General features: G+C 72.3%; 164 protein-coding genes, 5 tRNA genes and 1 pseudogene. 97 read left to right on the plus strand and 73 right to left on the minus strand.

The window, feature by feature from the left end; all coding sequences use genetic code 11:
* Nucleotides 1-146 precede the first annotated feature (146 nt).
* Both J2X59_RS09785 and J2X59_RS09790 read right to left on the minus strand, forming a co-directional pair.
* Entirely contained in the window at nt 147-596 is a 450-nt protein-coding gene (locus J2X59_RS09785) for a SufE family protein (RefSeq protein ID WP_251160285.1), read from the minus strand.
* Entirely contained in the window at nt 593-1504 is a 912-nt protein-coding gene (locus J2X59_RS09790; protein ID WP_251160284.1) for a sulfurtransferase, read from the minus strand. The genes J2X59_RS09785 and J2X59_RS09790 overlap by 4 nt, the downstream gene beginning before the upstream one ends.
* Before the next feature lie 191 nt (nt 1505-1695).
* Here J2X59_RS09790 and zapE point away from each other — a divergent pair, with 191 nt between their 5' ends.
* Complete coding sequence (gene zapE / locus J2X59_RS09795; RefSeq protein ID WP_251160291.1) at nt 1696-2646, plus strand: cell division protein ZapE; 951 nt, start codon at nt 1696-1698, stop codon at nt 2644-2646.
* A gap of 259 nt (nt 2647-2905) precedes the next feature.
* Nucleotides 2906-4180 carry an ammonium transporter gene (locus J2X59_RS09800; RefSeq protein ID WP_066654086.1) on the plus strand — a complete coding sequence of 425 codons (1275 nt, stop codon included), beginning with the start codon at nt 2906-2908 and terminating at the stop codon, nt 4178-4180.
* Nucleotides 4181-4414: 234 nt separating this feature from the next.
* On the opposite strand, the gene J2X59_RS09805 is transcribed toward J2X59_RS09800, so the two are convergent.
* Nucleotides 4415-5386 carry an aldo/keto reductase gene (locus tag J2X59_RS09805; protein ID WP_326496548.1) on the minus strand — a complete coding sequence of 324 codons (972 nt, stop codon included), beginning with the start codon at nt 5384-5386 and terminating at the stop codon, nt 4415-4417.
* A 129-nt stretch (nt 5387-5515) separates the two neighbouring features.
* Here J2X59_RS09805 and J2X59_RS09810 point away from each other — a divergent pair, with 129 nt between their 5' ends.
* Together J2X59_RS09810 and J2X59_RS09815 are read left to right on the plus strand one after the other, a co-directional pair.
* A complete protein-coding gene (locus tag J2X59_RS09810) occupies nt 5516-5908 on the plus strand; it encodes a ChaB family protein (protein ID WP_209682807.1) in 393 nt (130 codons plus the stop codon).
* 130 nt (nt 5909-6038) lie between these two features.
* Nucleotides 6039-7007: a beta-ketoacyl-ACP synthase 3 gene (locus J2X59_RS09815; protein WP_209682805.1), complete on the plus strand. Its 969-nt coding sequence runs from the start codon at nt 6039-6041 to the stop codon at nt 7005-7007.
* A gap of 109 nt (nt 7008-7116) precedes the next feature.
* On the opposite strand, the gene J2X59_RS09820 is transcribed toward J2X59_RS09815, so the two are convergent.
* The 6 genes from J2X59_RS09820 to J2X59_RS09845 form a co-directional block, all read right to left on the minus strand.
* Nucleotides 7117-8082, minus strand: coding sequence for a hypothetical protein (locus tag J2X59_RS09820; protein WP_326496549.1), 966 nt, complete (start codon nt 8080-8082; stop codon nt 7117-7119).
* 84 nt (nt 8083-8166) lie between these two features.
* Entirely contained in the window at nt 8167-8706 is a 540-nt protein-coding gene (locus J2X59_RS09825) for a hypothetical protein (protein WP_326496550.1), read from the minus strand.
* 655 nt (nt 8707-9361) lie between these two features.
* Nucleotides 9362-9730 carry a flagellar assembly protein FliW gene (gene fliW / locus J2X59_RS09830; RefSeq protein WP_209682800.1) on the minus strand — a complete coding sequence of 123 codons (369 nt, stop codon included), beginning with the start codon at nt 9728-9730 and terminating at the stop codon, nt 9362-9364.
* Nucleotides 9727-10608, minus strand: coding sequence for a flagellin N-terminal helical domain-containing protein (locus tag J2X59_RS09835; RefSeq protein ID WP_066654097.1), 882 nt, complete (start codon nt 10606-10608; stop codon nt 9727-9729). Before J2X59_RS09835 ends, fliW begins: the two co-directional genes overlap by 4 nt.
* A 2-nt stretch (nt 10609-10610) precedes the next feature.
* The gene (gene flgK / locus J2X59_RS09840) at nt 10611-12026 is read right to left on the minus strand and encodes a flagellar hook-associated protein FlgK (protein WP_326496551.1); all 1416 of its coding nucleotides are present in this window, start codon (nt 12024-12026) and stop codon (nt 10611-10613) included.
* A gap of 7 nt (nt 12027-12033) precedes the next feature.
* Nucleotides 12034-12519, minus strand: a complete 486-nt coding sequence (locus J2X59_RS09845; protein ID WP_066654099.1) for a flagellar protein FlgN — start codon at nt 12517-12519, stop codon at nt 12034-12036.
* A gap of 492 nt (nt 12520-13011) precedes the next feature.
* Between J2X59_RS09845 and J2X59_RS09850 the strand changes: the two genes are divergently transcribed.
* The 17 genes from J2X59_RS09850 (at nt 13012) to J2X59_RS09930 (ending at nt 27915) form a co-directional block, all read left to right on the plus strand.
* Nucleotides 13012-13827 carry a sigma-70 family RNA polymerase sigma factor gene (locus tag J2X59_RS09850; protein ID WP_251160276.1) on the plus strand — a complete coding sequence of 272 codons (816 nt, stop codon included), beginning with the start codon at nt 13012-13014 and terminating at the stop codon, nt 13825-13827.
* Between the two features lie 121 nt (nt 13828-13948).
* On the plus strand, nt 13949-14815 hold the full coding sequence (locus tag J2X59_RS09855; RefSeq protein ID WP_326496552.1) for a flagellin N-terminal helical domain-containing protein: 867 nt from the start codon (nt 13949-13951) through the stop codon (nt 14813-14815).
* A 92-nt stretch (nt 14816-14907) separates the two neighbouring features.
* Nucleotides 14908-16311, plus strand: coding sequence for a flagellar filament capping protein FliD (fliD, locus tag J2X59_RS09860; RefSeq protein WP_326496553.1), 1404 nt, complete (start codon nt 14908-14910; stop codon nt 16309-16311).
* A gap of 11 nt (nt 16312-16322) precedes the next feature.
* Entirely contained in the window at nt 16323-16799 is a 477-nt protein-coding gene (gene fliS, locus J2X59_RS09865) for a flagellar export chaperone FliS (RefSeq protein WP_235426581.1), read from the plus strand.
* Complete coding sequence (locus tag J2X59_RS09870; protein WP_066654105.1) at nt 16789-17130, plus strand: hypothetical protein; 342 nt, start codon at nt 16789-16791, stop codon at nt 17128-17130. The genes fliS and J2X59_RS09870 overlap by 11 nt, the downstream gene beginning before the upstream one ends.
* 339 nt (nt 17131-17469) lie before the next feature.
* Nucleotides 17470-17814: a flagellar basal body rod protein FlgB gene (locus tag J2X59_RS09875; protein ID WP_066654107.1), complete on the plus strand. Its 345-nt coding sequence runs from the start codon at nt 17470-17472 to the stop codon at nt 17812-17814.
* Nucleotides 17811-18206 (plus strand): flagellar basal body rod protein FlgC, encoded by a 396-nt coding sequence (locus tag J2X59_RS09880; protein WP_224442989.1) that lies wholly within the window; start codon nt 17811-17813, stop codon nt 18204-18206. The genes J2X59_RS09875 and J2X59_RS09880 overlap by 4 nt, the downstream gene beginning before the upstream one ends.
* Before the next feature lie 38 nt (nt 18207-18244).
* Complete coding sequence (gene fliE / locus J2X59_RS09885; RefSeq protein ID WP_400338389.1) at nt 18245-18562, plus strand: flagellar hook-basal body complex protein FliE; 318 nt, start codon at nt 18245-18247, stop codon at nt 18560-18562.
* Entirely contained in the window at nt 18562-20238 is a 1677-nt protein-coding gene (gene fliF / locus J2X59_RS09890; protein WP_326496555.1) for a flagellar basal-body MS-ring/collar protein FliF, read from the plus strand. Before fliE ends, fliF begins: the two co-directional genes overlap by 1 nt.
* Entirely contained in the window at nt 20235-21284 is a 1050-nt protein-coding gene (gene fliG, locus J2X59_RS09895) for a flagellar motor switch protein FliG (RefSeq protein ID WP_081984829.1), read from the plus strand. Before fliF ends, fliG begins: the two co-directional genes overlap by 4 nt.
* A complete protein-coding gene (locus J2X59_RS09900) occupies nt 21277-21939 on the plus strand; it encodes a FliH/SctL family protein (protein ID WP_144411291.1) in 663 nt (220 codons plus the stop codon). The genes fliG and J2X59_RS09900 overlap by 8 nt, the downstream gene beginning before the upstream one ends.
* Nucleotides 21936-23267 (plus strand): FliI/YscN family ATPase, encoded by a 1332-nt coding sequence (locus tag J2X59_RS09905; RefSeq protein WP_326496556.1) that lies wholly within the window; start codon nt 21936-21938, stop codon nt 23265-23267. Before J2X59_RS09900 ends, J2X59_RS09905 begins: the two co-directional genes overlap by 4 nt.
* A complete protein-coding gene (locus J2X59_RS09910) occupies nt 23267-23698 on the plus strand; it encodes a flagellar export protein FliJ (RefSeq protein ID WP_251160270.1) in 432 nt (143 codons plus the stop codon). Before J2X59_RS09905 ends, J2X59_RS09910 begins: the two co-directional genes overlap by 1 nt.
* Nucleotides 23695-24423 carry a C40 family peptidase gene (locus J2X59_RS09915; RefSeq protein ID WP_326496557.1) on the plus strand — a complete coding sequence of 243 codons (729 nt, stop codon included), beginning with the start codon at nt 23695-23697 and terminating at the stop codon, nt 24421-24423. The genes J2X59_RS09910 and J2X59_RS09915 overlap by 4 nt, the downstream gene beginning before the upstream one ends.
* Nucleotides 24420-26186: a flagellar hook-length control protein FliK gene (locus J2X59_RS09920; RefSeq protein WP_326496558.1), complete on the plus strand. Its 1767-nt coding sequence runs from the start codon at nt 24420-24422 to the stop codon at nt 26184-26186. The genes J2X59_RS09915 and J2X59_RS09920 overlap by 4 nt, the downstream gene beginning before the upstream one ends.
* A gap of 26 nt (nt 26187-26212) precedes the next feature.
* A complete protein-coding gene (locus tag J2X59_RS09925) occupies nt 26213-26644 on the plus strand; it encodes a flagellar hook assembly protein FlgD (protein ID WP_326496559.1) in 432 nt (143 codons plus the stop codon).
* A gap of 89 nt (nt 26645-26733) precedes the next feature.
* Nucleotides 26734-27915 carry a flagellar hook protein FlgE gene (locus J2X59_RS09930; protein WP_251155431.1) on the plus strand — a complete coding sequence of 394 codons (1182 nt, stop codon included), beginning with the start codon at nt 26734-26736 and terminating at the stop codon, nt 27913-27915.
* Between the two features lie 106 nt (nt 27916-28021).
* Here the strand turns inward: J2X59_RS09930 and J2X59_RS09935 are convergent, their stop codons facing one another.
* A complete protein-coding gene (locus J2X59_RS09935) occupies nt 28022-29074 on the minus strand; it encodes a BLUF domain-containing protein (RefSeq protein WP_251160267.1) in 1053 nt (350 codons plus the stop codon).
* A 345-nt stretch (nt 29075-29419) separates the two neighbouring features.
* Nucleotides 29420-29809 carry a MerR family transcriptional regulator gene (locus tag J2X59_RS09940; protein WP_251155433.1) on the minus strand — a complete coding sequence of 130 codons (390 nt, stop codon included), beginning with the start codon at nt 29807-29809 and terminating at the stop codon, nt 29420-29422.
* Nucleotides 29810-30099: 290 nt separating this feature from the next.
* Between J2X59_RS09940 and J2X59_RS09945 the strand changes: the two genes are divergently transcribed.
* Nucleotides 30100-31248, plus strand: coding sequence for an MFS transporter (locus J2X59_RS09945; protein ID WP_326496560.1), 1149 nt, complete (start codon nt 30100-30102; stop codon nt 31246-31248).
* 43 nt (nt 31249-31291) lie between these two features.
* Here J2X59_RS09945 and J2X59_RS09950 read toward each other — a convergent pair whose 3' ends face one another.
* On the minus strand, nt 31292-31672 hold the full coding sequence (locus J2X59_RS09950) for a MerR family transcriptional regulator (protein WP_251155512.1): 381 nt from the start codon (nt 31670-31672) through the stop codon (nt 31292-31294).
* A 187-nt stretch (nt 31673-31859) separates the two neighbouring features.
* On the opposite strand from J2X59_RS09950, the gene J2X59_RS09955 reads away from it, so the two are divergent.
* From J2X59_RS09955 to J2X59_RS09970, 4 genes are all read left to right on the plus strand, one after another.
* Nucleotides 31860-33380, plus strand: coding sequence for a SulP family inorganic anion transporter (locus J2X59_RS09955; RefSeq protein ID WP_326496561.1), 1521 nt, complete (start codon nt 31860-31862; stop codon nt 33378-33380).
* Nucleotides 33381-33529: 149 nt separating this feature from the next.
* Nucleotides 33530-33733: a LacI family DNA-binding transcriptional regulator gene (locus tag J2X59_RS09960; RefSeq protein ID WP_066654131.1), complete on the plus strand. Its 204-nt coding sequence runs from the start codon at nt 33530-33532 to the stop codon at nt 33731-33733.
* A gap of 134 nt (nt 33734-33867) precedes the next feature.
* Complete coding sequence (locus J2X59_RS09965) at nt 33868-34362, plus strand: GNAT family N-acetyltransferase (RefSeq protein WP_326496562.1); 495 nt, start codon at nt 33868-33870, stop codon at nt 34360-34362.
* A 19-nt stretch (nt 34363-34381) separates the two neighbouring features.
* Nucleotides 34382-34789 carry an NUDIX domain-containing protein gene (locus J2X59_RS09970; RefSeq protein WP_326496563.1) on the plus strand — a complete coding sequence of 136 codons (408 nt, stop codon included), beginning with the start codon at nt 34382-34384 and terminating at the stop codon, nt 34787-34789.
* A 20-nt stretch (nt 34790-34809) separates the two neighbouring features.
* Here the strand turns inward: J2X59_RS09970 and J2X59_RS09975 are convergent, their stop codons facing one another.
* The gene (locus tag J2X59_RS09975; RefSeq protein WP_326496564.1) at nt 34810-34974 is read right to left on the minus strand and encodes a hypothetical protein; all 165 of its coding nucleotides are present in this window, start codon (nt 34972-34974) and stop codon (nt 34810-34812) included.
* Complete coding sequence (locus J2X59_RS09980) at nt 34965-35351, minus strand: hypothetical protein (RefSeq protein WP_326496565.1); 387 nt, start codon at nt 35349-35351, stop codon at nt 34965-34967. The genes J2X59_RS09975 and J2X59_RS09980 overlap by 10 nt, the downstream gene beginning before the upstream one ends.
* 104 nt (nt 35352-35455) lie before the next feature.
* Here J2X59_RS09980 and J2X59_RS09985 point away from each other — a divergent pair, with 104 nt between their 5' ends.
* Nucleotides 35456-36478, plus strand: a complete 1023-nt coding sequence (locus J2X59_RS09985; RefSeq protein ID WP_326496566.1) for an App1 family protein — start codon at nt 35456-35458, stop codon at nt 36476-36478.
* Nucleotides 36479-36716: 238 nt separating this feature from the next.
* Nucleotides 36717-37178: a hypothetical protein gene (locus J2X59_RS09990; protein WP_326496567.1), complete on the plus strand. Its 462-nt coding sequence runs from the start codon at nt 36717-36719 to the stop codon at nt 37176-37178.
* Nucleotides 37179-37256: 78 nt separating this feature from the next.
* Here the strand turns inward: J2X59_RS09990 and J2X59_RS09995 are convergent, their stop codons facing one another.
* Both J2X59_RS09995 and J2X59_RS10000 read right to left on the minus strand, forming a co-directional pair.
* A complete protein-coding gene (locus J2X59_RS09995; RefSeq protein ID WP_326496568.1) occupies nt 37257-38804 on the minus strand; it encodes a family 20 glycosylhydrolase in 1548 nt (515 codons plus the stop codon).
* A 165-nt stretch (nt 38805-38969) separates the two neighbouring features.
* Nucleotides 38970-39722 (minus strand): inositol monophosphatase family protein, encoded by a 753-nt coding sequence (locus tag J2X59_RS10000; protein WP_326496569.1) that lies wholly within the window; start codon nt 39720-39722, stop codon nt 38970-38972.
* Between the two features lie 117 nt (nt 39723-39839).
* On the opposite strand from J2X59_RS10000, the pseudogene J2X59_RS15905 reads away from it, so the two are divergent.
* A pseudogene (locus tag J2X59_RS15905) lies at nt 39840-40340 on the plus strand (DUF6611 family protein); the annotation flags it as partial.
* A gap of 147 nt (nt 40341-40487) precedes the next feature.
* On the opposite strand, the gene J2X59_RS10005 reads toward J2X59_RS15905, so the two are convergent.
* From J2X59_RS10005 to J2X59_RS10015, 3 genes are all read right to left on the minus strand, one after another.
* Nucleotides 40488-41420, minus strand: a complete 933-nt coding sequence (locus J2X59_RS10005; RefSeq protein ID WP_326496570.1) for an acetamidase/formamidase family protein — start codon at nt 41418-41420, stop codon at nt 40488-40490.
* Nucleotides 41417-42865, minus strand: a complete 1449-nt coding sequence (locus J2X59_RS10010) for an APC family permease (protein ID WP_326496571.1) — start codon at nt 42863-42865, stop codon at nt 41417-41419. The genes J2X59_RS10005 and J2X59_RS10010 overlap by 4 nt, the downstream gene beginning before the upstream one ends.
* A 129-nt stretch (nt 42866-42994) precedes the next feature.
* A complete protein-coding gene (locus J2X59_RS10015) occupies nt 42995-43909 on the minus strand; it encodes a proline iminopeptidase-family hydrolase (RefSeq protein ID WP_326496572.1) in 915 nt (304 codons plus the stop codon).
* Between the two features lie 84 nt (nt 43910-43993).
* Between J2X59_RS10015 and J2X59_RS10020 the strand changes: the two genes are divergently transcribed.
* On the plus strand, nt 43994-44725 hold the full coding sequence (locus J2X59_RS10020; RefSeq protein WP_066654162.1) for a FadR/GntR family transcriptional regulator: 732 nt from the start codon (nt 43994-43996) through the stop codon (nt 44723-44725).
* A 39-nt stretch (nt 44726-44764) separates the two neighbouring features.
* Here J2X59_RS10020 and J2X59_RS10025 read toward each other — a convergent pair whose 3' ends face one another.
* Nucleotides 44765-46345, minus strand: a complete 1581-nt coding sequence (locus J2X59_RS10025) for a Na+/H+ antiporter (RefSeq protein WP_066654174.1) — start codon at nt 46343-46345, stop codon at nt 44765-44767.
* A 296-nt stretch (nt 46346-46641) separates the two neighbouring features.
* On the opposite strand from J2X59_RS10025, the gene J2X59_RS10030 reads away from it, so the two are divergent.
* Nucleotides 46642-48405 carry a hypothetical protein gene (locus tag J2X59_RS10030; protein WP_326496573.1) on the plus strand — a complete coding sequence of 588 codons (1764 nt, stop codon included), beginning with the start codon at nt 46642-46644 and terminating at the stop codon, nt 48403-48405.
* Complete coding sequence (locus J2X59_RS10035; protein ID WP_326496574.1) at nt 48396-49130, plus strand: hypothetical protein; 735 nt, start codon at nt 48396-48398, stop codon at nt 49128-49130. Before J2X59_RS10030 ends, J2X59_RS10035 begins: the two co-directional genes overlap by 10 nt.
* 31 nt (nt 49131-49161) lie before the next feature.
* Here J2X59_RS10035 and J2X59_RS10040 read toward each other — a convergent pair whose 3' ends face one another.
* From J2X59_RS10040 to J2X59_RS10050, 3 genes are all read right to left on the minus strand, one after another.
* Nucleotides 49162-50283 (minus strand): DUF475 domain-containing protein, encoded by a 1122-nt coding sequence (locus tag J2X59_RS10040; RefSeq protein ID WP_326496575.1) that lies wholly within the window; start codon nt 50281-50283, stop codon nt 49162-49164.
* Between the two features lie 165 nt (nt 50284-50448).
* A complete protein-coding gene (locus J2X59_RS10045) occupies nt 50449-52026 on the minus strand; it encodes a helix-turn-helix domain-containing protein (protein WP_235426588.1) in 1578 nt (525 codons plus the stop codon).
* 92 nt (nt 52027-52118) lie between these two features.
* Complete coding sequence (locus J2X59_RS10050) at nt 52119-53273, minus strand: hypothetical protein (RefSeq protein WP_326496576.1); 1155 nt, start codon at nt 53271-53273, stop codon at nt 52119-52121.
* Nucleotides 53274-53388: 115 nt separating this feature from the next.
* On the opposite strand from J2X59_RS10050, the gene J2X59_RS10055 reads away from it, so the two are divergent.
* From J2X59_RS10055 to csrA, 13 genes are all read left to right on the plus strand, one after another.
* A complete protein-coding gene (locus J2X59_RS10055) occupies nt 53389-53691 on the plus strand; it encodes a flagellar FlbD family protein (RefSeq protein ID WP_066654183.1) in 303 nt (100 codons plus the stop codon).
* A 2-nt stretch (nt 53692-53693) separates the two neighbouring features.
* Nucleotides 53694-54509 carry a motility protein A gene (locus J2X59_RS10060; protein WP_066654185.1) on the plus strand — a complete coding sequence of 272 codons (816 nt, stop codon included), beginning with the start codon at nt 53694-53696 and terminating at the stop codon, nt 54507-54509.
* A gap of 2 nt (nt 54510-54511) precedes the next feature.
* Nucleotides 54512-55444 (plus strand): OmpA/MotB family protein, encoded by a 933-nt coding sequence (locus tag J2X59_RS10065; RefSeq protein ID WP_326496577.1) that lies wholly within the window; start codon nt 54512-54514, stop codon nt 55442-55444.
* A 152-nt stretch (nt 55445-55596) separates the two neighbouring features.
* Nucleotides 55597-56478: a flagellar motor switch protein FliM gene (locus J2X59_RS10070; protein ID WP_251155453.1), complete on the plus strand. Its 882-nt coding sequence runs from the start codon at nt 55597-55599 to the stop codon at nt 56476-56478.
* Nucleotides 56475-57182, plus strand: a complete 708-nt coding sequence (gene fliN / locus J2X59_RS10075; protein WP_326496578.1) for a flagellar motor switch protein FliN — start codon at nt 56475-56477, stop codon at nt 57180-57182. Before J2X59_RS10070 ends, fliN begins: the two co-directional genes overlap by 4 nt.
* A 3-nt stretch (nt 57183-57185) precedes the next feature.
* The gene (locus J2X59_RS10080) at nt 57186-57791 is read left to right on the plus strand and encodes a FliO/MopB family protein (protein ID WP_209682710.1); all 606 of its coding nucleotides are present in this window, start codon (nt 57186-57188) and stop codon (nt 57789-57791) included.
* Nucleotides 57788-58612 carry a flagellar type III secretion system pore protein FliP gene (gene fliP / locus J2X59_RS10085; protein WP_326496579.1) on the plus strand — a complete coding sequence of 275 codons (825 nt, stop codon included), beginning with the start codon at nt 57788-57790 and terminating at the stop codon, nt 58610-58612. The genes J2X59_RS10080 and fliP overlap by 4 nt, the downstream gene beginning before the upstream one ends.
* Nucleotides 58612-58884 (plus strand): flagellar biosynthetic protein FliQ, encoded by a 273-nt coding sequence (locus J2X59_RS10090; protein ID WP_066654192.1) that lies wholly within the window; start codon nt 58612-58614, stop codon nt 58882-58884. Before fliP ends, J2X59_RS10090 begins: the two co-directional genes overlap by 1 nt.
* A gap of 2 nt (nt 58885-58886) precedes the next feature.
* Nucleotides 58887-59663, plus strand: a complete 777-nt coding sequence (locus J2X59_RS10095; RefSeq protein ID WP_251155454.1) for a flagellar biosynthetic protein FliR — start codon at nt 58887-58889, stop codon at nt 59661-59663.
* A 6-nt stretch (nt 59664-59669) separates the two neighbouring features.
* Nucleotides 59670-60860 carry an EscU/YscU/HrcU family type III secretion system export apparatus switch protein gene (locus tag J2X59_RS10100; protein WP_066654196.1) on the plus strand — a complete coding sequence of 397 codons (1191 nt, stop codon included), beginning with the start codon at nt 59670-59672 and terminating at the stop codon, nt 60858-60860.
* Nucleotides 60857-62911 carry a flagellar biosynthesis protein FlhA gene (locus J2X59_RS10105; protein ID WP_326496580.1) on the plus strand — a complete coding sequence of 685 codons (2055 nt, stop codon included), beginning with the start codon at nt 60857-60859 and terminating at the stop codon, nt 62909-62911. The genes J2X59_RS10100 and J2X59_RS10105 overlap by 4 nt, the downstream gene beginning before the upstream one ends.
* Nucleotides 62886-63860: a hypothetical protein gene (locus J2X59_RS10110; protein ID WP_326496581.1), complete on the plus strand. Its 975-nt coding sequence runs from the start codon at nt 62886-62888 to the stop codon at nt 63858-63860. Before J2X59_RS10105 ends, J2X59_RS10110 begins: the two co-directional genes overlap by 26 nt.
* Nucleotides 63861-63864: 4 nt before the next feature.
* A complete protein-coding gene (gene csrA, locus J2X59_RS10115; RefSeq protein WP_066654202.1) occupies nt 63865-64140 on the plus strand; it encodes a carbon storage regulator CsrA in 276 nt (91 codons plus the stop codon).
* Nucleotides 64141-64254: 114 nt separating this feature from the next.
* Here the strand turns inward: csrA and J2X59_RS10120 are convergent, their stop codons facing one another.
* The 3 genes from J2X59_RS10120 to J2X59_RS10130 all read right to left on the minus strand — a co-directional run bounded on the left by J2X59_RS10120 (nt 64255) and on the right by J2X59_RS10130 (nt 67577).
* Nucleotides 64255-64818 carry a hypothetical protein gene (locus tag J2X59_RS10120; RefSeq protein ID WP_326496582.1) on the minus strand — a complete coding sequence of 188 codons (564 nt, stop codon included), beginning with the start codon at nt 64816-64818 and terminating at the stop codon, nt 64255-64257.
* Complete coding sequence (locus J2X59_RS10125; protein ID WP_326496583.1) at nt 64815-65393, minus strand: DNA-binding protein; 579 nt, start codon at nt 65391-65393, stop codon at nt 64815-64817. The genes J2X59_RS10120 and J2X59_RS10125 overlap by 4 nt, the downstream gene beginning before the upstream one ends.
* A gap of 84 nt (nt 65394-65477) precedes the next feature.
* Nucleotides 65478-67577 (minus strand): acyl-CoA dehydrogenase family protein, encoded by a 2100-nt coding sequence (locus J2X59_RS10130; protein WP_326496584.1) that lies wholly within the window; start codon nt 67575-67577, stop codon nt 65478-65480.
* Nucleotides 67578-67786: 209 nt separating this feature from the next.
* On the opposite strand from J2X59_RS10130, the gene J2X59_RS10135 reads away from it, so the two are divergent.
* A complete protein-coding gene (locus J2X59_RS10135; protein ID WP_326496585.1) occupies nt 67787-69250 on the plus strand; it encodes a peptide MFS transporter in 1464 nt (487 codons plus the stop codon).
* 182 nt (nt 69251-69432) lie between these two features.
* On the opposite strand, the gene J2X59_RS10140 is transcribed toward J2X59_RS10135, so the two are convergent.
* The 5 genes from J2X59_RS10140 to J2X59_RS10160 all read right to left on the minus strand — a co-directional run bounded on the left by J2X59_RS10140 (nt 69433) and on the right by J2X59_RS10160 (nt 76141).
* A complete protein-coding gene (locus tag J2X59_RS10140; RefSeq protein WP_326496586.1) occupies nt 69433-69741 on the minus strand; it encodes a hypothetical protein in 309 nt (102 codons plus the stop codon).
* Nucleotides 69742-70314: 573 nt separating this feature from the next.
* Complete coding sequence (locus J2X59_RS10145; RefSeq protein ID WP_326496587.1) at nt 70315-73680, minus strand: ATP-binding protein; 3366 nt, start codon at nt 73678-73680, stop codon at nt 70315-70317.
* Nucleotides 73677-74447, minus strand: coding sequence for a DUF4194 domain-containing protein (locus tag J2X59_RS10150; RefSeq protein WP_066654213.1), 771 nt, complete (start codon nt 74445-74447; stop codon nt 73677-73679). The genes J2X59_RS10145 and J2X59_RS10150 overlap by 4 nt, the downstream gene beginning before the upstream one ends.
* Nucleotides 74444-75958: a DUF3375 family protein gene (locus tag J2X59_RS10155; protein ID WP_326496588.1), complete on the minus strand. Its 1515-nt coding sequence runs from the start codon at nt 75956-75958 to the stop codon at nt 74444-74446. Before J2X59_RS10155 ends, J2X59_RS10150 begins: the two co-directional genes overlap by 4 nt.
* Before the next feature lie 110 nt (nt 75959-76068).
* Nucleotides 76069-76141: transfer RNA gene (locus tag J2X59_RS10160), tRNA-Val, on the minus strand.
* Between the two features lie 395 nt (nt 76142-76536).
* On the opposite strand from J2X59_RS10160, the gene J2X59_RS10165 reads away from it, so the two are divergent.
* The 6 genes from J2X59_RS10165 to J2X59_RS10190 all read left to right on the plus strand — a co-directional run bounded on the left by J2X59_RS10165 (nt 76537) and on the right by J2X59_RS10190 (nt 78503).
* Nucleotides 76537-76608: transfer RNA gene (locus J2X59_RS10165), tRNA-Gly, on the plus strand.
* 82 nt (nt 76609-76690) lie between these two features.
* A tRNA-Cys gene (locus J2X59_RS10170) sits at nt 76691-76764 on the plus strand.
* Between the two features lie 45 nt (nt 76765-76809).
* Nucleotides 76810-76884, plus strand: a tRNA-Val gene (locus J2X59_RS10175).
* A gap of 241 nt (nt 76885-77125) precedes the next feature.
* Nucleotides 77126-77683, plus strand: a complete 558-nt coding sequence (locus J2X59_RS10180; RefSeq protein ID WP_326496589.1) for a hypothetical protein — start codon at nt 77126-77128, stop codon at nt 77681-77683.
* Complete coding sequence (locus tag J2X59_RS10185; protein WP_326496590.1) at nt 77680-78171, plus strand: hypothetical protein; 492 nt, start codon at nt 77680-77682, stop codon at nt 78169-78171. Before J2X59_RS10180 ends, J2X59_RS10185 begins: the two co-directional genes overlap by 4 nt.
* Nucleotides 78168-78503, plus strand: a complete 336-nt coding sequence (locus J2X59_RS10190) for a hypothetical protein (protein WP_066654221.1) — start codon at nt 78168-78170, stop codon at nt 78501-78503. The genes J2X59_RS10185 and J2X59_RS10190 overlap by 4 nt, the downstream gene beginning before the upstream one ends.
* Before the next feature lie 58 nt (nt 78504-78561).
* Here the strand turns inward: J2X59_RS10190 and J2X59_RS10195 are convergent, their stop codons facing one another.
* The gene (locus J2X59_RS10195) at nt 78562-78768 is read right to left on the minus strand and encodes a hypothetical protein (RefSeq protein ID WP_066654223.1); all 207 of its coding nucleotides are present in this window, start codon (nt 78766-78768) and stop codon (nt 78562-78564) included.
* Nucleotides 78769-79058: 290 nt separating this feature from the next.
* Here J2X59_RS10195 and J2X59_RS10200 point away from each other — a divergent pair.
* Nucleotides 79059-79130 (plus strand) — tRNA-Gly (locus tag J2X59_RS10200).
* An 84-nt stretch (nt 79131-79214) separates the two neighbouring features.
* Here J2X59_RS10200 and J2X59_RS10205 read toward each other — a convergent pair.
* On the minus strand, nt 79215-80012 hold the full coding sequence (locus J2X59_RS10205; RefSeq protein ID WP_326496591.1) for an FAD-binding oxidoreductase: 798 nt from the start codon (nt 80010-80012) through the stop codon (nt 79215-79217).
* Nucleotides 80009-80602 carry a molybdopterin-dependent oxidoreductase gene (locus tag J2X59_RS10210; RefSeq protein ID WP_066654225.1) on the minus strand — a complete coding sequence of 198 codons (594 nt, stop codon included), beginning with the start codon at nt 80600-80602 and terminating at the stop codon, nt 80009-80011. Before J2X59_RS10210 ends, J2X59_RS10205 begins: the two co-directional genes overlap by 4 nt.
* A gap of 249 nt (nt 80603-80851) precedes the next feature.
* Between J2X59_RS10210 and J2X59_RS10215 the strand changes: the two genes are divergently transcribed.
* The 6 genes from J2X59_RS10215 to J2X59_RS10240 are packed head-to-tail and all read left to right on the plus strand — an operon-like array spanning nt 80852 to nt 88847.
* Complete coding sequence (locus J2X59_RS10215) at nt 80852-82453, plus strand: ABC transporter substrate-binding protein (protein WP_251160233.1); 1602 nt, start codon at nt 80852-80854, stop codon at nt 82451-82453.
* Nucleotides 82450-83451: an ABC transporter permease gene (locus J2X59_RS10220; protein ID WP_326496592.1), complete on the plus strand. Its 1002-nt coding sequence runs from the start codon at nt 82450-82452 to the stop codon at nt 83449-83451. The genes J2X59_RS10215 and J2X59_RS10220 overlap by 4 nt, the downstream gene beginning before the upstream one ends.
* A complete protein-coding gene (locus J2X59_RS10225) occupies nt 83448-84326 on the plus strand; it encodes an ABC transporter permease (protein ID WP_271826140.1) in 879 nt (292 codons plus the stop codon). The genes J2X59_RS10220 and J2X59_RS10225 overlap by 4 nt, the downstream gene beginning before the upstream one ends.
* Nucleotides 84323-86140, plus strand: coding sequence for an ABC transporter ATP-binding protein (locus J2X59_RS10230; protein ID WP_326496593.1), 1818 nt, complete (start codon nt 84323-84325; stop codon nt 86138-86140). The genes J2X59_RS10225 and J2X59_RS10230 overlap by 4 nt, the downstream gene beginning before the upstream one ends.
* A complete protein-coding gene (locus J2X59_RS10235) occupies nt 86137-88182 on the plus strand; it encodes a CocE/NonD family hydrolase (protein ID WP_326496594.1) in 2046 nt (681 codons plus the stop codon). The genes J2X59_RS10230 and J2X59_RS10235 overlap by 4 nt, the downstream gene beginning before the upstream one ends.
* Nucleotides 88179-88847 carry a TetR/AcrR family transcriptional regulator gene (locus J2X59_RS10240; RefSeq protein ID WP_326496595.1) on the plus strand — a complete coding sequence of 223 codons (669 nt, stop codon included), beginning with the start codon at nt 88179-88181 and terminating at the stop codon, nt 88845-88847. Before J2X59_RS10235 ends, J2X59_RS10240 begins: the two co-directional genes overlap by 4 nt.
* A 46-nt stretch (nt 88848-88893) precedes the next feature.
* Here the strand turns inward: J2X59_RS10240 and J2X59_RS10245 are convergent, their stop codons facing one another.
* Genes J2X59_RS10245 through J2X59_RS10255 form a run of 3 tightly spaced genes read right to left on the minus strand, consistent with a single transcriptional unit; the run spans nt 88894 to nt 92752 of the window.
* Nucleotides 88894-89784, minus strand: a complete 891-nt coding sequence (locus tag J2X59_RS10245) for a glycosyltransferase family 2 protein (protein ID WP_326496596.1) — start codon at nt 89782-89784, stop codon at nt 88894-88896.
* Nucleotides 89781-91334 (minus strand): D-glycero-beta-D-manno-heptose 1-phosphate adenylyltransferase, encoded by a 1554-nt coding sequence (gene rfaE2, locus J2X59_RS10250; protein ID WP_326496597.1) that lies wholly within the window; start codon nt 91332-91334, stop codon nt 89781-89783. The genes J2X59_RS10245 and rfaE2 overlap by 4 nt, the downstream gene beginning before the upstream one ends.
* Nucleotides 91331-92752: an aldehyde dehydrogenase family protein gene (locus J2X59_RS10255; protein ID WP_326496598.1), complete on the minus strand. Its 1422-nt coding sequence runs from the start codon at nt 92750-92752 to the stop codon at nt 91331-91333. The genes rfaE2 and J2X59_RS10255 overlap by 4 nt, the downstream gene beginning before the upstream one ends.
* 156 nt (nt 92753-92908) lie before the next feature.
* On the opposite strand from J2X59_RS10255, the gene J2X59_RS10260 reads away from it, so the two are divergent.
* Nucleotides 92909-94030 carry a glycosyltransferase family 9 protein gene (locus tag J2X59_RS10260; protein WP_326496599.1) on the plus strand — a complete coding sequence of 374 codons (1122 nt, stop codon included), beginning with the start codon at nt 92909-92911 and terminating at the stop codon, nt 94028-94030.
* Between the two features lie 259 nt (nt 94031-94289).
* On the opposite strand, the gene J2X59_RS10265 is transcribed toward J2X59_RS10260, so the two are convergent.
* The 7 genes from J2X59_RS10265 to J2X59_RS10295 all read right to left on the minus strand — a co-directional run bounded on the left by J2X59_RS10265 (nt 94290) and on the right by J2X59_RS10295 (nt 101430).
* Nucleotides 94290-94994 (minus strand): SDR family oxidoreductase, encoded by a 705-nt coding sequence (locus tag J2X59_RS10265; protein WP_326496600.1) that lies wholly within the window; start codon nt 94992-94994, stop codon nt 94290-94292.
* Between the two features lie 137 nt (nt 94995-95131).
* Nucleotides 95132-96583 (minus strand): PfkB family carbohydrate kinase, encoded by a 1452-nt coding sequence (locus J2X59_RS10270; RefSeq protein WP_326496601.1) that lies wholly within the window; start codon nt 96581-96583, stop codon nt 95132-95134.
* Complete coding sequence (locus J2X59_RS10275) at nt 96580-97206, minus strand: D-sedoheptulose-7-phosphate isomerase (protein WP_326496602.1); 627 nt, start codon at nt 97204-97206, stop codon at nt 96580-96582. The genes J2X59_RS10270 and J2X59_RS10275 overlap by 4 nt, the downstream gene beginning before the upstream one ends.
* Entirely contained in the window at nt 97203-98609 is a 1407-nt protein-coding gene (locus J2X59_RS10280; RefSeq protein ID WP_326496603.1) for a glycosyltransferase, read from the minus strand. The genes J2X59_RS10275 and J2X59_RS10280 overlap by 4 nt, the downstream gene beginning before the upstream one ends.
* Nucleotides 98606-99607 carry a glycosyltransferase gene (locus tag J2X59_RS10285; protein ID WP_326496604.1) on the minus strand — a complete coding sequence of 334 codons (1002 nt, stop codon included), beginning with the start codon at nt 99605-99607 and terminating at the stop codon, nt 98606-98608. Before J2X59_RS10285 ends, J2X59_RS10280 begins: the two co-directional genes overlap by 4 nt.
* A 147-nt stretch (nt 99608-99754) precedes the next feature.
* Complete coding sequence (locus J2X59_RS10290) at nt 99755-100807, minus strand: glycosyltransferase family 9 protein (RefSeq protein WP_326496645.1); 1053 nt, start codon at nt 100805-100807, stop codon at nt 99755-99757.
* Nucleotides 100808-100878: 71 nt separating this feature from the next.
* Entirely contained in the window at nt 100879-101430 is a 552-nt protein-coding gene (locus tag J2X59_RS10295) for a D-glycero-alpha-D-manno-heptose-1,7-bisphosphate 7-phosphatase (RefSeq protein ID WP_326496605.1), read from the minus strand.
* Between the two features lie 61 nt (nt 101431-101491).
* On the opposite strand from J2X59_RS10295, the gene J2X59_RS10300 reads away from it, so the two are divergent.
* The 5 genes from J2X59_RS10300 to J2X59_RS10320 all read left to right on the plus strand — a co-directional run bounded on the left by J2X59_RS10300 (nt 101492) and on the right by J2X59_RS10320 (nt 106923).
* The gene (locus tag J2X59_RS10300) at nt 101492-102469 is read left to right on the plus strand and encodes a glycosyltransferase family 9 protein (RefSeq protein ID WP_326496606.1); all 978 of its coding nucleotides are present in this window, start codon (nt 101492-101494) and stop codon (nt 102467-102469) included.
* Nucleotides 102470-102530: 61 nt separating this feature from the next.
* Complete coding sequence (locus tag J2X59_RS10305; RefSeq protein WP_326496607.1) at nt 102531-102887, plus strand: PRC-barrel domain-containing protein; 357 nt, start codon at nt 102531-102533, stop codon at nt 102885-102887.
* A gap of 110 nt (nt 102888-102997) precedes the next feature.
* Nucleotides 102998-104035 carry an SGNH/GDSL hydrolase family protein gene (locus tag J2X59_RS10310; protein ID WP_326496608.1) on the plus strand — a complete coding sequence of 346 codons (1038 nt, stop codon included), beginning with the start codon at nt 102998-103000 and terminating at the stop codon, nt 104033-104035.
* A 33-nt stretch (nt 104036-104068) separates the two neighbouring features.
* The gene (locus J2X59_RS10315) at nt 104069-104539 is read left to right on the plus strand and encodes an NUDIX domain-containing protein (RefSeq protein WP_326496609.1); all 471 of its coding nucleotides are present in this window, start codon (nt 104069-104071) and stop codon (nt 104537-104539) included.
* A 95-nt stretch (nt 104540-104634) separates the two neighbouring features.
* Nucleotides 104635-106923: a carboxypeptidase-like regulatory domain-containing protein gene (locus J2X59_RS10320; RefSeq protein WP_326496610.1), complete on the plus strand. Its 2289-nt coding sequence runs from the start codon at nt 104635-104637 to the stop codon at nt 106921-106923.
* Between the two features lie 91 nt (nt 106924-107014).
* Here J2X59_RS10320 and J2X59_RS10325 read toward each other — a convergent pair whose 3' ends face one another.
* Together J2X59_RS10325 and J2X59_RS10330 are read right to left on the minus strand one after the other, a co-directional pair.
* Nucleotides 107015-108397 carry an MFS transporter gene (locus J2X59_RS10325; protein ID WP_066654264.1) on the minus strand — a complete coding sequence of 461 codons (1383 nt, stop codon included), beginning with the start codon at nt 108395-108397 and terminating at the stop codon, nt 107015-107017.
* 233 nt (nt 108398-108630) lie between these two features.
* Complete coding sequence (locus J2X59_RS10330; protein ID WP_326496611.1) at nt 108631-109557, minus strand: hypothetical protein; 927 nt, start codon at nt 109555-109557, stop codon at nt 108631-108633.
* Nucleotides 109558-109666: 109 nt separating this feature from the next.
* On the opposite strand from J2X59_RS10330, the gene J2X59_RS10335 reads away from it, so the two are divergent.
* Nucleotides 109667-109912: a hypothetical protein gene (locus J2X59_RS10335; RefSeq protein WP_326496612.1), complete on the plus strand. Its 246-nt coding sequence runs from the start codon at nt 109667-109669 to the stop codon at nt 109910-109912.
* A gap of 29 nt (nt 109913-109941) precedes the next feature.
* Here the strand turns inward: J2X59_RS10335 and J2X59_RS10340 are convergent, their stop codons facing one another.
* Together J2X59_RS10340 and J2X59_RS10345 are read right to left on the minus strand one after the other, a co-directional pair.
* Nucleotides 109942-110679, minus strand: coding sequence for a YidC/Oxa1 family membrane protein insertase (locus J2X59_RS10340; RefSeq protein WP_326496613.1), 738 nt, complete (start codon nt 110677-110679; stop codon nt 109942-109944).
* 57 nt (nt 110680-110736) lie between these two features.
* Complete coding sequence (locus tag J2X59_RS10345) at nt 110737-111039, minus strand: hypothetical protein (protein WP_326496614.1); 303 nt, start codon at nt 111037-111039, stop codon at nt 110737-110739.
* Nucleotides 111040-111106: 67 nt separating this feature from the next.
* Between J2X59_RS10345 and ybaK the strand changes: the two genes are divergently transcribed.
* From ybaK to J2X59_RS10360, 3 genes are all read left to right on the plus strand, one after another.
* On the plus strand, nt 111107-111592 hold the full coding sequence (gene ybaK / locus J2X59_RS10350; RefSeq protein ID WP_326496615.1) for a Cys-tRNA(Pro) deacylase: 486 nt from the start codon (nt 111107-111109) through the stop codon (nt 111590-111592).
* 95 nt (nt 111593-111687) lie between these two features.
* Entirely contained in the window at nt 111688-114291 is a 2604-nt protein-coding gene (locus tag J2X59_RS10355; protein ID WP_326496616.1) for an ATP-dependent Clp protease ATP-binding subunit, read from the plus strand.
* A gap of 697 nt (nt 114292-114988) precedes the next feature.
* Complete coding sequence (locus tag J2X59_RS10360; RefSeq protein ID WP_326496617.1) at nt 114989-115222, plus strand: hypothetical protein; 234 nt, start codon at nt 114989-114991, stop codon at nt 115220-115222.
* A gap of 234 nt (nt 115223-115456) precedes the next feature.
* Here the strand turns inward: J2X59_RS10360 and J2X59_RS10365 are convergent, their stop codons facing one another.
* Nucleotides 115457-116467, minus strand: a complete 1011-nt coding sequence (locus J2X59_RS10365) for a glycoside hydrolase family 6 protein (protein ID WP_326496618.1) — start codon at nt 116465-116467, stop codon at nt 115457-115459.
* 166 nt (nt 116468-116633) lie between these two features.
* Between J2X59_RS10365 and J2X59_RS10370 the strand changes: the two genes are divergently transcribed.
* The 14 genes from J2X59_RS10370 (at nt 116634) to J2X59_RS10435 (ending at nt 130883) form a co-directional block, all read left to right on the plus strand.
* Complete coding sequence (locus tag J2X59_RS10370; protein WP_326496619.1) at nt 116634-117176, plus strand: adenine phosphoribosyltransferase; 543 nt, start codon at nt 116634-116636, stop codon at nt 117174-117176.
* 133 nt (nt 117177-117309) lie between these two features.
* Nucleotides 117310-119298, plus strand: a complete 1989-nt coding sequence (gene thrS / locus J2X59_RS10375) for a threonine--tRNA ligase (RefSeq protein ID WP_326496646.1) — start codon at nt 117310-117312, stop codon at nt 119296-119298.
* Nucleotides 119299-119402: 104 nt separating this feature from the next.
* Nucleotides 119403-120023, plus strand: coding sequence for an HIT family protein (locus J2X59_RS10380; RefSeq protein WP_326496647.1), 621 nt, complete (start codon nt 119403-119405; stop codon nt 120021-120023).
* Between the two features lie 12 nt (nt 120024-120035).
* Nucleotides 120036-120956, plus strand: coding sequence for a pyridoxal 5'-phosphate synthase lyase subunit PdxS (gene pdxS, locus J2X59_RS10385; protein ID WP_066654286.1), 921 nt, complete (start codon nt 120036-120038; stop codon nt 120954-120956).
* Nucleotides 120953-121546: a pyridoxal 5'-phosphate synthase glutaminase subunit PdxT gene (gene pdxT / locus J2X59_RS10390; protein WP_209682605.1), complete on the plus strand. Its 594-nt coding sequence runs from the start codon at nt 120953-120955 to the stop codon at nt 121544-121546. Before pdxS ends, pdxT begins: the two co-directional genes overlap by 4 nt.
* Before the next feature lie 97 nt (nt 121547-121643).
* On the plus strand, nt 121644-122408 hold the full coding sequence (locus tag J2X59_RS10395) for a YebC/PmpR family DNA-binding transcriptional regulator (RefSeq protein ID WP_066654289.1): 765 nt from the start codon (nt 121644-121646) through the stop codon (nt 122406-122408).
* A 4-nt stretch (nt 122409-122412) separates the two neighbouring features.
* Nucleotides 122413-123054: a crossover junction endodeoxyribonuclease RuvC gene (gene ruvC / locus J2X59_RS10400; protein ID WP_326496620.1), complete on the plus strand. Its 642-nt coding sequence runs from the start codon at nt 122413-122415 to the stop codon at nt 123052-123054.
* Nucleotides 123055-123064: 10 nt separating this feature from the next.
* Nucleotides 123065-123685, plus strand: a complete 621-nt coding sequence (gene ruvA, locus J2X59_RS10405) for a Holliday junction branch migration protein RuvA (RefSeq protein ID WP_326496621.1) — start codon at nt 123065-123067, stop codon at nt 123683-123685.
* Entirely contained in the window at nt 123682-124710 is a 1029-nt protein-coding gene (ruvB, locus tag J2X59_RS10410; RefSeq protein ID WP_326496622.1) for a Holliday junction branch migration DNA helicase RuvB, read from the plus strand. The genes ruvA and ruvB overlap by 4 nt, the downstream gene beginning before the upstream one ends.
* Nucleotides 124711-124877: 167 nt before the next feature.
* Nucleotides 124878-125273 carry a preprotein translocase subunit YajC gene (locus J2X59_RS10415; protein ID WP_271826993.1) on the plus strand — a complete coding sequence of 132 codons (396 nt, stop codon included), beginning with the start codon at nt 124878-124880 and terminating at the stop codon, nt 125271-125273.
* A gap of 92 nt (nt 125274-125365) precedes the next feature.
* The gene (gene secD / locus J2X59_RS10420) at nt 125366-127117 is read left to right on the plus strand and encodes a protein translocase subunit SecD (protein WP_209682595.1); all 1752 of its coding nucleotides are present in this window, start codon (nt 125366-125368) and stop codon (nt 127115-127117) included.
* Nucleotides 127117-128121 (plus strand): protein translocase subunit SecF, encoded by a 1005-nt coding sequence (gene secF, locus J2X59_RS10425; RefSeq protein WP_066654302.1) that lies wholly within the window; start codon nt 127117-127119, stop codon nt 128119-128121. Before secD ends, secF begins: the two co-directional genes overlap by 1 nt.
* The gene (locus J2X59_RS10430) at nt 128121-128483 is read left to right on the plus strand and encodes a rhodanese-like domain-containing protein (RefSeq protein ID WP_326496623.1); all 363 of its coding nucleotides are present in this window, start codon (nt 128121-128123) and stop codon (nt 128481-128483) included. Before secF ends, J2X59_RS10430 begins: the two co-directional genes overlap by 1 nt.
* Nucleotides 128484-128540: 57 nt before the next feature.
* Entirely contained in the window at nt 128541-130883 is a 2343-nt protein-coding gene (locus J2X59_RS10435) for a RelA/SpoT family protein (protein WP_245171075.1), read from the plus strand.
* Here J2X59_RS10435 and J2X59_RS10440 read toward each other — a convergent pair.
* The 3 genes from J2X59_RS10440 to deoC all read right to left on the minus strand — a co-directional run bounded on the left by J2X59_RS10440 (nt 130870) and on the right by deoC (nt 133522).
* A complete protein-coding gene (locus tag J2X59_RS10440) occupies nt 130870-131448 on the minus strand; it encodes a type IV toxin-antitoxin system AbiEi family antitoxin (RefSeq protein ID WP_326496624.1) in 579 nt (192 codons plus the stop codon). The genes J2X59_RS10435 and J2X59_RS10440 overlap by 14 nt on opposite strands.
* A gap of 172 nt (nt 131449-131620) precedes the next feature.
* The gene (locus J2X59_RS10445) at nt 131621-132580 is read right to left on the minus strand and encodes an ROK family protein (protein ID WP_066654306.1); all 960 of its coding nucleotides are present in this window, start codon (nt 132578-132580) and stop codon (nt 131621-131623) included.
* Nucleotides 132581-132760: 180 nt separating this feature from the next.
* The gene (deoC, locus tag J2X59_RS10450; protein ID WP_442781428.1) at nt 132761-133522 is read right to left on the minus strand and encodes a deoxyribose-phosphate aldolase; all 762 of its coding nucleotides are present in this window, start codon (nt 133520-133522) and stop codon (nt 132761-132763) included.
* A gap of 42 nt (nt 133523-133564) precedes the next feature.
* Between deoC and J2X59_RS10455 the strand changes: the two genes are divergently transcribed.
* The 4 genes from J2X59_RS10455 (at nt 133565) to J2X59_RS10470 (ending at nt 137761) form a co-directional block, all read left to right on the plus strand.
* On the plus strand, nt 133565-135097 hold the full coding sequence (locus J2X59_RS10455) for an SDR family oxidoreductase (protein ID WP_326496625.1): 1533 nt from the start codon (nt 133565-133567) through the stop codon (nt 135095-135097).
* Nucleotides 135094-135678, plus strand: coding sequence for a GDSL-type esterase/lipase family protein (locus tag J2X59_RS10460; RefSeq protein ID WP_209682587.1), 585 nt, complete (start codon nt 135094-135096; stop codon nt 135676-135678). Before J2X59_RS10455 ends, J2X59_RS10460 begins: the two co-directional genes overlap by 4 nt.
* Entirely contained in the window at nt 135678-136121 is a 444-nt protein-coding gene (locus J2X59_RS10465; protein ID WP_326496626.1) for a DUF6804 family protein, read from the plus strand. The genes J2X59_RS10460 and J2X59_RS10465 overlap by 1 nt, the downstream gene beginning before the upstream one ends.
* A gap of 86 nt (nt 136122-136207) precedes the next feature.
* Nucleotides 136208-137761 carry a stealth conserved region 3 domain-containing protein gene (locus tag J2X59_RS10470; protein WP_326496627.1) on the plus strand — a complete coding sequence of 518 codons (1554 nt, stop codon included), beginning with the start codon at nt 136208-136210 and terminating at the stop codon, nt 137759-137761.
* A 383-nt stretch (nt 137762-138144) separates the two neighbouring features.
* Here J2X59_RS10470 and J2X59_RS10475 read toward each other — a convergent pair whose 3' ends face one another.
* The 5 genes from J2X59_RS10475 to ctaE form a co-directional block, all read right to left on the minus strand.
* Nucleotides 138145-139104: a phosphodiesterase gene (locus tag J2X59_RS10475; RefSeq protein WP_209682581.1), complete on the minus strand. Its 960-nt coding sequence runs from the start codon at nt 139102-139104 to the stop codon at nt 138145-138147.
* 183 nt (nt 139105-139287) lie between these two features.
* Nucleotides 139288-140982: a cytochrome bc1 complex cytochrome b subunit gene (qcrB, locus tag J2X59_RS10480; protein ID WP_251155486.1), complete on the minus strand. Its 1695-nt coding sequence runs from the start codon at nt 140980-140982 to the stop codon at nt 139288-139290.
* Entirely contained in the window at nt 140982-142049 is a 1068-nt protein-coding gene (gene qcrA / locus J2X59_RS10485) for a cytochrome bc1 complex Rieske iron-sulfur subunit (RefSeq protein ID WP_326496628.1), read from the minus strand. The genes qcrB and qcrA overlap by 1 nt, the downstream gene beginning before the upstream one ends.
* A gap of 33 nt (nt 142050-142082) precedes the next feature.
* Nucleotides 142083-142886, minus strand: a complete 804-nt coding sequence (qcrC, locus tag J2X59_RS10490) for a cytochrome bc1 complex diheme cytochrome c subunit (RefSeq protein ID WP_066654316.1) — start codon at nt 142884-142886, stop codon at nt 142083-142085.
* A gap of 21 nt (nt 142887-142907) precedes the next feature.
* A complete protein-coding gene (gene ctaE / locus J2X59_RS10495) occupies nt 142908-143546 on the minus strand; it encodes an aa3-type cytochrome oxidase subunit III (protein ID WP_058727853.1) in 639 nt (212 codons plus the stop codon).
* A 70-nt stretch (nt 143547-143616) separates the two neighbouring features.
* On the opposite strand from ctaE, the gene trpD reads away from it, so the two are divergent.
* On the plus strand, nt 143617-144672 hold the full coding sequence (trpD, locus tag J2X59_RS10500) for an anthranilate phosphoribosyltransferase (protein WP_066654317.1): 1056 nt from the start codon (nt 143617-143619) through the stop codon (nt 144670-144672).
* A gap of 215 nt (nt 144673-144887) precedes the next feature.
* On the opposite strand, the gene glpK is transcribed toward trpD, so the two are convergent.
* Nucleotides 144888-146399 carry a glycerol kinase GlpK gene (glpK, locus tag J2X59_RS10505; protein ID WP_209682576.1) on the minus strand — a complete coding sequence of 504 codons (1512 nt, stop codon included), beginning with the start codon at nt 146397-146399 and terminating at the stop codon, nt 144888-144890.
* A 43-nt stretch (nt 146400-146442) separates the two neighbouring features.
* Nucleotides 146443-147168 carry an MIP/aquaporin family protein gene (locus J2X59_RS10510; RefSeq protein ID WP_326496629.1) on the minus strand — a complete coding sequence of 242 codons (726 nt, stop codon included), beginning with the start codon at nt 147166-147168 and terminating at the stop codon, nt 146443-146445.
* A gap of 312 nt (nt 147169-147480) precedes the next feature.
* On the opposite strand from J2X59_RS10510, the gene dhaK reads away from it, so the two are divergent.
* Genes dhaK through dhaM form a run of 3 tightly spaced genes read left to right on the plus strand, consistent with a single transcriptional unit; the run spans nt 147481 to nt 149856 of the window.
* On the plus strand, nt 147481-148482 hold the full coding sequence (dhaK, locus tag J2X59_RS10515; RefSeq protein WP_326496630.1) for a dihydroxyacetone kinase subunit DhaK: 1002 nt from the start codon (nt 147481-147483) through the stop codon (nt 148480-148482).
* 31 nt (nt 148483-148513) lie between these two features.
* Nucleotides 148514-149140, plus strand: coding sequence for a dihydroxyacetone kinase subunit DhaL (dhaL, locus tag J2X59_RS10520; RefSeq protein WP_326496631.1), 627 nt, complete (start codon nt 148514-148516; stop codon nt 149138-149140).
* Nucleotides 149137-149856 (plus strand): dihydroxyacetone kinase phosphoryl donor subunit DhaM, encoded by a 720-nt coding sequence (dhaM, locus tag J2X59_RS10525; protein WP_326496632.1) that lies wholly within the window; start codon nt 149137-149139, stop codon nt 149854-149856. Before dhaL ends, dhaM begins: the two co-directional genes overlap by 4 nt.
* 45 nt (nt 149857-149901) lie before the next feature.
* Here the strand turns inward: dhaM and J2X59_RS10530 are convergent, their stop codons facing one another.
* A complete protein-coding gene (locus J2X59_RS10530) occupies nt 149902-150741 on the minus strand; it encodes a helix-turn-helix transcriptional regulator (protein WP_326496633.1) in 840 nt (279 codons plus the stop codon).
* Nucleotides 150742-150843: 102 nt separating this feature from the next.
* On the opposite strand from J2X59_RS10530, the gene J2X59_RS10535 reads away from it, so the two are divergent.
* From J2X59_RS10535 to J2X59_RS10545, 3 genes are all read left to right on the plus strand, one after another.
* The gene (locus tag J2X59_RS10535) at nt 150844-151524 is read left to right on the plus strand and encodes an SDR family NAD(P)-dependent oxidoreductase (protein WP_326496634.1); all 681 of its coding nucleotides are present in this window, start codon (nt 150844-150846) and stop codon (nt 151522-151524) included.
* Nucleotides 151525-151597: 73 nt separating this feature from the next.
* On the plus strand, nt 151598-152629 hold the full coding sequence (locus J2X59_RS10540) for an alcohol dehydrogenase catalytic domain-containing protein (protein WP_326496635.1): 1032 nt from the start codon (nt 151598-151600) through the stop codon (nt 152627-152629).
* A gap of 65 nt (nt 152630-152694) precedes the next feature.
* Entirely contained in the window at nt 152695-153063 is a 369-nt protein-coding gene (locus J2X59_RS10545; RefSeq protein ID WP_326496636.1) for a cupin domain-containing protein, read from the plus strand.
* A 314-nt stretch (nt 153064-153377) separates the two neighbouring features.
* On the opposite strand, the gene J2X59_RS10550 is transcribed toward J2X59_RS10545, so the two are convergent.
* From J2X59_RS10550 to J2X59_RS10565, 4 genes are all read right to left on the minus strand, one after another.
* Nucleotides 153378-153542, minus strand: a complete 165-nt coding sequence (locus tag J2X59_RS10550; RefSeq protein WP_158407754.1) for a hypothetical protein — start codon at nt 153540-153542, stop codon at nt 153378-153380.
* Between the two features lie 119 nt (nt 153543-153661).
* Nucleotides 153662-153973, minus strand: a complete 312-nt coding sequence (locus J2X59_RS10555; protein WP_066654336.1) for a DUF4190 domain-containing protein — start codon at nt 153971-153973, stop codon at nt 153662-153664.
* A gap of 115 nt (nt 153974-154088) precedes the next feature.
* Nucleotides 154089-154544 carry an NUDIX hydrolase gene (locus J2X59_RS10560; protein ID WP_326496637.1) on the minus strand — a complete coding sequence of 152 codons (456 nt, stop codon included), beginning with the start codon at nt 154542-154544 and terminating at the stop codon, nt 154089-154091.
* A 39-nt stretch (nt 154545-154583) separates the two neighbouring features.
* Nucleotides 154584-155345 carry an SDR family oxidoreductase gene (locus J2X59_RS10565; protein ID WP_326496638.1) on the minus strand — a complete coding sequence of 254 codons (762 nt, stop codon included), beginning with the start codon at nt 155343-155345 and terminating at the stop codon, nt 154584-154586.
* Nucleotides 155346-155533: 188 nt separating this feature from the next.
* Between J2X59_RS10565 and J2X59_RS10570 the strand changes: the two genes are divergently transcribed.
* Together J2X59_RS10570 and J2X59_RS10575 are read left to right on the plus strand one after the other, a co-directional pair.
* The gene (locus tag J2X59_RS10570) at nt 155534-156004 is read left to right on the plus strand and encodes an NfeD family protein (RefSeq protein WP_066654342.1); all 471 of its coding nucleotides are present in this window, start codon (nt 155534-155536) and stop codon (nt 156002-156004) included.
* Nucleotides 156001-157155 carry an SPFH domain-containing protein gene (locus tag J2X59_RS10575; protein ID WP_271827052.1) on the plus strand — a complete coding sequence of 385 codons (1155 nt, stop codon included), beginning with the start codon at nt 156001-156003 and terminating at the stop codon, nt 157153-157155. Before J2X59_RS10570 ends, J2X59_RS10575 begins: the two co-directional genes overlap by 4 nt.
* Nucleotides 157156-157224: 69 nt before the next feature.
* Here J2X59_RS10575 and J2X59_RS10580 read toward each other — a convergent pair whose 3' ends face one another.
* The 9 genes from J2X59_RS10580 to J2X59_RS10620 form a co-directional block, all read right to left on the minus strand.
* Complete coding sequence (locus J2X59_RS10580; RefSeq protein ID WP_058727838.1) at nt 157225-157575, minus strand: RNA polymerase-binding protein RbpA; 351 nt, start codon at nt 157573-157575, stop codon at nt 157225-157227.
* 104 nt (nt 157576-157679) lie between these two features.
* On the minus strand, nt 157680-159356 hold the full coding sequence (gene lnt / locus J2X59_RS10585; RefSeq protein ID WP_326496639.1) for an apolipoprotein N-acyltransferase: 1677 nt from the start codon (nt 159354-159356) through the stop codon (nt 157680-157682).
* 11 nt (nt 159357-159367) lie between these two features.
* Nucleotides 159368-161809, minus strand: a complete 2442-nt coding sequence (locus J2X59_RS10590) for a DEAD/DEAH box helicase (protein WP_066654346.1) — start codon at nt 161807-161809, stop codon at nt 159368-159370.
* Nucleotides 161809-162561, minus strand: a complete 753-nt coding sequence (gene tatC, locus J2X59_RS10595; protein WP_066654351.1) for a twin-arginine translocase subunit TatC — start codon at nt 162559-162561, stop codon at nt 161809-161811. Before tatC ends, J2X59_RS10590 begins: the two co-directional genes overlap by 1 nt.
* 262 nt (nt 162562-162823) lie before the next feature.
* Nucleotides 162824-163795: a helix-turn-helix transcriptional regulator gene (locus J2X59_RS10600; RefSeq protein ID WP_326496640.1), complete on the minus strand. Its 972-nt coding sequence runs from the start codon at nt 163793-163795 to the stop codon at nt 162824-162826.
* Nucleotides 163788-164876: a helix-turn-helix transcriptional regulator gene (locus J2X59_RS10605; RefSeq protein ID WP_326496641.1), complete on the minus strand. Its 1089-nt coding sequence runs from the start codon at nt 164874-164876 to the stop codon at nt 163788-163790. The genes J2X59_RS10600 and J2X59_RS10605 overlap by 8 nt, the downstream gene beginning before the upstream one ends.
* A 72-nt stretch (nt 164877-164948) precedes the next feature.
* Entirely contained in the window at nt 164949-165875 is a 927-nt protein-coding gene (locus J2X59_RS10610; RefSeq protein ID WP_326496642.1) for an FKBP-type peptidyl-prolyl cis-trans isomerase, read from the minus strand.
* 40 nt (nt 165876-165915) lie between these two features.
* Nucleotides 165916-167046, minus strand: a complete 1131-nt coding sequence (locus tag J2X59_RS10615; RefSeq protein WP_326496643.1) for a tRNA (adenine-N1)-methyltransferase — start codon at nt 167044-167046, stop codon at nt 165916-165918.
* The gene (locus tag J2X59_RS10620; protein WP_326496644.1) at nt 167043-167753 is read right to left on the minus strand and encodes an HAD family hydrolase; all 711 of its coding nucleotides are present in this window, start codon (nt 167751-167753) and stop codon (nt 167043-167045) included. Before J2X59_RS10620 ends, J2X59_RS10615 begins: the two co-directional genes overlap by 4 nt.
* 158 nt (nt 167754-167911) lie before the next feature.
* Here J2X59_RS10620 and J2X59_RS10625 point away from each other — a divergent pair, with 158 nt between their 5' ends.
* Nucleotides 167912-168847, plus strand: a complete 936-nt coding sequence (locus J2X59_RS10625; RefSeq protein ID WP_066654364.1) for a proteasome assembly chaperone family protein — start codon at nt 167912-167914, stop codon at nt 168845-168847.
* Nucleotides 168848-168962 lie beyond the last annotated feature (115 nt).

The following is a 168962-nucleotide window of genomic DNA, read 5'->3' on the forward strand; positions in this document are numbered from 1 at the left end:
ACCCCTTCTGTTGGTGTTACCCTGGTTGTTTCCCGCGCGGCCTCCGGTGCCCCTGTTGGGCCCCCCCCCCCCGCCCCCCCCCCGGGGGGGGGGGGGGGGGGGGGGCCCGCCCCCCCCCCCGCCTCCCGTCCGTCAGGAGACCGCCATCAGTCCGCAGCGGCCGCCTGCACCTGCCGCTGCACCCGACCGAGCATGCCGACCATGCCCCGGATCCGCAGCGGGCTGACCGCCTCGGTGAGTCCGAGCGTCAGCGGGTAGTCCACCGGGACCGCCAGGACCTCGGGTGCGGACAACCCGGACAGCCCCTGCGCCAGGATCGACGCGAAGCCGCGGGTGGTCGGTGCCTCGCGTGGCGCCGTCGCGTGCATCCGGACCACGTCCGGCGCATCGCCCTCCGCACCCACCGTGACGGTGATGAAGACGGGGGACTGGCACTCCTCGACACGCTCGAGCTCGTCCTCGTGCCCCTGCAGCCGCTCGGGCAGCGCGGGGAGCTCGTCGGAGAACTCGAGGAGCAGCTGGAGGCGGTCCTGCTGCGAGAGTTCGAGGAAGTCGTCGCGGATCTCGGCGAGGGGGCGGGGGAGTTCGGTGCTCATCGGGTGGGAACGGTACCCGGCTCGGTGCCCGTGGCGATCGGGACGCGCACGGCGCTGCCCCACTCGGTCCACGAACCGTCGTAGTTGCGGACGTTGTCGTAGCCGAGCAGGTGCTGCAGCACGAACCAGGTGTGGCTCGAGCGCTCGCCGATGCGGCAGTAGGCGATGACCTCGTCGGCACCCCCGATGCCGGCGCCGTCGCGGTAGACGGCGTCCAGTTCCTGCCGGCTCTTGAACGTGCCGTCGGGAGCGGCCGCGGTGGCCCAGGGGATGTTCACGGCGGTCGGGACGTGTCCGGCGCGCAGGGCGCCCTCCTCCGGGTAGTCCGGGGCCGTGGTGCGCTCGCCGGAGTACTCGGGTGCGCTGCGCACGTCGATGAGCGGCTTGCCGAGGTGCTCGAGCACGTCCTCCTTGAAGGCGCGGACCTGCTCGTCGCGGCGCTCCACGACGGGGTACTCGACCGGGGTGACCTCGGTACGGTCGGTCGTGACCGCGCGGTCCTCGGCGATCCACTTCGCCCGGCCACCGTCGAGCAGCCGGACGTCCTCGTGGCCGAACAGCGTGAACACCCAGAGGGCGTACGCGGCCCACCAGTTGTTCTTGTCGCCGTAGATCACGACGGTGGTGTCGCGGCCGATGCCCTTGCCGCCGACGAGCCGGGCGAAGGCCTCGCCGTCGATGTAGTCGCGCTGGACGGGGTCGTTGAGGTCGGTGTGCCAGTCGATCTTCACCGCGCCGGGGACGTGGCCCGTCTCGTAGAGCAGGACGTCCTCGTCGGACTCGACGACCACGAGGTCGGGGGACCCGGTACCGGCGTCGAGCTGCTCCTGGAGCCACTCGGTCGACACCAGGCGCTCGGGGTGGGCGTAGGCGGCGAACTTCTCGGACGGGTCGACCGGTGCGGTCATCGGGGGTACCTCCAGGCTGCGGGACGAGCGGGGCGGGCGAGGCATAGGATCGGTCCTCGGTGCCCGCGGGCAACGGTACGCGGACGTACCGACCGCCACCTGCAACGTGACACCGCACGACATGCTTCCCGGAGGGGCCACACTTGCCTGCACACCTCGTCGACCGTGATCCGCAGGTGACGCCGCAGCAGATGGCCGCAGCGCTCGTCCCGCCGCCGCAGTTCGCCGACGCGTCGTTCGCCAGCTACCGGCCGGACCCCGAGTACCCGTCGCAGGCGGCGGTGCGCGACGCGGTCGAGGCCTTCGTCGCGACACGGCCGGAGCCAGCGCGGCGCGGCCTGTTCGGCCGCCGCCGCGAACCGGTCCAGTCGGCGCGCTCCGGCGTGTACCTGGACGGCGGGTTCGGCGTCGGCAAGACGCACCTGCTCGCCGCGGCGTACCACGCGGAGCCGTCGCGGAAGACGTTCGGCACGTTCATCGAGTACACAGCGCTCGTCGGCGCGCTCGGGTTCCAGGGCACGGTCGACCTGCTCCGCGGGACATCCCTGGTGTGCATCGACGAGTTCGAGCTCGACGACCCGGGCGACACGATGGTGATGACCCGACTCATCAAGGAGCTGTCCGAGTCGGGCACGCGTTTCGCGGCGACGTCGAACACCCCGCCCGGTGCGCTGGGCGAGGGCCGGTTCGCCGCGCAGGACTTCCTGCGCGAGATCCAGGCGATGTCCGACCGGTTCGAGACGATGCGGATCGACGGGCTCGACTACCGCCGTCGGGCCGTGGACGAGTCGGCGCGGGTGGTCGAGGACGTCGTCGGTGCACTGCCCGGTGGGGCGACGACGCTCGACGACTTCCGTGCGGTCGTGGACCACCTGGCGACCGTGCACCCGTCGAAGTACGTCGCGCTGGTGGACGGGCTCGACGCCGTCGGGCTCACCGACGTGCAGGCGTTCACCGACCAGACCGACGCACTGCGCTGGGTGGCGCTCGTCGACCGCCTCTACGACGCGCAGGTGCGCATCGTCGCGTCCGGTACGCCGCTCGACCAGGTGTACCCGCAGGCGATGCTCGACGGGGGCTACCGCAAGAAGTACCTGCGGGCCGCGTCGCGCGTGGTCGCGCTGTCCCGCGCGGCCGACTGAGCCACCGTCGGACGGGAGGCCCGTGGCGACACCGCCACGGGCCTCCCGTCCGACGCGCGCGACCGTCCGGCCCTCGCGGCGTCCCGTCAGCGGTGTCGGACCCGTCATCCGGTGTCCGGAAACACACCGTTCACACGGGAGCTTCACGCGTTACACCCGCGAAACACATCGTGCTCCCTCGCGAAACGTCGTGTCGCCAGACTCGTCAGCACCCGAGGGCGGTCCCGAGAGCCGCACTGCAATCGCGAGAGGTGAACAGATGCTTGATCAGGGCAACACGGCATTCGTGTTGATCATGGCGGCGCTGGTGTTGTTCATGACACCCGGCCTGGCCTTCTTCTACGGCGGCCTGGTGAAGGCCAAGTCCGTCATCAGTATGATGATGATGTCCTTCGGAGCGATCGCCCTGGTCGGCGTCCTCTGGGTGCTCTACGGCTACGCGATCGCCTTCGCGAACCACGGCGAGGGCACGAACGTCGCGGGCATCGTCGGGTTCTTCAGCATCGACTGGAACCAGATCGGCCTCGGCCAGGCGTTCGAGGAGGCCAAGGCCTCGACGATCGACGCCGCGTACCCGTCGATGGCGTTCGTCGGCTTCCAGGCCACGTTCGCGATCATCACCGTCGCCCTGATCTCCGGTGCGATCGCCGACCGCGCGAAGTTCGGCGCGTGGATGATCTTCGCCGGCGTCTGGGTCACCGTCGTCTACTTCCCGGTCGCCTCCTGGGTCTTCAACCTCACCTCGGGCATGTTCGCCACGTGGGGCGTCATCGACTTCGCCGGTGGCACCGCGGTGCACATCAACGCCGGCGCCGCGGGTCTCGCCCTGGCGCTCGTGCTCGGCAAGCGCGTCGGCTTCGCCAAGGGCGCGCACAAGCCGCACAACCCGCCCTTCGTGCTCCTCGGTGCGGCCATCCTCTGGTTCGGCTGGTTCGGCTTCAACGCCGGCTCGGAGGGCGCCGCTGACGGCATCGCTGCCCTCGCCTGGGTGAACACGCTCGCCGCTCCGGCCGCCGCGATCCTCGGGTGGCTCCTCATCGAGAAGCTCAAGGACGGCAAGGCCACCTCCGTCGGTGCCGCCTCGGGTGCCGTCGCCGGTCTCGTCGCGATCACCCCGGCCTGCGCCGCGCTCACCCCGGGCTGGGGCATCCTGCTCGGCTTCCTCGCCGGTGTGGTCTGCTGCTTCGCGATCGACCTCAAGTACAAGCTCGGCTTCGACGACTCGCTCGACGTCGTGGGCGTCCACCTCGTCGGCGGCATCTTCGGCACGCTCTACCTCGGCTTCTTCGCCGACGACACCGGTCTCATCTACTCGGGCTCCTTCGAGCAGCTCGGCAAGCAGGCCGTCGCCGCCGCAGCCGTCCTCGTCTACTCGTTCGTCCTGGCCTTCGTGATCGGCTTCGCCATCGAGAAGACGATCGGCTTCCGCGTGAAGACCGAGGACGAGGTCGCCGGCATCGACACCGCGGTCCACGGTGAAGAGGGCTACGTCCTCTACGAGGAGCGCGACGAGACCCCGGTCTCGGTCCGCTAGACACCGCACCACCCGTACGGACGACGGGCCCCGCGCACACAGCAGGCGCGGGGCCCGTCGTCGTGGGCGGGGCCCGTCACAGTGGTCGCGACCACGGCGCGTGGCGCCGATCACGGACGGGAGGCGCGGTGCGGGGCGCCTGCCACGGACGGGAGGCGCGGTGCGGGGCGGACCCGCACCGCGCCTCCCGTCCGGTGGTCGCGACCACGGCGCGTGGTGCGCCGTTCTGTCAGGTCACCAGGCGTAGTCCTCCGGCGAGGTGTCGTGGCCCGGGAAGATCTCGTCGAGCCGGTCGAGGGCGCGCTGGTCGAGTCGGATGTCGACGGCGCGCACCGCGGACTCCCACTGCTCCATCGTGCGCGGGCCGGTGATCGGCGCCGTCACACCGGGCTGGTGCAGCAGCCACGCCAGGGCCAGCTCGCCCGGGGTGTGACCGAGCTCCTTCGCGAGCGACTCGTACGCGGTGAGCTGGTCGCGGTGTCCCTCGACGTACTCCGCGCTGCGGCCGGACAGGCGGCGGGAGCCGTTCTCGGTCTTCTCGATGACCCCGCCGAGCAGTCCGCCCTGCAACGGCGACCACGGGATGATCCCGAGGCCGTACTCACGGGCGGCGGGCAGGACCTCGCGCTCGACGTCGCGCACGACGAGGTTGTAGATCGACTGCTCGCTCACCAGGCCGAGGCTGCCCCGGCGTACGGCTGCCTCCTGCGCCTGCGCGATGTGCCACCCGGCGAAGTTCGACGAGCCGACGTAGAGCACCTTGCCCTGCTGCACGGCGACGTCGATCGCCTGCCAGATCTCGTCCCACGGGGTCGCCCGGTCGACGTGGTGGAACTGGTACAGGTCGACGTGGTCGGTCTGCAGCCGACGGAGGCTCGCGTCGAGCGACTGCCGGATGTTCAGCGCGCTCAGCTTGCCGCCGTTCGGCCAATCGGTCATCTCGCCGTACACCTTCGTCGCGAGGACGGTCTTCTCGCGTCGACCGCCGCCCTTCGCGAACCAGCGGCCGATGATCTCCTCGGTGGCACCCTTGCCCACCGAGCCGCCGTAGCCGTTGGCGGTGTCGAAGAAGTTCACGCCGAGCTCGTGCGCCCGGTCCATGATCGCGTGCGAGTCGTCCTCGCTGGTCTCCGGTCCGAAGTTCATCGTGCCGAGCACCGCTCGTGACACCGACAGCCCTGTCCGTCCGAGGTGTGTGTAGTCCATGCCTCCGGTCTACGCGGGTGCGGGTGTGCGAACCAGGCCCTGCGGGTGCCGGTCATGCGCCCGGCGTAGAACGGGACGAGCCGTCCTCCACGAAGCGCGGCCGATGGACCCCACACGGAAGGACGCACCATGCCCGCGAAGGACGAGATCCCCAGCACCCTGCAGCGGTCGCCGGAGCACGCGCAGGACATCTTCGCCGAGACGCTCGACTCGGCGAACGAGACGTACGGTCCGGGAGAGCGCGCACACCGCACCGCCTACGCCGCCGTCAAGCACGAGTACGAGAAGGTCGGCGACCACTGGGAGGAGAAGGACTCCTCCGGTCCGTCGGACTCCGGCGCGGAGGGCACGCGCGGCTCCGGGGAGACCCAGGGCGGCGTCGACGCGAACGCCTCGAAGGCGCACCTGATGGAGGTCGCGAAGCGCCTCGACGTCAGCGGCCGCTCGAAGATGGACAAGGACGAACTCGTCCAGGCGATCAAGCGGGCGAACGACCGGGCGACGGCAGCGGCGCGGCGGTGACCGGACCGGCGACGGTCGCGTGGGGGTGACCGCGCCGGCGACGGCTGCGGTTGCGCGGCGTCCGGACCGGCTGTCGACTCGTTCGTGCATGCTCCGCCCGGCATGCGCCGTGGGGAGTAGCGTGCCGCGGGTGAACACGCCAGCACTCCGTGGCAGCCGGATCCTCGGCTTCGGCCACCACCAACCCGACCGGGTCCTCACCAACGACGAACTGTCGACGATGGTCGACACGAACGACGAGTGGATCACCACCCGCACCGGCATCAGGACCCGCCGGATCGCGGGCCCCGACGACAGCGTCGTGTCGATGGCGATCGAGGCCGGTCGGATGGCCGTCGCCGACGCCGGTCTCGAGCCCTCCGACATCGGGCTCGTGATCGTCGCCTCGACCACGCACCGCGAGCGGTCGCCGTACACGGCCGGACGGGTCGCCGCGGCGCTCGGGATGGCGAACGGTCCGGCACCCATCGACATCAACACGGCGTGCAGCGGCTTCGAGTACGCGATGGCCCTCGCCGACCAGTCGATCCGCGTCGGCGCCTCGGACACCGCCCTCGTGATCGGCTCCGAGACCCTGTCCAGCATCGCCGACTGGACGGACCGCTCGACATGCGTGCTCGTCGGCGACGGTGCCGGAGCCGTGGTGATCGGTGCTGCCGACACCGCGGAGATCGGACCCGTGTCATGGGGGAGCGTGCCGCACCTCAACGAGGCCGTGTTGGTCACGCGCGACCCCGAGTACTTCACGCAGCAGGGTCGGTCGATCTACCGCTGGGCGATCACGGAGGCCGAGGGACACGCCCGCGCGGTCGTCGACGCAGCCGGAGTGACGCTCGACGACATCGGCGTCCTCGCCTTCCACCAGGCGAACCTCCGCATCATCGAGCCGCTGGCCGAGGCACTCGGCGGCGGGGACAAGTACGTCGTGCGGGACGTGGTCGAGTCCGGGAACACCTCGGCCGCGAGCGTGCCGCTCGGGCTGTCGAAGGCGTGGCACCGCGGGGAGCTGCCGGAGGACACCCTGGCGCTGCTGTTCGGGTTCGGCGGAGGCTTCGCACACGCCGGGCAGGTGGTGCGGACGCCGAAGCGGCGCTCGTGACCTGGTGACGCGTTGACGGAGGCGGCCCGTCGACGGGCGTCATCCATCGCACGGACGGGAGGCGCGGTGCACCCTGGCACCGCGCCTCCCGTCCGCCAGCCGCGCGACGTCAGCCGCGCTCGCCGCGCCCGTCGGGTACCTCGCGGTCGTGCTGGGGATCACGGTGCGGCGTGTCCGCCCAGAGGTCCTCGTCGTCTCGCTCCTTCCGGCGCCACGGCAGCGCTCGGCGTTCCTTCTCGTCCGTTCGTCCGTCGCCGGCTGCACGCTCCTCCGCCCCACGGCCGCGCTCCTTCGTCGGCTTCGTCGGCTTCGTCTCGAGGACGACGGTGAAGTGCCGCGGTGGCAGTCCGAAGCCCTCGCGGGACGCCTGGACGACCTTCTTGCCGAGTGCGTGGTTGCCCAGGCCGCCGACGGCCGCGCCGATGCCGAACGGCAGCGCACGGCCGAGGACCGAAGCGCCCTGCCGCGCTGCGAAGCGCTTGATGAACTGGTCGCGGACCTTGCCACCGATGCCGCTCACCACCTGCTTCGGCAGGGAGGCGGTCACCATCTCGCCCCAGAACGCCGAGCGTGCCTGGCCCCCGGTGGCCTGACCGGCGAGCTGCTTGACGAGTTGCGTCCCCGGAGCGCCGAGGATGAGGGCCATCACGAGGGTGCGCGAGCGTTCCGGATCCTCGAGGGCGATGCCGTGCACCTCGGTCACCGACTGCGCGAAGAGTGCCGTGGCCTCGAGGAAGCCGACCGTCTCGGCACCGCTGAGGCCGAGCGCCGCTGCCATGCCGACACCGGGGATCACCGCACTCGCTCCCACGGCAGCGCCACCCGTGGTCACCGCCGTGAGGTACTGCCGCTCGAGGATCTGGATGACCTCGGCGGGGCTCGCATCCGGGTGGCGACGCCGCACGGCGTTCACGTGCGCGACCACCACGGGACGCTGCACGGCGATGACACGGTCGAGCATCTTGGTCCACCCCGTGGGGTTCTCGGGTGCGGGGGTGCGGTCGTCGCGGGTGTCGGACTGGACCGGGGCGGGCGGCATCGGCACGATCGCCCCGTCGTTGTGCTGTCGGGCCATGACGCAGAACGTACGCCGACGCGGTGGGAGCTCCGCACTCGCAGGATGCCGCGCGCGCCGGCTCGGTGGTCGTGCAGGTCGTCGTCACCGGCACGGCACACCCGCTCGGAGGAGCTTCGCGCGCAAGCGCTCGGGTTCCATCAGGTCGGCCCAGACGACCCGGACGACCGTGCGGACCTCGGGGAACGACCGGATGAAGTCCTCGCGCTGCTTCTCCTGCCAGTGTGCGGCGGCGGCGTCCGCACCGTCGCCGTACTTCGCCCGCCCGTCGACCTCGACGACGACGCCCTGGTCCGGGAACCAGAAGTCGACGACTGCCGTCCGGTCTCGCGCACGGCTGAAGACGTGCTGCTGGACGGGCTCCGGCGTCCCGAGCAGTCGGAAGCGCACCCGGCACACCGACTCCGCCGGGGAGTCGGACAGCGCCGACCCCATCCCGAGCGCCGTCGCCGCCTTGTCGTGCGCAGTGGCGGACGCCCCTGCTGTCTCCGAGAGCATCGACGAGAGCACCCGACGGCCGTGCAACGCGGCGTCGATGATCGGGAGCGCTGTGCAGAGCGGTTCGGACGCGGCGATGTCCAGCAGGACGTCGACGAGCGGTTCGACGGCGACGCCAGCGAACATCGACGGGCTGTACGGGGGCGTGCCGTCCCACTTTCCGCGAGGAGCACGCGCGACCAGCGGCCGAAGCCGCTGGTACGTCGTGGTCTCCGCGCGAGAACGCCGTGGATCCCGCAGTTCCACGCGGTCCGGCGGGGCACCGACGAGGGGGAGCCCGTACGCGAGTGCAGCGCTGCGATGTGCCAGCAGTCTCGGGGGCCGGATGCGGTGTGCGGTGGCGCGCACCAGCAAGAGGTGGTGTTCCTCTGGCAGGAGGCCGGTGATCGCTGCTGGATCGACCAGGACACCGGGCCGGATAGGCCGGAGCTCGCCGCGCTGTGCTCGACGTTGCAGTGCGCGGCGCTCTGCGGAGGGGAAGCGACTCGTCCGGATCAGCGGGACGGCGAGGACTCGTTCGTGCATGTCCGTAAGCGTCGCGCCGTGGACCGGCGAGACCGGCGGGGGAGAGCTGAACTGGGGATGGTGAGCCGGACCTCCCGGCTGTGGAGGAGTGACGGCGGCGAGGAGTGCGACAACGTTGATGTCGTACGACAGCGGATCTGTCGTGTCAGCCGCGGGGGGCCGCGGTCTCGCGAGAAGTACGACGAATCCGTTGTCGTACGACAGCGGGTGAGTCGTACGACAGCGCCGGCCAGCCCCGCGCCCGCACCCCGGCGCGCTACCGCCGCGCGAGCTCCGCGCGCAGCGGCAGGTCCTGGTCCTCGAGGATGAACTGGGCGCCGACGGCCGTGCGCGCGTGCACGACGACCGGCGCGAGCAGGTTCACTGTCGTGCCGGACGCCCCCGGGTTGGCGACCACGAGGAGCATCGCGTCGGCGGGGTCGGTCAGGCCGATCAGGGCCGCCTGCTCGTCGGTGAGCTCGGGCGCGTAGTCGGGCAGGTGCACCGCGGCGTCGAGCAGGAACAGCCGGGCGTCGTCGCCGTGCAGGGCGAAGAGCCCCTCGGCACCCTCGACGGGCTCCAGGGTGAACACGGGTGCCGGCGACAGCCCGAACGGGGGCGTGGGGAAGGTCAGGTCGATGCTCATCGGAGGTAGTCCATCAGGGTCGGCTGCAGGACCTTCGCGGTGACGGCGAGGGCTGCCTGGTAGGTGGTCTGCTGCACCTGCAGGTCGAGGACCGCACCGGCGAGGTCGAGGTCCTCGATGCCGGCGCGACGGGTCTCCAGCGCGACGGACGAGGTCTTCAGCGCGTCCTGCGCCCCCAGTGCCGCCGCGTGCCGCACACCCACGTCGGCCTGCGCCGCACGGAGGGTGCCGAACGCCGCGTCGACGTCGTTGAGCTTCGGGTTCACGTTCACACCGTTCTGCAGGTCGGCGACGATGCCGTCGATCACCGCGAAGGCCGACGTCGCGCCGGAGCCGAACGCCGCGGCCCCCGGGGTGTCGACCCGCACGGTCTGGGCGTCGCCGACGCGTCGGGACACCGCGGTGGTCGCAGCGGCGAAGCCGTCGGCGCTCGTGTAGGCGGTCGCCTCGGTCGAGGAGCCGGCGAAGACCGACCGCGTGCCGTAGGTCGTGTTGGCGGCGGACTCGAGGTCGGCCTTGAGCGCCCGGAACTGCGTGATGAACGCGTCGCGGGCGGTGTCGTCCATCACACCGGAGTTCGCGGCCTGCACGGTCAGGTCTCGCACCGTCGTCAGCACCGCGTGGGCGCCGGACAGGGCACTGTCGGTCGTCGCGAGCCAGCCCACCGCGTCGTTCGCGTTGCGCGTGTACTGCGCGGCGGCGGCCTGCTCCTTCCGCACCTGCATCGACGAGCCGGTGCCGACCGGGTCGTCCGACGGCTTCGCGATCGCCTGCAGCGTGGTGGCGCGCTGCGTGGCGTCGGCGACGCGGGCGGCGTTCGCCTGCAGCCGCTCCGTCGCGGCCGTGATCGACATCTGGGTGGTCACACGGGTGATCACGGTCAGCCCCTCCCGACGAGTCCGACGCGGTTGATGAGCGTGTCGAGCATCTCGTCGACCGCGGTGAGGACGCGCGCTGCGCCCTGGTAGGCGTGCTGGTAGCTGAGCAGGTTGACGTTCTCCTCGTCGAGGTCCACGCCGGCGCCGGACTGCTGCTGCGTGCGCGCGCTGGTGAGCGCGAGTCCGGTGAGCGTCGCCTCCGACGAGGCCGTCCGGGAGGCGCTGCCCACCCCCGCCACGAAGCTCGCCCAGGTGCGGTCCGCACCCCCGGCGACCGTGCCGAGTCGCGAGAGCGTGTCGGCGAACGAGTCGTCGAGTTGTCCCGCCGCGTTCCGCGTCGCCAGCCCGTCGCCGTCGGTCGGGACGACCGAGAGGCCCTGCGCGGCCGGGGTGCCCGCGGCGAGGGCGAAGAACGGCGCTCCGGTGGCACCCGAGGGCGTGGTGCCCTTCGCGTGCTCGGTGTTCACAGTCTCGGCGAGTCGGGTCGCGACTCGGTCGTACGCGGCTGACGCCTCGGCGATGGCGCCACCCGTGCCGCCGGCAGCGGGGGCGAGGAGTGCGAGCGCGCCACCGATCGAGCCGCCGTCGAGCGTCACCGAGCCGGCACTGCCCGAGGTCCAGCGGAGGGACACGGCAGCGCCGTCGCCCAGACGCGCGCCGCCCTCGAGCGCGACGGTGCGGGCGGTGTCGCCCTGCACGAGCGGGTTGCCGCCGAGGAGGACGTCGACGGTGCCGTCGGTGTTCGTCCGGACCGTGCCACCGGCGAGTCCCGCGATCTGCTGCGTGAGCCGGTCGCGCTGGTCCTGCAGTTCGTTCGCGCTGCCACCGGCGGCGAGGGCCGACCGGATCTGCACGTTCAGCCCGGCGACCTGCTCCGCCGCGTCGTTGAGCTGGTCGACCTGGGTCGCGGCGGTCGAACGGACCGTCGTCCACTGCGTGTCGAGCGCCTTCGAGCCGGTGGCGAGGGCGGTCGCGACGGTGGTCGCGGCGGCGATCACGGACGAGGCGGCGCCCGCGTCGTCGGGGTGCGCGGCGAGGTCGCCCCACGCGGACCAGAAGACGTCGAGCTGTGCCGACAGACCGTTCTTCCCGGGCTCGTGCAGGCCGTCCTCGATCGCCGAGAGCCCGGTCGCGCGGGTCTGTGCCCAGGCCGACGAGCCGGTCGCCGCGCGGAGGCCGGCGTCGAGCGTCAGGGAGCCGAGGCGTGCGATGCCGTCGACGGAGACGCCCTGCCCGGCGAGGGCAGCGGTGCCGTGCACGAAACCGGTCTGCACGGCGGGGACCGACGACTGCGTGACGCGCTGGCGCGTGTACCCGGCGGTGCCGGCGTTGGCGATGTTCTGCCCGGTGACGTCGATGCCGGCGCGTGCCGCGGTCAGGCCGGAGTAGGCGGTCGCGAGGGATCCGAAGGTGCTCACCACGGTGCTACAGGGTCCCCTCGAACAGGCGTGCGCCGTCGGGACGGGAGCCGGAGCTGCCCGAGGCGTCGTACGTGGACGCGTCGCCGACCGAGCCGGCGAGGGTCTCCTCGGTGGCCTGGGCAGCCGTCCGGAGGAAGCGGTCGTTCTCGTCGCGGAGCGCGCCGATGTGCGTCGTCAGCTCGACCATCGCGGCGAGGTGCGTCGCGAGGATCTCGCCCCAGGGTCCGTTCGGCGCGGCGGCGACCACGTCGCGCAGGGGAGCGTCGGGGTCGACACCCCACTCCTCGGCGACGGCGGCACTCGACGCGGCGCGCTCGAGCCCGGTGCTGCGGAGCCGTTCGAGGACCTGCTCGACCTCGCGGCTGGCGTGCGACACCCAGCGGGAGCGCCCGGCGGCGAGCAGGAGCTGCTCCTCCTCGAGCTTGAACGTGAGCAGTTCGAGCAGTTCGCGCTCGCGCCAGAGGACGGCGGACAGGTCGTTCACGCTCATGGCTCCTCCCGGTTCGGGATCGGTGTCGGCGACCAGCGGGTCGTGCCGGTCCGCCTTCCGGTGGACAGCGGGGACTATCGACGCCGAGCGGTCCGTCGTAAGCGGACCGCGGCGGTGGACGCGGGCACGAGACGGGCCGGCGCTGCTCGGCGGAGCGGTGCCGCGCCTCCCGGCCGCGCGCTCCCGGGGGACGCACCGTCACCCAGACCGGGGGACAGAACCGGCGGTTCGTGCCGGTTTGTCCGCCGAAGTGCGGACCGCCGGAACCCCGCGTCCCCCCGCACTGGGGACGTTCACAGCCTGCACCGGTCACTTCCCAGCCGATACATTCGAACCGCACCGCGGGGGACACTCCCGCACCGCGTCGCAGGGGCGCGGGTGCACCGTCCGGAGGGAACCGGGTGGTTCTTCGTCGACCGCACCGGCCTCCCGAGGGCCGGTGTCCGTCGCGCCCACGGACGGGTCAGTCAGCACGTCGACCAGGGGAAGCCAATGGACCGGAACGCACGCAACGCGATGATCGTGGAGCACCTGCCGCTCGTCGGCTACATCGTGTCGGACGTCCGTGCGCGGGCCACCCACCTCGACCGAGACGACCTGGCTGCCGTGGGCTCGCTCGCACTCGTCGCCGCCGCCGAGGCCTTCGACCCGGAGCTCGGCGTGCCCTTCGGCGCCTACGCCCGCACCCGGATCACCGGTGCGCTCGCCGACGACATGCGCTCGTCCGACTGGGCGTCGCGCGGCACCCGGAAGCGCATCCGCGAGACCCTCGCGACGCAGGAGGCACTGTCCGCCCGACTCGGTCGCTCGGTCGGCGTCCAGGAGATCGCCGACGCGATGGGCGTCGACCGCCAGACGGCCGCCGACGCCATGTCCGACGCCGCCCGGACGGTCGGCACGATCGACGAGACCGTGCACGACGTCATCGCGTCCGAGGACCCGCTGCCCGGAGAGGACCTGCTCGAGGCCGAGAAGCGCCGCTACCTGCGCGCCGCCGTCGCCGCGCTGCCCGACCGGATGCGCTACGTCGTCGAGAACGTCTACTTCGGCGACCGCTCGGTCACCGAGGTCGCGGCCGAGCTCGGGATCACGCACTCCGCGGTGTCGCAGCAGCGGTCCGAGGCGATGCGGCTCCTGCGGGACGGCCTCGCCGAGCACTACGGCGACGGCACCGCGGTCGAGCCGGTGTCGCGCACGACCGCCGCGCGGCGCAGTGCGTACCTGGCGCGGGTCGCGGCGAACGCCGCTGCCGGGGTCGCCCGGGCCGTGCAGGACGCGTCGGTGCCGACGGTCGTCGCAGCCAGCTGATCTTCGGCGAGGAGATTTCCTCGCCGACACCTAACGACCTCGGCGGACCTGCCGAGAGTCACGGATGTCAGCCCATGGACGGGCAGACACCACCACCCAAGGATTCACGGAGGAAACCACCATGGGTATGTCCATCAACACCAACCTCTCGGCACTCAACACGTACCGGAACCTCAACGCGACGCAGAACGACCTGTCGAAGTCCCTCGAGAAGCTCTCGACGGGTCTCCGCATCAACCGCGCCGCCGACGATGCTGCCGGTCTGACGATCTCCGAGGGACTCAAGTCGCAGGTCGGTGGCCTCACGGTCGCCGCCCGCAACGCGCAGGACGGCATCTCCGTCGTGCAGACCGCTGAAGGTGGCCTCACCGAGACCCACTCGATCCTCCAGCGCATGCGCGACCTGGCCGTGCAGGCGGGTAACGACTCGAACAACGCCACCTCGCGCGAGGCGATCACCACTGAGGTCGGTCAGCTGCAGGAGGAGCTCACCCGGATCTCCTCGTCGACCAACTTCAACGGCATCAACCTGCTCGACGGCAAGGCCGGCGCGGCCACCGACGGCAAGATGGTGTTCCAGGTCGGCGCGAACTCCGGCGCTTCGAGCCAGATCACCGTCGACCTCGGTACCGCGAACGTGGCTACGGTGGCGACCAACCTGACGCTCGGCGACGGCACCGGCAAGACGATCAACTTCGACAACAACACGAACGCGCAGGACGCGATCGACAAGATCGACGCTGAGATCAAGTACGTGTCGTCGGCTCGTTCGGAGCTCGGTGCGGTCCAGAACCGCTTCGACCACGCCATCAACGTGACGAACGTGGCCAAGGAGAACCTGACCGCTGCTGGTTCGCGCATCACCGACGTCGACATGGCGCAGGAGATGGTCAAGTACACCCGCGACAACATCCTGAGCCAGGCCGGCACCTCGATGCTCGCGCAGGCGAACCAGAGCACCCAGGGCGTGCTCTCGCTCCTGCGCTAGCACCACCGACGCCGTCGTCCGGAGGAGTTCGAGTCCTCCGGACGGCGGCGTCACCACACCCACGACCACCCCCGACGACAGGGAGCCCCGCGATGTCGACGTCGTCCGTCTCGGGCAACAGTCTCGCGATCGACGGTCTGGTCAGCGGTCTCAAGACCTCCGACCTGATCAACTCGCTGATGACCATCGAGCAGGTCCCGCAGACCCTGCTCAAGAACAAGCTCACCGACACCAACTCGTTCGTCTCCTCGTTGCAGACGATCAACTCGCTCGTGCAGACGCTCGCGACGAAGGCCGGCGACGCAGCCAAGGCCACCTCGCTCGACGTGTACGCCGCGAAGAGCTCGTCCACCGGGGTCACCGTCGCGACCGACGCCACGGCCTCGGCCGGCTCCGTCAGCTTCCAGGTCGGGTCGACCGCGGCGGCACACGTCGGCGTCACCGCCGCGATGTCGACCTGGGCGTCCGGCGCCGAGCCGCTCACGCTCGTCGGTGCCGACGGGAAGAAGACCACCGTCACACCGGCCTCGGGATCGCTCGACGACGCGGTCACCGCGATCAACAAGGCCGGCGCCGGCGTGACCGCGACGAAGGTCGCGGCCGGGACCGACACCGACGGCACGAAGCTCTACCGCCTGCAGCTCAGCGCGACGAAGACCGGCGCAGCGGCCTCCTTCACGCTCTACCGCGGCTCGTCCGACGACGTGACGGCCGGTACCGCGACGAACGTCTTCACCCAGCCGGGAGCCGCCGTCGTCACCCAGGGCAAGGACGCGAGCGTCACACTCTGGGCGGGGACCGCCGCCGCACAGACGGTCACGAGCGCCACGAACACGTTCGACGACCTGCTGCCGGGGCTCGACGTCACGGTCACGCAGACCACGACCGACCCGGTGACCGTCACGGTCGCGCAGGACACCACGAAGGCCCAGGCCGTCGCGTCCGGACTCGTCGACGCGCTCAACGCGATCACCTCGTACTACGCCACGAACACGGCGGTGACGAGCACCACGAGTCCGACCACCGGCACCACGTCGACGAAGGCCGGGGTCCTGACCGGGGACGGCACGACCCGCGACGCGGTACAGCGCCTCACCACGACGATGTCGACGCCGGTCAACGGGAAGTCGCCGTCCTCCATCGGCATCGTCATCCAGAAGGACGGCACCTTCAGCTTCGACGCCGCGGTCTTCCAGAAGGCCCTGGCGGACGACCCGCAGGGCACCCAGGCCATCCTGTCCGGCGTCGCGACGAACGTCGGCGCCGCGGCGACGGCCGCGTCGGACAAGTACACGGGGTCGATCACGACCTCGATCACCGGGCAGCAGTCGGTCGCGAAGGACCTGACGACGCAGATCGACAACTGGTCGGACCGGCTCACCGCACGACGGGCGACGCTGCAGGCGCAGTACTCCGCCCTCGAGACCAGCCTCAGCAAGCTCCACTCCCAGTCGGCGTGGCTCTCCAGCCAGCTGGCATCGACGTCGACGAGTTGACGGGAACGACCATGAACGCCTTCGACCTGCAGTCCGCCGCCTTCCGTCAGGCCGCACAGCCCCGCACGGTGACCGACCAGCGCCGAGCGCAGTACACGAACGAGGCCGTGCTCTCGGCGACGCCAGCACAGCTCGTCACGATGCTCTACGACCGGCTGCTCCTCGACCTGCACCGCGCCGAGGCCGCGCAGACGACGTCCGACTGGGAGGCCGCGCGCGAGCAGCTGCTGCACGCCCAGGCCATCGTCGGCGAGCTGTCGTCCACGCTCCGCATCGACGTGTGGGACGGCGGCGAGGGGCTCCTCGCGATCTACAACTACGCGTCGACGTCCCTGATCACCGCGAACGTGCACCGCGACGTGCAGGCGACGCGCGACTGCATCCGGATCCTGGAGCCGCTGCGCCAGTCGTGGCACGAGGCCGCCGCGGCCCTCCCGACGACCCAGGCGCCGCAGGTCGGCACCGGGGGAGCGCTCGGTGTCGCCTGACCCGCACCCCACCCCCGCCGCGGAGACCGCCGACGGTGCGTGGGCCGCGGTGCTCGACGCCCTCGAGCACGAGCTGACCACGATCGACGCGACCACGGACGGCACCGCAGCGATCGTCCTCGACGCGACCCCGTGGGTCGTCCCGACCACGCTCGGACCGGTGCCGCGCGCGCTGGTGGGTCGTGCCTCCCGGCTGCTGGCCGCGCAGCGCGACCGGATGTCGACGCTCGAGACCGAGCGGCGGCAGACCCTGGAGCACCTCGGCGCGCTCCGTCAGGTCGCGGCGACGGACGAGCCGCGCGGCTCCGTGTACCTGGACGCCTCCGCCTGAGGCGCGCCTGCTCGAGCGAGCACGACGACAGATGCGTCGTCGCACGACAGCGGTTCCGTCGTGTCGGTCGTGGGCCGTCGCGCACCTCCGGCCGGGACGACGGATGCGTCGTCGGACGACAGCGGCTTCGTCGCACCACAGCGGAGCACGCGACGAGTGTTCGACGAGCCCCGCCGCCGCAGCCAGCCCCCGCCCCCCGTTCGGGGCGAGCCCTAACGTCCCCAGCACCGCCGCCGACAGCGCCTCACGAGCACGGATCGCTCACTCGTTCGGCCACGGATCGGCCACCGCCAATCGGCGACGTCGCACGACGTCGCACACCGAGGGGACGGGACACCCGTGTTCGATTCCGTGACGAGCGTCGCGCTGCAGAGCGCGCTCGACGGGCTGTCGCTGCGACAGCGCACCATCGCGAACAACGTCGCGAACATCAACACGCCGAACTACCACGCCGAGAAGGTGCGCTTCGAGGACGCCCTCGCGCAGTCGATCGTGCACGGTGACGGGCACGCGACCGCGACCACCGCGCGCAGCCTCGAGCCGACGAACGAGATCGGCAACAACGTCAACCTCGACCAGGAGACCCTGTCGAACGTGGACACGGTCCTGCGCTACCAGTTCGCCACCCAGGCGGTCGGCGGCGAGGCGACGGCCCTCCGCGCCGCGATGCGGACGAACTCGTGACGACCTTCGACGCGATCGGCATCGCGAGCACCGGCATGACCGTGCACCGGAAGTGGCTCGACGCGATCTCGGACAACATCGCCAACGTCAACACGGTCCGCTCGATGGACGACTCCGCGTTCCAGGCCCGCTACGTCGAGGTCCAGGAGGGCGCCGGCACGTCGGGCGCCTACGTCAAGGGCGCGGCGTTCGGCAGCGCCGCCGGACGCGTGACCTACGACCCGGACAACCCGCTCGCGAACGCGGAGGGCTACGTCCGCATGCCGGACATCGACCTCGGCACGCAGATGGCGGACCTCATCATGGCCCAGCGCGGGTACCAGGCGAACGCCGCCGTGGTCGACCGTGCCAAGACCGCCTACGAGGCGGCACTGCAGATCGGGAAGAACTGATGCCCATCGACGCACTGAACGGTGTGACCACCAACGCGATGACCCGTGCGTTCGCCGGCGCCACGGACGCCGCGACCGGTGCCGGAGCGCTCGGCGGTGCCGCGGGCGCCGGCGCGGTCCAGCCGACCACCGGCGGCGACGGCTTCGCCGCGAGCCTCGGCAACGCGGTCGACGGGCTCCAGCAGCTGCAGAGCGACTCGAAGACCCTGGCGCTCAAGGCCGTCACGGGCAACCTCGACGACATCCACGACGCCACCATCGCGTCCACCCGTGCCCAGGTCACCCTCGAGCTCGTCGCAGCCGTCCGCAACAAGGGCGTCGACGCGTTCAACGAGATCATGCGGATGCAGGCCTGATGCCCGCCGCGATGCAGAACACGTGGGGGCGGCTCGTCGCCTACGTGAAGGGCTTCTCCGCCGCGCAGCGCACCATCGCGCTGATCGGCGTCGCCGCACTCGTGCTCGGCGGGATCGCCCTCGCCAGCTGGCTCGGCAAGGCGTCCTACGCGCCGCTCTTCACCGGACTGGCCGCAGCCGACGCGAGCTCGATCACCGACCAGCTGACGACCGACGGCGTGCCGTACCAGCTGACCGACGGCGGCGCGACGATCCTCGTGCCGCAGGACAAGGTGTACTCGGAGCGGCTCAAGGCGGCGTCGAACAACCTGCCGTCGTCGAACGAGGGCGGCTACTCGCTGCTCGACAAGATGGGCGTGACGAGCTCGGAGTTCCAGCAGGACGTCACCTACAAGCGGGCGATCGAGGGCGAGCTGGCGAAGACGATCTCGTCGATGGACGGCGTGAAGGCCGCCACCGTGCAGCTCGCCATCCCCGAGAAGACCGTCTTCGTGTCCGAGGAGAAGGAGCCGACGGCGTCGGTGTTCGTCGCGACCGAGAACGGCGCGCAGCTCACCACGGACCAGGTGCAGTCGATCGTGCACCTGACGAGCGCCGCGGTCGAGGGGATGCAGCCCACCGACGTCTCCGTCGTGGACCAGAAGGGCCAGACCCTCTCCGCGGTCGGTACCGGAGCGACCGGCAGCGGCGCCGACCAGGCGGCCGACTACGACGCGGCCACCCGGAAGAAGATCCAGGACCTGCTCGACACCACGCTCGGACCGGGCAACGCGAGCGTCGTGGTCTCGGCGACGATGAACCAGCAGTCGGGCACCCGGACGTCGGAGAGCTTCGCACAGCCGAAGGGCGGTGCAGTCGCCCTCAACGAGTCCAGCTCGACTGAGGAGTACGGCTCCGGGTCCGGTGCGGGCGCCGGTGCGACCGGTGTCCTCGGTCCGGACAACATCGCGGTGCCGAACGGGACCGCCGGCGGCACCACCACGAACGGCACGGCCGCCGGTGACGACGGCTACAAGAACGAGTCGGCGACGAAGAACAACGCCGTCGACAAGACCACCGAGACGACGCAGATCCCCGCCGGTGGTGTCGAGCGGCAGACCATCTCGGTCGCCCTGAACTCGCGCGCCGACTCGGTGCAGAACGCGAACCTGCAGAGCATCAACGACCTGGTGTCCGCCGCCGCCGGAGCCGACAACGCCCGGGGCGACCAGGTCCGTGTCGCGATGATGGACTTCGACGACTCCGCCGCGAAGGACGCCGCCAAGGCCCTCGAGGAGCAGCAGCAGGCCGAGCAGCAGCAGGCCATGTGGTCGGCCATCCGCACCGCCGGCATCGTCGTCGCGGTCCTCGCCGCCGCGATCGTGCTCGCGATCGTGCTGGCCCGCCGTGCCCGCCGTCAGTCGCGCGAGGCCGTCGACGTCGGTGAGCTCGACGCCTTCGCCGGTGAGACGTTCGAACTGCCCCTCGGTACCGACGACCTGGCGATCCCGGCCGTCGAGACGCAGACGGTCGCGCTGCAGACGCTGCCCCACGACGACGCCCCGACCGAGGTGCTGACGACGGACGAGATCAGCGCCGAGCGTCGCCGGCAGGAGATCTCCGCGCTGGCCGAGCGCGACCCGAAGCGCACCGCCGACCTGCTCCGCGGGCTCCTCGACGACCGGTCGCCGGTGTGAGCGCGCTCGTCCCGGTCCCCGCCGGCGGGGGCACCACCGACCGCGCCCTGACCGGCGCGCAGAAGGTCGCGCTCATCCTCATGCAGATGGAGACCGAGCGCGCGGCCGAGGTGATGAAGCAGTTCACCGAGCTCGAGGCCGAGGAGATCAGCGCCGAGATCGTCCGGATGCGCCGTGTGGACGACTCGGTCGTGGACCGCACGATGAGCGAGTTCCACCGCATCACGCAGCGCGGCCGGGTGCAGAAGCGCGGCGGCAAGGACGCCGCGCTCGGGCTGCTCGAGGCGTCGTTCGGGTCCGAACGCGCCGCGGGCGTGATGGACCGGCTGGCCTCGAACCTCGCCGGGCAGTCGTTCGAGTTCCTCGACGACGCCGAACCCGGCCAGGTCGTCAGCCTGCTCGAGGGCGAGCTGCCCCAGACCATCGCCCTCGTGCTCGCGCACCTGCAGCCCGGGCAGGCGAGCGCGGTGCTCGCCGGGGTCGACGACCGTGTCCGCACCGACGTCGCCCAGGCCTTCGCGACGATGGGCACGGCGACCCCCGAGGCCGTCGGGATCGTCGCCGGCGTCCTCCGCCAGCGCGCCGGTGCCGTGGTCTCGCCGCGCGAGAGCGTCGAGGTCGTCGGCGGCATCGCGCCCCTGGTCGAGATCATCAACCGCTCGGACGTCGCCACCGAGAAGGCCGTGCTCGACGGCCTCGAGGCGCGCGACCCGGAGCTCGCGGAGGACATCCGCTCGCGGATGCTCACGTTCGAGGACATCGTCAAGCTCGAGTCGCGCGACATCCAGCAGGTGCTCCGCGGCATCGACTCGAAGCTCCTCGCGACCGCCATGAAGGGTGCGCCGACGCCGGTCGTCGAGACGATCCGCGCGAACGTGTCCGAGCGCAACCGCGAGCTGCTGGACGACGAGCTGCAGGCCATGGGCCCCGTGCGCGTCTCGCAGGTCGAGGAGGCGCGCGCCGAGGTGGTCCGCTCCGTCCGCGAGCTGGAGGCCGAGGGCACGATAACCGTCCACCGCGCCGAGGAGGACGAGCTCGTTGACTGACACCACCGTGCAGCGCGTCGCGTTCCCCGTGCTCGGGAGCGCGACGACCCGCGACCTCGCAGCGGCCGCCGACGTGCGCGGCCACGCCGCGGGCTACGCCGCGGGCCTCCGTGCCGCCCAGGCCGAGACCGCTGCGCTGCACGCCCGGCTCGAGGCCGAGCACGCAACGCGACTCGCGGCGCTCCAGGCCGAGACCGTCCGCCGTGTCCAGGTGCTCGACGCGGCCACGAACGCGATGCTCTCCCAGGTCGTGCCGGTGCTGGCCGACGCCGAGGAGTCCCTGGTCGACGCTGCGCTCGACCTGGCCGAGGCCGTCGTCGGACACGTGGTGCGTTCCGGGCGCCAGGACGACGCGACCGGCGAGGGCGACGGCCAGGAGGCACGCCCCACCACCGGTGCGGAGGCGACCGTCCGTCGGGCGCTCGCCTCGGTCGACGCCACCGTCGCGGTGGCCGTCCGGCTCAGCCCCGCCGACGCCGCCCGCGTCGCCGACCTCGCGCTGCCGGTCCCGGTCGTGCCGGACGTGGCGCTGCTCGACGGCGACGCCGTCGTGGACCTGCCGGACGGGCTGCTCGACCTCCGCATCGGCGCAGCGCTCGACCGTGCGCGCGCGGCGCTGGGCCGCTCCGCCGACCGGCCGGAGGCGTCCCGGTGACCGCGACCCTCCTCCGTCCCCGTGGGCTCGACGAGGCGATCGCCCTCGCCGCGCCGCAGCGCGTGGGCCTCGTCACGAGCGCGGTGGGCCTCGGGCTGACCGTCGCCGGGGTCGAGGCCCGGATCGGCGACGTCCTGACCGTCGGCACCGAGGGCAGTCCGCAGACCCCCGTCGAGGTCGTCGCCACCGATCCCACGGGTGTGCGCTGCATGCCGCTCGGACGCCTCGTCGCGGTGACCGCGGGCACCCCCGTCCGCCCGACCGGTCGTCCCGTGCTGGTGCCGACCGGTGCAGGGCTGTTCGGCCGGGTGCTCGACGGGCTCGGGCGGCCGATCGACGCCCGTGGTCCGCTCGACACCGACGGCTGGGTGCCGCTCGACCACGCGACGCCGAACGCCATGGCGCGAACGCGGATCGACGCGCCGATGCAGCTCGGCGTCCGCGTGCTCGACACGCTGACGACCGTGGGTCGTGGACAGCGCATGGGCCTGTTCGCCGGCTCCGGCGTCGGCAAGTCCTCGCTGCTGTCGATGATCGCGCGCGGGAGCGACGCAGCCGTCAACGTCATCGCCCTGGTGGGGGAGCGCGGCCGCGAGGTCCGGGAGTTCCTCGAGGACGACCTCGGGCCCGAGGGCCTCGCCCGCTCGATCGTCGTGGTCTCGACGTCCGACGAGCCGGCCCTGATGCGCCTGCGCGCGGCGTTCGTCGCCACCCGGATCGCGGAGTCGTTCCGCGACGCCGGGCAGGACGTCGTGCTCATGATGGACTCGCTCACCCGCGTCGCGATGGCGCAGCGCGAGATCGGACTGTCCGTGGGCGAACCGCCCGCGACACGGGGCTACCCGCCGTCGACCTTCTCGGTGCTCGCCGGGCTCCTCGAGCGCGCGGGCACCGACCGGGTCGGCAGCATCACCGGGCTCTACACCGTGCTCGTGGACGGCGACGACCACAACGAGCCGATCGCGGACAGCGCCAGGAGCATCCTCGACGGGCACGTCGTGCTCGACCGGAAGCTCGCCGTGACCGGGCACTTCCCGTCCGTCGACGCGCTCGGCTCGGTGTCCCGCGTCGCCTCGAAGGTCACCGAGCCGTGGCAGCGTGCTGCGGCCACCGCGCTCCGGAAGGTGATGGCGGCCCGCCGGAACGCGCAGGACCTGCTCGACGTCGGCGCCTACCAGCCCGGCACGAACCCGCTCGTCGACGCAGCGGTCACCCACCAGGACGCGATCGACGCGTTCCTCCGACAGGGGATGGACGACCGCGCCGACGCCGGGACGTCCTGGCGAGCCCTCGACGCCCTCGTCGCCCGACTGGGGGTGTCCGCCTGATGGCCCGACGCTTCCCCCTCGCCGGCCTGCTGCGTCTGCGGCACGCCGAGCAGGACCGCGCCGCCGCCGCCCTGGCCGCCGCGAACGACCGTGTCCGTGACGCCGCCGACGCCCGCATCGCCGCGCGGCGGAACCTGGCGGACCGCGAGCAGGAGCAGCTCGTCACGGACGCCGCGACGCTGAGCGCGCTCGCGGCCGCGCGGGCCTCGACCCGCGGGATGCTCGAGGAGCTCGACGCCGTCGCACGCACCCGTCGTGCCGATGCCGATGCCGCCCGGACCGCGTACTCCGCCGCCCGCCGTGCCGCGCTCGGCCTCGAGAAGCTCGAGGGCCACCACGACCGCGAGCAGGCCGCCGCCGACCTGCGCGCCGAGCAGGACGCCCTCGACGAGATCGCGGCACGACGCCGCACGGAAGGTGGTGCCCGATGAGCGTCGACGCCGTGCTCTCCCGGATCGCCGAGATCCGCACCCAGATCGACGCCCTGCGCGGCGGTACCACCGCCTCCGCGGGCGGCTCCGCCTCGAACGAGGCCACGACCGGCGCGTTCGCCGACGCCCTGGCGAGCGCGACCGGGACGTCGACGAGCGCCGGCGCCGCCGGCACCGCTGCTGCCGACGGGGCGTCCCGCACGCCGGCCACCTCGGTCGACGCGGGCCGCGGCACGCTGGCGACCGGCAGCGGCGCCACGGGGTCCGACGTGGTCGAGGACGCGAAGAAGTACCTCGGTGTGCCCTACGTGTTCGGCGGGACGACCCGGTCCGGCATGGACTGCTCCGGGCTGGTGCAGACGGTGTTCAAGGACCTCGGGGTGACGATGCCGCGCGTGGTGCCCGACCAGGCGGACATGGGGGTGCCCGTCGGGTCGCTCAAGGACGCGAAGCCGGGCGACCTCATCATCCCGAAGGGCGAGCAGCACATCGTGATCTACGTCGGTGACGGCAAGGTGCTGCACGCACCCCGACCCGGCAAGGACGTCCGGATCGTGGACAACTGGTACAAGGACTCCGACATCGCGACGATCCGCCGCATCGTGCCGAGCGAGGCCGCGGCTCCTGCGGCGACCCGGTCGGTCTCCGCAGCAGGTGCGGCGCAGTCGGTCACCGACCTGCAGACCGCGGCACTCCTGTCGGCGATGCGGGGGAGTGCCGCATGAGCACCGTGAGCACGACGACCCTCTCCCCGGCTCTCGCCGCACCGGGGAGTGCTGCGACCGCCGGGGCGACCACCTCGGCGCTGCCGTTCGGCGCCGCCCTCGCCGCGGTGCTCGCGCCGGCCGCGTCGAGCACGGCGTTGCGTGTGTCGGTGGGGACCGCGGGCGTCACCGGTGCGCAGTCCGGGACGGCCGCCGCCTGGGGTGCCCCCGCCACGGGCGCTCCGGCCTCGACCGCCGCTGCCCCGAACACCGCGGACACGACCGCCGCTGCCCCGAACACCGCGGACACGACCACCGCGGACACGACGACCGCTGCCCCCGCCACCGACCCGACGCTGCTCGGCATCGTGCCGGTGCCCACCGCCCTCGTCGCGGTCCCGTCGGCCAGCGCCGCCGCCGTGCCGGACGATGCGGTGTCGCCCCAGGTCGGGACCGCGGGGACGGATGGTGCGGTGCCCTCGGTCGGCCCTGCACGACCGACCGGTGCCTCCGACCCGCTCGGAGCCACGGAGACGCGCGGGACCGCCGGTCCCGCCGGCACCGCGGACCGCGCAGCGGCGGACGGGATCGGAACGCCGTCACGGGCAGACACCGGACCGCAGCTCGACGCCGTGCCGTCCACGACGGCTCGACCTGCAGGAACGTCCGGCGCTCCCCGGCCCGGTGCGGCACAGCCCGCCGTGGTCCGTCCCGCTGCGGCGCCGCTCGAGCGCGACGTGTCCGACTCGTCCGACGTGTCCGCGGGAACGACGCCCGTCCTCGCGACCACGCCGTCGACGACCGGTGCACCCGGCGCGCCCTCGACGACCGCCACCTCTGCGGCGACCGGCTCGACCGTCGCGGCCCCGTCGGTCCTCGGACCCGTCGCGGTGGACGGGGCGTCGAGCTCCGCCGCTCCCGGAGCCGCGACAGCCGTCGCCGTGACCGCGTCCGCGAGCACGACGACCGAGACCACCACTGCCGGGACCACCACGACCGGGACCACCGCGACCCTGACCGCCACGACCCTTCCCACCACGACGGCGAGCAGCCCGCTCGCGACGACGGACGCCGCGGCCGAGGCCGCCGGCCCCACGGCAGCGACCAGCGTGTCGTCGGCGCCGCAGGCCGGTCGCCCTGCCGACACCGGCACGGCGAGCACGGCGACCGCCGCCGCCCCGGTCGTGCAGACCGGACCGGCCACCGGGGCCCGGAGCGACCACGGGTCGGATCGGCGGACGGGCGGCCAGGGTGATCCGAGCCTCCAGGCCGTGACCGCCCCGCGCAGTGGCGAGACGCCGTTCGCGGTCCCCGCACCCGCGACGACCGGGCTCCCCACCGCGCCGGGCGCGGCGACGGCGAACGCCCCGGCGCCCCTCGCACAGCAGCTCGCGCGCCCGGTGTTCACGCTCGCGCAGGCCGGTCCCGGCGACCACGTCGTCACGGTGCAGGTCACGCCTGACGCGCTCGGTCCCGTCACGGTCCGCGCGCACGTGACCGCGCACGGGATGCACGTCGAGCTCTTCGCCGCGTCGGACGCCGGCCGCGACGCGGTCCGGCAGGTGCTGCCCGACCTCCGCCGTGACGCTGCCGGCAGCGGGACCACCACGACCCTCGACCTGTCCTCCCAGAACCACCCGGGCGCGCAGCCCGATCGCGACGACCGGCCGGCACCGACGGTGCTGCGCCCGGGAGTCGGCCTGGAGGCCCGCCCCACCCCGACCGCGCCGGTCACCACCCGGCCCACCACCGTCCGATCCGTCGGACTCGACGTCCTCGCCTGACGCGGACACGAGAAGGAGACCACACCATGCCCCTCGACGGCATCACCGGCTCGGTGGACGCTGCCACGCAGGCAGCGGCGATCGCCCAGACCGCCGGTGCGAAGAAGTCCCAGACGATGGACTCGGAGGTGTTCATGAAGCTGCTCGTCACGCAGCTCCGGAACCAGGACCCGTCGACGCCGATGGACACCAACCAGATGATCAGCCAGCAGACGCAGCTCGCGACGATGGAGCAGATCACCAACCAGACCACGACGGCGAACGAGAACTTCTCGCTGCAGATGCGGATCGCCGCCGCGAACCTCGTCGGGAAGCAGGTCAGCTACACCGACGCGAGCACCGGGACCGCGGTCTCGGGCACCGCCACCGCCGTGTCGTACGCGAACAGCGTGCCGACCGTGACCGTGAACGGGAAGGAGGTCGACCTCGACGTGATCTCCGGTATCAAGGCCGCCTGACCCGCGGCCGCGCTCCTCGTCCCCCTCCTGTTCGTCCTCCCTCCACGAGTCTTCCCTCCACGAGTCTTCCTTCCACGAAAGGTCGCACCATGCTCCGCTCCCTCTACTCCGGCATCTCCGGTCTCCGTTCGCACCAGCAGATGCTCGACGTCACCGGCAACAACATCGCCAACGTCAACACCGTCGGCTTCAAGTCGTCGACCACCGTCTTCCAGGACACCCTGTCGCAGATGACCCAGGGTGCCGGAGGACCGCAGACCGGCCTCGGCGGCACGAACCCCGCGCAGATCGGCCTCGGCGTGCAGGTCGCCGGCGTCTCCACCAACTTCGCGCAGGGCTCCGCACAGGCCACCGGCAAGGCCACCGACCTGATGATCTCCGGCGACGGGTTCTTCGTCACCCGCCTCGGCAACGACACCGTCTACTCCCGCGCCGGCGCGTTCGACTTCGACGCCGACGGTCGCCTCGTCACCGCCGACGGCAAGATCGTGCAGGGCTACTCGGCCACGAACGGTGTGGTCAACGAGGGTGGCGGCCTGACCGACATCCGGCTGCCCATCGACGCCGCAGCACCCGCGGTGCGGACCACGACGGCCGGGGTCACGGGCAATCTGCCGTCCGAGACCGCCGTCGACGCCCAGAAGGTCCGCGAGGCCACCGTCTACGGCCCGGACGGCGAGAAGCGCTCCCTCACGCTGACCTACACGAAGACCTCGGCGACGCAGTGGAGCGTCCAGGGCCGCATCGACGGCGGGACGCTCGGCCCGGCGACGACGCTGACGTTCAACACCGACGGGTCGCTCGCCAGCGGTGGCCCCGTCACCGTCGGCGGGATCACCGTCGACGTCTCGAAGACGACCGGCTACGCGTCGCTCGACACCGCGTCGATCTCGGAGCAGAACGGCAGCGCGGCCGGCTCCCTGCAGGGGTACTCGATCTCGAAGGACGGCACCGTCGTCGGGTCGTTCTCCAACGGGTCCTCGCTGGCGATCGGCCGCATCGCCCTCGCCACCTTCGCGAACCCGGCCGGCCTCGAGAAGACCGGCGCATCCGGGTACCGCGCGACCGCGAACTCCGGCCAGGCCACCGTCGGCGCACCCGGCGACCCGGGTGTGGGACAGCTCGCCTCGGGCACCCTCGAGATGTCGAACGTGGACCTGTCGCAGGAGTTCACGAACCTGATCGTGGCGCAGCGCGGTTTCCAGGCGAACGCGCGGATCATCACGACCTCGGACGAGGTGCTGCAGGAGCTGACGAACCTGAAGCGGTAGGGGAGCGGGGCGGTCGGTCGCGGCCGCGCCGTCCCTGCTCCTGCACGGTGCGGGGCCGCCGCTCGGGCCGTGGCGAACCACGGCACGAGCGGCGGTCCCGCAGGCGCTAGCGGGTCCCGGCGCCGGGCGTGTCCCAGTACGACGGCTGTTCGTACTGCTCGGACCACCCGCGACGCATCCGCGTCGCCGCGCGGTCGAACGCGTCGACGAGGTCCGTGTCCGTGGTGAGCAGCGCCTGCAGGCGGAGCCCGTCGTACAGCGCCAGCAACTGCTGCGCGCCCCGGACCGGGTCCATGGTCGCCGGCTCCCGTCCGTCGCGGACGTCCGCTGCGAGCCCGTCACGGATCGACTGCCGGAACCGCCGGTAGGTGGACCGGTGGTAGTCGGCGCCCTCCACCGTCGGGTCAGCGGCGGACGCGAGACTCGCGGCGAGGAGTTCCATCAGTGCCGGCTGCTCCGCGTGTGCAGCGAGCAGGGCGTGCAGGAACGGGACGGTGCCCTTCTCCGCCATCAACGGCACGAGCGGCGCCGCGATCGTCTGCGTCCACCGTTCGACGGTCGCGGCGAGCAGCGCCCGTTCCGTCGGGAACGCCGCACGGACCTCGTCGGCGTCCATGCCCGCGCGCTCAGCGACGACGTCGAGGGTGAACCGGGAGACGCCGCCGTCGTGGAGCGCGGCGATCGCCCCGTCGATCGCGCGCGTGCGCGGTGCTTCGTCCGCTTCGGCCGTCCGGCTCGTCAGGGGTGCCAGCGGGTGCTTCCGGAACCACTCCAACAGCCCTCGCGCCCGGGTCAGGCCGAACATGGGGTCGGCTGGCTGGCTGGGGCCGAACAGGTCACTGAATCCCGGGACCTGCTGCATCAGCGGATCGAGCGGCTGGAACGCCATCGACCAGTCCGGGAACGACCGCTGGGCGACGGGCTCGTCCGCCAGGATCCGGACGTTCGTGTGCCGAGGGTCACGGCGGACCTGTTCGAAGCGGACAGCAACGGTCTCGTCGTCGCCCTCGATGATCCCGAGGCAGTTGTCACCCTTGTGCGCCAGGATGCCCGTCACACCGAGGGCTGTGTTCTTCTCCCGCCCGACCGCGAGGATCTGCGCGAGCTCGGTGTCCGTGATCGGACGGGTCTGTGTGCTGGTGTACACGATCGAACGCATCGGTGCTGGTCTCCCTGCCGTAGTGGAACACGGTGCGCTCTCGAGTGAACTGCCCTGTCTACTGCTCCGCAACCCCCCGACCGGGCGCGGACAGTGGTCATCCCGTGAACGCCCCCGTGCAGGAGTTGCGGACCGGCCGGAGACGGGCGGGACACGGGACACGGGAAGCAGTGCCTGGCTGCAACCCGAATGCAGCCAGACACGACACCGTCCGGATCACGAGTCCGGTACGGGGACCATCGAACCAGGCCGTGAGGAGGCCTTCGAGACCCACAACGCGGGGAGAACGACCGTTCCCCGGCGTGCCTCGCTCGTCGGCCGATCGCCTCGCAGGTGCTCCGGCGTTCACCGCTCGCGGAGGATCCCGAGGAACTCGTCGGCCATGCCGAGGTGCTGTTCGAGCTTCGCGCGCCGCTGCTCGGTGTCGCGGATGTACTCGTCGAGCTGCCCGCGGAGACGCGCCTGCCCGGGTCCGTCACCGACGACCTCGAGGGCGTCGACGACGGCGAGCAGTTCGGCCATCTGTTCGAGGGAGAAGCCGAGCGGCTTCATGCGACGGATGATGAGCAGCCGGGCGAGGTCGGTGTCGGTGTAGAGCCGGAAGCCGCCCTCGGTCCGGCCGGACGGGTGCAGGAGACCGACCTCGTCGTAGTGGCGGATCGTCCGGTTCGACAGGCCCGTACGGTCGGCGAGCTCGCCGATGTGCATCGTCGTCGGTGCGGCTCGCTCCGTCATCGGCTTCTCCTTCGTGGTCCTGCTGGGCTCTGGCGAGCGTAGCGCCGTCGTGTCCCCGGCCCCTGTACCAGGTATCGACAACCCTTCCGTGGCGGTAGGGTTCGGGAGTCCCCAGTGAGAGCGAGCGTGGCATCACATCCTCCCCGAACACATCTGACATCACCCTGCCCACCCCGGGTGCCGTCCCACCGGCGGATCCGACAGCGACGCCGCCCGGCCGGACGGCGAGGGGTGTACGTGGCTGGTTGCCGTGGGTCGCGGTGATCGCTGCGGGCGGTGCCCTGTCGGTCATGAGTGCGCCGGGGCAGACGGCGGGCCTGTCGGTGTTCACGGACCCGCTGATCCGGGAGCTGGGCATCTCACGGACGGAGGTGTCGACGAGTTACCTCATCGGCACCCTGCTGGGTGCGTGCGTCCTGCCGTTGACGGGTCGAGCGTTGGACCGGTGGGGCGTCCGGCGGATGACGATCATCATCGGGGTCGCGTTCGCCGTGTTCCTCGCCGCGTTGAGCTTCGTCGCGGGGATCGTCGGCCTGACGGCTGGGTTCGTCGGTGTGCGCATGGCAGGGCAGGGCGCGCTCTCGCTCGCCGCGACGACGCTCGTCGCCCGCAGCATCGCCGACCGACGGGGCCTCGCGCTCGGGATCGCGTCAGGGATCGGCTCCGGGGGGATCTCCCTGGTGCCGGTGTTCGTCGAGACCCTGATCGCGGGCACCGACATCCACGTCGCGTGGCGGGTGGAGGCGGTCGTCGTCGCCGCGGTCGTGATCCCGATCGGATTGCTCCTTCCGCGACGTACCGCCACTGCCCAGGGCAGGAAGTCCGCGGAAACTGCCGGTGGCGGGCCGGTGTGGACGCTCCGGGAAGCGGCCGCCACCGGCATGTTCTGGACCATCGCTGCCGGGCTCGCGGTGTCCGGGATGCTCAGCACCGCGCTGGCCTTCCACCAGGTCGCCGTCCTCGGCGAGCAGGGCCTCACCCCGGGGGAAGCGGCCGCGAACTTCCTCCCGCAGACCGTCACCGGCATCGCCGCGACCCTGCTCACGGGCGCGCTGTCGGACCGCATCCCGCCGAAGTTCGGCGTCACCATCGCGATGACGACCCTCACCGGCGCACTCCTGCTGCTCCCGATCGTGCACACCGGGTGGACCGCTGTCCTCTACGGGCTCGTCCTCGGCGCCGCCGGCGGAGCCCTGCGTGGCATCGAAGCCGCCGCGTACGTCCGGTACTACGGAACGGCGAACATCGGCGTGATCCGCGGCGTCGCGACCGGGACGAACCTCGCCTCGACCGCGTTCGGACCGCTGCTGCTCGCGCTCGGCCACGACGTCGCCGGCGACTACACCACCCCGGTGCTGGTCGCCGCGATCCTGCCGGCAGTCGTCGCCGTCGTCTCCGTCTTCGCCCGCGCCCCACGTCACCCGGCACTGCACAGCTGATCGGCCAGCGGCACGCGAGTACCAGCGGCCGCCCGCGCGCGGGTCAGTGCGCGCGGAGTTCGTCGAGGAACTCGTCGACCATGTGCAGCTGCTCCTGGAGGCGCCCTCGTCGTGTCTCAGCGTCCCGGATGAACGCAGCGACCCGCGAACGGACCGCGGTCAGGTCGACGTCGGGCTGCGCTTCGTCGAGCATCTTCACCGCGTCCACCAGGATCCCGGCCTCCCCGAGGGAGAACCCGAGCGGTTTCATCCGCCGCACCATCAGGAGTCGGGCGACGTCGTCCTCGGAGTACAGGCGGAACCCGCCTTCGGTGCGGCCGGACGGGTGCAGCACCTCGGCGGCGTCGTAGTCGCGGATCGTCTTCACACTCAACCCGGTGCGCTCGGAGACCTCGCCGATGTGCATCAGGTACTCGTTCGACATCGTCACGTCGTCACCCTCCACTTGCGCAACAACCCTTCCGTTGCGTTAGAGTCGAACCATACCAACCTTCCCGCAACGGAAGGGTTGGGCCTGGCCGGACGCTCTGCCTCCGCCGGCCGTGCGCGATGACGCGCCCCACGACAGCTCTCGCGGGCGCAGCGCCCGCACCCCCATCCGAAGGAGACCCGTGACCACCGTCACGCAGTCGGTGCCCGTCCAGGTGCACCACAGCCCCACCGTCCTGTCCGCACTGCGGAACCCGAAGATCCTGCTCCGTGAGGTCCTGGCCGGCCTCGTCGTCGCCCTCGCCCTGATTCCCGAGGCGATCTCGTTCTCGATCATCGCCGGGGTCGACCCCCGCGTCGGCCTGTTCTCGGCGTTCGTGATGGCTGTCGTCATCTCCTTCGTCGGCGGCCGCGCCGCGATGATCACCGGCGCCACCGGAGCCATCGCCCTCGTCGTCGCCCCCGTCGTCGAGGAACACGGCCTCGACTACCTCATCGCCACCGTCCTCCTCGGCGGGATCTTCCAGCTCGTCCTCGGTGGGCTGGGCGCGGCGAAGCTCATGCGGTTCGTGCCCCGGTCCGTGATGGTCGGCTTCGTCAACGCGCTCGCGATCCTGATCTTCACCGCGCAGCTGCCGAACATCATCGGCGTCTCCTGGCTCGTCTGGCCGATCGCCGCGGCCGGTATCGCGATCATCGTCCTGCTGCCCCGACTCACGAAGGCGATCCCTGCACCCCTGGTCGCGATCGTCGTCCTGACCCTGGTGACCGTGTTCGCGTCGATAGCCGTCCCGACCGTCGGCGACGAGGGCAAGCTGCCCGACAGCCTCCCGACCCTGTTCATCCCGAACGTCCCGGTGAACCTCGAGACGCTCACGATCATCGCCCCGTACGCCCTCGCCATGGCGCTCGTCGGGCTGCTCGAGTCGCTGATGACCGCGAAGCTCGTCGACGAGGTCACCGACACCGGTTCCCGCAAGACCCGCGAAGCCCTCGGGCAGGGCGTCGCGAACATCGCCTCCGGCCTCTTCGGCGGCATGGGGGGCTGCGCGATGATCGGCCAGACGATGATCAACGTCAAGGCCTCCGGCGCTCGGACCCGCATCTCGACGTTCCTGTCCGGCGTGTTCCTGCTGGTCCTCGTCGTCGGGCTCGGCGACGTCGTCGCGATCATCCCGATGGCAGCCCTCGTCGCCGTCATGGTGATGGTGTCGGTCGGGACCTTCGACTGGCACAGCATCAAGCCCTCCACGCTCAAGCGGATGCCGGTCGGCGAGACGATCGTCATGGTCCTCACCGTCGTGATCGTCGTCGCCACCGACAACCTCGCCATCGGCGTGATCATCGGTGTGATCGCCGCGATGGTCGTCTTCGCCCGCCGCGTCTCCCACTTCACCAACGTCTCGCGGAGCATCGAGACGCTCCCGACCGGTGAACAACACGCGCTGTACACCGTCGAGGGTGAGCTGTTCTTCGCCTCCTCCAACGACCTCACCACCCAGTTCGACTACTCGGACGACCCCGAGCTCGTGATCATCGACATGACCAGGTCGCACGTGTGGGACGCCTCCACCGTCGCCGCGCTCGACTCGATCGAGACGAAGTACAACCAGCACGGCAAGCGGGTCGAGATCCGCGGCATGAACGACGCCAGCCGGGCCTTCCACGGCCGCCTCGCCGGGAACCTCGGCGCCGGCCACTGAGGCCGCTCCGACCTCCGCCCGGCCCCGACCCGGGGCACCGAGTGAACGGGCGGAGCAGTGAGGCCGGTTCCTGATCCACCGGCTTCGCGGCGGGCACCGTCACGTCGTCCACGGACGGTGCCCGCACCTCACGTCGACGGGAGCCAGCTGTGCCGAAACCACCCACCATCCACGACGTCGCCGCCGCCGCGCACGTGTCACACCAGACCGTGTCCCGCGTCCTCAACGGCGCCACCAACGTCCGACCCACGACCCGCTCGCGCGTCGAACACGCGATCCAGGCGCTCGACTACACCCGCGATGACCAAGCCGCAGCACTCGCCCGCCGCCCGCGGCGACGGACGACCGACTGACGACGGTCGCCCCCCTGACGCCCACGGCCCCTCCGGCAACTCGCCGTCAGGGGCCGTTCGTGGCTCAGCACGGTGTCGTCCGGATCGACGCGTTGCTCGTTGACCTGCGAGACGTGCGGTGGGAGGCTCGCTCGATGCGAGGGAGTGAGCGAGCGCTGAAGCTCCGGCCCACCACGCCTGACGACCTCCTCGAGGTGCGGGCACTGTTCCGCGATCCGGCGTTCGAGGGATGGGGCGGGCCTGGGTTCCGGTCCGACTCGCAGCTCCGGGAGAAGTACCTGGGCGCTCGTCTCCCGGACGTCGAGTGCTTCCTCGTCGAGGTCGACGACCGAGTGGTCGGCTTCACGCAGTTGTACGCCGATGGATCGGGCGCCGGTACGGACCTCATCCTGCTGCCCGCGGAGCGTGGTGCGGGTGTCGGTCGACAGGTGGTCGAGGCCCTGCTCGAGCGGGTCCGGGCGAGCGGCAGGACCCACTTCGAGGTCGACCCGTCACCCGAGGACCGCGGTGCGGTCGCGTTCTGGCGAGCTGTCGGCTTCCGAGGTCGAGGTCGAGGTCGAGGTCGAGGCCGAGGCACCCTGGCGTACCCACTCCAGGAGACGGACGAGCAGCAGAACGTGGTGAGCTGAGGTCGTGCGCATCCGATCAGTGGCAGTCGTCGTCCGCGACGAGCGGGTGCTCGTGATCGAGCGACGCAAGGACGGGCGGTGCTACTGCGTGCTCCCCGGTGGCGGCGTCGAAGCGGGCGAGGACCTCCGTGCGGCCTGCCGCCGTGAGCTGCTCGAGGAGACCGGTCTCGACGGTCAGGTGGGCGACCTGCTCGACGTCCCCGTGGAGAGCGACACACCTGCCGTGTACTTCACGGTGCGGGTGAGCTCCGCGGAGCTGTCGCTCGGAGGCCCGGAGCTGCAGCGTGCCTCGGAGCGCAACGAGTACGCCCCGACCTGGATCGCCGCGACGTCGCTCGACGACGTGCACCTCGTGCCCGCTGAGGCGGTACAGGCGGTACGTCTCGTCCTGCGCGCCACCTCGCCATCGTCCGAGCCGCTTCGGTAGCCGACCGCCCAGCGGACGGTTCAGCCGTCGGGGCTGCGCCGGGTCAGGTCGTTGCGACGGGAGAAGTCCTCGAGGGCCGCACGGTCCGACAGGAGGACCTTCGGTCGTCCGAACTCGTCGAAGGCGTGTCGGTACCGGAGCCGGTTCGTCCTGGCGGGTCCGAGCATGAACCGGATCATCTCCATGCGGAGACGGTCGCGAGTGCCCTCCAGGCTCCGGCGCGGTCGGGTTCGAAGAGCGTCCGGCGGACGTACCGGACGACGCTCGCTGCCGGCGAGGCATCCAGGACCACCAGGCCCGTCGCCCGCCGGAGCCGCTCGGGGAGCCAGCGGGAGTAGTTGCCGTCGATGACCCACCGATCGGTGCGCACCACCTCGTCGTGCATCAGCTCGAACTCGTCGTCCGGGCGCTCGACCCACTGTGTCCCGGGCAGGTGCCGGTACTGGTCCAGATGGATCACCGGAAGGGAACGGACTCGGCCGACGGCCGCCGCCAGGGTCGACTTGCCGCTGTTCGACGGCCCCAGGATGCAGATCCGCTGGCCGAGGTCGTCGAGGTCCATGTCGCGAGTCTTCCACGGGCACGTCGACGGTCCGGCTGCCCTGGATCGTCGGTGATCACCCGTCGGGCAGTCCCCGGTCGACGCTGCCCCCGTACGGTGGACGGGTGTCATCGTCGCTCCGCAGCCCGGGGACCTCGCGTCCGAAGCTCCTCACCGTCACCTACGTCGTCGTGACCGGTGCCCGCAAGTGGCTCGCTCGCGGACTGACGCAGCTCGGCTGGCGCCCGGCCCTGCTGCCGTACTCCGGCTACGCCGACGCGCAGCAGGGCCGTGTCCTGGCCCGGGTGGTGCTCGCGCCGGCATCGGTCGACCCGGCCGCCCGACGTGGGATCGCCGCATGGCGTCGGCTGCTGACGGTGGAGCGCCCCGACGTCGAGGTCGAGGTCGAGCTCGGCGGCACGACCACGACGGCGATCAGCGACGAGCAAGGGCTCGTGGACGTGAGCGTGGCGCTCGAGCACTCGTCGGGGTCTGCTCCCGAGGACGCCGTCCTGCGGCTGCCGGGGCGAGCGCCGACCCGTGTGCCGATCCACGCCGTCGCAGGCGGGTCACACCGGGGCGTCGTCTGCGACATCGACGACACCGTGTGGGTCACGGGCATGTCGAACCCGCTCGCAGCCGCCCGACGGACGTTCTTCGGCAGGAGTGCGACGCGGAAGGCCGTCCCCGGCATGGCCGAGCTCGTGCAGGACGTCGTCCGTGGTCAAGGTCAGCCGACGGTCGTCTACGTCAGCAACGGTCCGTGGAACTTCGCGGGGATCGCCTCGCGGTTCCTGCAGCGCAACGGGTTCCCGGCCGGCACGCTGCTCATGACGGACTGGGGGATCACGCCGACGCACTGGTTCCGGGACGGGAAGGAACACAAGCGGTCCTCCCTCCTCCGGCTGCGCGAGGACCTGCCCGACGTCTCCTGGGTGCTCATCGGCGACGACGGCGAACACGACCCCGAGCTCTACTCGGCCTTCGCTCGCGAGCACCGCGACGCGGTCGCAGCGATCGCCATCCGTGAGGTGCAGGAGTCCACGTCGGGGCGTGAGCAGGTGACGCTGGTGCACGGTGTGCCCGTCGTCCGGGGCCGCGACGGGAACGCGCTGCTGCCGTTGCTGCGCCGAGCGCTCGAGCAGTGACCGGCAGGACGGCGACGAGGACGACTGCACCCGGCTCCTGCGACTCCTGACCCTCGAGCAGTCGTGGACCGAGGTCGTCGACCTCCTCGGACAACTGGGCTGGGTGCGCTGCGGCACGGGGGACTGGGCACACGCGTTCCGATCGCCGTCCGGCCGACTCGCTGCCCGGATCAGCCCGTTCGACCCCGCCGGGCCGTACTCCGCGATGCTCTACCGACGGGCCGCACACACCCGTCAGGTGCCCGCGCTGATCCACCACCGCGTGATCGACGGCGGAGCCGACCTCACCGTCATGGAGTACCTGGAACCGGTCTCCGTCGCGATCGGCGCACGCTTCCACCAGGCGCTCGCCGGTCGGGAGCCGTCCGTCGCCGTGCTGGCGGACGTGATCGGCGAGGTGCACGCGCGGGGTGCCGCCGAGCAGCCGTGGTGGGGGCCGCTCGACGACAACCCCGCCAACGTCATGCGGGGCTCCGACGGGAGGCTCGTCGTCGCCGATCTCTTCTACCCCGACGGACCGGCGCTCTACGCCGCCGCGCGGACGGACCCGGACCGGATCGCACGTGACTACCCCGAGCACCGTCGGCGGCACATGACCGAGCTGCCGCTGGCGAGCTCCGGCGGCTGGCCGCCCGGGGACGCCGAGGAGATCCGGGCGCTGCTCGCCGACGCGGACGCGCGGGCAGCGGAGCCCCGGTGAGGTCCGAGGCGCGGTGCGGTGCGGTGCGGTCTCCGCAGCGTGGCACCGACACCGTCCCGCCGCCCGGTCGGCCTGTCGTCAGGACCCCGCTGTCTCGAGCATCGCGAGCACGTGCGGCGCGCTCCACCGGAACAGCGCGTCCGACGGCGGCGACGCGAGGTCCTCGCCCCAGATCGCGACCGCCGCGCCCGACATCGGTGCGGCGAGCCGCGACCCGGAGTCACCGTCCCACGTCCGCAACGACCAGTGGGCACGCAGGTCGGCCGCCGTGTACGCACTGTCGGCGGGGTCGAGGTCGGTCGGCACCTCGTACAGGTAGTACGAGTCGTAGTTCAGCAGGTCGGTCCCCACCGCCGCCAGGTCGTCCGCGCCGGCTCGGTGTGCTCGGCGGTCGCGGCGCTCCGCCGGGTCCTCGGTGTCGCCGTCGAAGCTCCAGTACGTGACGTGGATGCGCGGGTCCAGCCGTCCGACGACGGCCCGGTCGATGCCGTCGTTCCAGGCCCAGACCTCCCGGTCACCGACCGCGGCGGCCATCGAGTTCAGCCACGCGACCCGCTGGGCCGCGGTGGCGTCGTCGCCCCACTCGTCGCCGCCGATGTGCACGGTGCGGCTGGCCGGGAAGGTCCGGGTCACCTCGCGCAGCAGGTCCGCGGCGAGGCGTGCACTCACCGGCACCGTGACGTCGAGTTCGCTCTCGTCGGCTCGGATCCGGTCGACCCAGCGCGCACCGTGCCGGGCCTCGAGCAGGGCGAACGCCGCGGCCATGTGACCCGGCGTGTCGATCTCGGGCACGATCGTGATGCCGCGCCGTGCCGCGTGGTCGGCGATCTCGTGTGCCTGCGCGGCGCTGAGGAAGGGGCGGCCCGTGACCCGGCTCGTCCACACGCCGTCCTCGAGGTCGGCGTTCGCCGTGGTCTGCCCGAGCACCGCACTCTCGATGCCGACGTTCTGGTCGTCGGTCAGGTGCAGGTGCAGGAAGCGCCCACCGTCGTCCGCGAGCAGGTCGACGTACTGCTCGATCAGCGGGACCGGGTAGTACGCGCGAGCGACGTCGAGCATCACCCCGGTGGTCGGTCGTGCGGGTGCGGACCGGCCGGTCCTGACCGAGGCGGCCGACGCCCGGCAGCCGGCCGCCGCGTACGCACCGGTGCAGGCGCGGACGGCGTACGTCCCGGCGGGTGCGCGTGCCGGCGCCCGGTGCGACACCCGGACGGTCGTGCTCGCCCCGGCGGCGAGCGAAGGGATCCCGACGTGCCCGAGCGTGTACTGCCGACTGCCGGCGGTCAGCGAGAGCCAGGCGTCGCGGGCCGGCTTGCGGGTCGTCGAGTGGTTCGTGAAGCGCAGCGTCGTCCGGACGGTCGTGCGGGTCGCCGTGACGATGCTGCTCGCGGTGAGCTTCGTCGCGGTGACGCTGGGGGCGCGCCCTGCGGTGCCGGCTCCGGCGGGGTCGCCGCTGGGCACGAGCGTGTCGACACCCACCAGGACCGCCGCGCACGTGACGATCGTCAGGGCGAGCGCAGCGGCGCGAGCTGCGCGGCGGCGACCGGGACCGCGGCGACGCGGGGGTCCGCTCTCCGCGGGTGCGCGCGACCCCTGACGTTCCTCGTCGGATCCTGCACGCGCCACGACGTCCCACCCCTCGGTCACCGCGCCGTGCACGGGGGTCGTGCTGTGCGGTCCTGCTCCGATCCGGGTCGAGCAGACAGGCCCGACTGTAGCGGAGCGCGGACGCGCTGCGGGCGCAGCCGAGCCGGCCGGGTCACCGCCGGTGGCCGGTCCTGCGCCGGGTCCTCAGCCTGCGCCGAGCAGCTCCGCCGCCTCGCGCACCGCGGTCGGGGCCCCGGCGAGGTGCCAGTCGTGCCCGTGGGCCCGGACGACGGTGGCCGCGCCACCGGCGCCCTCGACGAGCGCCCGTCCCGGGAGCCAGTCCCAGTCGGCGCAGTCGGTCTGCACCCAGAGGCCGATGCGCCCCGCTGCGACGTCCACCAGGTCGCAGGACCCCGATCCGCTGATCCGGACCGTCGCCGCCGCTGCCAGGAGTGCCGTCATGGGCGCCGCCTCGGCGGCGCGCAGGTGCGAGCTGTTGAGGAAGGTCGCCACGCTCGTCGCGGCGAGGGCCACGTCCGGCACCGCCGGCACGGCCTCGCCGTCACGGGTCGTCACCCCGTCCGACGCCACCCACGTCTCGTCGGCGAGCGGACGACGGACCGCACCGACCCGGAGCACGCCGTCGACCTCGAGCGACACCGCGCTGCACCACGCGGGCAGGCCGGCGACGTAGTTGAACGTCCCGTCGATCGGGTCGACGGTCCACCGGCGTCCGTGGGTCGCCTCGGACCGGGCGCCCTCCTCGCCGAGCACCCCGTCGTCCGGGCGGTGCTCGAGCAGCATCCGACGGACCAGGTCCTCGGCGGCGCGGTCGGCGGCCGTGACGAGGTCGGCGGCCGAGGTCTTCCGCTCCGCGTCGGTCCCGTCCCGACGCATGTCGGCCGCGAGGCGCGCGGCATCGGTCACGAGGGCGGCGGCGAGGGCGTGGTCGTCCATCCGGCAACGGTAGCGGGCGACGGGCAGCGTCAGGTCGGTGCACGGGAACCGGTCCGCAGCGTCAGGAGACCGTGAGGACCGGTGCGGTCCTGGTCGGTCCGTCGCAGGGTGGACGACGTGGACGAGCACCCGGACCGAGATCGAGACCGACACCCGCACCGCACCCGACGGACCGGCTGGCACCCCTGGGGGCGCTGCACCGTGCAGCCCGTCTCCCGCGCACTGTGGAGCGGCCGGACGCTCGAGGTGCACGCACCGGGGACCACCGCGGGCGAGCTCCTGCTGCTCCGAGCGCTCCAGGTCTGGGGTGCGGCCGGCGCACTCGTGGCGGTCGCACTCGTCGTGGCGCTGCACCGCGTGCCCGCGGTCGGCCTCGTCGTCGCCGTCCTGCTCTACGTCGCCGGTCCCGTCCTGCTCGTCCGGGCGACCCGGCGGGTGCGTCCCGGGGTCAGACGCTTGACGGTCACGGTGTTCCACGGCAACGGTCAGCCGGAGGTGCACGGCGACGTCCGGCTCCTCGAGGCCTCGCTCGACCTGCTCTGCCTGGTCGAGGACGCCGTTCGTCGCGGACAGGTGTCCCGCGTCGAGTACGAGCAGGTCTGGGGACAGGTGTGGCGGGCGATGCCCGAGCCCGCAGTGCGGTCCGGAGGCCGACCGCGGTCCTGCGAGGTCGCGCAGCGGCGTGGGACGCACCGCTGGTGCCGCGGGGACCGCCGGACGGGAGGCCCGTGGCTGCCCCGCCCCGCGCCTCCCGTCCGTCGTCCGCTACAGGACCGCCTTCGGCACCCGGTGCAGGGTCACCGCCCCGACCGCTGCGAACGGGTGCAGCGGGTCCGGGTCGCCGGAACCGGTCGGCCCGCCGAGCTTCGAGTCGCCGACCGCGCTGAGCACCGCGTAGGCGTCCTCGGCCGTCCACCCGTGGTCCTCGACGAGGAACGCGAACGCGTCCTCGTAGCCGCGTCGGACACTCTCCTGCACGGGGTCGCCGAGCCCGACGAAGAGCCACTCGTCGTCGGTCTCGATGCGCGGTGCACGGATCGGCCGACCGCCCTGCAGGAGGTCGACGGAGACGATCGCGGTGCCCTGCGCCTCGATCGCGACGAAGGACGACTCGCCCTCGGCCATGATCGCGTGGATGTCCCCGATCGACAGCAGGGCACCGGGCACCCGGACCGGCAGGTACACGGTCGAGCCGGGACGCGCCTCGGTGACGTCCATGTTCCCGCCCTCGGCGTACGCCGGCATGATCGTCGAGTTCGTCCCCGATGCCGGTGCGACGCCGACGCAGCCGATCATCGGTCGGACCGGGAAGGCGTGCCGGTCGGTGACGTGCACCACGCCGTCCTCGATCGGGCAGCGACGGGCGAAGACGCCCTCGGGCATGACGTGCTGGAGCGCGCCCGATCCCGGCAGCGACACCGACCACCCGTGGGTGGTGAGCTGGATGTCGTGGATGTGCACCGCGAGCACGTCACCGGGCTCGGCACCCTCGACCCAGACGGGGCCGGTGACCGGGTTGATCGGTGCCTGCAGCTGCGCCAGGTCGTGGTGCTCGTCGAGTTCGGCGTAGACGGCGTCCGTGGTCTCGAAGCCGATCGTCTCGCCGGTGCCCGGGGTGATCCGGAGCACGGGCTCCCGGTCGGCGGCGAACCCGGGCCGCCCGAGGCTGTTCGGCAGGAAGTGGTCGGGGGTGGTCATCGCTGGCCCTTCTCCGTGGTGGTGGTGTCGAGGCCGACGACGGACCCCTCGCCCAGTGTGCCGGGCTCTTCCGACCCGACCTCGGTCGAGCGGCCGGTCCGCCGGTAGTAGAGGAACACCGCGGCGCCGACGACGAGCCAGACGATGCCGCCGACCTTCGCCTCGACGGCGGCGTTGAGCAGGACGTACCCGATGATCAGGAAGCCGATGAGCGGCACGACGAGGTGCAGCAGCCAGTTCCGCGACTTCCCCTTCACGACGTGGTGCACGACGACCGACACGTGCAGGAGCATGAAGCCGAACAGCGCGCCGAAGTTCACGAGCGACGAGATGGTGTCGATCTGCCCGACGAAGAACAGCACGAGGATCGCGGAGAGCACCGAGACGACGATGATCGCGTTCTGCGGGACGAGCCTGCCGTTCAGCTTGTGCAGGAACGCGGGCAGCTGCCGGTCGCGGCTCATCGAGAAGAGCAGGCGACTCGTCGCGGCCTGGGCGGCCATGGCGTTCGCGATGCCGACGGCGAGCACGTTGACGGCGAAGAACGCGGTCGCCCACCCGCTCGAGGAGGCCTGCTCGACGATGGTGAAGAACGCGTTCCCTGCCTCGCCCTCCGGCAACGAGTCACGACCGCCCGCCAGCGCCGACGCGAGCCACGTCTGCAGCACGAACAGGAACGCGACGATGACGAGTGCCAGGACCATCGCGAGTCCGGCGCCACCGCGGCGGCCGGTGGACTCCTCGGACAGCGTCGAGATGCCGTCGAAGCCGAGGAAGCTCAGCACGGCGATCGACAGGGCGCTCGCGATGAGCGGTGCGGACACCTTCGACGGGTCCCACACCTGGTCGGTGCTGAACGAGGCGCCGGGCACGGTCCCGCCGGTCAACGCGACGATCGCGATGACGACGAAGATCGCCACGAAGACGAGCTCGATGAGCAGGAAGATGCGGTTCGCGAGCTTGAGGGACGAGACACCGAGCAGGTTGATCACGGTGTTGATCGCGACGAACACGAGTGCCCAGAGCCAGCGGGGGGTGCCGGGGAAGATGCCGACCATGCTCTCGGCCGCGAACACGTAGAGCAGCGTCGGGACGAGCAGGTAGTCGAGCAGGATCGCCCAGCCCGCGAAGAACCCGGCGGTGGGGTGGATGCCGCGGCCGACGTACGAGAACACGCTGCCGGCGAGGGGGATCGACTTCGCCATCTGCGCGTACGCGAGCGCGGTGAAGATCATCGCGACGAGGCCGACCAGGTAGACGAGCGGCACCATGCCGCTCGAGGCGTTGTAGACGGTGCCGAAGATCGCCCACGGGGCGATCGGCACCATGAAGACGAGCCCGTAGACGAGCAGGTCGGTGGTGGACACGGAGCGCTTGAGCTCCTGCTTGTAGCCGTAGGCCTCGAGCTGCTGCTGTGCAGAGAGCTCGCTGTGCTGCTGCGACATCGTGGTTCCGTTCGGGGAGACGGTGCGTGGGAGGGGGGGATGCCGGACGCCGGTCGGGTCCGGTGGAGTGTCGGCCGGGAGGCGCGTGGCGGGGTGGGTGCGTGCCTCCCGGCCGGCGGGCTGGTCGCCTCAGCCGGTGGGCTGGTCGTCGTGCTCGGCGAGGAACGCCGCGACCACGCGGCGGAACTCCTCGGGCTGCTCCAGGTGTGAGCAGTGGCTCGCGCCGGGGAAGACGTGCTGGCGGACGTCGGCGATGCGCTCGACGAAGGGCCGCCACGTGGCGGGCGTCGCCTCGTCGTGCTCACCGGCGACGACGAGGGTCGGGACCGCCACGCGGTCGAGTCGGTCGATGACCGTCCAGTCGCGCATGGTGCCGATCACGTGGAACTCGTTCGGCCCGTTCATCGTGTGGTAGACCGTCGGCTCGGCTTCCATCTGGGCCTCCGAGTCGACGAAGTCCTGCGGCATCGGGACGACGCGGCACACGTGGCGCTCGTAGAACACCTGCGTGGCGGCGAGGTACTCGGGGTCGTCGACGGTGCAGGCCTGCTCGTGCCGCGTGAGGGCGTCCTGCACGTACTCGGGCAGCTGTGCGCGGAGCTCGGCGGCGCCGTCGACCCAGAGCTGCATCGACGCGGGGGAGTTGCAGATTGCGAGGGAGCGCAGGTGCTCCGGCTGCCGCACGGCGATCTCGGAGCCGAGCATGCCGCCCCACGACTGGCCGAGCACGTGGTGGTCGCCGAGACCGAGGTGGTCCACGAGGGCCGCGTACTCGTCCACGAAGAGCTGCGGGGTCCAGTACTCCGTCGGGACGTCGGGTCGGTGGGAGCTGCGGCCACAGCCGAACTGGTCGTGGTGCACGACGGTGCGACCGGTCTCGTCGGCCAGCGCCGCGAGGTTCCGGAGGTAGTCGTGCGCCATGCCGGGGCCGCCGTGCAGGACCACGAGCGGGAGCGCACCGGGGGTCGGGGCGTCGGGTTCGGTGACGCGGTACCAGGTCTCGCCGTCCTGGAACGGCATCGTGCCTTCGGTGATGCGGGACATGACGCACAGCATGGACCGGGCAAAGGTTCTCTGCAATACCTTTTCTCGTCCTTTAACGTGGACGAAACGCAAGGAGGGGGCCGAGTGCCAGATCGCGCGACGGAGACCCGTGTCGACGAGGTCGAGGACCGGCTCGTCACCGCCGTGGCCGTCGGGGAGTACCTGCCCGCCTCCAGGCTGCCGCCCGAGCGTGAGCTCGCCGTGCTCCTCGGTGTCGGACGCGTGACCGTGCGCGCGGCCCTCGCGCGACTGGTCGACCGCGGCCTGCTCGAGACACGTCGAGGACGGGGCGGCGGGACCTTCGTCCGTTCGCAGTGGCCGGACTCGTCCTCCGACGCCGTCGCCCGGACGCTGCTCGCACGCTGGGCCGGCATCCGCGACACCACCGACGCGATCGCCCTGCTGCACGGCGCACTCGCCACTGCAGCGGCCGAGCGGATCACCGACGACGGCCGGACGACGCTGCGCACCCGGCTCGAGGACTTCCGCGCCGCCGCGTCCGGGCTCGAGAAGCAGCAGGCGGACGCGGTGCTGCACCGAGCGATCATCGACGCCGCCGGCAACGCCGTGCTCGCAGCGGCGCTCGCCGACCTCGAGTCGCAGGTGTCGATCGCGGCGCCCGCGCACCTCTGGGGCACCGCCGAGGGCATGGCCGAGATGGAGCACCGTGCCCTGCTCGAGCACGAGGGGCTCGTCGACGCCGTCTGCGCCGGGCAGTCGGTCGACGCGGGGGTGCTCGCACGTCGGCACGTCGGCATCGATCTCGAACTGCTCGAGCGGGCGATGCTCCGGGCAGGCCAGGTCCCGACCTCCTGACGGCGTCGGCGGGTCCGCGGGTCCGCCCACGGGGCGGGCTCAGGTCGGCGTCGATCCCTCGAGCCGCGCCTCCTCGGCGTCGTAGCCCGCGCGCACCTGCCGGAGCACCAGGTCGTCGATCTCGTCGTCGTCCCGCAGCCGCAGCAGGGTGGCGGCCTTGTGCCGGACCAGGGCGAGCTCGAGCGCGACCGTCGCGTCGTGCCGCTGCAGCGTCGGGTGGTCCTCGTCGTCCTCCTCCCGAGCCTGGATCACATCGAGGTGGGCCTCCAGGTCGCGCCGGACGCGGTCGATCGTCGCCCGGTCGGCACCTGCCCTGCGCGCCAGGCGGGGGAGCGCGTCGAGCGCTTCCTCGACCGCCGTGCGCTCGGCGTAGCGGCGTTCCTCGCCGACGGACTCGTCCTCGGGGAGCGCCGCGCGCCGCAGGACGGCGGGGAGCACGAGTGCCTGGCCGACGATGGTCACGACGACGACGCCGGCGGTGACGAACACGATGAGGTCGCGGTCGGGGAAGGCGCCCCCGGACTCGAGCGTGCGCGGCACCGCCACCGCCATAGCGAGGGAGACCGCACCGCGGAACCCGGCGAAGCCGCTCACCAGTCGGTCGCGTCGACCCTCCCGCGGTTCGCCGCCGAACCGCCGGGTGACGAGCCAGACGGTCCCGCCGATCGTTCCCTCGAAGGCGAACCGCACGAGCACGAGCACGACGGAGACCGCGAGCACGAGACCGACGCCGCTCCACAGCTCACGGGCGTCGAGGGCACGGGCAGCCACCATCGCCTCGATGCCGACGAGCACGAACAGCGCACCGTTGAGCAGGTACGTGAGGAACGACCAGAAGGCGCGGACCTGCTGGCGGGTCTCCGCCCGGTCGAGCTTCGGAGCGACCTGGCTCACGACGATGCCCGCGGCGACGACGGCGAGCACCCCGGACGCGCCGACGGCCTCGGCGCCGAGGAACGCCGCGAACGGCACGAGCAGCGTGACGAGGTTCTCGAGCACGACCGTGTCGACCCGCCGGAGCACGAGCGAGCCGAGCCACGCGGCGAGGAGTCCGGCCGCGACCCCGCCGACGTACGACAGGACGAGCATGCCGGAGACGTTCCAGAACGTGAGCTCCTGCGTCCCGACGGTCACGGCGACCGCGATGCCGTACACGACCAGGGTGGTGCCGTCGTTCACCAGGCTCTCCGCGCGGAGGACCGTGACGTTCCGGCGGGGCAGCATCTTCGTGAGCACGCCCACGGCCGTGGCGTCGGTCGGGGCGACCGCTGCGCCGAGCACCCAGGCCGGCCCCCAGGGCATGCCCAGCAGGTGCAGGAGCGTCGCCACGACGCCGGCGGTCACGACGACGAGCAGCGTGCCCATCAACACGATGCCGCGCAGGTTCTTGCGGATCTCCCGGAGCGACGTGGTGAGGCTCTCCCAGTAGAGCAGTGCGGGGAGGAACAGCAGCAGCACGGCCTCGGCGGGCAGCTCGACCCGACCGAAGGTGGGGACGAAGGCGAGCAGCGCGCCGATGACGAGCAGGAGCACGGGCGGCGCGATCCTGATGCGGTCCGCGACGGCAGCCGTCACGGCGATGGCGAGCCCGAGGGCCACCACCAGTTCTGGACCGAGCACGTGTCTCCTCAGGATTCGTTGCGACGCGTCAGTCAACGCCGAACGTGCTGCACGTCCTTCCCGATCGGTCCGGCACGGATGGTCGAGGGCGGCTATGCTCCACCTGTATGGGGGTACAGTTCGACGACGGCGCCGCGCAGGGACTCGTGACGGCAGCATCACACGCAGACCGGGTCCTTGCTGAGCAGGGGGCAGGGAGACGGGGCTCGGCAGAGTCGGCGTCGCAGGAGTTCCGGGGCGCGTACGCACGCCTCTTCCAACAGGCGTGCGCGACCGAGGCCCAGGATCGAGCCCGCTTGGCGTCGGTGCTCGACGACCTGGCGCGGCAGGTCCGGCTTGCCGCGCAGCTGGCCGCCGAGGAGCGCGCTCGGCTCGCCGACGTCGCGGCCTGGGACGCGCGTGAGGCGGACCGCGCTGAACGACGGGACGACGACGCGGTGCAGTGGATCGCCTCGGGGGTGGAGGGGCTCTTCGACCCGCGGCCGACCGCGCCGCCCGTGCAGCCCCCGACGGTCGCCGTCGCGTTCTCGCCCACGCAGCGCATCAGGACCTCGACCGGCTCCGGATCCGCGACGAGCAGCGCCGACCCGACCGACCTCCGGAGCTTCGTGACGCACGCCCGAGCGGCCGACACCGCGCTCCGCGCCGAGGTGGACCGGGTCGGGACCGCGTGGTCGCGCTTCGTCGCCTCGTGTTCGTGGGTGCCGACCGGCGGCCAGGGGTTCGTCGACGGCGCTCGGCGCCTCGTGGACGAGAACGACGCGGACGCAGGATGGATCGAGCACGTCGCTGGCGCCTTCGAGCAGGCGGGCAGCGGCACCCTCACCGACCGGGTCCTCGACCTCGTCGTCGCCGCCGCCCTCTCCGCCGAGGGTGTCGACCCCCTCGAGGTCCTGTCGCACATGGATCCGGAGGTCGGAGCGGCATGGCTGGCGGCGAACCCGGACGTCCTCGACCGGCTCGTCGCGGATCCACCCGCGTGGGGGACGTCGTCGACGGTGCTGTCGGCGATCGTCGGAGCGGCCCGCGCCGCCGACCTGCCGCCGACCCGGTACGCCGACGTGCTGCAACGCATGTACGTGACCCGTGCGGCCGAGAAGGTCGGCATCGACATGGCGACGTGGCAGCTGGACCGTGGAGCTCCGGCACTGATGCCGCAGGTCGCCGGCTCGTACGAGTACTACGCGAGCCTGTACCTCGACGATCCCGCCTTCACGTGGGCCGGCATGGCGAACATGGTCGGCCCGGACTTCGCGGCGGGCTTCCTCGACCTGCACTCGTTCCGCGACCACATCCAGACGGCACGTCCGCTGGCACCTCCGTCGATCCGACCGCTCATCGACCAGCTGGCCGGGATGGGCGACGACGAGATCGCCTTCTACGAACGCACGTTCCTCGGCATGCAGAAGGACATCTTCCTGGACGCTTCGACGATGCACGAGGCCTACCTCGACGGCGGCATGACGAGCATCGACGAGCTCCGTGCCGCGGGGCTCCTCCGCGGTGCGAACGACGACCCGGTCGACGCCGCGCTGTCGGAGCGGCAGACGTACTCCGCCTGGCAGGACATCGACGCCGGCAGGCGCACGGGGGACCAGGACCGCATCGCACAGGGCAACGAGACCCTGCTGCTCCGCGAGCAGCGCGACACGATCCAGGGTGCCTACCAGCAGATGCACGACCGCGAGCCGACCGGTGAGGCGCTCACGACGATGCTGGGGATCGTCGGCGACGCGTCCATCCCCGGAACCAAGACGCTCGGCCAGTTCGAGGGCGGCATCGACGTACCGGTCGACGTGAACCCCTTCAGCCCCGGCACACAGGGCTGGGTGGACCACTGGTACATCCCCCAGGGGAACATCTCGGAGTTCGGGACCCGGTGGGACTACATCGAGGGCGACACGCTGCCCGCGTGGCAGCAGCTCGTCCAGGACGACCCCGACCGCGCCCGCGAACTCGTGGGTGGGTCGGTCCCCGATCGGATCCAGCAACGTCGGCTCGACAACCGCATCCCGGAACTCCTCGACAACCTCCACGACTCGGAGCTCGCATGGCACTGAACGCTCGTCGCCCAGGGATCGCGGCAGCGGTCGTCGCCACCGCGGTCGTCGCCCTGCTGTCGGGCTGCGCCGGCCCGCCACCGGGCGCCCAGCCCGACCCCTCCACCCGTCCCGACCGAAGCGAGACCGACGTGCAGCACAACGGCCCCATCCCGACCGCCATGCGCCTCGAGGACGGCGTGGAGGTCTGGGACCTCACCGGCACGCCGAGCGTCGAGGCGTTCGGCGTCGACACCGACGGCGAGTCGCCGGTCCGGAACGCGGTCGCCGCCTACAGCTCCACCGATGATCGACCGGCACGCTTCGTCCTGCCGGGAGACCGGGTCGTCGACCTGCCGGTCGGCGAGGTGATCGTGACCGTCGACGACTACCCGGACGGGCTCACCGACTCCTCCGGCGAGGTCATCACCCCGGCAGGCCGGTCGTTCGTCCTGCAGGTCGAGGGACCGACGACGTCCGGTGCGGCCGCAGGGGTCGCGGCCTACCGGGACGCGCTCGAGGCGGCCGACCTCCCGACGGACGGAGCGGACGAGCTGCAGGAGAAGGTGGAGTCAATCCCCTCGATCGACGGGACGGAGACGAGCGAGCGGCTGGGCGCGAGCACCGACGTGCCCGTGCCGGACGGGATGTCCGCGGCGCTCAGCTCGCGGTTCCGTCCGTCGGACACGACGCCGACGTTCCGGATGCAGCTCTTCGTCTCCTGGGAGCCGGTGCCGATCCCCTGAACGGCGAGGGGTGGCACGGAACGCGATCGCGTCAGCCCGCCAGGGTCCGCCGCCGGAACCGTCGTGCCCATGCCCGCCACGGCAGCGAGCTGGCCAGCGCGAGACCGATGACGACGGTGCCGAACCAGGCGACGACCACCCCGGGGACCGGCACGAGCAGGCTCGTCCAGAGCAGCACCGCGAGGACCCCGAGGACGTAGGCGGCCCCGGCCTTCAGGTACCGGAGGCGCTTGAGCGTCGCCGCCTGGTCCAGGCGCGACGTCGTCCGGGCGAGGAACACCGCGCCGACGGCGATGGCTGCGACCGCGAGTGCGGCCTGCTCGAGCGCACCGAGTCCGTCCACGCCGAGCACGCCCGACCCCGACAGGCTGTACACGCCGTCGAGGATCTCGAACAGCATGAAGACGACGAGCCCGCGTTCGAAGACCACCGTCGATGCGTAGGCGTGGACCCGCCACGCGCCGCTCGTCCCGACCGCTCCGGTGTCCGTGCCGTCCACGCCCCGCAGCGCCCACCGGGCGATCCGCTTCGACACGAGGTACGCGCCGACGCCGGCCGCGCCGCAGACGGCGACCGGCAGCACCGTGTCAGGGGCCCACGCGTCGTGGCGTCCGACCAGGACGGTCGTGACGAGCACGCCGGTCGCAGCGGTGACCACGGACCAGACGCGCGGCCGCGCGACCCGGGCGAGCCGTGCCTCCAGACCGCCCAGCCAGGACCGCCGTGACAGGCGGTCGGTGTTGAACAGGTACTCGGCGAAGACCAACCAGATGAAGGCTGCGCCGAAGGCGGCCAGTGCGGGCCGGACCTCGGCGAGGTGCGCCGAGAAGGACCCGGGGGCGAAGACGGCCTCGTCGACGGCGGACGCGGGGTCCGCCGCTCCGCCGACGGCGACGGCCGCGGGTGGCAGGAGCAGGCGCATCGCGAGCACGCCGGCGACGATGCCGAGCGACAGGAAGAGCCGTCGTGCGGGGGAGTGCAGCCGACCGGCGATGCCCGCCATCGGGACCGACGAGTCCGCGGCCATCGCGATCTCGAGCAGGGCGAGTGCGGCGAAGGCCAGGGCAGCTGCCGGGCCGAGGGTGACCCACGCGGCGGCGGCGGCCGCCACGGTGAGGACGAGGGGGGCGGTCAGGAGCGATCTCGTGGCCATGTCCCCATGCAGCACCTGTCGGCTGGATCGCGCATCCGTCCCGTCTGGCAGACGCGTCGGAGGCACCGGTGCGTTCTCCGGAACGGGTGACGGCCCGTCCCCACTTGCGGGGACGGGCCGTCGGGTGCGGTGACCGGAGAGGTCGCCCGGGCGCTGCTGAGGGGATCAGTCGTGGAACGTCTCGATGGACGCGCCGAGCGAGTTGAGGCGCTCCTGCAGCTGCTCGTAGCCGCGGGCGATGATGCCGACGTTGCGCAGGACGCTCTCGCCCTTCGCGGCGAGCATCGCCAGCAGGATGACGACCGCGGGCCGCAGGGCGGGCGGGCAGCTGACCTCGGCGCCGGAGAAGTGCGTCGGGCCGGTCACGTCGAGGCGGTGCGGGTCGCGCAGGGTGACGCTCGCACCGAGGCGGGTGAGGTCGAGCAGGTGGATCGCCCGGCCCTCGTACACCCAGTCGTGCACGAGCGTCGTGCCCTCGGCCATCGCCGCGATGACGACGAAGAACGGCAGGTTGTCGATGTTGAGGCCCGGGAACGGCATCGCGTGGATCTTGTCGATCGGGGCGTGCAGCTCGGACGGGTGCACCGTGATGTCGACCAGGCGCGTGCGACCGTTGGCGGCGGCGTACTCCTCGCTGACGTCGAACCGCAGGCCCATCTCGGCGAGGGTCGCGAGCTCGATCTCGAGGAACTCGATCGGCGCTCGGGTCACCGTGAGGGTGGACGCGGTGACGATCCCCGCGGTCAGGAGGCTCATCGCCTCGACCGGGTCCTCGCTCGGCCAGTAGTCCACGACCTCGTCGATGCGGCTCTTCCCGGTGATGCGGAGCGTCGTCGAACCGATGCCCTCGACCTGCACGCCGAGCAGTTCGAGGAAGAAGCAGAGGTCCTGCACCATGTAGTTGGGGCTGGCGTTGCGGATCGTGGTCACGCCGTCGCGGGCGGCCGCGGCGAGGATCGCGTTCTCCGTGACGGTGTCACCGCGCTCGGTCAGCACGACCGACTTCGTCGGCACCTCGGTGTTCGCCACGTCGACCTCGTACCAGCCGGAGGTCGCCTCGACGTCGACGCCGAACGGCCGCAGGGCGATGAGGTGCGGCTCGACCGTGCGGGTGCCGAGGTCGCAGCCGCCGGCGTAGGGCAGACGGAACGAGCCGTAGCGACCGCTGAGCGGGCCGAGGAACATGAGCACGCTCCGGGTGCGCCGAGCGGCGTCGGCGTCGATCGCGTCCAGTCGCAGGTCCGACGGGGCGACGATCTCGAGGACCTCGCCGTCCTCCGACCACGTGACGGTGGCACCCAGGCTGCGGAGCACGTCGATGATGCGGTCGACCTCGACGATGCGGGCCACCTTGTGCAGCCGGGTGACCCCGCGGTTGAGCAGCGACGCGCAGAGCAGTGCGACGGCGGCGTTCTTGCTCGAGTTCACGGCGATGGAGCCGCTGAGCTTCCGACCGCCCTGCACCCGGAGGTGGGCGCGCTGCGGGGCGCCGCCGATCGAGACGATCTGCTGGTCGAGCGCGTCGCTGATGCGTGTGAGCATCTCGAGCGACAGGTTCTGTCCGCCCTGCTCGATGCGGTTGATCGCGCTCTGGCTCGTGCCGACGCGTTCGGCGAGCTGGGTCTGGGTCATGCTGCGGCCCTTGCGGGCGCCCCGGATGAGGGCGCCGACCTCGCGCAGCGGAGCGGCGGGCGCGGTGCCGGTCGGCTCGGCGGGCGTGACGACGGTGGTGGTGTCGGACATGGTCGCCACGGTAACACGCTCATGAGATAAAACAGGGGACATCGCCCGGCGATCATCCAGGATCGGATCGGGAATAACTCGTCCATGAGAGTTCAGGCCGGCAACCAGCCGCGGTCTTCGCCGCTCCACCGCCACATCGTCGAGCGGCCGAGCGCGGGTCGGGGGTCGCGCAGCCAGACCGTTGTGTCGGGGGTCCACCCGGCGATGACGCTCGCCGGGGTGCCGTCGACGGAGTCCGGGGTGCCGTCGACGGAGTCCGGGGTACCGTCGGCCGAGTCCGGGGTGCCGTCGGCCGAGTCCGCGTCGACCGGGATCGCGGTTCCGGAGGCGCGCAGCCACCCCCGCAGGGTCAGGTGCACCGCGTCGTACCGCTCGGCGATCGCGGCCCAGTCCGGCACCACCCAGGCGCCGTCGCGACCGGTCGCCCGGTACCAGTCGTGGCGACGGGTGGTGGCCGTGACGTCGATCGGTGCCGCACGGCAGAGTGCCGCCCAGTCCTCGGCGTCGTCGACCACCACGATGCGCGCGGACGGATCGACCGCTGCAGGGGCGACCGCAGCGCGCTCCCACCCGGTGTGGTCCTCGACCGCCCACAACCCGAGTGGCCCGCGGCCGTCGCGTTCGGTGGTGGTGTCGAGGAGCCCGCCGGGAGGGGTCGTCCACCACGTCCCGCTGATCCGCGCGGTGACCGGGTCGCCCAGGCCGTGGGAGCGTTCGTCCAGCAGCTCGCGCCGCCACTCGGCGAGCACTGCTGCGGCAGGGCGAACGGCGCCGCCGTACCCGGACGTGTCCGGGATGACGGTCCATCGAGCCGGAACCGGAGCCGTGGCGAACAGTGCCTGCACGCCGGGGGCAGCCGCGACCGCCGTGGCGATCCGCTCGTGCAGCGACCGCGGGACGACCGTCTGGAGCAGGACGTCCTCGGCGTCCGGCTCCTGCCACCACATCGCCGACTCCGCTGCGCGACCGAGGGCCGCGAGCACCTGGTCGAGCGTGGCCGATGCGGGGTCGGCAGCGTCGAACAGGGCCTCGACGGCGGTGACCACGTCGTCGTCCGACGGAGCCGGACGCGGCTCGGACGCTCCGGGTCCGAACAGCGAGACGCCGTCACCGCGGTGGACGGAGGTCCAGTAGGACGCCCAGAAGAGCGTGTCGTCGTCCGGCTGGTCGCCGACGGTACCGAGCACGACCTCCCAGCAGAGGCGCCGCCCCCGCGGCCCGGCGAGCAGGTCCTCGACGATGGTCACCACGCCAGGCTAACGGGGGTGCGACCGTCGCCGATAACGACCGGTGCACACCCACGGACGGGTCTGCATCCCGCCCCACGGACGGCGGCGGGACGATCGAGAACCAGGACGGGCCATGATCGTCGTCACACGACTCAACGGCAGCGCATTCGCTGTCAACCCCGACCTCGTGGAGCGCATCCAGGAGACGCCGGACACGACGCTCATCATGGTCGACGGCGCCAAGTACATCGTGCGCGAGTCCATGGCCGACGTCATCGGCCTCGTCGCCGCCTACCGCGCTCGGATCGTCGGCATGGCCTACGGCACCGACACCGCGGTGGACGCGACCGGACCGCAGCCGGTCCTCGCGCCCGTCGCGCCGCTCGTCACCAACGGACGACGCGACGCCGTCCGGAGCCAGGACGGGGGGCGCTGACCGTGGACATCGCAACGATCGTCGGCATCCTGCTCGCCTTCGGCGCCCTGTTCGGGATGGCGCAGATGGAGCACGTCGAGATGGCGGGACTCTTCCTGCCCGCGCCGATGCTCCTCGTCTTCGTCGCCACCATCGGCTGCGGCGTCGCGAGCACCACCATGAAGGACGCCCTCGCCGCGTTCAAGACCGTCCCGAAGGCGTTCACCGGCAAGGTCACCCCACCGCAGACGGTCATCGACGACGTGGTCGGGTTGGCCGAGACGGCCCGCGCCAACGGCCTGCTCGCGCTCGAGCAGGAGGCCGACAAGCACGACGACCCGTTCATGAAGAAGGCCCTGCAGAACATCGCGGACGGCACCGACGGCGACGAGCTCCGGATCCTGCTCGAGGACGAGATCGAGTCGAACGCCGCACCGATGCGGAGCGCCAGCGCGTTCTTCATGGGCCTGGGTGGCTTCGCCCCGACCGTCGGCATCATCGGCACCGTCGTGTCCCTGACCCACGTGCTGGCGAACCTCGGCAAGCCCGACGAGCTCGGCCCGCTCATCGCGAGCGCGTTCGTCGCGACGCTCTGGGGCCTGCTCACCGCGAACTTCCTCTGGCTGCCCTTCGGCGGCAAGCTCCGGAAGCTCGCGCAGCTCGAGGCCGACCGGCAGACCCTGCTGATGGAGGGCCTGCTCGCCGTCCAGGCCGGCAGCCAACCCCGACTGCTCGGTGAGCGCCTCACCGCGATGGTCCCGCCCGCAGCGCGCGGTGCCGGCGGCAAGGACGGGAAGACCGCGAAGGCCACCGCCGACGACCAGCAGCTGGCGGCCTGACCGTGAGCACGAACCCCCGCGGGCGCGGGCGCGGCCGGAAGAAGGGCGGCCACGACGAGGCCGAGCACCCGGACGAGCGCTGGATGGCGTCGTACATGGACATGATCACGGTGCTCATGTGCATGTTCCTCGTGCTCTTCGCCATGTCGTCGGTCGACCAGGAGAAGTACATCGCGCTGAAGAACTCGCTCGCGACGGGGTTCGGCGAGGTGAAGTCCGGCAAGGTCGACACCGCCTCGGGCACGATCGTGTCGAAGTCCCAGGTGACGAAGGACGGCAAGGGGTACGCGACGGACGAGTCCGACGCCGACCACTCGACCGCCGCGTCCGGCGCCGACGACACGAACGTCGACCCGGCGTCGACCGCTGTGCCTCCGGTCGCCTCGAAGGTCGACCTCGCGGCGGCACAGCGGGAACTCGACGACCTCAAGGCGATCGAGGCGGCCATCCAGGGCAACCTCGAGCAGGCGGGGGAGTCGTCGAAGGTGCAGTTCGCCGTCGACGACCGCGGCCTGACGGTCCGGCTCGTCGGGAGCGAGACCTACTTCGCGACGAACAGCGCCGACCTGTCCGACCAGGCCCGCCGCATCATGGACGCGATCGCGCCGGTCCTGAAGACCAGCGGACACGACGTCAGCGTCGAGGGCCACGCCGACCAGCGGAACTCGACCGCCCCGTACGCGACGAACTGGGAGCTCAGCGCCGCACGTGCGACCGGGGTGCTCCGCGACCTGGTCGAACGGGGCGGGATGCCGGCGGACCACGTGCAGAGCGTCGGCTTCGGGTCGAGCCGCCCGCTCGCGAAGGGCGCGAGCGACGCGGACAACACCCTCAACCGCCGGGTCGACATCGTCGTGCTGTCGAACCAGGACCAGGACGTCAGCGAGCTGATGCCCGCCCTCGCCACGGCGCAGGACGGAGCGCGACAGGGGTAGACCCCGGCGGGCAGGGCCCGCACCACAGCGCGGACCGGACCGCAGGACGCGCGCCGACGAGCGGCCACGGGTCGCCCGACGCCGAACCCGCCGCCGCCCCAGAACGGGGCACAGCGCTGACGCCTGCCCGTCGCCGGCCGACAGACGCACCCGTGACCGAGACCCTGCCAGCGCCCGAGGTGTACGACTTCGCGCGCCCGTCGACGCTCGCCCGCGAGCACGCACGGGTGCTCGAGCTCGCCTTCGAGACGTTCGCGCGGCAGTGGGGCACGCAGCTCACCGCGAAGGTGCGTGCCGTCAGCCAGGTGACCTGCGAGCAGGTCTCGATGACGACGTACGACGAGTACGCAGCGTCGCTGCCCGCCCTCACCGGCATGGTGCTGCTGCCGATCGCCGACACCGCGCCGAAGGGCGTGCTGCAGGTCCCGCTCGACGCGGCCCTGACGTGGGTGTCGCACGCCCTCGGCGCATCGAAGCCGCTGCCGACACCGGAGCGCACCTTCACGCCGATCGAGCAGGCGCTGGTGCGGAAGATCGTCGAGGACGCCCTCGACGACCTCCGCTACTCGTTCGGCGGGCTCCTCGCGCACGAGGTCACCACCGGCGGCTTCCAGTTCAACAGCCAGTTCGCCCAGGCCGCGCAGAAGGGCGACCTGATGATCGTCGCCGCGTTCTCGATCCGGGTCGGCGACCGCGTCGCACCCGGCACGCTCGCCCTGCCGGCGGAGGCCGTGCTGCCGCAGCTCGGCGAGGACACCACGAGCGTCTCGGCCGCCGACGCCCGCGCCCTGCTCGACGCCCAGCTCGCGAACGTCCCGGTCGGCGTCAGCCTCCACTTCGCGCCCGCCGCCGTGCTGCCCACGCAGGTGCTCCGGCTGGCCGTCGGCGACGTCCTGCCGCTGCCGCACCCGCAGCACCGCCCCCTGACCATCGCGGTCGACGGCGAACCCGTCGGTACCGCCGCCGTCGGCGCCAACGGCTCGCGCCTGGCCGGCATCGTCGTCACCACCACCGATCCGGAGCAGCACGCATGAGCGCCACCACCACCCTCCACGCCACCGCGGCCGAGTCGCTCGCGGCGCAGCTCCCGACGGCGGCACCCCTGACCGCCGTGCCCCTGCCGGGAGGCGCGACCCCGGTCGTCCTCGAGGCCGCCGTCGACGGTGTGGTCGCGTCCTTCGTCGGCGGGCTCTCCGCGGACCTCGCGCTGGTCCTCACCGACCTCGGCACGGTCGTCGCCGCGGGCGGCGCCGACGCCGGCCTGGTCGACGTCACCGACGTGCTCCGCCCGTCGCTCGAGGCCGCTGCCTCCGTGCTCGGCGTCGGTGTGCTCGGGGACGCCCGTCGCGAGTCGGCGGCCTCGCTGTTCGCCGACCCGGAGACGGTCGTCTTCGAGCTCACCGGGGGCGGGGTCCCCGGCGGCTGGTTCGCGCTGCGCGTCCGTGAGAACGGCACGGTCTCGGCACCGCTCGCCGCCGGCGCCGTCCCCGCCGGGAACCTCGGTCGCATCAACAACGTCGAGATGACGCTGACCGTCGAGATCGGTCGGACCCGGATGTCGGTGCGCGACGTGCTCGGCATGGAGCCCGGCGCCGTGGTCGAGCTCGACCGCAGCGCCGGTGCCCCCGCTGACGTGCTGCTCAACGGCCGGCTGATCGCCCACGGCGAGGTCGTCGTCGTCGACCAGGACTACGCCGTCCGCATCACCAGGATCCTCGACGTCGCCGAAGCGGTCTGATCCGTGGACACCCTCTGGATGGCACTCCGGGTCGCCGTGTCGCTCGGCGTCGTGCTCGCCCTGATGTGGGTGCTGCACCGCCGTGCGACGAAGGGCGGTCTCGGAGCCGCGGTGAAGGCCCGGGGACGCCGGTCCGCCGCGGTCGAGGTCGTCGGTCGCCAGGGCATCGGCGGCAAGGCGAGCGTCGTCGTCGTCGACGTCGAGGGGGAGCGTCTCGTGCTCGGCGTGTCCGAGCAGAGCGTCTCGCTGCTCCGGAGTGGTCCGACCCCCGCGCCGGAGCTCACCGTCGTCGCCGGGCCGGTCGCACTGCCGACCGCCCCGCGCGCCGTCGCGTCGGCACCCGAGCCCGCCGAGCCGACCTCCGCCGGGCCGACCACGGTGGCGGCCCCGTCCGCCGACGCGTTCCGTGCGGAACTCGAGCGACAGGACCACGCCGCCACGGGCCTCCCGGCCGACGCCGCGCCCGTGCTCCCGATGCGTCCCCGCGGTCCCGCGCGTCGTCCGGCCCGGACCGTCGTGCCGACCGCGCAGCAGCTCCAGGGCTCCGTGCTCTCCGCGGACACGTGGCGGCAGGCCGCCGCCGCGCTCCGAGGCCGGCGGGCCGGGTGACGGCCGCGCTCCGGACCGGCCGCACCGCCACCCTCGTCGTCCTGGGACTGGCGACGGTCGCCGGTCTCGTCCTCCTGACCACCACCGGCGCGCACGCCGTCGGCGTCACCGGGCCGACCGCGCCGGCGGCCCCGACGGCACCCGCGAGCGGTGACTTCAGCGTCAGCGTGAACGGGCCCGACGGTGCGCCGTCCTCGGCGATCGTCACGCTCCTCGGCATCACGCTGCTCAGCGTCGCGCCGGCCCTGCTGCTCATGATGACGTCGTTCACGAAGATCTTCGTGGTGCTCGCCATGACCCGGAACGCCCTCGGGCTGCAGGGGATCCCGCCGAACCAGGTCATCGCCGGGCTCGCGCTCTTCCTGTCCCTGTTCGTGATGGCCCCGGTGCTCGGGCACATCAACGACGACGCCCTGCAGCCCTACCTCGCCGGCCACATCGACTTCGCGAAGGCGGTCGAGGTGGGCACGAAGCCTCTGCGGACGTTCATGCTGCACCAGACGCGCGAGGAGGACGTCGCCCTCATCACGCGCGCCGCCGGTCAGGCGAACCCGACGGACCTCGACGCCGTGCCCATGACGACCGTGATCCCGGCGTTCGTCATCTCGGAGCTCCGGAGCGCCTTCATCATCGGCTTCGTCATCTTCATCCCGTTCCTGGTCATCGACCTCGTCGTCTCCGCCGCGCTCATGTCGATGGGCATGATGATGCTGCCGCCGGTGATGATCTCGCTGCCGTTCAAGATCCTGCTGTTCGTCCTCGTCGACGGGTGGGGGCTCATCATCACGTCCCTCATCGAGAGCTACCAGGTGGTGCGCTGATGAACCAGCAGGCGGTCATCGACCTGACCCTCCAGGCACTCCTGGTGGCCGGCAAGCTCGCGGCCCCCGTGCTCGTGACGTCGCTCGTGGTCGGCTTCGCGATCTCGCTCTTCCAGTCGGTGACGCAGATCCAGGAGGTCACGCTCTCGTTCGTGCCGAAGGCGGTCGCCGTCGCGATCGCGCTGGTCGTCTGCGGCAACTGGATGATCGCCGAGATGGTCGCGTTCACCCACGTCGCGTTCGACATGATCCCGAAGCTGCTCGGGACGTAGCCGTGGACCTCGCCATTGACGCCGACCGGCTCGAAGCCACCATGCTCGCCGGGGTCCGGCTCGTCGCCTTCCTCGTGATCGCGCCGCCGTTCGCCTACAAGGCGTTCCCCGGCACGGTGAAGGTGATCCTCGGGCTCGGTCTGGCGATCGGTGTCGCACCGCGGGTCGGCCTCGGGTACACCGCGCTCGACACCGGTGGGTTCTTGCTCGCCCTGCTCACCCAGCTGGTCGTCGGGCTGGGTCTCGGCTTCCTCGTGTACCTCGTGTTCGCCGCGGTGCAGTCCGCCGGCGGGCTGATCGACCTGTTCGGCGGCTTCACCCTCGCCCAGGCGTACGACCCGCAGTCCCAGGTCAACGGCGCGCAGTTCACCCGGCTGTTCCAGATGGCGTCGCTCGCGCTGCTCTTCGCCAGCGGCGGGTACCAGCTCATCGTCGCGGGGCTCGTGCGGTCGTTCGACGCGGTGCCGCTCGTCACGGCCGACGGTTCGCCGGGCACCTTCGCCGTCGGCGGCTTCGCCTCGGTGCTCGTCGCGGCGGCCGGGCAGATGTTCCTCGCCGCACTGCAGATCGCGGGGCCGCTCGTCGTCGTCCTGTTCCTGGCCGACGTCGGCCTCGGGCTGCTCACCCGCGTCGCCCCGGCGCTCAACGCGTTCCAGATGGGCTTCCCGATCAAGATCGGGCTGACCGTCGTGTTCGCCGGTGCGCTCTTCATGGCGCTGCCGGCCGTCGTGTCGTCGCTGACCGGCGACGCCGTCGCCGCGATCACCGGGCGGGGGTGAGGCGACGTGTCCGACGGAGGGAGCGGCGAACGCTCCGAGAAGGCCACCCAGAAGCGGATGCAGGAGGTGCACCGCAAGGGGCAGCTCGGCCGCTCGCAGGACCTCGGCGCCTGGGTCGGCATCGCGACGGCCGCCCTGGTCATGCCCGCTGCGATCGGCAACGCCGCGGGTGCGGGGGAGCAGCAGCTCCACGCCGTGCAGCGCGTCATCGCGGACCCGACCGTCCCCGCGGTCCGGCAGGCACTGTCCGAGGCGCTCGGCTCCGTGGCCGGCACCGTCGGCCCGATGCTCGCCGTCGTCGCGGTCGCCGTCGCGGCGGTCTCCGTTGCGCAGGGCGGCGTGCACTTCCGGCGGATGGCCCCGCAGCCGGACCACTTCGACCCGGTCGCCGGGTTCAAGCGGGTCTTCGGCGTCCAGGCACTCTGGAACGGCGTGAAGGCACTGCTGAAGACCGCCGTCGTCGGGCTCGTCCTGTGGTTCGCCGTGCAGTCACTCGTCCCCGTCCTCATGACGAGCGGTTCGCTGCCGCTGTCGTCCGTGCTCGACGCGGCGGAGGAGGGCACCGGGACCCTGCTCCGCGCCGCCGTCGCCGCGGGTCTGGTGCTCGCCGCGGTCGACGTGCTGGTCGTCGTGCGCCGCAACCGCAAGCGCACGATGATGACCAAGCAGGAGGTCAAGGACGAGTCGAAGCGCACCGACGGCGACCCGCTCGTGAAGGGCCAGCGCCGGTCCCGACAGCTCGCGATGAGCCGGAACCGGATGATCGCAGCGGTCGGGGACGCCGACGTCGTCATGACCAACCCCACGCACTACGCGGTCGCGCTCCGCTACGAGCCCGGGAAGTCCGCACCCCGTGTCGTCGCGAAGGGTGCCGGGCCGGTCGCCGACGTCATCCGGTCGACCGCCGAGGAGTCGCGCGTGCCGATCGTCCGCGACGTCCCGCTCACCCGGGCGCTGCACGCGGCGTGCGAGCTCGGGCAGGAGGTCCCGGTCGACCTCTACACGCCGGTCGCCCGGGTGCTCTCGTTCGTCATGGCGCTCAAGGCCCGCGGCGCCGCCGCCGGGACGCACGCCGCGCCCACGCCGACCACGGCCGACGAGGTCGCGACCGTCCTCGACCCCACCACGCTCACCGGTGACGCCCGACCACGGCGCCTCCGCACCCGTCCGTCCACCACCGAAGGGGCACCCGCATGAACCGCAAGGACCTGCCCAAGCTCGCCGTCCCGGTCTTCATCGTCGGCATCGTCCTGCTGCTGATCCTGCCGGTGCCGTCGTTCCTGCTCGACGTGCTCATCATCCTGAACATCCTGCTGGCGCTGGTGATCCTGCTCACGACGCTGTTCGTGAAGAAGCCGCTCGACTTCTCGGTGTTCCCGTCGCTGCTCCTCGTCGCGACGCTGTTCCGCCTCGGCCTGAACGTCGCCTCGACGCGACTGGTGCTCGGCGAGGGCTTCGCCGGCGACGTCATCCAGGCCTTCGGGCACGTCGCGGTGTCCGGCTCGATCATCATCGGCGCCGTCGTCTTCCTCATCCTCGTCGTCATCCAGTTCGTCGTCGTGACGAAGGGCGCCGAGCGCGTCGCCGAGGTCGGCGCCCGCTTCACCCTCGACGCGATGCCCGGAAAGCAGATGGCGATCGACGCCGACCTGAACGCCGGGCTCATCACCGATGCCGAGGCGAAGGAACGCCGTGCGGCGGTCTCCGCCGAGGCCGACTTCTACGGGGCGATGGACGGCGCGTCGAAGTTCGTCAAGGGCGACGCGATCGCCGGCATCCTGATCCTCGTCATCAACATGCTCGGTGGCGTCGCGATCGGCATGCTGCAGAACGGGCTCTCCGTCACCGACGCGCTGTCCAAGTACGGCATCCTGACCATCGGCGACGGCCTGGTCTCGCAGATCCCCGCACTGCTGATGGCCGTCTCGACCGGCATGATCGTGACCCGGTCGGGTGCGGAGACCGAGATCGGCGCGTCGGCGACGACGCAGCTGACGCAGTCGCGGAACGCGCTGGTGATCGCCGGGGTCGCCGCGATCGCGATGGGGTTCATCCCCGGCATGCCCATCGTCCCGTTCCTGCTCATCGGCGCCGGGCTGCTGTTCGCCGGCTGGCGGCTCTCGCGGCAGGCGGCGCAGCAGGCGGCAGCGGCCGAGCAGCAGCAGGCACTCGAGGCCGCGGCCCCCTCGGCGGACAGCCCGGAGGACCTGCTCGAGCAGATGCGCGTCCACGCCCTCGAGATCCTGCTCGCACCGGACCTGGTCGACATGGTGTCCGGGTCGTCCGACGACCTGCTCGGTCGCGTGCGCGCGCTCCGTCGGAAGATCGCCGTCGACATGGGCATCGTCGTGCCGCCCGTCCGCACCCGGGACAGCATCGAGCTGCCCCCGTCGACCTACGCGATCCGCATCGCCGGGGTCGAGGCCGGTCGCGGGACCGCCCCGTCCCGCAGCGTGCTCGCGCTCGGCGACCAGCTCGACGGGCTCCCGGGCACCACGACGGTCGAGCCGGTGTTCGGTCTGGCCGGCAAGTGGGTCCCCGCCGAGCTCCGGCACGCGGCCGAGATGACCGGCGCGACCGTCATCGACCGGGTCTCCGTGCTCGTCACGCACCTGCAGGCCGTGATCGGCGACAACGCGGCCCGGCTGCTCACCCGCGAGGACGTCAAGGTGCTCACCGAGGGCGTCAAGCAGGTGAACCCCGCGGCGGTCGAGGAGCTCGTGCCCGGCATGCTGTCCCTGGCCGAGGTGCAGCGCGTGCTCCAGGGCCTGCTCGCCGAGCGCGTGCCGATCAACGACCTCGGCCGCATCTGCGAGGCGCTGACGCTCCGCGCGAAGGTGTCGACCGACCCCGAGGGCCTGGTCGAGGCCGCCCGCGCCGCCCTCGGCCCCGCCCTGCCCGCCCGCCACACCGAGGCCGGCACGCTCCGCGTCATCATGATCGACCCGCTGCTCGAGCAGTCGATGCTCGAGGGGCTCCGCCCGTCCGAGCAGGGCACCCAGATCGTGCTCGACGCCCACCGCATCGAGCAGGTCCTCGGGTCCCTGCGCGACGCCGTGCGCAGCGTCGAGGAGCAGGGCCTGTCCGCCGTGCTCGTCTGCGCCCCGCAGCTCCGACCGGCCGTGCACCGCATGGTGTCCGCGCAGGCGAACGGCCTGCCCGTGCTGTCCTACCAGGAGGCCACCGCCGCGGGCTCCACCATCGAGACCGTGGGAGTGGTCCGTGCCGCCGACCCGATCGCTGCGTAGCGGCCCGACGCTCGAGGCGGTCCGCGACGCCCTCCGCACCGAGTTCGGTGCGGGCGCCCGGATCGTCTCGGCCGAGCGCGTGTCCACGCCCGGGATCGGCGGGCTCTTCCGCCGCACGCACGTCGAGGCCGTCGTCGAGGTGCCGGACCCGCTCGACCCGCCGACCGCCCGGGTGGCCATCGCCGACGGCCCGGCCACCCGCATCGGGATCGCCGCGCTCCTCGCCGACGCCGAGGCCGCCGAGGCCCGCATCGCCGCCGGCGACGGCACCGCGTCGACGCGGGCGGATGCGTTCGCCTCGGTGCTCGACGGCTTCGCGGCCGACGGGATCGCCGCGGGCGCCCCGCGCCCCGGCCGCCCCGGGACGGACGTGGGTCGGGTCGACCCGGCCGCGCCGCGCCTCCAGGACGGCCCGCCGCCGGCCGTGCCGGGCACGGACGAGGACCACGGTCGGCCGGGAGGCCCGCTGCCGGTCGCGGCACCGGCTCCCGTCGTCCCGCTGGTCACCGCGGTGTCCGCCCCGGCGTCCGTCCGTCCTGTGCTGCCGGTCCCGGCCGTGCGGTCGGCCGACGGCGACCTCGTGCTGCTCGTCGGGCGTGCCACCGACGTCGACGCGGCGGCGGGGGTGTTCGCCGGACGGTACGCACTGCGCCCGACCGACGCCGCCGACCGGCGGGCGGGGATCCTCGCGCGCGCCGAGGGCGTGCGGAACGGCCACGCGCTGCTGGGCGTCTCCGCGTGGGACGACGCGACGACGATCGAGGGACTCGCCGCCGACCAGGTGTGGGTCGTGGTCGACGTCGGTCGGAAGACCGAGGATGCCCGGGCCGTCGTGGCCGCGGTCGCCGGGCGGGTACCGGTCGCGGGTGTGGTGGCCATCGGTGCGGGGGAGACCGCCACGCCGGAGTCCGTCCACCAGCTGGGCCTGCCGGTGGTGTCGCTAGGCTGACGGGGTGCTGGTACTCACGCGGAAGGTCGGCGAGCGGATCCTCGTCGGTGACGACGTCGTCATCACGGTCCTCGACAGCCGCGGCGACGGCGTCCGGATCGGCATCGACGCACCGCGCGGGGTCAAGATCCAGCGCGAGGAGGTCGTGCGCGCCGTGATCGAGGCGAACGCGGAGGCGGCTGCGGCGGCCGCTGCGTCCGGTGCCGAGGGCGCCGACGACGCCGAGGCGCGACTGCGCGCTGCGCTCGGCGACCGGGGACGGGCGTCGGACCAGGGCTGAGTGCCGCGGTGGCGTCCGGGCGGGCGGTGTCCGCCGGCTCGTCCGCACGCTCGTGCGGCTCTGTGGCTGTGCGTCTGTGCGGCGGTGCGTCTGTGCGGCCGTGTGGCTGTGCGGTCAGCCCGGCAGGCCGATCGCGGTCCAGGCGGCGAGTCCGGCCCAGCACGTGCTCGTGAGCGTCCCGACGATGAACCGCTCTCGCGCCTCGGCGGAGTCGAGCTCCGAGAAGCGACCGAGGCCCTTCACCGCGACGACCGCCGCGACGATCTCGAGCCGGCCCACCAGCACCGCGCCGATCAACGCGAACCGTTCGAGGAACCCGATCGCCGCCCCGCCCCGGAGCACCTCCGGGCGTCGGCGCTCGACGGCGGGTTCGTCGGCGCGCGAGACCAGTATGCCGCCGTGCCGACCCCGCTCGACGCCCTCGCGCATGGCGAAGCCGAGCACGGTCCCCGTGACGGCACTCCCGGCGAGGACGCCGACGGCGACGACCGCGGTGGTGCCGAGCACGCGGAGCGCGGTCGTCGGTGCGGCGGGTGCCAGGTCGAGGAGCTCGGCGGCGAGGACGACCGCGACGACCACGACCGCCGGCACCGCGCGGGCGAGTGGCGGGACGCGGTGCACGGCACTGAGCGCGGCCACCGCGAGCAGCACGACCGCACCGACCAGCCAGACCGTCATGCCGGGGTGTCCGCTTCGGTGAGGAGCCGCGCGAGTGCGGCGCGCACGGCGTCGTCGGAGCGCAGGTCCGCCGCGAGCCAGCGCTTCGCCACCGCCTGCGGGGTCACGCCGAGGAGCTCGGCGGCCTCGGTGCGCGAGTGGCCGGCGCGGAGGAGGTCCGCGAGCTCCCAGCCCTCGCGCGACCGGCGGCGACGGGCCCGGACGGTCTGGGCGACGAGGGGCTCGACGTCCGCGGTACCGAGCCGGCGACCCGGGGCGACCTCGAGGGCGAGGTGCTCGGGGACGTCCTTCGCGCGGTCGACCGCGGCGCGTGCCTGCACGAAGGCGTCGCCGCGCGCGGCCCGGGTCGAGCTCGGCACCGGTTCCTCGACGTCACCGATGCCGATGCCGATGCTCCAGCCGTCCGTCCGGGCGAGGGCGAACACCACGTCGAGCAGGGTCTCCGCGTCGTCGAGCAGGAACTGGAACTCGTCGCCGGCGGTCCGCTCCGGCGGGAGCACCACGTGCCCCTCGGACGCGGTCCGGACGACGCCGATGGCCTGCTCGACCCGGTCGTCGTCTGAACGACTGCCCACCTGGTCCACCGTCACCGCGTACATCGCACCTCCGCCGTCAACCCTACAAGGTTGATTCTCCCGATATCAACCCTGCAGGGTTGATCACGGACGCGGCTTCTTCTCCTGCTCCGGCAGCCGTCCCGCAGCGGCCTCGGCGGCGAACCACGCTGCCGCCTCCTCCTGCCGCGCGCGCTCCTCGCCCAGGGCGATCGGCGCGCGGACGTGCTCGGGGTCGTAGCCGAACGACTCGACGAGCTGCGGGACGACCGGGCGGAGCCGGGCCACGAGCCGGTCGACGTACGCCGACACCGCCCGGGCACGCTGCGCCGACAGGCGTCCGTGCACCAGGTGCCAGTCGAGGTGCTGCTCGACGAGCCCGAGGGCGAAGAGGTCGCGGAGCCAGACGAGCACGCGGCGGGTGTCACCGGGCGCCACGGCCTCGATGGCATCGGTGAACGCATCCCACTGCATGAGCTCGGCGTGCGCCTTCGCGGCCTCGATGAGCTCGTGCTGCGAGCGGTTGAGGAGCTTCGCGGCCCGTGCCCGGTCCTTGCCGGCCGAGGCGAGGCGCACCCCGATCTCGGACACCATCGTGTCGACACGACCGGCCAGCAGCGCGCGCTGGGTGCGCGGGTCCTGCAGGTCCGTGACGCTCGCCGCGAGCGATCCCCGGTCGACGACCGTCTGCCCGAGTCGACGGATGCCGGACGCGTCGGCCAGCTTCGACGCTGCCTGCGCAGCGACGAACCGGGCGGTCGAGGCGGCGTCGCGCGGCGCCTTCGCGCGGAAGTCGGTGAGCAGGCGCTTGCCCACGAGCTGCAGCAGGATCGTGTTGTCACCCTCGAAGGTGACGTAGACGTCGAGGTCCGCGCGGAGGCTCGTCAGCCGGTTCTCGGCGAGGAACCCGGCGCCGCCGCAGGCCTCGCGGCACTCCTGCAGGGTGTCGAGCGCCGACCAGGTGGACATCGCCTTGAAGGCCGCCGCCTGCGTCTCGAGGTCCTCGCGGCGCTGCGGGGTGTCCTCGCGCCCGCTGAAGACGTCGTCGAAGGTCTGCAGCAGCTTCTCGTGTGCGAACGACTGGGCGAAGACCGTCGCGAGCCGGGGGATCAGTCGGCGCTGGTGACGGCCGTAGTCGAGCAGCACGCCCTCGTCGCCGCCGCCCGTCGGGAACTGCCGGCGTTCGGCGGCGTAGGTCAGCGCGATCTGCAGGCCGACCTTCTGCGCGACCACGGCGGCGCCGTCGAGCGAGACCCGGCCCTGCACGAGGGTGCCGAGCATGGTGAAGAACCGTCGGCCCGGCGACGCGATGGGGGAGGTGTACGTCCCGTCCTCGGCCACGTCGCCGTACCGGTTGAGCAGGTTCGTGCGGGGCACCCGGACGTGGTCGAACCAGAGGCGCCCGTTGTCGATGCCGTTCAGCCCGCCCTTGACGCCGTCGTCCGCGCCACCAACGCCGGGCAGGAACGCACCGTCGCCGTCGCGCAGCGGCACGTAGAACGCGTGCACACCGTGGTCGACGCCCTGCGTCACGAGCTTCGCGAACACGACGGCCGCCCGCCCGTGCAGCGCCGCGTTGCCGATGTAGTCCTTCCAGGCGCCCCGGAACGGCGTGTGCACGACGAACTCCTGCGTGTCCGGGTCGTAGGTGGCCGTCGTCGCGATGCTCTGCACGTCCGAGCCGTGCCCGGTCTCGGTCATCGCGAAGCAGCCGGGCACGTCGAAGCGGATGATCCCCGGCAGGAACTCGCGGTGGTTGCGCTCGGTGCCGAGGTGGTGCACCGCGGATCCGAACAGGCCCCACTGCACGCCGGCCTTGATCTGCAGGGACGGGTCCGCCGTCGTGAGCTCCTCGAACGCCGCGAGGTTCCCGCCGTGGTTCTCCTGGCCGCCGAACTCGGTCGGGTACGGACGCTGGATCGCACCGGCGTCGACGAGCACCCGGAGCTGCTCGAGGACGCGGGCCCGGTGCTCCGCGATCGGCTGCCCCTCGATCTTGTGCAGCCCGGGGTCGCGGGACAGGCGCCGTGAGATGCGCCGGTCCTCGGCCCAGCGGCCGAGCAGGAGCTCCCCGAGCAACGTGGTGTCGATGCGGACGTCGGTGTCCGTCCCGCCCGTCGGCGTGCCGGCCGCCGGGTCGCCCGTGGCGTCGGCGTTCGGGGCCTCGGTCGTCGAGGTGGGGCGTGCGGGGGCGGTGTCGACCATGGGGGAGCCTTCCTGAACTGCTCTGTCCGTGTTGCACTCCACACGTTAGGCACCTCGGCCGAGTGTTGCTCGAACGCCGTGCGGGCGCACAACGGCAGACCGCGGGGCCGGACACGGGTGGTGGGAATCCTCCAAGGTCCGCCCGCGGAAGTTTGTACGCGCCCCGCTCCGATTCGGACGAGCGGGGTGCCCGGGGGCACAGTGGACGGATGTCTCGCACCACCCCACCCAGCGCTCCGGCGCAGCAACGCACCTTCTTCGGGCAGCCCCTCGAGCTGTCCACGCCCTTCGCGGTGGAGCTCTGGGAGCGGTTCTCGTTCTACGGCATGCAGGGCATCGTCCTGATCTACATGTACTACACCGTCACGCGCGGCGGCCTCGGGATCGACGAGGGCATCGCCAACGGGATCATGGGCGCGTACGGCGGCGCCGTGTACCTGTTCACGATCATCGGCGCCTGGGTGGCGGACCGGCTCATCGGCGCCGACCGCACCCTCTTCACCAGCGCGGTCGTCGTCATGCTCGGCCACATCGGGCTCGCGCTGATCCCGGGGGTCGCGGGCGTCGGGGTCGGCCTCGTGCTCATCGCCCTCGGCTCCGGCGGGCTCAAGGCCACCGCCACGACGATCGTCGGCGGGCTGTACAGCCGCGACGACCCTCGTCGCGACGCCGGGTTCTCGCTCTACTACCTCGGGGTGAACCTCGGGGCGTTCTTCGGTCCGCTGCTGACCGGGCTGCTGCAGTCCTCGCTCGGGTTCCACTACGGCTTCGGGCTCGCCGCGGTCGGCATGGCGGCCGGGCTCGTGCAGTACGGCATCCGCCGCCGGAAGCTCCCCGACTCGGTCCGGCACGTCACCAACCCGGTCGAGCGTCGCCGCCTGCCGCTCGTCGCCGTGCTCGTCGTCGTCGCGCTCGCGGTCGTCGTGGTCTCGGTGCTCACCGGACTGCTCACGGTGACGAACCTGCCGACGGTCGTCGTCGTGATCGTCATCGTGGCCACCATCGCGTACTTCGTGGTGATCCTGACCAGCGGGATCACCGCCGAGGAGCGTTCCCGGGTGTTCGCCTTCATCCCGCTCTTCATCGCGAGCGCCGTCTTCTGGTCGCTCTACCAGCAGCAGTTCACGGTCGTGACCCAGTACTCGGACCAGCGCCTCGACCGATCGCTCGGCGACTGGGTGATGCCCGTGTCGTGGGTCCAGTCGATCAACCCCGTGTTCATCATCGTGCTGTCCGGTGTCGCCGCCGCGATCTGGACGAAGCTCGGTGACCGCCAGCCCTCCACCCCGACGAAGTTCGCGCTCGGCACCGGGATCATGGGCATCGCGTTCCTGCTCTTCCTGCCGTTCTCGGGCACGGGCGAGAACGGCACGCCCCTGATCGCGCTCGTGGGCATCCTGCTCGTCTTCACGATCGCCGAGCTCCTGCTCTCCCCGGTCGGGCAGTCCGTCGCGACGAAGCTCGCGCCGCCGAAGTTCCAGACCCAGATGGTCGCGCTCTTCTTCCTCTCGGTGTCCCTCGGCACGGCGGCCACCGGGGTGCTCTCGCAGTACTACTCGCCGACGAACGAGGTCCCGTACTTCTCCGTCCTCGGCCTGGTCGCCGTGGCGGTCGGGGTCGTGCTGCTCGTCTGCGCGAAGCCCGTCCTGCGCCTCATGCGCGGCATCCGCTAGCCCCGAGCCGCATCCGGTAGCCTGGACACGGCCACGACGGCCACCGCCACACCGGCCCCGCAACCCAAGGAGTCACCAATGCTCGAACTCATCGCAGGCGTCATCATCGGCATCGGCGTGCTCGGTGGCGTGGGCATGTGCATGGCCGTCGCCGCCATGCTGAAGAGCGGCAACGAGGAGTACTAGACCCCGTCCGCGGTGTCCGGCGTGACCGGCACCAACTGACGACCCAGGACGGTCGCGCGCTCGAACGGGCCGCGGCCGTCCTTCGTGTACGCGGGCTCGTCGAAGGCGATGGTCCAGGTGCGCTGCGTCCCACCGAGCTGCACCCCTCCCGGAGCGACGATCACCCCGATCGGCTCGCCCTCCCACTGCTCGCCCCCGCGCTCGAGGTCGACCACCTGCACGAGGGCTCCGATGCCGAGACCGCCGGGGTCACCCGGGCGCGCTCCGTCGTCGGGGCGGGGGCTGCGAGCGCGACGTCCGAACACCCGCCCACCGTACCGCGCCCCGCACGGCGATCGGCGGACGCCGGTCCCGTACTCCGCCCCCGCCTTCTGCCCTCCGCCCTCCGCCCGAGCGGGCAGGACACGCCGCCCGCAGACCGCCGAGCGGGCGGTACCTGTCGGCCGTCGCCCCCGACCGTGGCAGATCGCGCCCGCTCGCACAGGCCGCGTGGGACCGGTGGCGGTCAGATGGCGGGGCAGCGGCGGAGCGGCGGGTCGGCGTCGGCGGCGTCGGACGGGAGGCGCGTGGCGGCGCCGCGCCGCGCTTCCCGCCCGACGAGTGGGCAGGACACGCCGCACGCAGGCCGCCGAGCGGGCTTCATCCGTCGTCCGCCGGATTCGACTGTGACAGATCTCGCCCGCTCGCGGATCGAGCCCTGGTCAACGCCCCGACCCGCACCCGGCGCCGGCGCCTACCGCGGTCGCACGACGTGCCGTTCGCTGCCGATCCGGTGGCAGGACCTGCCGTCGCGTCGGGAGGTGAGCGGCACGTCGTGCGACCAGGACTTGCCTCCGGAGCACCCACCTGTCGCGCCGGGCGCCGCCCGGCCCCAGCGCCTACGCCCGGGCGATCTCCGTGACGGACGAGTGGCCCGTGTCGGGGTGCTTCCGCATCGACAGCAGGCGCTCCATCGACGGCTCGAGTGCGGTGACCTTGTCGAGCGGCGCGCTCACCACGAGCTGGAACCCGAGCCGGAGCCACGCCGTCACGGCACGCCCGGCGAACTCCGAGTCCGCCTTGATGAACGCCTCGTCGAGGAACACCGGCGCGAACCGGGGCCGCGGCCGGGTCTCGTCACCGAGCTGGTAGCGCAGCGCCGCACCGACGATGAACGCGACGAGCTCCTGCGTCTCGCCACCCGACTTGTCCCCGAGCGAGGAGTACACGCCGAGGTCGTTGCCCTCGGGGTCGTACCGCACGGCCGTGATCTCCATGTGCCGTCGGACGTCGAGCACGGCGTCGCGCTGGGTCGTCCGTCCACGTGCTGCCGCCGGGTCGGGGCGGATGACTGCCATGAACCGACGCAGGCGGCGGAAGCGGGTCTCGAGCACGTCGTCGGTCAGCTCGGTGTCGACTGACGCCGACAGCGCGCGGAGCTCCCGCCGGAAGGCGGTGACGTCCTCGCGGGTGACCCGGCGGATCTGGATCTTCAGGCGGTCCCGGTTCGCACCGAACGGCAGCTCGCGCAGGATCTCGTTGACCGGTTCGAGCCGTTCCTCGATCTCGACGACCGCGCGGTCGAAGGCACCGGCGAGCGGGACGAGGTCCTCGCCGCTCCACTGTGAGAGCCGCCGACGCCACTCGCTGCGGCGCGCGTGCAACCCGGTCGCGAGGATCTGGTCGAGGATCGCGTGGTAGTCCGGGTACGACGCGACACCGGTGCCGAGGTTCGGGTCGGGCCAGGCATCCTGGTACCGCTGGAACGTCAGCGTGAGCGCGGTCGAGGCGGCGGCGGCGCCGTCGAGCGCCTGCGCGAGCCGTTCCTCGAGCCGGCGTCGCAGTCGGCGCGCGGCGTCGTCGAACCCGTCGATGCCGTCCGGGGCGCCGACCTCCTCGAACGTCTCGGCGAGCAGCCGGGACTGCTCGTCGTCCGGCAGCGACTCCGGGGTGTCCTCGAAGCGGGCGAGGATCTCGGCCGCGGCGTCCTGGCCGTCGACGAGCACCGCGTGGCGTTCCTCGAGCCGCGTGACGGACAGTCGTGCACCGGCTCGACGATCGGCGGCTTCGTCCAGGGCACGACGGAGCCGGGCGACCGACTCGCGCAGGGTCCGGAGCCCGTCGTCGGCCGCGAGCAGCGCCTGCCGCTCGGCGTCGAGCCGCGCCAGGGACTCGTCGAGCCCGGCGACGTCGATGCCGTCCCAGGTGGTGTCGACGACCTGCTGGTGTGCGGCGCGCAGGGCGTCGAGGGTCGCGATGTCCTGCGCGACGTCGGTGCGTCGGGCCTCGAGCGTCGCGAGGTCCTGCGCGATCGCGGCGAGTTCCCGCTCGACGGAGGCCATGCGGGCCTCGTTGGTGAAGCCGATGACGTTCGACTGGCGTCGGTCGCCGTGCGCGCCGCGACGGCCGTCCCGGAGCTGACCGGACGGGGTCACGCGGCGCCCGCCACCGCCGAGCTCCGCGGCGGAGTCGACGCACCGCGCGTCGATCCGGTCGGACTCGACGCGTTCGCGGACCCAGGTGCTGAACGGGGAGTCCTTGATGGTCAGCTTGCCGGAGACCATCGCCGGGTCGCCGTCGAGGTCGAGGTGCGGGCCGGTGGGCACGCCCTCGAACTGCACGCGGACCGGGAGCTGGAGCGCGTCGATCGCCTCGCTGAAGGACGACAGCTGGTCCTCGTCGACGAGCAGCGTGCGCGCGACGGGTGCCAGCACGGACTCGATGGCCGTCCGCCAGTGCTCCTCGGCCGGGAGCACGTCGAGCAGCTCGGCGACGAACGGCAGCGCGTCGGGGGAGATGCCGGCGGCCCGGGCCATCGCCAACCGCGCCTCGTGCATCGGCAGCGGCATCGCGCCCTGCCGGTGCTCGAGGGAGCGGCGCTCCTGGCGCAGGGTCCGCTCGCGGTCGAGGAGCGGGTACTCCTCGCGCGTCAGGGCATCCCGACGGTCGTCGAGCTCGGCGCGTGCCGTCGCGTACGACCCGAGGAACGCGTGCGACGCCGCCTGCGCCTCGGTGAACGTGCGCTCGGAGGTGAGCGTCAGTCCGAGCGCGGTGGTGCGCTCCTCGAAGGTCGCGCGCGCCCGGGCGACCGCGTCGCGCTCCCGGGTCCGGCGGTCGATGCGGTCCTCGAGCTGCGCGAGGGCGTTGCCGCCCTGGTCACGGAGGCGTCCCTCCGCCTCGCGGAGCTCGACCTCGACGGCGGCGTGCCGGGCCTCGGTCGCAGCGACGTCGGCCCGGGCTGCGGTGCGCTCGCGCGCGTTGCGTTCGACCTCGGCGTCGAGCAGGGCACGCTTCCGCGATGCCGTCCAGTGCGCGAACGGCGAGACCTCGGCGCCGGTGGCGATGCCGTCCAGGGCGTCCGCCGCGGCCCTCGACCGGGCGATCTCGTCGTGCAGCTCGACGATGGGGGAGAGGATGCGGACCTTGCGCTCCTCGGTGTCCATCGCCTCGTACGCCTCGTCGAGCGCGGAGAAGTGCGCGAGGGCGCGGTCGGCCGCCTCGTACGTCCCCGGGGTCTCGAGCACGAGCGACTTGTAGAGCGCGTCGACCGTCGGCAGGTGCTGCCCGGCCTGGATCCGCGCGAGCAGGCGCATGGCCCGGTTGCCACCACCGGAGTCGCCGATCCCGAGCCGGGTCTGGAGCGTGTACGCGAGCTCCTGGTAGGTGTCCCGCACGACGAGCCCCGGCACACGTCCGGTCAGCTCGAGGTGGTGGAAGCGCGAGGGCACGAAGTCCTCGAGCCGGCGGAGGTCGAACGTGTCGTCGACCGTCGCCATGGTCATCTGGATGTCACCGACGCCCCGCGCCCGCTTCGGCACGAGGTACGCCCGCAGCACCGTGAAGCGCCGCTCGTCGTCGTTCCGGAAGGTCACGGCGACGGCGCCCCAGGTGGTCTGGTCGTCGCCGCGCAGGTTCACGTCGCGCAGGGCGCCCGTCTCCGGGTCGCGGCGGGTGTCCACCTTGCCGCGCAGGTACGTGAGCAGGTTCCGCTGGTCGGCGCTCCGCGCACGCCCGGTGGTCGCGTCGTTCGAGGCGCCGTTGAACGGCACGTCGGACGGCATCATGACGGCCAGGTAGGCGTCCATCAGCGTCGACTTGCCGGTGCCGGAGGCGCCCGAGATCAGCGTCGCGGTCCCGGACAGCTCGACCTGACGGTGGCCGTGGAAGCCGCCCCAGTTGACGACCTGCATCGACTCCGCCCGCCACTGCGCGACGGTGTCGAAGAGCGCCGGCAGGGCGCCGGTGTCGATCGCGGTGTCGGTCATGCGTCCGTCTCGCCTTCGTCGTCGGGGTCGGTCGGCTCGGCCGGGAGGCCCGTCACGGCTCCGTCGGTCGGCGCACCGCCGTCGGTGGTCGCGTCGCGGAGCCACCGGTCCAGTTCGCGGAGCTGCTCCAGGGGGAGCAGGACCTCGACGACACTGGCCACGCGGAAGCGGTCGGGGTCGGTCGTGCGGATGAGGATGCGCGCGGTCACGAGTCGCTCGACGGCCTTCGCGACGCGGGACTCGTCGCGGGTGCGGTCGGTGGTCGCCGGCAGGAAGCCGGACACGTGCCCGATGATCTCGGACCGGTCGACCACGACCTGGTCGAGACCCGGCCGGGCGTCCGCGCGGAGGCGCATGCGCAGGTAGACGAGGACGATCGTCTCCTCACGCGTCCACGGCACGTCACGCAGCAGCGTCGGGAAGGCCCGGCGCTGGCTCTCGGACCGTGCCTGGCGCTTCCAGGCGACCTCGCGGTCGCGGTCGACGTGCAGTTCGAGGAAGAGGTCGTTCAGCCGCGACCGGAGCTGGTGCTCACCGTCGGTGATCGCGCGCCACTCGTCGGCGTGCGTCCGCGCGCTCACGTAGGTGTGGCGGAGCAGCGCGACCAGGGCGCGGCGCTGCGGCTCGTCGAGCCGGCCCTCGTCGCCCTCGAAGAGGGCGAAGCTCGACTCGTCGCGTTCCTCGTCCTCGTCGTGACGCTCGTCGAGGACGGGGTCGGAGCCCTCGGGGTCCGTCTCGTCGACGGGAGCCGTCGTGGTGTCGCTCACCGTGCCTCCAGGCCGTTGTCGTCGTCGTGTTGGTCGTCCGCCCCTGCGCCGGTCAGGGACGCCGAGGGCATGTGGAAGGTGACCGTCTCGCCGTCCGGTCGCACCGCGCGGTGCGGGACCAGGTGGGTGGCGGTCTCGAAGTCGTCGTTGCCGGTGAGCAGGTGCGCGAGGCCGAAGAGCTCGACCGGACGGCGCTGCTCGGGCGGCAGCGCGTGGAAGGCCGAGACGCTGTCCGGGGCGCTGCGGAGCGCTGCGCGGAGCTCGGCGAGCAGCGGTCCGCCGTGGCGGCGCAGCGACTCCACGTCGAGTTCCTCGAAGACGTCGTCGTCGGGCTCCTCGATCGGCGGTGGCACCGCCTCGTTGTCGGGGTCGTAGAAGCGCTCGCGCAGGGTGCCGACCTCGGCGGTCGCGGGGAGCAGTCCGAGCGGGACGCGGTCGCGGGCGGACCCCGAGTCGATCCACGCGGCGAGCCCGCGGTTCACCGAGCGGAGCACCGCGTCGAGCTCACGATCGCGGACGACGTCGTGGGCGACGATCTGGTCGCGGAGCGTCGCGGTGAGCTGGCGTCGCTGGGCGAGCACGTCCTCGATGCCCTGGCGCAGGATGCTGACCGTGTTGCGGAACGCCCGGCGCTCGCCCGCCCCGAGGGACTCGGCGAAGGGGTGCGCGAGGATCGTCGCGATGTCGTCCCGGAGCCGGAGCAGCAGGGCGTCGTCGCGCAGCAGCTCGAACGCGCCCTCGAACGCCCGACCCTCGGGAGTCGCCTGCATGAGGTCGTCCGTCCGGGCCAGGTAGTCGTCGAGGATCTCGCCGATCGGACGGACCTCCTGCCGGAAGTCCTCGACGATCGAGCGGTGCATCGTCGCGACCGCCTCCTCGACGCGCTTGAAGTCGCTGGGCAGCTGCCGGATGAGGTCGGCCACGTTCGTGTAGCCGTCGTGCATCCGTGCGTCGTCGACCTCGGTGACCTCGCCGCGGGCGATCCGGTCGCGTTCGGCCTGCAGCTCCGCGATCTGGGCGTCGATGCGGCGGACCTGCACGTCCGGGTCCGGCTCCGCGCTGGCCGCCCAGCGGTGCACGGCCTCGACGATCATCGCCAGGCGGCTCTCGCTGATGAGCGCCCGGTCGGCGCTCAGGGCGTCGACGAGGTTCAGCGCCTCGAGGGCGTGGCTCGTCAGCGAGTACTGCTCGTCGCCGTCGGGGGAGTTCGAGCGGACCAGCCACTGCGCCGCCACCCAGTCGCGACAGAGCGCGCGGCCGTTCGGGCGGGCGTCGGTCTCGTTCTCCCCGTGTTCGCTCGCGGGCACGCGGGCACCGGTGGACTGCAGACGGGCGACGTGCTCCTCGACCTGCAGGTGCATGCGGTCGGCCGGGACGTACTGCACGTCACGGTCGAACACCGTGCGGAACACCGCGATGACGGCGGCGCTCGTCGGGCGGGACATCAGCCGGAGGGTCGGGCGGTCGAGCACCGCGCGCACGCGGGAGAACTCGAGGTCGACGTCGGTCATGGGTCCTTGCTCGCTGGTGTGTCGTGACGGTCCGGGCCGAGGAACGAGAAGAGCCCGACGCGTGTGCGCCGGGCTCTGCTCGGGTGTTCTTCAGGCCCTGAATGGGCACGTGGGCGATACCAGACTCGAACTGATGACCTCTTCGGTGTGAACGAAGCGCGCTACCAACTGCGCCAATCGCCCCCTGCACTTGCGTGCCAGTCGATAATAGCGGACGTTTGGGCCTGCACCGAACACGGCGCGTCACCCGGGTGTGGCGCGGGCGCCCTCGGTGCCCGCTTCGTCGTGCTCGTGCGTGGTGCTCGTGCTGATGCGTGCTGGCGCCAGGTGAGAACGGGTGTACCTGATGGGATCGGGCGTACCTGGTGCTCCGCGACGACCAGGTACGCCCGTTTCCACAGTGCACTGCGGCCGTCATGGGAAAGAACGGGCACTCGAGAAGCCCCCCGATCCGCATGAACGCGGGGGACACGCCCGGTGAACGAGGGGGATTTTGGCGGAAGGCGTCCGGTTCGTATAGAGTTCTTCTCGTCGCCGCGACAGCGGAGAGACAGGAGCGGCCCTCGGGTCGCCGACATGCGGATGTGGCGCAGTGGTAGCGCATCACCTTGCCAAGGTGAGGGTCGCGAGTTCGAATCTCGTCATCCGCTCGAGTGTGGGAGTCCCCGGACGACCACGACTCACCAGAGGGTATCCCACCGTTCGGGTACTCACGGAGACGTGAACCTCGATGGTGGGGTGGCCGAGAGGCTAGGCAGCGGCCTGCAAAGCCGTCCACGCGGGTTCGAATCCCGTCCCCACCTCCAGCAACACCCTCCAAGATCCTGCACGACCCTGGTCAGCAGATCTCTGGGCGATTGGCGCAGCGGTAGCGCGCTTCCCTGACACGGAAGAGGTCACTGGTTCGATCCCAGTATCGCCCACCACCTGAAAACCCCCGCTCCGGCGGGGGTTTTCTCGTTCCTGCGGTCGGAACACGGGATCCGCGACGACGGCTGTTCGTCGCCCGTGGCGATCGTCCATGTGGTGGCCGTCGCCGACTGGTAGCTGCGCGGCGACGATGTACGACTGTCCGTCCGCGGACCGCCGGAGCGCGGCGAGTGCCTGACGGTCCTGCCTGCTCACTCCGAACCGACCTGCGTACAGTGGGCGCACGAGGGGGAGCACATGGGGGAGATCCGGCGCGACGAAGCTGCGGCCGGCACGACGACGAGAGACGGGTCGAGGACACAGCGCACCGCCTTGCTCGGTTCGACCACGGCACTCGTCCTGCTCGTGCTCACCGGCTGCGTGAGCACGGCACCGCGCGGCTCCGAGGTGGATGCGGCGACCGCGAAGCGGTCGATCGTCGATCTCGTCGAGCGGTCGACGTCCGCGGTCGGTGGCGACTGGACGGTCTACCGTGGCCCGGCGGTCGAGCCGTGCGGACAGGACGTCGGGGATCGCGTCCGGTACGTCTACATCGCGGAACGAGCTGGCTCCACCACCGGGCGGCAGCGTGACGTCGAAGCCGTGCGTGCGGTGTGGGAGGACGCGGGCACGGACGTGGTCGACACGGGTACGGGTGGCGCAGGCACGCGGGTCGGCATCCGCGGGACCAGCGGTCCGGTGACCTCCATCGGTCTCGATGCGGGGCCGGATCGGTACCGCATGTCCGGGGTCAGCGTGTGCGCGCCCGGGAACGCCTCGGAGCTGCGGGACGACGAGTTCGGGGACGAACGGTGAGTCGCGGGACGAGCTGGGTCGCCGTGCTGGTCGCGACCGCAGCGGTCCTCACGGCGTGCAGCGCCGACCCCGGCGGATCCGGGACGGATGCGTCCCACGCGAAGCGGTCGATCGTCCGCGTGGTCGAGCAGACCACGGAGTCGATCGGCGGGGGCTGGAGCGTCTACAGCGGCCCGGCGGCGGAGCACTGCGAACGTGCCGGCGCTGCGCCCGGAGCTCGCTGGAGCTCCATCGTCGAGCGGACGGCACCGGACGGAGTGGACCCGGCCGCTGACGTCGAACGGGTCGAGCAGGCGTGGAACGAACTCGAGATCACCACCGAGCGCTTCGCGAGCGGATCGGCGGACCCCCTGCTCGGCGTCCGCGGTGCCGGAGGGCCCGTGACGTCGATCGGGTTCAACGCCTTCCCCCAGCGCTACAGCGTGACCGCGGAGTCGACCTGCTTCGACGGGAGCGTCGCGGAACTCCGGGGAGCGGGGAGCTCGTGACCGATGACCGGCGGACCTACCGGATCGTCTCCCGCATCGGCTTCACCGCTGCTCCGGCGATGTTCTTCCTGCCGCTCCTCGTCCCGATGTTCTCCGGCGGCTACCGGTCGTGGCCGATCGTCTGCATGACGGCGGCGTTCGCGGTGCTCGTCTCCGCGTCCTCGTTCGCCGCCATGGCGAGCACGCCACCTGACGGGAACCCCGGGGCGCACCAGCTGTGGGCGATCCCGGTCGCCGTCGTCGCCCTGCTGCCCGGGGCGGTCCTCTCCTCCGGGCTGTACCTGACGGTGGTCGCCCTGCTGAGCCAGGCAGCTGCGACAGCGCCGGGCTGACGGAAGACGCCCGCCTGACAGGACACGCCAGCCCGACGACGGGCGCGGACGGTGCTCGTCAGACCGGACGGTAGATCGCGATCGGGGGAGCGGACGGGTCGCCGTCGTCGTGCGCGTCGCCCGTGGCGAGCCAGGTGCGACCCTCGTGCTCGATGGTCGTCGGCAGGTTGCCGTGCACGAGGATGCGGACGGCCGGCGAGTCGCCGTCGATCAGGTCCACACCGTGTGCCTCGGTGCCACCGGGGTTGTCGTGCACGTAGCTCATGCCCCGAGTGAACCCGGTCGGCCTGGGAGTCCGGGACCGTCCGGCCGCTCGCAGGGTTCGGGTCGCCGCGATAGGCCGGACGAGGGGTGGGTGGCCCCGGCGCCCCGCCCGGACGGACTCGGGGCACCGAGGAAGCATCCGGAGCCGACGGCGGCTCGGATCGGTCGGCGTCCGAGGCTTGCGGTTTCCCGCAATCCCGCACCCGACGGCGATCGACGGTGCGTGCGACGCGCCCGGCTGCGCCGTGGATCACGGTCGCGGGAACGGTTCGGGGTAGAGTGTGCGTGTACGCGGATGTGGCGCAGTGGTAGCGCATCACCTTGCCAAGGTGAGGGTCGCGAGTTCGAATCTCGTCATCCGCTCGGAACACGAAGGCCCTGGTCACCGACCAGGGCCTTCGTCGTCTCAGGCCCGGTCTCCTCGGAGAACCGGGACGACCAGGACTGTCACGCGCCGCCGAAGCGCTCTGCTCGGACGTCGGACAGGTCGTGGCCGAGCTCGCCGAGCCACCGCAGCACCTGCTCGACGAACGGCGTCGACCCGCAGACGTACACGAGCGCTCCGGACCCGGGCGGCAGGACGGCCCGATCGAGTCGCTCCCGTGTGAGACGCCCCACGGGTTCGTCGGACCCCTCCGGAGCGCGCCGGCTGTACACGTGCGTGACCTCGAGCGGCGCGGCCGCGCGCAGGGCGTCCGCGAGCTCCTCGCGGAAGAACACGTCCTCCGGCGTGCGGGTGGCGTACAGCAACCGCAACGGCATCCGGTCGGCGGCCTCGGCGTGCGCGGTGACCATCGGGAGCAGTGGGACGATGCCCGACCCGCCGGCGATCAGCTGCACGGGCCTCGTCGACGCGCCGGGTCGCCACACGAACCACCCGCCGAGGGGCCCGTGCACGTCGAGGCCGTCGCCGACCTCGATCGCGTCGACCAGGAACGGGGAGACCTCGCCGCCCTCGACCCGGTCGACCGCGAGCGTCACCCGGGTGCCCGCACCGGACGAGGCGATCGAGTAGGAGCGCGACGCCTGGTAGCCGTCCTCGGCGGTGAGGCGCAGGTCGAGGTGCTGCCCCGGGTCGTTGCCCGGCCAGGTCGGGACGTCGAGGACGATGCGGCGCGCGACCGGGGTCTCCGGTGCGACGGAGGCGACGGTGGCGGCGTGCCAGGCTGGCCGTCTGCGGGCGGGGGCCGACGCGCTCGGGGCGGTCCGCGCCTCCAGGCCGTCGACGGGAGAGGGACCGCTCACCAGTACCGCTCCTCCTTCCAGGGGTCGCCGTGCATGTTGTAGCCGGCGTTCTCCCAGAAGCCCGGCTCGTCCTCGGCCTGCATCACGATGCCGCGCACCCACTTCGCGCTCTTCCAGAAGTACAGGTGGGGCACGAGCAGGCGGGCCGGGCCACCGTGCTCGGGGGTGAGGGGCGCGCCGTCGGCCTCGAAGGCGATCCACGACCGTCCACCGAGCAGCTCGGCGCGTGGCACGTTCGTCGTGTAGCCCCCGAAGCTGTGCACCGTGCAGAAGTCGAGCGAGGTCTCGACGTCCGCGAACAGGCGGTCGAGGGAGACGCCACGCCAGGGCATGTCGAGCTTCGTCCAGTGGGTGACGCAGTGGATGTCGACGGTGACGTCCTCGACGCCGAGGGCGTGCACCTCGTCCCAGGTCCAGGTGCGGAGCCCCGTCTCGGTGCGGATGGAGAAGCTCCAGTCGGCCGGCTCGATGTCGGGGGTGGCCCCGGCGGAGAGCACCGGCCAGTCGCGCACGAGGGTCTGTCCGGGCGGGATGCGCGGGTCGTCGCGGTCGTCGCGGCGGCCGCCGAAGCCCCGGGTGAACGTCGCCATGGAAGCTCCTCGTCTCGGTGCGGCGGCTTCCCGCCGTCCCGCTCGGTCCGGCGCTCCCGCGGACCCGCCGTGTAACGGATCGGTAAACACTGGAGCGCGTCGTCACCAGCGTACCGATGCCCTCGGATCGGTGCGCCCACGGGCATCGAGGGGGCGCCGAGCGGCCGTCGGGCCGAGGAGCGGGGCTCGCGCTCCGAGCTGGCTCCCTCTATCGTTCACCGGAACGATTACCAGGAGGGGTCACCCCGAATGCAACCCATCGTCCACGACGACCGCGACGTCCGCGGTCCCAGCCGGCGCACACTGCTGACCGGTGCCGCCGGGCTGGCCGGGCTCGGCCTGCTCACGCTCACCGGGTGCAGCTCCGGCGCGGCAGCCGGCACCGCGGCGCTGCCCGAGGCCGCCGCGACCGGCGCGACCCGAGCGGGGGGACGGCTCCGGGTGGCACGCCCCGCTGCCTCCGCCGCGGAGACACTCGACTCGGCCAGCTCGCTGTCCGCCTACGAGTACCTCGGCGCCCTGTACAACCGGCTGGTCAGGCTCGACGAGCAGGGGACGACCGTACCCGACCTCGCCGAGGAGTGGTCCGCGAACGCCGACGGCACCGAGTGGACGTTCCGTCTCCGGCGTGGCGTGCGCTTCCACGACGGCGCACGGTTCACCGCGGACGACGCGATCGCGAGCATCCGGCACATCCTCGACGAGGCGACCGCGTCGCCGCAGGCCGGGGTCCTCGGTGAGGTCATGGACGCCTCGTCGATGACCGCGGTCGACCCGTACACGCTCCGGTTCGCGCTCACGAAGCCGAACGCCGAGTTCCCGTCGCTGCTCACCGCCTACCAGTGCTACATCGTGCCGGCGGGCGCCGTCGCGGACATCGGCCGGACGGGCATCGGCACCGGTCCCTTCCGCCTCTCGTCCTTCACGCCCGCCGGTGCCGGGAGCGTCGAGGCGTTCGAGGACCACTTCGCGGGTCGCCCGACGCTCGACGGCATCGACTTCTTCTCCGTCCAGGACACCACCGCGCGCGTCAACGCCCTGCTCGCGGGCCAGGTCGACCTCATCTCGCAGACGAACCTCGACTTCGCCACCGCCCGGGTCGTCGCGGCCTCGGACCGAGCGACGATCGCCCGCTCCACGAACGCGCAGTGGTACACGATCCCGATGCTCGCGACGAGCGACGAGTTCGCGGACCCGAGGGTCCGACAGGCGATGAAGCTCGCGTACGACCCGCGGACGATCGTCGACACGGCCCTGCAGGGCACGGGGGCGCCCGGCTGGGACAACCCGGTGCCGCCGCAGCTCGCCGCCTTCGTCGACGAGCACCGCGAACACGACCCGGACAAGGCGCGCGCACTGCTCCGGGCCGCCGGTGCCGAGGGACTCCGCACGTCCATCTACACGTCGTCCTACGAGTCGGTCTTCACCCCGATGGCGGTGGCCTACCGCGACGCGGTCGCCGACGCCGGCATCCGGCTGACGATCCGGAACGCGAGCGCCGACTCCTACTACACCCAGATCTGGATGCAGAAGCCGCTCATGGTGAGCTACTGGTTCACCGGGCGACCGATCGACCAGCTGCTCAACCAGATCTTCCGCACCGGATCCTCCTACAACGAGAGCGCCTGGTCGAACCCGACCTTCGACACGCTCCTCGACGACGCCCGCGCCGAGATGGACGACGCGAAGCGCCGGACGCTCTACCAGGACGCGCAGCGGCTCGTCGTCGAGGACGGCGCCGACATGACCCCGATGTTCGGGGACCGCCTGGTCGGGCTGTCCCGCGACGTCGTCAACTACTCGGAGTACGGCTTCGAGTTCGACTGGCTCCGGATCGGACTGCGCCGATGAACGTCCTCGTCCCCGCCCTCCGTCGACTCGGCATCGCCGTGCTGACGGTGGTCCTCGCGTCACTGTTCGTGTTCCTCGCGGTGCAGGCGCTGCCCGGCGACGTCGCGCAGCAGCTGCTCGGGCAGAACGCCACGCCCGAGGCGGTCCAGCAGCTCCGGGCGACCCTCGGACTCGACGAGAACGTCTGGCTCCGGTACCTGCAGTGGCTCGCCGGCGCCGCACACGGCGACTTCGGCACGTCGCTCGTCAGCGGCGAGCCGGTCGCGCCGACGCTCCTCACGGCGTTCCGGAACAGCATGCTCATCGCCCTCCCGGCGATGCTGGTCGGCGTGACGCTGTCGCTCGCGCTCGGCGTGCTCGCGGGTGTCCGCCGCGGTCGTGCGACCGACCGGGTCGTCTCGACCGTCAGCCTCCTCGTGATGAGCGTCCCCGAGTTCATGGTCGCGACCGTCCTCGTGCTGCTGTTCGCGATCGGCCTGCCGGTGTTCCCGGCCGTCGTGCTCCGCGGGAGCGACGCCACCGTCGCGGCGCTCCTGCCGACCGTCTGGCTGCCGATCGTCGTGCTGACGCTCGCGATGGCGGCCTACATCCTCCGCACCGCGCGCTCGTCGACCATCGACGTGATGACGTCCGAGTTCGTGACCACCGCCGAGCTCAAGGGCCTGACGATGCGCAGGGTGGTGTGGAAGCACGCACTGCCGAGCGCACTGCTGCCGACGCTGAACGTCATCGCGCTCAACGTCGCCTGGCTGCTCGGCGGGGTGGTGGTCGTGGAGAACGTCTTCAACTACCCGGGCATGGGCAAGCTCATGCTCGAGTCGGTCTCGAACCGCGACCTGCCGACCATCGAGGCGATCGCGCTCCTGAGCGCCCTCGTCTACGTCGTCTGCAACCTCGCGGCCGACCTCGTCGCCCTCGCACTCGACCCGAAGCTCCGCACGCGGCAACGCCGCACCCGGACCCGCCCGGTCCGCAGCACACGGAAGGCCCACGCATGACCGCCGTCGCCCCACGCTCGCGGAGCGTCCTCGGTGCGGCCGTCGCACCGTTCCGCAGCTCGACGGCACTCGGCGTCGGCCTCGCGTTCATCGCCGTGCACCTCGTGCTGGCGGTGCTCGCGCCCGTCATCGCCGGACACGACCCCGTCGCGACGGACGCCACGGACGTGCTCGCCGGCCCGAGTTGGGCCCACTGGCTCGGCACGGACCAGTACGGACGCGACCTGCTGTCGCGCACGCTCAACGGCGGCCGGTACGCGCTCCTCGTGACCTTCCTCGCCACCACCATCGCCGTCGCCGTCGGTACCGTGGTCGGCTGCGTCACGGCGTACGCGGACAACTGGTTCGACGAGGTCGTCATGCGCGTGGTCGACGCGCTGCTCAGCGTGCCCTCGATCCTCGCGCTCCTCGTCGTCGTGACCGTCTTCGACGCCGGACTCTGGGTCATCGTGCTCGCGGTGACCGTCGTCTACGCACCCGCCGTCACCCGCGTCGTCCGTGGTGCCGCGCGGACGGTGATCACGCAGGACTACGTCACCGCGGCCCGCGCCCGCGGCGAGCGCGCCGTGTCGATCGTGTTCCGTGAGATCCTGCCGAACGTGCTCGACGTCGTCCTCGTCGAGTTCGCCATGCGGGCGTCCTGGATCGTCCTGCTCGTCGCGTCGCTGTCCTTCCTCGGCTTCGGGGCGAACCCACCGACGCCCGACTGGGGGCTCATGGTGCAGGAGAACCGGACGGCGCTGACCGTGGTGCCGCTCGGCACCCTCGCGCCGATCGTGGCGCTGGCGACGCTCGTCGTCGGCCTCAACCTCGCCGCCGACGGGCTGGCCAAGTCGCTCGGCGTCGACCGCGCACAGCAGGGAGCGGGCGCATGACCGACCAGCAGACCGTCCACCGCCCGCAGTCGGGGGAGCCCGAGCAGCGGCCGCTCGTGCGCGTCGAGGACCTCGCCGTGTCCTACGCCGCCGGGCGTCGCACGGTGCCCGTCGTACGCGGCGTGTCCTTCAGCGTCGCCGCTGGTCGCACGCTCGGCCTCGTCGGTGAGTCGGGCAGCGGCAAGTCCACCGTGGCCCGCACCCTGCTCGCACACCTGCGCGCGGGGTCGCGCATCACCGACGGCCGCGTCCTCGTCGACGGTCAGGACGTCTTCGCACTCTCGGCCGCTGGGCGTCGGGCGCTGCGGGGCGGGACGGCCTCGGTGGTGGCGCAGAACGCCGGGCAGGCGCTCACCCCGTCGATGCGCGTCGGGGAGCAGGTCCGCGAGGCCCTGCGCGCACACGGCGAGCCCGACGGGCCCGACCGCGTCGCGGAGCTCGTGCGGCTCGTCCGGCTCCCCGACCCCGACACCATCGTCCGGCGCTTCCCGCACCAGCTCTCCGGTGGGCAGCAGCAGCGCGTCGCCATCGCCATGGCGGTCGCCGCGCGCCCGCGCGTCCTGGTGCTCGACGAACCGACGACCGCGCTGGACGTGGTCACGCAGGCGGCCGTCCTCGACCTCGTCGCCGACCTGGGCCGCGAGCTCGGCATGGCCGTGCTGCTCGTGAGCCACGACCTCGGGGTGGTGTCCGCGATGGCGGACGAGATCGCCGTCATGCGCGCCGGTGAGGTCGTCGAGCACGCCGCGACGGCTGCGCTCTTCGCCGCGCCGCAGCACGAGTACACCCGCGCGTTGCTCGCCGCGGTACCGGACGGTCGACGGCCGGAGCAGCGCCGGACGGGAGGCGCGGACCGCCCCCGGCGCGACGCGCGCGTCCCTGGGACGGTCGCCGACACCGCGATCGGCAGCGCGCCTCCCGGGTCACCGGTCGAGCCGCCGGTCGAGCGCCCCGTCGTCGACGCCCAGGACCTCGTGGTCCGGTACCGACGCGGCCTGCCGGCCGCCGTCGACGGTGTCTCGTTCGCCATCGCGCCGCGCGAGACCCTCGCGGTCGTGGGGGAGTCGGGCAGCGGGAAGTCCACGCTCGCGACGACCCTCGCCGGCCTCGTGCCCGCCGAGTCGGGCTCGTTCACCTACGACGACGGCACGGTGCGCGGTGACCTCCGCGAACCGGTCGCGGCGCGGTCGCAGGAGCTCCGACGTGCCGTGCAGCTCGTGTTCCAGAACGCCGACACCTCGCTCAACCCCCGTCGCACCGTCGGTGCCGCCGTCGGTCGGCCGCTCCGGCTGTTCACCGGGAGCTCCTCGCGGGCGCGCGTCGGCGAACTCCTCACGCAGGTCGGACTCGGCCCCGAGTACGCCGACCGGCTGCCGGCGCAGCTGTCCGGCGGACAACGGCAGCGCGTGGGCATCGCCCGCGCACTGGCAGCCGAGCCCCGGCTCGTGATCGCCGACGAGATCACCACGGCGCTGGACGTGCAGGTCCAGGCCGGGATCCTCGCGCTGCTCGACGACCTCCGCCGCGAGCGCGGGCTGAGCTGCCTGTTCATCAGCCACGACCTCGCCGTCGTGCGGGGCGTCGCCGACCGGGTGGCGGTGATGACCGGCGGGCGCATCGTCGAGGTCGGCCCGACCGAGCGCGTCTTCACCGGGACGAACCACCCGTACACGCGCACCCTGCTGCGGGCGACGCTCGAACCGGGGCAGACCGAGCTCCCCGACGTCGGCGACGGCGTGCAGCGCTGGCGGGACGCCCCGGGCTGGACGGACCACGGCGACGGACACCGCACGAGGAACTGGGAGGACGCATGAGCACCCCGCACCTGACCGCGATCGGCCCCGACCCGCAGCTGCCCGAGGGCGTCACGGTCCGGGACGAGTGGATCCCGATGCCCGACGGCGTCCGGCTGCACGCGCGCACCTGGGCTCCCGCCGACCCCGACGGACCGCTGCCGGTGCTCCTGGAGTACCTGCCGTACCGGCTCGACGACTGGACCGCCCCCCGCGACTCCGAACGGCATCCCTGGTACGCGCAGCACGGGTACGCGTCGGTCCGGGTCGACATCCGCGGCACGGGGTCGTCGGACGGCTTCTTCGACGACGAGTACAGCGAGCAGGAGCTCCGCGACGGCGAGGCGGTCATCGCGTGGCTCGCCGCGCAGCCGTGGTCCTCGGGTGCGGTCGGGATGTTCGGCATCTCATGGGGTGGCTTCAACGCGCTGCAGCTCGCCGCGCGGGCCCCGGCGGCCCTGCGGGCGATCGTCACGGTGTGCTCGACCGACGACCGGTACGACAACGACGTGCACTACGTCGGCGGTGCGGTCCTCGGCATCGACATGACGGCCTGGGGCGCCACCATGTTCGCCTTCAACTCGCGGCCGCCGCGTCCCGAGGTCGTCGGGCCGGACTGGGTCGACCGGTGGCGGGCACGGCTGGACCGGAACCGGCCGATGACCCCCGTGTGGCTGTCGCACCAGGAGCGCGACGACTACTGGCGGCACGGCAGCGCGGGTGAGGACCACTCCGCGATCCGGGCAGCGGTGCTCGCGGTCGGCGGGTGGGCGGACCCCTACCGGGACGCCGTGCTCCGCCTGGTGGAGCACGTCGACGCACCGGTGAAGGGCATCGTCGGTCCGTGGTCGCACCAGTACCCGGACCGCGGTCTCGCGCCGGGGCCGTCCATCGGGTTCCTGCAGGAGACGCTCCGGTGGTGGGACCGGTGGTTGAAGGACGTCGACACCGGGGTCGAGGACGACCCGGCCCTCCGCGCCTGGATCAACGAGGGCGAGGCCCCCGCCACCCACTACGCCGAGCGCCGGGGCCGGTGGGTCGCCGCCGTGGCCTGGCCGTCGACCGCCTCCGCCGACCGCACGGTCTCCCTCGACGTGCTGCGCGGTGGTGGGGACGGCCCGGTGGTCGTGCGGTCGCCGCAGCACACCGGTGTCGACGCCGGTCGGTTCTTCCCGTTCGGCAACGCCACCGACCTGCCGCCGGACCAGCGGGCCGAGGACGGCCGCTCGGTGTGCTTCGACCTGCCCGTCGACGAGGCGTTCGACGTCCTCGGCAACGTCACGGTGCGCCTCACCGTGACGAGCGACCTCCCGCGGGCGACGCTCACGGTCCGGCTGTGCGACGTCTCGCCGGACGGGTCCTCCACCCTCGTGACCCGCGGCGTGTGCAACGCCGCGAAGCGGGCCGGAGCCGACCGTGCCGACCCGCTCGAGCCCGGCGTGCCGACCGAGCTGGACGTCCGGCTCGTCTCGACCGGACACCGCTTCGCCGCGGGCCACCGGGTGCGGCTCGCGGTGTCCTCGTCGTACTGGCCCTGGGTCTGGCCGCACGGTGCCGCGGCGACCGTGACGCTCGACCCGGCGGCGTCGTCGGTCACCCTGCCCACGTGGACGAGGGCGACGGACGACGGTGTGCGGTTCGAGGAGCCGGTCCGGTCGACCCCGCTCGCGATCGAGCGGACCTCGCCCGTCGACCCGCTGCCGCAGCGAACCGTCACGCACGACGTGGAGACCGGCGAGTGGACCCTCGACGTCGACTCGGGGTACGGCGGCGGCCGCGTCTACCCGGACGGGCTCGTCTTCACCGAGGACGCGCGCGAGACGTACCGGATCCGACAGGACGACCCGACCAGCGCTCGTGCCACCTCGCGCTGGGCGATCGGGCTCGGACAGCCGGACTGGGCAGCACGGGTCGAGACGACGTCGGACGTGACCGCGACGGCCGACGCCTTCCACCTGGTGAACACCGTGCGCGCCTGGGCCCGAGACGGCGCGACCGGAGCGCCCGAGGTGCTCGTCGCCGAGCACACCTTCACCGACGAGGTCCCGAGGACGTCGGCGTGACCGGGGCCTCCCGCGTCCGGCAGCGTCCGGAGGTGCGCCGGGCGATGATCGTCGACGCGGCGCGCGCGGTCATCGTGCAGCGCGGTGTCGGCGAGACGGGCCTCCGCGACATCGCGGCGGCGGCGGACGTGTCGGTCGGCACGGTGACCTACCACTTCGGCAGCGTCGCGGAGATCCTCAACGAGGTCGTCGTGCTCGAGACGGAGCGCTTCTACGGTGCGATCGTCGCCGCGGTGGACGCCGAGCCGGACCCCGTGGTCGGACTCCGGATGCTCGTCGGACCACTGTTCGGCGACACCGAGCAGGTCTGGCAGCACTGGCGCATCTGGTCGGACTATTGGACCGCCGTCGCCCGACGGCCGGAGGTCGCGGCGGAGTACGCCGAACGGATCCGCGTGTGGGAGGCGTGCCTCGTCCGTGTGGTCGAGCGTGGGCTCGCCGACGGCGTGTTCCACACCGAGGACGGCCCGGAGGTCGTGGCGCTGCGACTCGCGGCCTACAGCGACGGTGTCGCGACGCAGATCGCGCAGGGTGTCCCGACCCTCACCAACGCGGTCGCGCTCGCGTGGATGTGGCGGTTCCTGTCCCAGGAGCTGGGGATCGACGCGGCGACGATCGCGGGCGCGGGGGCGGGCGCGGGGCAGGGGACCCCTGACGAGGGCTGACGTGCCCCGGTCCTGCTCCGCCGGAGCGGGTCAGCGCCGGAGCACGTCAGCGCCGGTGCGTGCTCGTCTCGTGGTCGTCGAACAGGACGTCGGGAGCGTCGACCCGGCGATCGGTCACGGTGGTCGGGCTCTCGAGGTGCACGGCGCCGGACGGCAGGATGCCCGCGCCGCCGAAGCGCTCCATCACCCGCCACTGCGCGACGACGTCCTCGCCGGAGTGCTGCGGGGGCAGGGCGTCCCAGAACCGGAAGCCACCCACCTGTTCGAGGGCGGCACGGTCGTAGACGACGCACGCGCCGACCCAGGCGACCCGGTAGGGCACCCACCCTCCGGTCTCGACGTCGAGCTCCGCTGCGACGTGTGCCGGGTTCGCGGCGTTGTGCAGCGACAGTCGGTCGAAGCCGGGCGTCCCGCGGCGAACGACCTCGGGCACGACCGGGCCGTCCCACGGTTCGAACACGGCGGTCTCGTGCGGCCGACGGTCCTCCAGGTACGACAGGCCCTGGACGGCGCTGCCGACGAAGCCGCACCCCAGGTCGCGGAGCGCGTCGAGCATCCGGCGGACGGTGCCGGGTTCGAGCCAGACGTCGTCGTCGAGGTAGAGCACCGCGGGAGCGGTCGCGTGGTCGAGGAGGTGCTGGCGGTGTTCCGCCAGACCACGCCGTTCCGGGTGGGCGAGGAGCGTGACGGGACGGCCCTGTGCCTCCAGGACGCGGAGCATGGCGGCCACCGCCGGTTCGGAGGCGGCGTCCTGGCCCGCTGACTGGTCGCTGAGGACCAGGCGCAGGTCGACGTCGGTCTGCGCCGCGAGCCCGGCGAGCGTCGTCGCGAGCTCGGCCGGCCGCCCGACGGTCGGCACCAGGACGTCGACCTCGGCCGGACCGCGGTCGACCGTCAGGGGGTGTGCCCAGGCACCGGACCAGCGGGCGGCGGTCACGGTGCCGGGTCGGGCTCGACGGCGGGTGCCGTGGAGTCCGCGGTGTCGGTGGCCGGGGCCGTGCCGGCGGCTGCGGCCGCGGCGGCGGTGGCCTCGCGGATGCGCCGCACGACCGCGGTCGTCGAGTGCTCCGGCACGTAGTCGACCATCACGACCTCACCGCCGTACGCCCGGACGACCCCAGTCTCCTCGAGCATCTCGGGGGAGTAGTCGCCGCCCTTGACGTAGACCTCGGGGCGCAGGCGCTCGATGAGCGGGATCGGGGTGTCCGTCGCGAAGACGGTCACGAGGTCGACGCAGGCGAGGGCGGCGAGCACGCCGGCCCGGTCCTCGGCGGTGTTGATCGGACGCTCCGGACCCTTGAGCCGGCGGACCGAGTCGTCGTCGTTGAGGGCGACCACGAGCAGGTCGCCGAGCTCGCGGGCCTGCCGGAGGTAGGTTGTGTGCCCGCGGTGCACGACGTCGAAGCAGCCGTTCGTGAAGACCACGCGACGGCCGGCGGCACGGGCGGCGTCGACGGCCAGGGCGAGGTCGTCGTGGTCGACCACGGTCGCGGCGGGGGCCGTCACGGAGTCGATCAGGGCCGCGGCGGTGCAGACCGAGGTGCCCGCCTCGCGGACCACGACGTCGGCGGCGGCCTGCGCCACCGCGATCGCGTCACGGAGCGGAGCACGCACGGCCAGGGCGACCGTGGCGGCGGCACAGAACGTGTCGCCCGCGCCGGATGCCTGCTGCTCGGACGCCGGCGTCGCGCGGGTTCGGAAGGCCTGGTCCGCGCCGGGCTCGAGCAGGACGGTGCCGTCGCGGTCGAGGGTGACGACCGCCGCACGGGCGCCGCTGCGGGCGAGGACCTCCTGCCGGGCGTCCACGACGACCGGCACCCGGGCCGAGCCGGCTCCGAGGTCGCGACCGAGCAGGCCGGCGGTCTCGCCGGCGTTCGGGGTGACCAGGTCGGGGTGCAGGTCGGCCCACCGCGTCAGGTCGTGGGCATCGACGACGACGGCACCGGGGCGGTCGCGGTCGAGCACGGGCACGACGTCCTCGGGCTGCACACCGAGGCCGTAGTCGCACACCACGGCGGCGTCGGCGCCCCGGACGGCGCGGGCGACGGCCTCGCCGAGGCGGGCACCCGCGTGCGCGTCCGGCGTGGCCGCGATCTCGTCGACGCGGACGACCACGCGGTCGCCGCCGACCACCCGCGACTTCGTGGTGGTGCGGGCACCGGCGACCTCGACCAGGTGGGTCGTGTCGACGCCGGCGGTCTCGAGCCGGTCGAGGAGGACGCGTCCGGACTCGTCGTCACCGATGAGTCCGACCATGCGGACACGGGCGCCGAGGGCGCGGGCGTTCACCGCCGTGTTCGCGGCGCCGCCCGGGACGGCGACCGTCTCGGTCACACGGACCACGGGCGCCGGGGCCTCGCGGGAGACGCGCTCGGCCTCCCCGACGGTCCAGCGGTCGAGGATGCAGTCGCCGATGACGACGACGAGCGGTTCCCGGTCGTCGACCGAGGCGACCAGGTCGCGGACGAGACGGACGTCGGCGGTCATCGGGTTCCTCCGGTGGTGCGTGCGGGGGCGGACTCGAGGTGCACGACGGTGGTGGTCGTCATCTCGTCGAGCAGGTGCGGGCCGTAGCCGAAGCCGGCGCCCGAGGCCCCGCGCGGCTGGGCGCTGCCGCCCGGTGCGCCGCCGAACACCGCGTTCACCTTGACGGTGCCGACGGGGAGCTCGGCTGCGGCGCGGAGGGCGTGACCGGTGTCGCCGGTGAGCACCGTCGCGGCGAGGCCGTACCGGTCGGCCGCGGCGAGCCGCAGGCCCTCGTCGAACGACTCGACGACGCGGACCGGTGCGAGGGGACCGAAGGTCTCCTCGGTCATCACGACCATGTCGTCGGTGCAGTCGGTCAGGACGGTGGCCGGGTAGAACGTGCCGACACCGCCGGGCGTCGTCCCGCCCGTGCGCACGGTGGCGCCGCGCTGCACCGCGTCGTCGACGTGCGCCTGCACCGTGCCGCGGAGCCGGTCGTCGACGAGCGGGCCGAACTCGGCGGCGTGCGACGCCGTCCGTCGCTCCGCCTCGGCGACGAGCGCCGCGGTGAACTCCTCGGCGACGTCGCGGTGCACGTAGACGCGCTCGACGCTCGTGCAGATCTGACCCGTGTTCGCGAAGGCGCCGAGCGCGACCTGTGCGGCGGCCCACGCGGGGTCCACGTCGGCGTCCACGACGACCGCGTCGTTGCCGCCGTTCTCGCGGATGACGTGCGCGCGCGTGCTCGCGGCGACCTCGGAGAGGCGGTCGCCGGTGGCGGTGGAGCCGACGTGGGCGTACACGTCGATGCCGTCCTGCTCGAGCAGCGCCTCGCCGGTCGAGGCGTCACCGTCGACGCCCACCAGGACGCCCTCCGGCAGGACCTCGGCCAGCAGCGTGTTCAGCCGGGCGATCGTGCCGGGGCACCGCTCGCTGCCCTTGTGCACCACGGTGTTCCCGGTGACGAGCGCGGCACCGAGGATCCCGAGCGCCACGGCCACCGGGTCGTTCCACGGCGTCAGGGCGAGCACCACGCCGCGGGGGTGGGGGACCGACCAGTCGGCCGCACCGAACTGCCCGCGGAGCGCCTCGCCGCGGTGGACCGGGCCGAGCTCGGCGTACTGCACGAGCGTCCCGATGCCGGCCTGCACGCCGCCCATCGCGTCGCCGGGTACCTTCCCGGTCTCGCGGGTGTTCAGGTCGGCGAGCTCCTGGGCGTGGTCACGGAGGTGCGCTGCTGCTGCGTGCAGCAGGGCTCCGCGCTCCGCCGGTGCGGTGCGCGCCCACGCGGGTGCGGCCGCCCGTGCGCGCGCGACAGCGTTCGCGACGTCCTCGCTCGTGGAGCGCGGGGTCGTCGTGGCGATCGACCCGTCGACGGGGTCGGTGACGACCATGTGGTCGGTGTCGGTCGCGGTCGCTGACGGGGTGGCGAGGGTCATGGTGTCCTTCCGGAGACGGGCGTACGGTTCAACGCTGCTCCCGGGGACCTGTGTGGGGTGCCGGTTTCGGGTGCTCGGTCCGGAGAGCGCACCGGACGGGTCCGGGACGGCGTCGGCCCGGCAGCGCTCTCGGCTCGGTTCCGGTAGACGGGTGTGGTGCAACTGATCGGCAACGGTGGAGAACGCTTCGACGACGTCCGGGAGATCGCGGTGCTCCGCGGCGGTGGCCTGGGGGACCTGCTCTTCGCGGTCCCCGCGATCGAGGCGCTGCACGCCACGTACCCCGACGCCCGCATCACGCTGCTCGGGAGCCCGCTGGCCCCGGCGGTCCTGCGCGGACGGACCGACGCGGTGCACGCGTTCGAGGAACTCCCGGTGTCGCCCGGGGTGCGCGACGCCGGGGAGGGTGCGCCGGCGCTGCACGACTTCGAGTCGCGGCTCCGCGGCCGGTTCGACCTCGCCGTCCAGCTGCACGGCGGCGGTCGGAACTCGAACCCGTTCCTGCTGCGCCTCGCCGCACCGCACACCGTCGGCACCGCGACCGAGGACGCCGAGGTCCTGGAGCGGTGGGTCCGCTACGTCTACTACCAGCACGAGGTGCTCCGCGGGCTCGAGGTCGTCTCGCTCGCCGGTGCCGCCCCGGTCACCCTGGACCCGCGCGTGCACGTGAGCGCCGAGGAGCGCCGTGCCGTGCGCGACCGCCTCGGCGTCGCCGGCCACCTGGTGGCCGTGCACCCCGGCGCGACGGACCCGCGGCGCCGGTGGAGCCCCGAGCGGTTCGCAGCCGTGGTGTCCGCGCGGCTCGACGCCGGCGACGACGTCGTGCTCGTCGGCGACGCGACGGACGTGCCGGCGGCGCAGACCATCCGCGGTGCCGTGCCGGTGGCCCTGCACGACCGTCTCCACGACCTGACCGACGCCCTGCCGCTCGCGGAGCTCCCCGCGGTGCTCGCGGCCGCCGACGTCATGGTCGGCGACGACTCCGGCCCGCGGCACCTCGCCGTCGCGGTCGGCACCCCCACGGTCGGCGTGTTCTGGTTCGGCAACGTGGTGAACGCGGGCCCGATCGACCGCGGACGGCACCGGGTGCACATGTCCTTCGTCACGCGCTGCCCGGTGTGCGGCATCGACGTGACCCAGGTCGGGTGGACCGCGGAGCGCTGCGAGCACGACCCGTCGTACGTCGACGAGGTGCAGCCCGAGGCCGTGCTCACCGACGTCGAGGACCTCCTCGCGACCGTGCGACCCCGGGAGCGAACGGCCGCACCGGTCGTCTGAGCCGGCGCAGGAGTGCACCCGGACGCCGGCTCCGACCCCGTCGGGAACCGCGCGATCGGGCGGGACGTGCCACGCGCACTGCGCCGAGCGGGCGCGATCCGTCGCCGGGCGGCGCCGAGCGTGACGGATCGGGCCCGCTCGGAGAACCGAGCGGACAGACCCAGCGGGCAGACCGAGCGGACAGCCGGGCAGCTGGACCGAACGACGGGAGGCGCGGTACCGACCGGCACCGCGCCTCCCGTTGCGTCGTCAGCGGGGCCTACGGCCAGCTGGGCTCCGTCGCGGGCATGATCGACAGCTCGCGGATCTCGCAGCCGGCCGGCTGCGACAGCGCGAACAGGATCGAGTTCGCCACGTACTCCGGCTCGATGAGCTGCGCGTCCGGGCCCGGCTTGTACTGCTCGGTCCGGCCCTCGAAGAACGCGGTGCGCATGCCGGCGGGGATGATGTTCGTCACACCGATGCGCCCGGCGGTCTCGGCGGCCAGCGCCTGCGAGAAGCCGCGCACGCCGAACTTCGACGCCGAGTAGGCCGTGCCGTCGCCGACGCCCTTGAGCGCGAGCGACGACGAGATCGTCACGACGCGGCCGTGCGTCGCCTCGAGGGCGGGCAGACCGGCGCGCACCACGGCGGCGGTGCCGAGCAGGTTGACCCCGACGATGCGCTCCCAGTCGCCCGACGAGATCCCGCCGATCGGCGCGGGCTTGTCGATGCCCGCGGCGGTGACGACGGCGTCGAGTCCGCCGTGGCGCTCCGCGGCCTCGCGGACGGCGCGCTCGGTCGCCTCGGTGTCCGTGACGTCCACGGCGACGGCGTCGGTGCCCTCCGGGACGCCGTCGACGCGCAGGTCGAGGACGATGGGGGTGCCGCCGGCCTCGACGACCGCGGCGACGACGGCCGCGCCGAGACCGGAGGCGCCGCCGGTGACGAGGACGCGACCGATGGGGGTGGTGGGGACGGGCATGGACTTCCTTCCGGGAGTGGCGTGGTGCCGGTCCGTCGGCGGTGCCGACGGGACGTGTGTGGTGACCGGTGACGGACGGGAGGCCCGTGGCGGCGGTGCGCCGTGCCTCCCGTCCGACGTGTGGTCGGGGTGGGTCCTCAGCCGACCGCGGCGAGTGCCGCGGCGAGCCGCGTGGTGGACCGACCGGGGTGGAACGGGACGGTGACGACCCGACCGCCCCACTCGGCGAGCGTCGCCGCCTCGGGGAGCTCGCTCGCGGCGTAGTCGCCGCCCTTCGCCCAGACGTCCGGGCGGAAGCGGCGGAGGGCCTCGTCCGGGGTGTGCTCGTCGAAGACGACCACGGCGTCGACGCAGTCGAGCGCGAGCAGCAGCTCGACCCGGTCGTCCTGCGTCATGATCGGGCGCTCCGGCCCCTTGAGGGCGCGCACCGAGTCGTCCGAGTTGAGGCAGACCACCAGGCAGTCGCCGAGCGCCCGCGCTGCGGAGAGCGTGCGGGCGTGCCCGGCGTGGAGCAGGTCGAAACAGCCGCCGGTGGCGACGACGGTCCCACCGGCGCTGCGGACGTCGTGCACGACGCGCAGCGCGTCGCGGTCCACGCCGGGGACGGGCACCGGGGCCGGGCCGTCGTCGGCGAACAGCGCGGTCACGCCGCCGGCCGCGAGGTACTCCGAGGCAGCGAGCACGCCCGCGGCGACGGCCTCCGCGACGTCAGCACCCTCGGCGAGGGCGATGGCGACGCCCGCGGCGAGGCGGTCACCGGCGCCGCACGGGTCGCCGGCGGTGACGGACGGGGCCGGGACGAACCGGCTGTCGAGCGCGGCCGGCCGGGTGCCGTCCCCGCTGCGGCGCGACGCGACGAGTGCGCCGCGGTCGCCCATCGTGACGGCGACGGCGTCGACGTCCCAGGTCCGGACGAGCTCGGCCGCGGCGTCCGTGGCGAAGGGCACGCCCTCGCCGGACAGGTCGGTGAAGCGCCGGGCCTCGCTGGTGTTCGGCGTCACGACCGCGGTGCCCGCGACGGGGGAGGCACCCTTCGGGTGCGGGTCCCACACCACGGGCGTCGTGCGGGCCACGGCGGCGAGGGCGGTACGGAGCCCGTCGGCGGCGGCGACGCCACGGCCGTAGTCGGCGACGACGATCGCGTCGGCGCCCTCGAGCGCCGCGGTCATCTCGGCGGTCGTGCCGGGGTCGGGCGGGGTGGCGCACCCCTCGTCGATGCGGACGAGCGCGTGGTCGACCACGCGGACGCGGGTCTTCACCGGGGTCGGCGCACCGGAGGGACCGGCGACGACGTGCACGTCGGGCAGCAGGGCGCGGATCTCGTCGGCACGGTCGTCGTCGCTCAGCACGGTGACGAGCGTCACGTCGTGACCGTCGCGCACGAGCATCGAGGCGACCAGGCCGGCGCCACCGGCACGACGGTCGTCGGTCCGGACGTCGACGACCGGGACGGGGGCGTCCGGGCTGAGCCGTTCGCTCGTGCCCGAGACGTCGACGTCGAGCAGGGTGTCGCCGACGACGACGATGCGACGCCGGGTGCCGTCGGCGGAGCCCGGCGTCGCGCTGGCGGTGCGCTCCGTGCCGCTCACCGGCGGCCGCCGCGGCGGAGGGCCGGCTCCATCGCACGGCACAGGGCGTGCACGAGGACGAGCTGCGCCTCCTGCACGTTGGCCGAGGGACCCTCGATGCGGATCGCGTCGTCGACCGCGTCGGCGAGCGGGTTCGGCCCGGGGCCGGTCATCGCGATCGAGCGTGCACCGACGGCCCGGGCGGCCTCGGCCGCGCGGAGCAGGTTCGGGCTCTTGCCGCTCGTGCTGAGCAGCACGACGACGTCACCGGCGCGCGCGTGCGCCGTCACCTGGCGGGCGAAGACCTGGTCGTAGCCGTAGTCGTTCCCGATCGCGGTGACGGCGGAGCTCTCGGCGTGCAGGGAGATCGCCGAGTACGCCGGACGGTCCCCGTCGAAGCGGCCGGTCAGCTCGGAGGTGAGGTGCTGGGCCTCCGCTGCCGAACCGCCGTTGCCCGCGGCGAGCAGCCGACGGCCCGCGACGAGCCGCGCGGCGATGTCGTCCGCCCACGCCGCGATGTGGTCCTTGTGGTCGACGAGCGAGGCGATCACGGGCACCGAGGCGACGATGTGGTCGACGACGGTCCGGACGCTGGCGCTCTCGGTCTCCGGCTCACGCGTGCCGGTCTGCTGCTCGATGGTCATCGTGCGGTCCTCTCCGTCGGGTGCGGCAGCACCGCGGGCGTCGGGCGGGCGGTCCGTCCGGCGCGTCCGGGACGGGCGCCCGGGATGGTCGTGGCGGGGGTGATCCCGACGGGGTCGTTCGACACGGGTGCCGTGTCGGTCCCGGTCGCCGCGACGGCGGGCGTGGCGAGGCCGTTCGCGGCGCCGGCGACGAGGCGCTCGTACACGCGCTCGCTCTCGGCGGCGACCTTGTGCCAGGTGTACCGGGACTCGGCGCGCTCGCGACCCGCGCGTCCGTAGGCGTCGCGCCGCTCGCGGTCGTCGAGCAGCGCGCCCACGGCGGCGGCCACGGCCTCCTCGTCGCGGGGCGGGACGTGCAGGCCGGTGGCGTCCTCCACGACGGTGTCGATGAGTCCGCCGACGCTCGACGCGACGACGGGACGACCGCACGCCATGGCCTCGAGCGGCACGATGCCGAAGGGCTCGTACCAGGGGGCGCACACGACGACGTCGGCGCTGCGGTAGACGGCGGGCATGTCGTGCTGCCCGAGCTGGCCGCGGAAGGTCACGTGCTCGCGGACCCCGAGCGACCGGGCCAGGGCGTCGAGGCGCTGGTACTCCGGGTCGTCGGCGAGGTCGGCTCCGGCCGTGCCGGCTCCGCCGACAACCACGAGCTCGGCCTCGCGGCCCTCGTCGAGCAGCTTCGCGAGCGCGGCGATGGTCGTGCCGACACCCTTCCGGCGCACCAGGCGCGACGCGGTGAGCACCCGGAAGGGGCGCCCGCGCTCCTCGACGGGGCCGTCCGGCCGGAAGAGCTCGGTGTCCACACCGCACGGCACCACGGAGATGGCGTGCAGCGGCACGCCGAGGGTCTTGAGCTCGAAGGCCTCGTCGGAGCACGTCGCGACGACCTGGTCGACGCTCCGGCCCACGGCGGGCTCGATCCACTCACGCTCCGCGGGGCTCGTGTCGGCGGTGCCCTGGTGGCGACGCTTCACGACGCCCAGCGCGTGGAAGGTCTGCACGACCGGGATCCGGACGCCACCGGTGCGGGCGTGGACCTGCTTGACGGCCTCGAGCGCGGCGTACCCGGACATCCAGAAGTGCCCGTGCACCACGTCGGGGCGATCGACGAACCACTCCGCCGCGAGCACCGAGGCGAACGTGTCCATGAACGGGAACAGGTCGTCCTTCGGGACGTGGCGGGCGGGCCCGGCGTCGACCTGCACGACCTCGACGCCCGGGCGCAGCAGCACGCGGACGGGCTGGTCGGCGTCGTCGCGCCGCGTGTACACGGTCACCTGGTGGCCGCGGTCCGCGAGGGCCGCGGACAGCTCGGCGACGTGCACGTTCTGTCCACCGGCGTCGACTCCGCCGAGCACCGCGAGCGGGCTCGCGTGCTCGGACACCATCGCGATCTTCATCGGAGGCTCCCTTCCAGCGCGGCGTCCGCCGCGCGTCCGCGCCGCGCACCACGCGCGACGGCGTCGTCGAGGAGGTCGTCCCAGTCCGCCAGGTACCGGCCGAGCGCGTGCCGCTCGAGCGCGGCCTCTCGGGCGACGGCACCGCGGCGACGGGCCTCCTCGGGGTCCTCCAGGAGCGTCCTGGAGGCACGGACCAGCTCGTCGACGTCGGTCGCGATCGCGCCGGCCTCGGCGGGCACGGTCCGTGGTGCGTCGGTCGTCGCGAGCACGAGGACCGGCATCGCCATGTGCATCGCCTCGATCAGCGACAGGCCGAGCGACGTCCAGCGGTTCGGGTGCACGTACGCGCGTCGTTGCGCGAGTGCGGCGTGCATGGGGTCTGCGGGGACGTCGCCGAGGGCGACGACGCGGTCGCCGAACCCGAGTTCGGGGAGCCGGTCGGTGCCCATGCCCCAGAGGTCGACGGGTGCGACCTCGGCGAAGCGGGGGAGCAGGTCCGTGCCGACCACACGGCCCCGGCGGACCGGTTCGTTGATGACGACACCGAAGCGCTCGAGCGCGCCGGTGTAGAGCGGGCCCGGGTCGACGACGCCGTGCTCGACCACCGTCGTGCGGGTCGTGCCGCAGTCCCACATGAGGGCGTTCCAGTGCGTGACGTGCGCGATCACCAGGTCGTCGCGGTCGCGCATCGGGTGCAGGCTGCTCGGGACGTCGACGCGCGGGGCGTTGTGCTCGACGAAGACCACGGGGACCTCGCGGCCGCGGAGCAGGCGACGGGCCTCCTCCAGCTCCTCGGTGCGCTGCAGGACGACCACGTCGACCTCGGCGTCGGCGACGTCGGCCGGGTCGATCTCGATCGCGTTCGCCGGCCAGTCGCGGCCGCCCCGCCCGAGCCCCCAGCCGTCGCGGGCCGGTGTGGTGGGGATGAGGTACTCGTGGGGGCCGCGGACGAAGGCGTCCATCCAGCCGCCGTGCACGTGCCACACGAGGATCCGCATGCAGGGCCTTTCGACGGTTCGGTGCGCCTCCGGACAGCTGCCCCGCCGGCGCTCGCGCGCGCTGCGCGGGTGCCGGGAAGAGGAGCAGGAGGAGCAGTGGCGCACGCTACGGGAGCACTGCTGGTCCTCCTCGCAGCTTCTCCTGCTTCATCCGCTGAGCGCACTGCCGTCCGCGACGGCGCCGGGTCCGGTGCCGCGCGCCAGCAGGCGTCCGTGTGCGTCGAGGACGTCCTGCACGCGCACTCCGGACAGGCACGGGTGGCCCGGGACCGGGCACTCCCGGGCACGGCTCAGGCGGCAGGCGGCGGTCTGGTCGCCGAGCAGTTCCACCTCGGGTGCGTACGGGGCCCACTTCACCGCCGGCACCACCGGCGAGAACAGGCTGACGATGCGCGCCCCCACCGCGGCGGCGAGGTGTACCGGGCCGGTGTTGCCGACGACGACGACCTCGGCGCCGGCGAGGACCGCGGCGAGCTCGGCGGGCGACGTCCGACCGCCGAGGTCGACCGCGGTGTCGCCCGCGACGGCGGCCGTGAGCGCCCGCTCGCCGGGGCTGCCCGTGACGACCACGGGGATCCCGCGCTCGGCGTAGGCCGCGACGAGGTCACGGTGGTGCTCCTCCGGCCAGGAGCGCGCCGGGACGCTCGCGCCGGGGTGGACGACCACGTAGCGGTCCAGGGCCGCCACCTCGGGTGGTGCGACGGCGTCGATCCGCACGACGAGCCTCCCGTCGTCACCCGGCGGCAGGGCGAACCCGGCGGCCTCGGCGATGCGGAGGGCGCGCTCCGGCTCCGGGAGGTCCTCCGGCAGGTCCTCGCCCGGGCGGAGCCGCACGTCGAGCAGCGACCCGGGGTGGTCGACCGAGGCACCGGAGACCCGGGGCACCCCGGCCAGGCGGAGCAGCAGGGCGACCGGCAGGGGCGACTGGTGGAACGAGGTGAGCACGACGGCCTCGTCGGGCTGTTCCTCGGTGACGAGCGCACGGAACTCGCCGAGCAGCGCGTCGTCGATCGGCCGCGCGGTCTCGGTCACCCAGGGCGCTGCCCAGACCCGCACCCGGTCGACCCCGGGCAGCAGGTCCGCGGCCGGGGAGCCCTGGGGACCGCAGAGCATCGTGACGTGCGCGGCCCCCGCGGCGACGGCGCGCACGGCGGGGCCGGCCACCAGGACGTCGCCGAACGAGTCGAGCCGGACGACCAGGACGCGCGGACCGGTCCGCTCGTCGGCCGTGGTCGACTCAGCACCCTCGGGACCGCGCTGCTCGGCGCGGCTCACGCCCGGGCCGCCGGGACCCGGGCCAGCACGAGGGAGACGGCGTCGTCGAGGGAGCCGGCGACGGTCTCCGCCGCCTCGACCTCCTCGGCGCGCGTCCGCGGCGTCGGCACCAGCACGCCCTGGGCGCCCGCCGCCGCCGCGGCACCGACGTCGGCGCCGATGTCCCCGACCACCACGATCTCGGACGGGTCGAGCCCGAGCCGTCGCGCGGCGTCGAGCACCATCCCCGGACGCGGCTTGCGGCACGCACACCCGTCGCCGGCGTCGTGCGGGCAGACGCACCAGACGTCGAACGGGCCGACCAGCTCGTCCACGCGGGCGTTCGTCGCGTCGACCTGCTCGCGGGTCGCCAGGCCCTTCGCGATCGCCGACTGGTTCGTCACGACCCCGACGTGCAGACCGGCGGTCCGGGCACGCTCGACGGCGCGGTGGGCGCCGGGCACGGGGACGACCTTGTGGGGGTCGGCGTTGTACGGGACGTCGATGACGAGGGTGTCGTCACGGTCGAAGAGCAGACCGCGGACGGCGCGGTCCTTCGCGAGAGCCATGCTCCTTGGTACCGTCCGCCGGCCGGGAACCGGCCCAGGCGCGGCCGGATACCGTCGGACCGTGACCGCCGTCCCCGCCCTGCCCCCGTCCGACGGACGCCCCGACCTGCTCGTCCTGCGCGCCATCAAGCTCGGCGACGCGCTCGTCGCCGTCCCCGCACTGCACGCGCTCCGCCGGGCGTTCCCCGGCCACCGGATCACCCTGGCGACGACCGCGTGGCTCGCCCCGGTCGTCGAGCTGCTGCCCGTCGACGTGCACCTCGCGCAGCACGGGCTCGACCACCCGATCGCCGCCCCCGCCGGAGCGGTCGACGTCGCGGTCAACCTGCACGGTGCCGGGCCGGAGTCGTCCGACCTCGTCGCCGCACTCGGTGCCCGGCGGGTGATCGGCCACGCCGACCCGACCCACGGGTACGAGGGCCCGGAGTGGCCGGACGACGTCCACGAGCGGGAGCGCTGGGCGGACCTGCTCACCTGGCACGGCATCCCCGCCGACCCCGACGAGGTCGCCATCGCCCGCCCGGCCGCCCCGTCCGCCGCGCCGGGTGCCGCGGTCGTGCACATCGGCGCCTTCCACGGTGCGCGGCACTGGCCGACCGACCGCTTCGCAGCCGTGGTTCGGGGGCTCCGCGAGCGCGGCCTCGACGTGGTCCTGACGGGAGGCGCGGACGACGTCGAGCGCGCCGCCGCCGTCGCGCAGTCGGCCGGCTTGCCGCCGGAGGCGGTCCTCGCGGGCGCGCTGGAGCTGCAGGCCTTCGCCGGCGTCATCGCATCGGCATCGCTCGTCGTGACCGTCGACACGGGGGCGGCCCACCTCGCCTCCGCCTACGGGATCCCGTCCGTCGTGGTGTTCGGGCCGGCGCCGCCCGAGGCCTGGGGACCGCCCGCCTCCGGTCCGCACGTCGTGCTCACCGACGCGTCCGTGCGCCGCGGGGACGTGTTCGCGGAGGACCCGGACCCGGCGCTCCTGGCCGTCGGCGTGGACGACGTGCTCGCCGCCGTCGACTCGCTCCCGGTCGCCCCCGCCACTTCGCCGTGAACCCGCCGAGGGGTCGTCGGTAGCGTCGAGGCGTACCTGTCCTGCTCGAAGGGAGCGCCCCGTGTTCGAAGCCGCCAACATCCGTGACTGGATCGGCCTGCCCGTCGTCGACGAGACCGAGGACAAGATCGGCACGCTCGAGAGCATCTACTACGACACCGCGACGTCCGATCCCGCCTTCGGCGCCGTCACCACCGGGCTGCCCGGGTTCCAGAAGCTGCTCTTCGTCCCGCTCGTCGGTGCGACGGTGGCGCCGAAGCACCTGCTCGTGACGTTCCCGAAGAAGCTCGTGAAGGACGCCCCGACCATCCCGACCGACGGTGAGCTCGAGGCCTCGACCGAGCCCGTGCTGTACGAGCACTACGGCCTGCAGTACCAGACCGGCAGCAACGGGGAACGGCACCTGGGTCGTCGCTGACACCGGCACCCGGGACGGGCAGGTAGCCTTGCCCGTCCCGTCGTCGCGTCCACCCGGAGGACCTCCTGCAGCGCACCACCCGCTCGAAGCGGTCGACCGCCGTCGCCCTCGTGCTCACGGTCCTCGCCGCGGTCGTCGTCGCGCCGTGGGGCCCTGTCGCGGGCGCACCGACCGACGGCGCCGTCGCGGCGCCGATGTGGCCGGTCCCGGAGCCGTACCCGGTGACGGACGACCCGGCCGAGACGCTCGCCGACCTGCCGCCGGGCAGCGAGTACGTCGCACTCGGCGACTCCTACTCGGCCGGGTACGGCCTGGGCGACCCGACCCGGCTGCCGACGAGCGCCTGCGCGCAGTCGGCGCGCGACTACCCCCACCGGCTCGCGGCGCGCTTCGGACTCGACCTGACCGACGTGACGTGCGCGGGGGCGACCAGTCGTGACGTCGTGTCGGGGTACCAGTTCCGCGGGGTGCCGCCCCAGGTCCGGGCACTGTCCGAGGACACCCGGCTGGTCACGCTGACGATCGGCGGCAACGACGCCGACCTGTTCGGCACCGCCGCCTCCTGCCTGGCGCTGTCCTCCCGCGGCCCGGTGTTCTCCGGTCGGGACGCCCCGTCGTGCCGCAGCACCCTCGTGCACGACGGGGTGGACGACCTCGACGTGCGCATCCGGTCCCGGGTCGCGCTCGGGATCGCGGACACGCTCGCCGCGGTCCGCCGGGCCGCGCCGAACGCGGTCGTGGTCTTCCTCGGCTACCCGGCGATCTTCCCGGACGCGGCCCACACGCCGGCGCGGGGGTGCTTCCGCTCGGCGCTCGACCTCGGATCCCTCGTGGGGTCCTTCCCGCGGGACACCTACCCGTTCACCGACGGCGACGTCCGCTACTTGAACGGTGTCCAGGAGTCGCTCGACGAGGTCTCGGCGTCCGCTGCCGAGGCGGCCGGCGTCCCGTTCGTCGACGTGTTCGCCCGGTCGCAGGCGCACTCGGCCTGCGCGACCGACGACCCGTACGTCGCGGGTGTCTCGCTCTCCGGGGCGGGCGACCTGAGCCGCATCGACATGGTGCCCGGGGCCCTGCACCCGAACGGGCGCGGGGTGGCGTGGTTGACCGGGCAGGTGGCCTCGGAGCTCCGCCGGCTCGCGGACTGAGCCGTGCACGGCCGCTCGTCGTAGGGTCGATCGGTGGTCACCAGCGCCGGACTCCTGCTGCACCGTCGGTCGCCCGTGGACGGCGGCCCGGAGGTCTTCGTCGCGCACATGGGCGGACCGTTCTGGCGTCGACGCCCGCGCGCGTGGTCGATCCCGAAGGGGCTCGTCGAGGACGGTGAGGACGCACTCGACACCGCGCGCCGCGAGTTCGCCGAGGAGATCGGGGTCCCCGCACCGACGGGACCCGTGCTCGACCTCGGCGAGGTCCGCCAGGCCTCCGGGAAGCGCGTCCGGGTCTTCGCGGCACGGGCGGACGACTTCGAGGTCGACGAGGTGCGGAGCAACACGGTGCAGGTCGAGCTCCCGCGCGGTTCCGGTCGGTTCGTCGCGGTCCCCGAGGTCGACGACGCCCGCTGGTTCGGGATCGAGGAGGCGCGCGGGGTGCTCGTGTCCGGCCAGGTCGTCGCACTCGACCGGCTGCTCGCGGCCCTGGAGGGCCGGTGATCCGCGACCCGCACCGGGGCTGTCCCTCGTCCGCGCTGCCCGGATAGCCTGAGCAAGCGTCGGGTATTCGTCGGCGCCGACACAGGGGAGCACACATGCGCAGATGGCGCACCGTCATCGCGGGCGGCATCGCCGTCGCACTCGGGGCAGGACTGGCGGTGAGCGGCGTCACGAGCGCGACGGCCGCGACCACGGGCAACTGGGCCACCGTCACGGTGGACGGCACGAGTCGTGCGTACACCGGCTCGATCGCGCTCCCGGGGTTCCCGGACACCACCTTCACGTCCACCTCCCGGCAGGCCACGGTCGTCTCCGGCGCATCGACGTGGCAGGGGGCGTCGACGCCGCCCGGCACGGTCTACGGCACCAGTCGCGGTGCGACGTACCTCAACCAGCGGCCGGCGGCGGACGACGCGCGGAGCCCTGCCGTCACGACCTGGACGTTCGACGGTGGGACGCCAGGGGCCGGCGGCTGGTCCTTCGTCCTGGGCGACGTCGACGCCGACCAGGCGACGATCTCCGCGACCCTCGCGGACGGCACCCCAGCCACCGTGGACCAGCTCGGCTACGCGGGTTCGTACAACTCGTGCTCGACCGTCTCGCCCGGCGGGTGGAGCTGCCCGCGCGATCCCGGAGGCGTGGCGGCGGGTCAGGACCTGCCGTCCTGGGACCCGGCCACGGGGGTGCTGCGGGGCAACGACGCCGCGAACGACACCGCCGGCGCGAGCGCATGGTTCACACCGACGGCGTCGCTCGCGACGCTGACCATCGCCTACCAGCAACGCAGTGGCCTCCCCGTCTACCAGACCTGGTTCGCGAACCGGACCTCGTCCATCGCCGGCACTGCGGCACTCGACGGCGAACCACTGGTGGACACGCTCGTCACCGTGACCGCTCCGAACGGCACCGAGTACACGACGACCACCGGTGCCGACGGTGCGTACGCGTTCCCCGCGCTCACCCAGGCCGACGGGTACCGGGTGTCGATCGCGACCCCGGACAACGCGGCGGTCGACCGCGCTCCCGCGGTGGTCGACCTCCGGACCGACGTCACGGACGCCGACTTCGTCCTCAGCACGGTCCCGGGGACCGTCGACCTCGACGGCTCGGTGGTCGACGCCGACGGCCGCCCCGTCGCCGACGCCGAGGTGACCGTCACGGACACCTCGGGGCTGCCCCTCGCCACCGTCGTCACGGACGCGGACGGGCGCTGGCGTGCCGTCGGCCTGCCGGCCGGCACTGCGGTCGTCGCGACGGTGAGCGGTGCCCCGCCGGTGTCGGGCTCGACCGGAGCCGACGGTGCCCCGGTGGCTGCGCTCGACCCGATCGTCCTGCCGATCAGCGTGGGGACGATCACGGGCCGCGTGACGCTCGACGGCGGCGCCCCCGCCGCACCCGCGCTCGTGGAGGTCCTGCAGGGCGGTGGCGTGGTGGCCACCGTCGAGACGGACGCCGACGGCACGTACGGTCTGGCGCTCCGGCCCGGCACCTACACCGTCCGTACCGAGGCCGCGGTCGCCGGTGCTCCGGAGCCGACCGAGCTGACGGTCGAGGTCACCGCCGACGGCACGGTCCGAGCGGACTTCCCGTTCACGACGCCCGTGGCGGTCACCGTCGGGCAGGCCGGTTCCGTCCGCTACGAGGACGGCACGCCCGTCGTGGACACGACCGTCACCGCACGGCCGGTCGAGGCCGGTTCGGGTGCCGCGGTCACGGTCGAGACGATCGCGGACGGCGGGTACTCGCTCGCCGGGTTGACGCCGTCGACGGAGTACGCCGTGAGCGTCGAGGGGGCCCCCGTCCGGACGGTCACGACGCCCGCCACGGGGACCGCCGCCGACGCCGTCGACTTCGTCCTGCCCCTGCCGACGGTCGACCAGCCGGGCACGGTCAGCGACGCGGACGGCGCCCCCACCGCGGCCGTCCCGGTCGTGGCGACGCCGACCGGTGACGACGACGGCGAGCCGGTCAGCACGACCACCGGCGACGACGGCGCCTTCGTGCTCGAGGGGCTCCGCCCACTGACCGAGTACACGGTCACGGCCGGGACCGGCTCCGAGCAGTCGGAGCCGGTGGTGGTCACGACCGCCGCGGTCGGCGGCACGCCGGAGCCCGTGCGCCTCGTCCTCGCCGAGGTCGCCGTCACGCCGCAGCCCACCCCGACGGTGACGCCGCAGCCGACCGACGGCCCGACCCCGAGCGCGGCACCCGTCGCGGGCGGTACCGGCACGGGCGACAGTGGCGGCCCGACCGGTGGCGGACTGGCCTTCACCGGAGCCGACGTCACCCCCGCGGTCGCCGTCGCAGCGCTGCTGCTCCTGACCGGCGGCGGGTTGCTGTCGGTCCGCGCGGCACGTCGTCGACGGTCGGTCCCGCAGGACTGACCGCACACCCGGCCGTCGGGCTCCGGGCTCCGGGAGACGGGAGCGGGGCGGGTCGACACCGGTCGGCCCGCCCCGCTCCCGTGTCCCGGGCTCAGCGCCGCCGCTGCGTCCGCACGGATCCCGTCGCGGTCGACACCGTGCCGGTGGCGACGCCGATCGACCCGGTGATGGTGGCGATCGCACGGCTGACGACCGGCACCGAGCTGGTGACGACCGCGAGCGAGGACGTGATCGCCTCCACCGACGTCGTGGACAGGTGCTCCTGCGCGTGCGTGTGCACCGGGAAGCCGCGGCGCGCCGCGAGCACGACGCCGAGCGAGCCGATCAGCACGACGGCGCCGGCGAACGGCAGGTACTGCAGGCCGACCGCACCGAGCGCCTGCCCGCCGACGGCTGCCCCGCCCGCGATGCCGATGTTCGACGCGCCGTTCACGAGGGCGCCGGCGATGTCGGGGGAGACGCCGCCGGTGCGGATCGCCGCGGCCATGAAGAGGGTGCCGGTCGTGCCGTTCGCCGCCATCCAGACCCCGGCGACCACCATGGTGCCGAACAGCGAGCCGTGCACGAACGGCAGCACGGCGAAGGCGGCGGCCATCACGGCGACGGCGGCGATCAACGTCTGCCGCGGTGCCCGGTCGACGAAGGTGCCGGCGAGCCAGAGGCCGACGATGCCGGTCCCGCCGAGCACCAGGAGCGCACCGCTCACCATGCCGGCGTCGAGCCCGGCGTCGATCGCGTACGGGCCGATGTAGGTGTAGACGACGTAGTGCCCGGCGAAGAGCAGCAGGTCGGCGACGACGACGGAGAGCAGTCCGGTGCGGGCCCACGCGCGGGGTGAACCGATGTGCGGGGACGCGGTCCCGCTGACCGCCGGCAGGAACGCGACCGCGACCAGCGCGAGGACGGCTGCGGCGAGCGCGACGGAGCCGACGGCGGGGCGCCACCCGATCGTCTGCGCGACCCAGGTGGCCAGCGGCACGCCGAGGACGAAGCCGAGCGAGCTGCCGGAGTAGACGAAGGCGATCGCGCGTCCGGCCAGCCGCGGGGGCACGATCCGCGTCGCGTAGGCCGACGCGACCGAGAAGAAGAGCGCGTGTGCGACGCCGCCGACGACGCGACCCGCGCAGACGACGGCGAAGCTCGGCGCGACCGCGACCAGCACGTTCGAGACGGCGTAGCCGACCAGGGTCGACACCAGGACCGCCTTGCGGGGGAGCCGCGCGGTGAGCGACGTCAGCGGGAGGGCGAGGATCGCCACGGCTGCGGCGTAGACGGTGACGACGAAGCCCATCGTCGACTCGCTGACGCCGAGGTCGCGGCTCATCGTGCCGAGCAGCCCGACCGGCATGAGCTCCGTGGTGATCGCGAAGAAGGTGGCGAGCCCGAGCACGGCGATGCCGACGATCGACCGGTTGGTGACGGTGATCGGCCGCGTGCTCGTCGACACGGCCGAGGTGGTGGTGTTGGTGGACACGCTGCTGACCTCCTCCGGGGAACGCCGGAGCACGCGTCGGACCGGCCGTCGTGACGGCGGTGCGCGGTGCGCGCTCGCGGTGGGTGTGGTCCGGGTCGAACGACCCGGTCGGGTTGTGACGACTCCACGGCGAGTGCGCACATCCAGTGTTGCACGGAGCATCCGGATCGCGCGAGGGGGTCGCCGAAGAATCTTGTAGCGCTCCAACGAGATGCTCGGACGAGCATTCCCGATCAGTTCTCGTTCGTCACCGTGCCCTGCACACCGCCGCCGCGCAGGGTGACGGTGAGCGTGCCGCTCATCGACTGGGCGGAGAGCGAGACGTTCCCGTGCAGGGCGTCCTCACGCGGGTAGCAGGCGGTGGTCGACTCGAGCCGGTTCGCGGTCGCCACCAGGCAGATGGTCTCGCGGTCGGTCCCGACCCCGGCCCACACGTTCCACGGGGTCTCGAAGGCGCTGCCGTCCAGGGCCCGGTTCGTGAACACGAGCCGGGTCGTGCGGAGGCTCACGGGCGCCTCGACCGGGCCCGGCAGCTGGTCCGCGGAGGTCTGCGGGATGTCCAGCAGCTCCTCGAGGGTGATCGCGCCGGGTGTCGGTGTCGTGCTGGGCGCGGCGGCCAGCTGCCCGTCGGTCGTGCCCACCAGCGTGCCCGCCGCGAACGCCAGGCCGACGACCGCCGCCGCGCCGAGCGCGATCCAGGCGCGCGGCCGCGCGGTCCAGAGCAGTCCGCTCACCCGCGTCCGCCACGTGGGCCTCCCGGCCTGGAGGTCCGCCCCGCCCCCGGCGCGGACGGCACCCGGTCCCGTGGCCGGTTCCTGCTCGCCCTCCGGGCCGACCGGGTCGGCCGGCGCCGACGCACCGGCCGAGCCGGGCCCGGTCTGCGATGACCCCGCTGCCGCTGCCGCTGCCGCTGCCGGTGCCGATCGGGCGGCGGTTGACGCAGCGACGGACGACCGTCCGGCCGCGCTCGTCGTGCGGTCCGCCGGACGTCCGTCGTCGGTCGTCGTCCCGGCCGGCGGCGTCGCACCCGCGACGGTGCTGCCGTCCCGGAGCCCACGGAGCTCGAGCCGGGCGCGCGCAGCGTCCTCGGCCGCGACCCCGGCGCCCCACGCGAGGGCCTCGAGTCGTGCCCGTTCCGCCGTGACGTCCTCGTCGGCCATGCGCACTCCCGGTCCGGACGCACCGGACACCCACATGCTCCCACCCGGACGACGGCACGTCCGCCCCCCGAGCGGGAGGTGTCCAGTCCCCGGGGCGTAGACGGGTGGCATGAGCACCGACGCAGGAACCGGGCACGACGCCTCCGGCCACGACCAGACCCGGCACGACGCCGATCCCGAGACGCTCGAGCCCCTGAGCCACGACACCCAGTCCGGCGAGGCCGACTACGTGGCGACGAGCCCCGGCGGCAGCGGGACCGAGCGGCACGTCCCCACCCCCGACGAGGAGCAGGGCCGTGGCACCGAGTACGACCCCGTCGACCAGGGGCCCCAGCAGGAGGGCCAGGGCGGCTGAGCCCGGCCGCCCCGCGCCCCCTGCCCGGCTCAGCGGACGATCCGCCGCAGCACCGCGCGCTCCCCGAGGCTCCAGACGGCGCTCGTGACGACGTAGAGCGTCGCGGCGAGCGGGACGACCGCGGCGAGGACGACCGATGCGAAGGGTGCCCAGCGCGCCAGGGCAGCGGCCGGACCGGCCCCGGGTGTGCCGGCCACCGGCTCCGCTGTCGGGTTCCAGTGCACGGTGGCCCGGCGCGACGCCTCGACCACCACCGCCATCACGACGAGCAGCACGAGCACCACCCAGGCGTGGCTCCACAGCGGCGACGCGAGCGCCACCAGGAGCGTGTGCCCGAGCGGGATCCCGACCAGTGTCGCGTCGAGCAGGGCGTTCGCGGCGCCGGCGATCGACGCGTGCGTGAAGAGCGCGTACACGAGCGAGAGGACCGGAGCCTGCGCGAGCACCGGGAGGCACCCGGCCAGCGGGGAGACGCGCTCGGAGGTGTACAGGCGCTGCACGGCCTCCTGGAGGCGTCGCGCGTCCGCACCGTGGCGCCTGCGGAGGGCGGCGAGCTGCGGGGCGAGTCGACGCCGGTCGCGCTCGGCCCGGACCTGCAGGACGGCGAGCGGGACGAGCACGATGCGCACGCCCAGGGTGAGCGCCACGACGGCGAGCGCCGCTGCGGCGCCACCGGCGACGGGGGACAGGGCTGCGGTGAGCGCGGTGAGCAGGTCGACGCCGGCGCGCAGCAGGTCGCCGACGACGGGCAGGGTGGTGATGTCCATGACGTTCCGTTCGAGTGGAGGGGTCCGTGACGACGTGACCCGACCACCCGCGGGCGGTCAGGCCGGGGTCGGCGCTCCCGGTGCTCGCGACCGCACCTGGCCGTCGGCGTCGGGGTGGCTCCACGCGATGCGGGTCGGCCGTTCCACCGCTGCGCCCGTCCGCTCGGAGCCCTCGGCACCCGGATCGACACCGAGCACCGTCGCGAGCAGCCGGACGACGAGCACCGTGACGGCGACGGCGGCGAGGCCGAGCGCGGCGACGGCGAGCAGGGACGCCGGGGAACCCGACGGACCGAGCAGGCCGACATCGCCGATCTGCAGCACCGCGAGGGCGCGCAGCAGGAGTTCGACGACGGTCATGGTCCGTTCAGCGTAACCCCCGCGTGCCGTCGAGGACCGGCAGTCCCGGACGGGCAGGATCGCAGGCATGACCGCAGGATCGCCGAGCACCCAAGCGACCCTCGCCCTGGAGCGGGCGGGGATCCCGTTCACGCCGCACGTCTACGAGCACCACGAGACTGCGACCAACTTCGGTGAGGAGGCCGCCGCGGCACTGGGGCTCCGTGAGGACCAGGTGTTCAAGACGCTCGTCGTCGCGGTCGACGGGCAGCTGGCCGTGGCGGTCGTGCCGGTCGCGAACCGCCTGGACCTCAAGGCCATCGCAGCTGCCCTCGGCGGCAAGAAGGCGACGCTCGCCCAACCTGCCCTCGCCGAGAAGCGGACCGGGTACGTGGTGGGCGGGATCAGCCCGGTCGGACAGAAGACCAGCCTGCGGACGGTCGTCGACGAGACCGCGCTCGAGCACCCGAGCATCTTCGTCTCCGGCGGGCGTCGCGGGTTCGACATCGAGGTCGCGCCGGCCGACCTGGTCCGCGTCACCGGCGCCTCGACGGCGGCCATCGCGAGGACCTGAGTCGGTCTGACGCAAGTTTCTGCACCCGCCGGGAATGGAGCGGGTCCTCCAGCGTTGCATTGAGTCAAAGGCACTCAAGTTCCCAGGAGGTCCCTTTGCCAGCAACGTTCGGCCCGACCGGTGGCGACGACGCGTTCGACGCGTTCCTCGCGCGGCTCATCGCGGCCCAGCAGTCCGGTGCCCAGCGATCCGTCCCGCTGGGACGCCCGGTCGACATCACGCGGCTCCTCAGCCGACGTACCCACGAGGTGCTCCAGCGCACCGCCGAGTACGCCGTCGCACAGGGCCAGCACGAGATCGACGCGCTGCACGTCCTGCACGTGCTCGTGCGCACCGAGCCCTTCACCGCGGTCCTGCGCACCGCCGGTGTCGACCCGGAGCAGTTCGCCGCCGAGGTCGAGCAGCGCCTCCCCGTGCCGACGGACCCGCGTCCCGAGCGCACCGGGCAGCCCGCCCTGACCGGGACCGCGCAGCGGATCCTGCTCGAGGCGACCCAGGCCGCCAAGGCCTTCGGCAGCACCTACACCGACCCCGAGCACGTCTTCTTCGCGCTCGTCACCGACCAGGACACCGTCACCGGGCAGCTGCTCGCGAGCGCCGGAGTCACCCCGCAGCACCTGCAGGAGCACGCCCAGCAGGCCGCGGCAGCAGCACGAGAGGGACGCCCGATGCCCGGAGCCACCGAGACCACCGCCGACCCCACGAACGGCACGACGAGCGACACCCCGACGCTCGACCAGTTCGGCACCGACCTCACCGAACGCGCCCGCGACGGACGCATCGACCCGGTGATCGGCCGCGCCGACGAGATCGAGCAGACCGTCGAGATCCTGCTCCGCCGCACGAAGAACAACCCCGTCCTCATCGGTGAGCCCGGCGTCGGCAAGACCGCGATCGTCGAGGGGCTCGCGCAGCGGATCACCGACGGCGACGTGCCCGCGCTGCTCCGGGGCAAGCGGGTGGTCGCGCTCGACCTCGCCGGCATGCTCTCCGGCACCCGGTACCGCGGCGACTTCGAGGAGCGCCTGACGACGGCGATGGACGAGATCGCGGCGCACGCGGACGAGCTGATCGTCTTCATCGACGAACTGCACACCGTCGTCGGCGCCGGGGGCGGTGGCGAGGGCGGCTCGATGGACGCCGGCAACATCCTCAAGCCCCGCCTGGCCCGCGGCGACCTGCACCTGGTCGGCGCGACGACGCTGCGCGAGTACCGCCGCATCGAGAAGGACGCCGCGCTCGAGCGGCGCTTCCAGCCGGTCCGGGTGGGGGAGCCGAGCACCGAGGACGCCGTCGCCATCCTCGGCGGCCTCGCCCCGCGCTACGCCGAGCACCACGACGTGACCTACACCGACGACGCCCTGCGTGCCGCGGTGGAGCTCTCGCACCGGTACGTGACCGACCGGCACCTGCCGGACAAGGCGATCGACCTCATCGACCAGGCCGGGGCACGACGCCGTCTCGCCCTGTCGGGCGACGTCGACGTCGAGGCGCTCCGTGACCAGGTCGCGGAGCTGCAGGCCGACAAGGACCGCGCGGTGGCCGGGGAGCTGTACGAGGAGGCGTCGCGCCTGCGCGACGAGATCGACGGACTGGAGGCGCAGATCACCGCCGCCTCGCAGGGGGACGCGAGCAGTGCCTCCCGGCCGTCGACCGCCGACCGCGTGATCACCGAGGCCGACGTCGCCGAGGTCGTGTCGCGTGCCACCGGCATCCCGGCGACCCGGATCTCGCAGGGTGACCGCTCGCGCCTCGCCGCGCTCGAGGACGAACTCCACGAGCGCGTCGTCGGCCAGGACGACGCCGTGCGCGCCATCGCGACCGCCGTCCGACGCAGCCGGACCGGCATGGGCGACCCGCGTCGTCCCGTGGGCAGCTTCCTGTTCCTCGGCCCGACGGGCGTGGGCAAGACCGAGCTCGCGAAGGCCCTGGCCGGATCGCTCTTCGGCGACGAGTCCGCCATGCTGCGGTTCGACATGAGCGAGTTCGGCGAACGGCACACCGTCTCCCGCCTGGTCGGTGCCCCTCCCGGGTACGTCGGTCACGAGGAGGCCGGGCAGCTCACCGAGCGCGTCCGTCGCAACCCGTACTCGGTGGTCCTGCTCGACGAGGTCGAGAAGGCGCACCCGGACGTCTTCAACCTGCTGCTGCAGGTGCTCGACGACGGCCGCCTCACCGACGGACAGGGACGGACGGTCGACTTCCGGAACACCGTCGTCATCATGACGTCGAACATCGGCTCGGAGTTCCTCGCATCGCGCTCCGGTGCGCTCGGGTTCTCGGCCTCGGCGGACGGCGGCTACTCCGAGGAGGACCTGCGCGCCCGTGTGATGGGCAGGCTGCGCGAGTCGATGCGGCCCGAGTTCATCAACCGCATCGACGAGATCGTGCTCTTCCGCAAGCTGTCGCAGGAGCAGCTGCGGTCGATCGTCGACCTGCTGCTGCAGGACACCGCGCTCCGGCTCCTCACCCAGGGGATGACCCTGGCGGTGTCCGAGGCGGCGACCGACTGGCTCGCCGAGCACGGGTACGAGCCCGAGTACGGCGCCCGTCCGCTCCGTCGGCTCATCCAGCGCGAGGTCGACGACCGCATCGCGACCCTGGTGGTCGACGAGCAGGCGCACGCCGGCGACACCGTCCGGATCGACCTCGAGGACGGCCGGCTCGTCGCCCGGGCGTCAGCCCCGGCGACGATCTGATCCGACCCGCTCGCACAGAACGGCCCCGGCACCCCAGCGGTACCGGGGCCGTTCCGCGTCCTGCGACGTCCTCGTGTGTTCTCGGATGCAATTCCGGAAATGTTCGAGAAAGGGGTTGCGCTCGCATTCCCGACGCCGATAGTGTTCACGAGCATCACCGGCTGTACGAGACCGAGAGGGGGCCGACAATGATGATCGCCATGACGAACCCGTTCCGTGGAATCCGTGGGATCGGCGGCACCCCGCTCCGTTCGCACTGACGCGGGACGTCCCGCTCCAGCCGTTCTCCTCGATCGACCGAGGTCCCGCTCGTCGCTGCCCTGAGCACGCGGTGGTGCGGTCCCGATCGTCGTCGCACAGCCCCGCTGTGCCGCACCACACACGCCGTGCAGGCCACGGCTGCCCGTCCAGCTGGCGGACGCCCGTCCCGTTGACGGACGCCCGTCCTGCTGACGGCAGCCGGGGGCGCGGCGTGGTGGATCGAGATCGGACCGCGAGCGGCGGACGTCTCTCCGACGATTCCACTCGGTGACCCGATCGGTCACCGACAATGCAGCCGCGCGCATTCCTGCGCGCCCTGTCGATCATTCTCGCCCGCATTCGCCGGGCGTTCTTCGCGAACCCGTTCCCGACGCATCCACGCGGTCGGCGGTCGGGTTCTCCGTCATGCCCTCGGGCACCCACGAAAGGCACCATCGTGTCGAACGACATCGACGTCCGTCCCCCTGACACCCGCGCGGTGCGCCGCCGGGTCACGCTCGCCGACCGCATCGCCCTCCGGATCGGCATGTCGCTGATCATCTGGAGTCGTCGGACGCACCACGTGCGTCCGTCGGTCGACCACGCCACCCGTCAGCGGCTCGACCGGGAGCGGCGCGAGCTCGAGCTCGAGCTGCTCGTGCGGAGCGCCGCGATGCGCATGTGGCGCTGACGCGCCGTGACGCGGCCCGGCGCGGGCCGGCGCGGGCCGGCGCGGCGCGGCTCGGCCCAGCGCCGCGCGCACGGCCTCCGCACAACCAGAAGCACCTCGCGCCACGCGATCGCGTGGCGCGAGGTGCTTCCCGTTGTGCTCCGACGAACGCCGCGCCTGCCGCGAGCGCGGTGCCCGCCGCGAGCGCGGCGCCCGCCGCGCGCGGCGGGTGCGGCAGGGACCGCGACCCCGCGCCTACCGCTTCCGGTTGGCCACCAGTGCGACCGCGTACGACGGGAACCACGTCCCCGCCGCCGGCCCACCGTTGCAGGTCCCGTCGCTCGCCCCCGGCGTCTTCACCCAGAGCAGGGCGTCGAGCCGGGTCGTGCCCGCTGCGATGTGGGGCTTCCCTCCGAGACCGGCCCCGGTCGGGTTGCACCAGGTGCCGAGCCACCCGCGACCGTTCCTCGACACGTCGACGACGTACCGTGCCCCGCCCGTCATCGCGCTGAGCCGCTCGGCGTAGGCCCGCTCACCGTCGACGCCGTAGAAGTTCGCGACGTTCGTGAAGAACCCCCGGGCCTGGGCGACACCGGCTTCCCGCAGGTACGTCGCCTGGAGCTCCGCGGGGTTCCAGTCCTCGTTCCCGCCGTCCAGGTAGGTGGGCACCCCCGCGGCGGCGTACACGCGCACGGCCGCCGCGATGAGGCCCGGCCGTCGGGCTCGCTCGGCGGTGCACGTGCTCAGGTGTGCCAGGGAGTCCGGCTCGACGATCACGACGGCCCGGTGCCCCTGGAGGTCGGCCGCGATGCGACGGTTCCACGCGGCGTACCGGGACGGGGAGAGGCCGCCCGCCGAGTACCCGCCGCAGTCGCGGTTCGGGACGGCGTACGTGACGAACACCGGCGTCGTGCCCGTCTTCTCCGCGGCGGCGAGGTTCCGTGCGATCACCCGGTCCAGCGCGTCGCCCGTGTACCACTCGCCGAGCCAGATCGCGATCGGTTGCTGTGCGATGGTCCGGGCTGCTGCGGCCTCGGTCGTCCTCCCCGCCGCGCTGAGCGCCGCCGCGGCCTGGGCGGGCTGGCTGTCCGGCTGCCGGTACAACCCACCGGCGAAGACCTGCCCGGGCGTCGCGGAGTGGAGGGCAGCGCGCGGTATCGGCGCGGTGGAGGCCGCCGTCGCAGCCGCGGGGAACGTCACGGTGCCCCCGACCACCGCCGTCGCCACGACGGCGAGCGCGACCATCGTCCTGATCCTCGAGTACATGGTCCCCGTCCTGTGTCCGTCCGCTGTCGGGACGTCCCTGCCGTCCCGCTCCACCTGCCGCAGACCATCAGAACCCGCGGGGCGGCGTCGGGGCGATCTCCAGAACGAGGGACAGGCGACGGACGGCCGGGCGCGTGCGGCGCCTGCGGTCGCGTACCGTTGTGCGGTGACCGAAACCGCAGCTGCACTCGTCGAACGCCTGACCGCCATCGTCCCGGACTTCCCGAAGCCCGGCATCCTGTTCCGCGACGTGACGCCGGTGTTCTCCGACCCCGTGGCGTTCGGACGGGTCTGCGAGGCCCTCGCGGCGCCGTTCGCGATCGGTGCGGGGTTCCAGGCGGTCGCCGGCATCGAGGCCCGCGGCTTCGCCCTGGCCGGTGGCATCGCGGCCCAGCACCAGGTCGGCGTGCTGACGGTCCGCAAGGCCGGCAAGCTGCCCGGCGAGGTCCTGAGCGAGCAGTACGCGCTCGAGTACGGCGAGGCAGAGCTCGAGCTCCGGCCGGGCCAGCTCCCGCAGGGCACGCGTGTGCTCGTCGTCGACGACGTCCTCGCGACCGGGGGCACCGCTGCGGCGACGATCACGCTCCTCGAGCGTGCCGGGTACCAGGCGATCGGTTTCGCGTCGCTGCTCGAGCTCGACGGGCTCTCCGGTCGGGAGCGCCTCGAGCCGCGCCTGCCCGTCACGACGCTCGGCCGCGTCCCCGCCTGAACCGCTGCCGCCGGCCGAGACCGCCGCGGCCGCGCCGGGACCGCTGCGGCCGCGCACTAGTCTTGACCCACCCCTGAACCAACCGAGGAGCACCACGATCGTGACCGACGCAGTCGCACCAGAGCCCGCAGACCTGCCCCAGGCACCCGAGCCCCGCACCGCGACGACGGCCACGACGGGCACCGAGCTCTTCGACGGCGTCCGCGGTGTCGTCGCGATCCGCGTCGGCGGGGTGCTCAAGGACCTCGCGACCGACGTGGAGGCGGGGGAGACCGTCGAACCGGTGACGCTCGACGAGCAGGACGGCCTCGACATCCTCCGGCACAGCGCCGCACACGTGCTCGCGCAGGCCGTGCAGCAGATCAACCCGGACGCGAAGCTCGGCATCGGCCCGCCCGTCACCGACGGCTTCTACTACGACTTCGACGTCGCCGAGCCCTTCACCCCCGAGGACCTCAAGGCCATCGAGAAGGGCATGGACCGCATCGTCAAGCAGGCCCAGCGCTTCCGGCGCAAGGTCGTCACCGACGACGAGGCCCGCGAACTGATGACGGGGGAGCCCTTCAAGCAGGAGCTCATCGGCCTCAAGGGCGCCGCGGCCGAGGGCGACTCCGGCGAGAGCGTCGAGGTCGGTGCCGGCGAGCTCACGGTCTACGAGAACGTCGACCCGAAGTCGGGCGAGGTCGTCTGGCAGGACCTCTGCCGTGGCCCGCACGTCCCGCACACCCGGTGGATCGGCAACGCGGCGAAGCTCATGCGCGTCGCGGCGGCGTACTGGCGCGGCTCGGAGAAGAACCCGCAGCTGCAGCGCATCTACGGCACCGCCTGGCCGGACAAGGACCAGCTCAAGGCGTACCTCGTCCGACTCGAGGAGGCCGCGAAGCGCGACCACCGCAAGCTCGGCGCGGAGCTCGACCTGTTCTCGTTCCCGGACGAGATCGGCTCGGGCCTGGCGATCTTCCACCCGAAGGGCGGCATCATCCGCCGCGAGATGGAGGACTACTCGCGCCGCCGGCACGAGCAGGAGGGCTACTCCTTCGTCTACACGCCGCACATCACGAAGGGCGACCTGTTCGAGCAGTCCGGCCACCTCGGCTGGTACAAGGACGGCATGTTCCCGGCCATGCACATGGACGAGGCCCGCGACGAGGACGGCAACGTCACCCGGCAGGGTGCGGACTACTACCTCAAGCCGATGAACTGCCCGATGCACATCCTGGCGTACCGCTCGCAGGCCCGCTCCTACCGCGACCTGCCGCTCCGGATGTTCGAGTTCGGCACGGTCTACCGCAACGAGAAGTCCGGCGTCATCCACGGCCTGACCCGCGTGCGCGGCATGACCCAGGACGACGCCCACATCTTCACCACGCAGGAGAAGATGAAGGAGGAGCTGACCACGACGCTCGAGTTCGTGCTCTCGCTCCTCCGCGACTACGGGCTGGACGACTTCTACCTCGAGCTCTCCACGAAGGACCCGGAGAAGTACGTCGGCGACGACGAGGTGTGGGAGATCGCCACGAACACCCTGCGCGAGGTCGCCGAGGAGTCCGGTCTCGAACTCGTCCCGGACCCCGCCGGTGCGGCGTTCTACGGTCCGAAGATCTCCGTCCAGGCCCGCGACGCGATCGGTCGCACGTGGCAGATGTCGACCGTGCAGCTCGACTTCAACCTGCCCGACCGCTTCGAGCTCGAGTACACGGCCCCGGACGGCTCGCGACAGCGTCCCGTGATGATCCACCGCGCCCTGTTCGGCTCGATCGAGCGCTTCTTCGGCGTCCTCACCGAGCACTACGCGGGTGCCTTCCCGGCGTGGCTGTCCCCGGTGCAGGTCGTCGCGATCCCGGTCGCCGCCGAGTACGGCGACTACCTCGACGAGGTCGTCGCGAAGCTCCGTGCGCACGGCGTCCGCGCCGAGGTCGACCACTCGGACGACCGGATGCAGAAGAAGATCCGCACGCACACCAAGGCGAAGGTGCCGTTCCAGCTCATCGCCGGCGGCGACGATCGCGACGCCGGCGCCGTCTCGTTCCGCTTCCGCGACGGCCGCCAGGACAACGGCGTGCCGGTCGACGAGGCGGTCGAGCGCATCCTGACCGCCATCCGCGACCGCGCGCAGGTCTGATGGACCGCACGGGAGGCACGGAGTCCGTCCCCGGGACCGGTCACGTCGTCGACGTGGCCAGCTCCGGGGCCCCGGCCGACTCCGGGAGGCCGGCCGGCTCCGCGATGCCGGCCGACCCCGGTACGCCGGTCGTCGACACGGGCGGTACCGCGGGCACCGGCAGCGCGGACGACCCGCTGGTGATCCGCGACGCGGCCACGGGTGCGGCGGTGCCGGACGCCTTCCAGCGCCTGTGGAACCCGCACCGCATGGCCTACATCGACGCCGGGCGCGAAGGTCGGGGCCGCGGGCACGAGGACGACTGCCCGTTCTGCGAGGCACCGCGGAAGTCCGACGAGGACGCCCTGATCGTCGCCCGCGGTGAGCACGCATACGTGCTGCTCAACCTGTTCCCGTACAACAACGGGCACCTGCTCGTCTGCCCCTACCGCCACGTCCCGCTGTACGACGAGGCGACCGCGGAGGAGATCCGGGAGATCGCCGAGCTGACCCAGACCGCGATGCGCGTACTGCGTGCGGTGTCGCACTGCGACGGCTTCAACATCGGCATGAACCAGGGCGAGATCGCGGGCGCCGGTGTGGCCGCGCACCTGCACCAGCACATCGTTCCGCGGTGGGCGTCGGACTCGAACTTCTTCCCGATCATCGCCCGGACGAAGTCGATGTCCCAGATGCTCGGTGACACCCGCCGGCTCGTCGCCGACGGCTGGCCCGCTGCGGACTAGACTGTCGGCATCATGAGCGACAGCACCAGCACCTCGGGCACCAACGGCACCTCGATCACCGGCTCCGACCGCGTCAAGCGCGGCCTGGCCGAGATGCTCAAGGGCGGCGTGATCATGGACGTCATCGACGCCGAGCAGGCCCGCATCGCGGAAGAAGCCGGCGCGACCGCCGTCATGGCCCTCGAGCGCGTCCCCGCCGACATCCGCGCGCAGGGCGGCGTGGCCCGCATGTCCGACCCGTCGATGATCGAGGAGATCATCGCCGCGGTCTCGATCCCCGTCATGGCGAAGGCCCGCATCGGCCACTTCGTCGAGGCGCAGGTGCTGCAGGAGCTCGGCGTCGACTACATCGACGAGTCCGAGGTGCTGTCGCCCGCCGACTACGTCAACCACATCGACAAGTGGAAGTTCACGACGCCCTTCGTCTGCGGCGCCACGAACCTGGGCGAGGCACTCCGTCGCATCACCGAGGGTGCCGCGATGATCCGCTCCAAGGGCGAGGCCGGCACGGGTGACGTGTCCGAGGCCACGAAGCACATCCGCACCATCTCGAAGGAGATCGCTGCGCTCCGTCACCTCAAGGAGGACGAGCTCTACGTCGCCGCGAAGGAGCTCCAGGCCCCGTTCGACGTGGTGAAGGAGGTCGCGCAGACCGGCAAGCTCCCCGTCGTGCTCTTCACCGCCGGTGGTGTCGCCACCCCGGCCGACGCCGCGATGATGATGCAGCTCGGAGCGGACGGCGTGTTCGTCGGGTCCGGCATCTTCAAGTCGGGCGACCCGGCGAAGCGCGCCGCGGCGATCGTCAAGGCCGTGACCTTCCACGACGACCCGAAGGTCATCGCCGAGGTGTCCCGTGGTCTGGGCGAGGCCATGGTCGGCATCAACGTCGCCGACGTCCCCGCTCCGCACCGCCTCGCCGAGCGCGGCTGGTGAGCGCCCGACCCCGCATCGGGGTCCTCGCGCTGCAGGGTGACTTCCGCGAGCACATCGCCTCGCTGACGGAGCTCGGCGCCGACGTGGTGCCGCTCCGTCGGCCCGAGGAGATCGAGGCGCTCGACGGCGTCGTCATCCCCGGCGGTGAGTCGAGCGTCATGGACAAGCTGTCCCGGACGTTCGGCATCGCCGAGCCACTGAGCGCAGCGATCCGCGGGGGACTCCCCGCCTACGGCACCTGTGCCGGGATGATCATGCTGTCCTCCCGGATCGCCGCGGGCATCCCGGGGCAGCAGACGCTCGCCGTGCTCGACACGACCGTGCGCCGCAACGCCTTCGGCAGCCAGAACGACTCCTTCGAGACCGACATCCCGATGCCGGCACTCGGCGAGGCCCCCGTGCACGCGGTGTTCATCCGCGCCCCCGTGGTCGAGGAGCACGGCGCCGGCGTCCAGGTGCTCGGTGCCCTCGCCGACGGGCAGGTCGTCGCCGTGCAGCAGGACGCCGTGCTCGCGAGCGCGTTCCACCCCGAGGTCGCCGGCGAGGACCGCTTCCACCGCCGCTTCCTCGACATCGTCCGCAGCGCCTGAATCGATCACGGGGAGGACGCGACCAGCGGGGCGGCGGTGATCCGCGCCTCCCGGCCGGTAGACTGGTCCGGATCTTCCGCTAGACGCAAGGAGCACCGTGTCCGGGCATTCCAAGTGGGCAACGACGAAGCACAAGAAGGCGGTCATCGACCAGCGCCGTGCGAAGTCGTTCGCCAAGCTCATCAAGAACATCGAGGTCGCCGCGAAGATGGGCGGCGCGGACCTGTCGGGCAACCCGACCCTGGTCGACGCCGTCCAGAAGGCCAAGAAGACCTCGGTCCCGAACGACAACATCGACCGCGCGATCAAGCGCGGCGCCGGCCTGACCGGTGAGTCGATCGAGTACACGACGATCATGTACGAGGGCTACGGCCCGAACGGTGTCGCGATGCTCGTCGAGTGCCTCACCGACAACAAGAACCGCGCTGCGGCCGAGGTCCGGACGGCGATGTCCCGGAACGGCGGCACCATGGCCGACCCGGGCAGCGTCGCCTACAACTTCTCGCGCAAGGGCGTCATCTCGGTCACGAAGACCGACGGTCTCGACGAGGACACCGTCATGACGGCCGTCCTCGACGCGGGTGTCGAGGACGTGGTCGACCAGGGCGGCGGCTTCGAGGTCATCACCGAGGCGAGCGACCTCGTCGCGGCGCGCACGGCGCTGCAGGACGCCGGCATCGACTACGACTCGGCCGATGCCGAGTTCGTCCCCGGGGTGAAGGTCCCGGTCGACGCCGACACCGCCCGCAAGGTCTTCAAGCTGATCGACGCGCTCGAGGACAGCGACGACGTGCAGAACGTCTACGCCAACTTCGACATCCCCGCGGACGTCCAGGCCGAGCTCGACGAGGACGAGGACTAGTCCGGTGCTCCGTGTGCTCGGGGTGGACCCCGGGCTCACCCGGTGCGGCGTCGGCGTCGTCGAGGTCGCACCGAACCGGCGCGCACGACTCGTCCACGTGACGGTCGTGCGCACGCCTGCGGACATGGCGTTGGAGCAGCGGCTCCTGCGCATCGCCGACGGCATCGCTGCCGAGATCGACGACCACCGCCCCGACGCGGTGGCCGTCGAGCGCGTCTTCGCGCAGGCGAACGTCCGGACCGTCATGGGCACCGCGCAGGCGGCGGGGCTGGCACTGCACGCCGCCGCCGCCCGTGGGCTGCCCGTCGGGCTGCACACGCCGTCGGAGGTCAAGGCGGCGGTCACCGGCTACGGGAACGCCGACAAGCGCCAGGTGCAGACGATGATCGCGCGGGTGCTGGGGCTCGACGAGGCCCCGAAGCCCGCCGACGCCGCGGACGCGCTCGCCCTGGCGGTCTGTCATGCCTGGAGGCTCGGATCACCCGACCGGGTCGGTCCCGGCCCGGCGACGCTCACCCCGGCACAGCGCGCTTGGCGGGACGCGCAGGCCGGGGTCGCGGACACCCCGCTCGCGCGCGCCGCTGCCGCGGCATCGCGTCCGGGTGCCGCCGCGCGGCGGGCCGGCGCCGTCGGTGGGCGGCCCTAGGCTCGTGGGCATGATCGCGAGCCTCCGGGGAACCTGCATCGACGTTTCCGGATCGGCCGTCGTGGTCGAGGTCGGGGGAGTGGGGTACGCCGTCACGGTCACCCCGGCTCACGCACTGACGATGCGCCACGGGTCCGAGGTGTTCCTGCGCACGGCGATGATCGTGCGCGAGGACGAGCACCTGCTCTTCGGCTTCGAGTCGACCGACGCGCTCCAGGTGTTCGACCTGCTCCGCAGCGTCTCCGGCGTCGGGCCGAAGTCGGCGCTCGGTGTCCTCGCCCACATGGACCCGGCACAGGTCGCGAACGCCGTCGCGAGCGAGGACGACGCGGCGTTCCGCAAGGTGTCCGGCATCGGCCCGAAGACCGCGAAGCTCATCTCGGTCGCCCTCTCCGGCAAGCTCGTGGCCTTCGAGCAGGCGCCTGCGTCCGCGACGGCCGCGGGTGGCAGCGCGCACCCGGCCGCGCTCGACGTCGTGTCGGCGCTCGTCGGACTCGGCTGGCGCGAGGACGCGGCACAGTCCGCCGTCGACGCCGTCGTGGCGAGCGACCCGGGTGCCGCTGCGATGGGCACGCAGGCCCTGCTCCGCGCCGCGCTCGGCACCCTGCGTCCCGCGGGGGCCGGCCGGTGAGCGGGATCACCTCGGCGGGAGCCGAGTCGCAGGAGGAGCTCGCCTTCGAGGGCGCGCTCCGACCGAAGTCGCTCGACGAGTTCGTCGGGCAGCGCAAGGTCCGCGGCCAGCTCGACCTCCTGCTCAAGGCGGCGGCAATGCAGGAACGCACCCCCGACCACATCCTCATGGCCGGTCCGCCCGGGCTCGGCAAGACGACCCTCGCGATGATCGTCGCGCACGAATCCGGTCGGCCGCTGCGGATGTCGAGCGGCCCCGCGATCCAGCACGCCGGCGACCTCGCCGCGGTGCTGTCCTCCCTCGTCCCCGGCGAAGTGCTCTTCATCGACGAGATCCACCGGATGGCGCGCTCGGCGGAGGAGATGCTCTACCTCGCGATGGAGGACTTCCGGATCGACGTGATGGTCGGCAAGGGAGCCGGCGCGACGAGCATCCCGCTCGACCTCGCGCCGTTCACCCTGGTCGGTGCGACCACGCGTGCCGGGCTGCTGCCGAACCCGCTCCGCGACCGCTTCGGCTTCACCGCGCACCTCGAGTTCTACGAGAAGGACGAACTCGAACAGGTGCTGATCCGCGCGGCGCACCTGCTGGACCTGCGCATCGACCGGTCCGCCCTGCGTGAGATCGCCGGTCGTTCCCGCGGCACCCCGCGCATCGCGAACCGCCTGCTGCGCCGGGTGCGCGACTACGCCCTCGTGCACGGCACCTCGGACGGGATGGCCGCCGTGCAGGGGGCGCTCGACCTGTACGACGTCGACGAGCTCGGCCTGGACCGGCTCGACCGCGCCGTCGTCGAGACGATGCTCACGCGGTTCGACGGTGGCCCCGTGGGCCTGAACACCCTCGCCGTCTCCGTGGGTGAGGAATCCGAGACGATCGAATCGGTGGTCGAGCCCTTCCTGGTCCGCGTCGGACTCGTGACCCGGACGCCCCGCGGGCGGATCGCGACCCCGCAGGCCTGGCGTCACTTCGGGATGTCCCCGGGCGAGGGAGCCGGCGCACAGCCCGGTCTGTTCGACGACTGATCCCGTATACGATGTTCTGGTCCGCGCGGCCCGATCGTCACGCCGGCCCGCACGGACTCAGGCGGTTGCCCGATCGCGGACACGCCCGTGCCCTAGACTGCTACGGCCCGAAGCCGAGCAGCGACCGCTCCGGCTGGATCCGAGCAACCAGAGAAGGCACCGCCCCCATGGACCAATCACTCTTCCTCATCGTCATCATCGTGGCGTTCGCCGCGTTCATGTTCTACAGCAGCCGCAAGCGCAAGAAGCAGCAGGCGGAGCTCCAGACGAAGATGGTCCCGGGCTCCCGTGTCATGCTCTCGTTCGGCCTCTACGGCACGCTCGTGTCCGTCGACGACGACAAGGTCACGGCGGACGTCGAGGTCGCCCCCGGCACCATCGTGACGGTGCACCGCCAGACCCTGTCGCGCGTGGTCGACGAGGACGCGTCCGACGTCGAGACCGCCGTGGTGGCCGACGACGAGACCACCGCCCCGAAGCCGGTCACCGAGCTCAACGGTGAGCCCGTCTACGGCGAGCGTGTCGACGAGACCGACCCGACGAAGCGCAAGACCGAAGACTGACGCCCTCGGCCGCCGGGTCCACCGACCCGGCGGCCACACCCCTGCCGCCGGCCGTGAGGTCGTCGGTCCTGAACAGAAAGACGAGACGACCGGTGGCACGATCGACACCCGTCAAGAAGGCGCTGCGCTCGCTCACCTGGTTGGTGATCATCATGGCTGCCCTGGCCGGCCTGAACACCGCCGCGTCGGTGCTCGCCGCCAACAGCAAGGACGACACCGACGAGTGGTTCGCCGGCGCGAGCTGGGTCCCCGAGTTGGCGCTCGACCTGCAGGGCGGCACGCAGCTGACCCTCGCGGCGCAGAACACCGAGGGCGGTTCCGTCACCTCGCAGCAGTTGAACCAGGCGGTCAACATCATCCGCCAGCGCATCAACGCGACCGGCGTCTCCGAGTCCCAGATCAACACGCAGGGCACGAACAACATCGTCGTGTCGATCCCCGGCAAGCCCGACAAGGCGACGATCGACCGGATCGAGGCGGCGGCGAAGCTGACCTTCCGACCGGTGCTCTACACGGAGGCCGCCACGAACACGGCGGTCGGCGGCAGTGATGGCGGGACCGCCTCGCCGACGCCGTACTCGCCGCCGGCATCGCTCGACGCGACCCCGAGCGCGAAGCCGACCAACGGCAGCGACCTGTCCCAGGTCACGCCGGCGCTGCAGGACCTGTACACGAACTACAACTGCGCCGCCCCGGACGACGTCACGACGGCGCCCGACGACGAGCCGCTCGTCACGTGCGACCAGGACGGCGCCGCGAAGTACATCCTCGGCCCCGTCGAGGTCTCCGGTTCGGGCATCAGCAACGCGACCTCGGGTCTCGCCACCGACTCCCAGGGCGCGACCACCGGGCAGTGGGCCGTCAACCTGACGTTCTCGGGCAAGAGCTCGGACGACTTCCGCGACGTCACGAGCCGACTCGTCAAGCTCCCCGCGCCGCAGAACCAGTTCGCGATCGTGCTCGACGGCACCGTCATCACGGCGCCCGCCTCGAACGCGGCCATCACGAACGGCAAGGCGCAGATCACCGGCAACTTCACCGCCGAGTCGTCCAAGACCCTGGCCGACCAGCTGAAGTACGGCGCCCTGCCCATCAACTTCCAGGTGCAGTCGAACGAGAACATCTCGGCGACGCTCGGTACCGCACAGCTCGTCGGCGGTCTCGTCGCCGGCCTGATCGGTCTGATCCTGGTCGTGATCTACTCGATCATCCAGTACCGGGCGCTCGCGTTCGTCACCGTGCTCTCGCTCGGCGTCGCGGCGGTGCTGACCTACCTCGTGATCGCGATCATGTCGTGGCGTGTCGACTACCGACTGTCACTCGCCGGCGTGGCCGGTCTCATCGTGGCCATCGGCATCACGGCGGACTCGTTCATCGTGTACTTCGAGCGCATCCGTGACGAGCTCCGCGACGGCCGTGGTCTCGAGAGCGCCGTCGAGTCGGGCTGGAAGCGCGCGCTCCGCACGATCCTGGCATCGGACTCGATCAACTTCCTCGCGGCGGTCGTGCTCTACATCCTGGCCGTCAGCGACGTGAAGGGCTTCGCGTTCACGCTGCTCCTCACGACCCTGATCGACGTCGTCGTCGTGGTCCTCTTCACCCACCCGATGATGCAGCTCATCGCGCGCAGCCGCTTCTTCGGCGAGGGGCACAAGTTCAGCGGACTCGACCCGTCCGCCCTCGGCGCCGTCTACCGCGGTCGGGCGCAGTTCCGCGCCCCGGTCGTGGACGGCAAGCGCCAGCGCAGCGCGGGCGAGGCCCAGCGCCGCCAGACGATCGCAGAGCGGAAGGCCCAGCAGGCCTCCGGCGACAACGGCTCCACGCCGGACGGGAAGGACGACTGATGGCCAGCTTCAGCCAGTTCGGCAGCGACCTCTACACGGGCAAGCGTTCGTACGACATCGTCGGGCGCCGCAAGACCTGGTACCTGATCGCCCTCATCGCGATCGTCGTGTCGCTGGCGGTGCCGTGGCTCCGCGGCGGGTACCACCTCGGCATCGAGTTCACCGGCGGGTCCGAGTTCACGATCTCGAACGCGAAGGACCTCGACCAGTCGGTCGCCACCCGCACGGTCGAGTCGATCGTCCCCGAGGGCGTGCCGCGCGTCTCCCAGGTCGGCCAGGACGGCATCCGCGTCCAGACCGAGCAGTTGACGGACCGCGAGACCAGCGAGGTGCAGGACGCCCTGGCCGAGGCCTACGGCGTGTCGGACGACCAGGTCGCCTCGACGTACATCGGCGCGACCTGGGGAGCCGACGTGCTCGCGCAGGCGATCCGTGGTCTCGTCATCTTCCTCGCGCTGGCGGCCGTGGTGATGGCCGTCTACTTCCGCACGTGGAAGATGTCCGTGTCCGCCATGGTCGCGCTGCTGCACGACCTGCTCATCACCGCCGGCGTCTACGGCATCGTCGGGCTCGAGGTCACCCCCGCTGCCGTCATCGGCTTCCTGACCATCCTCGGGTACTCGCTGTACGACACCGTCGTGGTGTTCGACAAGGTGCGCGAGAACACGTCGCAGGAGTCGCACCGCACCTTCGTGCAGTCGGTGAACCTCGCCGTGAACCAGACGCTCGTCCGGTCGATCAACACCTCGGTCGTGGCGCTGCTGCCGGTCGCGGCGATCCTCTTCATCGGGTCGTACGTGCTCGGCGCCGGCACCCTGCGGGACATCTCGCTGGCACTGTTCATCGGCATCATCGTCGGCACCTACTCGACGATCTTCATCGCGTCGCCGATGTACGCGCACCTCCGCGAGAACGAGCCCAAGGTCAAGGAGGCCGACGCGAAGAAGACGCGGGCGGCCGAGAAGCGCCAGCGCGAGGTCGACGCCGCGGCCGAGGTCGCCTGATGGCGGTCGAGGTGCACGACATCGACGTGACCGAGGCACGACGTCGGCTCGACGGGGGCGCGCGGTTGTTCGACGTGCGCGAGCAGGGGGAGTGGGACGAGGTGCACGCCCCTGAGGCGACGCTCGTCCCGATGTCCGAGCTCGTGGCCCGCTGGCAGGAGATCGACGGCGGTGACCAGCCCGCCATCGTCGTCTGCCACTCCGGCGCCCGCTCCGCGCGGGTCGTCGCCGCCCTCGAGCAGTCCGGGGTGCCGGCGGTGAACCTGACCGGCGGCATGGTCGCCTGGGAGCAGGCGGGCGAGCCGGTCGTGCGCGCAGGAACGTCGGGCGACGCCCAGGGCGAACCGCGTCACGAGCACTGACCGGACGCGCGTAGGCTTGCCAGACCGTACCCGGACACCGGTCGCAGGAGGCGCATCATGACGGACACCCGTGAGTCCTCGTCGCAGGGTGCGCCCACGCCCGGCGCGAGCCGTCCCGGGTCCGCGCCGCGGCCCTCCAGTCCGCTGAACGCGACGACCACCGGCAACCTCGGTTCCCTGCGGTCGCTGCTGCCGCGCCTCTTCTCGCGGGCGCAGCCCGCAGGGGCGGTCGACACGCTCATCCGTACCGTCCGGTCGCACCACCCGAAGGCCGACGTCACGCTCATCGAGCGGGCGTACTCGGTAGCCGAACGCGCCCACGACGGCCAGAAGCGGAAGTCCGGCGAGCCGTACATCACCCACCCGGTCGCGGTCGCGCAGATCCTCGCCGACCTCGGGATCGGCACGATCACGATCGCCGCGGCGCTCCTGCACGACACGGTCGAGGACACCGACTACCAGCTCGACCAGCTCCGTGCTGACTTCGGCGACGAGATCGCGATGCTCGTCGACGGTGTCACCAAGCTCGACAAGGTCAAGTACGGCGACAGCGCGCAGGCCGAGACCGTCCGCAAGATGGTCATCGCGATGTCGAAGGACATCCGCGTCCTCGTCATCAAGCTCGCCGACCGTCTGCACAACGCGCGCACCTGGGGCTTCGTGGAGTCCGCGTCCGCGTCGCGCAAGGCCAAGGAGACGCTCGAGATCTACGCGCCCCTGGCGCACCGGCTCGGCATCCAGATGATCAAGCTGGAGCTCGAGGACCTGTCGTTCGCGGTCCTCCACCCGAAGCTGTACGTCGAGATCGACAGCCTGGTCAAGGAACGGCAGCCGAAGCGCGAGCAGTTCGTGCAGAACGTGATCGGCACGCTCAAGAAGGACCTGAAGGCCGCGAAGGTCCGCGGCGAGGTCATGGGCAGGCCGAAGCAGTACTACTCGATCTACCAGAAGATGATCGTGCGCGGGCGCGAGTTCGACGAGATCTACGACCTGGTCGGCATCCGCGTGCTCGTGCCGACCGTCCGCGACTGCTACGCGATGCTCGGCTCCGTGCACGCCCGGTGGACCCCGCTGCCCGGTCGCTTCAAGGACTACATCGCGACGCCGAAGTTCAACCTGTACCAGTCCCTGCACACGACGGTGCTCGGACCGCAGGGCCGTGCCGTGGAGATCCAGATCCGCACGCACGAGATGCACCAGCGTGCCGAGTTCGGTGTCGCGGCGCACTGGAAGTACAAGCAGCGCGCCCAGGGACGGGACGTCGACGCCTCCTCGACCACCGACGACCAGGACATGGCGTGGCTCGCCCACATCACCGACTGGCAGGCCGAGACGAGCGATCCCGGCGAGTTCCTCGACTCGCTCCGCTACGAGATCGGCGCCAAGGAGACGTACGTCTTCACCCCGCAGGGCAAGGTCATCGGCCTGCCCGCCGGTGCGACCCCGGTCGACTTCGCCTACGCGGTCCACACCGAGATCGGGCACCGCACGATGGGTGCCAAGGTGAACGGGCGCCTCGTCCCGCTCGAGAGCACGCTGTCGAGCGGTGACGTCGTCGAGATCTTCACCTCGAAGAACCCGGACTCCGGCCCGAGCCAGGACTGGCTGACGTTCGTCCGCAGCCCCCGTGCCCGCAACAAGATCAAGCAGTGGTTCACCAAGGAACGCCGCGAAGAGGCCATCGAGCAGGGCCGTGACGCGATCGCCCGGGCGATGCGCAAGCAGAACCTCCCGCTGCAGCGCATCATGAGCCAGGACTCCATCGCCGAGGTCGCCTCGTCGATGCGGTACGACGACGTCTCCGCGCTCTACGCGGCGGTGGGCGAGGGCCATGTGTCCACGCAGTCCGTCATCGAGAAGGTGCTCGGCAACGTGCAGACCGAGGCCGAGACGGACGAGCCCGAGCTCGCCTTCCCGCGACAGGTCACGAGCCGCCAGCTCCGGAACAGCGACAGCGGTGTGCTCGTCCGCGGCGCGCCCGACATCCTGGTGAAGCTCGCGAAGTGCTGCACGCCGGTGCCCGGCGACCAGATCGTGGGCTTCATCACCCGCGGTCAGGGCGTCTCCGTGCACCAGGCGTCGTGCACGAACGTGAAGTCACTGATGAACGAGCCCGACCGGATGATCGAGGTCGAGTGGGCCCCGTCGTCGAAGTCGGTGTTCCTCGTGCAGATCCAGATCGAGGCGCTCGACCGCTCCGGGCTGCTCAGCGACGTCACGCGCGTCCTGACCGACCACCACGTGAACATCTTGTCCGCGACGGTGTCGACGTCCTCGGACCGCCTGGCGCTCAGCCGGTTCGTGTTCGAGATGGGCGACACGACGCACCTCGACCGGGTGCTGAACGCCGTGCGGCGGATCGACGCGGTCTACGACGTGTACCGGGTCAGCGCGGGCTGACCCCGGCGGGCGCCTGATCGGGTGACGCGGCGATCGCCTGGTCGAGACGCCGGGCCGCCTGCCGCACCATGGGGATCGTCCCGAGCGCTGCCAGGCGGCGCCGGACCTCGTCGACCCGCACCACCCCGATCGCCACGAGGCCGCGCAGGGCATCGCGCGCGGACGCGTCGAACGCGCCGGGCGCGCGGAGCAGGTCCACCGCAGTGCGCTCCGGCGAGGTCACGCGGACCGGGCCCACCAGCACGGTGTCCTCGGCGGGGAGCCGGACCTCGCGCAGCCGCACGTCGGGGTCGACACGGATGCGGACGGTCGGCGGGACGCTCACCTCGACCGGTGAGGGCGGGCGCGACGTCGCACCCCAGATCCAGGCGGCGGACCGCCCGCTCGCCACCACACGCTCGTCGGGCACGCGCCACGCGTGCGCGGCGGCGCGGAGGGCGGGCGTCTGCGGTTCCGCGGGGGAGGCCCAGCACCACCCGACGGGGACGAGCTCGCCGGCGAGCACCGCAGCGCGGAGCTCCGTCTCCGGCCAGTCGTCGCTGGTCAGCAGGCGGGGCGTCGGCACCCGCTCATCCTGCCGGACGGACGATCACCGCGGTCGGCCCTGTGGAGAGGACGTCGGCCTCGGCGCTGCGTGCGTGACCGCGACCGCGACCGCGACCGCGGCCCCGCGCCCAGCACGAGCGCGCGCCCGTGAACGGGCACGTGTGCCCGGGTGCCCTGGTGCCCGTGTCGCGTCAGCGCAGTACGTCGGCGCGGTGGACGAGCGCTGCCGCCCCGATGAGCGGCCCGTCCTGGGACAGCGCCGTCGGCACGATCCGGACCTTCGTCACGAAGCCGAACTCGACCCGCTCGGCCACCGCCTCACGGGCGTACTCGAACAGGTCCGGCGTCACGTGCGAGAAGCCGCCGCCGATCGCCACGACCTCGAGGTCCACCAGGCTCGTCGCTGCCGCGACGGCCTGTCCGAGCGCCCGCCCGCTCCGCCGGACCGCCGCCACCGCGATCTCGTCACCGGCGGCGTACGCGGCGGAGAGCTCCTCGCCGGTGCTCCCGGCGAAGCCCTGTCGCTGCGCCCAGGCGACGGTCTTCGGCCCGCTGGCGACCGCCTCGAGGCAGCCGGTACCGCCGCAGGCGCACGGGTCGTCGAAGCCGCCGCACTCGACGTGGCCGATGTGTCCGGCGTTGCCGGTGGGTCCGCTCACCGTGCGCCCGTGCAGGATGAGACCGCCGCCGACGCCCGTCGACACGATCATCCCCATGACGTGGTCCGAGCCCTGCGCCGCACCGACCCAGTGCTCGGCCAGGGTGATCGCGAGCCCGTCCATCCGGAGCGTCACCGGCACCCCCTCGGGGACCAGGGCCGCGACCCGGTCGCGGAGCGGCCACCCGCGCCACACCGGCATGTTCAGGGGCGATACGAGGCCGTGCTCCTCGTCGACCGGACCGGCCGCGCCGACCCCCACGCCGACGAGCCGGGCGTCCGCCGGCAGCGTCGCGAGGGTCGCCGTCACGACCTGGTCGACCGCCGCCTGCAGCTCGTCCGCACTCCGCAACGGTCCGGTGGGCTGCCGGTGCCGGGTGCCGGGCAGGACGACGCCCTGGTCGGTGACGAGGGCCGCCTCGACCTTGGTGCCGCCGAGATCGACGGCCAGCGCGATCGCGGACGAGGGGGACAGGGGTGCGGTGCTGGACATGCGCGCTCCGATGCGGCGGTCTGGAGGCCCGGCTCACCGTGACGACGTGACCTCGCGTCGGTGCGAGCCGGCCCCGGCGGTGTGGTCGGGTCGGTCGTTGCTGGTCCGGACGTCCGGACGGACCGGGTCGGTCCGCCCGGGCCCGGGCGGGGCCGCTCGCGTGCGCGGGCGGCCGAGACGTCAGTAGGAGGAGGTGTCGTCGCCGAGTGCCGACGCGGTTCCGGTGGACGCACGGTGTGCGACCTCGTCGAGGATGCGTGCCGAGGCGCTCGTGCCGATGCGGTCGGCACCCGCTCGGACCATCTCGAGCAGCGTGTCGAGGCCGCGGACGCCGCCGGATGCCTTGACACCCGTGTCGGGACCGACGGTGTCCCGCATCAGGCGGATGTGCTCGGCCGTCGCGCCGCCGCCGGCGAACCCGGTCGACGTCTTCACGAAGGCCGCGCCGGCGCGCTGGGCCGCTCGCGATGCGGCGACGATCTCGTCGTCGGTCAGGAACGCGGTCTCGAGGATGACCTTCACCACGGTGTCCCCGGCGGCGTCGACGACCGCACGGACGTCCTGCTCGACCCGGTCCCAGTCACCGGAGCGCGCTGCGCCGACGTTCTGCACCATGTCGAGCTCGAAGGCGCCGTCGGCCAGGGCCTGCAGCGACTCGGCGACCTTCGCGGCGGTGGTCGTGGTGCCGTGCGGGAACCCGATCACGGTGCCGACGCCCACCCCGGTGCCCTGCAGGCGCTCCACGGCGTGCGCGACGTCGCTCGGACGGACGCAGACGCTGAAGACCCGGTGCGCCGCGGCCTCGTCGAGCTGCGCATCGACGTCGGCACGCGTGAGCTCGGGCTTCAGGATCGCGTGGTCGATGAGGGCGCGCACGGCGTCGGCGCTGAGCTCGTGCTGGTCGGCCCGGTCCTGGTGTGCGGGGATCGCTGCGTTGTCCACCCGGAAAGCCTACCCGGAGGCGACGCGCGTACCGTGCCCTCCATGCAGGTCCTCGTCACCGGTGCGACCGGGTACATCGGCGGACGACTCGTCCCCCGCCTCCTCGAGGCCGGGCACGACGTCCGCGTCTTCGTCCGCACGCCGCGGAAGCTCCAGGACGTGCCCTGGCACGACGACGTCGAGGTCGCCGAGGGCGACCTGCAGGACGCCGAGGCGGTCCGGTCCGCCGTCCAGGGCGTCGAGGCCGTCTACTACCTCGCGCACGCGATGGGTGCCGACGGCGACTTCGAGCAGGCCGAGCGGGACGCCGTCGAGACGATGGCGCGCGAGGCCCACGACGCCGGTGTGCGCCGCTTCGTCTACCTGGGCGGACTGCACCCCGACGGCGAGCTGTCGAAGCACCTCCGGAGCCGGAAGGAGGTCGGGGACGTGCTCCTGGCCTCGGGCGTGCCGACGATCGCCTACCAGGCCGGTGTCGTGATCGGCTCGGGGAGCACCTCGTTCGAGATGATCCGCCACGTGACGGACGTCCTGCCCTGGATGCCGGCACCCCGCTGGGTCCGCAACCGCATCCAGCCGATCGCCGTCCGTGACGTCCTCTACTACCTCGTCGAGGCGCTCGGCATCCCCGCCGACGTCAACCGGACGTTCGACATCGGTGGTCCCGACGTCCTCAAGTACGGGCAGATGCTGAACGGCTACGCGGTCGAGGCGAAGCTGCCGCAGCGGCGCTTCACCGTCCTGCCCGTGCTGACCCCGGGTCTCTCCGCACACTGGTTCAACATCGTGACGCCGATCCCGCGGAAGCTCGCGACACCGATCATCGAGTCGCTCCAGTTCGAGTGCGTGCAACGCGAGCACGACATCGACCGGTACGTCCCGCGTCCGGAGGGCGGACTCACCTCCTACCGCCGTGCCGTCCGGCTGGCCCTGACGAAGATGCGGAAGGGCGAGGTGCAGACGAGCTGGCGCAGCGCCACGCTCTCCTCCACCCCGGCGGACCCGCTGCCGAGCGATCCGGAGTGGGCCGGGCACACCGTCTACGTCGACGACCGGAAGCGGCACTCGAGTGCGAGCGCGGACGACGTCTGGCGCGTCGTGGAGTCGATCGGCGGTGAGAACGGCTGGTACTCCTTCCCCCTGGCGTGGGTGGCACGCGGGTGGATGGACAAGGTCGCCGGCGGGGTCGGCCTGAACCGCGGTCGACGCGACCCCCACCGCCTGGAGCAGGGCGATGCACTCGACTGGTGGCGGGTGGAGCGGCTCGAACGCGGGCGCTACCTGCGGCTCCGCGCCGAGTTCAAGTCGCCGGGACGCGCCTGGCTCGAGATGCGGGTCACCTCGAGCGACGACGGCGGCAGCGACTACCACCAGCGGGCGATCTACTTCCCCCAGGGACTGCCCGGACGCCTGTACTGGTACGGCATCCTGCCCTTCCACGGCATCATCTTCCCCGGCATGGTCGAACGCATCACGGCGGCGGCCGAGCGCGAGTCGCAGCACACGGAGTCGACGGGGCGGAACTGGACCCAGCAGAATGGGCCGCAGGAACCGGTACACGAGGAGGCAGCATGACCACCGAACACCCCACCGTCCTGTTCCTGGGCGACAGCATCACCGAGCAGGGTTCCTGGGACCAGTGGCTCCCGGGCGAGCGCACGAGCAACCAGGGCGTCGGCGGCGACACCACCGACGGGGTGCTCGCGCGACTCGACGCCGTGATCGCCGAGCAGCCCGAGGTGATCGTGCTGCTCATCGGGACGAACGACTTCGGGAACCACCGGTCGAGCGTCGAGCACGTCGTCCGCGGCGTCGAGTCGATCCTGGTGACGCTCCGCCGCGAGCTCCCCGGCGTCCGTCTGCTGCTCGTGTCGATCCTGCCCCGCCAGGCCGACTGGTGCGCCAAGATCGAGGAGGCGAACCGGCACCTCCGTCAGTTCGTCGCCACCTGCCACGCCCAGTACCTCGACCTCTGGCCGGCCCTCGCGGAGGACGACCACCTCGCCGACCGCTACACCGAGGACGGCCTGCACCTCACCGCCGACGGCTACCGCGCGGTCGTCGACGAGCTCGTCCCGGCGCTCGAGCGCGTCCGCGGGCTGCCGCCGATGTCCCGTCCGATCCAGGCGATCGACCTCGAGGAGGCCGGCGCCTGATGGCACGGAAGGGTCGGCCTCCCGCAGGCTCGTCGCTGCAGGGGGTGCCGACACACCGCCCCGACGAGCGCCCGGCGACCACCGCGGCGTCGGCCGACGGGATGCCGCCCTTCACGCGCCCGGCACTCGCGCCGTCGCTGCTCGCCGCGGTCGTCCTCATCGCCTTCGTCGCGGTCCTCGACTCCTCGGGCTTCGTCTTCGTCCGGTGGGGCGTGACGGTGCTCGCGCTGATCGTGCTCGTGTTCGCCGTCCGGGGCCGCTCCTGGTGGGCCGTCGCGCTCACGGCTGCGATCGCGGTGTGCTGGAACCCCGTCGTGATCGTGCCGATCCCCGGCCAGGTCTGGGCGGGCCTCCAGCTCGTCGCTGCCGCGGCCTTCATCCTGACCGGCATCACCGTCAAGGTGCCGCGCGGGACGGACGCGGGGCGCGCCTCCCGACCGTGACCGGGCGGCGCTCGCGCGCGCCCGTCGGACGGTAGGATCGCAGGAGCCGGGCACAGGGCCCGGCTGACGCGATGCGAAGGGCATGGATGAGCCACGAGACCGAGCCGGCGACCGAGAGTCCTCTGCTGAACCCTCGACCGTCCTCCGGCGGTCTCGACCGACCTGACGTCGTCGTCCGCAAGGGACGCCTGACCCTGGTCAACGGGCACCTGACGCCCCAGCAGTCGATGATCGAGGACCTGTTGTTCCTCGACGACGCGCTCACCGCCGGCGACGTCGACCACCTGCTCATCCGCGGCAACGACCGTCGTCCCGTCGTCGCGGTCGACGAGCGCGACCGGCAGCGTGCCGAGAGCGCGATCATGGCCGCCGCGGTCAACGAGCCGTTCTACGCGAAGCCGCCGGGACAGCCCGCCGTGCTCGTGGTCGACGACGGTCTCGGATCGGTGGACGAGCCGGTGCTCCGGCTCTTCCGACCCCGGCTCGAGCCGATGGGTCGCCTCCGCTACGGCGCCGAGACGAGCGTGCAGCTCGAGTTCTGGCGCGTGACCGACACCGAGGTGCTCGCGCCCGTCGAGAACGCCCTGATGCGCCGCAGTCTCCCCGTCGAGGAGTTCGAGCTCGTCGACATCGAACGCTACGGCCGCACCTGGCGCACCGTCGAGCACATGTTCGACGACCACGTGTCGGACATCCGGTTCCCGATCGACATCGTCTTCTCGTGGGTCGACGGCAACGCGGTCGAGTACCAGCGGGCACGTCAGGCCGCGCAGGCGAACGCCGTGCTGGGGGAGGGCGACGATGCTCCGGCGCGCTTCCGACAGATCGACGAGCTGAAGTACGCGCTGCGCTCCGTCCACACCTTCGCGCCGTGGATCCGCCAGATCTACATCGCCACGGACTCGCCGGCGCCCGCGTGGCTCGCCGACCACCCGAAGGTACGGATCGTCCGGAGCGAGGAGTTCTTCGCAGACCCCTCGGTGCTCCCGACGCACAACTCGCAGGCCGTCGAGTCGCAGCTGCACCACATCCCGGGCATCAGCGAGCACTTCATCTACTCGAACGACGACATGTTCTTCGGGCGGATGGTCGAGCCGTCGGTGTTCTTCAGCCCGGGGTCGGTGTCGAAGTTCATCCTCGCGACCACCCGCATCGGGCTCGGGACGAACAACCCGGCACGGAGCGGGTTCGAGAACTCCGCCCGCGTCAACCGTCGCCTGCTGCAGCAGCGCTTCGGCGCGGTGACCACGCGGCACCTCGAGCACGCGCCCACGCCACTGCGCGCCTCGATCATGACCGAGATGGAGCACGAGTTCGCGGACGAGTTCCGCGCGACGATGGCATCGCGGTTCCGCGCGGCCGAGAACATCTCCGTGACGAACTCCCTGTACCACTACTACGCGCTGCTCACCGGTCGGGCGATCGTGCAGGAGAACGCTCCGGTGCGCTACGTCGACACGACCATGCAGTCCGGGCTGAAGGCGCTGGAGGACCTGCTCAAGAAGCGGAACGTCGACTTCTTCTGCCTGAACGACGGGAGCTTCCCGGAGGTCTCCGACGACGAGCGCACCCGGCGCGTGACGGACTTCCTCGAGAAGTACTTCCCGTTCCCGGCGCCGTGGGAGCAGGACGCGCAGTAGTCCCCAGCGAACCGTCCGGCCCGGTCTCCCTCGTGGCGACGAGCGGGCCGATGACGGCACTGTCGGTGCGGCGGGCGGGCCAGCCCTGGCGCCTCCGAGCGAGCGGGCCATTCCTGTCGCGCTCAGCGCGCGCGCGACGAGTCGTGCCCGCCGGACGACCGGCGCGCGGCATGTCGTGCTCGCTCGGCGGGCAGGAGTGGCCTCCGCGACGGACGGGAGGCTCGGCGCGCGTCCCACAGGGACGTCACCCCGCATCGCAATGTGCGGCCTGCAGCGCGCAGCGTGCAGCGTGCAGCGTGCAGCGACGTCAGGCCGTCAGCGGCGGACGGCCGCCAAGGGCGGATGGCCGTCAGGGACGTACGGCCGTCGAGGACGCACAGCCGTCAGCGGCGGACGGGGGAGGTGGGCACCGTGTCGAGGGTGAACACCGGGATGCTCGAGGTGACGGGCGCCGGCTCGACGGCCGGGGCGATTGTGATGCCGGCCGCCGCGAGACGTGCCTCCGTCTGCTCCGACGACACCGGCTCACCGACCGTGGAGTAGTGGCCGATCGGCACCACCGAGTGCACGACGTTGTTCCCGTACACGTGGACGAGGTTGAACGACTGCGCGCCGTCCTGCCCCCGGGTGCCGCCCTGGTACTCGGTGAGGTCCTGCGTGTAGCAGGTGGCACTCGCAACGGACACGGGCACGCCCGCGAACACGGCGCTCGTCGAGTAGTGCAGGTGCCCGGCGATGATCGAGATGACGTCCGACCCCTCGATCACCTCCGCGAGGGCCGCCTGGTCGCGCAGTTCGACGAGGACGGCGAGGTCCTGCACGCTCGGCACGGGCGGGTGGTGCATGGCGAGGATCGTGCCGTGCGGCGCCGCCTCGGACAGCACCTCGGCGAGCCAGTCGAGCTGCGCGGGGGAGACCTCGCCGTGGTGCGCCCCCGGCACGCTCGTGTCGAGGGTGATCACGCGGAGGCCGTTCACGTCGTAGACGAAGTCGACCGGACGATCGGTCGGCTGCAGCCCGAAGAGCTCCTGGCGGAAGGCCCCGCGCTCGTCGTGGTTCCCCATGGCCCAGATGACCTGCGCGCCGATGCGACGGGCAGCCGGCTCGACGATGTCGCGGATGCGGACGTAGGCACCGGCTTCGCCCTTGTCGGCGACGTCGCCGGTGACGACGATGGCCTCCGGGTGGGTACCGGAGGCCTCGATGTCGGCGACGATCGCCGAGAGCCGTGCTGCGGAGTCGACGTCACCGTAGAGCGCGCCGTCACCCGCCACGAGGTGGGTGTCGCTGAGGTGGAGGAGGAAGTGGTTCGGCCTGGGGTGTTCGGCCGTCCGGCTGTCCATCGGTCTCTCGTTCCGTTGGCGGATGCGTGGTGCAACACGTTGCCACACCGTCGATGACGAGTCCAGCACGCCACTCTGAATGCACGGTGAACCGGGAGTGGCGAGTCTGCTTCGGAACAGGCGAACGAACGAGCCCCCCGACCACGGTGTGGTCGAGGGGCTCGTTCGTTCTTGCCGAGGAACCTAGTGGTTCGCTGCGCCCAGCGCGGGGGCCTGGGCCTGGTGGTCGCCCTCCAGCTCCGGGCCGTGGTGCGCGGCGTGCGCTGCCTCGAGCTCGGCCTTCGTGACCGGCGCGATGCGGTCCTCGAAGAAGAAGCGGGACAGGTTCGCACGGACCTTCTGCACCCCGGTGATCCGACCCTTGGCGTCCGGACGGACCATGAGCGGCTTGTACTCGTTGAACTGCAGGAGCTTCCAGCGCTCGTACTCGTCGAGCTGCTCGTGCACCTCGATGTACTCGCCGTGCGGGAGCCGGACGATGCGACCCGACTCGTAGCCGTGCAGGACGATCTCGCGGTCCTTCTTCTGCAGCGCCAGGCAGACACGCTTCGTGATCCAGAAGGCGACGAACGGACCGAGGACCGTCGTGGCCTGGATGACGTGGATCACGTGCTCGATCGACACCATGAAGTGCGTCGCGATGATGTCCGACGAGGCAGCGGCCCAGAGCGACGCGTAGAGCGTGATGCCCGCGGCACCGAAGGCGGTGCGGGTCGGAGCGTTGCGCGGACGGTCGGCCAGGTGGTGCTCACGCTTGTCGCCCGTGACCCACGCCTCGAGGAACGGGTAGGCGAACATCGCGATGATGAGCGCCATGAGGACGGCGATCGGGACGAGGATGTTGAACGACACCGTGTAGCCGAACCACACGACCTCCCAGTGCGGCGGCACCAGGCGGAGCGCACCGTCCGCGAAGCCGATGTACCAGTCGGGCTGGGTACCGGCGGACACGGGGGAGGGGTCGTAGGGGCCGTAGTTCCAGATCGGGTTGATCGTGAACAGCGACGCGATGAGGGCGAGGATGCCCGCGACGATGAAGAAGAAGCCACCGGCCTTCGCGGCGAACGCCGGGAGGATCGGGACGCCGACGACGTTCTCGTTGGTCTTGCCGGGGCCCGCGAACTGCGTGTGCTTGTTGATGACGACGAGCACGAGGTGCACACCGAGCACCGCGACGAGGATCGCCGGGAGCAGCAGGATGTGCAGCGTGTAGAGGCGGCCGACGATGTCGGTGCCCGGGAACTCGCCACCGAACAGCAGGTAGGCGATCCACACGCCGATCACCGGGACACCCTCGATCATGCCGACGATGATGCGCAGGCCGTTGCCGGAGAGCAGGTCGTCGGGGAGCGAGTAGCCGGTGAAGCCCTCAGCCATGGCCAGGACCCAGAGCACGAAGCCGAAGACCCAGTTGAGCTCACGCGGCTTGCGGAATGCTCCGGTGAAGAACACGCGGGCCATGTGCAGCATCACCGAGGCGACGAACAGCAGGGCGGCCCAGTGGTGGATCTGTCGGACGAACAGACCACCGCGGATGTCGAACGAGATGTTCAGGGTGGACTGCAGCGCGGTCGACATCTCGACGCCCTTGAGCGGGACGTACGAGCCGTTGTAGACGACCTCGGTCATCGACGCCTGGAAGAAGAACGTCAGGAAGGTCCCCGACAGCAGGACGACGACGAAGCTGTACAGCGCGACCTCGCCGAGCATGAAGCTCCAGTGGTCGGGGAAGATCTTGCGCCCGACCTCCTTCACCAGGCCCGAGATGCTCGTTCGCTCGTCGATGTAGTTGGCAGTGGCCCCGATGAGTCGGGACCCGCGCGTCGGCTCGGGCCGTGTGGCCGTGGCCGGCGCGCTCGTGGTGGTGGTGCTGGTCATCAGCGTTCACGCTCCCAGAAGGACGGTCCGACCGGCTCGTGGAAGTCGCTCTGTGCGACCAGGTAGCCGTCGTCGTCGATCGCGATCGGAAGTTGGGGGAGGGGACGTGCAGCCGGGCCGAAGATGACCTCGCAGTTGTTCGAGACGTCGAACGTCGACTGGTGGCACGGGCACAGCAGGTGGTGCGTCTGCTGCTCGTAGAGCGCGACCGGGCACCCGACGTGGGTGCAGATCTTGGAGTAGGCGACGATGCCGTCGTAGCCCCAGTCCTCGTGCCCCGCGGAGGGGTTGAGGTCCTTCGGGTCGAGACGCATGAGGAGGACGGAGGCCTTGGCCTTCTCCTCGAGCATGTGCTCGGAGTCGAGCATGCCGTCCGGGATGACGTGGAAGACCGAACCGATGGTGACGTCCGACGCCTTGATCGGCAGACCCGTCGGGTCCTTCGTCAGGCGCATGCCGGACTTCCAGAAGGTGTGGCGCAGGAGCTCGTTCGGGTCCTCCGCCGGGGCGAAGTCACGGACGAGGACGACACCGGGCAGCGGGAAGGCCACCAGGGCACCGATCATCGAGTTGCGGATCAGCTTGCGACGGCTGAACCCGGACTCCTTGTCGGCGAGCTGGAACGCCTCGACCGCCTTGGCACGGGTCGCGTCGGTGCCACGGGTGCTGTGACGCAGCTCCGTGATCTCGCGGTCCACGACGAGCGACTTCGACCAGTAGACGGCGCCGAGGCCCAGCGCGAGCAGGGCCAGGGCGATCGCCAGACCGAGCCAGAGGTTGCCGGCACGGACCGTGCCGAAGTCCTCGGGGTCGATCGGGAAGGCGATGTACGCGGCGATCGCGAGGACGCTGCCCACGATGGACAGGTAGAAGAACGTGGCGACCTGACGCTCGGCCAGGCGCTGCTTCTTCGGGTCGACATCGGTGCGGCGCGCGCGGTGCGGCGGCTCACCCGGGTTCTCGAACGGGTCCGCGGGGACGACCGCGATCCCGGCCGACGTGCTGGTCGCGCCGTGCTTCTCGACAGCCGAGGACGAGTTCAGTGCCTCGTCGTCGTGCTCTGCCATGGTGTTCCCTTCAGTGTCGTTCGACACGGACGATCAGTTGGACTTCGCGGTCAGCCAGACGGTCATCGCGACGACCGCGCCGAGTCCGAAGATCCAGATGAACAGACCCTCTGCCACCGGGCCGAGGGAGCCGAGGGCGAACCCGCCCGGCGACTTGTTGTCCTGCACGTACTTGAGGTACGTGATGATGTCGGCCTTCTGCTCCGGCGTCAGGTTGAGGTCGTTGAAGACCGGCATGTTCTGCGGGCCCGTGACCATGGCCTCGTAGATGTGCTTGCCGGAGACCGACTGCAGGTTCGGGGCGTACTTGCCCTCGGTCAGCGCACCACCGGCACCGGCCACGTTGTGGCACATCGCGCAGTTGATGCGGAAGAGCTCGGCACCCTCGGCAGCGTCGCCGCCACCGTTCGTGAGCTCGGAGGAGGGGATCGACGGGCCGGGGCCGAGCGACGCGACGTAGGCGCCCATGGCGTCGATCTGCTCGTCCGTGAACTGGGCGGGCTTCTCCTCGGCCTGGGGGCCCTGCGCGGCCATCGGCATGCGACCGGTCCCGACCTGGAAGTCGACCGACGCGGCGCCGACACCGATGAGGGACGGACCCTCGCCGGTGCCCTGCGCGTCGAGACCGTGGCAGGTGGCGCAGTTCGAGGCGAAGAGCTTCTCGCCCTCGTTGACCTTGGACTGGCTGGACACCGCGGAGGTGGTGCTGTCGTCGGCGTTGGCCGTCGAGCTGAACAGCGCGTACGCACCGCCGGTGGTCATGAGACCGACGACGATGAGCGAGACGGTCGCCATCGGGGAACGGCGGCCCTTCTTGGACTTGCTTCTGGTGAACATGCGGTGGGGGGTGTCCAGTTCCTACTTGAGAAGGTAGATGACAGCGAAGAGGCCGATCCAGACCACGTCGACGAAGTGCCAGTAGTACGACACGACGATCGCGGTGGTCGCCTCCTTGTGCCCGAAGTTCTTGGCGGCGAAGCCGCGGCCGAGGGTCAGGAGGAAGGCGATGAGACCACCCGTCACGTGCAGGCCGTGGAAGCCGGTGGTCATGTAGAACGCGGAGCCGTAGGCGCTCGACGAGAGCGTCACGCCCTCGTGCCAGAGGTTCGCGTACTCGAAGATCTGGCCGCAGACGAAGATCGCGCCCATGCAGTACGTGACGAAGAACCACTCCGTCATGCCCCAGTCCTTCGGGTTCCAGCTCGTGCGGTGCACCTGGAAGCGCTCCGCGGCGAACACCGCGAACTGGCAGGCGAAGCTGGACAGCACCAGGATGATCGTGTTCACCGAGGCGAACGGCACCTCGAGCTTGGCGGTCTCGGTCGCCCAGAGCTCGGGCGAGGTGCTGCGCAGGGTGAAGTAGATCGCGAACAGGCCGGCGAAGAACATGACCTCGCTGCCCAGCCACACGATCGTCCCCACGGCAACGGCGTTCGGCCTGTTCAGGACCGGACCGCTGGCGGATCTGGAGAGAGGGGTGCTAGTCACGTCCTCCATTATGGCCGAAACCACTGACAGTGTTTTCGCAGGACACTGGCGGGTCGTTCGAACTCAGTACGATCGAGCCATGTCCCACGCACTCTCCTGGCCTGCAGTGATCAGCGCGCTCATGGCGCACGAGGACCTCTCGATCAGGCAGTCCACGTGGGCCATGGAGGAGATCGTCCAGGGACGTGCGACCGCCGCACAGATCGCGGCCTTCGCGGTCGCGCTCCGCGCCAAGGGGGAGACCGTCGACGAGGTGGTGGGCTTCCGCGACGCCATCCTCGACGCCGCCGTCCCGCTGGACGTCGACCCGATGGCGCTCGACATCGTGGGCACCGGCGGCGACGTCGTCGGGACCGTCAACGTCTCGACGATGGCCGCGATCGTCATCGCGGCCGCGGGCGTGCCGGTCGTCAAGCACGGCAACCGCGCGAGTTCGTCGAAGTCCGGCTCGAGCGACGTGCTCGCCGCGCTCGGACTCGACCTCACGATGGACGCCGCGCGTGTCGCGGACACCTTCCGGCGTGTCGGTCTGACGTTCGCGTTCGCGAGCGCGTTCCACCCCGGCTTCGCGCACGCGGCACCGGTGCGGCGCGAGATCGGGGTGCCGACGGTCTTCAACTTCCTCGGCCCGCTGGTGAACCCGGCACGGTGCGAGGCGAACGCCGTGGGCGTCGCACAGCTCGAGCTCGTCCCGATCATCACGGGCGTCTTCCAGACCCGCGGCGCGACGGCGCTCGTGTTCCGCGGTGACGACGGCCTCGACGAGCTGACCACGACGGGCCACTCCCACATCTGGGAGGTCACGGGCGGCCGCGTCACCGAGCACGACCTCGACCCGCGCGACCTCGGGATCGCCCGCGCGCGCACCGAGGACCTGCTCGGCGGCGACCCGGAGCACAACGCCGCCGTCGTGCACCGCGTGCTGGCGGGTGAGACCGGTCCGGTCCGCGACATCGTGCTGCTCAACGCCGCCGCCGGCCTGGTGTCCTTCCGCCTCGCCGAGGACCCCGAGCAGGCGGACCGACCGATCCTGCAGCGCTTCCGCGAGCAGCTCGCCGTCGCAGCCGAGGCCGTCGACTCCGGCGCCGCCGCGCGGAAGCTCGCCGACTGGGTCGGCGCCGCGCCGGCGGCCTGAGCAGCCCCGCGCGGGACGCCGGCGTCGGCGCGAGCCGCACCGGAGACGACGAGACGCCCCCGGATCCGGGGGCGTCTCGTCGTGCGGGCGGCGTCCCGTGGCGAGCAGACGGACACGAGGGCCCCGCTCCGGACGCACCACCGCAAAGGTCTGGAGGCGCGGCACCGGCCCGTGGGGCCGGCACCGCGCCTCCAGGCGGTCACCTCGTCAGTGCGTCAGCGCACGTCCTCGTCGACCCAGTCGAAGGTCTTCGTGACGGCCTTCTTCCACAGGCGGAGCTGGCGGTCGCGCTCGGCGTCGTCGAGCTGCGGCTCCCAGCGCCGGTCCTCCTGCCAGTTGGCGCGGAGCTCGTCGAGGTTCGCCCAGAACCCGACGGCCAGACCGGCGGCGTACGCGGCTCCGAGGGCGGTGGTTTCCGCGACGACCGGACGGACGACCGGCACGTTGAGGATGTCCGCCTGGAACTGCATGAGCGCGTCGTTGGCCGTCATGCCACCGTCGACCTTGAGTTCGGTCAGGTCCACGCCGGAGTCCGCGTTGACGGCGTCGAGGACCTCGCGGGTCTGCAGCGCCGTCGCTTCGAGGGCGGCACGCGCGATGTGCCCCTTGTTGACGTAGCGGGTCAGGCCGACCAGGGCACCGCGGGCATCCGGTCGCCAGTACGGCGCGAACAGGCCCGAGAACGCCGGGACGAAGTACACGCCACCGTTGTCCTCGACGGTCTTGGCGAGGGCCTCGACCTCCGGGGCGCTGCCGATGATGCCGAGGTTGTCGCGGAGCCACTGGATGAGCGAGCCCGTGACGGCGATCGAACCCTCGAGGGCGTAGTGCGTCTCCTGGTCGCCGAGCTTGTAGCCGACCGTGGTGAGCAGCCCGTTCTCCGACCGGACGATCTCCGTGCCCGTGTTGAAGATGAGGAAGTTGCCGGTGCCGTAGGTGTTCTTCGACTCGCCCTGGTCGAACGCGGCCTGACCGAAGGTCGCGGCCTGCTGGTCGCCGAGGATGCCGGCGATCGGGACCTCGCGGAGCAGGCTGGAGGACTCGACGTGGCCGTAGACCTCGGAGGAGCTGACGATCTCCGGGAGCATCGACTTCGGCACCCCGAAGTCGGCCAGGATGTCGTCGCGCCACTGGAGCGTCTCGAGGTCCATGAACAGCGTGCGGGACGCGTTCGTGACGTCGGTCTTGTGGACGCCGCCGTCGGTGCCACCCGTCAGGTTCCAGAGGACCCAGGTGTCGGTGGTGCCGAAGAGCAGGTCGCCCGCCTCGGCCTTCTCGCGCGCACCCTCGACGTTGTCGAGGATCCAGGCGATCTTGGTGCCGGCGAAGTACGTGGCGAGGGGCAGGCCGACGATCGCCTTGTAGCGGTCGGTGTCACCGTCGGCGAGCTCGTCGACGATCGACTGCGTGCGGGTGTCCTGCCAGACGATGGCGTTGTAGACGGCCTTGCCGGTGTTCTTGTCCCAGACCACGGCGGTCTCGCGCTGGTTGGTGATGCCGACCGCCGCGACGTCGTGGCGGGTGATGTCGGCGCGGGACAGGGCCTGGCCGATGACCTCGCGGACGTTGTCCCAGATCTCCGCCGGGTCGTGCTCGACCCAACCGGCACGCGGGAAGATCTGCTCGTGCTCCTTCTGGCCGACCGACTTGATCGAGCCGGAGTGGTCGAAGACGATGGCGCGCGTCGAGGTCGTGCCCTGGTCGATGGCGACGATGTAGTCGGCCATGGGTTCTCCTTGGGTTGCGTTCGGTGTGGTGGACGGGTGGTCGTCAGGAGACGACGGGGAGCAGGAAGGTCGAGGCACCGGCGGCGAGGGCGCCACCGACGAGCGGGCCGACGACCGGGACCCAGGCGTAGGACCAGTCGCTGGAACCCTTGCCCTTGATGGGCAGGAGGGCGTGCGCGATGCGCGGGCCGAGGTCACGGGCCGGGTTGATGGCGTAGCCGGTGGGGCCACCGAGCGAGACGCCGATCGCGATCACGAGGAAGGCGACGGGGACCGCGCCGAGCTCGGCCGGGGTCTTGCCGTTGGTGAAGGCGAGGACGACGAACACGAGGACGAAGGTGCCGATGATCTCGGTGACGACGTTCCAGCCGTAGCTGCGGATGGCCGGGCCGGTGGAGAACACGCCGAGCTTGGCGGCGGCGTCGGGCTCCTCGTCGAAGTGCTGCTTGTAGGCGAGCCACACGATGACGGCACCGATGATCGCGCCGATGAGCTGGGCGATCCAGTAGAGGAACATCTCGCCGACGGTGATCTTGCCCAGCAGGGCGAGGCCGAGGCTCACGGCGGGGTTGAGCTGGCCGCCGGAGCTGTAAGACACGGTGACGCCGGCGAAGACCGCGAAGCCCCAGCCGATCGTGACCATGAGGAAGCCGGCGCCGAAGCCCTTGGACTTCGTGAGGGACACGGCGGCGACGACACCGCCACCGAGGATGATGAGCAACGCCGTGCCGACGAGCTCTGACATGAAATTGACGCCGATGCCGTCCATCGGTGACCTCCAGTGCGAGTGGTGGGGGTCCGGTGGCTGCTGCGTCCGGCACTCCCCGTCGAGTGATTGGGGCCGAGCATAGTGAGGCGGATCGTCGCGACGCGATCACGCAGCGAGTCGAGTCCGCGAAACTGCACGAACGTGCACGAGCGGTGTGCGGTCCGGCATCCCGCACCGGGGCCCCGCGAGCATGGTCCTGCACGAACGTGCACCGGAGGCGAACGGGCGGTCGCTGTAGGGTGAACGCACTCCGGTCGACGACGGCGGTGTGGATCCGCCCGCGGTCGACCCCCGTCCTCGTGGAGGTCCGTCATGAAGAAGCTCATCAACGATCCGCACGACGTCGTGACCGAGACCGTCCGTGGGTTCGCCCGGGCGCACGAGGGGCACGTCGTCCTGGTCGAGGACCCGATCCACCTGCACCGCGCCGACGCCCCCGTCCGCGGCAAGGTCGGCATCGTGAGCGGCGGCGGCAGCGGGCACGAGCCGCTCCACGCCGGGTTCATCGGCCACGGCATGCTCGACGCAGCCGTGCCGGGGCCGGTCTTCACCAGTCCGACCCCGGACCCCATCGTCGCCGCGACGAAGGCGGTGGACGGGGGAGCGGGCGTGCTCCACATCGTGAAGAACTACACCGGGGACGTCCTCAACTTCGAGACCGCTGCGGAGCTGGCGGAGCTGGAGGACATCCGCGTCGAGTCCGTCGTCGTCGACGACGACGTCGCCGTGCAGGACTCGCTCTACACGGCAGGACGCCGCGGCGTGGCCGGCACCGTCGTGGTCGAGAAGTGCGCCGGCGCCGCAGCCGAGCGCGGCGGCGACCTCGACGCCGTCGCGGCGGTCGCCCGCCGTGTCAACGAGGTCACCCGGTCGATGGGCCTGGCCCTGGGCTCCGGCACCGTCCCGCACGCGGGGGAGCCGTCCTTCACGCTCGCGGACGACGAGGTCGAGCTCGGGATCGGCATCCACGGCGAGCCCGGCCGCGAGCGCATCCCGATGGCTCCGGCCGACCAGCTCGTCGACCGCGTGCTCGAACCGGTGCTCGCCGACCTCGACGCGCCTGCGGGCTCGCAGCTGCTGCTCCTCGTGAACGGGATGGGCGGGACCCCGCTGTCCGAGCTCTACATCGTCTACCGGCGCGCCGCCGAGGTGCTCACGGACCGCGGCCACCACGTCGCGCGTAGCGTGGTCGGCGACTACGTCACGTCCCTCGAGATGCCCGGCTTCTCGATCACCGTCACGGTGCTCGACGAGGAGATCACGGCCCTCTGGGACGCCCCGGTGGAGACCACGGCACTGCGCTGGGGTCGCTGACCACCGTCCACCATCCAGGAAGGAACACGAATTGGCGCTCGACACCGCATGGGCCATCGACTGGGTGCGCCGCACCGCCGCGACGATCGACGACCACCGCGCCGAGCTCGTCACGCTCGACCGTGAGATCGGCGACGGGGACCACGGCGAGAACCTCGACCGCGGCTTCCGCGCCGTGGTCGAGGCTGTCGACGCCGGGTCCTTCGACACCCCCGGCGCGGTCTTCAAGACGGTGGCGACGAAGCTCATCTCGACGGTCGGCGGCGCCGCCGGTCCGCTCTTCGGGACCGCGTACCTGAAGGCCGCGCAGGCCGCCGGCGACGCGTCCGAGCTCGACGCGGACGCCCTGGTCGCCGTCCTCACCGCCGCCCGCGACGGCGTCGTCTCGCGCGGCAAGGCCGAGGTCGGCGACAAGACCATGGTCGACGCCTGGTCGGCCGCCGTCGATGCCGCGGCCACCGCGGCAGCAGCGGGCGAGGGTCCCGAGCGCGTGCTCGAGGCCGCCGCCGACGCCGCCGTGACCGGCGCCGAGTCGACCGACCCGCTCGTCGCCCGCAAGGGCCGCGCCAGCTACCTCGGGGAGCGGGCGATCGGACACCGCGACCCCGGGGCGCAGTCGACGGCGTACATCCTGCGCGCAGCGGTGGACGCCGCGTGACCGTCGGGATCCTGGTCGTCTCGCACAGCGCGGCGATCGCGACCGGCACCGTCGAGCTCGCCCGCCAGATGGCCGCGGACGTCCCGATGGTGGCCGCCGGCGGCACGGACGACGGCGGCATCGGGACGTCATTCGAGGCGATCACCGGCGGCATCCAGGAGCTCTCGTCGGCGGACGCCGTCGTCGTGCTCTGCGACCTCGGCTCCGCCTACCTGACGACCGACACCGCACTGGACTTCCTCGACGAGGCCGACCGCGACCGGGTGCACGTCTCGCGGGCCCCGCTGGTCGAGGGCACGGTGGCCGCGGCGGTCGCCGCGCAGACCGGGGGCGACGTCGACGCCGTCCTGGCCGCGGCGTCGTCGGCCGTGCGGTCCGCGGACGACGACGAGAGCGCCTCCGACCCGACGGGGGACCGGCCGGGAGGCACGGCACCCGTCGACGACGCGGATCCGACCGACGGGGCGGTCACCGAGACCGTCGAACTGGTCAACGAGAGCGGCCTGCACGCCCGGCCCGCGGCCGAGTTCGTGAAGGCCGCCGCGAAGCACGAGTCGCGCGTCCGCGTCAACGGCGTCGACGCGAAGAGCCTCCTCGCGATCATGGCGCTCGCCCTGCCGAAGGGCGCGACCGTGACGATCGAGGCGGACGGACCCGACGCACGGGACGCCGTCGACGCCCTCGTCGCGCTCGTCCGCTCCGGCTTCGGCGAGTGACGAGCGCCGCCGCGCGCGCCGAGGGGGCGGGCGCGGCGGAGGTGCTCAGCGTCCGGGTGTCACGAACTCCTGCAGCCCCGTGACCCGGAGCAGGTCCAGCTTCGCGGCGTCCTCGCTGCCGGGCACCGCCGTGTAGACCACGATCCGCAGGTCGCTGCCCGGCACGCTGAGCACGTCGCAGTCGATCTCCACCGGGCCGACCGGGGTGTGCACGACCTTGCGACTGGTCCGGTGCTCGGCGATGCGCCCACCGTGCCAGCGCCGCTCGAACTCCGGGGACGCACGGCGCAGCCGTGCCACCAGCTCCGCGAGACGCCGATCCGCCGGGTACCGGCCCAGGGCGGAGCGGAGGTCGGCGACCAGGTCGCTCGAGAAGTCCTCCTGGTGGGTGTCGTCCCACTCGACGCCGTCGTGCCCCTGCGTGAAGTGCCGCCACACGAGGTTCGCCTCGAGGCCCGTCCAGCGCCCGGGGTCGCCGGAGACCGTGGCCCAGAGGTCGTTCCACAGCACGATGTCGTGCGCCGCCGTGAACACGGCCAGCGGGACGTCCCCGAGCCGGTCGAGCATGCGGTGCACGCCGGGCGGGACGTGGCGGGGGACCTCGCCCCGCGAGGGCACCGCGGCGCCCGCGACCCGGAACAGGTGGTCGCGTTCGGCCTCCGTGAGCCGGAGCGCGATCGCGAGTGCGCCGAGCAGCTGCGGTGAGGGGTTCGTCGCTCTGCCCTGTTCCAGGCGCACCACGTAGTCGACGCTGACCCCGGCGAGGGTCGCCAGCTCCTCGCGTCGGAGCCCGGCGGTGCGCCGGCCCGGCCCCGCCGGCAGTCCGACCTCGGCCGGACGCACCCGGTCACGCCAGGCGCGCAACACCTCCGCGAACTCGCTCATGCGACCATCATCACCCGGTTCGGGCAGGCGGTCCTGGTACTGCCGGTCCCACCGTCGACCGGTGCCTGGGAACCCGACGGCGACGCGGGCATCGTGGACGGCATGACCACCACACTCATCACCGGGGCCAACCGTTCGCTCGGCCTCGAGACCGCACGCCGACTCGTCGAGGCCGGGCACACCGTGTACGCCGGCATGCGCGACACCGCCTCCGGGGACGAGGCGCGCGCCATCGGCGCGCACGTCGTGGCGCTCGACGTCACCGACCAGGCGAGCGTCGACGCCGCGCTCGCGTCGCTGCCGCAACTCGACGTGCTCGTGAACAACGCCGGGGTGCTCGGGACCTCGTTCGGCGTCGACGACCTCGACGCGGACGCGATGGCCGACGTGCTCGACACGAACGTCGTCGGGGTCGTCCGGGTGACGCAGGCGGCCCTGCCGCTGCTGCGTCGCTCGTCGAACCCGGTGATCGTCAACGTCGCGTCCGGCGTCGGCTTCGCGCGCTGGCTCACCACGCCCGGTCGCGACGAGCACCCGGTCCCCGCGGTGCCGTACGCGGCGTCGAAGGCGGCGCTCATCGCCGCGACCGTGCAGTACGCGAAGAACCTGCCCGGGTTCCGCGTCAACGCGACCGACCCCGGCTACACCGCGACTGCGTTCAACGGCTTCGGCGGGCACCAGACCGTCACGGAGGGCACGGACGCGACGGTGGCGCTCGCGCAGATCGGCCCGGACGGACCGACGGGGGAGTTCCACGACCGGACCGGCCGCATCGAGTACTGACCGGACGTCGGACGGGAGGCACGTGGCGGGTCCGCCACGCGCCTGCCGTCGGTCGGTCTGCCAGGATGACGGCATGCGCGCAGTCCGGTACGACCGCTTCGGTTCCATGCCAGTCATCGTCGAGCTCCCGACGCCGGAGGCACCCGTCGGCGGCGTCGTCGTCACCGTCCATGCGACCGGGGTGTGCCGGAGCGACTGGCACGCGTGGAAGGGCCACGACGACTCGGTGTCGTTGCCGCACGTGCCGGGCCACGAGTTCTCGGGGACCGTGTCGGCCGTCGGCGACGACGTCACCGGCTTCGCCGTCGGCGACCGGGTGACCGCGCCGTTCGTCTTCGCCTGCGGTACGTGCGAGCAGTGCCGCGACGGGGCCACGCAGGTCTGCACCCGGCAGCAGCAGCCCGGGTTCACGCTGCCGGGCTCGTACGCCGAGGCGGTGGTGGTGCCGCACGCCGACGTGAACCTCGTGGCGCTGCCCGACGAGGTCGGCTTCGCCGAGGCGGCGGGGCTCGGCTGCCGGTTCGGTACCGCGTACCACGCGCTGCACGCACGGGGGCGGGTCGCCGCAGGGGAGTGGGTCGCCGTCTTCGGCTGCGGCGGTGTCGGACTGTCCACCGTGCTGGTCGCCGTGGCAGCGGGCGCACGTGTGATCGCCGTCGACGTCTCGCCGGCAGCGCTCGAGCGGGCGGCGGCACTCGGCGCGACCACGCTGCCGATGGGCGAGGACGTGGCGGCGACGGTGCACGGTGTGACCGGAGGGGGCGCGCACGTGTCGGTGGACGCCTACGGCAGTCGGGCGACCTCGCTCGCCGCGGTGGGCTCGCTCCGTCCGCGCGGTCGGCACGTGCAGGTCGGTCTGTTGCTCGACGACGAGGCCGTGCCGGTCATCCCGATGGGCAGGGTCATCGCCGACGAGCTCGAGCTGCTCGGGAGTCACGGGATCGCGGTGGGGGAGTACGCCGCGATGCTCGCCGACGTGGTCGCCGGTCGGCTCCGTCCCGCCGCGTCGATCGGACGGACGATCGGGTTCGGCGACCTGCCCGATGCGCTCGAGGCGATGGACCGGCCGGCGACCGGGTCGGGGATGACCGTCGCGGTGTTCTGAGACGCCGTCATCCCTGTCATCCGCAACCTGCGGACAGCCGGTGTGTCATCTGACGTACTGCGGACATGACGTGGGGAAGCGGAGCGGGCGTCGAGCTCGCGGAGCTCGCAGTGATCGACGACTGTCGACTGACGGTGCCACCGGGCGTCGGCCGGGCGGACGGAGTCGTCCGCTCGTTCGTTGCGCGGATCCCACCGGGGGCGTCGACGGGGTGGCACCGGCACGACGCCTGGCAGACGGGGATCGTCGCCCGGGGGCGACTGCGACACCGGACGGCCGACGTCGTGCAGTACCACGAGCCCGGTCAGGTGCTCGTCGAGGCACCCTTCGTCGACCACGAGGCGACGAACGCGTCCGACGAGGAACTGGTGCTCGTGTTCGTCGCCGCGCAGGTCGACGGCTGCCCGCTGGTCACGCTGAGGCCTGCGCCGTGACGCAGGGCGGGGCGGTCAGGGGAGCCGCACAGACGGGAGTCCGACCGTCACGAGTCACCTGAGTTGACATAATATGCATTATCGGCGCTCAGCGCTGAACAGCTAGATAGCCGGTGAACTCGCGTCCACGCACCGTTCTCGTCGCACGACGCGCCGCCGTTCGTCCGCCGTGGGTGCACGACATGCCGCTCACGATCAACGTGAACGGCATGTCGTGCGACCTGGGCGTCGTGACCGGCGGCGCATCGTGGCCGGGCCCGCGGTGGCGTTGCGGGTCCGACGGACCTGCGCGGTCGGCGGCGACGGCCGGGTCGTCAGTGCTCGGGCGTCTCGTCGCCGGTGGGCACGTCGTCGGCGTCGATCTCGAGGGCGGCCTGCTCGCTGCCGTCCTCCTCGACCTCGGAACGGTCGGTGTCCGGCTGCTCCGGCTGCTCGGCCTGGGTGGTCTCTTCTGCGGGGTCCGGCTGGCTGTACGTCATGGCGGGGACGCTACTCGGCGCGGCCTGTGTCGGTCCGGGCGGTGCGGTCGTCGACGGTGACCGGACAGACGGACGGGAGGCGCGTGGCGGTGCCGCCACGCGCCTCCCGTCCGGTGGTGCTACTGGTTCTGCAGCATCTGCGTCGCCAGCACGGCGCCGAAGATCATGAAGATGATCGCGATGACGATACCGATGACGCTCAGGACGATGCCGGCGAGGACCATGCCGCGGTTCAGGCCCCGGCGACGCGCGACGAAGCCGAGGATCAGGCCCACGATGCCGGCGATCAGACCGATGATCGAGAACAGGAAGCCGAAGACGACGGCGACGATGCCGAGCACCAGCGACCCGATGGCGAGGCCGTTGCCGCCGTTCGTCGCGGGTGCCGCGCCGGGCGTGTTCGGTGCCGGCGGGAAACCGTTCGTGGACATGGGAGCTCCTCGTGTCAGGGCCGCTGGCACGGGTTGCGTGCGGCCGTCAGCGCACACGGTAGGCGCTTCCTGCGAAGTGCGTTCACATCAGCTGTACGCACCCGGTGCTGCCGGATCAGACGGCACGGTGCCGCCGGACCAGGTCCGGGAGCTCCACCGGCTCGAAGGGCTCGTCGGTGGCGTCGAGCTCCTCGGCGGTCCACCACCGCGAAGCGAGGATGTCGACGCGCTCGTCGTCGGTCCACTCGGCATCGGACAGCTCGAAGCCGGGCGTCCGGACGACGTAGAACTCGCTGTGGCCGCGGTCGTGGTCGGCCAGGTCCCACTCGACCGTGAAGTCCCAGCTCCACACGGGGTCGCCCGGATCGTCGACGACGACGCCGGTCTCCTCACGGAGCTCGCGGACGGCGGCGTCGCGGTACGACTCCCCCGGGTCCACGCCGCCACCGGGGGTGATCCACCGGTGCGCGTGGTCGGACGACGGCGACCGCGTGTCCATGAGGAACACGCGGCCGTCCGGGTCGAGCAGGAGGATGCGGGAGGTCAGACGGAGGCCGGGCTTCGCTGTCATCCGCCCGAGGCTACCCGTCGCGCCGTCCCCCGCTCCGTGTCAGGCCGTGAAGCCGCTCGTGTCACCGACGAGCTTCGTGTGGTCGGCCGGGATCGGCTCGACGGCGGCCAGGGCGATCTCGGCCGCGAACTCGGACACGCTGTAGAGCTTCCCGACCTCCTGGCGCCGACCCTCGATCGCACCGGGGTTCAAGCGGTTGAGCAGCGTCGCCGTGATGGTGCCCTCGATCATGTCGCCGGAGACGGTCACGAACTCGATGCCGGCGGCCTCGAGCTGCGGGATGAGCTCGCGCAGCGCGAGTTCGCCGGCACGCTTGCTCTTGGCGACGGGGACGTACTCATCCATCGTCTCGGCGGTCTCGACGAAGTGGGCCTGGTGGCTGGTCACGAAGACGACACGCGAGCCGGCCGGCATGTGCGGCACGGCGGTCTGCAGCATGTCGACCTGTGCGTCGCGGTTCAGGCGGAGTGCGTAGTCCTCCCCCAGGTCGGCCTCCATGCCGCCGGAGGCGTTGAGCACGAGCAGGTCGATCCCGCCCCACTCGGCCACGACGCGGTCGACCATCGCCTGGACGGAGTCGTGATCGGTCAGGTCGGCAGCCACGGCGATCGCGGAACCGCCGGCAGCGACGACCTTCTCGACGATCTGCTCGGCGCGCCGGGCCTTGTTGCGGTAGTTCACGACGACCTTCGCGCCGACCTCGGCCAGGTAGCCGACGGTGTCGGCGCCGATACCGCGCGACGACCCCGTGACGAGGGCGCGCTTGTCGGCGAGGGATCCGGGGGCGAGGGGGTTCGTCACGGGCGTGTTCTCCAGGTCGCTGCTGTGGCCGGTCGGCCGCCGACGAGCCTACCAACCACGCGGCCCGCGCCGGGCGAGCGTCAGTCGCACCCGCGCGGACCCGAGCGTGACTTGATATGTTGAACGGAGTTGGACCGGCCGTCGCGACGCTGCACGCCGGAGCGCGCGATGCAAGGGAGGGAGATCGCGTGAACATCGACTGGATCCAGACCGTCGTCTGGATCGGACTGACACTGCTGCTGGGCGTGGTCGAGATCTTCACGCTCGACTTCATCTTCCTGATGCTCGCCGCGGGCGCGGCCGGGGGTCTGATCGCAGCGCTGGTCGGCGCGCCGTGGTGGCTCTCCGCGATCATCGCGGCCGTCGTCGCACTCGTGCTGCTCTCGCTCGTCCGCCCCCGGCTGCTCGTGGCGCTCGGCCGGAACGCCGACCCGCACCGCACCAACATCGAGGGGCTGATCGGCCTGCGCGGCACCGTCGCGGTGGCCTTCACGTCGTCGTCCCCCGGGCAGGTCCGTCTCGCGAACGGCGAGACCTGGAGCGCCCGGCTCGCCGCAGGCTCCCCCGACCGCACACCACCGCTCGGCACCCCCGTGGTCGTCGAGTCCATCGAGGGGTCGACCGCGGTCGTCCGCCTCGGAGAAAGGGCCACCTCGTGACCATCTCAGCCGGGACGATCGCCCTGATCGTCCTCGTCCTCGTCGTCGTGATCTTCGTGATCGTCGTCCTGTCCCGCGCGATCCGGATCGTGCCCCAGGCGACGGCCGGGATCGTCGAACGACTCGGCAAGTACCACAAGACGCTCAGCCCCGGACTCAACATCCTGGTGCCGTTCATCGACCGGCTCCGCCCGCTCATCGACATGCGCGAGCAGGTCGTGTCCTTCCCACCGCAGCCGGTGATCACCGAGGACAACCTGGTGGTCTCGATCGACACCGTCGTCTACTTCCAGGTGACCGACGCACGCGCCGCCACCTACGAGATCGCGAACTACCTGGGTGCGGTCGAGCAGCTCACCACCACGACGCTCCGCAACGTCGTGGGTGGCCTCAACCTCGAAGAGGCACTGACCAGCCGCGACAACATCAACGGCCAGCTCCGGGTCGTCCTCGACGAGGCGACCGGCAAGTGGGGCATCCGGGTCGGTCGTGTCGAGCTCAAGGCGATCGAGCCGCCCGTGTCGATCCAGGACGCCATGGAGCAGCAGCTCCGCGCCGAACGGAGCCGTCGAGCCGCGATCCTGCAGGCCGAGGGCACCAAGCAGTCGGCGATCCTCGAGGCCGAGGGCCAACGGCAGGCCGCGATCCTCGCCGCCGAGGGTGACGCGAAGGCCCAGGTGCTCCGCGCCGAGGGTGAGGCGCAGGCCATCGCGACCGTCTTCGAGGCGATCCACACGGGCGACCCGGACGACAAGCTGTTGTCCTACCAGTACCTGCAGACCCTGCCGAAGATCGCCGAGGGCACGGCGAACAAGCTGTGGATGATCCCGAGCGAGTTCACCGAGGCGCTGTCCGGGATCGCCAAGGGCTTCACCGGCGGGCGGACCGGCAGCGGTCCGGTCGCGGGAGCCGGTGGGGGCACGGACTTCCTGTCGCGCATCTCGAAGCTCGCGAACGAGAGCCTGGCGAACACCGCGACCGCGGACGGCGCGGCGGCGGCGAACCCCCGACCGGACGCCACCGCGGCCGACATCGTCCCGGACGCCGCGCTCGACGAGCGGCTCGAGGAGTCGAACCGCAGTGTCGACGCGCGCCTCGCCGCGGCCGACGAGGCCTCGCAGACCGCGCTCGGGGACGACCACCGGCCGTAGGTCTCCCCGCACACGACGACGCCCGCCCCGGATCTCCCGGGGCGGGCGTCGTCGTGTCGGGGGTGGTGCTCAGGCGCCGCGACGTGCACGCAGGAACGCGAGACGCTCCTCCAGGAGCTCCTCGAGTTCCTCGCGCGAGCGACGCTCGAGCAGCATGTCCCAGTGCGTCCTCGGCGCCTTGACGTCCTCGGCAGCGACCTCGACGGGGATCCCGTCGTCGCCGAGCAGCCGTCCTTCGCGCCCCGTCCGGGGTTCCGACCACGTCTGCGGTACGTCCGCCTCGGCGGAGAAGACGACGTCGAACGTCTCCCCCGACTCGGTCTGGTAGACCGCGCGCTTCCGGTCGGAGAGCTCGACGCCCTCCTCGCTCTGGAGACTCTGGCTCCCGAGCCGCATCCCGCGGAGACTCCGATCAGCCATGTGTGTGCTCCTCTCGCTCGTCTGCCCTCCTCAACACTGTCCCACGCGGGATGCATCCCGACTGGGCGCATTCACAGAGCGTTCCCAGTGGGAGGTGGCGGTGTTCAGGAATCGCGGCGGAGCGACCGTGTCGATCGACGGCCCCACGGTGCGCACGCGAGCAGGGCGAGGAGGGCCCCGAGCGACACCAGGAGGGTGACCGACCCGGAGACGATCGTGGCGGGGGTCGTCCCGGTGCCGAGCGGCACGTCCGTGACCATCGAGGTCGCCGTGTACTCGGGGACGCGGTCGATGGTCCGCCCCGAGGGGTCGATGACCTGGGACGCACCGACCGTCGAGATGTTGACGAGCGAGCGACCGGTCTCGACCGCCCGGAGCCGGGCGATCTCGAGCTGCTGCAGGTTCTCGTCGGTCCCGGAGAAGTCGGCGTTGTTCGTCTGCGCGAGGATGACCTGCGCTCCCCCGCGAGCCATGTCGGACGTGAGTCCGTCGTCGACGATGTCGAAGCAGACCGCGATCCCCGCCTTGATGCCGGCGACATCGAGCACGTTCGGCCTGGTGCCCGGCGTGTAGTCGCGCTGCAGCAGCCCGATGAGCGACGGCGCGAGCTTCGAGAAGAACCAGCGGTCGGGCACGTACTCGCCGAAGGGGACCGGACGTTTCTTGTCGTAGGACGACTGCCAGCCGTCGGCGGTCCACACGAACGACGTGTTGTGCAGGACGCCGGACGGTGTCTGCGTGATCGCCCCGGCGACCAGCGGCGCCCCGACCGTGTCGACCACGGAGTCGAGGGCGCCTGCGACGGCCGGGAAGCGCCGCGGGTCGGCCTCGGCGGCAGCCTCGGGCCAGACGACCAGGTCGACGCCACGCGCCTCGACGTCGGTCGCGGCGACCTGCGCGGCCAGGACCTCGCCCGGCTGGGCGCGGTCGAAGTACCCGGCCGGACCGTTTCCCTGCACCGCCTCGACGCGGATGCTGCCGTCGATGCGGGTGGGCCAGGCGGGCACGGCCAGGACCACGGCGACCAGGAGCCCGGCGGTGGCCACGCGCGTGGACGCGGCGACGCCCGAGCCGGGTGTGCGAGGCACGACGAGCGCGAGCGACAGCACGACCGCGACGCAGTAGACGACGACGAACGTCACGCCGAGCACGCCCACGTACGCCGCGAGGTGCGTGAAGGGTCCCTGTGACTGGGACAGCCCGACCCGGCCCCACGCGAAGCCCTCGTACGGCCAGCTGCCGGAGAACCACTCGCGTCCGGTCCAGAGTCCGGCGACGACGGCCGGGAGGCCCCACACCCGCCAGGCGGTCGACGGCAGGACGCGCGCGATCCAGCGGTACGCGAGGGCGATCGCCACGCTGCCGAGGGCGAAGTACGCGGCCTCGAACAGCGCGAGCGCCAGCCACGGGACCGGACCGAGGTACCGCCCGGCCCAGGAGATCGCGGGCAGCCAGAAGGCCGCGCCGGCCACGTACCCGAGCCAGGCTGCACGTCGGGCGCGCTGCCCCATCGCGGCGAGCAGCATGCAGGCCATCGCCGGGTAGGCGAGGAACCACCAGCCCGGGGACGGGAACGACAGGGCGAAGAGCAGGCCGCCGACGACCGCGAGCGGGAACGCGAGGCGCAGCGGCAGCGCGGCGAACTCGTCGCGCCGCCCGTCCGGCAGGATCCCGGTCCCGGTCGGGGACACCGTCGACGCCCGCGAGGCGGCGCGGACGACGCGGCGTCCCGTGGTGGAAGCGCCGGTCTGCGGGCGCGTGGCCGCGTCGGGGACGTGCACCGGGCCTCCCGTCAGACCGTCGCGTAGGCGACGATGCCGCGGCGCACCGCGTCCGTCGCCCGTCGCGCGGTCTGGGCGAGCTCCTCGTCGCCGGCGTTCCGGACCTGGTCCAGCAGGTCGATGACCTGCTTCGACCAGCGCACGAAGTCGCCAGCGGGCATGTCCAGGGTCCGGAGCACGTCGTCGAGCGCGGAGCCGGACGCCCAGCGGAACATGCCGACCGACATCGCCGGGGTCGGCGGCTGCGAACCGGCGAGCCGCGCATCGCGCTCGATGTCGTCGAGCCGCGCCCAGATGGTCAGCGTCTCGTCGAGCGCCGGCCGGAAGGCTCCGCGGGGCAGGGCGTGCTCGGTCCCCGGGGCGTCCTCGCGCCGGGGCTGGTACACGATGGTGGCGGCCATGGCGGCGAGCTGCGCCGGGGTCAGTTCCTTCCAGACGCCGGCCTCGAGGCACTCGGCCACGAGAAGGTCGCGCTCACCGTAGATCCGCTGCAGGCGACGTCCGCCAGCGGCGACGGTCGCTTCGTCGTCCCCGGTGGCGACCAGGTAGCCGAGCTGCAGGAGCACGTCGGTGACCCGGTCGAACGTCGTCGCGACGGCACCCGTGCGGGAGCGGATCTGCTGGACGAGCTTGTCGTTGGCGCGCTTGAGCTTGTACCAGCGCTCGGCCCAGCGGGCGTGCGCCTCGCGGTCCGGGCACGCGTGGCAGGGGTGGCGCTGCATCTGCCGACGGACCTCGGTGATCGCCGCCTGGCGCTCCTGCCGGGCGCCGTGCGAGGCCTCGCGACCGCCGGGGACGTTCGTGCGCTCGAGGTCCGACAGGCGACGGCGGAGCGCGGCGTACTCGGTGAAGTCCCCGAGGTGGCACTGCATCGCGCGCTGGTAGCCGTCGAGGGACTCCTGCTGCGACCGGACCTTGCGTGCGAGGTCGACGACGGAACGGTCCGCCTGGAACTGCGCGAACGAGGTCTCGAGGACCTCGCGCGTCCGCTGCCGACCGAACTGCTCGATGAGGTTCACGGCCATGTTGTACGTGGGCTTGAACGACGAGTTGAGCGGGTACGTGCGACGGCTCGCCAGCGACGCGACGGCCTGCGGGTCGAGGCCGTCCGACCACTGGATGACCGAGTGGCCCTCGACGTCGATGCCACGGCGTCCGGCGCGACCGGTGAGCTGCGTGTACTCCCCCGGCGTGATCGGCACCCGGGCCTCGCCGTTGAACTTCTCGAGCTTCTCGAGCACGACCGTCCGGGCCGGCATGTTCACGCCGAGCGCCAGGGTCTCGGTCGCGAACACGACCTTGAGGAGCTTGCGCTGGAAGAGGTCCTCGACGACCTCCTTGAACGCGGGCAGCAGGCCGGCGTGGTGTGCGGCCACACCGCGCTCGAGGCCCTCGAGCCACTCCCAGTAGCCGAGCACCGCGAGGTCCTCGTCGAGCAGGGTCCGGCAGTGGTACTCGGCCGTCTCGCGGATCTCGTTGCGCTCGTCGGCGGTCGTCAGCGAGATGCCGGACCGGAGGACCTGACGGACGCCCTGGTCGCAGCCGTTGCGGCTGAACACGAAGAAGATCGCCGGCAGGAGCATCCGCTCGTCGAGCACCTTCGCGATCTGCTCGCGGTACATCTTCTCGGTACGAGGGCCCCGGCGCTCGGGGTAGCCGCCGCGTCCGCGACGACCACGGTGGCCGCCGCCGTGCCGCTCGCTGCGCGAGGCGCCGCCGACGAGTCGGAGCAGCTCCGGGTTCACCCGGTTCGTGGCCGCCGCACCGCTCGAGTCGAACAGGTCGACCATCTTCGAGCCGACGAGCACGTGCTGCTCGAGCGGGACCGGCCGGTCCTCGGACACGATGACGTCGGTGTCGCCGCGGACGGTCTGCAGCCAGTCGCCGAACTCCTCGGCGTTGGACACCGTCGCGCTGAGGGAGACGAGCCGGACCTCGGTCGGCAGGTGCAGGATCACCTCTTCCCACACCGCTCCCCGGAACCGGTCCGCCAGGTAGTGGACCTCGTCGAGGACGACCCACGCCAGGTCGTCGAGCAGGTCGGAGTCCGCGTAGATCATGTTGCGGAGCACCTCGGTCGTCATCACGACGACACGGGCCCGCGGGTTGACGTTCGTGTCGCCGGTGAGGAGCCCGACCTCGGACTCGCCGTAGTCGGCCACGAGCTCGTTGTACTTCTGGTTGCTCAGCGCCTTCATCGGCGTCGTGTAGAAGACCTTCGCGGTCGGCTGCCGCATGGCGAGCCAGATCGCGAACTCGGCGACGATCGTCTTGCCGGCACCGGTCGGTGCGGCGACGAGGACGCTCCGGCCCTGGTCGAGTGCGTCGCAGCCGGCGACCTGGAACGGGTCGAGGTCGAAGCGCAGGTCGGAACGGAACAGCTCGAGGTTGCGCGAGCGGTTCCGGACCTTCGCCGCCTGGTAGCGCTCGGCGGCAGTGGGTCCGGCGGTCATCAGCGTGCGTACTCCTCGTCGAGCTTCGCCTGCTGCTTCGCCAGCCTGCGGTCGTGGAGCCAGGTCACGAGACACGCTGCTGCGTAGAGCACCGTCATCGGGATCGCCAGCAGGAACATCGAGATGACGTCGGCCGACGGGGTCACGATCGCGCAGAACACCAGGATGCACACGATCGCGACGCGCCACGACCTGATGATCGAGCTGGCCGACAGCACCCCGACGAAGTTCAGCAGCACGAGGAACACCGGCAGCACGAACGCGATGCCCACGGCGACGATGAGCTTGATGACGAAGTCGTAGTACGCCTTGGCGTCGACGATCGACGTGTCCTGCGCCGACACGAAGCTGCCCAGGATCCCGACGATGTGCGGCAGGACGTACCAGCCGAACCAGCAGCCCGCGAAGAACAGCGGGATCGCGGTGCCCAGGAACCCGAACACGTACTGCTTCTCGCGCCGCACCAACGCCGGGACGATGAACGCCCAGACCTGGTAGAGCCAGACGGGGCTCGAGATCACGACACCGATCGTGATCGCGATCTGCAGCCGCAGGTCGAACGCGCCGGTGATCTGCGGGAAGTTCAGCTCGGCCGTGTGGCCGCCGACCTCGGCCAACTGGGTGACCGGCTGCCGCAGGGCATCGAGCACGAACGGGGTGAGGAACCACCCGCCGACCGCGCAGAGCGCGACCGCGACGACGGCCTTGAAGAGACGGTTCCGCAGCTCGATCAGGTGCTGCCCGAGCGACATGCGACCCTCGGTGTCCTTCTCCGGACGGCCTGGTCGCCTCGCTCGCCCGCTCGCGGTCGTCGAAGCCATGGCCCGATCCTACGGGACCGGGGCCGACAGTCGGGCCGTCGGCGGCGGACCCACAGGCGGACGACCGGACGGGAGGCGCACGGCGGGCCCGCCCCGTGCCTCCCGTCCGTCAGGGTGCGCGGCGGGCGCGGTGCACGCTGTGGCCGGCGCTGGCGGGGTGCACGCGGTGGCCGGCGACGGCGCGGTGCGCGCGCTACTCGGCGGCCAGGGCCGCCTCGGCGAACGCGCGGACGGCGGCACGGGCCGCCGGCGGGTCGAGGACGACCGCGCGGCCCGGCAGGCCGGCCACCAGCCGGACGACCCCGTCGAAGCCGTTCGATGCCGCGAGCCGGATGCGGACGCGGCCGTCTGCGTCCTCGGCGTCGGCGGTGTCCGCCAGGAAGTCCGCGACGAGGGGCAGCGCCGAGCAGTCGAGCTCCACCGTGACGATGACGTCGCCGCCGGACTGCTGGAAGAGCGTGTCCGGGATCACGACGTCGCCGATGGTCTTCTCGGCCGGGCGGTCGTCCACGCGCACGCTCGTCATCCGGTCGAGCCGGAAGGTCCGGAGCGCCTGCCGGTCGAGGTCCCAGGCACGCAGGTACCAGTCGGTGTCGATCGACTCGACGCGGAGCGGGTCGACACGGCGGGTCCCGCCGCGGGTGCGCGGCCCGGCGTACTCGAACGCCAGACCACGACCGTCGGCGACGGCACGGCGGATGGTGGCGAGCGCCGCGTCGTGCAGGTCCTGACCGACCGCGACGTTCGACGCCGCTCCCCCGGCACCGCGGGAGAGCTTCGCCATGAGGGACCGGATCGCGTCCCGGTCGGCGGCCTCGGGCAGCGCGGACAGGTACTGCAGGCCGGCGATCAGGGCCGAGGCCTCACGCGCCGACAGCCGGGGCGAGTCGTCGATCGCCACGAGGTTCGTCAGCACGATCATGTCGTTCTGCTCGAAGTCGTCCCAGGCGATGTCGAACAGGTCACCGTGCTGGTACTGCATCGTCTCGCCGGGCACCCCGGACACCGCGATGAGCTCGACCGCACGGCGGATGCGCTGCTCGGGGACGCCGAAGTGCCGTGCGGCCTCGGCCACGGACACGCGCTCGTGGTCGATGAGGTACGGCACGAGGGCGAGCAGGAACGCGAGCTTGTCCTGTGCCTGGAGCGGTTGCTGGTCAGGCACGGGTACCTCCGGCGTCGGCGGTCTGGTCGGCGTCGGTGGTCTGGTCTGCGTCGGCTCGGCCGGCCTCCGCGTGGTCGGCGACGAGGGCGCGCAGGCGGGCGACCACGAGCTCGCGGACCGCGGCGGGCTCGAGCACCCGGACCTCGGGACCGAAGGCCGCCAGTTCCTCGGCGAGGATCTGCGGGTCGACGTGGTGCACGACGAGCACGCCGTCGTCGTCGACCTCGGTGCCGCGTCGACGCTGGAGCCGGCGCTCGGCATCGGAACCGGGCACGACCGCGATCCGCGCCGTCCGTTCGGCCCACACCCGGTCCAGCTCGGTCAGGGCACGTTCGGCGGCGCCGGCGGGAGCGGGGTGCTGCCCGACCTGGTGCACGCTGACCGGTCCGACGATCCGCGACAGCAGGTAGTTCTTCGTGCCGCCGGTGGAGAACTCGTGCGCTGCGAGCATCCAGCGACCGCCGTGCTGCACGAGCGCGAGCGGTGCGAGGTCACGCCGGCGGGGCGCGTGCTCGCCCGGCGTGATGTAGTCGAAGCGCACGGCAGCGCCACGGTCGAGCGCTGAACGCAGGGGTTCGAACGCGGTGTCACGGGCGCGGAGCCGGGGCGAGTAGGCGGCCATGCCGGCGACACCCTGCGCCGTGGTCGTCCCACCGTCGTCGGCACCGGCGGACCGGACCTTCAGCAGCGCCCGTCGTGAGTCGGTGGACAGTGCGCCCTCGCGCCAGGCCATCGCGGCGAGCGACAGCAGTGCGGACTCGTCCGGGGTGAAGCGGACGTCGAGCGGCAGGTCGTACTCGCCCTTCGGGATGCGGTACCGGAGCGTCTGGTTGTTGCCGGCGGCGCCGGGCGTCTCGATCGTCTCGAGCGGGATGCCGAGGTCGCGGACGTCGTCCTTGTCGCGCTCGAACTGCCGCTCGAGCGACGCGTTGTCCCCACCGGACGTGTACCGCTGCCGGTAGCCCTGCACGTTGGCCAGGATCTCCGCCTTGGTCAGCCCGGCCTCGGTCGAGAGCAGCGCGAGCACCAGGCTGAAGAGCCGCTCCTCGGCGGGGACGCGGGGGGCTCGGGTGGCTGGCACGAGCCCGATCCTACGGCAGCGCGGGTGCACCGGAGTGCACCCGCGCGCGGTCGGTGGACGGACCGTCGAGGGTCAGGCGGGCATCTTCCCGAGCACGTCGATGACGTACGCGGTGGTGCCGTCCTGCTGGTGCACGATCGCCAGGACCTGGTCGCCGACACGGTGGCCGAGGACGGCGTTCCGCACGCCGTCGATGACCTGGCCCTTCGCGAGCGGGATCGCCTGTGCGCCCGATCCGTCGGTCCAGCTCGAGCCGACGACGGACGAGTCGCCGTTGTTGCCGGCCCACGAGACGGCCGTGTACTTGATGACCGCGGTGTCCTTCGCGGTGAGCTCCGCCCCGGACCCCTTGCGGAGCAGGTGCAGCGCGTCGTCCTTCGGGGCGCTCCACGACGGGATCGTGATGCCGGGCGCACCCGACGGCGCGAGGACGACGGCGGGCATGCCGTCGCCGGCGAGCTGCGGCGTGCCGGTCGCCCGGGCGTCGAAGGCCTGCTTGACGTCCATGACCGCGATCACGGCGTCCTCGGCCTTGCGCGACGTGCCGGATCCGGCGGACGCGCTCCCGCTCAGCTCGCTCTTCGGCAGGGCGACGGCGAGCCGGTCGCCCACGTGGGCGCACTCGAGCGCGGTGCCCAGGGGGCCGTAGTTCGCAGCGCCCGCGGTGATCGGGGCGGTCTGCCCGGAGTACCCGCTGGTCTGCGCGACCTGACCGGTGCTGCCGTCGACGAGGGTGTACTCGACGAGGACCGGCGTCCCCTCCTCGATCTGGCGGCCGTTGCCGGAGCGCAGGACCGACACCTGCGTGTCCGTCGTGGTCAGCCCGGACGGCACCGACACCTTCGGCTCCTTGCCGAACGCACCGGACGCCGTCACCGCTGCCGACGCGGCACCGGGAGCCGGGCAGGAGGACGCGGCCGTACCGGCCCCGCTGGCGGCGCACCCCGTCAGGGACGCGGCGAGGCCGATGGTGACCAGGAGTGCGGGGATGGTGCGCACGGACCCTCTTTCCGTTCGGTGCTGGACGGGCATGCGTAGCCTAGCGGTCGCCGTCGGCGGCATCGTGCGAGGCATCCGGGGTGCCTTCGGCGCCGCCGTGCGCGATCCCCTGCGCGTCCGTCGAGGCCTCGGCAGCGGCGACCCTGCGCGCCTGGGCCGCTGCCTGACGGGCGACCTTCCGGAGCTTCTTGTCGCTGGCGGACCGCTCGCCGACGGCGCCGGGGGTCCAGGCCTCGACGTCCTCGTCCGAGAACTCGGCCTTGCCTGCACGACGCTTCAGGTTCGGCAGCACGACGCCGTCGGCGAGGCGTCGGGCGGTCACGAGGAACCCGGTGTGGCCGACCATCCGGTGGTCCGGACGGACGGCGAGACCCTCCACGTGCCAGGTGCGCACGAGGGTCTCGCTCGACTGCGGGTCCGTGAAGCGCCCGGTGTCCCGCAGCGCCTCGGCCGTGCGGGACAGCTGCGTGACGGTCGCCACGTAGCAGACGACGAGCCCGCCGGGGACGAGCGCGTCCGCCGCGGCGTCGACGCACTCCCACGGCGCGAGCATGTCGAGGACCACGCGGTCGATGCTCTGCGGTCCGGTGGCGCCGGGGAGCTCCTCGACGAGGTCGCCGACGGTCACCGACCAGTTGTCCGGCACGGCGCCGAGGAACGTGCCGACGTTGCCGCGCGCGATGGCGGCGAACTCCTCGCGGCGCTCGAACGACTGCAGCCGGCCGGTCGGGCCGATCGCCCGGAGCAGGAAGAGCGAGAGTGCTCCCGAGCCGACGCCGGCCTCGACGACCCGGGCGCCCGGGAAGACGTCCGCGAAGGCGACGATCTGGGCGGCGTCCTTCGGGTAGACGATGGCCGCGCCGCGGGGCATCGACATCACGTAGTCGTTGAGGAGCGGCCGGAGCGCGAGGTACTCGTCGCCGGTGCTCGCCCGGACCACGGAGCCGTCGGGCTGCCCGATCACGTCGTCGTGCCGGAGCACGCCGCGGTGGGTGTGGTACTCGCCGGCGGTCTCGAGCGAGAGCGTCGTGAGCTTGCCCTTCGGGCCGGTGAGCTGCACGCGGTCACCGGCGCGGAACGGACCGCGCGGCGGGGTGTGCGGGGCGCCACCGGCGGTCTGCGGCAGGGCGACGACGTCGTCCTGCGAGGGCTGCTGGGTCTGCTCGGTCATCGGCTCGCCGTCTCGGTACGGGCCGCGAGGGCCGGGCTGGTCAGTTCGACGAGGCGGTCGACGTCCACGTCCGCCAGCGTCGTCAGGTGCACGTCGCCACCGGCGATCTCGGACAGCGGCACGATGTGCTCGACCGCGACGGTGACGGCGCCGGAGGCCACGGCCGAGGCGACCCCGGTGGCCGAGTCCTCGATCGCGACGCACGCGGTGGGGTCGACCCCGAGCTGCGCCGCCGCGGCGAGGTAGGCGTCCGGGTGGGGCTTCGGACGGTCGACGTCGTCGCCGGCGACGACCACGCGGAAGCCACGGGCCCCGAGGGCGTCGGCGGTGACGAGCGCCATCGTGCGGCGGGACATCGTCACCAGCGCGGTCGGGATGCCGCGGTCGTGCAGCTCCTCGACGAGTTCGCGGGCGCCGGGACGCCAGGGGAGCTCACCGCCCTGCAGGCGCTGCGTCACGTAGTCGGTCATCCACAGGACGATCTCCTCGACGTCCATGTCGACGCCCCGGTCGCGGAGGATCTCACCCGACCGCTCGAGCCCGCTCCCGACCAGGGAGAGGCCGTCCTCGTGGGTCCACTCGGCGCCGTACCGGTCGGTCAGCTCGACCTGGGACTGCTGCCAGATCGGTTCGGTGTCGATGATCGTGCCGTCCATGTCCCACAGCACGGCTGCGGGGAGGACGCGTTCGGGGTGCTGGGCGGTCACGGGCGACGAGTCTACCGGGGCACCGACCGGCGCCGCGGTTCCGCTCGGGGCGGACGGAGGGTGCCTGCGGGCGGCTCCGGCATATCCTGGGTGATCGACCGTGTCCGGCCGCGCGCGATCACCGTGCGCGCCCCGCTCCACCACCAGGAGGCCCCTCCGTGCCACAGCACTCCCCCTTCAGCGACGGCCGACTGCTCGTCGTCGCCTTCGAGGGCTGGAACGACGCCGGCGAGGCTGCGAGCGGCCTCGCCCGCCGGATCGTCGACGCGCTGGAACTCGACGAGCTGCGTGAGATCGACGGCGAGCGGTACGTCGACTACCAGTTCAACCGGCCGGAGGTCGGCACCGCGGAGGACGGTTCCCGAGCCATCCGCTGGCCCCGCATCGTCCTGCACGGGCCCGGCGCCGAGGGGCGTCCGGTCATCGGCGCGGCCGGCTCCGAGACCGAGCGCGACGTGTTCGTCCTGGTCGGGCCGGAGCCGTCCCGGACCTGGCGGGGGTTCTGCGCGGAGGTCATCGACCTCGCCGACGTGTACTCGATCGACGCGGTGGTGTTCGTCGGCGCGATGCTGGCGGACGTCCCGCACACCCGACCGATCTCGGTGTTCGTGTCGAGCGAGAACGCCGGTGTCCGTGCGGCGTTCGACGTCGACCGGTCGACGTACGAGGGACCGACCGGCATCCTCGGCGTGCTCTCCGACGCGATGGACACCGCGGGGCTCACCACGCTCTCCCTGTGGGCCTCGGTCCCCCACTACGTGCACAACTCGCCGTCGCCGAAGGCCACCCTGTCCCTCCTCGACAAGATCGAGGAGCTCGCCGACGTCACGGTCCCGCGGGGCAGCCTGCTCGACGAGGCCACCGAGTGGGAGGAGGGCATCGACGCCCTCGCCGCCGACGACGAGGACATGGCGAGCTACATCGGCCAGCTCGAGCAGGCCCGCGACACGGTCGACTCCCCCGAGGCATCGGGGGACGCGATCGCGCAGGAGTTCGAGCAGTACCTCCGCCGACGCGAGCGCAAGGACGGCAAGGACGGCGGCACCGCCGGCGGCGAGGGTCCGTGGCGGCCCCCGCAGCCGCCGCAGCAGTAGTCGCGACCACGGGACGGACGGGAGGCGCGGTGCCGGCTGGCACCGCGCCTCCCGTCCGTCCCGTGGTCGGCACGCGCTCCGGTCGCACGACGTGCCGCTCACCTCTGGGGTGAGC

It is taken from the genome of Curtobacterium sp. 260 (assembly GCF_030803485.1).
In the GTDB taxonomy this organism is placed as follows: domain Bacteria; phylum Actinomycetota; class Actinomycetes; order Actinomycetales; family Microbacteriaceae; genus Curtobacterium.

Bases quoted from the DNA above. Each gene is read 5' to 3' on its own strand.
- J2X59_RS09785 (WP_251160285.1), bottom strand. From the start codon at position 596: ATGAGCACCGAACTCCCCCGCCCCCTCGCCGAGATCCGCGACGACTTC.
- J2X59_RS09790 (WP_251160284.1), bottom strand. From the start codon at position 1,504: ATGACCGCACCGGTCGACCCGTCCGAGAAGTTCGCCGCCTACGCCCAC.
- zapE (WP_251160291.1), top strand. From the start codon at position 1,696: ATGGCCGCAGCGCTCGTCCCGCCGCCGCAGTTCGCCGACGCGTCGTTC.
- J2X59_RS09800 (WP_066654086.1), top strand. From the start codon at position 2,906: ATGCTTGATCAGGGCAACACGGCATTCGTGTTGATCATGGCGGCGCTG.
- J2X59_RS09805 (WP_326496548.1), bottom strand. From the start codon at position 5,386: ATGGACTACACACACCTCGGACGGACAGGGCTGTCGGTGTCACGAGCG.
- J2X59_RS09810 (WP_209682807.1), top strand. From the start codon at position 5,516: ATGCCCGCGAAGGACGAGATCCCCAGCACCCTGCAGCGGTCGCCGGAG.
- J2X59_RS09820 (WP_326496549.1), bottom strand. From the start codon at position 8,082: ATGGCCCGACAGCACAACGACGGGGCGATCGTGCCGATGCCGCCCGCC.
- J2X59_RS09825 (WP_326496550.1), bottom strand. From the start codon at position 8,706: ATGTTCGCTGGCGTCGCCGTCGAACCGCTCGTCGACGTCCTGCTGGAC.
- fliW (WP_209682800.1), bottom strand. From the start codon at position 9,730: ATGAGCATCGACCTGACCTTCCCCACGCCCCCGTTCGGGCTGTCGCCG.
- J2X59_RS09845 (WP_066654099.1), bottom strand. From the start codon at position 12,519: ATGAGCGTGAACGACCTGTCCGCCGTCCTCTGGCGCGAGCGCGAACTG.
- J2X59_RS09850 (WP_251160276.1), top strand. From the start codon at position 13,012: ATGGACCGGAACGCACGCAACGCGATGATCGTGGAGCACCTGCCGCTC.
- J2X59_RS09855 (WP_326496552.1), top strand. From the start codon at position 13,949: ATGGGTATGTCCATCAACACCAACCTCTCGGCACTCAACACGTACCGG.
- fliD (WP_326496553.1), top strand. From the start codon at position 14,908: ATGTCGACGTCGTCCGTCTCGGGCAACAGTCTCGCGATCGACGGTCTG.
- fliS (WP_235426581.1), top strand. From the start codon at position 16,323: ATGAACGCCTTCGACCTGCAGTCCGCCGCCTTCCGTCAGGCCGCACAG.
- fliE (WP_400338389.1), top strand. From the start codon at position 18,245: ATGACCCGTGCGTTCGCCGGCGCCACGGACGCCGCGACCGGTGCCGGA.
- fliF (WP_326496555.1), top strand. From the start codon at position 18,562: ATGCCCGCCGCGATGCAGAACACGTGGGGGCGGCTCGTCGCCTACGTG.
- J2X59_RS09910 (WP_251160270.1), top strand. From the start codon at position 23,267: ATGGCCCGACGCTTCCCCCTCGCCGGCCTGCTGCGTCTGCGGCACGCC.
- J2X59_RS09915 (WP_326496557.1), top strand. From the start codon at position 23,695: ATGAGCGTCGACGCCGTGCTCTCCCGGATCGCCGAGATCCGCACCCAG.
- J2X59_RS09920 (WP_326496558.1), top strand. From the start codon at position 24,420: ATGAGCACCGTGAGCACGACGACCCTCTCCCCGGCTCTCGCCGCACCG.
- J2X59_RS09925 (WP_326496559.1), top strand. From the start codon at position 26,213: ATGCCCCTCGACGGCATCACCGGCTCGGTGGACGCTGCCACGCAGGCA.
- J2X59_RS09930 (WP_251155431.1), top strand. From the start codon at position 26,734: ATGCTCCGCTCCCTCTACTCCGGCATCTCCGGTCTCCGTTCGCACCAG.
- J2X59_RS09935 (WP_251160267.1), bottom strand. From the start codon at position 29,074: ATGCGTTCGATCGTGTACACCAGCACACAGACCCGTCCGATCACGGAC.
- J2X59_RS09940 (WP_251155433.1), bottom strand. From the start codon at position 29,809: ATGACGGAGCGAGCCGCACCGACGACGATGCACATCGGCGAGCTCGCC.
- J2X59_RS09945 (WP_326496560.1), top strand. From the start codon at position 30,100: ATGAGTGCGCCGGGGCAGACGGCGGGCCTGTCGGTGTTCACGGACCCG.
- J2X59_RS09950 (WP_251155512.1), bottom strand. From the start codon at position 31,672: ATGTCGAACGAGTACCTGATGCACATCGGCGAGGTCTCCGAGCGCACC.
- J2X59_RS09965 (WP_326496562.1), top strand. From the start codon at position 33,868: ATGCGAGGGAGTGAGCGAGCGCTGAAGCTCCGGCCCACCACGCCTGAC.
- J2X59_RS09975 (WP_326496564.1), bottom strand. From the start codon at position 34,974: ATGGAGATGATCCGGTTCATGCTCGGACCCGCCAGGACGAACCGGCTC.
- J2X59_RS09980 (WP_326496565.1), bottom strand. From the start codon at position 35,351: ATGGACCTCGACGACCTCGGCCAGCGGATCTGCATCCTGGGGCCGTCG.
- J2X59_RS10000 (WP_326496569.1), bottom strand. From the start codon at position 39,722: ATGGACGACCACGCCCTCGCCGCCGCCCTCGTGACCGATGCCGCGCGC.
- J2X59_RS10005 (WP_326496570.1), bottom strand. From the start codon at position 41,420: ATGACCACCCCCGACCACTTCCTGCCGAACAGCCTCGGGCGGCCCGGG.
- J2X59_RS10010 (WP_326496571.1), bottom strand. From the start codon at position 42,865: ATGTCGCAGCAGCACAGCGAGCTCTCTGCACAGCAGCAGCTCGAGGCC.
- J2X59_RS10015 (WP_326496572.1), bottom strand. From the start codon at position 43,909: ATGTCCCGCATCACCGAAGGCACGATGCCGTTCCAGGACGGCGAGACC.
- J2X59_RS10035 (WP_326496574.1), top strand. From the start codon at position 48,396: ATGGCACTGAACGCTCGTCGCCCAGGGATCGCGGCAGCGGTCGTCGCC.
- J2X59_RS10040 (WP_326496575.1), bottom strand. From the start codon at position 50,283: ATGGCCACGAGATCGCTCCTGACCGCCCCCCTCGTCCTCACCGTGGCG.
- J2X59_RS10045 (WP_235426588.1), bottom strand. From the start codon at position 52,026: ATGTCCGACACCACCACCGTCGTCACGCCCGCCGAGCCGACCGGCACC.
- J2X59_RS10055 (WP_066654183.1), top strand. From the start codon at position 53,389: ATGATCGTCGTCACACGACTCAACGGCAGCGCATTCGCTGTCAACCCC.
- fliN (WP_326496578.1), top strand. From the start codon at position 56,475: ATGAGCGCCACCACCACCCTCCACGCCACCGCGGCCGAGTCGCTCGCG.
- J2X59_RS10090 (WP_066654192.1), top strand. From the start codon at position 58,612: ATGAACCAGCAGGCGGTCATCGACCTGACCCTCCAGGCACTCCTGGTG.
- J2X59_RS10105 (WP_326496580.1), top strand. From the start codon at position 60,857: ATGAACCGCAAGGACCTGCCCAAGCTCGCCGTCCCGGTCTTCATCGTC.
- J2X59_RS10120 (WP_326496582.1), bottom strand. From the start codon at position 64,818: ATGACGGTCTGGCTGGTCGGTGCGGTCGTGCTGCTCGCGGTGGCCGCG.
- J2X59_RS10130 (WP_326496584.1), bottom strand. From the start codon at position 67,577: ATGGTCGACACCGCCCCCGCACGCCCCACCTCGACGACCGAGGCCCCG.
- J2X59_RS10135 (WP_326496585.1), top strand. From the start codon at position 67,787: ATGTCTCGCACCACCCCACCCAGCGCTCCGGCGCAGCAACGCACCTTC.
- J2X59_RS10145 (WP_326496587.1), bottom strand. From the start codon at position 73,680: ATGACCGACACCGCGATCGACACCGGCGCCCTGCCGGCGCTCTTCGAC.
- J2X59_RS10155 (WP_326496588.1), bottom strand. From the start codon at position 75,958: ATGACCGACGTCGACCTCGAGTTCTCCCGCGTGCGCGCGGTGCTCGAC.
- J2X59_RS10180 (WP_326496589.1), top strand. From the start codon at position 77,126: ATGGGGGAGATCCGGCGCGACGAAGCTGCGGCCGGCACGACGACGAGA.
- J2X59_RS10195 (WP_066654223.1), bottom strand. From the start codon at position 78,768: ATGAGCTACGTGCACGACAACCCCGGTGGCACCGAGGCACACGGTGTG.
- J2X59_RS10210 (WP_066654225.1), bottom strand. From the start codon at position 80,602: ATGGCGACGTTCACCCGGGGCTTCGGCGGCCGCCGCGACGACCGCGAC.
- J2X59_RS10215 (WP_251160233.1), top strand. From the start codon at position 80,852: ATGCAACCCATCGTCCACGACGACCGCGACGTCCGCGGTCCCAGCCGG.
- J2X59_RS10220 (WP_326496592.1), top strand. From the start codon at position 82,450: ATGAACGTCCTCGTCCCCGCCCTCCGTCGACTCGGCATCGCCGTGCTG.
- J2X59_RS10225 (WP_271826140.1), top strand. From the start codon at position 83,448: ATGACCGCCGTCGCCCCACGCTCGCGGAGCGTCCTCGGTGCGGCCGTC.
- J2X59_RS10230 (WP_326496593.1), top strand. From the start codon at position 84,323: ATGACCGACCAGCAGACCGTCCACCGCCCGCAGTCGGGGGAGCCCGAG.
- J2X59_RS10235 (WP_326496594.1), top strand. From the start codon at position 86,137: ATGAGCACCCCGCACCTGACCGCGATCGGCCCCGACCCGCAGCTGCCC.
- rfaE2 (WP_326496597.1), bottom strand. From the start codon at position 91,334: ATGACCGCCGACGTCCGTCTCGTCCGCGACCTGGTCGCCTCGGTCGAC.
- J2X59_RS10255 (WP_326496598.1), bottom strand. From the start codon at position 92,752: ATGACCCTCGCCACCCCGTCAGCGACCGCGACCGACACCGACCACATG.
- J2X59_RS10265 (WP_326496600.1), bottom strand. From the start codon at position 94,994: ATGCCCGTCCCCACCACCCCCATCGGTCGCGTCCTCGTCACCGGCGGC.
- J2X59_RS10275 (WP_326496602.1), bottom strand. From the start codon at position 97,206: ATGACCATCGAGCAGCAGACCGGCACGCGTGAGCCGGAGACCGAGAGC.
- J2X59_RS10280 (WP_326496603.1), bottom strand. From the start codon at position 98,609: ATGAAGATCGCGATGGTGTCCGAGCACGCGAGCCCGCTCGCGGTGCTC.
- J2X59_RS10285 (WP_326496604.1), bottom strand. From the start codon at position 99,607: ATGCGGATCCTCGTGTGGCACGTGCACGGCGGCTGGATGGACGCCTTC.
- J2X59_RS10295 (WP_326496605.1), bottom strand. From the start codon at position 101,430: ATGGCTCTCGCGAAGGACCGCGCCGTCCGCGGTCTGCTCTTCGACCGT.
- J2X59_RS10320 (WP_326496610.1), top strand. From the start codon at position 104,635: ATGCGCAGATGGCGCACCGTCATCGCGGGCGGCATCGCCGTCGCACTC.
- J2X59_RS10330 (WP_326496611.1), bottom strand. From the start codon at position 109,557: ATGGCCGACGAGGACGTCACGGCGGAACGGGCACGACTCGAGGCCCTC.
- J2X59_RS10335 (WP_326496612.1), top strand. From the start codon at position 109,667: ATGAGCACCGACGCAGGAACCGGGCACGACGCCTCCGGCCACGACCAG.
- J2X59_RS10340 (WP_326496613.1), bottom strand. From the start codon at position 110,679: ATGGACATCACCACCCTGCCCGTCGTCGGCGACCTGCTGCGCGCCGGC.
- J2X59_RS10345 (WP_326496614.1), bottom strand. From the start codon at position 111,039: ATGACCGTCGTCGAACTCCTGCTGCGCGCCCTCGCGGTGCTGCAGATC.
- ybaK (WP_326496615.1), top strand. From the start codon at position 111,107: ATGACCGCAGGATCGCCGAGCACCCAAGCGACCCTCGCCCTGGAGCGG.
- J2X59_RS10365 (WP_326496618.1), bottom strand. From the start codon at position 116,467: ATGTACTCGAGGATCAGGACGATGGTCGCGCTCGCCGTCGTGGCGACG.
- J2X59_RS10380 (WP_326496647.1), top strand. From the start codon at position 119,403: ATGCCGGCCGACCCCGGTACGCCGGTCGTCGACACGGGCGGTACCGCG.
- pdxS (WP_066654286.1), top strand. From the start codon at position 120,036: ATGAGCGACAGCACCAGCACCTCGGGCACCAACGGCACCTCGATCACC.
- ruvA (WP_326496621.1), top strand. From the start codon at position 123,065: ATGATCGCGAGCCTCCGGGGAACCTGCATCGACGTTTCCGGATCGGCC.
- J2X59_RS10415 (WP_271826993.1), top strand. From the start codon at position 124,878: ATGGACCAATCACTCTTCCTCATCGTCATCATCGTGGCGTTCGCCGCG.
- secF (WP_066654302.1), top strand. From the start codon at position 127,117: ATGGCCAGCTTCAGCCAGTTCGGCAGCGACCTCTACACGGGCAAGCGT.
- J2X59_RS10430 (WP_326496623.1), top strand. From the start codon at position 128,121: ATGGCGGTCGAGGTGCACGACATCGACGTGACCGAGGCACGACGTCGG.
- J2X59_RS10435 (WP_245171075.1), top strand. From the start codon at position 128,541: ATGACGGACACCCGTGAGTCCTCGTCGCAGGGTGCGCCCACGCCCGGC.
- J2X59_RS10445 (WP_066654306.1), bottom strand. From the start codon at position 132,580: ATGTCCAGCACCGCACCCCTGTCCCCCTCGTCCGCGATCGCGCTGGCC.
- J2X59_RS10455 (WP_326496625.1), top strand. From the start codon at position 133,565: ATGCAGGTCCTCGTCACCGGTGCGACCGGGTACATCGGCGGACGACTC.
- J2X59_RS10460 (WP_209682587.1), top strand. From the start codon at position 135,094: ATGACCACCGAACACCCCACCGTCCTGTTCCTGGGCGACAGCATCACC.
- J2X59_RS10465 (WP_326496626.1), top strand. From the start codon at position 135,678: ATGGCACGGAAGGGTCGGCCTCCCGCAGGCTCGTCGCTGCAGGGGGTG.
- J2X59_RS10470 (WP_326496627.1), top strand. From the start codon at position 136,208: ATGAGCCACGAGACCGAGCCGGCGACCGAGAGTCCTCTGCTGAACCCT.
- J2X59_RS10475 (WP_209682581.1), bottom strand. From the start codon at position 139,104: ATGGACAGCCGGACGGCCGAACACCCCAGGCCGAACCACTTCCTCCTC.
- qcrB (WP_251155486.1), bottom strand. From the start codon at position 140,982: ATGACCAGCACCACCACCACGAGCGCGCCGGCCACGGCCACACGGCCC.
- qcrA (WP_326496628.1), bottom strand. From the start codon at position 142,049: ATGGCAGAGCACGACGACGAGGCACTGAACTCGTCCTCGGCTGTCGAG.
- qcrC (WP_066654316.1), bottom strand. From the start codon at position 142,886: ATGTTCACCAGAAGCAAGTCCAAGAAGGGCCGCCGTTCCCCGATGGCG.
- ctaE (WP_058727853.1), bottom strand. From the start codon at position 143,546: ATGGAGGACGTGACTAGCACCCCTCTCTCCAGATCCGCCAGCGGTCCG.
- trpD (WP_066654317.1), top strand. From the start codon at position 143,617: ATGTCCCACGCACTCTCCTGGCCTGCAGTGATCAGCGCGCTCATGGCG.
- glpK (WP_209682576.1), bottom strand. From the start codon at position 146,399: ATGGCCGACTACATCGTCGCCATCGACCAGGGCACGACCTCGACGCGC.
- J2X59_RS10510 (WP_326496629.1), bottom strand. From the start codon at position 147,168: ATGGACGGCATCGGCGTCAATTTCATGTCAGAGCTCGTCGGCACGGCG.
- dhaK (WP_326496630.1), top strand. From the start codon at position 147,481: ATGAAGAAGCTCATCAACGATCCGCACGACGTCGTGACCGAGACCGTC.
- J2X59_RS10530 (WP_326496633.1), bottom strand. From the start codon at position 150,741: ATGAGCGAGTTCGCGGAGGTGTTGCGCGCCTGGCGTGACCGGGTGCGT.
- J2X59_RS10535 (WP_326496634.1), top strand. From the start codon at position 150,844: ATGACCACCACACTCATCACCGGGGCCAACCGTTCGCTCGGCCTCGAG.
- J2X59_RS10540 (WP_326496635.1), top strand. From the start codon at position 151,598: ATGCGCGCAGTCCGGTACGACCGCTTCGGTTCCATGCCAGTCATCGTC.
- J2X59_RS10545 (WP_326496636.1), top strand. From the start codon at position 152,695: ATGACGTGGGGAAGCGGAGCGGGCGTCGAGCTCGCGGAGCTCGCAGTG.
- J2X59_RS10550 (WP_158407754.1), bottom strand. From the start codon at position 153,542: ATGACGTACAGCCAGCCGGACCCCGCAGAAGAGACCACCCAGGCCGAG.
- J2X59_RS10555 (WP_066654336.1), bottom strand. From the start codon at position 153,973: ATGTCCACGAACGGTTTCCCGCCGGCACCGAACACGCCCGGCGCGGCA.
- J2X59_RS10560 (WP_326496637.1), bottom strand. From the start codon at position 154,544: ATGACAGCGAAGCCCGGCCTCCGTCTGACCTCCCGCATCCTCCTGCTC.
- J2X59_RS10580 (WP_058727838.1), bottom strand. From the start codon at position 157,575: ATGGCTGATCGGAGTCTCCGCGGGATGCGGCTCGGGAGCCAGAGTCTC.
- J2X59_RS10590 (WP_066654346.1), bottom strand. From the start codon at position 161,809: ATGACCGCCGGACCCACTGCCGCCGAGCGCTACCAGGCGGCGAAGGTC.
- tatC (WP_066654351.1), bottom strand. From the start codon at position 162,561: ATGTCGCTCGGGCAGCACCTGATCGAGCTGCGGAACCGTCTCTTCAAG.
- J2X59_RS10615 (WP_326496643.1), bottom strand. From the start codon at position 167,046: ATGACCGAGCAGACCCAGCAGCCCTCGCAGGACGACGTCGTCGCCCTG.